The following is a 223233-nucleotide window of genomic DNA, read 5'->3' on the forward strand; positions in this document are numbered from 1 at the left end:
GACTTCGAAGCCGAAGTGTACGTGCTGTCGAAGGACGAGGGTGGCCGTCATACCCCGTTCTTCAAGGGCTACCGCCCGCAGTTCTACTTCCGCACGACCGACGTGACCGGCGCCATCGAACTGCCGGAAGGCGTCGAGATGGTCATGCCGGGCGACAACATCAAGATGGTTGTCACCCTGATCCACCCGATCGCCATGGACCAGGGCCTGCGCTTCGCCATTCGCGAAGGCGGCCGTACCGTCGGCGCCGGCGTGGTGGCCAAGGTCATCAAGTAAGACCCTGTGTTGTCGCCTTCGGGCGACAACCGAAGAAAAGCCGACCTCCGGGTCGGCTTTTTTTTTGGAAATTCGGCCTCGAGAGGGATTTGGGGCTTTCCTTTGGCTAAATTTCCAGCTATAGTCGCGGTCTTGCCTGTCATTGGAGTCTTGCTCCAATGACCTTACAGCGAAATGAGGCGCAGGAAGTGCTTCGAGTTCGCTGGCCAGGACGGCCAATACGCAAGAGAGGGCTTGGGCAACGAGGCGTGACGCTTTGTTGACTGGGCCATTTCGCGCGTTTTATACTTTTCCGTCTGGGCGGGCTCGTTTAGGGCCTGCCTAGTCTTTTAGGGTCGATTCCGCGACATGCTGTCGCTCGTCGCGTCGACTTGCAGTACCGCAGCGACAATGGGTTGTGCGGGTAGGTGAGAAGCCTTCCCGGTTCACAGTATTTGTTCTTTCGATAACAGGACACGGTTTATGGCGAACCAAAAGATTCGCATCCGGCTCAAGGCGTTCGATCATCGTCTGATCGACCGTTCGGCCAGCGAAATCGTCGAGACGGCCAAGCGCACCGGCGCTACGGTTCTCGGCCCGATTCCGCTCCCGACCAAGATCGAGCGCTACACCATTCTGGTGTCGCCGCACGTCGACAAAGATGCCCGCGACCAGTACGAGACCCGTACGCACAAGCGCGTGCTCGACATCGTCGACCCCAACGACAAGACCGTGGACGCGCTCATGAAGCTTGATCTCGCCGCTGGCGTTGATGTTCAGATCAAGCTCGGTTGAGCGATAAACAGGATACGAAGATGAGTATCGGACTGGTTGGCCGCAAGTGCGGCATGAGCCGACTCTTCACTGAAGATGGACGCTCGATTCCGGTGACGCTGATTGAAGCCACCCCGAATCGCGTCACCCAGCTGAAGACGGAAGATAACGATGGTTACAGCGCTGTGCAGGTCGCGGCGGGCGTCAAGCGCGCCAGCCTGCTGACGCAGCCGCTGAAGGGTCACTACGCCAAGGCGAAGGTTGAGCCGGGTCGTGGTCTGTGGGAGTTCCGCGTGTCTGCCGACGACCTCGGCAAGTACAGCGTGGGCGCCGAGATCAAGGCTGACGACGTGTTCTCGGTGGGTCAGATTGTTGACGTCGCCGGCGTGTCGAAGGGCAAGGGCTTCCAGGGCACCATCAAGCGTCACAACTTCACCATGGGCGACGCGACCCACGGTAACTCGCTGTCGCATCGTGCGCCGGGTTCTATCGGTCAGCGCCAGACCCCGGGTCGCGTGTTCCCGGGCAAGAAGATGGCAGGTCACATGGGTGCAGTGAACCGCACGCAGCAGGGCCTGGAAGTGGTCAAGGTCGACGCCGAGCGTCATCTGATCGCGGTGAAGGGCGCGGTGCCGGGTGCTACCGGCGGCGACGTCGTCATCCGTCCGACGACCAAGGGCTGAGGAGAGACGCCATGGAAATCAATGTCATTGGCGCCAAGCCGCTCAACGTGTCGGACGAAGTGTTCGGCGGTGAGTTCAAGCAGGCTCTGATCCACCAGGTGGTTGTGGCCTACCAGGCCGGCGGTCGCGCCGGTACCAAGGCCCAGCTGTCGCGTGGTGAGCTGTCGGGTACCACCAAGAAGTTCAAGAAGCAGAAGGGCGGCGGCGCTCGTCACGGCGACTACCGCGCTCCGATCTTCGTGGGCGGTGGTGTCACGTTCGCAGCCAAGCCGCGCAACTACGAGCAGAAGGTCAACCGCAAGGCTTACCGCGTCGCTATTCGTTCGATCCTTTCCGAGCTGATCCGCCAGGATCGCCTGAAGGTCGTCGAGAGCTTCGGCATCGAAACGCCGAAGACCAAGGCGATGGTCGCCAAGCTGGCCGAGCTGCAGGTTTCCGGCCGCGTGCTGCTGGTCTCGGAAGACGCCAACGAGGCGACCTTCCTGGCCGCGCGCAACATCCCGTACATCCACGTTGTGGACGTGCTGGCGCTGAACCCGGTCAGCCTGGTCGGTTCGGACCACATCGTCATGACCGTCGATGCGGTGAAGAAGATCGAGGAGTGGCTGGCATGAGCAACGAACGCATCCTGAATACGCTGCGCGCGCCGCACATCTCGGAGAAGGCTGCACGCGTCGCCGAGAAGAACCAGTACGTTTTCGTGGTCGCCCCCGAGGCAACCAAGGCCGATGTCCGCGCTGCGGTGGAACAGATGTTCGACGTCAAGGTCGAGCAGGTGAACCTCGTCAACGCCAAGGGCAAGGTCAAGTCCTTCCGTTTCCGCGCTGGCAGCCGCCAGGGCAAGCGCAAGGCCTACGTTCGCCTCGCTGATGGTCAGACCATCGACGTGTCGACCAAGGCCTGAGCCAGGAGTTGAATTGAGATGGCACTGATCACTCATAAGCCGACCTCCCCCGGACGCCGCGACGCAGTCAGCGTTCGTACCGAAGGTCTGCACAAGGGCGCGCCGTACGCAGCCCTGACCGAAGCCAAGAACAAGAACGGCGGTCGCAACCATTACGGTCGCATCACCGTTCGTCACCAGGGCGGCGGTCACAAGCAGCGTTACCGCATCATCGACTTCAAGCGCGACAAGGAAGGCATTGCCGCCCGCGTCGAGCGCATCGAGTACGATCCCAACCGCACCGCGCACATCGCGCTGCTGTGCTACGCCGATGGCGAGCGCCGCTACATCATCGCGCCGAAGGGCGTGCAGGTGGGCGACCGTCTGGTGTCGGGCAGCGACGCGCCGATCAAGGCCGGCAACAGCCTGCCGCTGCGCGCGATCCCGGTGGGTTCGACCATCCACTGCATCGAGATGAAGCCGGGCAAGGGTGCGCAGATCGCACGCTCCGCCGGCGCCTCGGTCCAGCTGGTGGCTCGCGAGTCGGGCTACGCCACGCTTCGCCTCCGTTCGGGCGAAATGCGTCGCGTGCCGGTCGACTGCCGCGCCACCATCGGTGAAGTCGGCAACAGCGAACACAGCCTGAAGAAGCTCGGCAAGGCCGGCGCCAAGCGCTGGCTCGGCATCCGTCCGACCGTTCGCGGTGTCGTGATGAACCCGGTCGACCATCCGCACGGCGGTGGTGAAGGCCGTACCTCCGGTGGCCGTCATCCGGTCAGCCCGTGGGGCACGCCGACCAAGGGCTACAAGACCCGCAACAACAAGCGCACGCAGCAGTTCATCGTGCGTCGTCGCAAGTAATAGGAAACGACTATGCCGCGCTCTCTAAAGAAAGGTCCGTTCGTTGACCTGCACCTCGTAAAGAAGGTGGAAGCCGCCGTTTCCGCCAACAACAAGCGCCCGATCAAGACCTGGTCGCGTCGCTCGATGATCCTGCCGGAAATGGTCGGCCTGACCATCGCCATCCACAACGGCCGTCAGCATGTCCCCGTGCTGGTCAACGAGAACATGGTCGGGCACAAGCTCGGCGAGTTCGCGGTGACCCGTACCTTCAAGGGCCATGGCGGCGACAAGAAGGGCAAGTGATGAGCACTGAAGCCAAAGCGATCCTGCGCAGCGCCCGCATTTCGGCGCAGAAGGCACGCCTGGTGGCTGACCTGGTCCGCGGCATGCCCGTGGGCCGAGCCAGCGACGTGCTCCAGTTCACCAACAAGAAGGCCGCAGCCATTGTTCGCAAGGTGCTGCTGTCGGCCGTCGCCAACGCCGAGAACAACCTCGGCGCCGATGTCGACGAGCTGAAGGTCGCACGCATCTTCGTGGACGAGGGTCCGGCGATGAAGCGCATGTACGCCCGCGCCAAGGGCCGCGGTTCCCGCATCCTGAAGCGCACGAGCCACATCACTGTGGTCGTTGGCAACTAAGAGGACATAGACGATGGGTCATAAAGTTCATCCCACCGGTATCCGCCTCGGCATTGCCAAGGACTGGAACTCGAAGTGGTACGCCAACAAGGGCGAATACGCCCAGTACCTCGCTGCCGACCTGAAGGTCCGCGAGATGCTGCGCAAGAAGCTGGCCCAGGCCGGCATTTCGAAGATCCTCATCGAGCGTCCGGCCAAGACCGCGCGCGTGACGATCCACACCGCCCGTCCGGGCGTGGTGATCGGCAAGAAGGGTGAGGACATCGAGAAGCTGCGCAAGGAAGTCAGCGACATGATGGGCGTTCCGGCGCACATCAACGTCAGCGAAGTGCGCAAGCCCGAGCTGGACGCGCAGCTGGTTGCCGAGTCGATCGCGCAGCAGCTGGAGCGTCGCATCATGTTCCGCCGCGCGATGAAGCGCTCGGTCGGCAATGCGATGCGCCTGGGCGCACTGGGCATCAAGATCAATGTCTCTGGCCGTCTGAACGGCGCTGAGATTGCTCGTTCCGAATGGGCCCGTGAAGGTCGCGTACCGCTGCATACCCTGCGTGCGGACATCGACTATGGCTTCGCCGAGGCGAAGACCACCTACGGCATCATCGGCATCAAGGTGTGGATCTACAAGGGCGAGATCTTCGATCTGTCCCAGGTCAACCAGGAGCCGAAGGAAGAGCAGTCCCAGCCGCGCCGTGAGGGTGGTGAGGGTCGTCGTGAATCGCGTCGCGAGGGCGGTGAAGGCCGTCGCGAGCGGACGGCGAAGTAAGGAGAGTTGCCATGCTGCAACCCAAGCGAACCAAATTCCGTAAGCAGTTCAAGGGCCGTAACGATGGTCTGGCTTTCTGCTCGAACCTCGTCAGCTTTGGCGAGTTCGGCCTGAAGGCGACCACGCACGGTGCACTGACCGCCCGCCAGATCGAGGCCGGCCGTCGTTGCATCACCCGCTTCGTGAAGCGCGGCGGCAAGCTGTGGATCCGCGTGTACCCGGACAAGCCCATCACCAAGAAGCCCATCGAAGTTCGAATGGGCGCCGGTAAGGGTGGCGTCGAATACTGGGTCGCTCCGATCCAGCCGGGCCGCATGCTGTATGAAATCGAGGGTATCGACGAAGCCTCCGCACGCGAGGCGTTCCGCCTGGCCGCGGCCAAGCTCTCGGTCCAGACCCAATTCGTGACCAGGGCGGTGATGTGATATGGCCATCAAAGATCTGACCAACAAGACGGCCGAAGAGCTGAATAAGCACCTGCTGGACCTGCGCAAGGAGCAGTTCAACCTGCGCATGCAGAAGGGCACCGGCCAGCTCAACCAGCCGCACCAGCTGCGCCGAGTTCGGCGCGACATCGCCCGCACGAAGTTCGTGCTCGGCGGCAAGAAGTAAGGGACGGCCGATATGAGCGACAACCAGAAGCAGACGCGCACCCTCGAGGGCCGCGTCATCAGCAACAAGATGGACAAGACCGTGACGGTCCTGATCGAGCGCCAGGAACAGCATCCGCTGATCGGCAAGATCATCCGTCGTTCGACCAAGCTGCACGCGCAGAACGATCTGGGCGCCAACGAAGGCGACCTGGTCCGCATCGCGGAATGCCGTCCTCTGTCCAAGACCAAGCATCACCGCGTGGTCGAAATCATCACGCGCGCTAACGTCTAAGGGAGGGTGCAGACATGATCCAGATGCAAAGCACGCTTTCCGCGGCTGACAATAGCGGCGCCCGCGAACTGATGTGCATCAAGGTGCTCGGCGGCTCCAAGCGTCGTTACGCCGCGATCGGTGACGTGATCAAGGTCACCGTGAAGGATGCCATCCCCCGCGGCAAGGTGAAGAAGGGTGAGGTGTACAACGCCGTGGTGGTTCGTACCGCCAAGGGTGTGCGCCGTCCCGATGGCTCGCTGATCCGTTTCGACGGCAACGCAGCGGTCCTCCTCAACAACAAGCTCGAGCCGATCGGCACCCGTATCTTCGGGCCGGTCACCCGCGAGCTGCGCAGCGAGAAGTTCATGAAGATCGTCTCCCTCGCGCCCGAAGTGCTCTGAGCGGAGTCCAGACCATGAACCGTATCCGCAAGGGTGATCAGGTCCTCGTGATCACCGGCAAGAACAAGGGTCAGCGCGGCGACGTGCTGCGCGTTGATGGCGACCGCGTGTTCGTCTCCAACGTGAACCTGGTCAAGCGTCACACCAAGCCGAACCCCCAGGCCAACCAGGCTGGCGGCATCGTCGAGCGTGAAGCTTCGATCCACATCTCCAACGTCCAGCTGTTCAACTCTGCCACGGGCAAGGGTGAGCGCGTTGGCGCCAAGACGCTCTCTGATGGGCGTAAGGTGCGCGTGTTCAAGTCCAACGGCGAAGTTGTGGACGCGTAAGGAATAAATCATGACGACGCGTCTCGAAACGTTTTACAAAGACCAGGTCATCAAGAAGCTCACCGAGCGTTTTGGTTACCAGAACGTGATGCAGGTTCCCCGCATCACCAAGATCACGCTGAATATGGGCGTGGGCGAAGCCGCCGGCAACAAGAAGGTGCTCGAGAACGCCGTGGCCGACATGGCCAAGATCTCGGGCCAGAAGCCGATCCAGACCAAGGCCCGCGTGTCGGTCGCCTCGTTCAAGATCCGCGACGGCTGGCCGATCGGTTGCAAGGTCACCCTGCGCCGCGCCCAGATGTGGGAATTCCTCGATCGCCTGATCAACATCTCGCTGCCGCGTACGCGCGACTTCCGTGGTGTGTCGGGTCGCGCCTTCGATGGCCGTGGTAACTACAACTTCGGCATCAAGGAACAGATCATCTTCCCGGAAATCGACTTCGACGCCGTCGACGCGATGCGTGGTATGGACATCTCCATCACCACCACCGCCAAGACCGACGAAGAAGCCAAGGCGCTGCTGGAAGCCTTCAGCTTCCCGTTCCGCAACTAAGAGAGTCGCGAGAGACACATGGCCAAGACCTCGATGGTTAACCGCGACCTCAAGCGGACCAAGCTCGTCAAGAAGTACGCCGCCAAGCGCGCCGAACTGAAGGCGATTGTGCTGAGCCCCACCGCCTCCTACGAGGAGAAGATGGACGCCCAGGCCAAGCTGCAGAAGCAGCCGCGTGACGCCAGCCCGGCCCGCCAGCGTACCCGCTGCGCGCTGACCGGTCGTCCGCGCGCCGTGTACCAGAAGTTCGGCCTCGGCCGTAACAAGCTGCGCGAAGCCACCATGCGTGGCGACGTACCTGGCCTGCGCAAGGCCAGCTGGTAAGACCCCAAACAGGGCAGGGCGGGTGCATACCCTCCCTTGCTCGATGCGGCGGCAGGCCCCGCGGCCTGCCGTCGTTGGCGCGAATACGCGCCGAGATTCGCAAAGTCGGAAAAATGCTGCTATAGTCGATGGTCTGCACTTCGCAGACCGGTCACTGTGCCGGCATACAACTCAATATTGATTTCCGGTTTTTCGGATATCGGTGCACTCTGAAGGATGTTTTCATGAGCATGACTGATCCCATCGCCGATCTGTTTACGCGCATCCGCAACGCCCAGCTCACGGGCAAGCAGACCGTAAACATGCCGTCGTCGAAGCTGAAGGTGGCCATCGCCAACCTTCTCAAGAACGAGGGCTATATCCTCGACGCCAAGGCCTCCTCCGTGGAAGGCAAGCCGGTGCTCGAGATCAAGCTCAAGTATTTCGAAGGCCGTCCGGCCATCGAATCCATTGCCCGTGTCAGCCGCTCCGGCCTCCGCGTCTACCGCGGCAAGGACGAGCTGCCGAAGGTCCTGGGTGGCCTGGGTATCTCGATCATCTCGACTTCCGCCGGTTTGCTGACCGACGCGCAGGCCCGTGCCAAGGGTCTGGGCGGCGAAGTCATCGGCCAGGTCGCATAAGGAGTCGACGATGTCCCGCGTTGCCAAAAAGCCGATTACCCTGCCGAAGGGCGTCGAGATCACCTCGAACGCCAATGGCATCACCGTCAAGGGCCCGAAGGGCACCCTGGCGACTCACGCGCTCCCGGGCGCTTCCGTGTCCATCGAGAACGGCGTGGCGAACATCGCCGTGGCCGAGGGCGCCGACGACAAGTTCGGTGGCACCCTGCGTGCGCTGCTGGCCAACATGGTCAAGGGCGTGTCCGACGGTTACGAGCGCAAGCTCGAGCTGGTCGGCGTGGGCTACCGTGCCTCGATGGCCGGCAAGTCGCTGAACATCGCCCTGGGCTTCTCGCACCCGGTCGTGTTCGATGCGCCGGAAGGCATCTCCATCGAAACCCCGTCGCAGACCGAAATCCTGATCAAAGGTTCGGACAAGCAGCGCGTGGGTGAAGTGGCCGCCAAGATCCGCTCGTTCCGTCCGCCGGAGCCGTACAAGGGCAAGGGCGTCCGCTACTCGGGCGAGAAGATCACCCTGAAGGAAGCCAAGAAGGCCTAAGGGTCTATCCGCTTCCTGGAGAGAACACGATGAACAAGAACGAATCCCGCCTGCGTCGCGCCAAGTCGACTCGCGCGCACATCCGCAAGCTCGCCGTGGCCCGCCTGTCGGTGCATCGCACCGGTCAGCACCTGTACGCACAGGTGTTCGCCGCCGATGGCCAGAGCGTGGTGGCTGCCGCGTCGACCGTGCAGAAGTCGGTCGCCGAGGGCCTGAAGGGCACCAAGAACCTGACCGCAGCTGCCGCTGTCGGTAAGGCGGTGGCTGAGCGCGCCCTGGCCGCTGGTATCGAGTCCGTGGCGTTCGATCGCTCGGGCTTCCGCTTCCACGGTCGTATCAAGGCGCTGGCTGATGCAGCCCGCGAAGCCGGCCTGAAGTTCTAAGCCGGTCGGTTTCAGGCGCCGGCTGATCCCGGCGCCTGAAGCCAACAGCAGTACCTACAACTCCAAGCGGCTTAGCCGCAAGCAAAAGTCCCGGTTAGCCGGGCATACGGAAAAAAACATGTCTTCTACCGATCGCGAAAATTCCGACGGCCTGCTCGAGAAGCTGATTGCCGTCAACCGCGTGGCCAAGACCGTCAAGGGTGGCCGCCAGATGAGCTTCACCGCGCTGACCGTGGTCGGCGACGGCGAAGGTCGCGTGGGCTTCGGCTATGGCAAGGCGCGTGAAGTGCCGGTCGCCATCTCCAAGGCCATGGACCGCGCCCGCCGCAACATGGTGAGCATCGATCTGAACAACGGCACCCTGTGGTACGCCATCAAGGCCAACCACGGTGCAGCCCGCGTGTTCATGCAGCCGGCCTCCGAAGGTACCGGCGTCATCGCCGGCGGCGCCATGCGCGCTGTGCTGGAAGTGGTGGGCGTGAAGAACGTGCTGGCCAAGGCCGTCGGCTCGCGCAACCCGATCAACCTGGTCCGCGCGACCATCAAGGGCCTGCAGGCCGTTGCCTCGCCGAAGCAGATCGCTGCCAAGCGCGGCAAGACCATCGAAGAGGTGCTGGGCAATGGCTAAGAACGAAACCGCCGCCACTGTGCGCGTGCGTCTGGTCAAGGGTCTGCGCGGTGTGCAGCACCGCCATCGCCTGAGCGTGCAGGCGCTTGGCTTGAGCAAGCTCAACGACGTCCGTGAACTGAAGGACAGCCCGCAGGTGCGTGGCCTGATCAACACGGTCTATTACCTCGTGCGGGTTGAGGAGTAATTACCATGCGTCTTAACGACATCAAGCCGGCCGCCGGTTCCCGCAAGACCCGCCTTCGCGTGGGTCGCGGTATCGGTTCGGGCCTGGGCAAGACCGCTGGTCGCGGTCACAAGGGTCAGCACGCTCGCGCGGGCGGCACCCACAAGTACGGCTTCGAAGGCGGTCAGATGCCGCTGCAGCGCCGCCTGCCGAAGGTGGGCTTCCGCTCGCTGAAGAAGGCGGAGAGCCAGGAAGTGTTCCTGTACCAGCTGGCCACCCTGAAGGCTGACGTGATCGACCCGATCGTCCTGCACCAGGCCGGTCTGATCGACAGCCGCGCCAAGAAGGTCAAGGTTGTCCTCAAGGGCGAGATCGGCCGCGCGGTGAAGCTGTCGGGCGTGCTGGCCACGGCCGGCGCCAAGGCAGCGATCGAAGCTGCCGGCGGCAGCGTGGAGTAATCTCGTGGCGGCAGCCCAGGGCACATCGCTCGGATCGCTCGGCAAGCTGACGGAACTGCGTCAGCGCATCTTCTTCGTGATTGGTGCGCTGATCGTCTTCCGTCTTGGTTCCTTCATCCCGGTCCCGGGCGTCAACCCGGAAGCCATGACGAACCTGATCGAGCAGGGCGGCGGCTTGATGAACATGTTCAACATGTTCTCGGGTGGCTCGCTGGCACGCTTCTCGGTGTTCGCGCTTGGCGTGGTGCCGTACATCTCGGCGTCGATCGTGATCCAGATGATGGGTTCGGTCATCCCGAGCCTGCAGGCGCTGCGCAAGGAAGGTGAGGCTGGTCGTCGCAAGATGACCACCTACACCCGCTTCGGCACGGTTGGCCTGGCCGCCTTCCAGGCGTTCGGCATCGCGGTGGCCCTGCAGAAGCAGGTGTCCGCGGGCGGCGCCCCGGTGGTGTATACCCCCGGCATGGGCTTCGTCATGGCGTCGATTGTCGGCCTCACCGCCGGCACGATGTTCCTGATGTGGCTGGGTGAGCAGATCACCGAGCGTGGTATCGGCAACGGTATCTCGCTGCTGATCTTCGCCGGCATCGTGGCCGGCTTGCCGGGCGCGGTGGCGCACACCCTGACCATGGCCAGCAATGGCGAGCTCTCCGTGATCAAGATGATCATGGTGGTCGGCCTGATCCTCGCGGTGACGGCGTTCGTGGTCTTCATGGAGCGCGCCCAGCGGCGGATCACCGTGAACTACGCGCGGCGTTCCGGCGGGCAGCGGGCCTACATGAACCAGACCTCGCACCTGCCGCTGAAGATCAACATGTCGGGCGTGATCCCGCCGATCTTCGCCTCGAGCCTGCTGATGTTCCCGGCGACCGCGGCCACGTGGTTCAGCGCTGGCCACCAGTCTCGCTGGCTGACGGAGCTGACCCAGGCGCTGACCCCGGGTGAGCCCCTGTACGACATCGTCTTCGCGGTGCTGGTGATCACCTTCGCCTTCTTCTATACGGCGATCGTGTTCAACTCCCAGGAGACGGCGGACAACCTGAAGCGCTCCGGCGCCTTGATTCCGGGTATCCGTCCCGGCCGTTCGACGGCCGATTACATCGATAACGTGATGACCCGTCTGACCGGTGTCGGCGCCATCTACCTGGTGCTGGTCTGTCTGGTTCCCTCGTTTATGCAAAAGGCGTGGCACGTCCCGTTCTACTTCGGCGGCACCTCTCTGCTGATCGTGGTGGTTGTGGTGATGGATTTCACTGCCCAGGTGCAGGCGCACTTGGTCAGTCACCAGTACGAAAGCCTGCTCAAGAAGGCCAACCTCCGCCGCAACTGATGGCTGCTGGGGTGGTGGGAAGTTGGTCTGGTTTGGAGGGCAGCGGCGCCCCTGGCGCCGCAGGGCTTTCCTGTTGGGTTGTTTACGGTTAGAATTGCGCGTTTACCGCGCACGAAACGCATCGGAGAAAGTACATCATGGCGCGCATCGCGGGTGTCAATTTGCCGGTCCAGAAGCATGTCTGGGTCGGTCTGCAGAGCATTTACGGGATCGGCCGCAGCCGGGCCAAGAAGGTCTGCGCGGACGCAGGCGTGGTTCCCACCACGCAGATCAAGTCCCTGAGTGAAGGCGAAGTCGAGAAGCTTCGTCACGAAATCGGCAAGTACGTCGTCGAAGGTGATCTTCGTCGCGAGGTGGGTATCGCCATCAAGCGTCTGATGGATCTGGGTTGCTACCGTGGTCTGCGTCATCGCCGCGGCCTGCCGGTGCGCGGCCAGCGCACGCGTACCAATGCACGCACCCGCAAGGGTCCGCGTCGCGCCATCAAGAAGTAACGGATTCCGAACATGGCCAAGCCTGTCAAGACCAAGAAGAAGATCAAGCGCGTTGTCACGGATGCCGTGGCCCACGTGCAAGCCTCCTTCAACAACACCATCGTCACGATCACCGACCGCCAGGGCAACGCCCTGTCGTGGGCGACTGCCGGCGGCGCGGGTTTCCGCGGTTCGCGCAAGTCGACCCCGTTCGCTGCCCAGGTGGCTGCCGAAAAGGCCGGCCGCGCGGCTGGCGACTACGGCGTGAAGACCGTGGAAGTGCGCATCAAGGGCCCGGGCCCGGGCCGCGAGTCGGCCGTGCGTTCGCTGAACGCCCTCGGTTACAAGGTCCTCAACATCATCGACGTCACGCCGATTCCGCATAACGGCTGCCGTCCCCCCAAGAAGCGTCGAGTCTAAGGAGCATACCCATGGCCCGTTATCGTGGAGCTACCTGCAAACTCGCCCGTCGTGAGGGTGCAGATCTCAGCCTGAAGAGTCCGGCTCGCGCCATCGACTCCAAGTGCAAGCTGGAAAACAAGCCCGGCCAGCATGGCGCCAACAAGCGCATGCGCATGTCCGACTACGCCAACCAGCTGCGTGAAAAGCAGAAGGTCAAGCGTATCTACGGCGTGCTCGAGCGTCAGTTCGGCAACTACTACACCAAGGCGTCGACCCTCAAGGGCAACACCGGTGAGAACCTGCTGCGCCTGCTCGAGAGCCGTCTGGACAACGTCGTCTACCGCATGGGCTTCGCGGTCACCCGCGCCCAGGCTCGTCAGCTGGTCAGCCACAAGGCTGTGCTGGTCAACGGCAAGAAGGTGAACATCCCCTCGTACCAGGTTCGCGCCGGTGACGTGGTGGCCCTGACCGAGCGCGCCCGCACCCAGCTGCGCGTGCAGGAAGCGGCGACCGTGTTCGACACCATGGACCTGCGTCCGCAGTGGGTGGAAGTCGACAGCAAGAAGTTCGAAGGCACCTTCAAGGCGATGCCGGACCGCGGCGACCTGCCGACCGACATCAACGAGAGCCTGATCGTCGAGCTCTATTCGAAGTAATCAACCGGAGCCCTGCATGGCAGTTTCGTCAACTAGCGTGCTGCGGCCTCGCGGCCTCAGCGTCGAGCAGCTCGGAGCCAACCGTGCCAAGGTGGTGGTGGAGCCGCTCGAGCGTGGCTTTGGCCACACCCTGGGCAACGCGCTGCGTCGCGTGCTGCTCTCCTCGATCCCTGGCTCCGCCATCGTCGAGGTGGAAATTGATGGCGTGCTGCACGAGTACACCACCCTTGAGGGCCTTCAGGAGGACGTGATCGAAGTCCTGCTGAACCTCAAGGACGTGGCGATTCGCCAGCACACGGGTGACGAAGTCACCCTGACCCTGTCCAAGAAGGGCAAGGGCGTGGTCACGGCCGGCGACATCGTTGTCGACCACTCGGTGGAAATCATCAACCCCGAGCACGTGATCTGCCACCTGACCAAGGACATCGCGCTCAACATGCGCCTGAAGGTGCGTCGCGGCGTCGGCTACCAGCCGGCCAGCGCGCGCCAGCACCCGGACGACGAAGCTCGTCCGATCGGTCGCCTGCAGCTCGACGCGTCGTTCGCGCCGGTGCTTCGCGTGGCCTACGAGGTGGACGCTGCCCGTGTGGAACAGCGCACCAACCTCGACAAGCTGGTGCTGGACATCGAGACCAACGGCACCATCGGTGCGGAAGACGCGGTTCGCAAGGCCGCCGAGATCCTGAACGACCAGCTGTCGGTGTTCGGTGACTTCTCGCGTCGCGAGAGCGCGACGGACAAGGCGGAGAAGGGCGGTTTCGACCCGCTGCTGCTGCGTCCGATCGACGACCTGGAGCTGACCGTTCGTTCGGCCAACTGCCTGAAGGCCGAGAGCATCTACTACATCGGCGATCTGGTGCAGAAGACCGAAGTGGAGCTGCTTAAGACCCCGAACCTCGGCAAGAAGTCCCTGACCGAAATCAAGGACGTGCTGGGTGGCCGCGGTCTGGCCCTGGGCATGAAGCTCGAAAACTGGCCGCCGCCGGGCCTGTCGCACGGCATGCAGCTGGGCTGAGTTTGAAGGCGACCGTTCGCGGTCGCCGGCAGTATCGGCAAACTGGCGAGCGACCTTCGGTTCGCTCGCCAGCTGCCAAAAGCGGTCCCCTGGACCGCATGAAGATTCGGGCGACCGCCTTGGTCGCTTGGTATTGGCAGTCTGACGAGTGTGTTTCGCCTCGGATTTTGCAGACGCCTGAAACGGCCCACTTGGCCGTCTTGCTCAACAAGAGCCCGTACCACGAAGGGCTTCATCAGCGGGTAACCGCGGGAAGTCGGACCTAACCGCCGGCTTTTCATAACAACAGACATAGAGAGTATTGCCATGCGCCACCAGAAATCCGGTCGCAAGCTCAACCGCACGAGCAGCCACCGCGAAGCCATGTTCAAGAACATGGCTGCGTCGCTGATCAAGCACGAGCTGATCCGCACCACCCTTCCCAAGGCGAAGGAACTCCGTCGCATTGCCGAGCCGCTCATCACGCTCGCCAAGACCGATGGCGTCGCCAACCGCCGCCTCGCCTTCTCGCGCCTGCGCGACAAGCAGGCCGTGGGCAAGCTGTTCGTCGAGCTGGGTCCCCGTTACCAGACCCGTCCCGGCGGCTACCTGCGCATCCTCAAGTGCGGCTTCCGCCCGGGCGACAATGCCCCGATGGCGTATGTCGAGCTGGTCGATCGCCCGCAGGTTGAGGCTGCCGCCGAGTAATCGGTAGCAAGCAAGCGTTTCGCGAAACCCTGGCAGGGCAACCTGCTGGGGTTTTTGCTTCCTGATGCCAGGAATCCTGCTGTCGGAGCCCGCCGTGTACGCGATCGGCCTGTGGGGGCCATGCACCGAAGATGGCCAAGGTCGGCGGCTTGGCCTCGGCGTCGGGCCATGGTTGCGCGACCTGTGCCTTCTTTCGGCAGGCGGTGGCTTTGGGCAGGGCTGACAGGGGCGGGGCAAGCGGGTAATGTCCCGTTTTCGCAACGCAGCATATTCAGGCCATGAACCCATTTCGCTGGTCGTATCGCGCTCTTTCCCTCGCCGGTTTCGTCCTCTGCGTGGCCCTGTTGGGTTATGCGCTCTATGCCGAACACGTGCTGGGCATGATTCCGTGCCCGCTATGCATCTTCCAGCGCATCGCCTTCATGGTGATGGCGGTGTTCTTCCTGCTAGGCGGGCTGCATGCTCCAACGGGCGGCGCTCGCTGGATCTATACGGGCGGGGCCTTGCTGGGAGCGCTGGGGGGCATCGCCACGGCCGGACGCCACTTGTGGCTGCAGACGTTGCCGGCGGACCAGATTCCCGCCTGTGGCCCCAACCTTGGCTACATGATGGACACGTTCCCGTTCGCCAAGGTGCTTAAACTGGTCTTCACCGGCTCAGGCGAGTGCGCCAAGATCGAGCCGGTGTTCGGCCTGCCCATGCCCGCCTGGACCCTGCTCTGGTATCTGCTGCTGGCCTTCGCGGCCATCGTCGCCGCGACGCGCAAGCGCGCCTGAAACGAGCCGCACACCATGTCACACGCCATGCCCACCCCGATCATGTCGCCACAGCTCTCCTCCGACTGGTCGCCTGCCAGTTGGCAGGCGCGCCAGGCCCTGCAGCAGCCGACTTACGAGGACGCCGCCGAGCTCGCCCGGGCCACGGGCGAGCTGGCGACCCTGCCGCCGCTGGTGACCTCGTGGGAGGTGCTCTCGCTCAAGCAGGCGCTGGCCGACGCGCAGGAGGGCAAGCGTTTCCTGCTGCAGGGAGGCGACTGCGCGGAAAGCTTTGCGGACTGCACCAGCCCGGTGATCTCCAACCGGCTGAAGGTACTGCTGCAGATGAGCCTGGTGCTGGTGCACGGGCTGCAGAAGCCGGTGCTGCGCGTGGGCCGCTTCGCCGGCCAGTACGCCAAGCCGCGCTCGGCCGACACCGAGACGCGCGACGGGGTGACGCTGCCGTGCTTCCGAGGCGACCTGGTCAACAGCCCCGAGTTCACCCCGGAGTCGCGCCGCGCGGATCCGCACCGCCTGATCCGGGCGCATGCGCGTTCGGCGCTGACCATGAACTTCGTGCGCGCGCTGATCGACGGCGGCTTCGCTGACCTGCATCATCCCGAATACTGGGACCTGGCCTGGGTTGAGCACTCCCCCCTGGCGGCGGAGTATCGCCGCATGGTCGCCGCCATCGGCGACTCATTGCGCTTCATGGAGACGTTGGCGGGCCCGATCGCCGGGTTCTCGCGGGTGGACTTCTTCACCTCGCATGAAGCCCTGCTGCTGCACTACGAGGAGGCGCTGACTCGCCAGGTGCCGCGTCACCAGGGCTGGTTCAACCTGTCCACGCACTTCCCGTGGATCGGCATGCGCACGGCTGCTCTGGACGGCGCACACGTGGAGTACTTCCGAGGTATCCGCAACCCGATCGCGGTCAAGGTGGGACCCTCGGTCACGCCGGACCAGTTGCTGCCGCTGATCGACGCGCTCAACCCCGAGGACGAGCCGGGTCGCCTGACCCTGATCCACCGCATGGGTAACGGGCCGATCGGCCGGGCGTTGCCGCCGCTGCTGGATGCGGTGCGGCGCGAGGGGCGTCGCGTGCTGTGGGTGGCCGATCCCATGCATGGCAACACCGAGACCACCTCCAACGGCTACAAGACTCGCCGCTTCGACAATATCCGCGGCGAGCTCGACCAGGCCTTCGACATCCACGCCGCCGCCGGCACCCGCCTGGGCGGCGTGCATCTGGAGCTGACCGGCGAGGACGTCACCGAGTGCATGGGAGGCGCCCGCGACCTGAGCGAGGCGGATCTCGACCGCGCTTACAAGTCCATGGTCGACCCGCGGCTCAACTACGAGCAATCGCTGGAACTGGCGATGCAGATCGTTCGCAAGTCGACCGGGTCGATCCCTGCCTGAGCGTCCGGTGCTTCGCCGTCAGGGATACGGACGGTGGACGGCCGCGCTTGTGAGCGAATGTGGTGGAAGATGAGCGCCTGATGAACAGCGGGTGCATTTTCCTGCCAGAATGGCGCCTGCGTACACAGCTCGGGCTGTCGCCTCGATCGAGGGGCGCGGCGCCGGGCTTGTCGAACAGGGGCTTCGCATCACCGCATGGTTAGGACGACGAACGAAATGAAGCGCGCGGGCATGCCTGCGCGGGTCATCAGCATGGGACGCTACCTGGCGGCCGGCATGGCTTACGCCAGTTGCTATGCCCTGCTGCGCTACCTATCCAGTTCGCATTGGAATCTCACCTCCGGTTTGCGCGTGCTGTGCCTTTTGCTGGTTCCGGCGCGTTACTGGCCGGCATTGTTCGTGGCCGAGTCATTGCCACTGGCGTATGCGGGCTGGGACAACCATGAGCGCTTTGGCTGGCTCTGGGCGAGCGCCCTTGCCGTGCCGCCCCTGATGCTCAATGCGCCGGTATTCGCATGGTGCCGCCGTCGCGTGGCGTTGTTCCGCGGCAGCGAAGTTCATGTAACCGGCATGCTGACCTACATCCTCGTGGGCGCCGTCCTTACGGCGCTGATCAATACGGGGACGCTTGCCCTGATGCGGATGCCGCCCGGGGAGACTCCTCCGGTCATCACCCTGCACATCGCGCTGGACTATTTCCTTGGCGGCTACCTGGGGGCGCTAACCCTGGTCCCGGCCTTCCTGGCCTTCCTGGCCTTGCGCGGCTGGGCGGCGAGGGGACGCGTCGCATGGCTGGAGGCGCTTCGGGGCGACTTCGTCAGGGACTGCGTCGTCGGTGTGCTGCCGCCACTGGTGTTGATGATGTGGATGATCTCGCGGGTGGACCACCTGGAGGTGATGCAGGTGATCCGCATGGCGATGTTCCTGCCGGCGGCCTGGCTGACCCTGCGACACGGTTGGCAGGGAGCGGCTGTGGGCGGGCTGCTGGCCAGTGTGGCCACGCAGCTCACCGAGACCGTGGTGCGCGATCCAGCCGTCATCCAGGCGCAGGCGTTGATTGCCTTTGCGGTGTCCAGCCTGCTGATGGTCGGAGCCAAGCTTGCCGGCGTTTCGAGGATGGCGCCGAACGATGGCGATCTGATGCGTGGCCTGCAGCTGGCGCAGCGGGGTCTCTACCAGGAGGAACTGCGTCTTCGTCAGGTGGCCGAGTCATTGGAGCGACTGGGCCAATCCATGCGCGAAGGTCAGCAGCGCATGTTCGAGCGCTTGCGGCCGTTGCTGCCGGCGAACATCGAGCAGAGCTATGTGCGACATATCGACCATACCCAGCGCGAGGTGCACCGTCTGGCCGACACGCTGCATCCGCGCGCCTGGCGCGAGCGTGGCCTGGCGGCCACGTTCGAAGATGGCCCGCTGGCCAGGGCCGCAGCCATGGCGGGGGCGTCCTATCGCTGGGAGCTGGGCGGCTCTGGCCTCGAGTCGTTGTCGCCGGACGTACACCTGATGCTGTACCGCCAGGCGTGCGAGATCCTCGTGTACCTGATGGCGCGCGAACCAGTGCGGGACGTCCGTGTGCAGATTCGCGGCGGCCTCACCCACGGTCATCGATGGGCGGTGCTGCGCATCAGCGGCGCCCGTGCGACGCCAGCGCAGCGTGGCAAAGCGGCGCCGGAGTGGAGTCAGTTGGTGTCGCTGCTGGGCGCCAGCGGGCAGGGACTGACGACCATCCGCGACCGCGCCCAGATCTATGGCGGCATGGTTCACGAGCGCGAAGATGGGCAGCGGTTGGCTGTCAGTGTGCTGCTGCACGACGCGTGGCAGGCTGAGCCTGCCGCCGCATCGGCGTCATCCACCTCGCCACTATCGATCCAGTTGCGTGAGCCTGGGCCGGCGACGCGGAAAGTTCGGCAGATCTAGCGGCCCGCCGGCACCGGGCTGCCGCCGACGGTGTCGAGGAAGCCTGGCGCCCGCCATGCCCGGGCATGCTGCTCGAAGCCGTAGGCGATGGCGATCAGGGTCGGCTCGCTCCACTTCGCTCCGAACAACACGATGCCCACCGGCAGCCCGTGGGCAAAACCGGCCGGAAGGGTGAGCGACGGGTAGCCGGCCATGGCGGCCGGCTGGGAGGGGCCGCCGACCGTCGGGTCGCCACTGACCACGTGGTCTCCCAGGATGGGGTCGGTGACGAAGGTGGGGCCCCAGGACGGCGCCAGCAGGGCGTCCAGCTGCTGCGACTGCAATGCCGCATCGATGCCTTCCGGGCCCGACAGGCGTTTGGCCTTGTCGAGCGCCTGGGTGTAGGCCACTTCGCTCAGTGGGCCCTTGGCCTGCGCCTGCTCGAACAACTCCTGACCGAACCACGGCATTTCGCGCTCCGCCTCGCGACGGTTGTAACCGATCAGTTCGGCCAGACTCTTCACCTGCAAGCCGGGTCGCGTGGCCAGATACGCGTTGAGGTCGTGCTTGAACTCATACAGGAGGACGGTGAGCTCCACGTCGCCCAGTTCCTTCAGGTGCGGTAGTTCCACCGGGTCGATGACGATGGCGCCCTGTGCCTTCATCAGTGCAATTGACTGATCGAGGATGCGGTCGGCATTCGGTTCGGCGCCGGCCAGCTCGCGCACCACGCCGATGCGCTTGCCGCGCAGGCCCTCGGGATCGAGGAAGCGGGTGTAGTCCGTGGCGTGACGGTCAGCCTCGGCCGTGGCGTCATCGCGAGGATCGCTTCCTGCGATGACGCTGAGCACGGCTGCGGCGTCGGCGACATTGCGCGCCATCGGGCCGGCGGTGTCCTGGCTGTGGCTGATCGGCACGATGCCGCTGCGGCTGACCAGCCCAAGCGTGGGCTTGATGCCTACGATGCCGTTGGCGGCTGCGGGGCAGATGATGGAGCCGTCGGTTTCGGTGCCGATTGCCGCGGTGACCAGTCCTGCGGCCACCGCCGCGCCGGAGCCGGCGCTGGAGCCACAGGGGTTGCGGTCCAGCGCGTACGGGCTGTGCGTCTGGCCACCGCGGCCGCTCCATCCGCTGCTGGCGTGGTTGGAGCGGAAATTGGCCCACTCGCTGAGGTTGGTCTTGCCGAGGATCACGGCGCCCTGCGCGCGCAGACGTTCGACCAGCCCTGCGTCATGCGCCGCCGGCGCGTCCACCAGCGCCAGCGAACCGGCCGTGGTGTGCATGCGGTCGCCCGTGTCGATGTTGTCCTTCAGCAACAGCGGAATGCCGTAAAGGGCGCTGGATGGCTTCTCGTGCGTGCGCTTCTGGTCAAGCTTGCGCGCCAGCTCCAGCGCATCGGGATTGGTTTCGATCACCGCGTGCAGCGATGGACCGCTCTGGTCGATGCGCCGAATGCGCTCCAGAAACTGCTGCGCGAGCGCGTGACTGGTGAGGCTGCCTGACTGCATCTGCTGCTGCAGCGTGGCGATGGAGGCGAAGGCCGGGTCCGTCGATTCGCCCGCGAACAGCAGGGGACTAAGCAGCAGCGAAGCGACCACGGCGAGCGAAAGCGGACGACGAGACACGGAACCTCCTGGCGGACATAGGTGTGCGTCATGATGTCGCAAAAGATGCCGTGGGTTGATGCTTGCGGTGGTCCGGGCGGGGGCAATGCCTATAATCAACGGATGGCCTGCCACGCCGTACTGGCGGCGTCTCTCGCGCACCACGGGAACTTCATGAAAGGGCTTATCGCGAAGCAGTGGCAGGGCAGGTGCGCCATGGGCCGGAGGCTGTCGAGTCTGATCCTGGCCCTGGCATTCATGATGGCGTCGCATGCCGAGGAGGCTGCGCACCCGGACATTCCCGACACGCTTCAGCAGCGCATTGCCTCCTGCACCTCCTGCCATGGCGTGCATGGCGAGGGCACGCCCGAGACCGGATTCTTCCCACGTCTTGCAGGCAAACCGGCCGGCTATCTGGCGCGGCAGCTGCAGTACTTCCAGAGCGGCCTGCGAAAATACGGCCCGATGGAATACACCGTGCGAGAGCTCAGCCCCGACTACATGCGCGAGATCGCCGAATATTTCGCTGCGCAGGAAGTGCCTTATGCCCGTTCGCCGATGCCACGGCTGCCGGCCGAAGCGCTCAGTCGGGGCGAGCAACTGGTGATCCACGGCGATCCGGCGAGGCAGGTCCCGGCCTGCGCCGCTTGCCACGGCAGCCAGCTCACCGGCGTGCAGCCTAATATTCCGGGGCTGGTTGGTTTGCCGTACGACTACATCAGTTCGCAGCTGGGTTCGTGGCGCACGCAGACGCGGGCGATGGCGGCGCCCGATTGCATGGCGCAGATCGCCAACCGCCTCAGCGCCGAGGACATCAGCGCGGTATCGGCGTGGCTGGCTGGGCGCGAGCTGCCGGCGGACATGCATGCACAGGCGCCCGGCTCGGTCACGCCGCCGTTGCATTGCGGTGTGCTGGAAGGGCAGGAGGGCGGGGCATGAAGCGCGTCATAGGCATCATCATCGTGCTGTTGCTGGCCATCGGTGGCTGGTGGCTGTGGCGTGAAGCCGCTCGGGCGCCGACCCCGTCGCCATCCGGCGCAGTCGATGCCACTGAGCTCAAGGACCCGGCGCTGATCGCCCGTGGCGAGTACCTGTCCCAGGTGGGTGACTGCGCCTCCTGCCATACCGCGCAGGGCGGGGCGCGCTTTGCCGGTGGTCGGGTGCTGTCCACGCCGTTCGGCAACATCGCCGCGCCCAACATCACGCCCGATCGCGAGACTGGCCTCGGCGAGTGGAGCTTCGAGGATTTCTGGCAGGCCCTGCACGTCGGCAAGGGACGCCACGGCGAGCTGCTCTACCCGGTGTTCTCCTACACCTCGTTCACCAAGGTATCGCGTGAGGATGCGCGGGCGATCTTCGCCTACCTGCAATCCTTGCCGCCGGTGCATCAGCCGGCCAAGCCGCTGGGGCTGGATTTCCCCTATAGCGTGCGCAACAGCCTCAGCGCGTGGCGCGCGCTCTACTTCCGCGAGGGTGAATTTCAGCCCGATCCCGGCAAGTCGGATGCCTGGAACCGCGGCGCCTACCTGGTGCAGGGCCTGGGTCATTGCAACGAATGCCATGCGCCTCGCGACGCGCTTGGCGGCAGCCAGGCCAGCCCGACGCTGGTGGGCGGCCAGATGCCGGCGCAGAACTGGTACGCGCCCGACCTCAGCACCCAGGCCAACGGCGGCTTGGCCGGCTGGTCGGCGCAGGACATCGTCGACCTGCTGAGGACCGGGCAATCGGCGCGCGGCACCGCGTTCGGGCCGATGGCCGAGGTGGTGGCGCAGAGCACCCAGCACATGCACGAGGACGACCTGCAGGCGATCGCCACCTACCTGCAGTCACTGCCGCCGCGCGCCGCCAGGACGGCTGAGCAGTCACCGATCGACACGCGCCAGATGATGGCCCAGGGCGCCAAGATCTACGAACAGCGCTGCGCCGACTGCCACGGCGCCGATGGCAACGGGGTACCCGGTATCTACCCGCCCTTGAACGGCAATTCCTCGGTCAACGAACCCAGCGGAACCAACGCGGTGCGCGTGGTGTTGCTCGGCGGTTTCCCGCCAGTGACGAAGGGCAATCCGCGACCTTACTCGATGCCGCCATTCGCGCAGCAGCTCAGCGATGCCGACGTTGCGGCGGTGGTCACCTACATCCGCCGCTCGTGGTCGAACCAGGCATCGCCGATCCTCGAACGCGACGTCAGCAAGTACCGGCATACGTCGGTCGACTGACCGGCGGTAGGCAACCGATGCCTTCCAGGGTGGTGCGCAGGGCCTCGTCCAGCGGCGTGTAAAGCTCGCCTCCGAGGAAAGCGCGCAGCTTGGTGTCGTCGAGCCGGATCGGCGTACGCCACAGGTAGCGCATCTTGCAAAGCTCGCGCATGGTCTCGTTGAACGGCGCGGCCAGCTCGGCGAACCACCAGGGAAAACGGCCTGCCTTGATGTGCGGATTGCCGGTGGCGTGGCGGATGCCGTCGAGCATGCCGTGGCCGTCGAGCCAGTAGCCGCCGAAGTGGAAGCTGGCGAAGTCCTCCAGTTCGGCTTCGCGATCCAGCAGCCGGGCCAGCACCTCGCCGACGTCCGGCAGATAAGCCCAGCTGTGGCCGATGGCGTAGTCGCCGGGATAAAGCACGCGCCGCACCGGGGCGCCCGCACGCACCAGTCCTTGAGCCAGCCAGCTGTTGCCGGTGCGCGGACCAAAGAATTCGCCGCAACGCAGGATGAGCGCCCGCACGCCCTGATCGGCCGCCTCGCGCATCCGGCGCTCCATCTCGGTGCGGATTTCGCCCTTGCGGGTCGGCGGATGCTGCGGCGAGCGCTCGGTCAGGCGGGGAAACGCATCCGGGCCGTAGTTGTAAATGGTGCCGGGCAGCACGACGCGTGCGCCGTGGGCGCGGGCGGCGGCCAGGGTGTGATCCAGCATGGGCAGAACCAGCCGGCCCCAGCCGCGATAGCCGGGCGGATTCACGGCGTGGACGATCACGCTGGCGCCAGCCGCGGCGGCCAGTACGTCGGCGGCGTTCATGGCGTCGCCGGCGATCCATTCGACCTGCCGGTCGGCGGGGTCGGCAGGCGGTTTGCGCGCCAGGGCGCGTACCCGCCAGCCATGGCGCCGCAGGGCCGCGCAGGCTTCGCTGCCGATACCGCCGTTGGCGCCGATGACCAGGGCCATTCGCTGGGTGTTCATGGTGGGCTCTCCGTTTGGGGATGGGAGCAGCTTGAACGCCGACAGCCTCAAAGAAAATTCGCTAATAGCTAAGATCTGCTATAAAAATATGCATGGCAAAGGCTGATCCCGGATGGGAGCTCTATCGATCCTTTCTCGCCGTCATGCGTGAGGGCAGCCTGTCCGCCGCTGCGCGGTCGGTGGGCATGACCCAGCCCAGTCTCGGGCGTCACATGCGCGAGCTGGAATCGGCGCTGGGCGTGGCGCTGTTCGCCCGTTCGCCGCAGGGGCTCACGCCAACGGCTTTGGCTCACGAACTGGCGCCGCACGCCCAGGCCATGGCCTCCGCCTCGGCGGCGCTGCAGCGCGCCGCCTCCGCCGGCAAGGACGATATCCGCGGCGCAGTGCGCATCAGCGCCAGCGAAGTGATCGGGGCCGAGGTGTTGCCGCCGATCCTCGCCGCCTTTCGCCAGCGCCATCCCGGCATCGTGCTGGAACTGGTGCTCTCCAATCAGGCCAGCGACATGCTGCGGCACGACGCCGACATCGCCATCCGCATGGTCCAGCCCACCCAGGAGGCCCTGGTCGCGCGGCACGTCGGGCGCATCGAGCTGGGGCTGTTCGCGCATCGCCGCTACCTGGAGGCGCATGGCCAGCCAGCCACGCTGGGTGAGCTCGCCGGGCACGCGCTGATCGGTTTCGACACCGAGGCGCCCTATGTGCGTCGCCTGCGTCCGGAAGGTCTGCCGTATACGCGCGAACACTTCGCCCTGCGCACCGACAGCGACCTGGCCGCGCTGGCGGCGATCCGCGCTGGCCTGGGCATCGGCATCATCCAGGTCGGTCTGGCCAGGCATGATCCGGCGCTGGTGCGGCTGCTGGCCGCCGAACTGTCGTTGCCGCTCGAGACCTGGGTGGTGATGCATGAGGATCTGCGCCAGAGCCAGCGCGTCCGCCGTCTGTTTGACCACCTGGCCGAGGCGCTGGCCGACTACGCCCGTTCCTGAGCGGTTGGGCGCACCAGCGCGGCCAGTTCTCGCCACGGCCCGAGGTCCCAGTGGCCACGGGCCTGGCCGGAAGGCGAGGGCAGCACGAACAGCCGCGTGGCGCCGAAGCACTCCGATTGCAGCCCATAGCCCGCGGCGCGGCCGAGGGCGGCGCGAGCGGCCATTTTGCTGGTGAAGGCAAGCACGCCGGGCGCATGATGCGTGATGCGCGCCTGCAGCGCCGCCACGTCGAAGGCATCGCGTGGCAGTTCATCATCGTTGCCGGCGTGGTGCTTGGCCAGGTCGGTGAGGCCGATGCCCAGCGACAGCAGCAGCGGAAATTCGGCAGGCGCGAAGAGGCGTGGGGTCAGCTGGACGGCATGCAGGGCGTGCCAGAACCGATTGCCCGGGTGCGCGTAATAGGCCTGCTCGGATGCCGAGCGCCGGCCCGCCGCGGTCCCGCAGAACACCAGCGACAGGCCCGGACGAAGCAGGTCGGGAAGGATCGTCTGAAGCATGGGGCGCAGCTTAGCGTCGCGGTTGTTTCGGCGGGGCAATCGAGCACTGGTCGGTACATGAAATCGACGGGTGTGCAGGCATTTTGGGCACCAGTTGGCGCGCCGTGTCGACGGACTTCACTACGCATCGACAGTGTGCGCGTCCTGCCGCTATAAAGATCGCCGATTAAGGGAGTGCCCGGTGAGCGAAGAGATCCTGATCAACGTGACCCCACGCGAGACTCGCGTCGGCGTGGTGGAGAACGGCATGTTGCAGGAGGTGCACGTGGAGCGGGCCTCCCGGCGCGGTTACGTCGGCAATGTGTACAAGGGGCGCGTGCAGCGGGTGATGCCGGGCATGCAGGCGGTGTTCGTCGACATCGGGCTGGAGCGCGCGGCGTTTCTGCACGCCTCGGACATCCTTCGCCCGCAGGCGCCCGGCGCGGCCGAGGGCGCCGAGGCGTCGGCCGGAGGCAACGGCCACGTGCCGTCGATCAGCGAGCTGGTGCACGAAGGCCAGGAGATCGTGGTGCAGGTGGTCAAGGACCCGATCGGCACCAAGGGCGCCCGGCTGTCCACCCACCTGTCGATTCCTTCGCGCTACCTGGTGCTGCTGCCGCACGCCAAGACGCTGGGCATCTCCGCCCGCATCGAGGAGGAGGAGGAGCGCCAGCGCCTGAAGGACGTGCTCACGTCGCTGATCGGCGAGAACCCGCTCGGCTACATCGTGCGTACCAATGCCGAGGGCCAGACCGCCGAGTCGCTCGCCTTCGACGTCACCTACCTGGGCAAGGTGTGGCGCGTGGTGCAGGAGAACATCGCCAAGGCCAAGGTCGGCGACCGCGTATATGAGGAACTGTCGCTGCCGTTGCGCAGCCTGCGCGACATGCTCAACGACGACATCGAGAAGGTCCGCGTGGATTCGCGTGAGACGTTCGAGAAGGTCGTGAAGTTCGTGCACAAATTCATGCCCCACCTCGACGACCGCGTGGAGCACTACAGCGGCGAGCGCCCGATCTTCGACCTGTATGGCGTGGAGGACGAGATCCAGCGCGCGCTGAAGAAGGAAGTGCCGCTGAAATCCGGTGGGTACCTGATCGTGGACCAGACCGAGGCGATGACCACCATCGACGTGAATACCGGCGGCTACGTCGGCACGCGCAACCTCGAGGAAACCGTCTACCGCACGAACCTGGAGGCGGCGCAGGCGGCGGCGCGCCAGCTGCGCCTGCGCAACCTCGGCGGCATCATCATCATCGACTTCATCGACATGACCGACGAGGAGCACCGCCGCCAGGTGCTGCGCATGCTCGAGAAGGGACTGGCGCGCGACCACGCCAAGACCACCGTCTATCCCATGTCGGCTCTCGGCCTGGTGGAGATGACGCGCAAACGCACCACAGAGAGCCTGGAACGGCAGCTGTGCGAACCCTGTCCGGCCTGCGGTGGGCGGGGAACGCTGAAGACGGCCGAAACGGTGACCTACGAGATCTTCCGCGAGATCACCCGCGCGGTGCGCCAATTCAACACCGAGAAACTGCTGGTGATGGCCAGCCCCAAGGTGGTCGGACGCATCCTGGAGGAGGAGTCCGTCGCGGTGGCTGAATTGGAAGAGTTCATCTCCAAAAGCATACGCTTTCAGGCCGAAGAACATTATTCGCAGGAACAGTTCGATGTGGTTTTGCTTTAAGCGCCCGGCGGTAAGCGCCGCTGGCCTGGCCGCGCTGTGAGCGGACCGTGAACGCGCTCTGGCAAAAGCGCATGCGTCTGGGTGTCCGGGCACTGGCCTGGGTCGCCGGCGTGGCCCTCATCTCGCTGGCCGTGCTGATGGCCGTGGCCCAGCTGTTGCTGCCCACACTGGCCAGCCACCCGGAATGGGTGTCGGCGCGGCTGGGCGAGGTGCTGCAACGCCCGGTGAAGTTCGACTCGCTGGAAGGCCATTCCCAGCCCGCCGGTCCGTTGTTCGTGATGCGTGGCCTGACCATCGGCAGCGAAGACGGCCAGGTTCCGCTGCGTATTCCCGAGGCCGAGCTGAAGCTGGACTTCGGCGGCTGGCTGCTGCCGACGCGCCACCTGTTGAACCTGCATGCACGCGGCCTGCAAATGGACATGAGCCGTGACAGCGATGGCGCCTGGCACATCAACGGCATTGGATTGGCCGGTGGCCAGGAGCGGCAGAGGCCCGCGTTCGGGCAGTTGTCGGTGGGCCTGTGGCTGACCAATACCCGGCTGGAAATTACTGACCATAAGCTGGAGCGCCATTACACCCTGCTCGCCGACCAGTTGCGCCTGAGTCGGCAGGGGCGGCGCATCCGCGTCGGCGCGCTGCTGCGCCGCGAAGGGGCGCCCGGACAACTGCGCGGCGCCGGCAGTTTCAGTGACGACGGCGCCGAGGGCCGGTTGTGGATCGGTGGAACCGACCTGGACCTGCATGTCATGTCCATGGGCATCGATATGGGCGGCTATACGGCTGAGAGCGGTAGTGGCTCGTTTGAAAGCTGGCTCGATTGGCGCGACGCCAAAGTGGTGCGCAGCCTGACCCGTTTCCACCTCAAGCATCTGGCGGTGGGCAACCCCGACGGCGTGGTGGCCACCGCGCCATCGCTGGATGGCCTGGCTGAGCTGGCCATCGGCAAGGACGGTTACACCCTGCGCTGGGCCGCCGACAACGGCGGCGCCGCGGTGATCAGCGCGCAGGCCATGGGGACTGATCAGGCCCACGTGGATGCGGCCGTGAGCAACCTGCAACTGGGGCCGCTGGTGCCCTGGCTGGCGCTCAAGCCGAACCTTTCGCCTGGGCTGGCGCGGTGGGTGGGCTCGGGCAACCCGCGTGGACAGATCACGCGGGCGCAACTGCACTGGAACAAGGCCGATGGGTTGCAGGCGCTGGATGTCGCCTTCAAGGGCGTGGCGATCGATCCGGTGGGCAAGTTGCCGGGCGTCGACGGCATTCAGGGCGAGCTGCGCGGCGATGCGGAGGCGCTGGATGTCTCGTTGCCGGCGCAGTCCACGGTGGTGCGGTTTCCGCACACCTTCCGCGAGCCGTTCGTGATGCCGCGACTGCAAGGCGACCTTGCGTTCTGGCGCGACGACGAGGCCTGGCATATCGGCACCGAGGCGCTGAGCTTCGAAGGAACTGGCTTCGGCGGCGAGGCGCGTGGCGAGGTGGCCCTGCCGCTGGCTGGCGGGCCTCCGTTCATGGACCTGTACGCCAGCCTGAGCCATGCGGACGTGGTGGCCGCCAAGCTGTTCTGGCCCATCGACTCGATGGCGCCGGCGGCCGTGCAATGGCTCGACCAGGCGCTGGTGGGTGGCTCCATCGATCATGCTGACGTGCTGGTGCGCGGTGACCTGAAGGATTGGCCGTTCCACCACAACGAAGGGCGTTTCGAGGCGCATGCGGATATCAGCGGGCTGACGCTCGAGTACGGCAAGGACTGGCCGCGCGCGGAAAACGTCTCGGCCGTGGCGAGCTTCGTCAACAGCGGCATGATCGTGGAAGCCAGCGGTGGCGAATCGCTGGGCAACAAGGTCGATCGCGCGGTGGCGTTGATCCCCGAGTTCGGCAACACCGTGCTCGACCTCAACGTGAGTGGCAATGGCAGCGGCGCGAGCATGCTGGAGTTCGTGCGGCGCAGCCCGATCGGCATCCATCAGGCCGATGTGCTGTCCAAGCTCAAGCTGGGCGGCGGTGGCGCTTTCGATTTCCACCTGTCGCTGCCGGTGGCCAAGGCCGAGGACTTCCTGCTTGACGGACACGCCCAGCTCAAGGGCGTCGATTTCAACGCACCGGAATGGAACCTCAAGCTGGACAAGCTGACCGGACCGGCGACCTTCGACAAGGCCGGCTTCCACGCCGGTCCGCTCGACACCAGTTTCCGCGGGCAGCCGGCCAAGCTGGATCTCGCCATCGCTGGCGCTACCGGCCAGCCAGACACGCTGTTGTCGGCCAAGCTCAACGGACGCTTCAGCATGGGCGAGCTGGTTCAGGGCTACAAGGAGCTGGACTGGCTCAGCCAGATGGCGGACGGTCGCGCTGATTTCAGCATCGGCTTCAACATCGCGCATCCCACCGCATCGGCGGCGGTCAGCCAGCAGCTCAGCGTCGACTCGACGCTGGCAGGCATGTCGCTCAATTTCCCGACGCCGATGAAGAAGCCCACCGAGGGTACCCTGCCGTTGCACCTGGACATGAACCTGCCGATGGCCGGCAGCGAGGTGCAACTGGCGGTGGGGCAGGTGGTGCGCGCGCGGATGCGCCTGCCCCAGAACGACAGCCAGTCGTTGGCGGCCACCTTCGCATTTGGCGCCAAGATGCCCGACACCATGCCCAATCACGGCATCCGCATCCGTGGGCGCGCGGCCAAGCTGGACGTCACCGGTTGGGTGCAGTACGCCGCCTCCGGCGCCAGCAACGGTGGCCCGGGGCTGGAAAGCATCGATGTGAACGCCGACCAGGCGATGGTGTTTGGCCATCCATTCGCCGACATGCACCTGCTGGCCAGCTCGGCCGCCGATGGCCTGACCGTCGACGTGGACAGCGCGGCGCTGGCCGGGCGATTCGGGGTGCCGCTGGCCGACATCAACAAGCGCGGCGTCACCGCGCGACTGCAGCGCCTGTACTGGCCCAGGGATGTCGTGCCGCCCCCGCATAAGGCCGGAGAAACTGCGGCTGCCGCTTCGCCCCAGGCGGCGCCGGCTGCGGCCAGCACGAGCCCCACACCGCCTGCGCCGAACCCGGCCGCCACCGGTATTACGCCGTCGGCGCTGCCACCGTTCCACCTGTGGGTCAACGACCTGCGCTTTGGTGATTCCAAGCTGGGAGAGGCGCGCCTGGAGACCTGGCCAACCGAGCGTGGCATGCACATTGACCAGCTGCGCACGCTCTCGCGCGGGGTGCAGATCACTGGCGCCGGCGACTGGGAAGGCACCGCCGGCAACAGCCGTTCGCACATGCGCATCGATTTCTCCGCGGAGAATCTTGGCGAGATGCTCGGCGCCTTCGGTTACGAGGGCCTGCTGGCCGGCGGCAAGGTGCGCGCGCAGCTGGACGCCAGCTGGCCGGGGGCGCCTTCCGCCATGGAGCTGGGCAACATGGACGGCAAGCTGAGCATCAACATCACCGATGGCCGCATGCCGGAGGTGGGGCCGGGCGTGGCCCGCCTGTTCGGCCTGGTCTCGGTGCTGGAGCTGCCGCGTCGCCTGACCTTCGATTTCGGCGACGTGTTCGGCAAGGGGCTGACCTTCGACGCCATCACCGGCGACTTCAAGCTGGGCGACGGCAACGCCGTCACCGACAACCTGCAGATCCGCAGTCCGGCGGCGGAAATCACCATCAAGGGTCGCACCGGCGTGCACGCCAGGGACTACGACCTGCAAGTGCTGGCCATACCGCACGCCGGCAATACCCTGCCGGTGGTGGGAGCGGTGGTCGGTGGACCGATCGGCATCGCCGCGGGCTTCGTGGCGCAGGGGTTGCTGGGCAAGGGCATCAACCACGCGGCCAGCGCCCACTACCGGATCACCGGCAGCTGGGACAAGCCGGTGATCACCGTGGTCGAGAAGAAGGACGTTGCCATTCCGGCCGCCGTACCGCCTTTGACCGGTGAGGCGCTTACACCGGCGCCGACGCCCGCTCAGGCCCCCGCTCAGGCCCCCGCCCAAGCCCCTGCCAAGGCTCCATCTCCGGCCCCGGCCAGCACGGTCCATTGATGCCGGGCCCACCCGTCGCGCGCCTTTAAACCGTCGGCGGCGGACCCCAACTTGTTACAGTCCCCCTTTTGACCGATGGCAACGACTTCATGGATTCCCTGATCGCGCAGGCCGAACGCCGCCTGCTGGCGCCGGGCGGCCTTGCCGCCACCGACCTGGACCGGGTCTTCAACCAGTTGATGGGCCCGTCCATCGACGCCGCCGACCTGTATTTCCAGCACTCGCGCAGCGAGTCCTGGGTGCTGGAGGAGGGCATCGTCAAGGACGGCAGCCACTCCATCGAGCAGGGCGTGGGCGTGCGCGCCATCAGCGGCGAGAAGACCGGTTTCGCCTACTCCGACGAGATCGTGCTGCCGCAGCTGCTGGAGGCCTCCAGGGCCGCCCGCGCCATCGCCCAGGGCGGCAACGGCGTCGGCAAGCCGCTGGCGCTGAACGGCGCCCGCCAGCTGTACCCCGCGATCGACCCCGTGGAAAGCCTGCCCAATCCCGACAAGATCGCCCTGCTGCGCGAGGTGGATGCCTATGCGCGCTCGCGCGACCCGCGCATCAAGCAGGTGATCGTGAGCTTGGCGGCCACCATGGACACGGTGCTGGTGGCCGCGTCCGACGGCACGCTGGCCGCAGACGTGCGCCCGCTGGTGCGCCTGAACGTGCAGGTGATCGCCGAGCACAACGGCCGCCGCGAGCAGGGCAGCGCCGGTGGCGGCGGTCGCTATGGCTACCGCGAACTGATCGAGAACGGCCGCGCGCTGGCCTTTGCCGATGAAGCGGTCCGTGGCGCGCTGGTGAACCTGGACGCCGTGGACGCGCCGGCTGGCAGCATGCCGGTGGTGCTGGGTCCGGGCTGGCCTGGCGTGCTGCTGCACGAGGCGATCGGCCATGGCCTGGAAGGCGACTTCAACCGCAAGGGCAGTTCCGCCTTCGCCGGCCGCATTGGCCAGCGCGTGGCGGCGCCCGGCGTCACCGTGGTGGACGACGGTACCCTGGTCGGTCGCCGCGGTTCACTGAGCGTAGACGACGAGGGCACGCCCACCGAGTGCACCACGCTGATCGAGGACGGCATCCTCAAGGGCTACATACAGGACAAGCTCAACGCGCGCTTGATGGGCATGGCCCCCACCGGCAATGGTCGCCGCGAATCGTTCGCGCAGCTGCCGATGCCGCGCATGACCAACACCTACATGCTGGCTGGCCAGCACGATCCGCAGGAGATCATCCGCTCGGTGAAGCGTGGCCTGTACGCGGTGAACTTTGGCGGTGGCCAGGTGGACATTACCAGCGGCAAGTTCGTGTTCTCCGCCAGCGAGGCCTACCTGATCGAGGACGGCAAGATCACCCGCCCGGTAAAAGGCGCCACCCTGATCGGCGCCGGCCCCGAAGTGCTCACCCGCGTCTCCATGATCGGCAACGACCTCTCGCTCGACGAAGGCGTCGGCGTGTGCGGCAAGGATGGCCAGAGCGTGCCGGTGGGCGTCGGTCAGCCGACGTTGAAGGTGGATGCGATGACGGTGGGTGGTACCGCGTCCTAATCGCCGAAGGCGGGCATTGGCGTGGCTTCGGGCGCCGTCTGCATCCCATGCAGGCGGCGCAGGTCTTCGGTGGTCTCGCCCTTGCCGTTCGGGCGCCAGCCCGGCGGCGCAAACAGGTAGCCGAACCATTCGCGCGGACTGCGCGCGCCGCGCAGGTCACGCGCCAGTTCCGCCCAGGGGGCGAACTCCAGTCGCAGCACGTTGTAGCCAGTCGCCGGATGCACCAGGCCATAGCGGCAGGGCACGTCGTCCCGTTCGGCGACATAGGTGCCGAACAGCCGGTCGAACACGATCAGCACGCCGCCATAGTTGGCATCCAGGTATTCCAGATTCGCGCCGTGATGCACCCGGTGCGAAGAGGGCGTGTTGAGCACGTACTCCAGCCAGCCCAGGCGGGGAATCCAGGTGGCGTGCAGCCAGAACTGGTAAAGCAGGTTGAGCGCGAGCGTGGTGAGCACCAGCCTGGGTGTGAAACCCAGCCAGGCCAGCGGCGTGAAGAACAACTGGCTGCCGGTGATGCGGCCCATCCAGCCCAGCCGATAGGCTGCGGACAGATTCAGCTGATTGGGTGAGTGGTGAACCCGGTGGGTCAGCCAGAACCAGCGCACGCGATGCGCCGCGCGGTGGTACCAGTAGTAGCAGAACTCCATCCCGACGAATAAGAGCAACACGCTCCAGGCGCCGCCAAGCGTGATGGTGGCGAGGCGGTGGCTCCAGGCCAGTGCGAACACCGGGGCAGCCAGCGACAGCGGCAGCAACACCAGAGCCTGGCGTCCAAGCTGGTCGAGGATCGATAACCCCATCGCCTTCCAGTCGTACCGGCCGGGCTGTCGGCGGTTCAGCACCACCGCCTCCGCCAGTGAGGCGGTCAGGGCAAAGGGCAGGGCGATCAGGAGCAGGTCGTGGGGCATGCGAAGTCAGTGCGCTCACCGGTATGGCGGCCAGTCTAAGCGCAACACCCACGTCCGTGCCGCGTTGCATCGGGCATGTAACGCCGGTGAGCCGGTTTCGCCTATGTGACAGTCGCCGCCAACGGGCATATGGATAGAACGAAAGCTCATTTTGCTTTCGCGCCGCACCGGTGGACATTTCACGGTGCGGATGGATGTCCGACGTGAAGCCGTCCGGACGTCTGGATGTCCGATCTCAATGTGCCTGCAAAGAGGGCGATGCCATGAGTGAAATCACGCGCGTGCTGCCGGCTGGCGCATCGCCGGTCGAAGATGCTGCCGTGCGCGTGCCGCGCACTGGCGTGTTCTCCAACGAAGACTGGTGGTCAGTCTGGATCGGCCTGCTGGTGATCGTGGTGGCCTGGGCGTTGTTCGCCAGCGGCAGCAGCCTGAAGTGGCTGGCGGTGGCGCCGGCCAAATGGACGACGCTGAGCGAAGTGGGACATGGCATCGTCGCCCATTTGCCGAACTATCTCGCGCTGTTCGCGACGTTCGCGTTGCTGTTCGGCACCGGCCTGGCGGTGCTCGGCCACTCCCTCTCGCGCTTTCTGCGGGGGTTCCTCATCCTGTTTGTCGCATCGCTGGTGATCTTCACCGCGTCGGCGTGGACGCAGGCGTCCCATTACAACCTTGAAGCGCCGTTGCTGGCGCTGGCATCCGGATTGCTGGTGTCGAACCTGGTGAAGCTGCCGGAGTGGTTCCAGTCGGCGCTGCGCGTGGAGTTCTACATCAAGGTGGGCATCGTACTGCTGGGCGCGACCCTGCCGCTGACTTTGCTGGTGTGGGCCGGCCCTGTGGCGGTGGGACAGGCGACCATCGTCTCGCTGGCGACGTTCTTCACCATCTTCTTCGCCGGCAAGGCGCTTGGCCTGGACAAGCGCTTCGCCGCGGTGCTGGGCGTGGGCGGCGCCGTGTGCGGCGTGTCGGCGTCGATTGCCGCTGGCGGCGCGGTGCGCGCCAAGCGTGAACATGCCTCGATGGCGATCACCCTGGTGGTGGTGTGGGCGATCGTGATGATCTTCGTGCTGCCGTTTGCCTCGCGTGCGCTGGGCTTGTCCACTGCCGTGGCCGGCGCGTGGATCGGCACGTCCGAATTCGCCGATGCGGCGGGCATCGCTGCGGCGCAGGCCTATGGCGATGCCGCCCGCCATGCCGGCGGCGCCATTGCCGGCGCGCCTGACGCGGCGGTGCAGGCCTTCACCCTGATGAAGGTGGTGGGCCGCGACATCTGGATCGGCATCTGGGCTTTCACCCTGGCCTGGGTGGCCGCCACCCGCTGGAGCCGTGACGACGGCGTGCAGGCGAAGGCGGATGTGCGCGAGATCTGGGCGCGCTTTCCGAAGTTCGTCATCGGCTTCGTGCTGGCCTCCGCACTGGTGACCTGGATCGCCAGCCACTACTCGCTGGCGGACTACCGCAAGATCGTCACGCCGGACCTGGTGGCGCCGATCAGCACGTTGCGCACCTGGGCCTTCACCTTCTGCTTCCTCAGCATCGGCCTCACCACGCGACTGCGCTCGCTGACCGCGATCGGCTGGAGGCCGTTCCTGGCCTTCACGATTGGCGTGGCGGTGAACGTGGTGGTCGGCTACCTGCTGTCGGTGCATGTGTTCGCCGATTACTGGAACGGACTCGGCGGATGAGCGCGGCGGTGGCCGCCGATCTGCCCCGCGCGGCGCCGGCATGCTGCCTGCATTGCCGGCATCGCGAGGAGGCGCGGCAACGTCTGGAGCCACAGCTCCCGGGGATGGCGTCGTTCGGTTCGGCTTATGGCGCTACCGTCGCGGAGAGCCGCTTGTGTGGGCTGCACGACTGCTGGGTGTCGCCGCGAGACACATGCAGCCAGTTTGAGCGGAAGGGCTGAGTTCCAACGTGCCGTCATCCCAGCGTAGGCTGGGATCCAGCGTCTTTTATTTGCTCTGGCGCCAAGAGCAAGGCACTGGATGACTCGCTACGATCGCCCCCTTGGGGGCCGCCCTTCGGGCGTTCTGCGCGCTTTGCGCTTGTCCGGCCTCCGCCGGGATGACGATGAGGAGCTCAGGGCTCCTCGTGTTCCGATTCGTCTTCGCCTTCAGCGGCTTCCTCGGCATCCACATCGCCACCATCGGCCAGCTGCTTCAGCAACTGGTAGATCTCGCGGTACGCCCGCGGCGGCTTGTTGGCGTCTTTCTCCGCCTTAGCCTGGCGCACCAGCGAGCGCAGGTGCTGGCGATCGAGATTCGGATACTGCTCGATCAGCTCACCGATAACGCCATCGGTATCGGTCAGCAGGCGCTCGCGCGTCACCTCGAGGCGATGCATGGCGGCGGTCTCCTGACGCTGGCGCTCGCGGTTCTCGCCCAGCGCGGCGCGCACGCCGTCGAACACTTCGGCCTCGTGGCGGCGCATCACCTTCGCCAGGAACGCCATCTGGCGCTTGCGCGCGATATGCGCGGTGATGCGGCGGGTGTTGGCAATCTCGCGCTGCACGTCTTCGGGCAGATCGAGCTTGGCCAGCTTCGAGGCCGGCAGTTCGACCAACTGGTTGGCCAGGGCCAGAACGGCCAGCGCGTCGCGGCGCTGCTGCGTGCGGGTGGGGCCGTAATCGTGGTCGGGATCGTGGGTGTAGGTACGCTTCACTCGGGGTCTTCCAGCAGGGCGGCCAGGCGGTCAGTGGGTGGCGCTGTGGCTGTCGAACAGGTTCGGTTCGGCCTGTTCCAGGGCGAATCGGGGAATCGGCTCACCTTCCAGTTCCACCGTTTCGCAGAACATCGTGGCGGGACGCACCCACAGGCCGAAGTCGCCATAGAGCGCCTGGTAGACCACCACTTCTTCCATCGTCTCGCTGTGCCGGGCCGTGCCCAGTACGCGGTAGCGCTGGCCCTTGTAGTGACGGTAGATGCCGGCTGTCGGTGACATGGCTTTCTCCGGGGACGCTCTTTGCAAATCGGCCACGCAACCCCATCTCGGGAAAGCTGCGCGGGTAGGACCGCGTATTCTACCCGTTACCCGCTTGCCTGCAGGAATCCCTCGCGTGACCGAACTTGCCCCCACCCAGGACCGCAGCCTGGACGAACTGGATCGACTGGCCCAGCTGGCTGAGGAAGTGATCCGCCGCGCCCGCGCCGCGGGCGCCAGCCAGGCCGAGGTGGCGGCCAGCATCGATACCGGCCTGAACGTCAACGTGCGCCTGGGTGAGGTGGAGACGGTCGAGCACACCCGCGACCGCGGATTCGGGCTCACCGTGTATTTCGGCCAGCGCAAGGGCTCGGCCAGCACGGCCGACCTCAACCCCGAGTCGATCCAGGCGACCCTGGAGCAGGCCTGCGCCATTGCCCGCTTCACCGAGGAAGACCCGGCGGCCGGCCTGGCCGACGCCTCGCGCATGGCCACCGAGTTCCCTGACCTGGACCTGTGGCACCCGTGGCGCATCGACACCAGCGAAGCGATCGCCCTCGGCAGGGACATCGAGGACGCCGGTCGGGCCCATGCGGGCATCAGCAATTCCGATGGCGCCAGCGTGCAGATGGGCGAGGCCCTGGCGGTCTACGCCAATTCGCACGGCTTCGTCGGCCGCGAGCGCGGCACCCGCCACTCGCTGTCGCTGTCGCTGATCGCCGGCGACGACGAGGGCATGCAGCGCGATTACTGGTACGACAGCGTGCGCGCGGCGGGCGACTTCATGAGCGCCCAGACGCTGGGCGACAAGGCGGCCCAGCGCACGCTGGCGCGCATGGGCGCCCAGCGTCTGTCCACGCGCCAGTGCCCGGTGCTGTTCGCGCCGGAGGTGGCGCGCGGGCTGGTCGGACATCTGGTCGGCGCGGTCAGTGGCGGTGCCCTGTATCGCCGGGCCAGCTTCCTGCTCGACCATGCCGGCCAGCAGGTCATGCCGTCGTGGATGAACATCGTGGAGCGCCCGTTCCTGATGCGCGGTCAGGGTTCGGGCGCCTTCGACGCCGAGGGCGTGGCCACGCGCGACAGCGCGCTCATCGAGAACGGCGTGCTGGCCCGCTACGTACTCGGCAGTTATTCGGCCCGCAAGCTGGGGCTGGCCTCCACCGGCAACGCCGGCGGCATCCACAATCTGCTGGTGGAGCCAGGCCAAGACGACTTCGCCGGCATGCTGCGCCGCATGGGCACTGGCCTGCTGGTGACCGAGGTGATGGGGCAGGGCGTGTCCACCGTCACCGGCGATTACTCGCGCGGCGCCGCCGGCTTCTGGGTGGAGAACGGGCAGATCGCCTATCCGGTAGAAGAGATCACCATCGCGGCGAACCTGCGCGACATGTACGCCAACATCGTCGCCGTGGGCGCCGACGTGGATCCGCGCTCGCACATCCTCACCGGCTCGATCCTGCTCGAGCAGATGACCATCGCCGGCGAGTAGCCCTTCTGGCGGGGGTATTTCCCGCGTGTCCTTGTTACGATCTCCTTGCCGGTTCGCGCCGCTGACGCCGGGCCGGCAGGACAACGAGGTTCACGACCAGGAGATGCGCGCATGAGCGTTCCACCCGAGTCCGTCGTACCGCCGCCGAACGACCCCGCCGCGTCGTCCGACCTACCCTCCGCCCAGCAGCGCCAGTGGGCCATGTTTGCCCACCTGTCGGCGTTGCTTGGCCTGGTCATCACCGGCCATTGGCTTGGCTGGGGATGTTTCCTGGGGCCGCTGGTCATCTGGTTGGTCAAGAAGGATGCGATGCCCTTCGTCGATGATCAGGGCAAGGAAGCACTCAACTTCAACATCACCGTGGCCATCGTCTTCTTCGCGCTGTTCTTGCTCACCTTGCTCACGCTTGGCTTGGGTGTGCTGGTGGCATGGCCTGTCGGCGTGGTGGTGGGTGTAGCCTGGCTGGTGTTCACCATCGTGGCCGCCATCCGCGCCAATGAGGGCGTGCGCTACCGCTACCCGTTCACGCTGCGGCTGATCCGGTGAGGCGAAGAGCGAAGAGCGAGGAGTGAGTGTGGAGAAGTGAGTAGTGAGAGAAAGCCGTTGCCACTCGGCTCTCTCTCACTACTCGCTTCTCCCGACTATCTCCTCGCTCTTCAGTGCAGCCCGACGTAGGTGCGCTTGTAGCTCACCGGCTGCTGGAGAGTGGGCACCTTCCACGAGCCTGTGACCACCAGTTGCTGGCCATCCGGCGAGAGGGCCCAGTTCTGGTCGAGCTGCGTGCCGTCGGCGTACTGGATCGAAACTTGCAGGTGGCCCGCGTCGACATGGCCACGCACCATCGCGGCGCCGTTGAGCGACTGGTGGGGTTGGCCGTCCAGCTTGCCGGTCAGCTGGTCGCCGTTGCCGAGGCGGACCTGGAAGGTCTTGGCGTCCTGCTGCACCAGCAGCACCGAGTCGACGCTGAGGGTGGGTGGCATCGGGTAGGTGGCCGTGGCCAATGGGTCCTTGTCGTTGGCTCCGGCGGGCTTGCTGTCGGAGCTGTCGCCGCCGTGCCGGCCACCGTGGCCACCGCCGCCCATGCCGCCGCCATGGCCCATGCCGCCACCGCCTCCCATGCCGCCACCGCCGCCCATGCCGCCACCACCGCCCATGCCGCCACCACCCATGCCGCCATGACGGCCGCCGCCAGGATGGTCGCCGTTTGCCGGGGGGGCGCCCGATGCGGGCGTCTGCCCTGCGGGAGCCGCGCTCGCCTGCATTTCCCGTCGCGCCTCGCCACGCATGGCCGTGGTCAGCGTGTCGGTGGTGTCGCTATTGCGGTCGTCCAGACGCCAGGCGCCGGTGAAATCGGCAGCTTGCGGCGCGGCGGCGTGCGAGGCCATGCCGGGCAACAGGAAACCGAGGGCGCCCAGCAGGGCCAGGCGGAGCAGGGGAAGGCGGCGTTGAAGCATGGCGCAAGGACGGTGGCTGACGTATCTGCCTTGTAACGTCCCGTCAGCCAGGATGTTGACCTCTGGGCGTCGTTTCCGGTCGCGCGCTGGGCGCGCTCCGGCCGACTGGCCGGAGCCGGGTGTGCGGTTCAGCGCAAGCGTGCAGCCGCGTAGAGCGCGAGCTCCTCGAGCAGGATGCCCTGTGCGCCGAGCGGCTGGATGGCCGCCAGCGCGTCATCGGTGAGGCGCTGGAGGTGTTCGCGCGATGCCTCCATGCCGATGATGGAGGGAAAGGTGGGCTTGTCCGCGGCTGCGTCCTTGCCGGCGGTCTTGCCGATCACATGCGACTCGCCTTCGACGTCGAGGATGTCGTCGCGCACCTGAAAAGCCAAGCCCACGGCATGCGCATAGCGGTCGAGCGAGGCCAGCGCCTCATCGGGCGCCCCGGCGGCCAGGGCCCCCAGGCGCACGGAGGCGCGGATCAGTGCGCCGGTCTTGCAGGCATGCATGTGCTCCAGCTCGACCAGGCTGAGCTTGCGGCCCACGGCGGCAAGGTCCAGCGCCTGACCGCCCGCCATGCCCTCGGCGCCGCAGGCGCGGCCGAGCACGCGCAGCATCTCCACGCATCGTGCCGGCGCCACGCCCAGCTCGACGTCGTGGGCGAGCAGTTCGAACGCCAGCGCCTGCAGCGCGTCGCCGGCCAGGATCGCCATCGCTTCGCCGAACACGATGTGGCAGGTGGGGCGGCCGCGACGCATGTCGTCGTCGTCCATCGCGGGAAGGTCGTCATGCACCAGCGAGTAGGCGTGGATCAGCTCCACCGCAACAGCGGGAGCATCCAGCCGGGATCCGCTTTCGCCAAACGCGTGGCCGGCGGCGTAGACCAGCAGCGGCCGCAGCCGCTTGCCGCCGCCAAGCACGGCGTAGCGCATCGCGCGATGCAGCTCGATCGGCGGGGCGTCTTCAGGGGGCAGCGAACGGACGAGCGCCTCGTCGGCGCGGGCGATCAGCGACTTGAGGTCGGCGCCGAGTTCAGAGCTCGGGTTCAAACGGTTCGGCAGTATCTGGGGCATCTGGGTCGAGCAGCAATCGCACACGCAATTCGGCATTTTCCAATGCTTGCTGGCAGTGGCGATAGAGGCCGATGCCCCGCTCGAAAGAAGCGAGGGACTCGTCCAGGCTCAATTCGCCACCTTCCATGCGCGCCACGAGCTGCTCGAGTTCGTCCAGCGAGTGTTCGAAATCGGCGGCGGGAGCGGGGGTCGCGGGGGCGGAAGCGGGCTTGGCCATGGCCGCAGAAGCTAGCGCAGGGGCGGTTAGGAATCAATCCAATGCGGCCAAAAGGTCGCACTCAGGCTGCGACGCGTGGCGGCTTTTTGGAGGCGATCACCTTTCTTGCACTACGTCCTGATGGACCGCGCGCCCCGGTCGCGCAGGGAGGCTAATAGGCAGGTTGCCAGTGCGGGCGGTTGGTCCCGAACAGCTGGGCGCCTCGCGTGCTGAGCCAGCGGTCGCCGACGCCAACCAGTTCCTCATCCGCGTACAGCAATGGGCAGGCAAGCCGACGCCACGGCGGCATGCCGCTTTGCTGGAACAGGTCGCGCAGTTCCCGGGTATGCGCGTCGCCGGCGGGGCGCAGTTGTTCGCCTCCCTGGCGAAGCCGCACAACCAGCGCCTCGGTCAGCTGGCCTGCTGGTTCCAGCAGCAGGCTGCCCCCATCGGGCAGGGCCAGCGGCTCACCCTGCCAGCAGGCCTGCCATTGCGGATCGATCGCGCGCCGGGGCGGCAAGGCCCAGAGGCGGGCCTTCCATACATGGAGCTCGGCGCCGTTCCAGCGGATGCACGGCAATTGGCCATCGCGGGCTCGGCATTGGCGCTCGATCTGCTCGCGCTGGACGGTGGTGGGGGCGGGCAGGCCACGCGCATGCAGCCAGTGATCCAGCAGGGGCTGGCGCAAAGCGTGCGGAAGCGCCAGCCAGCCGGCGGCGTCGAGGCTGCCGGTCGCCGGATCCAGCAACTCGGCCATGGCGTGACGCCACTGTTGCTCCAGCGCTTCGGCCCCGGCGCGGCTGAGTCGCGCGCTGTGGACGATCGACTCCACCGCTTGCGGCCAATGCTGGTTCAGGCGGGGCAGTACCTCGTGGCGGAGGAAGTTGCGCGACAGGCGGCTGTCGGCGTTGGAGGGGTCATCGATGCATGGCAGTTCGCGCTCCTGCACGTACGCGCGCAAGGTCGCCCTCGGAACGTCGAGCAGAGGTCGCCACAGTGTGCCTTCGCCCAATGGCCGCGACGCCCGCATGCCACCCAGGCCTTCCGGCCCGGCGCCGCGCAGCAGCTTGAGAAGGACGGTCTCGGCCTGGTCGTCGCGATGGTGCCCCAATAGCAGCCGCTCGCCCGGTTGCAACGACAGCGCGAACGCGCGATAGCGCGCCTCGCGCGCGGCGGCCTCCAGGCCATAGCCGCGCGCGTGGTCGACCTCCACGCGCAGCACCAGGCAGGGCACGCCCCATTCCTGGGCCATCTGACGGCAGTGCTCGGCCCAGGCATGGCTTGCCGCATGCAGGCCATGGTCCACGTGCAACGCGCGCAGTCCGCGCGCACGCGCCAGCGGCAGCTCGGACAGCGCGTGCAGCAGGGCCGTGGAGTCAGGGCCGCCACTGTAGGCGACGCAGAGGGCGCCTTCGGGCTGCATGCGCAGGGCCTGCGCCAGGATGGCGATGAAGCTATTCACGAGCGGTGGATTTCTTGGTCTTGTTGCGTGCGTAGATGACCTTGGGTCGACCCTCGCCGGGGCTGCGGCGGTCCATCTCGAACAGCGTGGTGGCCGTGATCAGTTCGCTCAACTTGTGATAGCCGTAACTGCGCGCGTCAAAGTCGGGGCGCTGCTTGGTGATGATCGAACCGACGCCGCCGAGCGCGGCCCAGCCGTCGTCGTCGGAGGCGGCCTCGACCGCGTTGCGCAGCAGGTTCACCAGGCTGGAATCCTGCTTGAGCTGCGCAGCCGTGCGCGGCTTGAGCGGCTGCTCCTCGTCCGGCTTGGCGGCGAGGATGTCGGTGTAGATGAACTTGTCGCAGGCGGCGACGAACGGGTCGGGCGTCTTGCGTTCGCCGAAGCCATAGACGATCAGGCCGGACTCGCGGATGCGCGCGGCGAGGCGGGTGAAGTCGCTGTCGCTGGAAACGATGCAGAAACCGTCGAGGCGTCCCGAATACAGCAGGTCCATCGCGTCGATGATCATCGCCGAGTCGGTGGCGTTCTTGCCGCTGGTGTAGCCGAATTGCTGGATGGGTTGGATCGACTGGGTGAGCAGTTGCTCCTTCCAGCTCTTCAGGTGATTGGACGTCCAATCACCATAGGCACGCTTGACGTGCGCCGTGCCGTACTTGGCGACCTCGGCGAGCAAGGCTGCGGCGATGGCGGGCTGCGCGTTGTCGGCGTCGATCAGCACGGCGAGCTTGACGGCGGGTTCGTTGGCCATGGCGCGTTTTCCGGGCGGCGTTGCCACGGATGGTAACTCGCTGCCGTGACCGGACGGTGAGGCACGCCGGTCGCGCTAGGAATCCTTGAAGTTCAGCTCCAGCGTGACGCCTGCAGGATCGAGCAGGAACAGTTGCACCTGTTCCGGCGAGCCGCCAACGCGATAGGGCACGCGAGCCTGATCCAGCCTTGCGCGCATGCCGGTCAGGTCGTTGCAGGCCATGGCGTAGTGGGCGATCCAGCCGGTTGGCATGGCTGCCCCGTCGCCTTCGTCGGCGATCGTCAGGTGGACGAGGGGATGAGCGCCGGCATAGAGCCAATGGCCACGCGAGCGAACGGCAGGCCGCGGACCTTCACTGAGGCCGATCACATCGATGTAGAAACGCCGCAGCCGTTCGATCAGCGTGGCAGGCGCGCGCAGGTTGATGTGATCCAGCCCGCGCACGCCCATGGCGGCTTACTCGACGAACGCGCCGTAGCCGCGCAGGCGCTTGTAGCGCTGTTCCATCAGGTCCTTGATCGGCATCGCTTCCAGCTCGTCGAGCTGGTTGAGCAGCACCGCCTTCAGGCGCACGGCCATGGAATGCGGATTGCGATGCGCGCCGCCCAGCGGCTCGCGCACCACCTTGTCGATCAGGCCCAGCTCCAGCAGGCGTGGGGCCGTGAGGCCAAGCGCCTCGGCGGCATCCTTGGCCTTCTCCGCACTCTTCCAGAGGATCGACGCGCAGCCTTCAGGCGAAATCACCGAGTAGGTGGAGTACTGCAACATCACGGTGCGGTCACCCACGCCAATGGCCAGGGCACCGCCGGAGCCGCCTTCACCGATCACGGTGCAGACGATGGGCGTCTTGAGGTCGGCCATTTCCAGCAGGTTGCGGGCGATGGCCTCGGACTGGCCGCGCTCCTCGGCGCCGACGCCGGGATAGGCGCCAGGGGTGTCGATCAGCGTGAGCAGCGGCAGGCCGAAACGCTCGGCCATCTTCATCAGGCGCAGCGCCTTGCGGTAACCCTCGGGGCGCGGCATGCCGAAATTGCGGCGCACCTTGCCCTTGGTATCGCGTGCCTTCTGGTGGCCGATGATCATCACCGAGCGGCCGTTGATGCGACCAATGCCACCCACGATGGCGGCGTCGTCCGCATAGGCGCGGTCGCCGGCCAGTTCATGGAACTCGTCGCAGATCACGCTGATGTAGTCGAGCGTGTAGGGGCGACCCGGATGGCGCGACAGCTGGGTGACCTGCCACGGCGTGAGGTTGCGGAAGATCTCGTTGGTCTTGAGCTTCAGCTTCTCACGCAGGCGGGCGACTTCTTCGTCGATGTTGAACGCCTGCCCGTGGCTGGCGTGACGAAGCTCTTCAATCTTCGCGTCCAGCTCGGCGATCGGTTGTTCGAAATCGAGGAAGTTGGGATTCATTCGGTGCAGTTCGGGACACGGAAGCGGTCCAGTATACCGGTCTGGGAAAATTCGCGGGAACGGGGGCGTATGGGGAAGCAAGGAGAACAGGGAAGAGGAGCGAGAAGTGAGAGCCAGCCCGCTTTCTCTCACTTCTCACTTCTCTTAACTCACTTCTAATAATTCAGTCGCCCCTGGGCGGACGATCATCCGTTTTGACAATGCGCAGCTTGGCCGCTTCCACGCCCGGTATGGTCCGGATGGCGCGAAGCAGCTCCGGAATGGCGTCGACGCGCCAGTCCTCACCCAGCTCCAGGTCAGCCTGGGCGGTCTGGTTGTGATAGCCGTGCAGGACCACGCTGGCGCGTCCGCCGCGGTAGCCGGCAAGGGTGCGGCGCAGGTCGTCGATGAAGCTGGGGCCGACGCCGTTCAGTTTTAAACGCAGGAGGCGGGCATAGCGACGGCAGGCGTCACCCAGGCTGAGCGCACTGCGGGCGCGCACGGCGAAACCGCCACCGGAAAAATCATCGATGCGCAGGCCGCCTTCGACCACCAGCAATTCATCGCGAACCAGCAGCGGGGCGACCTGCTGGTACAACTCGCCGAAGAAGCTCACCTCGATGATGCCGGTGCCGTCTTCCAGCCGTACGAAGGCATCGCTGTCACCGCGCTTGCGCACGCCGGTGACCATGCCGGCTACCGTCCACGGGGTATCCGGGCCACGGCGGAAGCGGTTGTCATCGCCATCGTTCTTGCGGGGTTTCGGTGGCTGGTAGCGATCGGCGATCTCGCCCAGCGGGCAGGTCGAGAGCTGGGCCAGCTCTTCCTTCCACGGATCGGTGGGATGGCCAGAAAGGTAATGGCCGAGCGTGTCGCGCTCGCCCTGCAGCAACTGCTCCAGCGGCCAGGCGGCCACCACCGGCAGGTCCACTTCGACGGTCGGCGCGGTGGCGCCCCCGCTCTCAAAGGACATGGACGCGCCGAACATGTCGTTCTGGCCGGATTGCTTGTTGCGCAGATGCTGTTCCGCCGCCTTCATGGCGTTCGGCAACTGCGCCATCAGGCTCGCGCGATTCGGCGCCAGCGCGTCGAGCGCGCCGGACAGGATCAGCGCTTCGAGCACACGGCGATTGAGCTTGGTCGAATCGACGCGGCGGCAGAAGTCTGCGAGGTCCGTATACGCGCCACCGCGACGGCGCTCGTCGGCAATGGCCTCGCACGCGCCCTGGCCCACGCCCTTGATGGCGCCGATGCCGTAGCGGATCACCTTCGGTTCCACCGCGACGAACATGAACTCCGAGGCGTTCACGTCAGGTGGCAGCACCTTCAGGCCGATCGCCTTCGACTCGTCGATGAAGGTCACCGCCTTGTCGGTGTTGTCCATGTCCGACGAAATCGTCGCGGCCATGAACTCGGCGGGGTAGTGCGCCTTCAGCCAGGCGGTGTGGTACGAGACGAGCGCGTAGGCGGCAGCGTGCGACTTGTTGAAGCCGTAGCCCGCGAACTTTTCCATCAGGTCGAAGATCTCGTCGGCCTTCTCGCCGGTGAGTCCGTCCTTGGCGGCGCCTTCGCGGAACTTGGCGCGCTCCTTCGCCATTTCCTCGAGCTTCTTCTTGCCCATCGCGCGGCGCAGCAGGTCGGCGCCGCCGAGCGAATAGCCGCCCACGATCTGCGCCATCTGCATCACCTGCTCCTGATAGACCATGATGCCGTAGGTCTCTTTCAGGATCGGCTCGACGCGCGGGTCGGGATACACCACTTCCTCGCGGCCGTGCTTACGGGCGACGAAGCTGGGGATCAGGTCCATCGGGCCGGGGCGATACAACGCCACCAGCGCGATGATGTCCTCGAAGCGGTCGGGCTTGGCATCCTTGAGCATGCGCTGCATGCCCGAGGATTCGAGCTGGAATACGGCGACGGTCTGCGCCTTCTTCAGCACGTCGTAGGCGGCCGGATCGTCGGTGGGAATCGCCGCGATATCCAGCGCATCCTCGCCATTCACCGCGCGACGTGCGTTGATGGCCTTCACCGCCCAGTCGATGATGGTGAGCGTGCGCAGGCCCAGGAAGTCGAACTTCACCAGGCCGACGGCTTCCACGTCGTCCTTGTCGTACTGCGTGACGACGCCCGCGCCGCCCGGTTCGCAGTACAGCGGCGCGAATTCGGTGAGCGGCTTGGGACCGATCACCACGCCACCGGCGTGCTTGCCGACGCCGCGCGTGATGCTTTCCAGGCTGAGCGCCAGATCGATCAGCGTGCGCGCTTCCTCGTCCTGCTCGTACAGGTCGCAGAAGTCCTTGACGATACGATCGGGCTCTTTCTTGGCCTTCTCGGAACGGCCCAGCGCGCATTGCAGCGTGAGGTCGAGCGGACGCGCGGGAATCAGCTTGGCGATGCGGTCGACGGCGTTGTAACCCATGCCGAGCACGCGGCCCGAATCGCGCAGCACGGCTTTGGCCGCCATCGAGCCGTAGGTGATGATCTGGCTGACGTGGTCGCGGCCGTATTTGCGCGCGACGTAGTCGATCACCTCGTCGCGGCGATCCATGCAGAAGTCGATGTCGAAGTCGGGCATCGACACGCGTTCGGGATTCAAGAATCGCTCGAACAGCAGGTCGAACTGGATCGGGTCCAGGTCGGTGATCTTCAGCACCCACGCCACCAGCGAGCCGGCACCCGAACCACGGCCCGGGCCCACCGGAATGCCGTTCTGCTTACCCCAGTTGATGAAGTCCGCCACGATCAGGAAGTAGCCGGGGAAGCCCATCTTGATGATGACGTCCAGCTCGCGTTCCAGGCGTGTTTCGTATTCCTCCTGCGTGCGGCCTGGCGCGACGCCGGCAAACGCCAGGCGCTCCTTCAGGCCTTCGCGGGAAAGCTCGCGGATGTAGCTGGCCAGGTCATGGCCTTCGGGCACCGGGAAGTCGGGCAGGTAGTACGTGCCGAAGCTCAGTTCAAGCGTGCAGCGCTTGGCCAGCTCGATGGTGTTTTCCAGCGCTTCGGGAATGTCGGCGAACAGCGCCTCCATTTCCTCGGGCGTCTTCAGGTACTGCTGGTCGCTGTAATCGCGCGGGCGCTTGGGGTCGGCCAGCACGCGACCCTGGTTGATGCACACGCGAGCTTCGTGTGACTCGAAGCCTTCCTGCTTGAGGAAGCGCACGTCGTTGCTGGCGATCACCGGCAGGTCGAGTTCGGCGGCCAGTCCGAGCGCAGCGGCGTTCCAGTTCTCCTCGCCTTCGCGACCAGTGCGGGTGAGCTCCAGGTACAGGCGGTCGGCCATCTGGCTGGCGAATGGACGCAGGCGCGCGGCGGCGGCATCGACGCCCTGGTTCACCGCGATGCGGCCGGCCTCGCTTTCGCGGCCGAGCAAGGCGATCAGGCCATGCGTCGCCTGCGGCGTGAGCCAGGCCATGTCGACCATGGCGCGGCCGCTGTGCTGGCCGTCGCGCCAGGCGCGCGACACCAGGCGCGACAGGTTGAGGTAGCCCTCGTGGTTCTGGCAGAACACGGTGAGACGCCACGGGCGCGGATCATCCGGCGCGCTCACCCACAGGTCCGCGCCGCCGATCGGCTTGATGCCGGCCGCGCTGCAGGCCTTGTAGAACTTCACCAGCGCGAACATGTTGCTGTCGTCGGTCAGCGCTACGGCCGGGATGCCGGCGCGCACGCAGGCGTCGACCAGTCCCTTGATACGGATGGTCGAGTCGACCAGCGAGTACTCGCTGTGCAGGTGGAGGTGAGCGAAGCGGACGGACATGGCGCGCGCGCAGGATGGAACGCCAGCCTACCGGCGAGGGGCGGGGTGGGCAAGAATTGACATGCGTCCGGCAAGCCGCCCCGATGGCTACGCGCCGCTTGGGGCAGTCGCTGTACTCGGGGCAGGCGCCGGCGCGTTCAGCAGATCCTGCAGCTCGGCCAGGATGCCGTCCAGTTCGTCCTCGCCATAGCCCACGTGGATGTGGGCGATGCGTCCGTCACGGCCGATCATCACCATGTAGGGCAAGCCTTTGATGCCGTACGGCTTGGAAATGCTGTTGTCGGACGGCTCGTAGGTGAGAATCACGTCCAGGTCCTTCCAGCGGTAGCGAGTCTTCCTGAAGAGGTCCATGTCGTCGTCGTGGTCGACGCCAACGACCTGCAACTGATCCGACCCGACCTTCTTCTGGATGGCCGCCAGTATCGGCATCTCCTTGAGGCAGTAGCGGCACCATGACGCCCAGAAGCTGACGATCACCACCTTCCCGTGGAAGCCGGATACGCGCACGTCGGCGCCATGGCGATCATGGCCGAGGAAGTCGGGCGGGATGTCTCCGGTATCGGGATGCGCCTGGCACAGCGTGGCGAGCGCCAGAGCCGCCACGGCCAGCGCGATGCGAATGGTTTGTTTCATGGTGTTCCCCCTGGCGGCAGCCTAGCGCAACTTGGGCGCCAGGATGTCCCCGGGTTGGTCCGTACCAATGGCGGTTGCGGGTGGCGAAGACGGCTGGCATGGTTCAGCGCTTTACCCTGCAAAGCGGGCAGCTCCTGGCGGCTGCCGAAGGCGCTCCCCATGTCCCTGATCCGTTCGTTGTTCTCCATCAAGCCCATCGAGGCGTCACTCTCGGCCAATGACAACCTGCGCCGCACCCTGGGATTGAAGGACCTGATCGTGCTGGGCGTGGGCGCGGTGATCGGCGCGGGCATCTTCGTCATCACCGGGCAGGCGGCGGCCGAGCATGCCGGGCCGGCGCTGACCCTCTCCTTCGTGCTGGCGGGCCTGGCCGCCGCGCTGGCGGCCCTGAGCTACGCGGAGTTCGCCGCGATGCTGCCGGTGTCGGGCAGCGCCTATGTGTACGCCTATGCCACCTTCGGCGAACTGCTCGCCTGGTTCATCGGCTGGAACGTGGTGGCCGAATATCTGCTGGCGGTGTCCTCGGTGGCGGTGGGTTGGTCCGGCTATGGGGTAGGGCTGCTGCACAGCCTGGGTATGGACGTGCCGACCGTGCTGGCCAATGCGCCGCTGGCGTTCCGCGACGGCCATTTCGTGGCGACAGGGGCGTGGATCAACCTGCCGGCGTTGCTGGTGGTGGCCGCGATCACCGCCTTGCTCTACGCGGGCACGCGCCAATCGACCCTGTTCGCCAGCGTGGTGGTGGCGTTGAAAGTGCTGGTGGTGATCCTGTTCGTGGTGTTCGGCGTGCAGTACATCGACACCTCGCTGTGGCATCCCTACGTGCCGGCCAACCTGGGCGACGACCACTACGGCTGGTCCGGGGTGTTCCGCGCCGCCACCAGCGTGTTCTACGCCTACATCGGCTTCGACGCGGTGGCGACTGCCGCGCAGGAAACCCGCAATCCGCAGCAGAACGTGCCGGCGGGCATCCTGATCTCGCTGGCGATCTGCACGGTGCTGTACATCGTGGTGGCGGCGGTGCTCACCGGCCTGGTGCCTTATGCGCAGCTGGCCACGGCCGAACCGGTGGCCACGGCGCTGGCTGCGCATCCGTCGCTCGCCTGGCTGAAGCTGCTGACCCAGGTGGGCGCGGTGGCCGGCCTCACGTCGGTGATCCTGGTGATGCACATGGGCCTGGCGCGCATCCTCTACACCATGGCCGGCGACGGGCTGCTGCCGCAGGTGTTCGGCGCGGTGCACGAGCGTTTCAGGACACCGCACCGCACGACCCTGCTGGTGGGCGCCGTCGGCGGCCTGCTGGCGGCGGTGTTTCCGCTGAGCCTGCTCGGCGACCTGTTGTCGATGGGCACCCTGCTGGCCTTCGCCACGGTGTGCGTGGGTGTGCTGGTGCTGCGTCGCACGCGCCCGGAACTGCCGCGTGGCTTCCGCGTGCCGGCGGCGCCGGTGGTGTGTTCGCTCGGCGTGCTGGTGTGCCTGTTCCTGCTGGCGCAGATGAACAAGGGCAACTGGCTGTTGCTGGCCGGCTGGACCGTGATCGGCATGCTGATCTACGTGGGCTACGGCTACCGCAACAGCCGGCTGCGCACGGACGGCTGATCTCTCCCGTCCCTGCGACGACGGATAACCTCGGAGTCCGTCGTCGCGATGCCTGTTGGTTTACCAGATATGGAAGCGCTGCTCCCACGCGGGGCTGTCGATGTAGTGCTCAAGGCCCTGCACCTTGAGTGGATGCAGGTCGTAATCCACGTGCTGGTATTCGGCATCCCGGATGGCTGCAATCTCGTCGTTGGTGAGCTGCGACGAAGGTGTCACGTTTGGATTGGCGTCCAGCGGTGTGGCGTTGTGCGGGCGGTTGGGAAGCGTCATGACACGACTCCTGCGGTCAAATGCGCGCATAGGTGTTGAAGGCCGCATGGCTCGCAGGGCCACGCGGGGTGGATCATGCGTCCTTGCCTGAGCTGGAAGTGCACCGCGCCGCGGATGGGGGCGTATCGGTAGGTCTGGCGTGGGCTCGAGCGGCCCGGCGGCTTCGCTTCCTGTATCCGTTCGGATGCAGCAATGGCGAAAAAGGTTGCCTCGTCGAAAGCAGTATCAAAGTGCTACGGCAACGGGCTGTCCGTCGCCTCCTGACTTTGCCGGGTCCGTGTCGCAGGTCACGGCTTCCCGTGAGTCAAGGCTATTCTAACTCCGTGACATGAGGGTGACGTGGCCCATTGGGCATGCTTCGCGCGGCGGCGATTGGCCCCGCTGTTGCATTGGCGGCACGACTCAGTAGCGTTGATATGGACGTCCATATCAACGCGGCATTCAGAACAGCACGCCCTGGTCGACCAGCAGTTTCACCGGGGCGAAGCTGCGCCGGTGATGGGGGCAGGGGCCCAGCCGCTTGAGCGCCTCCAGGTGCGCCGGCGTGCCGTAGCCCTTGTGCACGGCGAAGCCATAGCCGGGATGCTCGCTGTCGAGCGCGACCATCCAGCGGTCGCGCGTCACCTTGGCCAGGATTGAGGCGGCGCTGATGGCGGGCTCCAGCGCGTCACCGCCGATGATCGCGCGGCCGGCGCAGGGCAGGTCGCGCGGCAGTGCGTTGCCGTCGATCAAGGCTTCGTGCGGCGTCGTGGCCAATCCGGCCAGCGCCCGGCACATGCCGGCCATGGTCGCCTGGTAGATGTTGATGCGATCGATTTCCTCGGCCGTCACCATCACCACGCAGTGCGCCAGCGCCTGCTCGATGATCTGCGGATACAGCGCTTCGCGGCGCGCCTCGCTGAGCTTCTTGGAGTCGTTGAGGCCGACGATCGGGCGGGCGGGATCGAGGATCACCGCAGCAACGGCGACCGGTCCGGCCAGCGGGCCGCGACCGGCTTCATCGACGCCGGCGATGAGCCGCGCTTCGGCGACGGCGGCGGTCTTGGCGCGGGTCGACCTAGCGGGCATGACCAGCCTCCACCAGTTCCGCCACGGCGGCGGCCGCCAGGTCACCGGCATGGCCTTCCAGATCGCCACGCAACGCCATGTGCAGTTGCTCGAAGGCGGCTACGACGGCGCCGCGACGTTCGCTGTCCTGGAACAGCGCCAGCGTCGCCGCGGCGAGCTTGTCGGCGGTGAAGTCGTCCTGCATCAGCTCTGGCACGAGCAGGACATCGGAGCCCATGCCACTGGCGCGCGCGAGGATGTTGGGCAACGAGTAGACATCGGTCTTGAGCATGTTCAGTGCACGGGCGATGCGGTAGCTGATGGGCGACACGCGATAGCCCACCACCATCGGCCGCTTGGCCAGCATGGCTTCCAGGGTGGCGGTGCCCGAGGCGAGCAGCACCACGTCGGCGGCCAGCATGGCCTCATGCGCATGGCCTTCCAGCACGACGGGCGCGTCTTCGCCGGTTGCATCGCCCAGCAGCGCCTTGAGGCTGGCGCTCACGCGTTCATTGGCGGCAGGAATCACGATGCGCAGGCCGGGCAGTTGCATCGCGACCTTGCGGGCGGCGTCGATGAAGCCACGACCCAGCATCGATACCTCGGACGGCCGGCTGCCAGGCAGCACGGCGAGCACGGGCACGTTGTGCGGCAGGCCGAGGAAGTCGCGCGCGCCGGCGCGATCGGACACCATTGCGAAACGGTCGGCCAGCGGATGCCCGACGAAACGCGCGTCGATGCCGTGGCGGGCATAGATCGCCGGTTCCATCGGGAACAGGCAGAGCACGCGGTCTGCGCTGCGGCCAATCTTCTCCGCACGCTTCTCGCGCCAGGCCCACACCGAGGGGCTGACATAGTGCACCGTGCGCAGACCTGCTTCACGCAGGCGCTTTTCGACGCCAAGGTTGAAGTCCGGCGCATCGATGCCGACTACCACCGCGGGCTTGGCCGCAACCAGGCGCGCCACCAGCTCCTTGCGCAGTCGCAGCAGGCGGGGCAGGTGCGAGACCACCTCGGCGAAGCCGAACAGCGACAGTTCCTTGATGTCGTACCAGGACTCGAAGCCCTGCGCCTGCATGCGCGCGCCACCGATGCCGACGAAGCGAGCGTCGGGATAGCGACGGCGAAGCGCGGCGATGAGGTCGGCGCCCAACTGGTCGCCGGAATCTTCGCCGGCGATGAGGGCGATAAGCGGGGAGGGCGTCACGGTGTCAGCAGGGGGCATGGCTCAAGCTCGGCAACAATGGCAATCCCCCATCGTGAATCGCCGACAGGGATGCCCCTGTCGGCGGTGCTGGTCAGCGAGCGAGCGAACGCTCGCTACGGTCCAGGAACTCGAGCATGGCGCGCACGTCCTCGCTGTCCGTCGCCTGCGTCGCCAGCTGTTCGCGCGCGTCAGCGAGGGTGAGCCCGGCCATGTAGAGCGTGCGGTACGCGCGCTTGATCGCCGAGATGCGCGTGGCGTCGAAGCCGCGGCGCTTGAGGCCTTCGCTGTTGATGCCGCGCGGGCGGCCGCGCTGATCGTTTGCCATGGTCACGAACGGCGGCACGTCCGAGCCAAGCAGGCAGCCCATGCCGATGAACGCATGCGCACCGATCTTGCAGAACTGATGGGCGCCGGAGAAGCCCGCCATCACCACCCAGTCGCCGATCTCGACGTGGCCGGCCAACGCCGAGTAGTTGGAAAACACCGTGTGGTTGCCGATCTGGCAGTCGTGCGCGATGTGCACGTAGGCCAGGATCCAGTTGTCGTTGCCGATGCGCGTGGCGCCGCCACCGTCGCCCGTGCCGCGGTTGATGGTGACGTATTCGCGGATCTGGTTGCGGTCGCCGATCACCAGCTCGGTGCGTTCGCCCTGGAACTTCTTGTCCTGCGGGTCGCCGCCCAGCGAGGCGAACTGGCTGACGCGATTGTCGCGCCCAATACGCGTGGGACCTTCGATCACCACATGCGGGCCGATCACCGTGCCTTCGCCGATCTCGACACCGGCGCCGATCACGCTGTAAGCGCCAATGCAGACGTTCGCGGCGATGACGGCGGTGGGATCGATCTGCGCGGTGGGATGGATCATTTGTCGGTCCTCGCGGCGCACATCAGCTCGCAGCTCGCAACTTCCTTGCCGTCGACGATCGTGCGCGCTTCGAACAGACCCATGCTGCGCAGCAGGCGCTTGAGCTCCACTTCGAGGCGCAACTGGTCGCCCGGCACCACGGGGGCGTTGAAGCGCGCGTTGTCGACCTTGGCCAGGTAGAACAGCGGGCTGCCGGTGGTGCCCTTGAGGCGGCTGGAGATCTGCGTCAGCAGGCCTGCAGCCTGGGCCATCGCCTCGATGATCAGCACGCCGGGCATCACCGGGTGGCCGGGGAAGTGGCCCTGGAAGAACGGCTCGTTGATGGTCACGTTCTTGATGGCCACCGCACGCTTGTCCGGCACGAGCTCGATGACGCGGTCGACCAGCAGGAACGGATAACGGTGCGGCAGCAGCTGCTGGATTTGTTCCACGTTCACCGGAAGGTGGAAAGGCACGGTGTGGTCAGTCATTGTTGCTGTCCTTCTCCAGCGCCGAGAGTCGGCGCGCGTATTCGTCGAGATGCTTGAAACGGGCCGCGTTGCGCCGCCACTGGCGGTTTTCCTGCAATGGCACGCCCGAAGAATATTCGCCGGGCTCGCGTATCGAGTGCGTGACCAGGCTCTTGGCGGTAATGGTAACCCGGTCGGCCACTTCCAGATGGCCAAGCACGCCGGCATTGCCGCCGATCATGCAGTAGCGGCCGATCTTGGCGCTGCCGGCCACCGCCGCGCAGCCGGCCAGGGCCGTATGCGCGCCGATATGGACGTTGTGGGCGATCTGGATCTGGTTGTCGAGGCGCACGTCCTCTTCCAGCACGGTGTCGTCCAGGGCGCCGCGATCAATGGTGGTGTTGGCGCCGATCTCGCAATCGTCGCCGATGCGCACGCCACCCAGCTGGGGCAGCTTGATCCATTGGTCGCGGTCAAAGGCCAGGCCGAAACCGTCCGAGCCGATCACCGCGCCCGGATGCGCCAGCACGCGCTTGCCGAGGGTGACACGGATCACCAGGGTCACGCGCGCCACCAGCCGGCTCTGCGCGCCGACCGTGCATTCAGGGCCAATGATGCAATGGGGGCCGAGCACGGCGCCGTCCTCGATCACCGCGCTCTCGTCGATCACGCAGCCCGGGCCGATGCTGGCGGTGGGCGCCACGCGTGCGCCGGCGGCGACCACCGCGCTGGGATGGATGCCGGCCGGAGCGGCGGGCAGCCGCTCGAACAGGGCGGCGATCTTCGCGTAGGCGACGTAAGGGTCGCGGGCGACCAGCGCCGGCACCGGGCTGTCGGCGACCTGTTCCTCGCGCATCACCACCACGCCGGCGCGGGTGTCGCCGAGCTGGGAGGCGTACTTGCTGTTGGAGAGGAAGCTGAGCTGGCTCGGACCCGCGCCGGCCAGCGTGCCCACGCCATCGATGACGCGCGCGCCGTCGCCATGGAAGGCGAGGCCGAAGCGCTCGGCAAGTTCGGATACGGTGGTCTTGAAGACACTCATGGTTCGGGCTCCCTGCGATCCGCGCATTGTAGGGCGTGATCCCCGCCCACGCGCGCCAAAAAAGAAAGCGCGGCATGGCCGCGCTCTCCATTGCCCAGTATTTCAGGCGATTCGGGTCGTCAGAACTGACTGCCGAAGGTGAACTGGATGCGCTCTTCGTAGTGACCGTCGTCCGCCTGCGTGCGGACCGGCAGCGCGAAGTTGATGATCAGCGGGCCGATCGGCGCCTGCCAGTGCAGCGAGAGGCCGGTGGAGACGCGCAGCGTCTTGGCCGTGAAGCTCTGGTAGTTCTCGTAGGCGTTACCGACGTCGACGAACCACGACACACGAGCCGTGTTGATGTCCTTGAGGAACGGCAGCGGCAGGTACAGCTCCGCCGTGCCCAGCACCTTGAAGGCGCCGCCCAGCGGCTGCGCGTAGCCGTACACGCTGCCTGCGCAGGTGCCGTCGGAGGCGGGCTGGATCGGCTTGCCGTTGGCGTCCGTGCCCACGCAGACACGGGGGCCCAGGGTGTTGTCCTGGAAGCCGCGCACGTCGCGCACACCACCCGAATAGAAGTTCTCCCAGAACGGGTAGGTCACCGGGTCGCCGGCCTTGTAGGTCGTGCCACCGTCGTACTGGAAGGTCTGGCCGTAGGCCTTGCCGTAGCCGACCTGGCCGTCCAGGTACAGCACGAAGCCCTTGCCGATCGGGAAGTAGTGGTTCGCCTCGCCCATGATCTTGTAGTACTGCACGGTGGAGCCGGGCAGGGCTACGTCGGTCGACAGGGAGACCAGGCCACCGCGGGTCGGCGCCCAGTAGCCGTTGCGGGTGTCGTGCGTCCAGCCCAGCGTGGCGTCCCAGGTATGGACCGTCTGGTGGCCGAGCGCGTTCTGGTAGTCGATCAGCACCTGCGGCGAGTAGTTCACCGTCTCGGTCTGACCGGTCGGGTTGCCGTTAACGTCGAGAACCTGCTGCTGGTAGGCGAGGTTGATCTTGTTGCTGCTGATGCCCAGGCCCGCGCGGACGTTGTCCGTTTCGGAGATCGGGAAGCTCAGGAAGGAGGAGAACGACTTCAGCGAGCTCTCGTAGTTGACGAACGTGCTGTTGGTGTCGCCGTAGTTGCTCTTGGTGTAACCGGCGGTATAGCCGATGCCCACGCCGCTGTCGGTGAGGTACGGGTTGAAGTAGGTGGCGTTGATCGCGGTGGAGTAGTCGCTGCGCGACGCGCCCACGCTGAAGCTGTCACCCGTGCCCAGGAAGTTGTTCTGCGACACCGACGCGGACAGGATGATGCCCGAGTACTGCGAGTAGCCCACGCCGAACATCAGGCTGCCGGCGGACTGCTCTTCCACCTTCACGGTCAGGTCGACCTGGTCCTCGGTGCCGGGCACCAGGGCCTTGTCGATGTTGACGGTCTTGAAGTAGCCCAGGCGCTGCAGACGGATCTTCGAGCGGTCGATCGCCGGCTGCGAGAACCAGCTGCCCTCGAGCTGGCGCATTTCGCGGCGCAGCACGTCGTCTTCCGTGCGGGTGTTGCCCTGGAAGATCACGCGGCGCACGTACACGCGCTTGCCCGGCTCGACGTAGAGCGTGAGGTCGACGGTGCGCTTGTCCTTGTCCAGCTTCGGCACCGGGGTGACCTTGGCGAACGCATAGCCGATGCTGGCCAGCACGGTCTTGATCGCGTTGGTGCTCGACTCGATCGCCTTGCGGTTGAAGGTGTCGCCCTTGTGCACGTACACCAGCTGGCGCAGCGCATCCTCGGGGAGGATCAGCTCGCCGAGCAGGTGCACGTCGGAAATGGTGTAGATGTCGCCTTCCTTGACGCTGGCGGCGATGTACATCGAACGCTTGTCGGGCGCGATGGTGACCTGGGTGGAGTCGACGCCGAAATCGGCGTAGCCGCGATCCATGTAGTAGGACTGCAGCTTTTCCAGGTCACCGCTGAGCTTCTCGCGCGAGTACTGGTCGTCCTTCGAATACCAGGACATCAGGTTGGACGTGTCCGACTCGAAACCCGAGCGGATCTCCTTGTCGGTAAACGCCTTGTTGCCGACGATGTTGATTTCCTTGATCTTCGCGACCTTGCCTTCGCGGATCTCGATGTCGATGGCGACGCGGTTGCGATCGAGCTGGGTCACGTGCGGTTCGACCGACACGTTGTACTTGCCGCGGTTGTAGTACTGACGAATCAGTTCCTGCTGCACGCGGTCCAGCGAGAGGCGGTCAAAGGCTTCACCTTCGGACAGGCCGATCTCCTTCAGGCCCTTGCGCAGATCCTCTTCCTTGATGTCCTTGTTGCCGCGGATGTTGAGCTTGGCGATGGAGGGGCGCTCCACCACCTTGATGACCATGATGTCGCCCTCGCGATCGATCTGCACGTCGCTGAAGAACTTGGTCTGGTACAGGGCGCGGATCGCGCGCTGGGCGCCATCGTTGGTCAGGCGATCGCCCTTGTTGATCGGCAGGTAGTTGAGCACCGTGCCGGTGGAAATGCGGCTGAGGCCGTCGATACGAATGTCGGAGACGACGAAGGGCTCGAAGGCGAGGACATTGGCTGAGAGGGAGGCAAGCAGGATCAGGGCGGCGATACGCTTCATCGTCGATTCCGTTTTCTTATTCCGACGAGGCGGCGCGGGCCGCCCCGATCAATGCGTGAAGCCAGGACGAGCCCAGCCTTGAAAGGGTGCTTGCATCTTCCCCAGATGCGTCGGGTAAACCGTCGCCACGTCCCTCCGGCGCGCGCGTGACCGCGCTCGCCATAGGTACGCCATGATCCCCGGACACCGTGCGACCTTCGGCAAAGGCGGCGCGCGTCACGAGGGCAAGAAGCGATGGATGTCGTTGTAGAAAGCCAATCCCATCAACGTGAATAGCAGAACTAGGCCGACATACTGTCCGGCCATCATCACGCGTTCGCTGACGGGGCTGCCTTTGACCAACTCAATAAGGTAATACAGCAGCCAACCCCCGTCCAAGACAGGGATGGGCATGAGGTTGAGAATCGCCAGGCTCAGGGAGACCATGGCGAGGAAGCTGAAGAACCAGCCGGCGCCCATGCTGGCCGAGGCATTGGCCACCTGGGCGATGCCGATCACGCCGGACAGGTTCTTGGTCGAAGCCTGTCCGGTCAGCATCTTGGCGATCATGTTGAAGGTGGAGGCGGCGCTGTCCCAGGTCATCTGCAGCGAGGCGCCGATCGCCTTGAACGGGCCGTAGCGCAGTACCGCCGGCTCACGCTCCGTCGGGCGTACACCGATCACCCAATTGGCGGGCTGGCCTTCCAGCGATTCCATCCGCGCGGTGACCGACAGCGGGATCGTCCGGGCGCCGCGCTTGACCTCGATGGTCAGGGTGGGGGACTTGGCCGCTTCGGCCGGGAGGAGTTTCTGGAATTCCTCGAACGTGTCGACCGGCTTGCCGTTCAGGCTGACGACGCGGTCTCCTCCCTGCATGCCGCCCAGGGCGGCAGCCTCGCCGGCCATGACCGTGCCGACCACGGCCGGCATGGGCGCCAGCTTCAGGCCGAGCTTGTCGAGATACTGGCCAATGTCTTCGCCGGCGGGCAGCTGGTTGAGCGGCAAGGTCAGGTCACGCTCCTTGCCATCGGCGCCGCGCACGTGCAGCGGCAGCGGGTCCCGGCCGAGCAGGGCGTTGGCCACCGCGTCCATGGAGTCGCTCCAGGTGGCCACGGTGCGGCCGCCCACGCTCAGGATGCGGTCGCCCTGGCGGATGCCCGCCTCGGCGGCCATGCTCTGCGGCGCGGCGGTGACCAGCGGGGCCACGTCCGGCTTGCCCAGCAGGAACATCAGCCAGAACGCGAACACGGTGAAGATCAGGTTGAAGCCCGGGCCGGCCGCCACGATGGCGATGCGCTGCCACACCGGCTTGCCGGTGAACTCCTGCCCCGCGAGGGCCGGGTCGACGTCGCCCTCGCGGGCGTCGAGCATCTTCACGTAGCCGCCCAGCGGGATCATGGCGACCTGGTATTCGGTGCCGTCCTTGCCGATGCGCTTCCAGATCGCCCTGCCGAAGCCAACCGAAAAGCGCAGCACTTTCACGCCGCACTTTCGAGCCACCCAGTAGTGGCCAAATTCGTGAAAGGTCACCAGCACGCCGAGCGTGACCAGTAACCAGAACACCGAGCCGAAAAGAGAATTCATCTGCAAGAGCTTATCAGGCTTGTCAGCACGCGTTGCGAAGGATGCGGCGGGCGGCGTCGCGGGCCATCCGATCGCGTTCATTCAGGGTCTGGACATCGACCACAGCTTGCGGCGGCAGTTCCGTAAGAACGCTCTCGACGAGGTTTGCGATGCCCAGGAACGGCAGGCTGCCCGCCAGGAAGGCCTCCACGGCGACTTCGTTGGCGGCGTTGAGGATCGCCGTGGCGTCGCCGCCCGCGCGCAGGGCCTGGAAGGCCAGGGCGAGACAGCGGAAGGTGTCGAGGTCCGGCTGCTGGAAGGCCAGCGGCGGGGTGGCCGCCAGGTCCAGCGGCAGCACACCGGCCTCGATACGCTCAGGCCAGGCCAGGGCGTAGGCGATGGCGGTGCGCATGTCCGGGTTGCCCAACTGGGCCAGCACGGAGCCGTCGACGTATTCGACCAGCGAGTGCACCAGGCTCTGCGGATGGACCAGCACGTCGATGCGGTCGGGCGGGGCGCCGAACAGGTGGTGCGCCTCGATGACCTCCAGGCCCTTGTTCATCAGGGTGGCTGAATCCACCGAGATCTTGCGCCCCATCACCCAATTCGGATGCTTGCAGGCCTGTTCCGGGGTGACGCCGGCCAGCTCGGCGCGGGTACGGCCGCGGAACGGGCCGCCGGAGGCGGTCAGGATCAGCCGTCGCACGCCGCTGCGAGCCAGCTCCGGGCGACCGCCCGGCAGGCACTGGAAGATGGCGTTGTGCTCCGAATCGACCGGGATCAGCTCACCGCCGCCGGCCGCCAGCGCCTCCAGCAGCAGGGCGCCGGCCATCACGATGGATTCCTTGTTGGCCAGCAGCAGGCGCTTGCCGGTGCGGGCCGCGGCCAGGGTGGAATCGAGGCCGGCCGCGCCGACGATGGCGGCGACCACGGTGTCGCACAGCGTGCCCGTGACGGCGGCGGTGATGGCCTCATGGCCGCTGGCCACCTCGCAGCGCACGCCCGCGGCGGCCAGCCGGCGGGCCAGCTCAGCCTCGAGCGCCGGATCGGCGATCACCGCCAGATCGGGTCGGAAACGCACGCACAGATCGGCCAGCGCGGCCGCGTTGCTGTGCGCGGTGAGCACGCTGGCGCGGAAGCGATCGGGGTGGCGCGCGATCACGTCCAGCGTGCTGCCACCGATCGAGCCGGTGGCTCCGAGCACGGCAACCTGGCGAAGAACGTGGCTGTTCATAGGCCCAGCAGCAATTTTCCAGCAGCGAACACCGGCAGGGCGGCAAACACGCTGTCGAGGCGATCGAGCAAGCCGCCGTGACCGGGAAACAGGTTACCCGAGTCCTTTACGGCGGCATGGCGCTTCATCAGGCTCTCGAGCAGGTCGCCGACGATCGAGGCGGCAACGGTCAGCGCGGACAGCAGCAGCAGCCCTGCCATTTTGGCGCCGCCCACGCCCAGCAGCACACCGCCGACGCCGGCCACGAGCGCGCCGGCCGCGAACGCGCCGTAGACGCCCGCCCAGGTCTTGCCCGGGCTGATGGTGGGGGCGAGCTTGCGACGGCCGAAGGCGCTGCCGGCGAAATAGGCGCCGATGTCGGCGGCCCACACGATGAACAGGGCGATCAGGGTCCACCAGTGGCCGCGGTCCCCGGCGCCATGGATGGACACCACTGCAACCCAGGCCGGCACGATCACCAGCAGGCCCGCGCCCAGCTTGATCAGGCTGTTTTCGCGCGTGGGCGCGGCGGCGAAGGCGAAGTGGCGCAGCCACTGGCCGACCACGATCCACCAGGCCACGCCGATCCCGATCAGCATCGGCCACCAGGGCGTGTCACGCGACACCCAGCACACCACCAACAGCGCAGCAGTGAAGGCCAGCAGCGCCCCGCGCGGCGGATACGCCTTGAGGCCGGACAGGCGGGTCCATTCCCACATGGCGGCCAGGAAGGCGAAGGCGACGATCGGCGCGAACAGCCAGGTCGGCGCGAGCAGGATCAACCCGATCACCAACGGAGCGAGGAGCAGAGCGGTGAGGGTGCGCTGAAGCAGCATGCGGGTCCTTGGTTTGCCCGGGTGGGCGACGGTCAGGCCTTTCGGGCCACCTGCTCACCGGTCTTGCCGAAACGGCGTTCGCGGCGGGCGTAATCCTCAATGGCGCTCTTGAGGCTGTCCTGATTGAAGTCGGGCCACAGCGTATCGGTAAAGTGCAGCTCCGCGTAGGCCAGCTGCCACAGAAGGAAATTGCTGACCCGACATTCGCCGCCGGTGCGGATGAACAGGTCGAGCGGAGGCAGGTCGGCCAGGCACATCCAGTGGCCTAGCAGCTGCTCGTCGATTTCCTCGGCACGTATCTCGCCGCGGGCCACGGCCTCGGCAGCCTTGCGCGCCGCCTGCACGATATCCCAGCGACCACCGTAGCTCACCGCGATGTTCAGGTGCAGCGCATCATTGCCTGCGGTGCGCGACATCGCTGCGGTCATGCGCTGGCGCAGGCCATTTTCGAACGTGCCGAGGTCGCCCACGAAACGGATGCGCACGCCATTGCCGTGCAGCTCGTCCACTTCCTTGTCGAGCGCCCGGACAAACAGCTCCATCAGCGCGCCAACTTCGTCCTGCGGGCGCTGCCAGTTCTCGCTGGAGAACGCGAACAGGGTGAGTACCTTGACGCCCTCGCGCAGGCAACCCTCGACCACGGTGCGCACGGCCTTGCGTCCGGCGTTGTGGCCGAACGTGCGCGGCCGGTGGCGGAGTTTTGCCCAGCGGCCGTTGCCATCCATCACGATGGCAATGTGGCGCGGTATCCGCGCGGAGTCGGCGCTGGTCATGTGCCTCAGGCTCTCGAAGCGATGGCGCTCAGAGCGCCATCAGCTCCTCTTCCTTATTCTTCACGACGGCGTCCACGTCCTTGACGAAGCGGTCGGTAAGCTTCTGGATCTCGTCTTCGGCCTTGCGCTCGTCGTCTTCGGTGATCAGCTTTTCCTTGAGCAGATCCTTGACCTGCTGCATGGCGTCGCGACGCACGTTGCGGACGGCGATCTTGGCTTCCTCGCCTTCATGCGCCACGTGCTTGGCCAGCTCGCGGCGACGCTCTTCGGTGAGCGGCGGCATGTTGAGGCGGATGGTGGTGCCGGCGGTGTTCGGCGTGATGCCGATGTCCGAGGCCATGATGGCCTTTTCGATTGGAGCCACCAGGGTCTTCTCGAATGGCGTGATGATGATCGAGCGCGAGTCGCCCAGCGCAACCGTCGCCACCTGGTTCAGCGGCATGTCCGAGCCGTAGTACGGCACCTTGATGCCGTCGACGAGAGCGGTGCTGGCGCGGCCGGTGCGCAGGCGCGTCAGACTGTGCTTGAGCGAGTCGATGCTCTTGCCCATGCGGGTCTGGGCATCGTTCTTGATGTCATTAAGCATGGGAAACACCCCTCAATCCGTGCAAGCGGACGAGTATAGCAGGGGGCTACGGGGCGTTGGTGCGCGGGGCCTGCCATGTTGTGGCGCCGCAAGAATGGCCTGTCGCGCGAATCCTCTCTCCCGCGGGTGGCGACTTCGCATCGTCCGGGGGAGAGAGGGAGCAACCTGGATCAGTTGTCGGACACCAGGGTGCCGATTTCTTCGCCGCGCATGATGCGCATGAGGTTGCCGGCGACGGTCATGTCATAGATGCGCAGCGGCATGCCGTGGTCGCGGCACAGTGCGATCGCGGCGGTGTCCATCACGGCCAGCTTGCGCTCGATCACCTGATCGTAGGTGAGATGATCGTAACGGACGGCATCGGCATGGCGGTGCGGGTCGGCGGTATACACGCCATCGACCTTGGTGGCCTTCAGCAGCAGGTCCGCGCCCACTTCCACGGCGCGCAGCGCCGCAGCCGAGTCGGTGGTGAAGAACGGGTTGCCGGTGCCGGCCGCGAACAGCGCGATGCGGCCCTTTTCGATATGGCGAACCGCGCGGCGGCGGATGAAGTCCTCGGCGACGTCGTGAATCGGGATCGCGCTCATCACGCGGGCGAAGCCGCCGCGGCGCTCGATGGCGTCCTGCATGGCCAGGGCGTTCATCACGGTGGCCAGCATGCCCATGTGGTCGCCGGTCACGCGGTCCATGCCGGCCGCGGCCAGGCCGGCGCCGCGGAAGATGTTGCCGCCGCCGATGACCACGCCGATCTCGATGCCGGCCTTTTGAACTTCGATGATTTCGTCGGCCAGGCGGCCGATCACGTTCGGATCGATGCCGTAGTCGGCCTCGCCCATCAGGGCTTCGCCGGAGAGTTTGAGCAGGATGCGACGGTATGTAAGCGGTGCGCTCATGGGGTCTCCGGATTGTGTGGGCAAAACGCGCGCATTGTAACGACAGCGACTCGAACCGGTAAGGGTTTCGTGCCGCGGGGGAGGGAGAAAGTCCAGGCCTGCCGCGGGCTTGTGCCGGCGTTGGGGGTGCAGGCCACCGTCCGCGCCGGGATGGGCGGAGGGAGGAAGGGGCTTTCATAAAAAGAAAAAGCCGCGGTTGTCCGCGGCTTTTCCCGATACAGCTGAGGTAGGGTCTTAGCCCTGCATCGCCTTGGCGACTTCGGCCAGGTAGTCTTCCTGCACCTTCTCGATGCCTTCGCCCACGGCCAGGCGAACCACGGCCACAACGTCAGCGCCTTCCTTCTTCAGGACGTCGCCCACGGTGGTGTTGGTGTCGAGCACGTACGGCTGACCGACAAGGGTCACTTCCGACACGATCTTGTTGATCTTGCCGGAGATGATCTTCTCGAGGATCTCGGCCGGCTTGGCCTTGTCCTTCTCGGTCATCTGGCTCAGCGCGATTTCCTTTTCCTTCGCGACGAACTCGGCCGGGACATCTTCCGGCTTGATGTGCGGCGGGTTCATGGCGGCCACGTGCATGGCGATGCCCTTGGCCAGCTCTTCCGAGCCGCCCTTGAGCGCCACGATCACGCCGATCTTGCCACCGTGCGAGTAGGTGGCCAGCGGGCCATCATTCGCGATGCGGGCAACGCGGCGCACTTCGATCTTCTCGCCGATGGTGGCGGTCTGGGCCTTGGCGGCGGACTCGACGTTGTCGGCGCCCGGGAAAGCGGCGGCCTTGGCGGCGTCGATGTCGGCGGCGCCGGAAGCCAGCACGGCCTCGGCCACTTCGTTGGTGAACTGGATGAAGTTCGGCGCCTTGGCGACGAAGTCGGTCTCGCTGTTCACTTCGACCAGCACGGCCTTGCCGTTGGCCTGGGCGGTCGCGATGCGGCCTTCGGCGGCCACGCGGTCAGCCTTCTTGTCTGCCTTGGCCAGGCCGGTCTTGCGCAGGTGTTCCACAGCGGCTTCGATGTCGCCGTTGTTTTCGACCAGCGCCTTCTTGCAATCCATCATGCCGGCGCCGGAGCGCTCGCGCAGTTCGCTAACCAGTTTTGCAGTAATGGCGGTCATCTGGGTTCCTCAAAAGCTTTGATGCGCCCCGACCCTTGCGGGCCGGGGCAGGGAAGGCTTACTCGCCGTCCGACGACTCGTCGTTGCGACCGCCGCGGCCACCACGGCCACCGTCACGACGCGGCGCGCCGGAGCCCTTCTTGGCCGGGCCGCGGTTGTTGCGGTCGTCACGGCGCGGGGCAGCCTTGCGCTCTTCCTTGGCAACCGGGTTGCCTTCTTCGTCGAGCTCGACGAACTCGTTGGCGTCGCCCTGGGCGGCGGCCGGCGCAGCGGCCTTGCCTTCGAGGATCGAGTCAGCGGCGGCGCGGGCGTACAGCTGGATGGCGCGGATGGCGTCGTCGTTGCCCGGGATGGCGTAGTCGACCAGTTCCGGGTTGTAGTTGGTGTCGACCACGGCGATGACCGGGATGCCGAGCTTCTTGGCTTCCTGCACGGCGATGTCTTCATGACCGATGTCGATGATGAAGAGGGCGTCCGGCAGGCGATTCATGTCCTTGATGCCGCCCAGCGAGTTCTCGAGCTTCTCGCGCTCGCGGCGACGGGCCAGCACTTCGTGCTTGACCAGGCGGTCGAACGAACCGTCGGTCTCGGCGGCTTCCAGCTCCTTGAGGCGGGCCACGGACTGCTTGACGGTGCGGAAGTTGGTCAGCATGCCGCCGAGCCAGCGAGCGGTAACGAACGGCATGCCGGCGCGTGCGGCCTCTTCGGCCAACGGCTCACGGGCCGAACGCTTGGTGCCGACGAACAGCACGGTGCCACGCTTCTGGGCCACGGCCGACAGGAAGTTCATCGCGTCGGTGAAGAGCGGCAGGGTCTTCTCGAGGTTGATGATGTGGATCTTGCCGCGGGCGCCAAAGATGTACGGGGCCATCTTCGGGTTCCAGTAACGGGTCTGGTGACCGAAATGCACGCCAGCTTCGAGCATCTGGCGCATGGTGACTTGAGCCATGGGTAAAACTCCGATTGTTGGGCCGCCCATATGGATGGGTTGGACCCGGGGGTTGGGACCTCCACGCATCCCCGGCTTCGACCCCGGCAGCCCATATGATGTGGAGGGCTGGCCAAGGCACCCCGAAGGCGGTGCCGATGCGTGTGTGGCGTTTAAGTGTCCAATCAAGGACTTGTAGGGGTTGTACCGCAACGCGGTTACAATCTCCCTCGCTTTGCGATGACCGCATGTGCCGATGAAAACGGACACATGGGGTCAGCAAAACTTGGAAATTGTAGCCGGTACGCCGGCGGCGCGGCAAGTTGCTGGATTTCTGGGCAATTGCCGCCATATGAGCAACGTTATGGCAGTCACCCTGAAAACCCCCCAAGACATCCAGTCCATGCGCGAGGCCGGCAAGCTGGCCGCCGAAGTGCTGGCCATGCTCAAAGAGCACGTCAAGCCCGGTGTCACCACCGAGGAACTGGACCGGCTCGCCTACGAGCACATCACCAAGGTGCAGAAGGCCATTCCCGCCAACGTGGGCTACAACGGCTTTCCCAAGACCCTGTGCACCTCGGTCAACCATGTGATCTGCCATGGCATCCCCAGCCCGGCCAAGGTCCTGAAGGACGGCGACATCATCAATTTGGACGTCACCGTCATCAAGGACGGCTGGCACGGCGACACCAGCCGCATGTACTTCGTCGGCGCCCCGTCGGTGCTGGCCAAGCGCCTGGTGGACACCACCTTCGAGGCGATGATGCACGGCATCCAGGCAGTGCGCCCCGGCGCGACGCTGGGTGACATCGGCGCGGCGATCCAGAAGCACGCGGAAGCGGCCGGCTTCTCGGTGGTGCGCGAGTACTGCGGCCACGGCATCGGCAAGGTCTACCACGACGAGCCGCAGGTGCTGCATTACGGTCGTTCAGGCACGGGGCTGGAGCTGAAGAAGGGCATGACCTTCACGGTCGAGCCGATGATCAACGCCGGCAAGCCACAGACCAAGCAGCTGCCGGACGGCTGGACGGTAGTGACCAAGGATCACTCTCTGTCGGCGCAGTGGGAGCACACCATTGCGGTGACGGATGATGGGTTCGAGATTTTGACGCCTTGGCCGGATGCGGCGTGAGGTTGAGGGAGGGGTCGCTTCGGCGGCCCTTCTTTTTGGGGGCGCTTTGACGTTTCGGGTGAAGTGGTTCCCTTGTGGCGGTGCACTCTGCGCTTGATCGGGTTTTGCCTCGGTCCCACCTCTCCGTCATCCCAGCGAAAGCTGGGATCCAAGGACTTTGGCTCTTGGCTTTGTATTTGGCGCTTCCGCCAGCGTGCCGCCTGCGCGGCGGGCGTTTCGATCGTCTGCCGACGCTCGAGTCACTTTTCTTTTGCTGGCCCAAAAGAAAAGTAACCCAAAGAAAACGGCCTGAGAGGCTCGTAGCGACATGTGAGATCCAAGAATGGCCGACTGCGGCTAGCCGGATCGGTGACGTGGTACCTCAGGGATAGTAGCTACACAGCAACGCGCCGAAGCGGAGAGGACTTAGAGCGGTCACGTCGCGATGAGGTGAGGATTTCAAGCGGAACCCGCTCTGCTCCCTCTCCCCTCCGGGGAGAGGGTTGGGGTGAGGGGTCGAACTTGCGGTGACCCACAAGTATCGCCGGCACATTTCATCAACACATGACTGCTTCTGGGCCTCATGCATGGCAGACTTGCTGCACTGCCACACGCGCCTGCTGACCATGCCCGTCGCCCCGATCGTGCTGCCTCCCTTGCCCCGTCTGCCGATGGCGGTGCCGCGATCGGGTGTGTCGACCGATGCGCGCCGGGCGTTGCGCCAGCTGTTGGGCGACGTTGATCGTGCGCTGACCACCGCGTTCCGCGATGGCGCCGATGCGACGGCGCTGGCGCATCGGCGCAGCGAGTCGGTGCAGCGCATCGTGGTGCATGTGTGGACGGCCTGCCTGGGCGACGTGAGCGACGCGGCGCTGTTTGCGGTCGGGGGCTTTGGGCGCGGGCTGCTGTTTCCCCATTCGGACGTGGACTTGCTCGCGCTGGTTGGTCCGTCCGAGCCGGCGCGGCTGCGTGCACTGGAGCAATGCTTCGCCACGCTGTGGGACATTGGCTTGAAGGTCGGGCATGCGGTGCGCGATCTCGTCCAATGCCGCGCGCTGGCCGAACAGGATGCCAGCGTGTTCACCAGCCTGCTTGATGCGCGCCGCCTGGTCGGTGATCCATCCATGGAAAAAGGCCTGCGCTCGATCACCAGCGACCCCACGCTGTGGCCGCCGGCTGCCTACCTCGCTGTGCGCCTGGCCGAGCGTGATGCACGCCACGCGCGCTACAACGACACCGCCTACAACCTTGAACCCAATCTCAAGGATGGTCCGGGCGGCCTGCGCACGCTCGATGCGCTGCGCTGGCTGGGGAAGCGCCTGGCGCATGCCGACGATTTCGACGACATGGTGGCCGAAGGGCTGCTCGATCCGGCGGAAAAGGCCACGCTGGAGCAGGCCGAGGCAACGCTTCGCCGCTATCGATTCGCCTTGCACCTGGAGGCGGGGCGGGCGGAGGAGCGCCTGCTGTTTGACTATCAGCGCGCGTTGGCCGAGCGGTTGGGGTTCCGGGACGAGCACGAAAAGAACCTGGGCGTCGAACAGTTCATGCAGGGCTATTACCGGGCCGCCAGCCAGGTGGAGCGGCTGGGCGTGCAGATCGCCGAGCGTTTCGAGGAGATGCTGGAGCCACCCACGGCGCCGCAGCCGGTGGGCGAGGATTTCGTGCGCCATGGCAAGCGTCTGGCCGTCCGCGATCCGGACCTGTTCATGCGCCGACCCGCCGCGCTGGTGGAGGCTTTCATCGCGCGACTGGGCGAGCCGGGCATCACGGGTTTCAGTGCGGAAACCATGCGTCGCATGCACCAGGCGTCGGCGGTGTTCGATCAGGCGCTGGCCGATGACCCGGAAGTGCTGGCCGCATTCCTGCGCCTGCTGAAGCTTGGCGCGCCGGCGGTGGATGCGCTTTGGCGCATGAATCGCCATGGCCTGCTCGCCGCGATCCTGCCGGCCTTCGGCAAGGTGTTCGGGCGTATGCAGTACGACCTGTTCCACGTCTACACGGTGGACGAACACACGATGCGCGTGCTGCGCAACGTGGCGCGCTTTGCCGATCCTGCTGCCGCATCGACGTTTCCCATCGCCTGCGAAATCTGGCCCACGTTGCCCAAGCCGGAGTTGCTGCTGCTCGCGGCATTGTTCCACGACATCGCCAAAGGGCGCGGCGGCGATCACTCCGTGCTCGGCGAAGAGGAAGCGATTGCGTTTGGTCGGCGCCTGGGCATGCCAGAGGAAGACACCCAACTGGTGGCGTGGCTGGTGCGCTGGCATTTGCTGATGAGCACCACGGCCCAGCGGCAGGACATTACCGATCCGGACGTGGTCCAGCGTTTTGCGGAAGCCGTGGATAACACCGAACGTTTGGATCTGCTCTACCTGCTGACCATTGCCGACATCATCGGCACCAGCCCCAAACTGTGGAATGGCTGGAAAGACCGGTTGCTTGCCGACCTCCACACGTCCACGCGCTATGCCTTGCGCAGCGAGGAAGAGCTGCCTCCGGACGCGGGCGTGCGAGTGCAGCATTGCAAGGAGCAGGCGCTGGCCGTGCTGGAAGCGCAGGGTTACATGGCGGACGCGTGTGCACGTGTCTGGCGCGCGTTTCCCGAGCAGAGTTTCCTGCGCCACCATCCGGAGCAGATTGCCTGGCAGACAGCCGCCATCCTGGACGCCAAGGGCGCGACGCCGCTTGTCGCCGTGCATCCGCACTCCGTGCGTGGCGCCACAGAGTTGTTCGTCTACACGCCCGATCGCGACGGCCTGTTTGCCGCCGTGGCGATCATGCTCGATCGCCTGCATCTCTCGGTGATGGAGGCGCGCATTCTCAGCTCGTCCACGGGCATGGCGCTGGACACCTTCCTCTTGCTGGAATCGGACTCGCAGCAGCCCGCGTCCACCGAGCGCGCGGAGGAACTGAAGCAGCGCCTGCACCGCGCACTGTCACAGCCCGGCCACGTGCATCAGCCGTCGCGCCGCAGCATGTCGCGCCACCTCAAACACTTCCAGGCAACGCCCAAGATCGCCTTCAGCACGACGGGCGGCCGCACGCGCCTGGCGCTGGTGTGCAGCGACCGGCCCGGCCTGCTGGCGGCCGTTGCGCAGGTGATGTTCGAATCTGGCGTGCGCGTCCACGACGCGCGCATCGCCACCTTCGGCGAGCGCGTGGAAGACTTCTTCCTGATCACCGACCGTCACGACGCGCCGCTCGGGCATGTGCAACAGGATCGCCTGCTGCGTGCATTGCTCGACCAGCTGAGCACCGCCAAACGCGCCTGAGCGTGATCGCGACAACTTGGCACGGCCGTCCGCAGCGGGTCTAATGCCGGCCCCGCGTCGGCGTGGATCGCCGCGTGCCTGCGGGCTTGCATTGTTTCAAAGGAATCACAGACAGAATGAATAACTACAAATTTTCGCTCGCCCTGCTGGCGGGCGCGGTCTTCTGCGCGCCGGCGTCTGCCACCTCGGTCGTGGCGGCTGGCGGTGACGGATCGGTCGGCATCGATTTCGGCGTGCCGCTGTCCAGCGGGCTGCGCGCCGACCTGGGTTACCTCAAGACCGATGACCGCCGCGGCGACGCGGACATCTATACCGCGGCGCTGATGGTCGTGCCGGCCTCGCGCGACATCCACTGGGAAATCGGCGCGCGTTACCAGTACCAGGATGCGATCTACGCCTCAGGTGGCGGCGTGGGCCTGGGCGGTTCGGTGGACGTGCCCACGGGGATCCGCTGGTTGTCGCTGGGCGGCTATGGGTTCTATACGCCCGATGCGCTTACCCATGGCGACATGAGCCATGGCTACGACTACGGCGCGCAGCTGCGCGTGCGGCTGGGCGCCAGTGTCTCGGTGTTCGGCGGCTATCGCCACATGCGCACTGAGTTTGACGGCGCTGGCAGCCACGACCTCTACAAGGGGCCGATGTTCGGCATCAACGTGGGGTTGTAAGCCCCGGCGTGGAAGGCGAGCCGTCCGAACGTTCGCGCCGGCCCGACTCGCGGGGGCGCGCGAATCTTGTCAGAATCAGCTGTCCTTGCTCGCGGCCGGCTGGCCGCAGCCCCCTTTATGGTCCCTATCCCAGTGAATGCCATGCAGAACATCGAAACCCTGATCGAAGACGCGTTCGCGCGCCGCAACGACCTCACCCAGAGTGAGATCGAGACCCATCTGCGTCCCGCCATCGAGCAGGTGATCGGGCTGCTGGAGAGCGGCGAGCGCCGGGTCGCCGAGCCGGACGGCGCTGGCGGCTGGGTGGTGAACCAGTGGATCAAGAAGGCGGTGTTGCTGTACTTCCGCATCAACGGCAACCGTGTCGTCGATGGCGGCTCGGCGCTGGCCTTCGACAAGGTGCCGCTTCGCTTCGCGCACGGCAACGATGCGGAGCTGCAGGGCCTGGGCGCGCGCGTGGTGCCGGGCGCGCTGGTGCGCCGTGGCGCCCACGTGGCCAAGGATGCGGTGCTGATGCCCAGCTACGTGAACATCGGCGCCTACGTCGGCGCGGGCACGATGGTCGACACCTGGGCCACGGTCGGCTCGTGTGCGCAGATCGGCGCCAACGTGCACCTCTCCGGTGGCGTGGGCATTGGCGGCGTGCTGGAGCCGCTGCAGGCCAATCCCACCATCATCGAGGACAACTGCTTCATCGGCGCGCGCTCCGAGGTGGTGGAAGGCGTGGTGGTGGAGAAGGGCAGCGTGATCGGCATGGGCGTCTTCCTCGGCCAGTCCACGCGCATCTACAACCGCGCTACCGGCGAGGTCAGCTATGGCCGCGTGCCCGCGGGCAGCGTGGTGGTGGCCGGCAGCCTGCCGTCGAAGGACGGCACGCACAGCCTATATGCCGCCATCATCGTCAAGCAGGTGGACGAGAAGACGCGCAGCAAGACTGGCATCAATGAATTGCTGCGGAGCGCTGAATGAGCGTCACCCTGTACGGGCTGGGTACCTGCGATACCTGCCGCAAGGCGCGCAACTGGCTCGGTCGGTTCGATGTGCCGCATGCATTCGTCGACTACCGCGCCAACCCGGTGCCGGCAACGACGCTGAAGGAGTGGGCGCAGAAGCTCGGTGGCTGGGAGAAGCTCGTCAACAAGTCTTCCACCACCTGGCGCAACCTGCTGCCTCAGCGCAAGAACCCGGGCAGCGACCCGGAATGGACGCTGCTGCTGAAGGAGTACCCCGCGCTGGTGCGTCGCCCCGTGGTGCTCAAGGAGGACGGCTCGGTCAGCGTGGGCTTCACCGACAACGGCTTCAAGAAATTGTTCGGAAAGTGACATGAGCAGGCCACGCTCGGCACGCCACTACCGGACCAATCTGCGCATAGAGCGCGATAACGCCGTGCTCTACGACAATCTGGCGGAACTCGCCGGTGACCGACGCCTGAGCCATGCCTACCGGCGCATTGCCGATGGCGAGCGGGCGAATGCGCAGTTTTGGGAAGAGCGGCTCCGGCACGCCGGCGCCGAAGTCCCGCCGGCGCGCACTGGCGTGCGCGTACGCGTGCTGACCTGGTTTGCGCGCCAATTCGGCACCGAGTTCGTGATGCCCACCGTGGTGCGGCTGGAACATGCCGACCATCTGCCGACGCCTGTCGATCGCACCGGCCACCGCGATCATTTCCTGGAGCCGCACGCGCCGACCACGCGCAGTGGCCGACACCGCACGCAGAGTGGCAACACGCTGCGCGCGGCCGTGCTCGGCGCGAACGACGGGCTGGTTTCCAACGCCAGCCTGGTGATGGGAATGGCCGGCGCCGTCACGGGCGACCACGCCATTCTGCTTGCCGGTTTCGCCGGGCTGGTCGCCGGCGCCTGCTCGATGGCGCTGGGTGAGTGGCTGTCCGTGAACAGTTCACGCGAGTTTTACCAGGCGCAGATCGCGGCTCGCGCTGAGCGTTTGGCCGTGGCGCCGGAGGACGGCGCGAGCAGCCTCGCCGGCATCTACCGCGACAAGGGCATGCAGCCCGATGCCGCCAGGGCGCTGGCCGATCAGATCGCCGAGCGCCCGCGCACGGCGCTGGACACGCTGGTGCGCGAAGATCTCGGCATCGATCCGGAAGAACTGGGCGGCTCGGCCTGGGGCGCCGCCATTTCGTCGTTCTGTCTGTTTGCATTGGGCGCGCTGTTCCCGGTGGCGCCCTTCCTGTTCCTGAAGGGGGCGGACGCCATCTTCGCCAGCATCGGCTCGACCATGCTCGGGCTCGTGCTGATCGGCATGGGCACCGCGCTGTTCACCGGGCGCAGCATGGCCTTCTCCATTGCGCGCCAGCTGGCCATCACGGTGGCCGCCGCCGCCATTACCTATGGCGTTGGCCACGTGCTCGGAACCACCTTGCTGGGCTGAGACCCTGTCGTTGTTCTCCGATATCACTGCGTGAGGAACCTGATGTCCGCCGTCCTTGATCTCACCCGCGAGCTGATCCGCCGGCGTTCGGTCACGCCGGACGACCAGGGTTGCCAGGCCCTGCTGGCGCAAAGGCTGGAGGCAGTGGGCTTCCAGGTGGAGCACCTGCGCTTTGGCGACGTGGACAATTTGTGGGCCACCCACGGGCAGGGTGAGCCTACCCTGGTGTTCCTCGGGCACACGGACGTGGTGCCGACCGGGCCGGTGGAGAGCTGGCGCAGCGATCCGTTCGAGCCGGTCGTGCGCGATGGCCATCTATACGGCCGCGGCGCAGCGGATATGAAGGGCTCCGTCGCCGCGATGGCGGTGGCGCTGGAGGCGTTCGTCACCGCGCATCCGCAGCACGGCGGCCGCGTGGGCCTGCTGCTGACCAGCGACGAGGAAGGGCCGACCAACCTCGACGGCGTGCGTCGCGTGGCCGAACACTTCCGGCAGGTCGGCGAGCGCATCGAGTGGTGTGTGGTAGGTGAGCCATCATCGAAAGAACGGTTGGGCGACCTCATTCGGGTGGGGCGGCGCGGATCGTTGTCCGGCACGCTCATCGTGCGCGGCGTGCAAGGACACGTGGCCTACCCGGAGAAGGCCAGGAACCCGATCCATGCCTTCGCGCCGGCGCTGACCGAACTGGCCGCCGAACGCTGGGACGAGGGGAACCAGGATTTCCCTCCCACCTCGTTCCAGGTGTCCAACCTCAACGCCGGGACGGGCGCCAACAATGTCATCCCGGGCACGCTGACCGCCCTGATCAACTTCCGCTACAGCACCGCCAGCCGGGCGGAAGACCTTCGCGCGCGCACCGAGGCCATCCTCGACAGGCATGGCCTGGACTGGCAGATCGAGTGGTCGCTGTCCGGCGAGCCGTTCCTTACGCCGCCAGGCGGCGCGGTGCGAGAGGCGGTGACTGCCGTGTGTCGCGAGCTGTGCGGCGTCGAGCCGGATCAGAGCACCGGTGGCGGCACGTCCGATGGCCGCTTCATCGCGCCTCTCGGCGTCGAGGTGGTGGAACTGGGGCCGGTCAACGCCACGATCCACAAGGTGGATGAGTGCGTGGCGGTGGCCGACCTCGAAAGGCTCCCCTCGCTCTATCTCGCCGTGTGCAAAAAACTGTTGGGTTGATTCGCGCCGGCGCCTAGCGTGCTGGCAGGGCCGAAGGGTAACGGTCTCGCGCCAGCCACGGTTCGCCGCGATACGACTCGGCCACCAGCCATGCGCCGCTGGCGATGGCGGCGGAGATCACCAGCGCTGTCCAGGCGGTGCGGTCGGTTGGATTGGTGATGATCGCGGGCGCCCACACCAGTACGGTGATCACGCCAAGCATGGCGGACTCCAGCGTCGCGGCCAGTCGCGGCAGGATGCCGAGCAGCACGCCCAGGCAGGCAGCGAGACTGGCGGCGCCGGTGAAATATGCCCAGCCCATCCGCCAGGGCAACCAGGCCGGCACCAGCGCCGCGGTCTGTTCGGCGTAGAAGAAGTGGGCGAGCCCGATCGTCGGCAGCGACAGCGCGAACAGGATCCGGGCGCAACGCACGCCTCCCGTTCCGACCAGGAAGGTGGGGCGCCTGGCGTGAGTGGCCAGCAGTATCCAACTGCCTGCCAGGATCACGGCGATCTCGCCGGCGCCCAGCCAGGTCGCTTCCATGCCCGGCGCCACCAGCACGGCGGGAAGCTTGAGCACGACCACCCAAAGCGCCATGAACACGAACAGCACCGCGGAAGCGGTGGCCGCTGTGGACGGCAGCAGCAAACCCAGGCCGGTGGCCAGTTCGATCGTGGCGCAGGCGTAGGCGATGGCTCGCTGGCCGGGCAGGTGTTCGAACGGGATGTGTTGCCAGACCATGGCGACATCGCCGTGGATGAAGCCCAGGCAACCCAGGGCGATCATGCTCAGCGCCAGCGCGAGCTGCGCCGGGCTGCTGCTGCGGGAGCGATCCATTCCTTGTCTCCAGGTCGGTGTGGGTGCACGCAAACGCCGGTACTGCGGGTGATCGTCTGGCTGGGTTCCTGGCGCCGCACCTTGCAGTGAAATCCTTGCCGGGGCAAGTGCGGTTTGCCGGTGGCCGCCGGGCATGGCACGCTCGGCACACCCGGCTTCTGGACGTCCAGAAGTCCCCCACGGGAGTTTCCATGCCTCGCCAGTTCCTCGCCTTCGCGCTTGCCGCATCGCTTTCCACTGCCTCCATCGCCGCCGTGCCTGCCGCCGAGCAAGCCGGTCTCGCCCAGATACGCGAAGCCGATCTACATGCGGACATTGGCTTCCTGGCCTCCGATGCGCTGCAAGGCAGGCTCTCGCTGCAGCCAGGCGACGATGCCGCCGTGCAGTGGATCGCCTCGGAGTTCGCCAAGGCAGGCCTGAAGCCCGCGGCGACCGATGCGCAGGGGAAGCCGAGCTACCTGCAGGCGGTGCCGCTGGTGGAGTACCGGCCGGATACACAAGCCACGCGCCTGACGCTCAAGCGCGGCGGCAAGGAGGTGGTGTGGAAGGATCCGGATGTTTCCGGCTCGTTCCCCACCGATCAGGACGTGTCCGCCCCGGTGGTGTTTGCTGGCTACGGCATCACCGCGCCGGAGCTGGGTTATGACGACTACGCCGGTCTCGATGTGAAGGGCAAGGTGGTGGTGGTGTTCGACCACGAGCCGCAGGAAACCGACCCGCATTCGATCTTCAACGGCACTGGCAACACGCGCTATGCCACCGGCTACGTCAAGGTGCTCAATGCGCAGGAACACGGCGCCGTCGCCGTGCTGATGGCGCCGGAGCCCTCGCACAACCACCCCTCGGCGCAGGAGGTCCGCGCCCGCATCGGCCATCACGCGGAGCATGCGGCCAATCCGATCCCGTCACAGGCGCTGGCCGACAGCGCGCTGCATATCCCCAGCATGATTCTCTCGGCCGACGTGGCCAACCAACTGCTGGCCACCAGTGGTTCGACGCCTGCGGCATTGCAGGCTGCCATCGACAAGGATCTCAAGTCGCGCTCGCAGGCTCTGCCGGATACCGCCATCAGCCTGCACCTGCACAACAGCTCGCGCCGTGAGGCCACCACCTGGAACGTGGTGGGCCTGGTCGAGGGCAGCGATCCGAAACTGGCGCCCGAGACCATCCTGATCAGCGCCCACCATGACCACGATGGCGAGGCGGGCGGCAAGATCTGGCATGGCGCCGACGACAATGCCTCGGGCACGGTCGGCGTGGTCACGCTGGCGCACGCCTTCGCCGCCAACCCGACAAAGCCCAGGCGCTCGATCCTGTTCGCCGTGTTCGCCGCCGAGGAGCGTGGCCTGCTGGGCGCCTACTACCTCGCCGCGCACCCGCTGCGCCCGCTCGACACCACGCGCGCGATGATCAACTTCGACATGATCGGGCGCGATGAGCAACCGAGCCCGCAGACCGAGGGCCTGATCCAGGTGCCCGCCGATACCAGCAACCGACTCAACCTGATCGGCGCCGCCTACAGCCCGGATTACCAGCACACCGTGGCGAAGGAAAACCAGCAGGTGGGCCTGGTGCTCGACGATCGCTTCGACCACGAGTACGCGCTCAACGTGTTCTTCCGTTCCGACCAGTTCCCGTTCGTGCTGCACAACGTGCCGGCGTTCTGGTGGTTCACCGGTTTCCATCTGGATTACCACCATCCGAGCGATACCGCCGAGAAGATCGACTATCCCAAGATGGCGAAGATTCTGAAGCTGGCCTACCTCAGCGCATGGCAGTTCGCCGACGAAGCGACGCCGCCGCGTTTCATATCGCATCCGGGGAGTGGCGGAGCCCGCTGAGCATCGCTGCCGCCACGGCGGCAGGCTGGCGCATAGACAAGCAACCGACGGCCCGCTCGCCGGGTCGTCCTTCATTGAGCCAAAGGAGGGTGATATGCAGGGCGTATCGGTCCACGGGTTTCGTGTCGTGCTGTTCTCGTTGGCGTTGTCGATAGGTGGGCTGGCCCAGGCGGCGCAGCCCGCGGTCCATGCATCAGGCAGCAAGGTGACGCTGGATTTCGTGGCGTCGCCGTATGCGGACTTCCTGTTCTACCTGCTGCACCGTGACATCACGGCCTTCCCACAGCTCAAATCGGCGGCGCCGCTGCAGGACGTGGCGCCGCTGACGTCGGGGGCCTTGTTGCCGGGCTATGTGTTTGCCTCCAATGCGAAGAGCTACAACGACCTGTACCGGGTCGCTTATAGCTACGAGAACAGCGCCGCACTGGTGCGTGCACTCAAGCAAGGGCAATCGCACTACGCCGCTTTCGAGACATTCTGGCGCAATCAAATATCGCCCAAGGAACAGGCGACGATCGACGCATGGAGAGCGCAGCAAGCGCAGGGCGACGTCATGGAGCGGCTGGAAAAGCTGGCGCGTATGCCGTTTCCCTATGGCTCGTTGCGCGTAGCCGTGATCGGGCTCGGTCCACTGGGTCATTCCATCCAGAATCCGCCGACGTTGTTCGCCACACTGGACGGCGCCAGCCTGCCTTCCGTGGTCGGCTACGAAGGTACCCGCATGATGCTTGACGCCAAGGGCGGCAACTGGCGGCAAGGCGCCAACGCCGCACGCGCCATCCGTCTGGTCACGGCGCACGGCGGTTCCGACTACGACTTGGAAGAGGCGGTCTGCCTGCTTATGCAGACCAAACTCACGCAGGCCTATGGCGCCCGCCCGTCGCGTGACGACAGCGCCCTGGCGAACACGCCGCGATTGGAACTGTTGCGTGCGATGGAGCGCGATTGGGCGCAGTACGAAGGCGCCTCATCGTTGAACGTCGCCGACTTCGCCGTCGGCGAGGCGATCAAGACCTTCGGTGGCGAACCCGTGGCCGAGCTCAATGGCGTGCGGCCAAAGTAAGGGCGACGCTGAGGTGATCTCACCGATGTAACGGCGCGTTCGCAACTCGTGTGCGAACGCGCAGCTGGTTTTCCGCTCAGGCCGACGTGGGCAACAGCGTCAGCGTGTGCTGCTCCGGGCCAGGCAGCAGCGGTGTCGGGCGGCCGTTGACCCAGTCTTCCTGGCCGGCGCCGTGATACGGCGACAGCGGGTTGTCACTCTGGCCGCCGGGCATGTGCAGGATGCTTTGCGCCTCGTGGCCGGGCATCGCGTCCAGTCGTTCGGAGGCGCCGAAGCCCGGCGACACCACTCGCGGCATGTTGTGGTCACCGGCGACGGGCTCGTCGGGCATGTCCAGCCAGCGACTGACGAACGGCGGCAAGGCGCGCGACAGCGGGCTGCGGATGTTGGTGCGGTTGTACTCGCCCCAGCTGCGCGCGGCGAGGCCGCCGGGCTGCTTGCCGAGTTCGTCGACCACCTGATGCGCGGCGGCATTGAGCAAGGCATTCCAGTTGTCGTACTTCGGATCGAGCAGGTGCGTCGGGCGATCACGCAGCAGCGCCCACACGGCCGCCTCGGCATCGATCATGCCCGGCCAGCTGAAGTCGCCGTGCTTGGCCACCGCGCGCGCCACGAACGGCGCCAGCACGGCCTCTTTCACCTTGTCGCGGAATTCGCGCACCAGGCGGTAGTCCACGCTCTCCGGCGCGGCGCGACCGCTCCATTGGGCGGTGAGCTGGCGCAACTGCTCCAGGCCTGGATCGCTGGTGCCGGCCAGGGTGTCCTGCAACAGGCGCTGCCAGCGGGTCAGCAGCACCGCGCGATTGTCGAGCTGGATGTCGAGCAGGTTGCCGGTGGAGAAACTGCTGCGTCCGCGCAGGTCGTCGCGGATCTGCTGCGCACGTGCGCCCAGGTCGTAGCCACCATTGCCAAGCTGCTCCAGCGCGACGCCATCCACGTTGCGGTTATTGGCCGTCCATAGCCGGCCGTCGGCGGGATCTTCAATACGCGGTCGCTGCGCGGGTTCGGCCCAGCCGACCCAGCCGGTATCCGGCGTCGACCAGTCGGCCGGCAGCTGCGGATCGAAACCCTTGCGCAACGGGAAGCTGTTGCCGGTGATGGTCCAGCCGATGTGCCCGGCGCTGTCCGCGGCGAGCAGGTTTTGCGGCGGCATGCCCATGGTCGAGGCCATGTCGAGCGCCGCATGCGCGCTGTCGGCGTGTTCAAGCTGCATCACGCCGAGGTTGTAGCCGTGCGCGCGATTGCCGATCCAGGCCAGCGCCAGCGGCGTGCCGTCGACATCCTTGGCCATGATCGGGCCCCAGCGCGTGTCTTCCACGCGCAGGGTCTGACTGGGTGCGTCCTTGATGCGGATCACCTCGTCATGCGTCTCGATGCTGGCCCAGCCTTCGGGCACCTTGTAGCGGGTGGCGTCGTTCGGATCGCGCTGCACGCGCACCCAGTCGAGCCAGTCGCCATAACTGTTGGTGAAGCCCCAGGCCACTTGGCCGTTGGAGCCGACCACCAGCGCTGGCGTGCCGGGCAGGGAGACGCCGTTGGCATCGCGCTGGCCGCCAGGCGCCCCGGCATCGGGATAACGCAGCCGCACGCGGAACCAGATGTTGGGCACGCGCAGGCTCAGGTGCATGTCGTTGGCGAGAATGGCCGCGCCGGTTTCGGTGAGGCTGCCCGCCACGGCGAAGTTGTTGCTGCCGGGACGCGCGGCGTCGAGCGCCGGCATCAGCGCCGCGGTGAGCGCGCTGTTGTCGGTCTGGGTCGTAGGCTGCTGCTGGCGCAGGTCAAACACGTCCGCCGCCGGAATCACCGGCGGTCGTGACAGGTCACCCTGCAGCGGCGCTTCCCAGTCCGGGTCGGGCGACAGCAGGAAGTCCGCCACCGACGGTGGCACGGCCGAGCGCAGTTCGGCGATGTGCAGCTCACGCTCGTTGCGTCCGTCACCATTGAGGTCCAGGTACATCGCCGCGATCACCAGGAAGCAGTCCTCCGGACGCCAGGCCTGTGGCTTGGCGTTGAGCAGCAGATATTCCCAGGGCTTCACGTGCAGGTCGGCGAGGCCGGCGTTGACGCCCGCGGTGTACAGGTCCAGCGTTCGCTTCTGTTCTGGCGACAGCGCCGCATACGCGGCCTCGACCACGGCGCGCAGGCGGTGGCGACGATGGTTGAGGTCGGTGTCCAGCGCCTTCGCGCCGACCAGTTCGGACAGTTCGCCGGCGGGCAGTCGGCGCATCAGGTCCATGGCGAAGTAACGCTCCTGGCCGTGGACGTAACCCAACGCATAGCTCAGGTCATCGCGACTCTTGCCTTGCAGCGTGACGGTGCCGAGCGAATCGCGGCTGATCGCCACCGCGTCCTTGAGCCCGGCGAGGTGGACCTCGCCGTCCAGCCGTGCACGGCTGCCAGCGAGCAGATACCAACCGGCGGCGAACACGCCGACGATGAGGATGAGAAGGGTTCCCAGCAAATAGCGAAGCCAACGGAAGCGTCGTGGTGGATTCATGGCGCGTGGAGCTCGGTCCGTGTTGGGTGGTGGTGAAACGGAAAAGGCTGGCGGCGCATGCCGCTAGCCTCAGGGTGTTGGCTGGGCGAACACCGCGAAAATGCCGGCGTAGGGCTTGACCATGAACGTGGGCGCGCCGGCATAGCCTTCACCGTCCACGTAGAACTGCGAAATCGTGCCGTCCAGGTATAGCGCGTCGCGACAGCCCAGTTCGTCCTTGAACAGGCGCGCAAACGTGTGGAAGTTCACCGGGGCCTCGCTCACCGCGAACACCACCTGGTGCGGCGACTTCGCGCACACGCCGCTGCGCCACTTGAGGCTGTTGGAATCGTCGATGAACTGGTCGTTGAGCTTGCCGTCGATCACCAGCATCGGGCCGGACTGGCTGGCCCACCGCGTGGGCTTGCCCAGCTTCTTGAAGTCCGCGCTGGTGTACACGGCGGCATGGCCATCGGGATAGACGGCGAACACGCCATTGGGCAATAGCGAGAAATTGCCCGAGGCCGGGTTGCCATGGGCCAGGTTGAGCGGCACGACCGTCTTGCCGTTTTCCACGTGCAAGCCCAGCGGCGCGAACTGGCGGTCGTAGATGCCCGCATTGGCCGCGAACAGCAGGCGCCGACCGTGCGACATGCCCCACTGGCGCAGCGCGTTGATGTTGCCGAAGGGCTCGCCGCTCTCCGGATCCTTCCAGTGCAGGCTGAGCGTCTCGCGCTTGAGGTCGATGCTGACCACGCGGAAATTCTGGTTCTCGAACACACGCTCGCTGCTGTCCACCGGCAGCGTCTGGCGCGAACAGCCGGCCGCGCCGCCCAGCAACAGCAACGTTGCTAGCAGTAGCCAGGGCAGGCGGCCGGGCAGCGGACGTCGGATCGAGGACGCGGGCATACCCCAGATGGTCGCCGGGTCGGTGCGATCGGCGCAAGCCCGACGACGGCATGGCTTAAACTTGTCCTTTTCCCCCAGGCGCCGCCAACCCATGCCCTATACGCCTATCGTCGCCACGCTCGGCTATGTGCTGTCGCCCGATGGCGGGCAGGTGTTGATGATCCACCGCAACTCGCGCCCGGACGACCAGCACCTGGGCAAGTACAACGGCCTGGGCGGCAAGATGGAGCCGGGCGAAGACATCGCCACCTGCATGCGCCGCGAGATTCATGAAGAGGCGGGCATCACCTGCGAGTCGATGTCGCTGCGCGGCACGCTCAACTGGCCCGGCTTCGGCAAGCAGGGCGAGGACTGGCTGGGCTTCATCTTCGTGATCGATCGCTACAGCGGCACGCCGTTGACCGCCAATCACGAGGGCACGCTCGAATGGGTGCCGCTGGATCGCCTGATGGAGCTGCCGATGTGGGAGGGCGACCGCCACTTCCTGCCGCTGGTGTTCGACGGCGACCCGCGCCCGTTCCACGGCGTGATGCCGTACCGGGACGGTCGCATGCAGTCGTGGGCGTACTCGCGGCTGTGACCATAGTGAAGTCGATACACATCGTCGCGGCGGTGATCCGCGACGAACGGGGACGCGTGCTGATGGTGCGCAAGCGCGGCGCCACGGTCTGGCAGCAGCCGGGCGGCAAGCGCGACGCGGACGATGCCGACGACCTGCACACGCTGGCGCGTGAGTTGCACGAGGAACTGGGCTGCGCCATGCAGCGGGAGGGGGCGCGTTGGCTGGGTCGGTTCAGCGCGCCGGCCGCGAACGAGCCCGGACATGTGGTCGAGGCTGAGGTGTACGAAGTCGCCGCCGAAGGTCCGTTTGAACCGCGCGCCGAGATTGAGGCGGTGTGCTGGGTCGACCCGGCGGCCCCGGGCGAGCTGCTGATTGCGCGGTTGAGTCGCGAGGAAATCCTGCCGAGATTGGCCTGAGCGCCGGTCGCGCACCGGGTGCGCGACTGGATCCTTACGGAGCTCGCCGAATCGCCACCACCGCATTCAACCCGCCGAAGGCGAATGAATTGCTGATGGCCACATCGACCTTCATGTCGCGCGCCTCGTTGGGCGCATAGTCCAGGTCGCAGGCCGGGTCGGGCTCCAGGTAGTTGAGCGTGGGCGGCACGATGCCGTCCTGGATCGCGCCGATCGCGGCGACCAGTTCCAGCGCGCCAGCGGCGCCCAGGGCATGGCCGTGCATGGGCTTGGTCGAGGTCACCACCAGTTCGTGCGCGTGGGCGCCGAACACGCGATGGATCGCCTTGGTTTCCGTGCTGTCGTTGGCCGCCGTGCCGGTGCCGTGTGCGTTGATGTAGTCGACCTGGTCCGGCGAGATGCCGCCATCGCGCAGCGCAGCGTTCATCGCGGCGGCGGCTCCGATGTCCGACGGCGCGGCGATATCGCCCGCGTCCGAACTCATGCCGGTGCCGACCAGCTCGCACAGGATCTGGGCGCCGCGCTTTTGCGCCGACTCCAGCGTTTCCAGCACGTACATGCCGGCGCCTTCGCCCAGCACCAAGCCGCGACGGCCCTTGCTGAAGGGGCGGCAGGTGTCGGGCGCCAGCACGCGCATGGCTTCCCACGCGCGCAGCGTGCCGAGCGTGATGCAGGCCTCGGTGCCGCCGACCACGGCGGCGTCGACCATGCCCGAACGGATCATCATCGCGGCCTGCGCGAAGGCGTGGTTGGACGAAGAGCAGGCGCTGGCCACCACGAAGGCGGGGCCGGTGATGCCGTGGACCATGCTGACCTGGCTGGCCGGCGCATTCATCATCATGCGCACGATGCCCAACGGGTGGAAGCGACCCTGGTGTTCGCCGTAGAGGCGCTCGTAGAGGTCATCGCGGGTGGTCTCGCCACCTACGCCGCTGCCGATCACCACGGCCGTGCGCTCGGCGGCCTCGCCCTCGAAACGGATGCCGGATTGGCGGATCGCCTCGTTGGCCGCAATCAGCGCGTACTCGCTGAACGGGTCCAGCAGGGCGCGGCGCGCCTCGTCGAAGAAATTGGCGGGATCGTAGTTGCTCACTTCGGCGGCGATGCCGCCGTTGCGCAACTGGCCCGGCTGGATGTGGTGGATGGGACCGATGCCCGAACGGCCCTCGGACATCGCCTTCCACACGGAAGGCGCGTCGTGGCCCAGCGCGCAGATGGCGCCCATGCCGGTGATGACGAGACGGCGCATGGCGTTATTCGTTGGCAGGTTTCTGCGCCAGCTGGCGCTCGATCGCTTCAACGAGCTGACTGACCGTGCCGTGCTCCATGTCGGTGTCCTCGTTGGGCAGGTTGATGTTGAAGTGCTCCTCGATGTCGAAGATCACCTCGATGGCATCCAGGGAGGCGATACCCAGGTCCTTCAGGGTGGAATCGGGCTTGATCGTGTCCAGCTCGATCTTGGCCTGCTTGGCAATGATGTCGAAGGTTTCCTGCTGAACGTTGCTCATGTCTGCTTTCCTGGATTCCTTGGCGCCGAGGTCACTGGGCATCGCGTCGATGCCCTTTGCCAAGCCTGACGAACCATCAGGGCAATGTCCAGATTGCCGACGCAACATCGGAGGGCAGGTCGATCCTCCTCGGGCTGCCTTTCACCAACCTTATGGGGTCGCGCGCGCCGCAAGACCGTGCACGGCTGCGCCCAAGGAGTCGTATCCTATGGCCTTGGGTCCAGTGGAATTACCTAGTGCGGTACCTCAACCAGCTCGAGCCGGACGCGTTGATCGCCCGGTTTGTCGAGCATCCCCCGATCGGATTCAACGTGATGGAGGCCGCCGGCACGCCGGCCTTCGTGGCGCCGTTCGACCTGCTGACCACCGCCGACGCCGAGGCGCGGGACAAGGTGGTGCGAGCGCCGGGATACCGCTGGTGGGGGCGCCTGCTGCGCTGGCGTACTGCGTTCGTGGGCACCACCGTGTCCGAGTACGCGCTGTTCCCGCCGGAGGCGGAACCGGCGGCGCTGGCCAGCGCGCTGCGCCGCCAACTGGGGCGCCGCCAGCGGCTGCTGATCGTCAAGGACATCCCGCAGGCCTCGCCGCTGTTCGACGAGGATACTGCCGACTGGTGCCACCGCTTCGCCAGCGCGTGCGAGTCCCAGGGTTTCCTGCTGCTGGAGGGGCAGGCGCTGGCTTATGTGTCGATCGATTTCGCCAGCGAGGAGGAGTACCTCGCGCGCCTGTCCTCCGGTCGCCGCAAGGACATCCGTCGCAAACTGCGCAAGCGTGAGGAAGTCGAGGTGGAGACCGTGCGCTGCGGCGATGCGCTGTTCGCCGATGACGCCGTGGTCGATGCGTATTACGCGCTCTACGAGAACGTGTATGCGCAGAGCGAAATCCACTTCGACAAGCTCAGTCGCGATTTCTTCGCCGCCGTGCTGCGCGATGCAGCGACCGGCGGCGTGGCGTTCGTCTACCGCCATCAGGGCGCCATGATCGGGTGGAACCTGTGCTTCGTGGTCGGCGACAAACTGATCGACAAATACGTCGGCTTTGCCTATCCGCAGGCGCGTGAGCAGAACCTGTACTTCACCAGCTGGTTCCACAACCTGGCCTACGCTCGCGAACAGGGCCTGAAGCATTACGTGGCCGGGTGGACCGATCCTGAAATCAAGTCGTATCTGGGTGCACAATTCACCCTGACCCGGCATGCGATCTATCTGCGCAACCCGCTGTTGCGCACCGTGGCGCGGCGCCTGGGCCGGTTCTTCGAAAGCGACAGCCAATGGGCAGCGCATGACAAGGCGTGAACCACTCATCCTCGATTTCGATGGCGCGGTCGGCGAGATTCCGGGCGCCACCACCGTTGCGCTCGCGGAGTGGCAGGAGGACATCCGCTTCGGTTGCACCCTGCGCACTTTTAACAAGCTGCGTGATTACCTCGATACGCGACTGCCGGCGAACTACGGCACCGTGCTGATGGGGTCCGGCGATTATCACCACCTCACCTGGCCGCTGGTCGAACGCCAGCGCGCGCGCGGACCGTTCCAACTGGTGGTGTTCGACAACCACCCTGACAACATGCGCTTCCCCTGGGGCATCCATTGCGGTTCGTGGGTGCGCCGCGTGGCCATGTTGCCGTACGTCAGCCACGTGCATGTGGTGGGCATCACCTCCGGCGACATCGGCGCGAAGCACGCGTGGGAGAACTACCTGCGACCGCTGCAGGCAGGCAAGCTCAGCTACTGGTGCATGGACGTGAACGTGGACTGGGCGGCCAAGCTGGGCCTGTCTGACGCGTTCCGCCGCTTCGAGGATCCGGAGGCGCTGACCTGCGCCTTCGTGCGCCAGCTGCGCCAGGCGCCGCAGCCGACCTACCTGTCGATCGACAAGGACGCCTTCAGCGTCGACACCGCGCGCACCAACTGGGACCAGGGGCGGCTGGAGGAATCCCACGCCATGGCCATCATCGAGGCGTTGCGCGGCCGCATCGTGGCCAGTGACATCAACGGCGAAGTGTCCGCCTATCAGTACCGCTCGTGGTGGAAGCGCCTGCTCAGCGGCATGGATGGCCAGGAGCCGGTGCCGCAGAGCGAGCTGGACGCCTGGCAGGCGCAGCAGCGCGAATTCAATACGCGCCTTCTGGCGGCGATCGCGGAAAGCAGCGTGTAAGCGGCAGGCGAAACCATCGCGCGGCGGCGACGAGGGGGCGTCGCTCCGAGCCCGAGTGCCGGCTCCATCCGGCGACTGCGAGAGGCGATACACCGCCATGTCCCAGCTTCTTCCCTCCAGCCGACGCGCCTTGCTGTATCTGGTCACCGCCTTCGCCATTACCTGGGTGGCGTGGTGGAGCCTGGTGGCTCTGTCGCAGGCAGGGCTCACACGCTATGGCCAATGGCCATTCATGAGCTTGTACGTCATCGGTGGACTGGGGCCGACGATCGCAGCCTATGTGGCGGTCTGCCTGACACGGTCCAGCGATGTGCTGCGCGAGTTCAACCGGCGCGTGCTGAACTGGCGGGTAGGGCCGCCGTGGTACCTGTTCGCGCTGGGCTTGCCGATCATCCTGGGTTTCGTCGCGCTCGGCGTGGCGGTGGCCTTGCGCCCTTCCGTCATGGAAGCGATCGCGATCAGGCCGTGGTATGTGTTTCCGCTGCTGTTGGCCATGACCATCATCGGTGGCGGACTTGAAGAGTTCGGGTGGCGCGGCATCCTGCAGGAGGAATGGGGCCCGGTGATCGGGCCGGCGCGTGCGGCGCTGCTGATCGGGCCGATCTGGGCGGTGTGGCATCTGCCTCTGTTCTGGATGCCCGGCGTCAGCCAGTACCACGGGCAGTTTGCACCCTTCCTGTTGGGTGTGATGGGCAACGCCCTGCTGTTCGGCTGGCTCTACAGTGGAACGCGCAGCATCCTGCTCTGCGTGCTCATGCATGCGGCGACCAATGCGGTGACCATGCTGGGCGTGGCGGTGCCTACGGGCGTGGGCCTTTCATTGATCGGCCCCGGGGTAAGCCTTGCGGTGGGCGCGCTGCTGTTCCTCGCGCGTGGGCGGCACTCACACGCCGATGTTGACCATCGCTCCACGTTGTAGAAGCGCGGCCCATGTGCGAGCACCTTTCGGCGAAGGCCGCACGACTCCCTAGCCCGCGATGGCGCGTTCAAGCACCCCGGCAATCCGCTCGAAGGTTGCCTCATCCAGCCACGGGCTGTTGGTGATGGTGAGCGAGCGCGCGGCGAAGCTGCGGGCGTTGGGCAGTGACGCATCACCCACGATGTCGCGCAGGTAGCCGTAGTCGGGCAGGGCGTGGATGAACAGGCGGCTCACGCCCAGTCCCGCCGTCCACAGCGTGCGCAGCGCCTCGTCGCGCGCGGACTCGCTGGGCAGGGTAAGCAGCAGGAACGGCCACACGCCCTGCTGGCCGGGCGCATCGTCGAACACGGTGAGGCCGGGCAGCTGGCGCAGCCTGGCCACGCGCCGCAATGCCTGCTTGCGGGTGGCGGCGAGAAAGTCGGGCAGGCGTGCGAGTGCGCGCGCGCCCACCGCCTGCCGCCAGTTGCTGACTGTGTGCAGCGGAATGTCCGGGCCGAAGTCGTCGCCCACCGCGGCCACCGGATCGTTGCTCGCCAGCGCCTTGCGCAAGGGTCGTCCATACGCCCAGGGCAGCAGGGAAGGGCGGTAGACCAGGGCGTAGCCGATCAGCTCCAGCGCGCGCTGCCAGTCCATCCGCGCATCGTCTTGGATCAGTTCGCGCCGGCTGGCCTGGAAGGCGTCCCGCAGCACCGGGTCGCGGGTCAGCAGCAGGCCGCCTTCGAACAGGGTCAGGCCCTTGCCGACGGCGAGGCTGAAGAAGCCCGCATCGCCGGTAAGGCCGACGCTGCGTCCGCCTTGCATCGCGCCGAGCGCCTGGGCGGCGTCTTCCAGCACATAGGCGCCCACACGATGCGCCACGTCCAGCGCGGCGTTCACATCGGCCACGCGGCCGGCGAGGTGGGTGGGGACGATCGCCAGGGTGCGCGCGCCGGCGAGGGCGGCGAGCTCGGCCGTGTCCATGTCGAAATGGTCAGGGGCCAGGTCGCACAGGCGCGGCTTGAGTCCGGCGCGATGGATCGCCAGCGCGACCAGCGGGCAGGTCCACGCCGGCACGATCACCTCGTCGCGCTGCGGGCGCATCCGGTGCATGGCGCTCAACGCCACCACCATGGCCGCGGTGCCGGAACATTCCAGCTGCAGCTGTTCGACGTCGAGCCATGCAGCCACGCGCTCTGCGAACGGCGCGCGGCCGGGCCACAGGTCAGTCAGGCGGAGCGGCAGACCGGCAGTGGGCGGCAGCTCGCGGGTCACGTCAATCTCCCGCAGCGACGCCCAGCGCACCCTTCGCTTCGGTCGGTGCGTCGTTTTCGGGATGCGCCTGGCTCTCGGCAAACGCGAGGCAGACGATGCCGGCCACGATGGTGGCGGCGCCAATCACGCGAGGCCAGGTCAGCGGCTCCTGGAACAGCCACATGGAGAACAGCATCACGCTGACCACTTCCAGGTGGGTCACGGCGAAGGCGGGGCCGATCGGCGCGTGCTTCAGCAAGGTCATCCAGGTGAAGAAGTTGCCGATGTAGCCGATGACCGCGACGTAAATCCAAGGATGGCCGAACACGCGCACGATCCAGGCCCAGTTGGCCTCGGGCGGAAACGCGTGGTTGCCGGCGTACTTGAAGCTGAGCTGCACCAGGGTGTCGAACAGCACCAGGACGGTGAAGCCAATGGCGTAGAAGCGTGCGCGATTCACGGGGTCAGCCTCCACCGGCCAGGCCGACGATGCCCACGCCGGCGGTCACCAGCAGCATGCCGGTCACGCGCAGAGGGGTCAGCTTTTCTTTGAACAGGATGCGGCCGGCGATCATGATCACCACGATGTTGATCGAGCCCAGCAGCACGCCTTCGGACAGGTCCACCAGCGAGAGGAAGGCGATCCACACCAGGAATTCGGCTAGATAGGAGCTCACGCCGATCCAGATCCACGGACGCGCCAGCATGTACTTCCAGCGCGCGAGACCGTCACCCGCGCGCGGATCGCCGGCCGCCGCCTTGAAGGCGAGCTGGCCGACGGTATCCAGGGTGACGTTGAGCAGCCACAGCGTGACGACCAGCGGACTCATCGGGAGCCCTTAAGCCGCAGCGCGCGCGGCAGGTTCGTAGGAGGCGGCGATCTGGCGGAAGAACTCGGCCGAGCGGTCGGTCAGCAGGCGACGCTCACGATCCACCGTGATCATGTGATAGCTGTCTTCCAGCCACAGCGTTTCCACCGGACCGGACACGGAGCGCTGCACCAGGTAGGCGTTCTCGAGGCTGGCGACGTCGTCCTCGGTGGCGTGCGCGATCAGGCACGGCGCGGTGACCTTGGGCAATTCGCGCTTCACCACAGCCGCCATGTTGTACATCTCCGCCAGCGACGGCCATGGGTTGCCGGGCAGGCCCGCCGCGGCGCTGTCACCGCTGAGCATGGCCGAGCTGATTTGCGCGCGCAGGCGCTCGTCGCGGATGCCGTACGGTTCGCCCTCGTGCACCATGCGGTGCTTGCCGATCCCGAACTTGTGCAGCAGCGGCAGCAGGAAGGAGAACTTGCCGAACCACGGAATCGCCCAGCCGTCATAGCGGAAGGTGGCGCCGTAGACGCCCACGCCCTTCACCCACTCCGGGCGCTCGGCGGCCAGCTTCAGCGCCAGCACCGCGCCCATCGACAGGCCGGCCACGAACAGGTGGTCCACCTCATGGCGGAATTGCTCGGCCGCAGCTTCCACACTGGCGTACCAGTCGCGCCAACCGGTCTTGAGCAGGTCCTCGACCGAGCCGCAATGGCCGGCCAGCTGCATGCCGTAGACGGTGTATCCGGCGCGGTTGAGACCCTTGCCCAACAGGCGCATCTCGGTCGGCGTGCCGGTCAGGCCGTGAATAAGCAGCACACCGCTGCGGCCGCCCTCGAAGCGGAACTCGACGTTCTGGATCACAGGGAGGCTCCGTTACGGCGGGACAGAAACGCAAAGCCGCACGGCTGGCGCATGGAAATATGACAGTAAACCATGTGGCCAGTCTGGCGGCCGCGCCTTTCCAAGAACTTTCGACCCCTGGAACCCGTGGATCAGACACTTCCGCATGCAGACGCCGAAGACCGGGCCGGCAGTCTCGCTGGAACGTTGAGGCCCCTCTCCGTCATCCCGGCGAAAGCCGGGATCCAGTGCCTTTTGCGCGTCGCAGATTAGAAGGACGTCGGACTCCCGCGCTTGCCCCCTTCACGGGGTTCGCGGGAATGGCGTACCTGTGTAAGCGCCTCGCAGGGCAGCCAGCTCAGTGCCCGTAGTGACTCGACGTGCCGCCCACCGAGATGCTCATGCCGCCGGAGGGATGCTCGCAGCTGCCGAAGGCTTGGCTGAGGGAAACGACGCCGCCGGTGTAGCTGCCGCTGACGTGGCTGCCCGACGCCACGCCCATGCCGACGGCGCCATGCACCTGCGGCTGGTTGTAGGTGGCGTCGTCGCACGTTACGCCGGGCGCCTGGGCCTGCGCATGGGAGCCACGGCCGGGCGCGCCGCTGGTGTCGCCGTAGTAGGTGCCCGGCGGATCCTTGGCGTACGTGTTGGCGCCCGTGTTGGCCTGCGCGGTAGTGGAAGCATTGGCCGCGCCGCTGGTGGCGGCAGGTGCATTCTCAGCCGGCTTGCTGTCGGTGGCGACGGCGCTGGTGGATGCAGGATCCGCGCTGCTGGCGCTGGCGGCCGGCACGTTCGCCGGCAGCTTGAGGTTCAACGGCTGATTGCTCTGCGCCCATGCGGCCGCCGACAGCAGGCAAGTGGCGAGGACGGCGGTGGTGCGGATGGTCTTCATCGGGAAAACTCCGGGGACATGCGGCCTATAACGCGCCACCGTCGCCGGTGTGCACACGTCCTGCTTGGATGTTGCAAGCTGCCGCGAGTTCCCATTCATCACCCGGAACCTCACACGGTGGAGCGCACCCTGTGCGCGTATCGCCAATGCCCCAACGGATCACGCGGAGCGGTGGTGTCGTCGCGCACAGGATACGCCCCGCCATGGGGCGCAGCAGGTTCAGCCGGTGGTCTCGATGCGCTCGACGCGACGCAGGCCCTGCGGCAGCAGGCCGCCGCGGGTGGCGCGGTTGCCGCCGTACTCGACCAGGCTCGACCACTTCAGCGTGAGCTTGCGCTGGCCGGCGTAGAGCGTCACTTCGCCCTTGCCCTCGGTAACCACGGCGACGCCGACGACCTTGATGCCCGCCGTGAGCTTGGCCTTGGGCACGTCGATCAGCTTGTTGCCCTTGCCCTTGTCCAGTTCCGGCAGCTCGGCCACCGAGAACATCAGCAGGTGGCCTTCAGTGGTGACCACCACGATGCGGTCGCGCGCCGGATCGGCGCTGACCTGCGGCGCGAGCACCTTGGCGCCGTCGCCCAGCGTGATGATCTGCTTGCCGGCCTTGTTCCGGCCGGTGAGCGCCTCGAAGCGGGTCACGAAGCCGTAGCCATGGTCGGTGGCGAGGATCAGGCGGGTGTCGTTGTCGCCGGCGGCCAACGCATCGAAGCTCGCGCCAGAGGGCGGGCTGAAGCGACCGGTGAGCGGCTCGCCGTTGCCGCGTGCCGAGGGCAGCGTGTGTGCCGGCGTGGAGTAGCTGCGGCCGGTGGAGTCGATCACCGCGATCTGCTGCGTGGTGCGCGCCTTCACTGCGGCGAGCAGGCTGTCGCCCTCGCGGTAGTTGAGGCCGTCGGCGTCGACGTCGTGGCCCTTGGCGGCGCGGATCCAGCCCTTGGCGCTCAGCACCACGGTGACCGGCTCGCTGGCGACCAGCGCGCTTTCGTCCAGTGCCTGCGCGGCTTCGCGCTGCACCAGCGGCGAGCGGCGGTCGTCGCCGAACTTGGCGGCGTCGGCGCGCAGCTCTTCCTTGATCAGGCCCTTGAGCTTGGCCGGCGACTTCAACAGCACGTTGATGCGCGCGCGTTCCTCTTCCAACTGGTCGCGCTCGGCATTGATCTTCATTTCCTCGAGGCGGGCCAGCTGGCGCAGCTTGGTCTCGAGGATGTAATCGGTCTGTTCCTCGCTCAGGCGGAAGCGCGCCATCAGCACCTGCTTGGGCTCGTCCTCGGTGCGGACGATGCGGATCACCTCGTCCAGGTTGAGGTAGGCGATGCGCAAGCCTTCCAACAGGTGCAGGCGGCGCTCGACCTTGGCCAGGCGATGCTCCAGGCGGCGCGTCACCGTGGTGGTGCGGAACTGCAGCCACTCGCCGAGGATGCGCTTGAGATCCTTCACCTGCGGACGGCCGTCCAGGCCGATCATGTTGAGGTTGATGCGGAAGCTCTTCTCCATGTCCGTGGTGGCGAACAGGTGCTGCATCACCTCGGCCGCATCAATGCGGTTGGAGCGCGGCACCACCACCAGGCGGATCGGATTCTCGTGATCGGACTCGTCGCGCAGGTCCTCCACCATCGGCAGCTTCTTCGCGCGCATCTGCGCGGCGATCTGCTCGAGGATCTTGGACGGGCTCACCTGGTGCGGCAGCGCGGTGATGACGATGTTGCCGTCATCCATGTGGTAGACGGCGCGGGCGCGCACCGTGCCGGTGCCGCCCTGGTACATCGCCAGCAGCTCGTTGCGCGGCGTGATGATCTCGGCTTCGGTCGGGTAGTCCGGGCCCTGGATGTGCTCGCACAGGTCGGCGACGGTGGCGTCGGGATCATCCAGCAGGCGGATGCACGCGCTCACCACTTCGCGCAGGTTGTGCGGCGGGATGTCGGTGGCCATGCCCACGGCGATGCCCATCGAACCGTTGAGCAGCACATGCGGCACGCGCGCCGGCAGCCAGCTCGGTTCTTCCAGCGTGCCGTCGAAGTTCGGCACCCAGTCCACCGTGCCCTGGCCGAGTTCGCCCAGCAGGGCCTCGGCGATCGGGCTCAGGCGCGACTCGGTGTAGCGCATCGCGGCGAAGCTCTTGGGGTCGTCCGGCGAACCGAAGTTGCCCTGGCCATCGACCAGCGGGTAGCGATACGAGAACGGCTGGGCCATCAGCACCATCGCCTCGTAGCACGAGGTATCGCCGTGCGGATGGAACTTGCCGATCACGTCGCCGATGGTGCGCGCGGATTTCTTGGGCTTGGCCGTGGCGGCCAGGCCCAACTCGCTCATGGCGTACACGATGCGCCGCTGCACCGGCTTCAGGCCATCACCCACGAAGGGCAGGGCGCGGTCCAGCACCACGTACATCGAGTAGTCGAGATACGCCCGCTCGGCGTACTCCTTGAGCGGGATCTGTTCGAAATTGGCTTGCAGATTCATGCGGTTACGTCGTTCGCCTGCGCGCGGGCGGCGCGCTTAACCGGGGGATGGTGCCAGAACTGGCTTCCGCGGGGGAGAGGATGGTCTGGCGGCCGCGCCGGTCATCGGCGCGCGCCGAAGAACATCAGGTGCACCAGCCGGCCATTCTCCAGCGTATCCCCGAAGCCGTTGCCGGCGGTGTGCCACAGCCATGGGCGCAGCAGCACCAGCCGGTTGAAGCGCATGGGAACGCTCATGGTGAGCTCCCACTTGCTGTCGTCATTGGTGTCCTTCTCGATGATGTCCCGGTGCATCGCATCGATGGAGTCGTAGCCCATGGCGGCCAGCTCCTGATGGTTCAGCGGCCTTCGATCGGTCTGCGTGGGGCGGTGGCGGTAGAAATCCGTGCCTCCCTGGCAGTCCTCGGGCCGGCTGAGATAGAGCACGCCTGACCAGTGCGAGGGATCGGTGTGCACCTTCGCCTTGCCCTTGTCGGCCGCCAGCGTGATGCGGCACTTGCCGTGCGACTGTGGCGGATCCATCAGCGCCAGGGGTTCCGCGACGATGTGCGAGACGTATTCGGCCAGGCCGTCCAGCGGAAGCCGCTCCAACGAGTTGCGGCCGGGGAAGGAGCCTTGCAGCTCGGGATAAGTGAGCTGCAGCGCGGCGGCGCGGAAGGCGATGGGATCTTCGAGGAAGTCGTCAACAACGATGATGGATGTGGGCATGCGCGTATTGGGGGCGACCTGGGATCGCCGTTCGAGGAAAAAGGGGGCGCTTACAGGCGGGTGACAGTGATGCCCAGCTTGTGCAGCTGTTCCTGCACGCTGTCGGGGCCTGCGAGATGGCCGGCGCCAACGGCGATGAAGCTCACGCCTGGCTGTTTGAGCCGCTCGGCGATGGTCTTGGCCCAGGCTTCGTTGCGCTCGACGATCAGGCGCTGGTACAGCATCGGGCTTTCCCGGCGCAGATCCTCGTCCTCGACCTTGGCGATGGCGCCGGTGTCGCCGCGGCGCCAGGCGTCGACCAGTTCGCGCATCTTGGCGGGGCCGTCGGCGACATCCCTGAAGGACTGGCGAAGGAAGTCCAGCTGCATCGACTCGGGCAGGTCGGCCAGCATGCGGATCTGCATCTCGGAGGTTTCCAGCCCGTCGACCGGCTTGCCGGCTTCCTGCATGCGGGCCTTGAGCCGCTTGTCCACGCCCTGGCTGGGGTCCATGCCCGCCTGAACCAGCGGCGCCACGGTAAGCGTGAGGGCGGCCAGCCAGGGACGCATCGGCTGGAGCGAAGCTGCGCCGCCGGGCACCTTGGCATCCTCGGCGGCCTTCTCAAGGCGCTGCATGTCGCGATCGTCCAGTTTGGTCGATAGCGGGTGGCCGATGTCCAGGCCATGCTGCATGACCAGCGCCTGCATCGACTGGCTGTCGTCGTCGACAATTTCGATGCTCAGCCGCTGGCTGTCGGTGAGCGCCTTGTCCAACGCGGGCGAGGTCCAGTTGGCGTCAGATGGAAGCAGATGCACCGTGCCGAACAGGTAGATCGTGGCCTCGCCCTGCCTGACGACCCAAAGTCCCGGCTGCGCAAATGCAGTGGCGACCAGCAGCAGGTTGAGGACGAGGGCGACGGCAAGGCGGGCGAACAATCTCACTACGACTCCTGGTGGCGCGACTCAGTGCGAGGCGGCCCGTTGATTCTCGACATCGCGCAGGAAGCGCGTCAGTCCATTGAAGAGGTTTGCTGGCCATCGTACATCGCCCTGTGGTTGCCGTTGCGGCGCGACACGCATGGCCTCTTCGGCGGCCATGGCCACCATGGCCTGTGCGCCACCTGATAAGTGGCCGAACGGGCGGAAGTCAACGCGGAACCCGGTAGCCGCCGGCCACGCCATGCGGGCTCAGCGTGAGCTGCCACAGCTGGTTGCGCCGGCTGCGAAACACCGCTGCCGAGGCCGCCAGGTAGTAGTGCCACATGCGGCGGAAGCGATCGTCGTAGCGCTGGCTGAGCTGTGGCCAGCCCGTGTCGAAGTTGGTGCGCCAGGCGTCCAGCGTAAGGCTGTAGTCGGCGCCGAAGTTGTGCCAGTCCTCCACCACGAACAGGTCCTGCAACGCGGTGGCCGTCTGCGCCGCGGTCGGGATCATGGAATTGGGAAAGATGTACTTCTCGATCCAGGGGTCGGGCCGGTTGATGGAGCCGTTGCTTCCGATGCAGTGCAGGACGAACAGGCCATTATCGGGCAGGCAGCGGCGCGCCACCTCGAAATAGGTGCGGTAGTTGAGTACGCCGACGTGCTCGAACATGCCGATGGAAAAGATGGCGTCGAACGGTTCGTCGACCTCACGGTAGTCCTGCAGGCGGATCTCCACCGGCAGCCCGGCGCACAAGGAGCTGGCGTAGTCCGCCTGCTCCTGCGAGACGGTGATGCCCACGCCCTGCACGCCATAGGCCTCGGCGGCGTACTTGAGCGCCTCACCCCAGCCGCAGCCGATGTCCAGCACGCGCTGTCCGGGCTTGAGCCGCAGCTTGCGGCAGATCAGATCGAGCTTGGCCACCTGCGCATCATCCAGGTTGCCGGCCTGCGCCCAGTAGCCGCAGGAATACACCAGCCGCTTGCCCAGCATCGCCTTGAACAGGTCATTGCCCAGGTCGTAGTGGGTCCGGCCGACTTCGAACGCGTGCTCGCCGCGCTGGAGATTGAAGAAGCGCGCCTTCATGTGCGTCATCAGCGTATCGAGCGACTTCAGTTCCGTGTCCAGGCGCGCTCCCAGCAACCGGGTGAACATGCCGGGCAGGTCCTCGGCGTCCCACCAGCCTTCCATGTAGCTCTCGCCGAATCCCAGCGTGCCGTGGGCGAACACGCGGGAGAACATGCGCTCGTCGTGGACACGAAGGTCGGTGGGCGCGGGGCCGTCGAGATGGATCCCGGCAAGTTCAAGCAGGCCGGCGGCGCGCGCTTTCAGTGAGTTCTGGCTCATGCATTCCTCGCGAGGCGTGGCGATGAGTTTGGTGGCATGCGCGGAAACGGGCATGCCGCCGCAAGCTGCCATCAGAGTCTCTCACGCCGGCTGGGCTGTTGCGTGATCGTCGTCGCGGGGCGACAGGACGATCCAGCCTCAATCCCTGGCCGGAGTCTTTCCCAGCACCCCGAAGCTTGCGGGCGCGAGTGCATACACTGCGTCGACACCGCTGGCGCGCACCGTCTCGAGCAACGCCCGCGCCTGCGCCTCGCTGAGCAGGAACTCCAGCTTGATGGCCAGGTCATCGGCCAGTTCGAAGAATTGCTCCTCCCGCAGCACGCCGTGGCGCCCGAAGCCGCTGATGGCGCGGAAGGCGGAGCCGCCACCGACACCTTGCTGCCTGGCATGCTCGAGCAGCCACTCGTAGACCAGCACGCCGTCGTGTCGTGCGCGCGTGTGGCAATAGAAGCTGAGCAGTACGCCTTGGCGCTGGGTTTCCATGGAGCCTCCTAGCTACGCAGCACAGCGCGGGTGAGGGCGATGCCGCACACGGTCATGGTGATGGAGCCGATCAGGTGCAGGGCCACGTGTCCGCCAAACCAAAGATACTGCTGGCGCAACAGCAGGGTCGTGGACTCGGCGGAGAAAGTGGAGAAGGTAGTGAGACCACCCAGGAAGCCCGTGGCCGCGAACAAGCGCAGTTCCGGCGGCAGGGTTTGGAAGTGGTCGAACACGCCCAGCACGACGCCCATCAGCAGGCCGCCCAGCAGGTTGGCGGCCAGCGTGCCCAGCGGCACGGTCGGGAATACAGGGTTGAATAGCACGCCCAGGGTCCAGCGCAACCAGCAACCCAGTGCGCCACCCACGCCAACGGCCACGAATCCGGCAAAGCCCACGTCACGTCTCCTCAGAACCTGTTCATGACCGCCCCTTCGTCCGCAGCAGGGGAATCACCGTGTCAAAGGACTACCGGAAGCAGGCATGCCTGCGCCCCGGAAAATCCGGCGGTGCAGGCATCATCAACCCGAAGGTGGTTTGCCTTCGCTTGTGTCGTCCTGGTACCCAGGCGGCGGCGCGAAAGCGGGAGGCATGCCATCTCCCCTGGGCAGCATGCTAGCCGATGCGTCGCGGGCCGTCATCGCGCGTCCCCGAAAGCGGTGGTGGCGGGGCTGATGCAGGTCAACACGGGTGGCTGCCGTTGTGTACGAGGGTGTTTCGGATTCCATGGACAAGGAGGGAAACCCGATGCACCCGGTTTGGCATGCCATTCTCCTGGAGCCGGTTGGTTGGCTGGCCATCGGCGGCAGCGTCGTCATGGTGGGCATCATCCTGGCGGTCGGCTGCTACGTGCGATGCAAGGTGCGCGAGGAAGAGCGCAGCCGGTAGCCCGCGAAACCGGCCTGACGTGGCCAGTGCACCACGTCGGGCGCCCAATCGTCATGGCCCGGATGGCGACGCCGCCGGGCTATACTCGGCGCCTCTCGCTTTTCGTCGCCGTCGCCATGACTTCTACCCAGCGCCCCGTCAGGCGCAGCCTGCCATGGCTGCTGGCGGGGCTGTCGATGATCGGTCCGTTCACGATCGATGCGGTGTTCCCCGCGTTTCCGCTCATCGGTCAGCACTTCGGCGTGGGCAGCGCGCAGTTGCAACAGGTGATCAGCGTCTACCTGATCACCTATGCCGCCATGAGCCTGTTCCACGGCGCCATCTCCGACGCGATCGGGCGCAAGCCGGTCATCGTCGCCGGCATGCTGGTGTACGCCGTGGCGTCCGCGGGCGCGGCGCTCTCCACCTCGTTCGGGATGCTGCTGGCCTGTCGTTCGCTGCAGGGCATGTGCGCCGGCGCTGGCCTGGTGGTCGGGCGCGCCATCGTGCGCGATAGCCTGGCGGGCGCGGCCGCGCAGCAACTGATGTCGCGGGTGATGATGATCTTCAGCGTAGCCCCGGTGATCGCGCCCATCGTGGGCGCGCAGCTGCTGTTCCTGGGTGGCTGGCATGGCATCTTCTGGGTACTGACCGGCTTCACGCTGCTGCTGGCGGTGGCGCTGATGGTCTATCTGGACGAAACCCATCCGCCCGCGGCGCGCACCTCGTTCCATCCCGGCACGCTGGTGCGCGGCTACCTCAGCTTCGGGCAGGATCCCCAGTTCTGGCCGCTGCTGATCTCCTGCACCGTCAATTTCGCCGGCCTGTTCCTGTACATCGCCTCGGCGCCGCACATCATCCGCGACCTGCTGCACCTGTCGGCGCAAGGGTTCCCGTGGCTGTTCCTGCCCGTGGTGGCTGGCCTGATGATCGGCGCCTGGCTGTCGGGGCGCCTGGCCAACCGGCGCAGCGTGGCCTACACGGTGAACCTGGGCTACAGCGCGATGCTGCTGGCCTGTGGATTGCACGTGCTGATGGGGCTGGTGACGGTCGAGCCGGTGCTGCCATGGTCAATGCTGCCGCTGGTGCTGCACGGCGTGGGCATCCAGCTGGCGTTCCCGACGCTGACCCTGCTGCTGCTCGATCGCTTCCCGCATCGACGCGGTGGCGTGTCGTCGGTGCAGGCGTTCTTCAGCCTGATGCTGTGCGCGGTGGTGGCTGGCGTGATCTCGCCCTGGTTGTCCGGTCGCATGTTGTACCTGGCGCTCGGCGCCTCCGTGCTGTCGCTGGTGGGCTGGCTGTCCTGGCGCTGGTACCGCCGCCTGACGCGCCGCCCGCTGGCGCAACAGCACCTGGCTCCGACGGCGGAGACCGAGCTGCAAACCGAAATCACCGAGCCGCGCTGAGCGCCCCGCCGGCCCCCGCATCGGTGTCAGGCGACGAAGATGGGCGTGCCTTCCGGCGTGAGCAATCCGCGCTCGATCAGCCAGTGCAATGCATTGCCGGCATCCTGTTCGAACCACGCGCGCGTCGAGCCGAGGCGGTACGAGTATCCCCAGGCATCCATGTCGGCCATCAGCCGATCGCGTCCCACGCCCGGCAGCTGGTCGGCCAGCACGATCTGCAGGTAGCAGGTCGCGTCCTCCTCGTCGATCGAGTCGGTGGCGTCGGTGTGCACGGAAGCGCGGCGCTCCGCGGGCAGCACGATCAGGTGGCCGGCTTCGTGCAGCAGCGAATGCACCGGCGTGTCGTCACGGGCGTAGACGTCGGTGCCGATGATGCCGGCCTCGTCATCGCCCCAGAAGCTGCCGGGTATGGCTTGTCCCGCTTCGACGCGGTGCAGCCGCAGGCCGTAGCGCGCCAGTAGAGCCGAGGCTGCGGTGAAACCGGTCGCGTCGAGGCGCAGCACACTGGCTTCGGCGGGGGAGGTGGGCGATTCAGGTGACATGACGACGTGGGCCGCCCAAGGCGGCAGTGGTGCGGGTACGGCAAGGCGCGGGATGCTCCCGCGCCTTGCGGTCAGGCGGTCTTGGCGGGGACGCCTTCGGGCAGCGCGACCGAAAGCTCGAGGATTTCGTGTCCGCTGTCGCGCTCGACATTGATGTTGATGGCTTCGAGATCGACGTTGACGTACTTCTTGATCACTTCGAGCAGCTCGTTGCGCAGCAACGGCAGGTAGTCGGGGGCGCCCCGCGTGGAGCGCTCCTGAGCCACGATGATGCGAAGGCGCTCCTTGGCGACGGCAGCAGTGGGTTCCGGCTTGCGCTTCAGGAAATCAAGAATGCCCATCGCGATCAGCCTCCGAATACGCGCTGGAAGAAGCCCTTCTTGGGCGCGTCGAGGAAGCGCATGACGCGTTCCTCGCCGAGGATGCGGGCCACGGTATCGCTATAGGCCTGGCCGGCAAACGAGTTGTCATCGAGGATGACCGGCACGCCGGCGTTGGAGGCGGCCAGCACGTTTTCCGATTCCGGGATCACGCCGACCACGTTGATGCCGAGGATATCCTCGACGTCCTTCACGCTCAGCATCTCGCCCACCGCCACGCGGGCGGGGTTGTAGCGGGTCAGCAGCAGGTGCTGCTTGATCGCGCCGTCACCGCGCTCGGCGCGGCGGGTCTTGCTGGCGAGCAGGCCGAGGATGCGATCGGAGTCGCGCACCGAGGACACTTCCGGGTTCACCACCACCACCGCGTGGTCGGCGAAGTACATCGCCAGGTGGGCGCCCTTCTCGATGCCGGCCGGCGAATCGCAGATGACGTAGTCGAAGCCCTCGTTGCCGAGGTCCTCGAGCACCTTCTCCACGCCTTCCTGGGTGAGGGCGTCCTTGTCGCGCGTCTGGCTGGCGGCCAGCACGTAGAGGTTCTCGTAGCGCTTGTCCTTGATGAGGGCCTGCTTGAGCGTCGCTTCGCCGTGCACGACATTGACGAAGTCGTACACCACGCGACGCTCGCAGCCCATGATCAGATCGAGGTTGCGCAGGCCGACGTCGAAATCGATCACCGCGACTTTCTTGCCGGCCATGGCAAGGCCCGTGGCAAGCGAGGCACTGGTCGTGGTCTTGCCCACGCCACCCTTGCCTGAAGTGACAACGATAATCTCAGCAGTCAAGGCTCATCTCCGCATGATTCTTTGTAGTAGTAATGGCGATCGTCACAGCTTGGCGATCAGCAGTTTTTCCCCTTCGAGCCAGCATCGCACAGACTGGCCCTCGAGGTCTTTCGGAATTTGTTCAAACACGCGGTAGTGGCCGGCGATGGCCACCAGTTCCGCGCGGAAGTCGGAAATATAGATGCGCGCCTTCTCATCGCCCTGTGCGCCAGCCATCGCACGACCGCGAAGGCTGCCGTAGATATGGATGCTGCCATCGGCGATGACTTCGGCGCCGTTGGCGACCACGCCGTTGATGACCAGGTCGCGGTCGCGAGCGTAGACCTGCTGGCCGGAGCGCACGGCGCCGTCGATCGACTGGGCGCCAAGCGGGGCGGCGGCCGGCGGCGCCGGTTCGCTGCGCACCGCTTCGGCGCGTCGCACCGGTTCGGCCGGCGGGGCGGGCGGAGCGATGCTGCCGCCGTCGGCCGGCTCATAGGCGGCGCGAAACTTGGCGATGAGCGGAAGGCCCATGCGAAGGGCCAGCGCTTCCATCTCGCTGGTGCCATAGGCCAGCCCCACCGGCAGCATGCCGGCGCTGCGCACAGCTTCGAGCAAGGCGTCGACCGTGCCGTCGTCAGGCAGCTCGAGCAGGTGGCTCAGGTCCAGCACCACGGCGGCGCGGGAGAACAGCTGCGGCGCAGTGCGTACGCGGCGTTCGAGTTCATCGCAAAGGGCGGCGGCGTCAACGCGGCGAATGCGCACGTTGGCGATGCCGACCTGGCCGAAGCGCAGGTCGCAGGCGTCTTGGGTATCCATTCGTGCATTCACGGGCGCCGCTCTCCGGCGAGGCGGCGCTGGGGGGAGTCAGGGTGGAAAGGGCGTTCGCGCTCGGTCAGCCACGGTTCGTCGGGCAGGCCGCCGTGGTCCAGGTAGGTCTCGCGCACGTAGGCGTAGCTGGGTAGATCTTTGGCCAGCAGGCTGACCTGGGGTCCGGTGTCGCCCATGCGCTGCTGGCCCACTTCCTGGAAGCCATAGGTGCCGTGGAACAGCACCACGACGTCGTCGCGCGGCTCCAGGAACACTTCGCAGGTGAGCAGCGGCACGCGCACCTCGGCGAAGCTGGTCACGTCGCAATAGAAGATGCGACCCAGGCCGTGGCGGCGGTAGGCATTGGCGATGACGATGCGGTCGATGTACGCGAACTGCGGGTAATGCTCGGAAAACCAGCGGTAGTTCGGGCTGTCGTACTGGCTGCCTTCGCGCAGGGCGATCAGGAATCCCGCCAGATGACCGTCGATCTCGGCCACCCGGAAATAGTCCGCGTGATCGTAGAAGTAGCGCAGCTGCGCCGCGTCGAGGGCGAGGATGGTGCGGCCGGCGGCGTTGTTGAGCGCCAGTACGGCATCCAGGTCGTGCTCTCGCACGTCGCGGATGGCAAGTGCCATTCGGTGCTCCGCTTTTTCGTAGTTCGAGGACAAGGCCGTTTTATCGGCCCCGCTTAGCGGGCGGCATTATGGCACGCGACCGGCGGGCGCACATATCACGGCGCACCATGTAAAACCTTCGTAAAGCGCCAGCCACCATGGCTTCTGGCAGGGGGCGGGGAATGACTTCTCACGCATTGCACCACGCCAGCGGCCGGCCGATGATGGGCGTATGGCATGGTCCAACATCAACCACATCCGGCTGCTTCGGTACACCGGGCTGTTCACCTACCTCTGCGTGGCCTTGCCGCTCCTGTCGGGGCCAGGCGGCCTTGCGCAGGTCAATGCGTGGTGGAGCAACCCCAATATTTCCGGCTGGATCCTTTCCTACCTGATCTTCGGCGTCACCTACCTGCTGCTGACCCGGCGCTCGGGCATGACGCGGCAGACCGGCTACCCCTCGGTCGTCCAACTTCTGGGCCTGGTGGTGCTGACGGGGTCGGCGGTGGCGATGGGCTGGTTCAGCCAGAGCGGCCTGTCGGCCATGCTGATGCTGGTGATCGCGGTGGTGCTGCCGTGGCAGCTGCCGGTCGGGGCAGGGCTGATGTGGATGCTGCTGCAGAACCTGATGCTGATCCCGATCATCGCCAGCTACATGGGCTGGACGATCGTGACTGCATTCCTGCAGGTGTGCATGTACCTGGGCATCTCCGCGCTGGTGTTCTTCACCTCGATGATCGCCAGCCTGCAGGCCGAGGAGCGCGAGGTGCAGCGCCGGCTGAACTCCGAACTGCGCGCGACCCGAGCCCTGCTGGCCGAGTCGACCCGCATCGCCGAGCGCATGCGCATCGCGCGCGACCTGCACGATCTGGTCGGCCATCACTTGACGGCGCTCAGCCTCAACCTGGAAGTGGCCAGCCACCTGGTCAATCCGCAGGCGGCCGAGCACGTGCATAAGGCGCAAGTCACCGCCAAGCACCTGCTTTCGGACGTGCGCGAGGTGGTGAGCGAGCTGCGCCAGGATGATGCGATCGACCTCACCCAGGCGCTGCGCAGCCTGATCGAAGGCGTGCCTGGCCTGCGCGTGCACGTGGAAACGCCGCCGCGCTTCAGCGTGGAGGATCCGCGTCGGGCCCAGGTGCTGTTGCGATGTGCGCAGGAAATCATCACCAACACGGCGCGGCATGCCGCGGCGCGCAACCTGTGGCTGCGCTTTGACTATGTCAACGCGAATCTGCTGGAACTGTCCGCGCGCGACGACGGCCGGGGCGCGGCAAACTTCAAGCCGGGCAACGGTTTGTCGGGCATGCGCGAGCGCCTGAACGAATTCGAGGGTAGCGTTACGGTGGACCCGGCGCTGGCCCAGGGCTTCGCGCTCACCGTACGCTTGCCGCTGGGCGAGGTGCCCGAGTTGGCGCATACCCCGTCACGGTTTGAACCGCCCGCTCTGGGCATGGTTTAGGACGGCGGGGGTTCATGTCCCGTCGTTTGGTCGTGCCAAAATATGTGCTGCTTGGATAGCAGCATCGTCAGAGTCCATTTCATGCCTACACATGGTCTGCGCCGGGAGTTGTTTGCCCGCGAGACCAGGAAGAACGAGGGAGTGTATGTCGATACACGACCGAGTGATGACGCCGGATCGGGGGCAAACAAACCCGGCCCGGAGGGTTGCTCGCCTGAGCGCGCCAGGAAGCGGCGCGCGGCTTGACCTGACAGCCAGTCAGGCGCTGCGCCACGCTCCCGTCCCCGGCGCGCTCAGGTGAGCAACGCGGACTATGTGTAGACATGGAATGGACTCTATCTCCCGCTGGCCGCGGGCATCGCACGCAGGCCACCAATGTTTCGAGGATCCGCGATGATTTCCGTCTGTCTTGTTGATGACCAGAACCTGGTTCGCCAGGGTGTCCGTTCACTGCTGGATCTGGCGGAGGACATCCGCGTGGTGGCCGAATGCGCCGATGGCGCCCAGGCCGTGCAGGACATTCCTCGGGTGAAGCCCGACGTGGTGCTGCTGGACCTGCGCATGCCCAACATGAGCGGGCTGGAAGTGCTGCAGGCGCTGTCCGCCCGCAATGAATTGCCGCCCACCATCATCCTCACCACCTTCGACGACGACCAACTGGTGCTGCAGGGCCTGAAGGCCGGCGCCCGCGGCTACCTGCTCAAGGACGTCTCGCTGGAGCAACTGGTCGAGGCCGTGCGCACGGTGGCGGCCGGCGGCTCGCTGGTGGCCCCGATGGTCACCCAGCGCCTGCTGGCCGGGGTGGGGCGCATGCAGAACCAGTTCACCAGCCTGGAGCAGCCCGACCCCCTGACCGAGCGCGAGACCGAGATCCTGCGCCTGCTGTCCGGCGGCTACAGCAACAAGGAGATCGCCAACTCCCTGAAAGTGGCGGAGGGAACGGTGAAAAACCACGTGTCCAACATCCTCTCCAAGCTGGGCGTTCGCGACCGCACCCGCGCGGTCCTCAAGGCCCTGGAACTGGGCATCGTCTGAGCCCCGGGCCGGGGTCCGGCCGGACCCCCGCCGTACCCCGGGGAATGGCCGTCGGGCAGTCTTTACGGCCCGATGGCGTTCAGGCGCGCGAGCAAGTAGTATCGGTAACTTCGGCGCCGGCCGACCCCCTGTCATGCAGCGATTTCTTCGGGAATCTCCCGTGGCGGGCCGGTCTCCGGCGACAGCCTTGTGCCGTATACAGAGAGACGTGCGGAGAACCCTGTAATGATGCGTGTTCTTGAATTTATTGTTGCCCTGATCATCGTCGCCGTGGTGGCGGTGGTGGTGGGGTTTGTGTTGCCTGGCAGCGGTCACGTGGACCGTTCGCTGGTCGTCGGCAAGGACATGCGTCAGGTCTATGACGTGCTGAACAACTTCCGCCGCTTCCCGGAATATTCGGTGCAGCGCGAGTATGACCGTAACGTCAAGTATGACTTCTCCGGCAAGCCCTACGGTCCGGGCGCCGAGCTGACCTGGACCAGCGAAGACGAGAAGGTCGGTACTGGCAAGCTGACGATCGCTTCGGCTGATCCGAGCTTCGACAAGATCGACTCGACCGCCAAGAAGGCGTCCATCGTGTGGAACCTGGACAACGACTGGCGCGGCAACGACAAGCACTTCACGCTCGATCTCGAGCGCCAGGGCAGCCGTGGCCAGCTGACCAAGGTCACCTGGTCGTATGACGTCGACTACGGCATGAACCTGATCAACCGCTACTCCAGCCTGTACATTCACGGCGACCCGGATGCCTTCATCCAGTTCACCCTGAACAACCTGCAGAACGTGCTGGCGTCGGTTCAGAACGTCGACTACAGCAAGCTGATCCCGTACATCGAGCAGACTCAGCCGACCCCGGTGCTGCTGGTGTCCACCTCGATCGAGCGCAAGGGCGGCCTCGAGGCCCTCAATGACGCCACCGACAAGGCTGTCGGCCAGATCCAGGCTGCCGCCAAGAAGCTGGGCGTGACCACCACCGGTCCGCGCGTCATCTTCACCACCAACTACGGCGACCAGAACTACACGTTCGACGTGGCCATGCCGATCAGCGCGACCAGCCTGAACGTCGGCGGCCAGACCGTCGAGCTGGCCCCGGCCAAGGCTCCGGAACTGGCGACCGCCGCCGGCGCCAGCACCAGCGCCGAGGCTCCTGCCGCCGCTGCCGACAACACCCCGGGTGGCCATGACCGCTTCGGCCGTCTGATCGTCGACAACGACGTGCGCGCCTTCCTGGCCTTCGGTGGCCCGGCCCTCAAGGCCGTGTGGAGTGGCACCGCCGCCGGCGTGCCGCAGACCCGCGACTTGCTGAAGGCCTATGCGCAGACCCACGGCTACAAGTTCGACGAAGTGGTGAACCGCTTCTACGACATCGAAGCCAAGCCGGAAGTGAAGCAGGGCGACGAAGTGAAGCAGTACGCCGAGTTCGACGTGTACCTGCCGCTGAGCTGGGCTCCGGACCAGACCCCGGAACAGGAAGCCGGCATCAAGCCGCCGTCGCTGGAAGACACCAGCGACCAGGCTCCGGCCTCGTCGAGCACCTCCGCTGCCCCGGCTGCCGCCTCGACCAGCGCGAAGTAAGCTCCGCCGCAACGCATCGAAAAGGCCCTTCATCTGAAGGGCCTTTTCTTTTGCGCGATGGCTCGCCGCGTACGGAAGTCCACGCCATCGTTCCGAGCTGACTTGCTGAAGGCAGGTGGCAGGCGTGTCACACGGGGCGCGTGAGCATGCCGCCGCAAGCCTGGATGAACTTTTCGGTTACATTGCGAGTCGACCAACGACTGGAAGAACGGGCTTTGCCCGTGGTCGGCGCCTGCCTCCTGCCTCAATCGGACATGATCGAAACCGAACAGCTCACACGACGCTATGGTGCCCTGACCGCGGTGGATTCGCTGAGCATCCGGGCGGAGCCCGGGCAGGTGCTCGGCCTGCTCGGCCCCAATGGCGCCGGCAAGACCACCGTGATGCGCATGATCGCGGGCTTCCTCGAGCCCAGCTCAGGCACGGCGCGTGTGTGTGGATACGACGTGCGGAGAGAGCCGCTGAAGGCCAAGCGCGTGCTCGGCTATCTGCCCGAGGGCGCGCCGAGCTACGGCGAGCTGACCGTGCGTGAGTTCCTCACCTTCATCATCCGCATGCGCGGCCTCAATCGTGAGGACGGCTATCGCCGCTTCGAGCGCGTGGTGGGCGGCCTGCAGCTGGAGGGCGTGCTGGACCAGTGCATCGACACGCTGTCCAAGGGCTTGCGCCGCCGCGTTGGCCTGGCCCAGGCGATCGTGCACAACCCGCAGGTGCTGGTGCTGGACGAACCGACCGACGGCCTGGATCCGAACCAGAAGCACACCGTGCGCCAGTTGATCGACGTGATGGCGCGCGACCGCACCATCCTCATCTCCACCCACCTGCTGGAAGAGGTGCATGCGTTGTGCAACCGCGTGGTGATCATCGCCAACGGCCGCCTGCTGGCCGACGCCACGCCGGCTGAACTCGAGGCGCGTTCTCGCTACCACGGGGCGGTGTCCTTCAGCGCACCGGGCAGCGGCGTCTCGCAAGAGATGCTGGGGCGGCTGCCGCAGGTGGCGTCGATCGAGGTGGATCCGCTGGACGGACGCATCACCGTGTTCCCGCGGCCGGGCGAGCGCATCCTTGAACCGGTGGAGACGCTGTTGCGCCAGCAGGGGTTGGAAGTGTCGGAAATTCAGCTGGAACGCGGACGCCTCGACGAAGTGTTCCGGCACATCACCACCGGCGGGGAGGGCCACGCATGAATCCGGTCGCCGCCGTCGCGCGCCGTGAGCTGCGCAGCTATTTCGTCACCCCGGTGGCCTACGTCTTCCTGGTCATCTTCCTGGTGCTGGCCGGCATCCTTACGTTCTACGCCGGCGACTTCTACGATCGCCAGCAGGCCGACTTGCAGCCGTTCTTCTCGATGCATCCGTGGCTGTACCTGGTGCTGGTGCCTGCCGTATCCATGCGGCTGTGGGCCGAAGAGGCGAAGGGCGGCACGCTGGAGTTGTTGCTGAGCCTGCCGCTCACGCTGGCGCAGGCCATGCTCGGCAAGTTCCTTGCGGCGTGGCTGTTCATCGGCATGGCGCTGCTGTTGACCTTCCCGATCTGGATCACCGTCAATTACCTGGGCTCGCCCGACAACGGCGTGATCCTTGCCGGCTACATCGGCAGCTGGCTGATGGCGGGCGGGTTCCTGGCCATCGGCGCCTGCCTGTCGGCGGTGACACAGAGTCAGGTGGTGGCCTTCGTGCTGACCGTGGTGGTGTGCTACCTGCTGATCCTGGCGGGGCAGCCGCAAGTGCTGGATTTCTTCCAGGGCACGCTGCCGCGAAAGCTGGTCAATGGCGTGGCTCACCTGAGCATGCTGCGACACTTCCAGGCCATTTCCCGCGGCGTACTGGATCTGCGTGACCTGCTGTTCTTCGTGCTCAGCATGGCCGCCTGGCTGACCGCTGGCGTGCTGGTGCTCGACCTGAAGCGGACGGCCTGAACCATGCGACGCATCCACTTCAGTCGCCGCACCCTGCTGCTGTCCGCACTCGCCCTGCTGGCCGTGGCCTTCGTGACCATCACGCTGGGCTCGAGCCGCTGGTTGCGCATGACGCGCATCGACCTCACCGCCGACCGGCTCTACACGCTCACACCCGGCACACGGCATATCGTCGACAACCTGCGCGCGCCACTGCGACTGACCCTGTACTTCTCCGACCATGCCGCGCGCGACCTACCGCAGCTGCGCAGCTACCAGCAGCGTGTGAGCGAGATGCTGCAGGAGATGGTGGCCGCCTCGCATGGTCGCCTGCGCCTGCAGATCGTCGACCCGGTGCCGTATTCGGACGACGAGGCCAGCGCCGAGGGCTACGGACTGACTCCGGTCAACGGCGGCACCAACGGCGAGCGCGTGTTCTTCGGACTGGTGGGCAGCACTCTGCCACCCAGCGCCGACAGCGAAAGCGAAGATCACGTGCCGGTGAAGACGCAGGCGATTCCGTTGTTCGATCCCAGTCGCGAGACTTTTCTCGAATACGACATCGCCAAACTGCTGTTTGAGCTGGACCAGCCATCCAAACCGCATATCGGGCTGATCAGCAGCCTGCCGGTGCAGGGCAACCCGGTGATCGGCGAGCAGCCGTGGACGGTGATGCGCCAGCTCAGCCAGCAGTTCGAGGTGAAGACGCTCGATCCGGCCAAGCTCAAGCACGTCGACAGCGACATCAAGGCGCTGTTCCTGGTCCATCCCAAGCACCTTCCGATCGAGGCGCAATACGCCGTCGACCAGTACGTGCTGCGTGGCGGCCATCTGGTGGTGTTTGTCGATCCGGTGGCGGAGATGGACAACACGCCGTTTGTGGACAGCACCGGCAACACGGACGACCACAATTCGGACCTGCCGAAACTGTTCGCCGCCTGGGGCGTGCAGTACGACTCGCAGAAAGTGGTGCTGGACCGCTCGCGCGCGCTGCGCATCGAGCTGGCCGACAACAGCTCGATGAGCCATCCGGCGATGCTGGGGCTGGGCTCGCAGGAGCTCAATCGCGATGACGTGATCACCGCCAGCCTGCAGCGCGTCAACGTGTCGAGCACCGGCTTCTTCGACCTCACGCCGGGCGCGACCTCGCGACTGCAGCCGCTGATGCAGACCTCGACCGACGCCGAAGTGGTGACCGCGCAGCGCGTGCGCGAGTCGATCAACAATCCGGCCAGCCTGCTGGACAACTACAAGCCGGACAATACGCATTACGTGCTTGCCGCACGCCTGCGCGGCCAGTTCGACAGCGCCTTTCCCGAGCGCGCCGCGGAGTCTGGGCATCTCGCGCACTCCGGCGACAACGCGGAAGTGATCTTGCTGGCCGATACCGACCTGCTCAGCGACCGCCTGTGGGTGTCCTACACGCAAAGCCTGCTCGGACAGCCGCAGTTGAGTGCGCTGGCCAACAATGGCGACCTGGTCACCAATATCGCCGACAACCTCAGCGGCTCCTCCGCCCTGTTGTCGATTCGTGGAAGGGTCAGTTCGCAGCGTCCGTTCACGCGCGTGCAGGCCTTGCGCGCGGCGGCCGACCAGAAGTACCTGGCCAAGATGCAGGAGCTGCAGCGCGAGCTGGCGGTGACGCGTACCCGCCTGAGCGAACTGCAGCCGGCCAAGACTTCGCGTGGCGATGCGGTCAGCGCCGAGCAGCGTGCGGAGATCGAGCAGTTCCTGCAACGCCAGCTGGCGATCAACAAGGAACTGCGCGACGTGCAGCACCAGTTCAACGCGGAAATCGACGCACTCGGCTGGCGGCTGAAGTTCATCAACATCGTGCTGGTGCCGGCGCTGGTGACCCTGGTGGGCCTGGTATACGGCTGGCGCCGCTCGCGGCGCAGCCGGCGCAGGGCGTGAACGTGGAAGCCGCGGAGGCCTGGGGTCGGGAAGCCGCGTGGCGAGCGGCTATGATGGGAAGTCGCCGCTGAGCCGGCCCGGATTCGATCGATGATGGCGAGCGTGATCAAGTGGATCGTGCCCTGGGAATTCTCCTGGGTGTTCCTGCTGACCTTCGTGGCCTGCGCCGTGCTGTACGTGCGCGGCTGCCAGCGCCTGCCGGTGAGCGTGGGGCGTCGGCTGGCGTTCTGGATCGGCATGGTGATGATCTACGTGTCGCTGCACACGTACCTGGATTATTTCTTCGAGCATGAATTCTTCATGCATCGCATCCAGCAGGTGCTGCTGCATCACCTGGCGCCGCTGCTGATCATTTCCTCTTATCCGGGCACGGTGCTGCGCAAGGGTTTGCCGCTGTCCTGGCGATTGCGCCTGTTGCGCCCGGTGCTGCGCTCGTGGCCGTGGCGTCTTTTCAGCGCCGTGATGCTCAATCCGGCGGTGGCGACCATTCTGTTCGTGGCCTTCATCCTGATTTGGCTCGTGCCGTCGATGCAGACGCTGGCGATGCTGGACTGGCGCATCTACCGTTTCATGAACTGGTCGATGCTGGTGAGTGGATTCAGCTACTGGTGGCTGGTGCTCGATCATCGTCCGCGCCCGCCGGGGCGCATGACGCCAGGTATCCGCGTGCTGTCGCCGGGCATCACCATGACGCCGCAGATCCTCGCCGGCGCCATCGTCACCTTCTCCAAGAGCGACCTCTATCCGATCTTCGAGATCTGCGGCCGCGCGTTCACTTTCAACGTGCTCACCGCGCAGCTGGTCGGTGGCGTGATCATGTGGGTGCCGGCGGCGATCATCGAATCCATCGGCGGCCTGCTGGCGTTGCGCCAGTGGTTGCGCCTGTCGCGCAACGGCCGCATCCGGCGCAAGCCGTGGCCGGTGCGTCGGGCGGTGTCGGCGAAGCCCATCTCCGCGGCGCAGGACTGAGCGCCGCGTCAGCGGTTGGTTACGGGCTGTCGCCGGTAGCGTTCGCGGGGCGGGCGACGAAGTCCACGTCCAGCGTGCTGCCGTCGCTGAACTGCAGTGCGAATTTCAGCTTGTCGCCGGTCTTCACGGGCGCCGCGGCCTTCATCAGCATCAGGTGATAGCCGCCGGGCGCCAGCTCGGCCTTTCCATGCGCAGGGACCACGAGGCTGTCGACCATGACCATGCGCCCCATGCCGCCCTCGGTGCTGCTCTGGTGCAACATCACGCTGCCGTAGGCGGGGCTGCTCGCGCCCTGCAGCGTGGCCGGCTGCGCGCTGGAGTTCTCCAGCGTGACGTAGCCTCCGGCCGGCAGGTCTCCAGGCAGCACGCGAATCCACGCGTGCGTGGCGCGAACATGCTCGGCCTCGGTGGCATGCGCTCTGACGGCAGGCAACAGGCCTGCCGCCAACAGGGGCAGGGCATACAGAGTGCGCAGGCTCATGAGGGGCTTCCCGGGCTCAGCAGCTGGTGCAGGTCGTGGACGAGGTCGTCCTGCGGATTGGCGGGCGTGGACAGCAGGCGGGCCTTGCCGTCGCGGTCGAAGACGTAGATGGCCGAGCTGTGGCTCACCTCATACTGGCCGTCGGCCTGGTCCGGCTCGCGGGTGTAGGCCGAGCGGTAGCGCTTGCTCAGTGCCTCGAGGTCGCGCGGTGCACCGGAGAGGCCCACGGCGCGCGGATCGAACGCGCTGACGTAGGCATGCATCACGTCCGGCGTGTCGCGGGCCGGGTCCACGCTTACGAACAGGATGCGCACGTCGTCGGCGAGCGGACCGAGCTGCTTCAGTGCGACGTGAAGCTGGGCCAGCGTGAGAGGGCAGACGTCGGGGCAATGGGTGTAGCCGAAATAAAGCAACACCACCTTGCCGCGGTAATCCTGCCCGGTGACCGGCTTGCCGTGATCGTCGACCAGCTTGAAGTCCAGGTCGGGCATGTGCCCGCTGACATCGGTGAGCCGCCACTGCATGTTGTCGTGGTGGCAGCCCGACAGCGCCAGCATGCCGAGAGCGAAGGCGAACAGCAGCGCCAGGCGACCGCCGCGACGGAGTGTCATGCGAGAATCGGTGGGAATCATCCCGGCAGCATACGACACTGCTGCTGCGGCCGGCACTCGGTGGACGGAGAGCCTGTTCAATGTCTCCGCGTAGCCCGCGTTGGATACAGCAAGCCCGCTGGGCGTGGCCCGCGGGCTTGCTGTACCCAACCCTACGGGCCGGGTCTGTTTGCCCGCAGGCCGGCGTCATCACTCAGTCGTGTACCGACGTACACTCCTTCGTTCTTCCTTGGCCTGCGCTCAAACAGCTCCCGGCGCGGGCCACGCGGAAACATAAAACAGGCTCTGAGGACCTTCGTGATGCGACAACCTGTTCCCGTCATGGGTCTGATGGTCGGCCTGGCCGGCGCGACCGCGGTCATGCTTGGCGCCTTTGGCGCGCACGCACTGCGTGGCGTGCTCGACGCGCGAGGCAGCGAACTGTGGCATACCGCAGTGAGCTATCACTTCTGGCACGCGCTGGCCTTGGGATTGGTCGCCGTGATGGCCCAGGGGCGAGCCCGGCGCGTCGCCGGCGCCGCGTTTGCGCTGGGCATCGTCGTGTTCTGCGGCAGCCTGTATGCGCTCGCACTCGGCGCGCCGCGCTGGTTCGGCGCGATCACGCCGTTCGGCGGCGTGGCTTTCATCGTGGGCTGGATCGCGCTGGGTGTCGCGCTGGCGAAGCGCAGCGCACGCTGATCGGCGCTCAGGCGCGATCCACCCTGGCCGCATAGCATCCCGGGCGCGCCATGTGGATGTGCAGATAGGCGATCGCGTTGTCCTCGAACAGCCGCTCGATCAGCGGCTCCAGCGCCGTGCCCTGCGCGACGTCGGCATCGCGCAGCATGCCGCGATGGTCGAACCCGCGCACTGAGAGCAGGCGTCGGCGCAACTGGTCCGGTACCGCGTCGATCTCGTCGTACTGGCGCTCGCCCTCGCGGATGTAGATCGCTTGGCTGGCGCGGAACGGCGAATCGGCCGGCTGGTGTTCGTAGTTGAGCAGGATCAGCGACTGGCCAGGCTCGGCGTCGGTAAGGCTGATGCGGCACGGATAGCCGTGCTCGCGGTCAGCCACCACGCGCGTGGCGCGACGCGCAGCCAGCGCCTCGTCGGAGAGAGTGAACAGTTCGGCGAACGGTTCGGCGGGCAGGCCGCGAAGGCGGAATGACATGGCGACGGGCTCCATCGGGAGGGAGCCCAGTCTCCCGCCGCCATGCGCGGTCGGCTATCCGGATCCTGCGATGCGCCTCAGTCGATGCGGAATACGTCGATGCTCTCGCATTCCGGGCAGCGATAGCTTTGCAGTTCGGCCTTCTCGCGCTGCGCGTGCTCGTGCGCCTCCGGCGGCAGCGTGTGGTGCGGCTCCATTTCCACGTCCTGGCCAGTCTTGGCGCAGGCGTCACACAGGACGGGGCCATCGGGAAGCGGTCGGTAGTCGTTGGCCATGGTGATTCTCCGTGGAGGCGATGGGGCATCGCGTGGCGCCTTGAGCAGAACGTAGCGCCGCCCCCGTGCAGGGCGCGTGGAAACCTGGCGCATCCCGGAGCCGAGGCTTCAGTCGTCGTCGACCACCGGCTCGGCGTTCTCGTGTTTCAGACGTCCATTCTTGCGCAGGGCCTCGCGCAGCACGAACTCGATCTGCGCGTTGACGCTGCGCAGATCGTCGTCGGCCCAGCGCTGCACGGCTTCGAGCACGGCAGCGCTGATGCGCAGGGGGTAGGCCTTTTTCTCAACCGCCATACAGCGTGCCGGCGTTGACCACCGGCTGGGTGGAGCGGTCGCCGCACAACACCACCAGCAGGTTGCTCACCATCGCCGCCTTGCGTTCCTCGTCCAGCTCCACCACGCCTTGCTGGCGCAGCCGCTCCAGCGCCATGGCGACCATGCCCACGGCGCCGTCGACGATGCGCTCGCGCGCCGCCACGATGGCGTTGGCCTGCTGGCGCTGCAGCATGGCCTGGGCGATCTCCTGCGCGTAGGCGAGATGGCTGATGCGCGCCTCGACCACCTGCACGCCGGCTTTCTCCAGGCGCGCCTGGATTTCGTCCCGCAGGTGGTTGTTGATCACCTCGCCGTGGCTGCGCAGGGCCGGCTTGCCGTCATCGTGGGCGTCGTAGGGATAGTTCTGCGCCATCTGGCGCAGCGCGGATTCGCTCTGGATCTGGGCGAAATTCTCGTAGTCCTCCACGCAGAACACCGCTTCGGCGGTATCCACCACCTGCCAGACGACGATGGCGGCGATCTCGATCGGGTTGCCGTCGCTGTCGTTGACCTTCAGCTTGCTGCTCTCGAAATTGCGCACGCGCAGCGATACCCGGCGACGGCTGTAGAACGGATTGGTCCAGCGCAGCCCTTCCGCACGCACGGTGCCGGCGTACTTGCCGAATAACTGCATCACCTGGCCCTCGTTCGGGGCGACCTGGAAGAAACCCCTGAGCATGAACAGGGCGAGGCCAAACAGCAGCAGCCCGACCACGCCCAGTCCACCTTCCTGCTGCTGGAGCATGTTGACCCAGAGCATCACGCTGACCAGACCCATCACCAGGCAAACCAGCACCGTGGGGATGCCGGCGACCGAAAACCCTTGACGTTCGTTCATGGCGATTCCTCCCTAGATGCAGAGAGTTGATATCAAAAAGATATCTAATCGCAAGTGTCGAACGTCACGGCCGGCCGCCCGGTGACGCGGGGGGTTCCGCCGCCACGGAGGGGGGCGTGTTGCCGGCGAGCTGCCAGGCGGGACTGATCTCCTCGATGCGCATCTGGCCGAACAGGCTGGCCGCATTGAAGAAGTGCCAGGGGTCGCCATCGCCGGTGTCCAGCGCGATGTGGCTGCTGTCGAAGCGCCGCAGCGCCGCGTCGAAGCTCTGCCAGCGCCCGTTGATCCAGGACTGCACCCAGGCATGCGGCACGAACACACGCGAGCTGCCCGCGAAGCGGTCGGCATAGACCATGCCGGTGACCACCCGGGTGGGGATGTTTTCGGCCCGGGCCAGGGCGGCCAGCAGCACCGCGTATTCGGTGCAGTCACCCTCGCGGGTGCGCACGACCTCCAGCGCCGAAGCGTAACCGACGTCCAGGCCGTGCTGGGTGATGTAGTCGCTGACGAAACTGCGCAGGCGGCGCATTTTCTGCAGGTCATCGCTGGCCCCGCCCACGGCGCGCGTAGCCAGCTGGCGGATCGCCGGCGCATCCGATTGCACCCAGGCGTTGGGCAGGGTGTCCTGCTCGTCCGGAGGCGATTCGCCGCCGGGCTGGGCGTTGCCGACATCCACCACCCAGTCGCTGGCGCCCAGCCGGGTCACATGCTGCTCGTCGGTGTTGATCACCGGCTGGGGAGCGCCGGGCTGCATGTGGATCCGGTAGCGCAGGAAGTCGTTGCGCATCTCAGGCGGCAGCAGGCGTGGCGAATCGACCATCGCTACGCGGAACATGTCCACGTTCTGCACCGGGGCCATCGCGCAGGCCTTGTTGCAGGCAAGCATTTCCAGTTCGTGGCCCAGCATCTGCAGCGTGCCCTTGCGCGCCATGCCCTGCTCATCCAGCCAGAGATCCATGGTTTGCGCGCCGCGCGGGGTCTGCAGCACCTGGCGCTGGTGGTTGAGCATGCGCGGTCCGTCAGGCAGCACCACGCGTTCGTTGCCGATCACCTCCATATCCACCCGCGCCACCGCCTGGCTGGCCGGATCGAACATGCTCATCTCGTAATGCTCGCCCGGATGCCCGGCCGCCTTCACCAGGGCCAGCCGCTGGCCTTCGCTGAGCACCGCGCCGGGCGGCCAGCTCAGGGTGATCATGCGGGTCTCGCCGCCGACGCTGGTGCTGACCGCAAAATTGCCGTCGGACTGGCGCTTGCCCTCGACGGTGCTGTCCGAACTGGAGAGTGAGCTGCGTGAATAGAACGCCAGCGGTTCGCCGGCGGCGCTCTCGGTACTGTGGGTGGTCACGCCCATCGGCACGCCTGTGCCATTGCGATTGAGCTCGATGACCAGGGTCTGTGTGGTCGTGACCACGTCGCCGGTGCGCTGGTGCTCGATCTCGAGGTGGCCGATCTTGCGGCCGCCCAGCAGCACGGTCATCCAGGTCGTGTCTGCGTTCGCGCCTTCGGCATGCGCCATCAGTCCGGGGACAGGGCACATCGACAGCACCAGCAAAAGCGCGGCAGTCCGATTGCGCATGGTCGTTCCGTGGGGACGGTGACGCTTACAGTCAATGCCGGTTGCCGACGTTCGTCAATGGTACTTCCGGCAGGTGGGTCGCCGTCTGCGCCGGCGCTGGCGGGGCCGCTTACAATGCGAACTTTCGATCCCCGGAGTTCCCGATGAAGCCCTTTGGCACGCCTTATTCCGACCACGCCCTGCGCGTGCTCCTGCTGGGTTCCGGCGAACTGGGCAAGGAGGTGGCCATCGAGCTGCAGCGTTACGCGGTGGAGGTGATCGCCGTCGATCGCTACGCGCATGCGCCGGCGATGCAGGTAGCTCATCGCAGCCACGTGATCGACATGCTCGACGGCGCCGCCTTGCGCGCGGTGATCGAGCAGGAAAAGCCCGATCTGGTGGTGCCGGAGATCGAGGCGATCCACACGCCCACCCTGATCGAGCTGGAAAAGGAAGGCCTGCGCGTAATCCCGACCGCGCGCGCCGCCTGGCTGACCATGGACCGCGAGGGAATTCGCCGCCTTGCCGCCGAGGAGCTTGGCCTTCCCACCTCGCCTTACCGCTTCTGCGAGACCGAGGACGAGTACCGCGAGGCGGCCGCCACGATTGGCCTACCGTTCGTGATCAAGCCGGTGATGAGTTCCTCCGGCAAGGGCCAGAGCGTGGTCCGGCAGGCCAGTGAGCTGCAGCATGCATGGGATTACGCCCAGTCTGGCGGTCGCGCAGGCAAGGGGCGGGTGATCGTCGAAGGCTTCGTCGATTTCGACTACGAGATCACCCTGCTCACCGTGCGCCACACGGATGGCGTGAGTTTCTGCGCGCCAATTGGCCACCGTCAGGAGGACGGCGACTATCGCGAGTCGTGGCAGCCGCAGCCGATGAGTGAGGCTGCGCTGGTGGAAGCGCAGCGGCAGGCCGCTGCGATCACCGAAGCGCTGGGCGGCTGGGGCGTGTTCGGCGTGGAGTTCTTCGTCAAGGGCGACGGCGTGATTTTCTCCGAGGTTAGCCCGCGTCCGCACGATACGGGTCTGGTCACCTTGATCTCGCAGGATCTGTCCGAGTTTGCGCTGCATGCGCGCGCGATCCTCGGTCTGCCGATTCCGGTGATCCGTCAGCTCGGGCCATCGGCCTCGTGCGCGGTGCTGGTGGAAGGCGAGGGCAATGCGCCTCGCTACATCAACGTCGCCGAGGCGCTGGAGGAACCGGACACGCAGCTGCGCATCTTCGGCAAGCCGACGGTGAAAGGCCGCCGCCGCATGGCGGTGACCCTGGCGCGTGACGAAAGCATCGAGTCGGCGAAGATCAAGGCGATTCGCGCGGCGAAGGTGCTGCGCGTGGAACTGTAAGGGCGATGGCGCCACCCCGCTGGGATGGCGCCGGACGGAGGGATGACGCCACCATCCCAGGCCTCTCCCCGACGGGGAGGGGACGCATGGACATGACAACCGGAGACGACGATGGAACCGACGGGATTCGCGCATTGGCTGGTGGTCGTGGTGGAGACCTTCGCCGCCTTGTTCCTGCTGCTGCTGGCCTTGCTGGTGGTGGTGGTGATGGTGGTGTGGTTCGTGGACCGCAACCAGACCACCAATTCCGTGTTGCGCAACTATCCGGTGGTCGGGCACTTCCGTTACTGGTTCCTGCATCTGGGTGAGTTCTTCCGGCAGTACCTGTATTCCAGCGATCGCGAGGAACTGCCGTTCAACCGCGCGCAGCGCACCTGGGTATACCGCGCCGCCAAGAACGTGGACAACACCAACGCCTTTGGCTCCACCCGCAACCTGCGCGGCGAAGGTGTGCCTTTCTTCGTCAACGCGCCGTTTCCAGCGCTGGGTGAGAAGCACGTGGAGGCTCGCCCGGTGACGCTGGGGCCTTATGCGCGTGAGCCGTACCAGCACGCGGCGTTCTTCAACATCTCGGCGATGAGCTTCGGCGCGCTGTCCGCGCCGGCCGTGCGCGCGTTGTCCCATGGCGCGGCCAAGGCGGGCATCTGGATGGATACCGGCGAAGGCGGCTTGGCGCCGTATCACCTGGAAGGCGGCTGCGACATCATCTTCGAGATCGGCACGGCCAAGTATGGCGTGCGCACCCCTGACGGCAAGCTCGACGACGACAAGCTGCTGGCGATCTGCGCGCACAAGCAGGTGAAGATGGTGAGCATCAAGCTTGGCCAGGGCGCCAAGCCCGGCATGGGCGGCCTGCTGCCAGCGGCCAAGGTGACACCGGAGATCGCTGCCATCCGCGGCATCCCCGTGGGGCAGGATTCGCAAAGCCCCAATCGCCACCTCGACATCGGCAACGTGCACGAGCTGATGGACGCGATCCAACACATCCGCGACCTCACCGGCAAGCCGGTGGGCTTCAAGGCAGTCATGGGCGGCGTGGACTGGATTGCCGAACTGTGCGACGAAGTACGCAAGCGCGGCATCGAGAGCGCGCCGGATTTCATCATTGTCGATGGCTCGGAAGGCGGCACCGGCGCGGCGCCGCAGACACTGATGGAAGGCGTGGGCCTGCCGCTTCACGAATCGCTGCCGGCGCTGGTGGACATGCTGATCGTCAAGGGCCTGCGCGAGCGCATCAAGGTGATCTGCTCGGGTAAATGCATCACCGCCTATGACGTGGCGTGGGCGTTGTCGATGGGCGCGGACTTCGTCAACTCCGCGCGTGGTTTCATGCTGGCGCTGGGTTGTATCCAGTCGCTGCAATGCAACCGCAACACCTGTCCCACCGGCATCACCACGCAGAACCCGAAGCTGCAGCGAGGCCTGGTGGTCACCGACAAGAGCGAGCGCGTCGCCAACTACGCGACCAACCTGATGCACGAAGTCGGCATCATCGCGCACAGCTGCGGCGTGGAAGAACCTCGCCAGCTCAATCGCACGCATTGCCGCGTGGTCGGTGACGACGGCTTGTCGGTGCCGTTGGTCAAGCTGCATCCGTACCCGGTCGCGCCGCACGCTTCCGCACACGGGTGAGCCAGCGCGGGGCGAGGCGCGACGCATCGTCCCAGTTGCGCGGATTGCGCCGTTTTATTGATTCTGGTCACCCGCCCATCACGTGATCGGCGGCATCTTCCCGAGGTCTTCCGTCGCGCGGAGCCCAGCATGAGAGGCTCCGTCGCACACGGCCAGTCTTGACCTCACAGGAGTCGACCGATGGCGCCCAAGACGATGAAGGCGGCGGTCTCCCACCGCTTTGGCGAGCCCTTGCGCATTGAGGAAGTCCCGGCGCCCACGCCGGCGCGGGGCGAGGTGCTGGTGAAGATCGTCTGCAGTGGCGTCTGCCACACCGACGTGCATGCGGTGGATGGCGACTGGCCGGTGAAGCCGTCGCCACCGTTCATTCCCGGCCACGAAGGCGTGGGCGTAGTGGCTGCGTTGGGGGAGGGTGTGGAACATCTCAAGCTTGGCGATCCGGTCGGCATCGCCTGGCTGCATGACGCCTGCGGTCATTGCGAGCACTGCATGACCGGTTGGGAGACCTTGTGCGAGTTGCAGCACAACAGTGGCTACGGTGTGAATGGCAGCTTTGCCGAGTACGCCATCGGTAACGCCGCGTTCGTCGCGCGTCTGCCCAAGGATGTGGATTTCGCCTTGATGGCGCCTATCCTCTGCGCCGGCGTCACGACGTACAAAGGCTTGAAGGAGACCGACGCACGCGCGGGCGAATGGGTAGCCATCTCCGGCATCGGCGGGCTCGGCCATCTGGCCATCCAGTACGCCACCGCGATGGGGATGCAGGTCGTCGCGGTCGACGTGGCGGAGGAAAAGCTCGCGCTGGCGCGCAAGCTGGGTGCTTCCATCACGGTCGATGCGCGCAGGCCCCACGCCGTGCAGGAAGTGCTCGACGCCACCCACGGCGGCGCGCACGGCGTGCTGGTCACGGCGGTGTCGCCGGCGGCGTTCTCGCAGGCGCTGAACTTCACGCGGCGCCGCGGCACCATGAGCCTGGTCGGCCTGCCGCCCGGTGACTTAGCCACGCCGATCTTCGATGTAGTGCTCAAGCGTCTCACCATCCGCGGGTCGATCGTGGGCACCCGCAAGGACCTCGCCGAGGCGGTGGATTTCGCCGCGCGCGGCAAGGTGGTCTCCACCATCGAGCGGCGTCCGCTGGAGGCGGTGAACGACGTGCTGCAGGGACTGCGCGAAGGCCACATCCAGGGCCGTGTGGTGCTGGATATCGGCAAGCCCTGAGCACGGCAAGCTTGTGTAGGAGCGACCTGCGCGCGACCTCGCCGTATGGGTGTTCCGTACCGGTCAGCGGTCACGCGCCGAGGGAGCTGCCGCTGGAAAGGGCTCAGCCCTCCGGCATCTCCACCCAGCCCTCGCTGGTGCGGATCTGCAACGGACGGAAGCGGCGCTTGTAGTCCATCTTCGGATGGCCGGCGATCCAGAAGCCAAGGTAGACCCACGGCAGCCCGCGTCGCTGGGCCAGGGCCACCTGCTGCAGGATGGCGAAAGTGCCCAGGCCACGCGCCGTCTCGTCCGGGTCGTAGAAGGTGTAGACGGCCGACAGGCCCTGCAGGCACACGTCGGTGACCGCCACGCCCAGCAGGCGTGACCCCTGGCGGAACTCGAGGAACAGGGTGGGGCTCCACGGCGCCGTCAGGAAACGCCGAAAGTCGCTGGCGTCCGCTTCGTCCATGCCGCCGCCCGGGTGCCTCTGGCGCAGGTAGCGCTCATACAGCGCATGGCGCTCGGCGTTGTAGCCGGCCATCGACTCCACCACCTGAACATCGGCGTTCTGCTTCAGGCAACGGCGCTGGCTGCGGTCCGCCTTGAAGTGGGCCACGTCGATGCGGCAGGGCGTGCAGGCCCGGCAGTTGCTGCAATACGGGTAGTACAGGTGACCACCGGCGCGGCGGAAGCCGCGCTCCAGGGCCGGGCCGTACAGCTGGTCCAACTGCGGAGCCGCCGGGTCGATCACCAGGTTCTGTGCCGTGCGCTCGGCAAAGTAGCCGCAGGTGTGCGGCAGGGTTTGGAAGAGGCGGACACGATCGGAGCGCATTGCCCGATTCTATGTCCGGTTCGGGTCGGCGTGTGAGTAGGAAAATGCCGACTAATGCGGTCGGATGGGGCGGTAAGTCGCCTGAGATGGCCCGACCGGGTCAGATCACGCCCAGGTAACGCAGCATCAGCACCACGAAGGCGCCTGCCACCGCCAGCATCACGATGCGGCGTGCTCGGGTGGCGACGCTCTGGCGGCGCGACTCGGCGGTCGGGTTGCGGGCCAGCGCCAGTTCCTCGCCATGGCGGATCACCGGCTCGATGCCCAGCTCCTTCAGCAGGGCGCGGGCCTGGGTGTAGTCGTCGGCCCTGGTCACCCACACCTGGGCCCAGTTATCGCGGTTCTCGTTGCGCTGCGAGTAACTGAAGCGCTGGTAGCTGGGCCGCCGGTAGTTGGACCGGTTCTCGATGCTGCACTCAATGCCGTGCTCGGCCAGCAGCGCGGCGACGCGATCGATATTTTCCTGGCGGGGCGAGGTGTACAGCTGACGCATGAAGTGAGCCTGTGGTCGTTGCCCGGAGGGCTGCCGTCGGGGGGCGACGAGCATCGCGGGGCGAGATGGTCGCGCCCCGGGGCGATCTGATTTTACTACGCCGGCCGGCGGGTTCAGCCTCGCAGGCGGATCAGGCCTTCCTGAGCGGTGGAAGCGACCAGGCGGCCGTCGCGGGTGAAGATCTGTCCCCGCGCCAGTCCACGGGCGCTCTGGGCGGTGGGGCTGTCGAAGGAGTACAGCAGCCATTCGTCGACCCGGAACGGACGGTGGAACCACAGCGCATGGTCCAGGCTCGCCATCTGCACGTTGTGCGTGTAGTAGGAGATGCCGTGCGGCAGCGTGGCGGTGCCGATCAGGTTGAAGTCCGAGGCGTAGGCCAGCAGCGAGCGGTGCAGGTCGGCCGAGTCGCCCACCGGCGCGGTCAAGCGGAACCAGATGTGCTGATACGGCGGCCGCTTGACCGGGTGCAGCTTGTCCTGCGGCCACACGTGGCGGAACTCGAACGGGGCATCCACGCCCAGCCAGCGCTGCAGCTTTTCCGGCAGCTTGGCCAGTTGCTCGGGCGGCAGCGCCTGCATCGGCGAAATGTCCTCGGGCATCGGCACTTCCGGCATCGAGGACTGGTGCTCGAAACCGGTCTCCGGCACCTGGAACGAGATCGAGCCGTTCAGGATCGGCTGGCCGTGCTGGATCGCCACCACCCGACGGGCGGAAAAGGTGCCGCCGTCACGTGCGCGCTCGACGCTGTAGACGATGGGCGCGTTGATGTCGCCGGCCCGCAGGAAGTAGGCGTGCAGCGAGTGCGCCTCACGCGCCGGATCCACCGTCCGCTGGGCAGCCGACAGCGCCTGGCCCAGCACCTGCCCGCCGAAGACGAAGTGCGTGCCGATGTCACGGCTCTGGCCGCGGAACAGGTTGTCCTCCAGACGCTCGACTTCGAGCAGGTCGACCAGTTCTCGGACGTGGGTTTCCGTCATGGGAGGGCTCGGCAGATGAATGGCGGGCGATTATAGCCGGGCTGGCTTCAGCGACCGGCGCCAGTCCGGGTCAGGCCGCTTCCGTCCAGCACCTCGTCCCACGGGAACAGCGGGCCCGGGTCGAGCTTGCGCGGGACCTCCACGGCCGGGTTGTCGCTGGCGGGAAGCCGCGCGGTATCCAGGTCCTCGTGGCCGGCGATCAGATGCAGGTTCGGGTAGTCCTGGCGCAGCTGGGCCAGCAGGGCGCGCAGGGCGGCGATCTGGGCTGCCGTATACGGCTCGGTCATGGTCTGGCGGTGGGAGTTCCACCAGTCGGGATAGCGCCCGAGGTTCACCAGCTCGATGCCGATGGAGTTGGGATTCTGGCCCCGCACATGGTTGGCCACCCGGTTGCCCGGCACGTAGCGGTAGATCGTCCCGTCGCGGTCGATGTAGAAGTGGCCGCTGGCGCCCGTGCCGCGGTCCTCGTAGAGCACCCGCTCGCCGTATTCCCGGGCCATCGCCAGGTCGGGCAGCTCGGTGCAGTGGATCACCACCATCTCCACGGCGCTGGCGGGGCGCTCCGGCAGCTTGGCGACGTAGGGCAGGGGCTGGTCGATGACGGTGATGGGCATGCGGGCAGTCTCGCACGCCTGAACGATGCCGCGGAACGCCGCCTGTTACGATGCGCGGCCTGATGGATGCAGTATTGGAGACCGCGATGGGCGGCCAGATCATTCTTTCGCACGGCTCGGACTCCGGTCCGGACGCCACCAAGGTCAGCGTGCTGGCCGCCTTTGCCGAATCGCTCGGGTGGAAGACGCAGCGGCCGGACTATCGCAGCGATGACCTGCCCGGTTATGCCGGGGCGGTTGATCCGCGCGTGGCGCGCCTGCTTGCCGCCATCGACGGGCTGGATGCGCCGCCGGTGCTGGTCGGCTCCAGCATGGGCGCCTTCGTCTCCGGCCTGGCTTCGCTCCAGCGTCCGGTGGCTGGCTTGTTCCTGCTGGCCACGCCGAGCGGGATCCCCGGCTACCGCCAGGAGTTCGACCTGAGTCCCAGCGTGCCCACGTTGCTCTACCACGGCTGGCAGGACGACGTTTGCCCGCCCGAAGGCATCCTCGCCTTCGCCAGCCGCCGTCGCCTGCCGCTGATGATGGTCGACGACGACCACCGCCTGGGCGACAGCGTGGAACGCATCGTGGAGCAGTTCGGGTTGTTCCTGGCCCAACTGGCGCCCGCGGCATGAGCGCCTTCTTCGCCAGTTGCCCGAAGGGGCTGGAGTACCTGCTGCGCGACGAACTGGTCGCGATGGGCGCGGCGGACGTGCGCGAGGCGCTGGCCGGCGTCCATTTCGCCGGCTCGCTGGAAACCGCCTACCGCGCCTGCCTATGGTCGCGCCTGGCCAGCCGCGTGCTCATGCCGTTGGCCGAGTTCGATGCGGCCACTGATGACGCCCTGTACGCCGGCGTGCAGGCGATCGACTGGTCGCAGCACCTGGCCTCGCACGCCACCCTGGCGGTGGACGCGAACTCGGCCCAGAGCAAGCTCACCCACAGCCAGTTCATCGCCCAGCGCGTGAAAGATGCGGTGGTCGACCAGTTCCGCCAGCGCGATGGTTCGCGCCCCGGCGTCGACACCGAGGAGCCGGACGTGCGCATCAACCTGCGCCTGCGCCGCGACCGCGCCACGTTGTCGCTGGACCTGGCTGGCGCGCCGCTGCACCGCCGTGGCTGGCGCGAGCTGCAGGGCGAGGCGCCGCTGAAGGAGAACCTGGCTGCTGCGATGCTGTTGCGCGCGCGCTGGCCGGAGATCTACGCCGAAGGCGGGGCGTTGCTCGATCCGATGTGCGGCTCGGGCACGCTGCTGATCGAAGGCGCCTGGATGGCTGCCGACGTGGCTCCGGGCCTGCACCGCGAGTACTACGGTTTCCTCGGCTGGTCCCAGCACGACATCGCGTTGTGGCGAGGCCTGCTGGAAGAGGCGCGCCAGCGTGCCGAGGCCGGCCAGCGCGCGCTGCGCAGCTGCTTCTTCGGCAGCGACGCCGACCCACGCATGGTGCAGACCGCCAAGCGCAATGCGCAGGAGGCGGGCGTGGCTGGCTTCCTCACCCTCGACAAGCACGACGCCACGCATGTGGCCCCGCCGCCGGGTTACAGCCGTGGCCTGGTGATCACCAATCCGCCGTACGGTGAGCGCCTGGGTGATCGCGTGGAAATGCCCCGGCTGTATCGCGCGCTGGGCGAGACCCTGCGCGAGCGCTTCGCCGGCTGGCGCGCCGCCGTATTGGCCGGCGATGCTGAGCTTGGCCACGCCATCCCGCTGCGTGCGGAGAAGAAGTACGCGCTGTACAACGGCGCCCTGGAAACGCAGTTGCTGGTGTTCGAACTGCACGCGCGCAGCGAGGCGCCGCGCGAGGCCAAGCCGCTGTCCGAGGGCGCGCAGATGCTGCGCAACCGGCTGGAGAAGAACCTCCGTCATCTGCGCAAGCGGCTGGAGCGTGAGGGCATCCACTGCTGGCGCGCCTACGACCAGGACCTGCCTGAGTACGCCGCGGCGATCGACGTCTATGCCGACGACGGCGGCGAGCCGAGCCTGCACATCCAGGAATATCGCGCGCCGGCTGAGATCCCGGCCGAGACCGCCCGCCACCGCCTGCGCGAGATCGTCCGGGTGGCCGGCGAGGTGTTCGGTGTGCCGCGCGAGCGCATCGCGCTGAAGACCCGTGAGCGCGGCAAGGGTGGCTCCAAGTACGGCCAGTTTGACCAGCGCGGCGACTTCATCGAGGTGGCCGAGGGCGGGCTGAAGTTCCTGGTCAATCTCACCGATTATCTGGACACCGGCCTGTTCATCGACCACCGGCTGGTGCGCGGCAAGCTGCGCGAGCTGGCCTCCGGCCGGCGCTTCCTGAACTTGTTCGCCTATACCGCCACGGCGAGCGTCTACGCTGCCGCCGGCGGCGCCCGCGACACCACCAGCGTGGACCTGTCAGCCACCTACCTTGACTGGGCTTCGCGCAACCTCGCGCTGAACCGGTTCACCGGCGCCAGCCACCGGTTGATGCAGGCCGATGCGATGGCCTTCCTGCAGCGCGACCGCGAACGGTATGGACTGATTTACGTCGATCCGCCGACCTTCTCCAACTCCAAGCGGGCGGAGGATTTCGACGTCCAGCGCGACCACGTTCAGCTGCTGCTGGCTTGCGCCGAGCGGCTGGCCGGCGACGGCGTGATCGTGTTTTCGAACAATTTCCGGCGCTTCAAGCTGGATCATGACGCGCTGGCTGAACGGTTCAGCATCGAGGACTGGAGCGCCCCCAGCATCCCCTTCGATTTCACCCGCCGTTCGGACATCCACGGCTGCTGGCTGCTGCGGCTGCATCCGCAGGAATCGCCCTGGGGCGGCAGTGTGAACCACGTCCGCAATCAGGGTAGACGATAGTCGTTCACGCGCGTTTTACTCAGTGAAAATTCAGCGCGAAAGTCAGAGCATTAACCACGGCAAAGAGCGGTAGAAGGCAGCCTCGAATCCTTCTGCCGGAATCAAGCCTCCCTTGGGAGACACACTCATGAACAAGACTAAGCTTTCCACCGTCAAGCGCATTGCTCTGGCGACCGCCATGTTGGTCGGCTGTGCCGCCGTTGCTCCTGCCTTCGCCGGCCATGTGAGCTTGAACGTGGGTATCGGTCTACCGGTGGCAGGCGTCGGTTATTACGCGGCTCCGGCCCCGGTGGTTTACGCCCCGGCTCCGGTGGTCTACGCGCCGGCCCCGGTGGTGTACGCGCCCGCTCCGGCGTATTACGGTCCGGCGGTCTACGGGCCAGCGGTGGGCGCGACGGTCGTCGTGGGCGGTCATGGCGGCTATTACCACCATGGCGGCGGCTACTACTACCGCGGCGGCTACCGCCACTACGGCCACTGATCGCGCCATCGGCGATTGACCCGCAAAGGCCCGGCTCCCAGCCGGGCCTTTGTCATTCCAGGCGCGCTTACGGCGAGCGGCCGCGCTGCGACGCCCGGTTGCTCAGCTGGTCGAACTGGTCACGGTCGATGATTTCCACCGATTGCACGGCGCAAGGTGGCTGATCGCGCGAGGACACGGTCTCTCCCGCCTCGCCGCACAGGGCGCCCCAGCCGATGCTCTGGTTCGCGCGGTTGGAATTGAAGCGCAAGCTCTGGCCGATGCCCAACTGGGGACAGTCGGCCCGCAGCCTGACCAGGTAGCGCGTGGGGCCGGTGCGTGCAATGACGGTTTGGTTGTCCACCACCGACCACTCGTTGATGCGGTCGGGCCGCAGACACCGGCTCACCGGGCGTAGCGGCGTGAACGCCGGCGCACTCTGGTCGGCGGCCATGACGTTGAGGACGGTCAGGAGCAGGAGGCTTGCGAGCGCGAGCAAAGCTTGGGCTTTCATGAGGTCACCTCACGCAAGGTAGGGACACGTCCGGCGAAACGCCGTGGCGTTTCGCTCGCATACAGCGCTGTAAAGCATCCGCCATCGGCGCATCACGATATGTGAACGTTCCGTGGGGCAAGGTGCGCGAATGTTTTGGCGAGACACCACCTGCAAGCCAGGAACAGTGCCGGTCCACACCGGGAGGCGCCGGTGACGCTCGCCTCGTCGGCAGGACAAGCCGAGGCGTTGCTGCTGCGATTCAGGAATATCCGGACCCGCAGCATGGATTTGTGCGCGCCGCTCAGCGCCGAGGACATGATGGTGCAGTCGATGCCGGACGCCAGTCCGGCCAAATGGCACCTGGCGCACACCACCTGGTTCTTCGAACGGTTCGTGCTGGCGCGTGACGGCGGCTACCGCCCGGCGCACCCGGAGTGGCACTACCTGTTCAACTCCTACTATCAGTCGGTCGGGCCGATGCATGCGCGTCCGCAGCGCGGCCTGCTGTCACGCCCCGGCGTGGAGCAGATCCGGAGCTATCGCGAGCGCGTCGATGATGCCGTCAGCGAGTTTCTGCTGCGCGGCGTCGACGAGGCGACGCTCGCGGTGATCGAGCTGGGCTTGCAGCACGAGCAGCAGCACCAGGAACTTTTGCTCACGGATATCAAGCACGCGTTCGGCGTGAACCCGCTGCTTCCGGCCTATACGACCCATGCCGCGACGCATGACGCGTCCAGCGCGGCGCCGCTGGAATTCATTGGGGGAGCCGAGGGCATCGTAGCAATCGGCCACGCCGGCGACGGCTTCGCCTTCGACAACGAATCGCCGAGGCACCGCGTGCTGCTCGGCCCGCATGCGCTGGCGAACCGGCTCGTCACCAATGCCGAGTACGCCGCCTTCGTTCACGACGGCGGCTACCAGGAACCCGCGCTGTGGTTGTCCGACGGCTGGGACACGGTGCGCCGCGAGCAGTGGGAGCGCCCGTTGTACTGGCAGCCGGATCTGGCCAGCGAGTTCACCCTGAGCGGCGTGCAGCCGATCGACCCGCACGCGCCGGTCAGCCACGTCAGCTACTACGAGGCGGATGCCTTCGCGCGCTGGGCGGGCGCGCGACTGCCCACCGAGGCGGAATGGGAAAGCGCGGCGGCGGCGCTGCCTGCGCAGGGCAACCTGCTTGATGCGCGGCAGTGGCATCCGCGCGCGGCCACATCCGGCGCCGGTCATCTGCAGATGTATGGCGACGTGTGGGAGTGGACCGCCTCGCCCTACGTGAGCTACCCCGGCTTCCGGCCGCTGGCCGGCGCGCTGGGCGAATACAACGGCAAGTTCATGTGCGGGCAGTGGGTGTTGCGCGGCGGTTCGTGCGCCACGCCGCGGGAACACATCCGCGCCAGTTACCGGAATTTCTTTCCTCCCCATGCGCGTTGGCAGTTCATGGGGATCCGCTTGGGACAGGACCGATGAGTGAGCAAGCCTTCGACCTTCGCGACGACGACCGCCGCCCGCCTGCCGACGAGCTGACCGGCATCGTGCAGCGAGGGTTGCGCCTCAGGCCGAAGCGGCTCCCGTCCTGGTTGTTCTATGACGAACGCGGCTCGCAATTGTTCGAGGCGATCTGCGAGCAGCCCGAGTACTACCTCACGCGCTGCGAAATCTCATTGATGGACGTACACGCCGGCGAGATGGCCGACGTGCTTGGCGAGGACGTGCGGCTGGTCGAATACGGCAGCGGCAATGCGGTGAAGACGCGCATGCTGCTCGAACACCTGCATGCTCCGGTGGCCTACGTGCCCGTGGAAATCTCCGCCGAGCCGCTGCGGCGTTGCGTGCATGCGCTGGGCGAGCGATTTCCGTCGCTGCCGGTGCAACCGTTGCCAGGGGACTTCACCCGCGCACTGCGCCTTCCCATTCCTCCGCGCGCGCCGCGGCGCACGGTGCTTTATTTCCCGGGCTCGACCATCGGCAACTTCGAGTCACGCGAGGCGGCCGAGTTGTTGCGCAAGATGCGCAACGAGATGGGCGACAACGGCGGCATCCTGATCGGCGCGGACCTGAAGAAGGACCATGCGGTGATCGAGGCCGCCTACAACGATCGGGCCGGCGTGACTGCCGAGTTCACCCTCAACATGCTGGTGCGGCTCAATCGCGAGATCGGCAGCGATTTCGAGCTGTCGCGGTTCCGCCACCACGCGCACTACAACGCCATGGCCGGGCGCATCGAGACGTTCCTGGTCAGCACGCGTGCGCAGAAGGTGCGCGTGGGCCGACAGCAGGTGAACTTCGCCGACGACGAGGCGATGCAGGTGGAGTACAGCTGCAAGTATTCGCAGGACGACTTCGCCGCGCTGGCCAGCAAGGCGGGACTGGATGTCGCGCATGCCTGGACCGACCCGAGCGGCATGTTTGCCGTCTACTACCTGGTGCGCGCTGGTGCCGCGCTGCATTGACGCGCGTTCCCGTACGCGAATGTCCCTGGAGGGTCCCTTCAGGGACTGAAAACCAGCACCAGGAACACCGCGAACATCGACAGGTGCACCGCGCCTTCGAGCATGGTGGTGCGCCATCCCGAAAAGGTCAGCGAGCTCAGCACCAGGGTAGAGGCGAGCAGCACGATGCTGGCCGGAGGCAGGCCGAGCACGACCGGCTTGCCGGTGAGCAGGCCGATCGCCAGCACCGCCGGCACGGTCAGTCCCACCGTGGAAGCTGCGCCGCCGAGGCAGAGGTTGATGGCGCGGGTGAGCTCGTCGCGACGGATGGCGATCAGCGCAGAGATGCCCTCGGGCGTGAACACCAGCATGGCGATGATGATGCCGCCGAGTGATTGCGGCGCCCCGGTGGCGGCGATGCCGTAGTCGAGCACCTTGGCCAGGCTCTTGGACAGGATCACGATGGGCAGGATGTTGATCAGCAACAACAGCACGTGGAACGCCATCTCGCCCTTGCGCGGCGGGCGCGCCGGCGGCGGCGGTTCGGCCGGCTCGTTCGCGTCCGTATCCGCACGCGGCGCCACGAAGTAGCCCTTGTAGCGTCCGGTCTGCAGCCACAGGAACAGGCCGTACAGCGCGATGGTGAGGATGGAGAAGCTCACTGCCTGTAGCGAGGTGAGCGAGCCGTCAGGGGTGGATGCGGTGAAATTCGGCAGCACCAGCGCGATGGTGGCCAGCGGGATGATCACGGCGAGAAAGGCCGAGGCGCCGTGCAGGTTGAATGCCTGCTCGTGATGGCGGATGCCGCCGATCAACAGGCCAAGTCCCACCACGCCGTTGAGCACGATCATCAGCACCGCGAACATTGTGTCGCGCGCCAGCGTGGAGGTGTCGCCGGCGCCCAGCATCACGGCGGAGATCAACACCACCTCGATGATGACGATCGACAGCGTGAGCACCAGCGTGCCCACCGGCTCGCCCAGCAGGCTGGCCAGCTCCTCGGCCTCGTGCACCACGCCGAACGAGCCCCACACGATCACGAAGAAGAGCCACGCGAACAACGCCAGGCCGACGTCATGGCGGCTCAGATGCGCCATCCAGTCCGATCCGAAGATCATGAAGATCAGCACGGTGATCCAGGCGATGGCCGGCCTGATGAGCATCTTCGGGTGGAATAGGGGCAGCCCCGGTGTCGGCTCGGTCGCGACGGTGGTCATGCGTGAATCTCCATGGAAAACGTCTGATGGCTGTCATGCCGGCCGCAGGCCGGCTGCGGGCAGATGCCGGCAACCCTTGGCGATGACGCGTGATGTCCTTGGGCGCAGCGTGGCACAGGATGGCCGCCTAGGAAACGTCGAGGAGCTCTCCACCCCAGTCGGCGGGATGCACATCCGCCATCGATTGCGAAAACACCCAGCGATGGCCGCCGATATCCAGCGCGTCGTACTGTCGCTCGCCATAAGGATAGTCGGTGGGCACACGGCCGATGCGTGCGCCGGCGGCGCACGCCATCGCATGATGGGCGTCGACATCAGCGACATGCACCATCACGGCGTGGTCTGCATGGTTGGTCGGCGTGTCGTCGCGGCGTTCGGTGGCGACGATCGACGCGCCTTCGAACAGCAACTGGATGCGGTGGTCTCCGATACGCAGTCGCTCGCGAAAACCGAAGGCCTTGCACAACCAGACCGCCGCCACCGCCACGTCGTCATAGGCCAGTTCGGGAATGATCACACCTGGCGGCTTCGAGCGATTGGTGATCATGCATGGCTCCAGTGCCTGAGTTGGGCTCGGAACATGCGAATCGACTTGGCTCCGCGTGACGTCATCATTCGGTGATCTCCAGGCCGCGCACCAGTCGCTTGGCCAACCGCGGCTGGCGTAGTTGCTCCAGCCACCATGACAGCGCGCGGCCCTCGTGGTCACCACGCCAGGCGACATAGAGGATGTTCGGCTCACGCGGGTCAGCCATGGTCTTCTCGACCAGTTCGCCGCGCTTGAGCAGGCCCGCCACCCGCTGGCGCGGCAACCAGCCCACGCCCAGTCCCTGGCGCTGCGCGAGGATCTTGGCCCGCATGCTCGGCACCGCCAGCGTGGCCTGTCCGCCGACCAGGCCATAGGCGCGGCCGGCGGAACTGCGCGAAGAATCCGCCACCACCACGCTGCGATGGCGCGCCACCGCGTCACGCTCCAGCGGTCCGGCAAGCTTGGCCAGTGGGTGGCGTGGCGAGACGGCGAACACCCAATCCATCACGCCCAGTTCGAACCAGCGCAGTTTCGGGATGGCCGGTGGTTCGTTGGTGGCGCCGACGATCAGGTCGGCGCGCCCTTCGCGCAGGGCCTCCCAGGTGCCGCCCAGCACTTCGGTGGTCATGCGCAGCGCCACGCCCGATTGCAGGGCATCAAAGCTGTGGATGACCGGCGCGAAGATTTCGAACTCGAGGATTTCATCGGTGACGATCCACAGCCGGTCCTCCCAACCGCTGGCGATCTGCTTCACACGTCGGCTGAGGCGTGAGACGTCCTGCATCAGCCTTGCCGCCTCCTGCGCAAGCAACTGGCCTGCTGGCGTCAGTTGCAGGCGGTAGCGACGCCGGTCGAACAGCAGCGCATCGAAGCGGGCCTCGAGTTGGCGGGCGGCGTGCGAGATGGTGGAGGGGGCTTTGCCCAGGCGCACTGCAGCGCGCGACAGGCTGCCGCTTTCGCGGATGGCTTCGAGCAGGGCCAGTTCGTCTTCGGACAACATGTGCGGTTCCGTCGAACGAGTTGGGGGGATGGTACGGCAATGGGGTGGTTGGCAGCAGGGTGGCCCCGCGCTTGGTGAGTGACGCTGTCGATACCTCTCCTGGTTTGTCATCCCTGCGAAGGTTGGGATCCAGTGGCTTTGCTCTTGGCTTTTGATTTGGTGTGTTCGCTAGCTTGCTCGCCTGCGGCGGGCTTCCGCTGCCCTGCCGGGCAGCGGGTCACTTTTCTCTGCTTGGCCAGAGAAAAGTAACCAAAAGAGAGGCCACCCCGATGGCGCGCCTTCCGGGCTTCGCCCTCCAGGTTCGCGGACGGGCTACGGGGTTTGTCGACAGGGCATCCTGCCCTGACGCCAAACTGGCCGGCATCCCTGCCGGCCACCCTTCGGGCTATTCCTCCACCCGCCCGCCGCGCCATAGGGGAGGGGAAGTCAAAAGCCGAAGCGAAGAGCCAAGAGCCAAGAGCCAAGAGCCAAGAGCCAAGAGCATCAACATCCCTGTAGGAGCGCACTCTGTGCGCGAACAGGGACGGCAGATCGCCTCTGCCATCGCGCAAAGGATGCTTTCATACAAAGAGTGCAAGGGTTTGGCGAAGCGATGTGCCGCGCAGCGGCACGAGCCTTCACCCGATCCCCTGTGAGGCGGTGAGGGGTGGACGATCAGGCCCGTAGGGGGATCGACAGGGATGTCGATCCCTTTTCGTCCGGGCAGGAGCCCGGTCGAAAAGCCCGGCCGCCCCTCACGGACTGGGCGGGCTGCAAGCCCGGCCAGCGCCGAGTGGGGTGCCGTTTCTCTTGGTTACTTCTCTTTGGGCAAGCAAAGAGAAGTGACCCGGGCCGCGGTAGCGGTCCGGAAGCCCGCCGCAGGCGAGCACGCTTGCGGCACGCTCAGATCAAAGGCGAAAGTCACTGGATGACTCGCTACGCTCGCCCCTTCGGGGCCGCCCTGCGGGCGTTCTGCGCGCTTCGCGCTTGTCCAGTCTTCGCTGGGATGACGTGATAGGAGGGGACTTCGCGGGAGCTTAGTTCACGCCCAGGAAGACGTGCATTGCGCTGATGAGAAGCGAGCCCCGCGACAAGTGCTCGCGCCTCAAAGCGGCGCATCACTGCGGCCTCCGCCCCCCCAACTGCACCAACACCTCCTGCGCGGACCGGATGCGCTCAGTCGCCCCCGGCAACTCCAGGTTCACCTTCAACTTGTCCTGCCCATCCAGCTTGTACACGCGTGGCTGGCTCTGGATCAGGCGAATGATCGCCATCGGGTCGACTTCCGGTTTGTCGCGGAAGGTGATGCGCCCGCCATTGGCGCCGAAGTCCAGCTTGCGGATCCCCAGCGGCGTGGCCATCAGTTTCAGCTGGGCCACCGCGAACAGCTGCTTGGCGGCATCGGGCAGGAGGCCGAAGCGGTCGATCATCTCCACTTGCAGGTCGCGCAGGTGTTCGTCGCTGCGCGCGCTTGCGATGCGTTTGTACAAGGTCAGGCGCGTGTGCACGTCCGGCAGGTAGTCGTCGGGGATCAGCGCCGGCAGGTGCAGTTCCACCTCTGTTTCGTGCTCGCTGCTCAGGTCGAAATCGGGCAGCTTGCCGGACTTCAGGGCGCGCACCGCGCGTTCCAACAATTCCGTGTAGAGCCCGAAGCCGATTTCCTGGATCTGGCCGGACTGCTCGTCTCCCAGCAGTTCGCCCGCGCCGCGGATTTCGAGGTCGTGTGTGGCCAGGGTGAAGCCGGCGCCCAGCTCCTCCAGCGAGGCCAACGCTTCGAGTCGCTTCTCCGCGTCGGCGGTCATCGCCTTGCGGTCGGGCACGACCAGGTAGGCATAGGCGCGATGGTGCGAGCGGCCCACGCGGCCGCGGAGCTGGTGCAACTGCGCGAGGCCGAAGCGGTCGGCGCGGTTGATGATGATGGTGTTCGCCGTTGGAATGTCGATGCCGGTTTCGATGATGGTGGTGCACACCAGCACGTTGAATCGCTGGCGGTGGAAATCCGCCATCACGCGTTCCAGCTCGCGCTCGGGCATCTGCCCGTGGGCGATGCCAATGCGGGCCTCGGGGATCAGCTCCTCCAGGTCGCGCGCAGCGCGCTCGATGGTGTCGACCTCGTTGTGCAGGAAGTACACCTGCCCGCCGCGCTGCAGCTCGCGCTGGAAGGCCTCGCGGACCAGCGCAGGCTCCCAGGTGGAGATGAAGGTACGCACCGCCATGCGGTGCGCCGGCGGCGTGGCGATCAGCGACAAGTCGCGCAGGCCGCTCATCGCCATGTTGAGCGTGCGCGGGATCGGCGTGGCCGTCATGGTGAGCAGGTCGACCTCGGCGCGCAGCTTCTTCAGCTGTTCCTTCTGGCGCACGCCGAAGCGCTGTTCTTCATCCACTACGACGAGGCCAAGATTCTTGAACCGGATCTCCGGTGCGAGCAGCTTGTGTGTGCCGACAATCACGTCGATGTGGCCATCCGCAAGGCGCTTGAGCGCCTCGTTGATTTCCTTGGTCGACTTGAAACGCGAGAGCACGTCCACGCGCACCGGCCAGTCGGCGAAGCGGTCGGCGAAATTGCGGTAGTGCTGCTGGGCGAGCAGGGTGGTTGGCACCAGCACCGCCACCTGCTTGCCGGCGGTGGCGGCGGCGAAGGCGGCGCGCAGCGCCACCTCGGTCTTGCCGAAGCCCACGTCGCCGCAGATCACGCGGTCCATCGCGCGCGGTGCGGCGAGGTCGGTGAGCACGGCGTCGATGGCGTGCAACTGGTCGAGGGTCTCCTCGAACGGGAAGCTCGCGCCGAATTCCTCCACCAGCTGGCGGTCGATCGACATCGACTCGCCGCCGCGCGCCTCGCGCTGCGCGTAGATGGCCAGGAGTTCGGCGGCCACGTCGCGCACCTTCTCCGCGGCCTTGCGGCGGGCGCGTTCCCACGCGTCGCCGCCCAGCGAATGCAGCGGAGCCAGCTCCGGCGCAGTGCCGGTGTAGCGGCTGACCAGGCCCAGTTGCGCCACCGGTACGTAGAGCTTGTCGCCCTTCGCGTATTCGATGGTGAGGAACTCGCCCTCCATGCCGCCCAGCTCCATCGACACCAGGCCCTGGTAGCGGCCGACGCCGTGGTCGACGTGGACGATGGGGGCGCCGATGGTCAGCTCGGTGAGGTCGCGGATGATGCTTTCGGGGTCGCGCGCGGCGCCGCGGCGACGCTTGCGCTCCGTGCGCACGCGCTCGCCGAACAGCTCGCGTTCGGTGAGCACGGTGAGGACGGGCTCGGAGAGGGCAAAGCCCTGCTCCAGCGAGGCGATGGTGATCGCAAGTTGCGGCTTGCCGCCGTCGATGAACGACTGCCACCCGTCGATTGTATCCGGCTTGAGGCCGGCGCTGGCCAACTGTTCGATCAGCGCCTCGCGTCGACCGGCCGAGTCGGCGGCGATCAGCACGCGGCCCGGGTAGCTCGACAGGAAGTGGCGCAGCGAGGTGCCCGGTTCCTCGCCCTTGCGGTTGAGCGGAAGCTCCGGCGCGGGCTGCGTGCCGCTGTTCTGTGCGTGCTCGTGACCGCTTTCGACCAGTTCGATGCGCAGGCGCTTGTTGAGCTGCTCGCGCAACTGCTCAGGCGGCAGGTAGAGCTCGGCCGGTGGCAGCACCGGTCGTTCGATGTCGTGGGCGCGCTGGTCGTAGCGCTCGCCCGTCTGCGTCCAGAACTGCTCGGCCGATTCCAGCGCGCCTTCGGCGAGCATGAACACCGCGTTGTCGGCCAGGTAATCGAACAGCGTGGCGGTCTGTTCGAAGAACATCGGCAGGTAGTACTCGATGCCGCCTGGCGTGACGCCTTCCTTCATGTCCTGGTAGAGCGGGCAGCGACGCACGTCGATGGGGAAGCGCTCGCGCAGGTGCGTGCGGAAGTCCTTGGCGGCGTTCTCGGTCAGCGGGAACTCGCGCGCGGGCAGCAGCTCGATGCCTTCGACCTGCTGATTCGAGCGCTGGGACTCCGGATCGAAGCTGCGGATCGACTCGATCTCGTCATCGAACAGCTCGATGCGGTAGGGCTCGCTGGCGCCCATCGGGAAGATGTCGATCAGCGCGCCGCGCACGGCGAAGTCGCCCGGCTCGGCGACCTGCGGCACGTTGCGGTAGCCGGCGGCCTCCAGGCGGCGCTGTTCGGTAGCCAAGTCCAGCTTCTGCCCCTTCTTTACCATCAGCCCACTGCCTGTGATGTGGCTGTGCGGGGCGATGCGCTGCATCAGGGTGGCGATCGGCACCACCAGTACGCCACGCTGGGTGGTCGGCAACTGGAAGAGCGTGGCGATGCGCTGGGAGACGATGTCCGGGTGCGGACTGAAGACGTCGTAGGGCAGGGTTTCCCAGTCCGGGAAATGCAGCACCGGCAAACTGCCGGCGTACACCCTCAGCTCGTCCTCGAGCGCGTGGGATCGCTGGGTGTCGCGCGTGACCGCCACCAGCAGACCCTGGTGGGAGCGAGCGGCTTCGGCCACCAGCAGTGCGCGTGAGGAGCCGTGCGGCGACGTCCAGAAACGGCGCTGCTTCGGACTGGTGGGCAGGGTCGGATGCGGAATCGTATGGGCCATGCAGACGCGAGGTTCGAGGGCGCGGCGACACGCTGCGCCAGGAAAGCGGGCAAGTGTAACGCGACCGCCCCGGCGAACCGGGGCGGTGTTTCACATCGGCATGTGGGGACGAAACTTCAGAGCTGCAATGCGATCTGGGTCGTGCCCGGTTCGTCCGGGCTGGGGCGACGCTTGAAGCCCAGCTCCTTGCACAGCTGCAGCATCGGGCGGTTCTCCAGCAGCACGTAGCCCCAGATCTCGCTCAGGCCGCGGCGGCGGCAGTCGTCGACCAGTCGCTGCATCAGCAGGGCGCCCAGGCCCTGGCGGGTCCAGTTGGGCTCCACCAGCACCGAGAACTCGGCGCTGTTGGTGTTGTGGTCCACGAAGATGCGTCCCACGCAACGCAGTTCGGCGGGCTTGACCGTCTCGTCCATCAGCACGAAGGCGGTCTCGACGGCCGGATCGATCCGGCACAGGCGCTGCGCCATCGGCTCGGGCAGTTCGCTCATCGAATGCAGGAACCGGCGCCGGATGTCCTCCGGCGACAGGCGGGCGAACTGGCGCTTGAGGGCGGCCACATCGCCGGGCTCGATCCCGCGCAGTCGCAGCTCGCGGCCGTCATGGGCATGAACCAGCTCCCCCAGCGGGCGGGGCAGCTCGAGCAGTCGCGGACGGGCGAACCGCTCGGTGCTACGCGGGGGAAGCAATGTACGGCGGTTGTTCGATGCGTAGTCGATGGCGGCGTTCATGCCCATACTTTAGCGTATTGTGTGCGCCGCAACATGAACAAAACCTCTTTTCAAGCGATAAGTTGGGCGGCGCTATGTCGCACTGCGTTGCATGTTTCGGCGTCTGGCGCGGCGCTTGGGCAGAATGCGCCGAATCGGGCGTCGTCGCGTCGACAGGGAGTGAAGGCATGGCAGGCAAGGGCATGACCACCCGTCAGCTGGAGGCCTTGTGCGGCCGCTGGCCCGGGGTGAGCCAGGACGTCAAATGGGGCGCCGACCTGGTGTTCAGCGTGGGCGGCAAGATGTTTGCGGTGATGCCGGTGGACGGCGGCCGCGTCGCGTTCAAGGTGGCCGACGAGCGGTTTCTGGAGCTGACCGACCAGCCCGGTATGATCCCGTCCCCCTACCTCGCGCGGGCGCACTGGATCTCTGTGGTGGAGCCCCAACGGTTCGCCACGACGGAACTGGCTGCCCTGGTGGAGGCCTCCTACGGACTCGTGCGAGCGAAGCTCACCAAAAAGATGCAGGGGGCGCTGGGCCCGTGGCCCCTGCCTGTGGAGCGCAATAAGTGAAGCAGACCATCGGAAGCATTGCCCTGCTGGTCGCCGACTATGACGAAGCCATCGCCTGGTATACCCGGGTGCTGGGTTTCACCCTGGTCGAAGACACCGACATGGGCGGTGGCAAGCGCTGGGTGGTGGTGTCGCCGCCGGGCGCCAGCGAGACGCGCCTGCTGCTGGCCAAGGCCTCCGCGCCGGCGCAGGCGGCGCGGGTGGGCGACCAGACCGGCGGCAGGGTGTTTCTGCTGTTGCACACCGACGATTTCTGGCGCGACTACCGGCGCATGAAAGAGCAGGGCGCGATGTTCTGCGAGGAGCCCCGCGAGGAGGCCTACGGCACGGTGGTGGTGTTCCGGGATCTGTACGGCAACAAGTGGGACCTGCTGCAACGCAAGGTCCCCTGAGAGTTCTACCGGCATCCCTGGACGGGATGCCCGGGATCAGTGGACCACGCCGACGCCGATGCCGAAGCTCACGTTGGAATGGCCGCTCTCCATCTCGGCGGCGGTCCAGACGTGGGATTGCGACACGCTCACGGTCGGGAAGACGTAATTGGCCTGGCCGACATTGCCGTTGCGGCTGCCGACGATGCGACCGGACAGCGTGATCAGGGTGCCGGCCGGCATGTCGAACGACTCGACATAGCCCGGCGTCACCGCAATGAAGCGTCCCCAGCCGCCGTGCCCATCCACCTTGGGGCGCTGCGAACTGTCGAGCGGATAGGCGAGGATTTCGACCTCGCTGTGGTCGGGGAAGTTGTGCACTTCCACCACACGGCCACCCCAGATGACGTCAGCATTGGCGTAATGCTGCGGATCCTGCGCGACCATATTGGGCGCGGCGGCCACGGTCATGGCGGAGGGCTTGTAGATCGGCGCGGGTGCGCAGGCGGCCAGAAGCAGTAGTGCGGCCGGCACGAGGCCGAGCAGGGGGCGGGCGGCAAGGCGGTGCAACATGGCGGGTTCCTGCATTCCGGTCGTGGTTGCCACGAGCTTAGCCGTCCCGTGGGCTGCGCGGTAGGAGCTCGCGCAGCGCCGGGCCATGCATTCAGCTGGCGGCTTCTTGCACCAGCCAGTCCAGTCGCCACTCGGCCGGACGTTCCTGCGACAGCAGCGGCGCCATCGCGCGCAGGGGCTCGCGCAGTACCTCGTCGAGCTTCCACGGCGCGTTGAGGATCACCATGCCCGAGCCGTTGAGGCGCAGCGGCGAATCGTCCGCATGCACCAGCAGTTCGGCGCGCAACACGCGGCGCACGCCGCAATGCTGCAGCCAGCGATGGAACGGCTGGACCTGGCTGCGCAGCTTGATCGGGTACCAGACCGCGAACACGCCGGTGGGCCAGCGCTGCAGTGCGGCCTTGAGCGCCTTCTCGATCACGCGGTACTCGGCTTCCTGCGCCTCGTACGGCGGATCGATCAGCACCAGTCCGCGCTTTTCCTTCGGCGGCAGCAGCGCCTTGAGGGCCTCGTAGCCGTCGCGTTCGTGCACGTGCACGCGATGGTCGCGATGGAACAGCTCGCGCAGACGCACGGCTTCCTCCGGATGCAGCTCGCACAGGTGCGCGCTGTCGGTCTCGCGCATGGTTTGCGCGACCTGCAACGGCGAGCCGGGATAGAGCTTCAGGCCATGCTCATTGCCCGGCAGCTTGAGGATGCTGTCGAGCCAGCGGCGCAGCAGCGGCGGAAGTGGCTTGGCTGCGCCGTTGGTCGGATGCAGGTCGGGAAACAGCAATCGGGCGATGCCGTCGCGGTACTCGCCGGTCTTGCCCGCCTCCACGCTGTCCAGCGCGTAACAGCCGCTGCCGGCATGCGTGTCGACGAAGGCGAAGGGCGTGGCCTTGGCCTGCAGCGCCTCGATCAGCGCGAACAGCACCGAGTGCTTGAGGACATCGGCGAAGTTGCCGGCATGGTAGGCGTGGCGATAGTTCATGGAGGGTCGGGGGCCGGACGGTGGGTCATTATAGGAGAGGGTGCAGCCGGACGGATTTGCACTCCCCCGCAGGGGCTCACGCCGTACGCGACGGCGAGCCCACCGCAAAAGCCGAATCGGTGGGTCGCGAATAGGCAGCTCCTGCGGGAATCTCGCGGCTTTGGAGCCGGCTCCAGAGTTGAGCGGGCCATGGTGCGCTGGCTATGCTCGCGGCCATGAGCCACCGCCTGTTCCGCCGCCTGCGTCGTTGCCGCGTCCTGTTTGCGCTGGCGCTGTGCTCGTGGCTGGCGATGGCCAGCGTCGCCTGGGCGCGACCCGAGCTGGACTGCGCGTCCGCCATGGGGGCGATGGGCATGGCGATGCAGCATGGCGCGATACCGGACCAGGGTCACGCGCCGCATACCACCATGGAGCCGGACAGCTGCTGCGTGCATGGCGCGGTCAGCGTGCCGCCCGCATCGGCGCCACGTCCGCCGTACATGCATGCCGCATCGCAGGCGTGGCCGGCCACTGACGAAGCCGCGCCCCAGCCATTCGTCGAACCGCCGCTGCGACCGCCGGTCGCGTGAGATTCCGTTGACTGAAAAGGGCCGGATAGCCGGTTGATTCAACGTGCCCGCGCAGCGGGCGCGAGTGACGGAGCAAGTGCATGGACAAGCAGGAACCGCGCGGCATTCAGCTGCCGCGTCGGCGTTTCGTACAAGGGTTGGCGCTGGGTGGCGTGGCGGCCGGGTTGGGACTGTGGCGCGGCAACGCGCAAGCCCAGCCGTGGACTCCGCGCACTGAGCTGCGCGGCGATCATTTCGAGCTGGAGATTGGCGAACTGCCGGTGGATTTCACCGGGCGCCGCCGCGTCGCGACCGTGGTCAACGGGCAACTGCCGGCGCCGCTGTTGCGCTGGCGGCAAGGCGATACGGTGACGCTGCGTGTGCGCAACCGTCTGGCGGTGACCAGTTCGATCCACTGGCACGGCATCGTGCTGCCGGCGGACATGGATGGCGTGCCGGGCCTGAGCTTCGATGGCATCCCACCTGGGGGCGAGTACGTCTACCGTTTCACCGTGAACCAGGCGGGCACCTACTGGTACCACAGCCATTCGCGCTTCCAGGAACAGACCGGCCTGTACGGCCCGATCGTGGTCGAGCCTCGCGATGGCGAGCCGCACGTTGCGCAGCGCGACTACGTGGTGATGCTCAACGACTGGACCGACCACGATCCGGAAACCATCTACGCCAACCTGAGGAAGCAGTCGGGCTACTACAACCACGGCAAGCTCACCGCGGGCGATTTCCTGCGTGACGCCGGTCGCGACGGTCTCGCGACGGCGCTGGCGGATCGGCGGATGTGGAACCGGATGCGCATGGATCCCACGGACCTGGCCGATGTGTCCGGCGCCGCCTATACCTATCTGGTCAACGGCCGCACGCCGGCCGGCAACTGGACGGGGCTGTTCGACCCGGGCGAGAAGCTGCGGCTGCGCTTCATCAACGGTTCGTCGATGACCTTCTTCGACGTGCGCATTCCGGGTCTCAAGATGACCGTGGTGGCGGCCGACGGCCAGCCGATCGAGCCGGTCACGGTGGACGAATTCCGCATCGCCGCGGCCGAAACCTATGACGTGATCGTGCAACCGTCGGCTGACCGCGCGTGGACCATCCTCGCCCAGAGCATGGACCGCTCCGGGTACGCACGCGCCACTCTGGCGCCGCGCGCAGGCATGACGGCCGACGTGCCGCCGCTCGACTCGCGGCCGTTGCTCGCCATGAGCGACATGATGGGCGCGATGGACCATGGCGCCACGGCGCATGACATGGGCGGCATGGCGATGCCGGGCATGATGGACATGCCGATGCCGTCTGCGCCTGCCGCGTCGTTGGCGACCGGACCGGAAGTGGACATGCGCGTGGCGACGCCGCGCAGCAACCTCGACGACCCGGGTGTGGGTTTGCGCGGCAACGGCCGACGGGTGTTGACCTATGCCGACCTGCACGCGGTGGATGCGCCGATCTCGCCACGGGTGGACCGCGAACTCACCCTGCGGCTCACCGGCAATATGCAGCGCTACTTGTGGTCGTTTGACGGCCAGCGCTTTTCCGATGCCGGGCCATTGCGGCTGAAGCATGGCGAGCATGTGCGCATCGTGCTGGTCAACGACACCATGATGACCCACCCGATCCACCTGCACGGCATGTGGAGCGAGCTGGAGTCGGCAGATGGGCGCTTCCAGGCGCGCAAGCACACGGTGGTGGTGCAGCCGGCGCAGCAGGTGAGTTATCGGGTGAGCGCCGACGCCATCGGGCGCTGGGCCTATCACTGCCACCTGCTGTTCCACATGGAAGCGGGCATGTTCCGCGAAGTGGTGGTGGCATGAGCGGCGTGCCTGGCGTGCGGATCGCCTTCGCCTTGGGCGTCATCCTGCCTGCTTCAACCATGGCTCAAGTCATCGACATGCAGGACATGCCCGGCAAGCCGATGTCGCACCGTGTGGATTCGACGCCGTCCGCGGCGTCCACCAGCGTGGACCATGATCACCACGACAGTCCTGTGCCGCAGTTGCAGTCAGTACCGCCGAATGACCACGTCGCTCCGGCGCCTCCGCAATACCTCATGCAGGACATGGCGCCGGCGCAGATGGCCTCGACCATGCAAATGGACGACACCGCTCCGCTTGGGATGTTGATGCTCGACCGACTGGAGCGTAGCCGCAGCACTGTGGGCGACCTCGCCACGAACTGGGAGGCACAGGCCTGGTGGGGCAACGCCATGGATCGCCTATGGCTCAAGACCGAAGGCGAGCGTGGCCGTGACGGCAGCGACGGGCGCCTCGACGTGCTTTGGAGCCATGCCTGGACCAGTTTCTGGGATTGGCAACTCGGCGCGCGCCAGGACTTCGGGCAGGGTCCGCAACGCCAATGGGCCGCGGTGGGCGTGCAAGGCCTGGCGCCGTACTGGTTTGAAACCCAGGCCACGTTCTACGTCGGCGGGCAGGGGCGCACCGCGTTGCGGCTGGAGTCGAGCTACGAGCTCCTGTTCACCCAGCGGCTGATCCTGCAGCCGCGTCTGGAGATGAACTTCTACGGCAAGGACGATCCACACCGCGGCGTCACTTCGGGCCTGTCCGACCTGGAGGCAGGCTTGCGACTGCGCTACGAAATCAGCCGCAAGTTCGCGCCTTACCTCGGCGTGGAATGGACGCGGCGCTTCGGCGAGCAGGATGCGGCCGAAGCGCGACCGCTGCCTGCGCGCGAGACGACGTGGGTCGCCGGCGTGCGGCTCTGGTTCTGACGCAGCGGGCGACGCCGGCCATGGCCGGCCGGCGTCGCCGTGGACGGCCGGGGCCGTACGGGGTTTTGCTCAATACGCGACAGTGATGCGCTGGCTTCGGGCGTCGCGCTTCTCGAGGCGGTCGAGCAGGGCGACGGCGTAGTCGGGCACGCTGATGCGGCTCTGACCATGGGCGTCGACCAGCAGCTGATCGCCACCCACGCGGTACTTGCCCGTGCGGGCGCCATCCTCGATGAGCGCGGCCGGACTGATATACGTCCATTCGACATCCGCCTTTCTGGCGCGGAACACGTCCAGCGCCTTGGACTGCGAAGTCGCTTCCGGCTTCCAGGCTTCCGGGAAGTGCGGGTCGTCGATCACGCGCACGCCGGGCGCCGTTTCCAGCGAGCCCGCGCCACCCACCCAGAACAGACGCTTCACGCCGGCGCGCGGCAGGTTGTCCAGCAACGTGGCGGCGTTGGCCGGCACGGCGTCCGGATTGCCGTCGCGACGCGCCGAGATGCTCGCCACGGCGGCATCGGCGCCTCGCACGGCGTCCAGCCAGCTCTCCGGCTTGGCGACGTCGCCGCTCACCACGCTGAGGCGCGCATGCTGCGTGGTCAGGCGCGCCGGATCGCGCACGACGGCGATGACCTCGTAGCCGCGCTCCAGCGCTTCGTCGAGGATGGCGTGGCCGATATGGCCGGTGGCGCCGAACAGGGCAATCTTCATGGGTGGGACACTCCAGTGGGGATGGGGCGGCAGACCATCTCGTTATGGCCGCGAATGGATCGGCTGGGAAGCTGACATCGAGCATGATCCGCTCCCTGGCGTTGCGGATAAACGCATCAACGTGGAAATCACTGTAAAGTTTTGATTGACAGTGAAGCAGAGGTCGCGGGCATGGCAGGCGAGGTCAATCTCAACCGTTTGGCGATCTTCGTGGCGCTGGTGCAGGCGGGCTCGTTCACCGCCGCGGCTGAAGCGCTGGGCATGACCAAGGCGATGGTGAGCCAGCACATCGCGCGGCTGGAGCGCGAGCTTGGCGTAACACTTCTGTTGCGCAGTACCCGACGCATGACCCTGACCGAGGCCGGCACGGCGTTCCATGCCGCATGCGTGCGCATCCTTGGCGAGGCCGAGGCGGCGATCGAGCAGGTCGGGCGCAATCAGGACATGCCCAGCGGCACCTTGCGCCTCACCGCGACCGGCGACTACGGCACGGCGGTGGTGGCGCCGGCGCTGGCGGACTTCATGCGCGCGCATCCGCTGCTGCAGGTCGATCTTGCCCTGAGCGACCACGTGAGCGACCTGATCGCAGAACGCTTCGACCTGGCCATCCGCATGGGTCGGCTGCGTGACTCCAACCTGCGCTCGGCGCGGCTGAGCAGCTTTCGCCAGTTGCTGGTGGCGGCGCCGGCCTATCTCGCGCGACGTGGCGAGCCGCGCACGCCGGCGGAACTGCCCGGCCACGACTGGGTGGCGCTGGCCCTGCTGTCATCGCCGCTGCGCTGGACCTTCGGCGCGCCCGATGGTTCGCGCCGCACCGTCCGCGCGCGCCAGGTCGCCCAGGCCAACAACGTGGCCGCCGCGCACGCGCTGGTGCTGCATGGCGCCGGTATCAGCGTGTTGCCGGATTACCTGGTGACCGACGATGTGCGCGAAGGGCGCCTGGTGGTGTTGCTGGCGCAGTACGCCCTGCCCGAGTGCGGCATCTACGCGGTTTATCCCGGCAAGCAGCCGCCGGCGAAGGTGCGGGCCTTCATCGATCACCTGCGTGCGCGCCTCGCGGCGGCAGCCTGATGCCTCAACCCTGAAGCATGAAGAACAGATAGGCCACGAAGACGATCAAGTGCACTGCGCCTTGCAGCACGTTGGTGTGGCCGCTGGAGAAGGTGACAAGGCAGAGCATGAGGGTGAGCACGAAAAGCACGAGGTCGGTGTGCTGCAGGCCAAGCACGATGGGGTGGCCTGTGAGATGGCTGATCATCAGGATGGCCGGAATGGTCAGGCCGATGGTGGAAAGCACCGAGCCAAGGAAGATATTGACCGAGCGTTGCATGTGGTTGGCGTGGGCGGCGCGCACGGCGCCGATGGCTTCGGGCGTGGCCACCAGCACCGCCATGCACAGGCCGGCGAGCGCCGCCGGCTTGCCCATCGTCTCGAGCACGTAGTCCACGGGGTGCGCAAGCTGCTCGGCCAGATACACGACTGGCGCCATGTAGGCGAGCAGCAGCGCGGCGTGCAGCAATGTACGGCCAGGGCCGGGATCGGACACGAAGGGCTCTTCGTCCTCGAGGTCGGCGGCGAAATAGGCGCGATGGCGGCGCGTCTGCAATCCGAGAAAGGCCACATACAAGCCCACGGAGATGATGGCGAGAAAACTCTCCTGGGCTGAGGACAATGTCGGGCCCGCCGTGGTGGTGGTGAAGTTGGGCGCCACCAGCGCAAGCGTGCCTAGCGGAATGACCACGCCGAGATAGGCGTTGGCGCCTTGCAGGTTGTAGTGCTGCTCGCGGTGGCGCCAGCCGCCGATCAGCAGGGAGAGGCCGACCATGCCGTTGAGTACGATCATGGTCACCGCGAACAACGTGTCGCGGGCCAGCGTTGGATTGTTCGCGCCGTGCAGCATGATGGCGGTGATGCTGATGACTTCGATCGCGGTGATCGAGAGGGTGAGCACCAAGGTGCCGTAAGGCTCGCCCAGCAGCTCTCCCAGTTGTTCGGCGTGACGCACCACCGACAGGGCCGAACCGAGAATGACCAGGAACAGCCAGAGAAAGATCGCCGCCAGCCAGGGCAGTCGATCCAGCCCGGACAGCAGACGCGGTCCATGCAGGAAAAACGCCACCGAAGTGATCACGCTGATGGCAAGGAATCCTTCGGCGCGGATCCATGCCGGGACACGGCGGGACTTCATCGCAGGCACCCCACGCGGAGCGGCGTCCGCTGGCCTGACGTACTCTAGCCGCCCAGTGGCCGTGGCGTAGGCATCCGTTCGGCGTAGGCCGCGGGGAGCTGGGGCGCGCTTACTCCACCACGCTGTGGCTTTCGGCGGTGCCAAGCAGCTCCGGCTGGCTCGGCTTGGCTCGGCGCCGCGTGAGCAGGGGATGCATGAAGACCGCGCAGAGGATCACCGCCACGCCGGCGTAAAACCAGCTGTCCAGTTCACGCTGCTCGCCCAGCAGCACGATGGCCAGCACGATGGCGTAGACCGGTTCGAGGTTGGTCACCATCTGCGTGCCGAAGGCGCTCATGTGCCGCAGCGCGACCAGCGCCAGCGCAAAGGGCAGCAGCGTGCAGCCGAACGACAGCAACAGCAGCAGGGTTGCGTCGTGCAGGCTGGGCAGCACGAAGGCCGCGCCCGCATGCGGCAGCAAGGGCGCGAGCAGGGTGAGGAACAGCGTGCCGGTGCCCAGTTCGATGCAGGTGACGGTGAGCGGATCGGCGTGTTCGACCAGGCGCTTGTTGAACGAGCTGAACAGGGCGACCAGCAACGCCGAGAGCGTGCCCACCGCGATGCCGGCGCGCATCTCCACCGGCACGCCGCCGACCACCATCGCCACGCCCGGCACCACCGCCACGCCGATCAGCAGCTCGCGCGGGTCGAATTTGCGTTTGGCGATCCACGGCTCGACCAGCGAGAGGAACACCGGCCCCAGCGCGATGCAGGTGGCGCCCACCGAGGCATTGGCCAATTTGATCGCGGCATAGAAGGTCAGCCAGTGCAGCGACACCAGCACACCGATGCCCGCGTACGCCAGACGCAGCCGCATCGGCATGGCCTTCAACCCGCGCCATACCTTGGGCATCAGCAGCAGCGCGGTGGTCACCAGCAGCATGCGCCACCAGACCAGCGGCAGGGCGGGCAGGGTGATCAGCTTGCCGAGGATGGCGGTGAAGCCCCAGAGCAGGACGCAGAAATGGATCTGCCAGCGGGCCTTGGTGACGGATTGCATGGACGGGCATCAACAGCGACAAGAGCGCTGCATTCTAGCGGCGAGTCTGGGTCGTCGGGGGACCTTGGCGGCGCGGATGTGCGGTTCAGTGCGCAGTAGCAGGCCGGCCCTTGGGAACTTGCGGCGGCGGCTTCGCCTTTGAGGGGCTACGCATCTGCTCGAGCACGGCGACGCAGGTGTTGTCCGGCTGCTCCTTGCTGGTGGCGACCAGCGGGAGCAGGGCGGCGACTGGGGCGGCCAGCACGCCCAGCGCCAGCGCGCCACCGCCGCGAAGGATCAGCGGTCCCGGCTGCACACCCACGTCGGGATTTTTCAGTGTGCCCTTCACGTACAGCGGCGAGCGCAGCGAGATGATGCGCACGCCCTTGGAGTTGGGATGGATATCAAGGTTCAGCTTCTCGCTGGCGAAGTCGATCGAGCCGTTGACGTTGATGACGGCGTCCTCGGTGTCGAGCACGAACAGGCGGGACTGGAACAGGCCGTTGCTCGCGGCAAAGTCGGCGGCGGCGCAGTTGATCTTCACCGTCTTGTCGCCAAACAGCTTGCCGATGACGATGTTCGCCACGTTGAGGCCCGCCGTTTCCAGCAGCGTCTTGCTGATCGCGCCATCGTTCATCAGCAGCTTCACTTCGCCGGTGGACGTGCCCATCAGGGCGCTTACCGAGTTGCCACGCGCATCCAGCGCGGCGTCGCCGTTGATTTCACCGAAACTGGTGCGCATCGGCTCGAACGTCGGGAACAGCTGGGTGAGCTTGAGGTGCCGGGCCCGAAGCTGGATGGCGCCCTGCATGGGCGCCTTGCCGCCGTCCAGCCGCAGGTTGCTGCTCACGTTGCCTCCTGCCAGGTCGAAGGCGAGCGGATCCATCCGCAACACGCCGCCATCCATGACCAGATGGGTGGACAGTGCGTTGATTGGCAAGGCCGCGCTGCGCTCGATGCGCCCCGCGCTGAAGCTGACATCGGCGTCCATGGCGCGCCAGCGGTCCGTGCGAAACGGTTCCACCGGCAGCACCTTGTCTGCCGGCTGCTCGACGGCGTCACCGCGTTGCTGCTTCTCTGCGTTGGTGTCCGCGCCGATCAGGGGCGCCAGGTCCGCGAAACGCAGCAGGTGCGAGCTGAGCTTGCCGCTGAGCTTGGGGCGCGCGCCGCTGGTGTCGAAGACGAGGTCGCCCGCCAGGTCGCTGCCGCCGACGCGGCCCCTGAAGTCCTGGTAGCTGAAGTGGCTGCCCTGGCGCCCGAGGTTCGCCTGCAAATGGCCTTCGGTGGCGTAGGGCGGCGTGTCGGGCAGGGTGACGCCGAGCAGTGGATAGAGCTTGGCCATGCTGCTGCCGGAGAACCACAGGCGGATGTCCAGTGCGGCGAGGTGCAGCGGATCGGTCAGGGTGCCTACCAGGGCGATGTGGCTGTCTCCCACGAAGATTTTGGCTTGGACTGGAAACGGCTGGTCCGTCTCCTGCAATGCAAGCACCGCGCCGATCTTGCCGCTGCCCTTGGTGGGCAGGCCCTTGTAGTGGCCTTCGGCCTGCCATGCGAACTGATAGGCCGCGCTGGTGCCGCGCGGCTGGGCTTGTTCGTTCGTGCTGGCCCGCGCCAGGGCCTTGGTGGATTCGGCGCCCACCGTGCGGCCAGCCTGCTGGCGCGCCTCCGAGGACTGCTGCGCGACGATCTCGTCGTAAGGCACGGCGCGCTCCAGCGGCTCCACCGCGATCTGCAGCTTCACCTTGCCGGTCGCGTCGTCCACGGCGATCTCCCCACGATCAAAGCCGATGGCGCGCAGGTCGATCGTCCACGCCGATGGTTGCGTGCTGGTGGGAAAGGTGAAGTCCCAGGTGGCGCGTCCTTGCGCATCGCGCTCAAGGTCGATGCGTGGATGCACCAGGTGCAGCGTGGGAATTTCCACACGATGGGCCAGCAGCGCCAGTGGCGCGAGACGGAAGCGCACGGCATCGAGCTGGGCGAACTGCGGCTGCCTGGCCCAATCGGGGTTGCTGATCGCGATATCGCGCGCTTCGAGCATGGGCCACGGCACGAGGCTGGCCAGCCCGGTCTGGTTGGGCTCGCGCGCCCAGGTCACATCGATGTCGCCCTGAATCGTGAACGGACGTCCAATGGCCTCGCTGACGCGCGCATCGATGGTGGGCTTGAGCCGGTTCCAGTCGAAGGTGTCGATCAGAACCACCGCTGCTGCGAGCAGCAGCGCCACGACGATGAGCGGCGCATACAGGTACCACTTCAAACCGGCTCGGGGCCAGGCCATCTGCCTCTCCGTCCCGGCAGGTGGAAGCCGGCCGGTGAACCCTGTGATAGCGGTACGCGCGGCAAATTTTCGTGGTGACGCCGTTTTCCGCTCAGCAGGAATTCATGCCAATCATTCTTCGTCGGCGTCCACCGTGCCCTCTGCCTTCCAGTAGCCGGTGGCGCGCACCCACTCCTTGGGCACGCCCACTTCCTCGGTCAGGTACTTGCGCATGCGGCGCGCACGTCCCGATTCGGCGGCGATCCACCAGAACGCATCACCGCGCGGCAGCGTCAGTCGCTCAAGCGCCTGCTCCAGCAGCTGGCTGCTCGCCGCATCCGCGCCATCGCGCTCGAACCAGCTCAGCTCGATCTCCGCGCGTGAGCTGAGCGGCTGGCGATCGGCGCTGCCGGGTATTTCCACCAGGGCGGTCGCGCGTACGCCGTAGGGCAATTCGTCCAGCCAACGGCCGATCGCGGGCAACGCGGTTTCATCGCCGATCATGATGTAGTGGTCGAAATCGTCGGCGACCATGAAGGACCCACGTGGCCCACCGGCGCCGATGCGTTGGCCTGGCGCCGCCTGCGCCGCCCACAGCGCTGCGGGGCCGTCGCCATGCAGCACGAAGTCCACGGTCAGTTCGTTGAATTCGTCGTCGAAATGGCGGGGCGTGTAGTCGCGCATCGGCGACGGCTCCTCGCCATCAGGAAACTCCAGGCGTCCCGGACCTGGTGTCGGCAGCACCAGCTTGCCCTGCGCATTCGGGAAGAACAGCTTCACATGGTCATCCGGCGAGGCGCTCAGGAAGCCGCGCAGCGACTCGCCGCCAAACACCACGCGCTGCATGTAGGGCGACACGCGCTCCACGCGCAGCACCTCGATCTCGCGCAGGACGACGGTGTGGCGCTGTATCTGATGGGCATGGCGGGTCATGGGGAGTCTCGCGATAAGGGGATGGGGAGGAGGCGCTCAGTCTTCGGGAGGATGGGCAATGGCGTGGGCGGTGTGTTCCAGCAGCGCGGCGACGCGACGCGCTTCGGCGGCATTCCATCCCTTGCCGCGCGACATCAGCGCGTGCTTGAGCTCGTGCATGGCCTGCCGCACGGCGGGTGGCATGGCCATCTTGGCCGCGGTGCGCGCGGCGTGACGGGTGCGCAACGTCATCGCCTCGACCGCATCCTGGTTGTCGGCGAGGAACGCATGGCCGGCGTCGGTCAGCGCATAACGCTTGCGGTTGCCATGGGCCTGCTCGACGCCGATCTGGCCCAGCTCTTCGAGCAGGGTCAGGGTGGGGTAGATCGCGCCGGGGCTGGGCGTGTAGTGGCCATGGAACATCTCGCCGATCAGGCGGATCAACTCGTAACCGTGCCGCGGTTGCTGTTCGATCAGGGCCAGCAGCAACAGCTTGAGGTCGCCGTGACCGAGCAGGCGGGAGCCGCCGCGGGGCTCTGGGGTCTCGCGTTCGGTATGCCTGGCGGAGTGGTGGAGGGGGCGCATGACGGACTTCGTTTCGATATATCGATTTGAAAACGATATATCGAAACTAGAGCCGGGGCAAGTGCAAGGCCTGAAACGAGAACGCCGGCGCGAGGCCGGCGTTCAAAGGGGCAGTGACGACTCGGTGCTCAGGGCCGGGCCTTGGCCTCGCGCACGGGAATGGTGACGCTGCACAGGTCGATCTTGCCGGCCGGATTGCGATAGAAGTCGTCGCGGCGATTGCGCTTGGCGTCGATCAGGGCGGCAAAGGTGGCGCTGTCGGTGCGCAGCACCTCGATGTCGGGGCGCTGCGAAGGCGGCAGCTCCGAGGCCAACTGCACCGAGCGGATCGGCAGGCGTTGCTCGGGTTTCTCGTAGAAGCCCAGTGGGCCGGCGCCGCGAGGCAGGCCGGACAGGTACTCCATGCCCTTCAGCACGCGACCGACCACGGCAAGATTGCGATCCAGCCCGCGAGGGGCCTGCCCGATCACCACGTACAGCGCACTGCCATTGCCGGTATCAGGCTCGTTGTCTCGCCCGACGCCGACCATGCCGTAGCAGTGGGTGAGCCATTCCTGCCTGGCAGCCGGATTGCGCCCCACCGGGAAACCTTCGGAAAAGCCTACCTGCGGCGCGTAGACGTCGCCGTCGGGCAGTGGCGTGAATGGCAGGTTCGGGTCGAGCGCGCGCGTGTACTCCGGCGGCAGCTTGGCTTTCGCGCTTCCGAGCGGGCGCAGCTTGCTCTTGTCGCCGTTGTCGTCGTCCTCGGGGTCGCCCCACTGCGTGACAAAGTTGTCCTGCACGCGCACAACGGCCAGGCCATCGAAATAGTGCTCGCGCACCAGGGTGCGGATGTTGGCGGCGTGAAGCGGGGTGAAGTCCGGCGCCAGTTCGATCAGCACCTGGCCCTGCGGCAGTTGCATCACCAGCAGGTTCTGCGGATCGGGCGCGCGCCATTCCTGTGCGCTCGACTTGCCGAGCAGCTCCTTCGCCGTGGGCGTGTGGGCCGGCGTGTCGGCCTGCAAGGCCGGGGCGGCGACCAGGGCAAGGGCCAGCAGGGTGCGGGCGAGGCGCGGCAGGTGATCCATGGGCATCCATTCGAGTCAAGGGAAGCGGCAACTTAGCAGAGCGGCGCGAACCAGCACGGCACGGTGCAGCATCTGAGACCGCGCTTCTCTACAATGCCGCCCCCTTTGCGCACACGCCCGACCCATGGACATCGTCGTCAACGAAGAACTCAAGGCCTACATCGACCCGCTCACCGCCGACGAATACGAAGCGCTGGAGCGCAGCCTGCTCGCCGAGGGCTGCCGCGACGCGCTCGTGCTGTGGGGCGACGTGCTGGTCGACGGCCACAACCGTTTCGGCATCTGCCAGAAGCACGGACTGCCATTCCAGACGGTGCAGAACACGCGCTTCGCCTCCATGGAGGACGTGCACCTGTGGATGATCGAGCAGCATCTCGGACGGCGCAGCGTGTCGGACTTCCAGCGCGGCGTGCTGGCGCTGCGCAAGCGAGAGATTCTTGCAGCGCGCCGTGCGCCATCCAGGCCGACGCCGGAACCCGTGACCGAGACCGAAGCGGCGGGATCGGCCGCCACCGAGGTTGAGCCGTCATCCGAGCCAGCCGCGCCGGCGCCGGCGAACGAGGCAAAGCCGGCGCCGCTGCCCAGCCGTCAGGCGATCGCGCGCGAGGCGCGCATCAGCAACAGCCAGGTCGTCGCCATCGAGAAGATCCACAAGCAGGCCGCGCCGGAAGTGGTGGCGGCGGTGAAAGCTGGCACGCTGTCGATCAATGCCGCCGCCGCGGTGGCCAGCCTGCCGGAAGAAGAACAACGCGCCGCAGCCCAGGGCGGCAGCGATGAATTGAAGCAGGCCGCCAAGCGCGTGCGCGAATCGCGGCGTCGACCGCCGAAGGAAGCGGAAGGTGACGAATCAACGGCGCAGGAAGACCTGCCCACGCTGCGCCGTCGCGTGGCCGAACTGACCGCGCAGGTCGAGGAACTGACCAAGGACAACGACGCGCTGCGCCAGCAACTGGCCCGCTTCCAGAATCCGATCGACGACTGACCTCGACGGGTCAGTCCAGCGTGCCGGCGCCGAGCTTGTCGTCGACCAGGTGGCTGACCGCGGCGTGCAGCGCCACGGTCAGTCCGCGAACGACGTCCTCTTTCGCCATGCTCGGCGCCTGCGCCTGGCGCACCGCCTGCTCGGGCAGGTAGGGGATGTGGATGAAGCCGGCGCGCACACCGGCGTGCTGCGCGGCCAGGTGCAGCATCAGGTAGGCGACGTGGTTGCACACATAGGTGCCGGCGGTGTTGGAGATTTCCGCGGGTAGGCCGGCGCCGAGCAGGGCGGCGAGCATGGCCTTGATCGGCAGCGTGCTGAAGTAGGCCGCGGGTCCGCCCGCGAGCACCGGTTCGTCAATCGGTTGGGCGCCGGCGTTGTCGGGCAGGCGTGCGTCCTGCACGTTGATCGCCACGCGCTCGATCGACAGCCGGCTGCGTCCGCCCGCCTGGCCGACGCCGAGCAGGATGTCGGGCTCGATCTCCGCCACCGCCAGCGCCAGCTCGCGCTGCGAATCGGCAAACGCCGTGGGCAACAGGCGCGCCACCACGCGGTGGTTGCCGATCGCCTTGCCATCCAGCGCGCGCACGGCTTCCCACGAAGGGTTGATGTCCTCATCACCGAACGGGGTGAAGCCAGTCAGCAGGATGCGGTGATGCTTGCTCATACGGGTCAATCCTGGCGGCCTTCAGCGAAATACCAGCAGCCACATGCAGAGAAAGGTGGTGATGAAGATGCCCACGGCGCTCCACCATTGTGCGCGTATCACGCCGTAGGGGTTGCGCAGCTCCAGCAGCGCGGCGGGCACCAGGTTGTAATCGGCCGCCATCGGCGTGAGCAGTGTGCCGCAATAACCGCAGAGCATGCCCATCGAGCCAAGGATGGCCGGGTTGGCGCCGTACTGGTGCACCAGCAGCGGCAGGCCGATGCCGGCCATCATCACCGGGAACGCCGCGAACGCGTTGCCCATGATCACAGTGAACAGCACCATGCCTAGCGCGAACACCAGCAGGCAGGCGAACGCATTGCCGCTTGGCAAGACGGCCGTGGCCAGGGCGGCAATCTCGGCGCCCACGCCGCTCTGAGTGAACACCTGGCCGAGCGCCGCCAGCAGCAGCGGCAGCAGCGCGGCCCAGCCGATGGCGTCGAGCAGGCGGCTGCCCTGCGCCAGGCCCTGGTGCACCGGTGTGCGCGTCACCCACGCCGCGGCCAGCAACGCGAGCACGCAGGCCAGCGTGAGCCCCGTGAGCGTCATCTGGGCGGGCGCGAACAGCGCATGGCCAGCGACCGACAGGTACGTGCCGAACAGCGCCACCAGCAGGGTCACCAGCGGAATCATCAGCGCGGGCATGAACAGCTTGTGGCCTAGCCGCGCCGCCGACTGCTGGCGGCGTGCGGTATCGGCGCCATCGCCGTGCGGGTGGCGGCGCAGACGTGGCGCCAGCAGGGCCAGCCCGATCACCGCGGCGCCGGCAAGTTGGGCTGGAAGCGCGTTGCCTGCGGCCTGCTGCGCCAGTACGGCATCGCCGCCGCCAAACAGCAGGCCGAGCAGGGCCCAGAAGGCGGCGCGCCAGAACTGCCGCTCGCGCAGGTTGCGCAGCGCGGTGTAGAACAGGAACAGGGCCATCAGCCAGTAGGCGTATTCGACGCGCAGCATGCTCAGTCCGCCTTTGCGCTGCCCAACAGGGCGGCGCGGCGCTGCAGGCGGCGCTGGTACAACCAGATGCGCACCGACTGGATGATGAAGGCGGCGATCGCGGTGGGCAGCGCCCATAGCGCAATCGACAGCGGCGTGAGATCGATGCCGTGCTGGGCGTAGAAGCCCTGGATCAGCAGCACCGCGCCGAGCGCGATGAATACATCCTCGCCAAAGAAGCGACCGATGTTGTCGGTGGCGGCGGCAATCGCGCGCACCTCGTCGCGGTCGCGGTCGTCGAAAGAGGGAAGGATCTTCTCCGCGGCGGCTTCGCTCATGGGGGCGAGCAGCGGGCGAACCGTCTGCGCCGCGCCGGCCACGCCGGTGAGGCCAAACATCGCCAGCAGCTCACGCACCAGCAGGTAGCCGATCAGCAGGCGCGCCAGCGTCAGGCCTCGCAATCGCGCCATCCATTGCTGCGCGTGCTCGCGCAAGCCGGCGTGCTCAAGCAGGCCGATCGCCGGCAGGGTCAGCACGAACAGCAGCAGCAGGCGCGCCGACACGAAACTCTTGCCGAGCAGCGCGAGCAGTGCAGGCACCGGCAAACCCGCCAGCAGCCCGCTGACCAGGGCGGCGCACACCACCACCGGCACTGCGTTGAAGCGCAGGGCGAAGCCGACCACGATCACCGCGACGCCCAGCAGGGGCCAGTAGTTCATGCGTCGGCGCCCGGCGCGGCCACCACGATGTCGGCGGCCAGCAGGGCGGCGCGCAGGTTGCGGGCGAAGGCCACCGCGTGCGGGCCATCGCCGTGCACGCACAAGGTGTCGGCCTGCAGTTCGACGATGCTGCCATCCACGGCGCGCACCTTGCCTTCGCGCGCCATCGCCATGGCCTGCGCAATGGCCAGGTCGTTTTCGGTAATCAGGGCGCCCGGTTCGCGACGAGGCTGCAGCGAACCATCCTCCCGGTAGCCGCGATCGGCGAATGCCTCCGAAGCCACCTGCAGGCCGGCTTCGCGTCCCGCGTCGAGCAGGGCCGAGCCGGCCAGTCCGAACAGCCACAAGGAGGGATCGAAGTCGCGCACCGCACGGGCAATCGCCGCGGCCAGCGTGTGGTCACGGGCGGCCATGTTGTACAGGGCGCCGTGCGGCTTGACGTGCCGCAGGCGGGCGCCGGCGGCGCGGGCAAAGGCGTGCAGCGCGCCGACCTGATACAGCGTCAGCGCATACGCTTCGGCGGCAGTCACCGCCATCTCGCGGCGACCGAATCCCTGCAGGTCCGGCAGCGAGACGTGCGCGCCGATGGCCACGCCGTGCGCGACCGCCAGCGCCACCGTGCGCTGCATGATGTCCGGGTCGCCGGCATGGAAGCCGCAGGCGATGTTCGCCGAGCTGACCACCGCGAGCAGCGCGTCGTCGTCGCCCATGCGCCATGGGCCGAAGGATTCGCCCAGGTCACAGTTGATGTCGATGGTCTTGGCGGCGGTCATGCATCTTCCAATCGTTGGGCGATGTCGCGGAGCAGGCGTTGCAGGCGTTGTTGCCGGCGCAGCAGGCGCTCGCTGGCCTGTTCCAGGGTGGTCGGCTGGAAGCATACGGCATCGCTGGGCTTGCGCTGGGCGAGGCGGGCCAGATCCACCGCGGCCAGCTGGCCGATGCGCGGATAGCCGCCGGTGACTGGCGCTTCAGCCTGCAGCACGATCGGCTGGCCTGACGGCGGCAGCTGCATCGTGCCGGGCAGGGCGGCCTCGGAGATCAGTTCCAGCGGTTGCTGCAGTTGCAGCCGCTGGCCTTCCAGGCGGCTGGCCGTGCGGTTGCTGTCCTTGCTGACGGTGAACCATGCCTTGAACAGCGCTCGTCGGGACTCGTCGTCCATTTGATCGAAATGGTGTCCGCGCATCAGCGCCAGCGGCGCGTGCGCAAAATCGAACCATGGCTGCGGATCCAGTCCCCACGGCAAGTGGACAGGCGCATGCGTCGCGCGCAGTGCGCGCCATTTCGCGTGCTCGCCGACGGACAGCCGGTCGCCGGCCTGCAGCGCCCGGCCGTGCAAGGGGCCCAGGCGCGCATGCAGGTCGGTGCTGCGGCTGCCCAGCACCGGTTCGACGGCGAAGCCGCCGCGTACGGCGAGATAGCCGCGACAGCCCTGCCGCATGCCGCCGAGCTGCAGTTCGCTGCGGGCGGGCAGGGCGCAGCAGGTCCAGCCCGGAACGGACTGTCCACCCACGCGCGCCTCGACCGGCGCGCCGGTCAGCGCGATCACGGTGGCGTGTTCAAAGCGAAGCACCGGACCGACCAGGGTGAATTCGAGCGCCGCTTCATCGCCGGCATTGCCGACCAGGGCATTGGCCAGGCGCCATGCCGGCCCATCGATGGCGCCGGCGCGTCCCACGCCCAGCGCCGCATGACCGGGTCGCCCGCTGTCCTGCAAGCTGGTCAACAAGCCGGGTTTCAGCACGCGCACGCTCATCGGACGGCGCCCGGTGTGTCGATCAGTCGCTGGAAGGCAGCCTCGTCGATGGCGTGGAAGCGCACGCGGTCGCCCGGGCGCAGCAGCGAGGGCGATGGCGCCTGCACATCGAACAGGCGCAGCGGCGTGCGCCCGATAAGCTGCCAGCCGCCCGGCAGCGCCTCGGGATAGATGCCGGTCTGGACACCGCCGATGGCCACGCTGCCTGCCGGCACGCTCAGCCGTGGATCGGCGCGTCGCGGCATCGCCAGCGCGGGATCCAGGCCCAGCAGATAGGGAAAGCCGGGTGCAAAGCCCAGCATCGCCACGCTATAGGTCGCCGCCGTGTGGCGGGTAATCACTTCCTCGATCGACAGGCCGCTGTGAGCGGACACCGCGGCGAGGTCCGGTCCCGCGGGGCCGCCATACAGCACCGGGATGTCCACGCTGCGCGGCTGCTCGTCGACAGAGGCGGCGCCTTCCAGCAAGGCGAGGGCGGCCTCACGGACACGTCGCAGCGGAGGCTCGTCGTCGTCCCGGCTCCACTCCGCCGGATCGAAACGCAGCAACAGGCTCGCGTAGGCCGGCGTGCATTCCACCGTGGGCAGGTGTGCGCGAAGGCGTACGGCGGCGGCATGAACCTGCGCGTTCAGCGCCGCATCGATCGTGGCGCCGAAGCGCAACAGCAAGGCGTCCTCGGCCAGCGGCTCGACATCGATACCCGACGTCATCCCTGGCCACCGGGTAGTCCCGGGCGCCCGTTCGGACCTAGGCCTGATGGATGGTCATGACGCATGGCGGAGCCCGGGCAGGTGGTTGAATCGACACGCCCATGTTAGGGGCTGTGGATTGCCAGTGGGGGCCCTCGGTGGCGTGGGGGTGTGTGTTAAAAATCGTACGTGACAGGTTCTTGTAAACGTCACGGTGCGGGAGGCATAGTCGGACGGCGGAGGCGCGGAGTCGGGAGCAAGCATGCGGGTACGTCTGGAAGATGTGGCACGCGCGACGGGCGTCTCGCCCAAGACGGTGTCACGCGTCCTCAACGAGGAAGCCTCCGTCAAGGAGTCCACGCGCCAGCGCGTGCTCGCCGCGATGGAATCGATGAACTACCGGCCCAGCCCCGCAGCCCGCGGCCTGGCTGGCAGCCGCTCGTTCCTGGTGGCCTTGCTCTACAACAACAACGACAACCCCGCCTCGACCTATCTGGCGGAGGTGCAGGACGGCGTGCTCGATGCGTGCGATGCGCACCGTTACAGCATGATGGCCTGCCCGCTGCGCACGCGCGGGCAGGACTTCATCCGCCGCGTCGACGCGCTGGTGTCTGATCACCAGATCGATGGCGTCATCGTCACGCCGCCGCTCACGGATTACGCGCCGTTGCTTCAGCGCCTGCAGGAACACGGCGTGCCGCACGCCAGCATTTCGCCGGTGCAGCACAAGGGCGCGATCGGCGTGTGCATGGATGAGCAGCACGCGGCCAAGGCGCTGGTGGATCATCTGGTCGAGCTCGGCCACCGGCGCATCGCGCACATCGTCGGCATCGCCAACCACGGCGCGAGCCGCTGGCGTCTGGCCGGCTACAAGGAAGCGCTGGCGGCGGCGGGCATCGAATTCGATCCGTCTTACGTGGCGCAGGGCGAATTCACCTTCGGCTCGGGCGTGATCGCCGCGCGGCAGCTGTTCGAGCTGCCGCAGCCGCCCACGGCGATCTTCGCCTCCAATGACGACATGGCGGCGGGTGTGATGTGGGCTGCCAACGAGCGTGGCCTCAAGCTGCCGCGCGACCTGTCGGTCTGCGGCTTCGACGACACGCCGCTGGCCACGCAACTGTGGCCGTCGTTGACCACGGTGCGGCAGCCCAGCCGCGAGATGGGCAAGCTTGCGGCGCTGCAGCTGATGGAGCGTCTGCGTGGTCGCGGTCCCGGCTTGCTGGTGCAGGTTCCCTACGCGCTGCAATTGCGCGAGTCGACCGCTGCGGCTCCCTGAGCCCAAGCACGCTGCGCGGTCGGGCCTGATCCGGGTGCGTACGCTTTCCGACCCCAAGGCGATTTAAAAACATTTGTAACCAATAAGTTGCATGTGTTTTTAATTGATGCAGTGCAAGATGACAGCGCTGTCATATCTGCCATGATCCGTCGACCGGCTCCGAGGGGGGAGCCTCCAATCAGGTTGATGGAGAGATACGTGCTGGCGTCTTTGCGTCGTTTGCGTTGTGCCCCGACCGTCCTTGCTGCTGCACTTGCCTGCCTGTCGGGCGCGAAGGCGTGGGGCTCCAGTGCGACCACCGTGCATCCTGCCGAGTGGCCGCGCGCGACCTGGCCGTTCGCCGCCGACGCTGCGCTGGAACAGCGCGTGTCCGCGCTGATGGCGAAGATGACAGTGGAGGAGAAGATCGGCCAGCTGATCCAGGCCGACATCCTCAGCGTCACGCCTGACGATGTACGCAAGTATCGACTCGGCTCGATCCTCGCCGGCGGCAATTCCAAGCCCGACGCACGTCCGCTTGCCGACCCCGCGCAGTGGAAAGCGTCGGCCGATGCGTTCTATCGCGCTGCGATGGACACCAGTGGCGGCCACGTGGCGATTCCGCTGCTGTACGGCGTCGACGCGGTGCATGGGCACAACGGCGCGGTGGGCGCGACGCTGTTCCCGCAGAACTCGGCGCTGGGCGCCACGCGTGATCCCGAACTGATCCATGACATCGGCCAGGCCACCGCGGAAGAGGTGCGCGCGACCGGACTCAACTGGACGTTCGCGCCTTCCGTGACCGTGCCGCAGGACGTGCGCTGGGGTCGCTCTTACGAAGGTTATTCGCAGGATCCGCAGATCGTGGCCCAGTTTTCCCGCGCCATGGTCGAGGGTCTGCAGGGCAAGGTGGGCACGCCGCAGTTCCTCGATGCATCGCACGCCGTCGCCACCGCAAAGCACTTCCTCGCCGACGGCGGCACGCACAACGGCAAGGACCAGGGCGATGCGCAGATCAGCGAGGCGACCCTGATCAAGGTGCACGCGGCGGGCTACCCGCCTGCCATCGATGCCGGCGTGCAGACCGTGATGGCGTCGTTCTCCAGTTGGAACGGCCAGAAGATGCACGGCAACAAGGCGTTGCTGACCGACGTCCTGAAGGGCCGCATGGACTTCCAGGGCTTCGTGGTCGGCGACTGGAACGCGCACGGACAGGTGCCCGGCTGCAGCAACGAGGATTGCGCGGTCGCCTTCAACGCCGGCATGGACATGCTGATGGCGCCCGACAGCTGGCGTGGCCTGTATGAGCACACGCTGGCGGAAGTGAAATCCGGCGCCATTCCGATGGCGCGGGTGGATGACGCCGTGGCGCGCATCCTGCGCGTGAAGTTCCGCGCCGGTCTGTTCGAAGCGGGCCTGCCGTCGGCGCAGCCGCTGGCGGCGAAGTCCGCTGAGGTGGTCGGCAGTCCGGCGCATCGCGCACTCGCTCGGCGCGCGGTGCGTGAGTCGCTGGTGCTGCTGAAGAACAACGATGGCGTCCTGCCGATCGATCCGCGTCGCCACCTGTTGCTGGCCGGTGATGCGGTCGACAGCGTCTCCCGCCAGAGCGGTGGCTGGACGCTCAACTGGCAGGGCACAGGCCTGAAGAACGAAGATTTCCCGGGCGCGCAGACGATAGCCGCGGGTTTCACCGAGCAGGTGAAGGCCGCCGGTGGCTCCGTGGAGATCGCCGCGGATGGCCGCTACACGCACAAGCCGGATGTCGCGGTGGTGGTGTTCGGCGAGGATCCGTATGCCGAGTTCCAGGGCGATATTCCCAATCTGTTGTACCGCCCGGGCGACGACCACGATCTGGAGTTGATCCGCCACTTGCACGGCGAGGGCATTCCAGTGGTGGCGGTGTTCCTCAGCGGGCGTCCGCTGTGGGTCAACCGCGAGATCAATGCGGCCGACGCCTTCGTGGCTGCCTGGCTGCCCGGCAGTGAGGGCGGTGGCGTCGCCGACGTGCTGTTGCGCGGACGGGACGGGAGCATTGCACACGACTTCCGCGGCAAGCTCGCCTTCGCCTGGCCCAGCACCGCCGTCGTGGGGCAGGGCGCGCCACAGTTTCCGCTGGGCTTTGGCCGAAGCTATGCCGACCACGCGAACCTGAAGCCGTTGCCTGAGGTGTCGGGTATCACCGGTGAGCAGATTCCGGTAGGCAACTATCTGGATCGCGGCAAGGCCGTGCATGGTTATGCCCTCACCCTGTTCGGTCGCGATGGTGTCGCGGCGCCTGGCGACGTGTCGCGCGCCAACTCGGGCGATGGCAGCCTGCGCATGGGCGCCATCGACTTCAAGGCCCAGGAGGATGCGCGGCGCTTCAGCTGGGACGGCGATGGCGCGCATCTGGCGATTCGCGCGAGCACACCGATGGATCTGGACCGCCAGACCAATGGCGACGTGATGCTGGTGACCACGGTGCGCGTGGATGCGCTGGCCTCGCACGCGGCATGGATCGGCATGGGATGTGGGCAAGGTTGTCTGGGTCGCGTCGCGCTGGGTGAGGAACTCGCCGGCCTGACCACCGGCCAGTGGGTACGGCTTGGCGTGCCGTTGAAGTGTTTCCGCGCGGCCGGCGCCGACATGCACCACATCGATCAACCCTTTGTACTTGGCGCCAGCAAGGGCGATCAGCTGGCGCTGTACCGCGTCGCGCTGGGCACGGACGTGGACCGTGTCGTGGACTGCGCCAAGTAGCACACGGACGCGGCTGGAACCGCTCGTGCAAGGTTGCGATGCAGGTTGTTGGACGCCAAGACGTCTATTTGCATCGCATCATGAAATGGCAGGACGGGGGCGAGTAGGGCCCCCAAGGCAGGTTGCAGCAAGGGCTTGAGGCGTGAAATAGGCTTGTTGCCACGCGTCAAGCTTATGTGAAAGAACCCGTCTATGATCGCAAGTGACAGCGCTGTCATCGTGCGTAAATGACAGCGCTGTCATCTGAGGACTAAGACAATCGCGTCACCGTCGGGGGGCGGTGGCACTTGACCATCGAATGACTTAGAGGGGATGACAATGAAGTTGCGCTATTCGGCGTTGTACGTCGCCATGAGCCTCGTGCTCGCTCCGGGCGCGGTGCTCGCCGCAGACCAGGATGTGACATCGCAGAACTCGTCGGCCCAGAACTCATCGGCCCAGAACTCGTCGGCCCAGAACCAGGCTCCCACCGAGCGTAAGGTCAAACAGCTGGATTCGATCCAGGTGACCGCCACCAAGCGCGAGACGCCGCTGCAGAGGACGCCGGTGGCCGTCACCGCGATCACGCCCGACACGCTCGAGAAAGAGCGCGTGATGACGGTGCAGGATCTGACCAAGCTGGTGCCGGGCCTGCAGGGCACCAGCCAGGGCGACCATGGCGTGGTGACGCTGACCTTGCGTGGTATCGGCAACGACAGCGCCAAGACCGAATACGCCGACCCCGAAGTGGCCACCTTCGTTGACGGCGTGTACGCGCCGCGCGCCGAAACCGCCGCCGGCCTGCTGTTCGACATGGACGCCGTGGAAGTGCTGCGTGGCCCGCAGGGCACGCTGTGGGGCCGCAACTCCACCGCCGGCGCGATCAGCTTCCAGACGGCCAAGCCGGATCTCACCGCGGGCTTCTTCGGCAACGCGCAGATCGAAGCGGGCAACTACAACACCATGGGCGCGCGCGCCGCGGTGAACCTGCCGATCAGCAGCACCTTCGCCATGCGCGTGGCGGTCGTGCACCAGCAGCATGACGGCTACGTCGACTACCAGAACCCGGCCAGCGAGCTGCCCTCCGTGGCGCAGCAGCAGACGGCCTACCTGGCGTCCGGCGGCACGCTCGCCAACTTCAAGCCGATCGATCCGGGCCAGTTCGTGCAGAACGCCCAGAAGTACAACTCGCAGGACCAGTCCGCCGCCCGCGTCAGCGCGCTGTGGCAGCCGAGCGATGCGTTCCGCTGGAATCTCTCTTACGAGCAATTCCTCGATCGCGGCACGCCGGACATGAACCTGATGCAGACGCCGCGTCCTGGGCAGAACTTCTGGTCGGCGCTGATCGATACCGCACCGTACCTGCATCGCAATGAAGGCACGCTGCGCAGTCGCATGGACTGGAACATCAACGACGGACTGGAGCTCAGCTACGTCGCCGGCTACAACCACTTTACCGGCCAGAGCCAGTTCGACCAGGACGGCGGCGTGGGCGTGCCGACCAGCTTCACCACCGGCGCCACCTACCAGAACGACCGCACCAACTCGTCGAACTACATGAGCTACACCAACGAGCTGGACCTGAAGTCCGTGGGGCAGCAGACGGTCGACTGGATCGTTGGCGCGTACTTCGCGTACGAAGACAACAACATCCGCTTCGACATCCCGATCATGAACGGCACGCAGTACGGCACCGTCTCGTGGCAGGGCTCGTTCATCCAGCCGAAGGAGACGGTCGATTCCTCCGCGGTGTTCGGACAGGCCACCTGGCACATGTCCGACAGCTGGCGCCTGACCGGCGGCCTGCGCTGGTCCGATGACGAGAAGAAGAACGAAGGCGGCATCAACTGGGGTTGGGCGTATGACCCGACCGTGCCGCAGTTCCCGATCGCCATCAGCACCGTTCCCAGCCCGGCCACCGGCTTCAGTGTGTCCACCCACAACGACGCCAAGTACAGCGATGACGAGCTGACCTGGCTGGCCCGCGTGGATACCGACATCAGCGAGCACGGCCTGCTGTACGGCAGCATCTCCACCGGCTACAAGTCGGGCGGCACGCAGGACGCGGGCACGCTGTACAAGCCCGAGACGCTGACCAACTACGAAATCGGCACGAAGTTCTCCTTCCTCGACGGCCACATGACGTGGAACACGGCGGCCTATTACGAGGACTTCAAGAACTTCCAGCTTGCCGCGCCGATCACCTACCCGAACGGCAACCGCGGCCTGGGCTTCTCCAACGTGCAGGGCAGCACCACGGTGGCCGGCCTGGAATCGGAACTGGCGTATTCGAAGCAGGACGACCGCGCCACCCTGGTGACGTCGATCATCCCGAAGAAGACGCTGGGCTCGCTGCAGTACGCGGGCAGCAACGACTACCAGGGCCTGCCGGCGTGTCCGCCGCAGTCGGGCATCGCCAGCTGCATGAACATCACTGGCAACACGCTGGCGCACGCACCGACCTTCTCGCTCACCGCGATCTACGAGCATGACTTCCACATGGGCAATGGCGGCCGGCTGACGCCCCGCTTCAGCGGCGAATACCAGACCGCCCAGTGGCTGAGCGTGTTCAACCTGGGTCCCGGCGACCAGCAGAAGGCGTACTTCATGGGCGATCTGTCGCTGCGCTACACCGAGCCGCAGGATCGCTGGTGGGTCAACGCGTACGTGCAGAACTTCACCGACCAGAGGATCCGCACGAGCGCCATGCGTTTCGTGATGCCGGACGGCAGCTACCAGTACCTGTCGCAGTACCTGCCGCCGCTGACCTTTGGCATCCAGTTGGGAGTGTGGTTCTAAGGACTGCCCGGCGACGCCCCGTGTGTCGTACGTCGCCGACCGTTTGCCGTTCTAGCCGGCCTCCGCTTGCTGCCGAGGCCGGCGCCCTCTCCCCGATGAATGGCGCGTTGGCCGGATCCCATGTGGGGTGTGGAACCGGTCCCTTTTTGAATTGATGCCTGGCGCGACACGGAAAGCGCCGCTGTTGCGCCGGTGGACATGACGTTTGCTGCGGGCCGTTGGCCGCAAGGGAACACGAGATGGCGCAACTGAAGAAAGTGCTGGTGGTGGGTGGTGGCACAGCCGGTTGGCTGGCGGCGTGCTATCTGGCGAAGGCGGTGAATGCGGTCGATCCGAACAGCGTGCAGGTGCACCTGGTGGAATCGGCCAACATCGGCCTGCTTGGCGTGGGCGAGGCGACTTTCCCGTCGATCCGCGGCACGCTCGCGGCCATCGGCCTGGACGAGCGCCGCTTTCTGGTGGGCGCCACCGCGACCTACAAGCAGGGCATTCATTACCGGCATTGGGTGCGCCCGCCGGGCACGCCGGGCGCCGATCATTTCTTCCATCCTTTCAGCATGCCGAGCCAGCGGCCGGGTGGCCCCGAGTTGCTGCCGTACTGGCTGCTGGGCGCCGCGCCGGAAGGCGCGACGTTCGCCGACGCGGTGAGCATGCAGGCCAGGCTGGTGAAGCACGGCAAGGGGCCCAAGCGCACCAAGGACGCCGACTATCAGGGCCCGTTGAACCACGCCTTCCATTTCGACGCCGCCTATTTCGCCAAGGTGCTGGCCGAGCACGGCGAGCAGGTGCTGGGCGTCAAGCGCCATCTGGCGACGGTCGAGCGCACCGAGCTGGACGAGCAGGGCGCGATCGCGCGCGTGGTCACCAAGGAACTTGGTGAACTGACCGCCGACCTCTACGTCGATTGCACCGGGCTACGCGGCAGCCTCATCGGCGGCGTGATGAAGTCGCCGTTCCGCAGCCGGCGCGACGTGCTGTTCGCCGATCGCGCGGTGGCGATCCAGGTGCCGTACAAGCGGCCGGATACGCCGATTCCGCCCTATACGATTTCGACCGCGCAGGAGGCGGGCTGGGTCTGGGACATCGGCCTGCAGACCCGACGGGGCGCCGGCTACGTGTATTCCTCGCGCCACACCGACGCGGAGCGGGCCGAGCATGTATTCCGCCAGTACCTTGGCGCCGCCGCCGACGGCATCCAGGCCACGCACATCAAGTTCGAGACCGGTTATCGCCCGGAGCACTGGCGCAAGAACTGCGTCGCCGTGGGACTGGCCGGTGGCTTCGTCGAGCCGCTGGAGTCCACCGGCATCGCCCTGGTCGAGCTGGGCACCTACCTGCTGACCCATCTGCTGCCGGGCGACACGCACGACATGGAACGCGCGGCGCGCCATTACAACGAGATGATGATCGCGCGCTACGACCGCATCATCGATTTCATCAAGATGCATTACTGCCTGAGCCAGCGCCGCGACTCCCAGTTCTGGATCGACAACACCGATCCGATCAGCATCCCGCAGACGCTGCAGGACAAGCTCGCGCTGTGGAAGCTGCGTCCGCCGCATCGCCTGGATTTTGTCAGCGACCTGGAGATGTTCATGGTCTCCAGCTGGCAGTACGTGCTTTACGGCATGGAGTTCCGCACGGACCTCGAGCCCACGCGCCACCTGTACACGCGCACCGAAGAGGCGAAGCAGGAGTTCGCCAACATCCAGCAAGCCGCCAGCTACGCGCTCAATGACCTGCCCGACCACCGGGCGCTGGTGGAACAGATGTGCCGCGAGCACCAGGAGCGCGTTTCCGCCGCAGAGGCTCTGGAAGTGGTGGGCTGATCCGCTGGCTGCGGCGGTGGCGAGCGAACTGCCCGCCATCGTCGCGGTTGGCCATCAACGAACCGCGCAGTCGCCGCTGGCGAAGGCCACCGCGTCATGCGCGTGCAGGCTTTCGTGGTGCGCCACGCGAATGCGATAACTGGCGACACCTTGCATCGCGTCGAGCACCCGCCGCAGGCGGCGCGCGGCATCTTCGCAGAACATGAGGTTGCGACCGTTGGCCAGCGCAAAGGCCTGCTCGTCCTCGCGCTTGACGGCCGCCTGCACCGGCGTGCCCAGCGCCTGCTCGGCGCTGTCGATCAGGTTCAGCAGATGGAGCGCCGCCCCCTCGGCGAGCCGCACGCGAAGATGGGCTGTGCTGCGCTGGGCGTGCGGAGTGGCGAGGATGCCTTGTTCGTCGCCGAGCCAGGTCATGATGGTTGCCCGGTCCAATGGCCGGTCCGCCGGGAAATCCCTTGCAAACTGCTGCTGGATCAGTTGGCGCGACAGCGCCGCCGAAGCCGGGCAGGTCGAGGAGTAAACGACTTCGGCGCCAAGTTCGAGCGTGAATTCCGCGGGGCCCAGCGTGGCCTCGATCTCGACCGGATAGCAGCGCCAACCGTGGTGGCCGCTGCGCAGCGCGGCGCGACGGACCGGAAACTCGAAGCGGATGCGAAGGCGAGCCCGGTCGGCAAGGCCAGCGTGTGATTGCACAAACGCCTGCAGCAGGCCCAGCAGCGTCGGCGGATCGATGTTCTTTCCGCCGAGATGTTCGTCCAGCAGCAGATACAGACGCGACATGTGGATGCCGCGATGGCGGGCACGGGCGAGATTGACGAAGGCATCGACCTTGGCGATGACGCGTTGCCTTTCGCCGTCGCCGGCATCAAGGCTCACCGGAAGGGCGATGCCTTCCATGCCCACCCAGTCGAGGTCGTCATGTGGATGCACCACGGGCCCGATCGCCACATCGGGCAGCGGATGGACCGGCTGCTCACGGCCTTTCATGAAATGCCCCGCGAGTGCGCGCAGGCAAGCGCGGCCTGATCCGTCGGGTGCGGCAGGTCCACGCGCATCAGTGCGCAGCCAGCTGTTGGGCGCGCAGCGCCGTCACGGCCGAGGCGGCGTTGACCTCCTCGACGCCATGGGTTGATCCACTGCTGCGTTGCAGGAGTTCGTTGACCTTGGCGCCGTCCAGACGTGGCGCGATGGCCAGCAGCAGGGCGGCGATGCCGCTGACATGTGCGGCTGCCATCGACGATCCCGAGGTGAAGTCGTAACCGCCGCCCGGCTGCGTAGTGAGGATGTCCTTGCCCGGGGCGCTGAGCATGCCCGGCGTCGCCGCCGGGCCGCCGCTGGCGCCCACCACGATGACGCCCGGCAAGGCGCTGGGGAAGCCGATGCCGTTGCCCTTCGGCGGCAGCGCCGCCACCACGATGCGACCCTGCTGCAGCAACTGGGCAAGCAGGCGGTTGAGCAGCGGATCGGCGGGACCGCCGAGGCTGAGGTTGATGATGCGCGCGTCGGTGTCCATCACCGCAGCCAGCGCCTTGGCCAGCGTGAAGGAGTTGCAGTGCGCGCCGTCGCCAGGCGCTCGGGCGTACCAGCACGCCTTGTAGATGCTCAGCTCGGCGTGGGGCGCCATGCCGACGATGCCCTGATGGTTGTCGCCCTCGGCGGTGATGATGCCGGCGACTTCCGTGCCATGGCTGTCGCGGTTGAAGGCCGCCACGTCGTCGTCGACAAGGTTGCGTGCTTCGCGGATGTTGTCCCTGAGGTCGGGATGCATCATGTCCACGCCGGTGTCGATGATGGCGACGTGGACGCCGGCGCCCTGGCTGAAGTGGTGCGCCAGGGCCGCATCGGTTTCGACGAAGCCACGCTGCAGCTCAGCGTAAGGATCGTTGTAGTGATGGGCATCCCGGGCGGCGTCGCTGTAGACCTTATAGTCCTGCAGCGGTTGCGCGAGCTGCACGCGTTCGTCTCGGGACAGCGTTGCCAGCATTGCATCGCGACTCATGCCGGGGGGCGGCTCCAGCACGATGCAGTAGAGGTCCAGGGTCTTGATCGGCCAGCCGGTGACCTCGTGGATGCCATAGCGCGACTTCAGCGCGTCGAGCGTCGAGATCGCGCGCTGGCTGGCGCCGTAGTGGCCGGCCGATGCATAGCCGACGAGGTTGGAGCCCGCGTGCATGGCCGGTGGATCCATCGGGTTGGCTACCGCCAGCACGATGTCGCGTGAGGTGTCCATCGCCGCTACGTCGACCGTCGGCCCCTGCGTTGCCGAAACGCTCGGCGCCGTGGGACGAGCCGGGGCGCACGCGCCAAGCGTGGCCATCACCATCATCAGGCTGAGGATGGTCAGGATGCGCTTCATGGGGCCGCGGCGACGGGCTCGGCCAGGCGTATGCCTTGGGTGGTGCGCAGCTTCTGCAGCGTGTCGCGCGGCGAAAGTGACGTATCGACGGATACGACGGTGTAGGCGCCCACGTCATTGGGGCCGCCCACGACCTGCAGGTGCATGGTATGCAGCAGGGAGTTCCAGTCGGACAGACGCATGCTCTCGTCCGGCACCACGTGGATCGCCCCCACGGGCGCTGCCGGGTTCGCCTGGCTCAGCGTGTGATAGACGGGAACCGCGTTTTGCGACCACAGTTTGACGCCGAGCACGCCGATGCCGAGCGCCTGCACCAGCACGGCGGCCACCAGCGTGCGGGTGATCCAGCCCGTCGCACGTGCGCGCTGCGAGGTTTCCTGCGCATCCGGCGCATCGATGCGCGCCAACAGGCGTCGCAGTCCGGCGTCCGGATTGAGCGGAATGTCTGGCGGCAGGGTCAGCGCCATGCGCAGCCGGCTCTGCTGTTCGAATTCGCTGCGGCACGACTCGCATTGCGTGAGGTGACTCGTCAGCCATTCGTCCTCGGCTGGCGAGACGCGATTCTGCAGCGCCCAAGGCATGACCTCCCACGAGCGGGCGCAATCCTTGCCGAGATCCGATGGAGGCTTCATGGCATGCTCTCCTTCTGCCTGACTGGTTCGCCGGCCAGCGCTGGCAGTGTGTTGCGTAGCTTGACCCTCGCATGGAACAGGCGCGCCTTCACCGTGCCGACAGGGCACTGCATGATGATCGCGACATCGTCCAGGGTATGTCCCAGGCCGTAGACCAGCTCGATGACCAGCCGCTGGTCCGCGGTAAGGCGGTTGAGTCCCTTGGCCAGCCAGTCGCGCAGCTCGCGATCCTCGTCGGGGTCGTGGGCATGGAATCGATCGAGCACCAGCACGTCGTCTTCGACCGGCTCATCGCCATGCTGGCGCAGCGCCTTCAGCCCGCACCGGTACGCAATGCCGATGATCCAGGTGGACACGCGCGAATCACCGTGGAAGCTGCCTGCCTTCTGCCAGGCGATCCAGAAACAGTCGTTGACGACCTCCTCGATGACGTCGGAGCGTCGGGTCAGGCGCGCCAGAAAGCGGGAAAGCCTGCCGTAGTAGCTGCGGTACAGCACGGCAAGCGCGGTCCGATCGCCTACGGCCATGCGCTGCAGCAGCATGCGGTCGGTCGCATCCGAATCGATGTCGGCGTCGTTCATGACCGTCTCGAGAGGCTGGGGCTTGCTGGGTTAATGCCCTGAAGAGGGAAAAAGGTTGTACCTATCTGGCCTAGAACGCCCACGAAATCGTACCGAGCCAGGGCGCGGTCTCCAGGCTGCCGGGGGGCTGGGGCAGTCCATCGGTCACGATGCGGTCCAGTTCGACGCGCCAGGGACCCTGGCTCCACGCCAGGCCGGCGTGCCCGTAGCGGTAAGGCTTGGTGCTGGGTTGCGCGTAGTAGTACGCATAGCCGCTGCCGTCGTAGCCCTTGCCGATTTCGTAGGAAGTTGCGTTGGTGGCGCCGTAGGTCATCGGGGAGGGTTGGGCGACGCCGACACCGGCCGAGAGCGACAGCCGCCACGGCAAGGGCCAGTGAAAGCCCAGGTCGATGGCGCCGCGCAGGCGATGGTCCTGGCCGTCGACCGGGTAGATGGCGGACAGGCCGAGCGTGAGCACGTCCCGGTACGACCAGCCCAGCCCGGCTTCCGCGCGCGAGAACGCCTGGCGCTGCTCGGCGCTGGGGTAGTGGTAATAGATGAGGTTGGCCTGCATCTGCCAGTCCGGCGACAACGACCAGTAGCGCGACGCCTGCGCAAGCGCCTCGACCAGTTGGCCGGGCGAGCGCGCCTCGACGCCGGCGGACGCGCCCAGCGTCCAACCCGGCGCGAAGGTCCAGGACGCAGCACCCTGCAGGATGGGCGTGTTCGGCGTGATCGCCTGGCCACGATCCACCAACTGCGAACTGAGCGCGAGCGTACCGGTCACCGCGGACTGGGCGTGACTCACGCCGGGCCAGCAAGCGCCGATGGCGAACGGGACGCAAGCCAGGCTGGCGCGAAGGCACGCCCGTTTTTGCTTGACTGCCTTTGGCCGCGGTGTGACCACACCACCACGATCGACGCGCGCACTGTCGTGCGTGCATGGATCGGCTGCCTTGGACATGTCAGTCACCATCGCCCTCGACGTAAAGGCATGCGTGGCCAGGGTCGCAGGTCGCCCTTCAACCTGCTCACGGCTTGTTGCGCGGCATCGACGCATAGCCAAGGCTCCGCTTTGCCGGCGAGAGCGCCGGAACATGGTCGGGAATTCTATACAGCAAATCTGGTTTGCTGGATGCGCCCGGTGCGGCATGTCCAGAAGGCTAACTTGCCCGTGCGGGTGCTCGCGGTCGTTGAGGCGCCTGTCATCCACGCGGGCGCAGGGATTGGCCAGCCAGGCCGACGATGCCGAACATGCTTGATGAACGTGTAAAGGACCGGCGCACCGGCCGCCGGCAGCCCCGAACCGAGTGCAGCGCCAATTTTTTCAATCCCCCGTTAAACCAATGTCTGCGCAAACGGCACGCACGGAGTGTCATGCGCATGCAAGTCGTCAGTTCCATTCCGGCGGGCCAACGGGCTATGGGCCTTGCCAGATATTTGCAGGAAATCCGTAAGCGCGAATGGCAGGCGCCTTTCCCATAGCTCCAAACGGTTGTAGAGCTCCAGGCGCAAGAGTTCTGGATGAGCTCTTGTCTTTCTGTCAGGCGCAGGGATGCGCGCGACGATCGATGGCCGGCCGTTCCTCCGGGGATGTCCGGACGATGACGCGGGAGAGCCATGCGTACGTTTCGGGAGTCGCTCGCGGTTCTATGGATACACGTATTCGTGGCTGTCGCACTCATGGCCATGAACCCCGCGGTGCTGGCCCAACAGGAGCCACCGAAGAACGGAGATGGCGCAAAGCTTACGCAGAGCGACATTGAGCGCATGCTTCCACCGACCGACATGGGCGCCGGAGTTCATGCGGCAAACGATGCGTCTCTCTCGCCTGCGTCGATGAATACGGGGCCGGCCACTCCCTTCGATGCGGCGCGCATCCCCGTCAATCCGGCGGCGCCCAACGCCCAGGCGATAGGCGCCAAGACCTGCAGCGCATGTCATTCGCTGGAGGATATCCACGCTTCGCATGCCATCCACGTGCAGTCGTTCCAGGTGGGCGCAGCGAACACAGGGCCGCAGGCGGCGTGTGAGGCATGTCATGGCCCAGGCTCCGATCATGCAAAGAACCCGGCCGCCAGGGGCTCCATCATTGCCTTTACCCACGGTAGCGCAAGCACGCCGGAGACACAGGCGACCGTGTGCCTCGGCTGCCACGCCGGTGGCGCCAGGCAACACTGGCTGGGATCCGTACACGAGTCGCGCGGGCTGTCATGTACCGACTGCCATAACCCGATGGTGCGCAATTCCCCGGAAGGCGCTCTGGCCAAGTCATCGATCAACCAGGTTTGCGCCACCTGCCACCAGGACATCCTGGTCAAGTTCAATCGACGCTCGCACATGCCGCTTCCTGAAGGGCAGATGGCATGCACCGATTGCCACAATCCCCATGGTTCCATCACCAAGCCGCTGCTCAAGACCGACACGGTCAACGACACCTGCTACTCGTGTCATGCAGAGAAGCGCGGGCCCTTCATCTTTGAGCACGCGCCGGTGCGTGAGAACTGCCTGAATTGCCACGATCCCCATGGATCGAACCAGCAAACGCTGTTGGTGTTGCCGATGCCGATGCTGTGCCAGCAATGCCACACCATGAACGGTCACCCCAACGACTTGCAAACCCGGCAGAGCATGCGCAACGGACTGACACCCGACGAACGACTGATGGGTCGAGCCTGCGTGACCTGTCACTCGAACATACACGGCTCCAACAACCCCAGTGGAGCCATGTTCCACCAATAGCGAGCGGCTGAGCGAGGAGGCAGCGGTGCCGAAACAACATCCTCTAGCCACGGGACTTGTATGGTGCGCGACCGCCACAGCGTTCGCGCTGCCCGGCGTGACATCGGCACAGTTCGACACGAGTGGTACGCAGCGCGTAGGCAACACGCAGTTCGGCAATAGCCTGGATCCCACGGGATGGGAGCCGTTCCTGATGCCGGACCCCATGGGTATGTCCTACCTTCATCCCGACCAGCTGCGAACGCCCACGGGCTCGCTGTATCCCTATCCGTCGCTGGCTCCGGCGGAAGCGCCCATGGGGCAGGGTGACTGGACCTACCACTGGCTTCTGCAGTTTGGTTACCTGCACACCAGCGGTGATCGCAACGCGGAATTTTTCCAGCAATATTCGGCCTGGAAAAATGCCGGCGCCCTGGGCATGCTCGCGTTCAGTGCGCTCAATCGCAAGACCGGCCAGTACGTCGAGTTCCGTGGCAGTCGTATCAATGACGACAACCAGTACTACAGGCTGCGGATGGGCACCTATGGGAGCTATCGCGTCGAAGCGTTCTTCCGGGACATTCCCCATGTGCTCAGTACCGACGCCTATCCACTGTGGAATGGCGTGGGGACCACCAACCTGACCTTGCCTCCGGGCGTTTCGCCGGGCGTAAGCAGTCAGGCGCAGGTGGCCGCGGTGGCGGCGGATCGCCCCCGCCAAACGCTGCAGGTGACGCGGGAAAGCGGAGGGATGAGCTGGGAGGGCATGCTGGGCAGGGACTGGATTGGCTATGCCGGCGTGACCAACGAGAACCGCCACGGCGAGCGCGACTGGGGCGGGTCGATGTTCTTCAGCTACTACTACACGACACCTGGACCTGGGGGCCCCGGGACACCGGGCATACAGGGAACAGGCGGCGGGCAGAATGAAACCGTGCGTCCTGTCGATTTCACCACGACGGACATCAATATCGGCCTGCGCAACAAGGCAGGAGCCGCCGGTTGGCTCTTCAATTTCACCATGAGCGCATCCTTCTTCCGCGATCACAAGGACTCCCTCAGTTTCGTTGCGCCATTCGCGCCGCTTGCGGGGTCGCCGTCCGTCATCACCGGCGGCACGTTTTCCCTCGAGCCGGACAACAACTACTACAACGTGCGACTGGAAGGATCCCATCCGCTGTCGTTCTGGCATGGCGAGTTTTCCGCCACGGCTTCCTACGGAAGCATGCGCCAGAACGACGCCCTGCAGGCTCCGCTCGATCCGGCGTTCTGTCCCACGGGGCAATTCATTGGAACCACCGGCATAGCCTGCGCCAACTGGAATACCACCTCGGCGTTGTCGCAGCAGAATGGCGACGCCCGCATCGACACCGGGCTGGTGAACCTGCGTGCGAGCTTCCGTCCGACGGCGAACTTGAGCACGTACATCAATTTTCGGTGGTATGGCGAGAACAACATGACTCGCTACACGATGTACAACCCGTTGACCGGGCAGTACGGCTTTCTTCACGAAAACGGCTCGCAGGCGCTCATTGTCGGCAACCTGCAGGCCGGGCTGTTCCAGGCCGGCAACCCGCTGTACCAGTCGTACTTCACTCAGTTCGCCAATATTCCCTTCAGCTACAACGACCGCCAGGGCGAGCTTGGCGGCGCCTATCAGGTCAACAGTCACAATTCCCTGGGGCTCACTTACACGATTGATCGCCAAACACCCCAGCAGCGCGAACGCACCTACATCAATGACCAGCACCTGAAGCTGACCTGGGATTCGCATTCGCTCGGCGAGAGCACGCTCCGTTTCAGCTACGAATACCAGAAGCGAACCGGAAGCCCGTACAACTACTTCCCGTACTTGCCCTGGTATTCGCCGTCGCTCCCGGGGTACGTGCAGGATGAGCTTGGCATTGCCGCCTACACGGTAAGCCAGATGTACAAATACGACATGAGCAACCTCAAGGCGAGCAAGCTCAAGGCAATCATCACGACGCCGCTGGGAAATACCGCGACGCTGACCACGACGTTCTATGGCAACCGCAACCACTACGGTGCTGACATTGGTCGTCAGTCGGCCAGCACCACCGGCGCTGACGTGTCTTTCGACTGGACGCCTTCGGCCAGCACTACCTTCAATGGCTATCTGAGCATGGAGTCTTCGCGCATCAAGCAGGGCAACGTCGCTGATAACGAGTCGTTGATCTATCAATCGCCGGAGCAGGCCAATCCGCAGTTCGGTGGACCGATGTACCCCTATGCCAATTTCTGGACGGCCACCGATACCGAAACAGACGCCAACGTGGGCGCGGCCATGACTCACGTCTTCACGCCAAGGGTCAAGCTCGACGTCAGTTACAACTACACCTATTCGCGCGGCGTGAACGGTTATGACTACGCGAGTCTTGGAGCCATCACTCCGGCTTACCTGTCCATTCTGACGGCGGCGTCCATCGGCAATAGTTTTCCCGCGAATATATACAGACTGCAGACGCTCACGGCCAACCTCAACCTGGCGCTGACGCCGCGGGTTGGGCTGCGGCTGTACGGACAATATGGTCTTGGACGTTTCGCCGATTGGCACTACACGGGATTCGACGGACCTGGCGACCTCGTGATCGGCAACCGCGTATACACCGACTTGGGTCCGCAGACGCGTTGGCATGCGGCCGTGTTGGGCGCCTTCGTCACGCTGAAACTATGAGGAGACGCGTGATGCCTACGCTGAGGGTCCTCGGCTTGATCGCGTTGGCGACGACCTGCATCGCCTGGACGGAGGCCCCGCATGCCGCGGAAGATGGGCCCGCAGCGGCGACCAGCACGACGACCAAGCCGGCGCCCTTCTTCGACGAGCGCCGGCAGACCCCGATTGAAGGCGACGCGCACAGTGGCGAAGGAAAGGCGACGGTGTGCGCCGCTTGCCATGGCCCCAAGGGCGTCGCTGTCGCGCCAAACTTTCCGAATCTAGCCGGCCAGTCAGCGACATATCTGTACCTGCAGTTGAAGCAGTTCAAGGACGGCCAGCGCGTCGACCCGATCATGAGCGGGCAGGCGGCCAATCTCGGTGACACCGACATGCGGGACCTGGCTAGTTACTTCGCGTCGCTGCCACCCAAGCCATCAGGATCGAACGAATCGCAGTCGACCGGAGCCCATCTGTACCTGCAGGGAGATCCGGCGCGCGGCATCCCGCCGTGCCTGGCATGCCACGGCAGTGACGCCACGGGAGTCCGTTTCGAGGCGAGCGGCAAGCCTCAGCCACCATGGGTGAGCTTCCCTCGCTTGCGCGGCCAATCGGCCATCTATGTGACCAAGGCGCTGGGAGACTTTCGATCAGGCGTACGAAGCGACAGTTCGAACGCCAGAATCATGCAAGCCATTGGTGGAAGTCTAAGCGACGACGATATTCAGCACTTGAGTACGTATTTGTCCTCGCACTGATCGAGGCACGAAATCGCCAACTCCCAGGCAGTTTGGTTCTGGGTGAATGCAAAGCATGGGCTTCAGGCACGAGCATCGCGACTGCGTGCTGCCCCAATATTGCAGCCGTCAGCTTCAGCTCGTGGGTAACGGCGTGTTGCACGAGGTCCTGAGCGGTCCGGTCGCTGGGTTGGAACGCGAGGCGCGAAGATTTGCCGCCGTTGCGACATTCGGTGGGCAGCGCTTTCGGGAATTTCCCTGCAAGGTGTGTGCGGGCTGCACATGGAAAGGTTGCGTGGATGGCCAGCGCGGCAATGTGGTGCGTCGCTGCCGAAGAACGAGGTTTGACGAACGAGGTGATGCAACCTTTTTCCCGCGGGGCCGGCACTCAGGCAGAGACACTGCCTTGAAGCGTTCACCGCCAGGCCAAGGACATGGAAATCGAGCGCATCCCGTTGCAGAAACACGGCGACAACCGCGGCATGCTCATTGCCCTGGAGCGGGAGCGCAACGTGCCGTTCGATATCCAGCGTGTGTACTACCTGTTCGCCACCAAGTGCGACGTGCATCGGGGCATGCACGCCCACCGCAACCTCAATCAGTTGGCCGTGTCGGTGCGTGGGTCGGTCACCTTCCTTGTCGACGATGGTGGCGGGCCGTGCGAGGTCGTGCTCGATGATCCCTCGCAGGGCCTGCTGCTGCGTCGCATGGTGTGGCGCGAGATGTATGACTTCAGCGACGACTGCGTGCTGATGGTGCTCGCCGACAAGCTCTACGACCCGGCTGATTACATTACCGACTACGCCCAGTTCCTGCGCGAAGTCGACGCGTCCAGATACGTGGGAGACATGGCTGCATGCCAAGGCCACTAGTGCTCATCGGGGCGGGCGAGCTTGCGCTGATCGCCTGCGAATACTTCGAACACGACAGCGGGCTGGACGTGGCGGCCTTCAGCGTCGAGCGGGACTATCTCAGCGATACCGTGCTTGCCGGTCGTCCGGTGGTGCCGTTCGAAGAACTGGAGATGCGCTACCCGCCCGACGACTTTGACGCCTTCGTGGCGGTGCCGGCCAGCCAGTTGAACCGTTTGCGTACGCGCCTTTACCAGGAGGCCAGGCGCAAGGGTTACCGCTTCGCCACCTATGTCAGTTCGCGCGCCTTCGTCTGGCGCAACGTGGAGATCGGCGAGAACAGCTTCATCTTCGAAAACAACGTGGTGCAGCCGTTCGTGCGGATTGGCGCCAACTGCATCCTCTGGAGCGGCAACCACGTGGGCCATCGCACCGTGCTCAGGGACAACGTTTTCGTCGCCTCCCATGCGGTGATTTCCGGCTACTGCGATATCGGCGACAGCAGCTTCATCGGCGTGAATACGACCTTCAATGACCACGTGAAAGTGGCGCCGGACAACGTGATCGGCGCCGGGGCCCTGGTCACGCGAGATACCGAGGCGGGCCGGGTCTACGTCGGTTCGCCCGCGCATGCCGTGCCGGATCGCTCCAGCTTCGACGTGAGACTGTGAGACGCGCATGCCCAACTGGTCCAAGAAGGGGCTGGTGTTCGAGACCGCCCGGCAGGGGGTAGGTGGGTGGATGGCGCATTCGGCGCTGACGCCGACGCCGTATCGCCTCGATGAGGAACGCATCCGCGTCTACGCCGGCTTTCGCGATCGCGAAGGCGTCAGCCGTATTGGCTACGTGGATGTCCGCGCGGATGACCCCACCGCGGTGCTGGGCGTCAGCGCCGAGCCGGTGCTCGAGCTGGGGCGGGGTGGCTGCTTTGACGACAACGGCATGATCCTGGGCGACGTCATCGAGGTCGCCGGTGACGTCTATCTGTTCTATGTCGGCTTCCAGCATGTCGCCAGGGCCAAGTTCCTGGCCTTCACCGGCCTGGCGGTGTCGCGCGACCGCGGCGCGTCGTTCCAGCGTGTGCAGGACACGCCGATTCTCGACCGCGCGCCCGGGCGAAGCACCATCGGCGCGGTGCATTCGGTGCAGCGCGAGGGCGATCACTGGCGCCTGTGGTACGCGGTGGGGGACGACTGGGAGTTCATCGACGGGCGGCCCTTTCCCCGCTACCACATCCGCCATGTGAAAACGGACAACCTCGCGGTGATGCCACGCGCCGATCAGGTGTGCCTGCGGCCGCAGGGCAGCGAGTACCGGATCGGCCGGCCGCGCGTGTACCGGCGCGACGACGGCTACGTGATGTACTTCACCCGCGGCAATCTCAATGGCGAGTACTTCCCCGGCGTCGCCACCAGTGGCGACGGCATTCACTGGATTCGGCATGACGAGAGCCTGGGCATGGCGTTGTCGTCCTGCGGCTGGGACTCGCGCACTATCTGTTATCCCGCCCTGATTGGTCAGGGCGGGCGGCTGTTGATGTTCTACAACGGCAACGACATGGGCGTGGACGGCTTCGGCGTGGCCGAAGCCATGCTGCCGCATGGCGAAGGTGGCCTTCGTGCTTGCGGTTAGACCCTATGCCGTCGCTGATGCGTCGGACTGGGATGCGGTGGTCTCGCAGTCGAGGACCGGCGGCCTGCTGCACCAGCGCGGCTATATGGACTATCACGGCGAGCGCTTCATCGACGGCTCGCTGATGATCGAGCAGCATGGCGCTCCCGTGGCGGTGTTTCCCGCCAACGTGCAGGGCAGGACTGTGGTCAGCCATGCCGGCCTGACCTACGCCGGGCTGATCAGCACGCGCGCGCTGCGCGCCGAGTCCACGCTGGCCGCGCTCGGGCTGATCGGCGACCACTATCGGGAGCAAGGTATCGAGCGGCTGCTCTACAAGGCCGTGCCGCATGTGTTCCATGCCTACCCGTCCGAAGAGGACCTGTACGCCCTGCATCGGCTCGGCGCACGCCTTGTGCGCCGGGACATGTCCTCGGTGATCGCCTTGCAGGAAGAGTTTCGGTTCACCGATGAACGCAGGCGCGCCGTGCGCAAGGCCAGGGAAGCAGGGCTGCGGATGGAGTCGGGCGGTGACCTCGCCGGGTTTCATGCGCTGCTGTCGGAAGTGCTGCGGCGGCATGCGGCCGCGCCGACCCACAGCCTCGACGAACTGCGCCTGCTGCATGGCCGCTTCCCGCGCCAGATCATGCTGTTCGAGGTGCGTCGCGACGGCGAACTGCTGGCCGGCGCGATCGTGTACGACTTTGGGCGCGCGGTGCATACCCAGTACCTGGCGGCGTCGGAGGCGGGTCGCCAGGTCAACGCGCTCAGCCTGCTGCTGGCCGAGTTGATCGGGCTGTACGGCGGACGGCAGTACTTTTCCTTCGGCATCTCAACGGAGCGGGAAGGGCAGGCCATCAACGGCGGGCTGGTCTCGCAGAAAGAGTATTTCGGCGCGCGTGGCGTGGTGCACGACTTCTACGAGTGGGCGCTGTGATGGACGTGCCCTTCCTCGATGCACGGGCGGTCAACGCGCGCTATGCCGACGAGCTCAAGGCGGCGGCCGCACGTGTGATCGACTCGGGCTGGTACATCCTGGGCGACGAGCTGGCCGCCTTCGAGCAGGAGTTCGCCGCGTATTGCGGGGTGCGCCACGCGGTCGGCGTGGGCAATGGCCTGGATGCGCTGTCGCTGGTGTTGCGTGGTTACAAGGAGCTGGGCGCGCTGACAGAAGGCGACGAAGTCCTCGTACCCGGCAATACCTTCATCGCCAGCTTCCTCGCCATCACCGAGAACCGCCTGGCGCCCGTCCCGGTCGAGCCGGATCCGGCCACCTTCAACATCGATGCGTCGCGAGTGGAGCAGTGCATCGGCCCGCGCACGCGGGCGATCATGGCCGTGCACCTGTACGGCCACCTGGCGAACATGTCCGCCCTGGCGGCGCTGGCCCGCAAGCATGGACTGTTGCTGATCGAGGACGCCGCACAGGCGCACGGCGCCAGCTGTGCAGGCATACGGGCCGGGGCGTTTGGCGACGCCGCCGGCTTCAGCTTCTTTCCCGCCAAGAACCTCGGCGCGCTGGGCGACGGCGGTGCGGTGGTGACCAACGACGCGGCGCTGGCGGCGCGGGTGCGCGCTCTGCGCAACTACGGCTCCGAGTTGAAGTACGTGCATCCGTTCCGCGGCGTCAATTCGCGGCTCGATGAAATCCAGGCCGCCATGCTGCGCGTGAAGCTGCGTCACCTCGACGAGGACATCGCACGACGTCGTTCGGTCGCGCGGCGCTACCGCGAGTCGATCCGCCATCCGGACATCGTGTTGCCCGCGGTGGGCATCGAGGAGCAGCACGCCTGGCATCTTTTCGTGGTGCGCAGCCGCCGTCGCGACGAGTTGCAGCATCATCTGCAGGCGCTCGGCATCCACAGCCAGGTGCACTACCCGGTGCCGCCCCATCGGCAGCTCGCCTATGCGGCGCTGGGCGAGCTGCCCCTGCCGGTGACCGAACAGCTTCATCGCGAAGTGCTGAGCCTGCCGATCAGTCCTACTCTGGATGACGAAGCCGTTGTTCGCGTGATCGAGGGCTGCCAGGCTTTTGGCGACGCCCCATGAATATCGTGCGCGCCAGCTTCTACACCGCGACGGCCACGGCGACGCGACTGCTGGCCGGGCTGGTGGTGATCAAGCTGGTCGCTCGCCTGGCGGGGCCGGAGGGGGTCGGCAAGCTGGGCCAGTTCATGAGCCTGATGTCGCTGCTGGCGGTGCTGGCTGGCGGAGGCATCAGCTCCGGCGTGGTCAAGTACATCGCCGAATACCGGGACGACACGCCGCGACTGTCGCGCCTGCTCGGCGCCGCGCTGTGGTACGCCTTGGGGGCTTCGCTGTTGATGGGGGCGCTGACTCTGGTGTTCAGCACGGCCATCGCGCAATGGCTGCTGGCAGATGCCCGATACGCCAACCTGATCCGCGTGCTGGCGGTGGCCCAGCTTGGCATGGCGCTGGCGAACTATGTCTTGTCGGTCATCAATGGCTTCATGGACGTCAGGCGCCTCGCCCTGGTGCAGATCGCCGGCTCGCTGCTGAACATCGCCCTGGTGGCGTGGCTGTCACATTGGCTCGCGCTTCAGGGCGCCTTGCTGGCGCTGGTGCTGGGCCAGGCGCTGTGGCTGGCGATTGGCCTGCCGGCGTGGTGGCGCAGTCCGTATTTCCGTACAGGCATGCTGCGAATCCGTTTCGACCGGGAAATGGTGACGCGGCTGGCGGCGTTTTCGGTGATGACGCTGACCGCTGCGCTGCTTCCGCCCCTGGTCAACATCGCCGTGCGCGACCATCTCGCCAGCAGCTTCGGATGGGAGCAGGTCGGCTACTGGCAGGCGGTGAGCAAGGTGTCCGACGCCTATCTGCTGTTCATCACCAGCGCCATCAACATCTATTACCTGCCCAAGCTTGCCTCGATCGGCGATCGCGCCGCGCTCGAGCTGGAATTGCGCCAGGCCTTCCGCTTCCTCATGCCGCTGGTGGTGGCGATGGCGCTTGCCGTTTATCTGGCGAGGGACTGGGTGACGCTGTTGCTGTTCGACACGGCGTTCGCGCCCTCCAACGCGCTCTACGGTCCGCAACTGATCGGCGACGTGATCAAGATCGCGTCGTTCATTCTTTCCTATCTGATGCTGGCCAAGGCGATGACGCGGTTGTTCGTCATTTCCGAGTGCGTGTTCGCGGGCAGTTACCTCGTGCTGGTCTACGTGCTGAGCGCGCGGTTCGGGCTGGTCGGCGCCATGTATGCCTTTTCCGCCAACTATCTTCTCTACCTGGTGTTCAACGTGTGGGTCGTGCGCCGCTACGTCGGAGGATGGGGACAATGGTCGGCCCAGTATCCATGAAGCGCGGCGCGGCCCCTCTCGTCTCCGTGCTGATCCCCGCGTACAACCATGCGCGCTTCATCGACCAGTGTCTGGACAGCGTGCTGGAGGACCCGTACCCGGCCAAGGAGTTGTTGATCATCGACGATGGCTCCACCGACGGCACGGCCGAACGCATCGCCGCCTGGGCGGACAGTCACCGGCATCTCATCGCGGTGGAATACGTGCACCGGGGCAATCGCGGCATCGCGGCGACCATGAACGAACTCGCCGCGCGGGCGCGCGGTGAATTCCTGCGGCTCGGCGCCAGCGACGACTACCTGTTGCCCGGCGGGCTGGCCGCGCAGGTGGGCTATTTGCTGGTGCATCCGCGCAAGTGGGCAGTGATCGGCGATTCGGTGGTGGTGGACCAGGATGGCCACAAGCTGCACGAAAGTGGCATGCGCGACCTGCACCATGCCGACAAGCGACTGTATGGATCGGACGAAGGCATACGCTGCGCGGTGATCAGCCGATGGGCGGTCGGCGGCCCGGTCGCGCTGATCCGCAAGCGGGCGCTGGAGACGGTGGCGGGCTGGAGCGAAAGCCTGCGCATTGATGACTGGGACTTCTTCCTGCGCCTGGCTGCGCATGACGCCATCGGCTTCATCGACGTGCGCGTGTGCGCCTATCGCCTGCATGGCGCCAACCTGAGCCGCACCCGCGACACGCGCGCGCGGATACTCAATCTGATCGAGGCGCAAGGCGTGGCCGCGCGGCGGGAGGCGCTGTTCGAAGAGCCACACCGCACCATGCTCAGGGCGCAATCTCACTTCATCGGGGCGAAGATCTCCTTTCTCCAGCGACGGATGGGACCGCTGTTGCTGCACATGGCGGTGTACCTGTCGTTGGTGGCTACCTCGCGGATGAAACGGCGCACCAACCTGCATCTGGCGGAGGACGCATGAGACGACTCCTGCGCCTGCCGTCGGCCTATCTGAGCCTGCCCATGCTGGTCACGTGCGTGCTCACCTTGCTCGCCTACGACCTGCCAGCCGGTTACCTCGAGGGGATCTGGCTGCTGCTGGGCACGGCGCTCGCCATCATGATGTTCGACCTGGTCGCGGGATTACGACTGCCGGCCTTCGATGCCTTCCGCGTGCGCGACTACGTGGGTACGCGCGAAGCCTTCGTGGCGTTGGCATTCGCCGGCATCATCATCCTGTTCTGCATCCTCGACCTGACGCTGTTCCCGATACCGTTGATCGACGCGCCCGCGTCCTATGCGCAGATGGAAGGCGGGCGTGCGCATGTGCGGCACATCTCGGACATGTGCTGGGTATTGCCGCCGATCGGCCTGCTCTGTACGCGCAACAAGGCGTTGCGTGTCCTGCTGGTGGCGATCGGCCTGGTGTTCCCGGTGCTGGTGATCGACCGCAATCGCATCTTCGCGGCGCTGTTCGCCACCGCCCTGGTCATCGTGTTCCGTCGCGACGCCACTCGTCCCTTGCCGTGGAAGATCGTCGGCGTGCTGGCGATTGGCGGCGCCGTTGTGTTCTCGGTACTCGGCATCCTCCGTTCGGGCACGCTCGAGACGGTCGCCTTGCCTTTCAGCGACGCCTATCGCGCCATGCCGGTCGGCGTGCAGTGGCTGCTGCTTTATGCGAGCGCTGGTCCTTACAACTTCGCCTCGATGCTGGCCAAGCACTACGCCAACCCGAGCTTCCTCATCAACCAGCTGGTTCCCATGGCTGGATCGATCGCCACGGCGGGCACGGACATCCCGCTGGATGCGCCCAATATCAACGTCGGCTCCGAGTTCATGCCGTTTCTGCTGGCGTTCGGTCCCTACGGCGCGATCCTTTCCGTGCTTGTTTTGTACGCCATGCAGCGCTGGAGCGTGCGGCGGCTGTATCCACGGGTGTCGCTGTTCTCGCTGCTGATCTTTCTGCGCATGTCCTACGTGTGCCTGATGTCGCCCTTTGCGCCACAGGCCTTCACCTGGACCAACGCCGGCTTCATTGCGATCTGCCTCGTGTTGCAGGCCGTCGCAGCCCTGTTGCCCAGCCGCCTCGCATCCACGGGTGACCCGCTCGCGGCGGCGCGCCCACCGACTTCGTGAATCCTCCAGAGGGTCACCGACCATGCAAAAAGACGAGATCTATCTGTTCGACCTGTGGCGGGTGCTCGTGCGGGAGTGGAAGTGGTTCCTGGCCCTACTGCTTCTGGTGCTCGCGGCAACCTATGCGTTCGCGCATCTGGCCCGCCGGCAGTGGGAGGCGACGGCATGGGTCCAGATCGGGCAGGTGGCGCAGGCGCCGCCCGGACAGGACCCCAAGGTGGAGTCGCTGCAGCGCGTGCTCGAACGGTTGCAGACCGTGGCGTTCCAGAACGAGGCGATGGAGAGCATCGGCATCGCGCCGGATTCGCCCGAGGCGCGCCTGTACCGGCACAGCATGAAACTGGAGCCAATGCCCTACGCCGGCCCCATGGTTCGCATCAACGTGCGCGCGTGGTCGCCGCAACAGGCCCGCCAGTTTGCGCAGGCGACGGTGGCGCGCCTCCAGGCGATTCACGGGAGTCTGGAGGCATCGCCGCTGGCGCTGGCGCACGCACGACTGGACGAAGTGCAGGGCGAACTGAAGGGCGCACTCGCCGAGCGGGAACGGTTGTCCGAGGCCGCGCACAAGGACGACGCGGGTGGCGGCATGTCGCCGTTGGCGGTGGCGATGCTGGCCAGCAAGAGCGAGGACATCCGCAATCTGCAGATGGCGCGCAGCGATCTGCTGACCCGCCTCAGCGCAACCTACACCTACGAGACCTCGATGCCGTGGCCCGTCTATGTGTCCGATCACCCGGTTTTCCCGAATCCCATGTTGACCTGGGGCCTCGGTTTGCTGGTGGGTGTTGGCCTCGGTGGTTTTGCCGCCGTCGCGAGGAACGCGGCGCGTCGCCGTGCTGCAGAGATGCGCGAATGGCGCCTCACCGTTCAACCAAAGACGCCCGCATGAGCACCTACCGCCAATACAGCCGTGACGACATGGCGGAGCGTGCATGGACATGAGCGGGAGACACGGATGGGGAATGAGCGGGCAACGGGCGGTGGTGCCGATGGAAAGCCACCGCCCGTGGATGGCGTCGCTGGACGAAGGGCAATTGCTCGATACGCAACGCGCGTTCGACAGCGTGGCCGCCGATTACGATGGCCCACGCGGCAACAATGAACTAATCCAGCGCATGCGCGTGGCGTTGTGGGAGGCCGTGTTCGACCGGGTCCCGGTGGGAGCGAACCTGCTCGACCTGGGCTGCGGCACCGGCATCGACGCCATCGAGTTTGCGCGCTGCGGCTACCAGGTGGCGGCCACCGACTGGTCGCCGCAGATGGTCGGTCGCACACGCTCGCGGGCCGCCATCGCCGGGCTGGAATCGCACGTGACGGTCGAGCATCTTGGCATCCATCAGTTGGGCCGGCTGAAGGAACAATTCGCCGGGATCTATTCCAACTTCGGGCCGCTCAACTGCGTGCCGGATCTACCGACGGTGGCTGCCGAATGCGCGCGACTGCTGCGGCCTGGGGGTCACCTGGTGTTCTCGGTGATGGGTCGCGTATGCCCGTGGGAACTGCTCCATTACCTGTCGCGCGGACGTTTTCGGCGGGCGATCGTGCGCGGTCGGCGCGGCGCCACGGCGGTGGGCATGAATCGTCACACCATCTGGACCTACTACTACCTGCCGCGTGAGTTCTACCGCGCCTTTGCCGACCACTTCGTGCTGGAAAGCCATCGCGCGCTCTGCCTGTTCCTTCCGCCGCCCTATCTGGTGGATTACTACCGCCGACATCCTCGCTGGCGCCAATGGCTGGGCTGGCTCGACGATCACCTGGGCGCGCTGCCGCTGATGCGCGACATGGGCGATCATTTCCTGATCGTGATGCGCCGTCGGTGAACCGATGGCCGCGTCGCAGACCCTTGCCCATGCCTGCCTGAATCGCGCGGCGACCGTGACGTCGCAAGGTGTTTCGCGCGCGCAGCTGCGGGTGCATGGCGGGCGCATGGCTACTTCGACCCCGGCGCGGGCCATCCGGGTCGACCTGCGCGATCACCTGGTCTTTCCCGGTCTGGTCAACGCGCACGAACACCTGCACCAGAATGCGGTGCCTCCCTTGGGCAGCGACGCCCCGTTCGCCAACAGCTATGAATGGATCGAGGCCTTCCAGGCGCACTTCGCGCGAGCGGACGTGGCGGCGGCGCTCGTGGTACCCAAGGCGCTTCGGCTCAGGCACGGCGCACTGAAGAATCTGCTGGCTGGCGTCACGTGCGTGGCCCACCACGATCCCTGGCATCCCGAGCTCGATGCGGCCGACTTTCCGGTGGCGCTGCTGCGCGGCGCCGGCTGGTGCTATGCGCTTGGTTGGCCCGCCTTCGGTCCAGACGTGCGGGAGAGTTTTGCCGCGACGCCGCCCGGGCGTCCGTGGATGATCCATCTCGCGGAAGGAACCGATGAAACGGCCAGGCAAGAACTGGCGCTGCTCGACAGTATGGGCTGCCTGGCGCCGCACAGCGTGCTGGTCCACGGCGTGGGGCTAGGTGAGCAGGACATCGATCGCATCCTCACGGTCGGCGCCGCGGTGGTGTGGTGCCCCAGCAGCAATCTGGCCTTGTTGGGCGCGACCCTGCATCCACGGCGGCTCCATGACGCTGGCAGGCTGGCGCTGGGCGCCGATTCGCGCCTGAGTGGCGCGCGCGACCTGCTCGGCGAATTTCGGACGGCGCTCGCGCTGGGCGAGCTCGACGCCATGGAATTGCTTGCGCTGGCGACGACGCGTTCGGCCGACATCCTGCGACTTCCATCGCACGGCCGATTGGCGCCCGGATCACCAGCGGACATGGTGATCGTCGAAGACCGCGGCGGTGAGCTTGCGCGTAGCCTGGTCGGTTTGTCGCGCAGCGAGATACGCGCCGTGGTGCGCGCCGGATTGCCTCGCATCGCCGATCCCGACTTTGCCGGGTGGTTCAATGCCGCTGGCGTGGACACCGTGCCGGTATTGCTGGATGGCCGCCCGAAATTGCTGGATCGCGCGCTGGCCGAGCCGGCGCTGCTGGCCATGGAGCCGGGCCTGGAGCCTTGTGCAGTACTTCGTGTTGGCGAAGAGCCAGGCGTACGCGAGGCAAATTACTCATGATCGACACGCCCATCCTTGAGACCGACGAGGCCTACGCGCTCTGGGCGCCGCATTACCCGGCGCGGGCGCACAACCCGGTGATGATGGCGGAGGAGCGTGCGATGCTTTCGCTGTTGCCGCCGTCACTCGCCGGATACAGCGTGCTCGATGCCGGTTGTGGCAGCGGTCGTTACATGTTGCACGCGTTGCAACGCGGCGTGACGCGGTTGGCCGGAGTCGACAAGTCGCCCGCCATGCTCGCGCGCGCCAGCGCGGAATTGGCCGCCTGGCGTGACAGCGTGCCCATGGAACTGGCACGAGGCAGCGTGACATCGATGCCGATGCCGCGCGCCTGGGCTGACCTCACCATCTGTGGACTCGTGTTGGGCCACCTTTCGCGGCTGGAGCCAGCGTTGGCGGAACTGCGACGGGTCACCCGGCCCGGTGGCGTGCTGTTGTGCAGCGACGTCCATCCGATCGGCCATGCACTCGGCTGGCTGCGCGACTTCAAATCCGACGGCCGCCGCTACGCCGTGCGCCATACGCCGCACCTGTACAGCCACTGGCACGCAGCGTGCGCGGTGCTCGGGCTGGAGATCGAGCGTGTCCTCGAGCCGATGCTCGACCCGGCCGAGATACCCGCAGGCGCGCACTTCGACCGGATGGCGCTGGAGGCGCCGGTCGCCCTGGTGTTCCAGCTACGCCGCGTGCCCTGAACCTGCTGCAGGCTACCCATGCCCCACACCCTGCTGATCAACCCGACCATCACGTCCCGCTCCAGCGCGCGATTCCCGCTGTCGCTGTTGCATCTGTCGGCGGCGCTGGATCGAAGCGGAAGCAGCCGCATCATCGACGGCAATGTCGACCGCGACTTCATCAGCGACACCCTGCAAGCGATGGCGCATGAACGCTTCGACGCCGTGGGCGTCAGCGTGATGGGCGGGCCGCAGGTGGCGCCTGCGATCGCCGTGTCGCGGGCGATCCGCGAACATCACCCCGATGTAACGATCATCTGGGGCGGTTACTTCCCGACGCTGTATCCGGACGTGGCGTTGTCGGCGCCGTATGTCGACTATGCGGTGCGTGCGCAGGGCGACCATACCCTGCGTGAACTGGTCGGCGCACTGGAGCAGGGGAGTGGCGCCTCGCTTGAGCACATTGCCGGTCTGTCGTGGAAGAAGGACGGTCACATCGTGCACAACCCCAGTCGCGGTTTCACGCATGCCGACCCGGGTGTCGTGCTTCCCTACGACAAGCTGGGTGACCCTCGGCGTTACCTGGCGCGCACGTTCCTCGGCCGGCGCACGGCGGCGCATCAGGCGGCCATCGGTTGCCGCTACCATTGCACCTTCTGCGGCGTGGCGGCGATGTTCGGTGGCGCCACCTTGTTGCCGACAGCCGCCAGGCTGGAGCGCGAGCTTGGCTACCTCAAGCATCAGCTCGGGGCCGATTCGATCCAGTTCTTCGACCACAATTTCTTCGACCGCGAAGAGGACATGCTCCCGCTGCTGGAGGTGATGGCCAGGCTGGAGCTGCCGTGGTGGTGTTATGCCCGCTCCGACGCATTGCTGAAACTGTCCGCGCACAGCTGGAAGCTGGTGCGTCGGAGCCGGCTGCGCATGGCCTATATCGGCGCGGAATCACCCAGCGGACAGATGCTCAAGGAGATCCGCAAGGGCACGCGTCCCGACCAGACGCTGGCGGTGGCGGAACTGTGCCGCCGGCATGGCGTGATTCCGGAGCTGTCGTTCATGGTCGCGCCTCCCGAGCACACCGAGGAGGAGACCGAGCACACCTTCGAATTCATCCGTGAGCTGAAACGCATCAATCCGCATAGCGAGATCATCATCTACATCTACACGCCGTTGCCCGAAAGCAGCCGAAACGAAAAGGATCGCGGCAGGCGGCCGAGCGCGCCCTTGTGTGATGTGCACGGAGAGCCGGTGGTGTTTCCGGCCACGCCGGAGGAGTGGACCCAGCCGCGATGGGTCGACTATGCCTGCCATGCCGACGCGCCATGGCTCACCGACGAGCTGCGCCGGCGCATCCATGACTTTGCGACGGTACTGCGATGCCGTTATCCGACCGTGCAGGATCTGCGTTCGCCGCCATGGGCCAAGCGTGCGTTGAGTGCGGCGGCCTCGTGGCGTTATCACTTTCGCAGGTACGACCGTCCGTGGGAGCTGGACCTGGCGAACCGGTTGGTGCGTCTGCGCCTGCCCCAGGTGTCCGGCCTCTAGCGTGGAGGTCTGCCTTGCACGTCGCCCAGGTCAATTTCCTGCCCGCGCCGCCTGACCGCGCGCCGGTCGAAACCCTCCAGCGGTGGCCCTCGCTGGTGGATATCGCCGAGGCGGCGGCAAGCGCCGGCGTGCGGGTTTCGGTGATCCAGTTGGCGGCGGAGGAGGGGCAGGTGGAGCGCAACGGCATCGCGTATTACTTCGTGGATCCCCGCAAGGCGAAGCTCCCCGCCGGGCGCGTGCTGGCGGACCGGCTCGGGGCGATCCGTGCTGAGGTCATGCACGTGCACGGCCTTGGATTCGCCGAGCAGGCGCATGCCGTCTCACAGCACCTGCCGCGCACGCCGGTGTTGTTCCAGGACCACGCGGACCGGCTGCCCCGCTGGTGGCAGCGGCCGCGCTGGCGTCGGTGGCTTGCGGTGGCGTCGGGCGCCGCCTTCACCGCGCCGGAGCTTGCCGAGCCGTTCACTCGTGCCGGGATGTTCGCGCCGACGACGCGCCTCTTTGCGATCCCCGAGTCCAGCAGCCGCTTCACCTGTGGCAGCCGTGCGCGCGCCTGGGGCGAGAGCGGCTTGTATGGCGATCCCTGCATCGTGGCGGTGGGGCATCTGAGCACCGGCAAGGATCCGCTCACCGTACTTCGTGGCATTGCGCAGGCGGCCGATCAACTGCCTGGACTTCAGCTGTGGTGGGCGTTCGGCAGCGCGCCGCTGTTGCACGAGGTGCAACGGTGCATCGACGGCGACGCCCGGCTTGCCGCACGCTTGCATCTGCTGGGCCACGTGGCGCACCCGCGCGTGGAGGCGCTCATGCGTGCGGCGGATATCTTCGTCTCGGGCAGCCTGCATGAAAGCTGCGGCTACGCGCTGCTCGAAGCGCTGGCGTGTGGTGTCACGCCGTTGGTGACGGATATTCCAGCGCACCGGGCGCTCGCCGGCGACGTCGGCGCACTGTGGCCCAGCGGTGATGCGAGGGCCTTGGCCGGCGCCCTGTTGCGCTTGGCGACCAGCAGGCCGTCGCGCGAGCGCGTACGTGCCCACTTCGACGCGCACTTGTCCTTGAGCTCGCTGGGTCGCCGCTGGGCCTATGTCTATGGCGAGGTGTTGGACGGCCAGCGGGTGACGCCATGAAACTCGCGCTGGTCGTGCCAGGTGGGGTGGATCGATCCGGGGAATACCGGGTCATTCCGGTGCTGCTGGCCCTGATCGAGCGTCTGGCCAGGGAGCACGAGGTGCACGTGTTCGCCCTGCATCAGGAGGCGTCACCCGGCGAGTGGCGACTGGCGGGCGCGCACATCCACAATCTGGGCGAGCGCTGGCCGCGGGTTAGCGCCATCGCAGCGATCCGCCGGGAGCATCGTCGCGGATCGTTCGACCTCATCCATGCCATCTTCTCCGGATCGTGCAGCTTCGTCGCGGTGGCGGCGGCGTCACTGCTGCGCCTGCCAAGCCTGGTGCACATCGCCGGCGGTGAGCTGGTGGCGCTGCGCGACATCGACTATGGCGGGCGACGTACCTGGAAGGCGCGGATGCGCGAGGCGCTGGTGTTGCACGGCGCCGATATCATCACCGCGGCCAGTGGGCCGATGATCGACATGCTGCGGTCACTCGGCCTGCATGCGCATCGCGTGCCGCTGGGCGTCGATCTTCGGGCGTGGCCACCGTTGGCGCCGCGGCGACGGGATGGCGGCACTCCGCGGATCATCCATGTCGCCAGCCTCAACCGGGTCAAGGATCAACCGACCCTGCTACGTGCGCTCGCCGAGTTGGCGCGCACGGGGCAGCGATTCCAGGTGGACATTGTCGGCGTCGACACGCTGGATGGCGAAATCGCGCGGATGGTGCGTGATCTTGGGCTGGAAGCCTCCGTCCATCTGCTCGGCTTCAAGACGCAACGCGAGCTGCGCCCCCTGATGGAAGCCGCGGATCTGTTGGTGATGTCTTCACGGCACGAGGCCGGTCCACTGGTCACCCTGGAGGCGGCCGTGGCGGGCGTGCCAACCGTGGGCACGGCGGTGGGGCATATCGCGGAATGGGCGCCCGTGGCGGCGCTGGCCGTACCCGTGGGTGACTCGATGGCGCTGGCGGTCGCCATCGCGCACGTGCTTGCCGATGAAGACCTGCGTCTGCGGCTGGCGCTGTCCGCGCAGCGGCGGGCGATCCAGGAGGATGCGGACCATACCGCGCGCTCGTTCGAGACGCTGTACCTGCAGTTGGTGGCGACGGATCTGTCGCGATGAGGTGCGCCGCGCTCAGTCGGCGAGGCGGTGTTGCTCCAGCGCGGCGCGCACCACATACAACGTGTCCATGCGAGGCACGCGATGCGCCAGCCAGGTCAGCATGCGTCGACCGCGCGACAGCGAGGCCCAGCGCTGCCCCTGCAGCCACAGCTGCGTGCGCACCATGTCGTCGCGCTCCTTGAGCGTCGTGGCCGTTGGCCGGATGCGGCCGCTGATGTAGCGCTGGACTTCGCCCAGGCTGCGCGACCATTCGATGCCTGCGAACGCGTGCAGCCACAGGTCCGAACAGGACACCTGGGTCAGCGTGTGGTGATGCGATACGGCGCGCAGCAGGGGTGGGCAGTCCGCAGCCACCCGGTCGAGCAGCGCCTCGGGAATCGAGTGCGGGTAGTACCGCGCCACCAGGCTGAGGGGCGGCAGAGCCCACCACGGTCCGCCGCCGGCCCGGGCATCCCACAGCGCATCCCAGTCACTCGGCAGCATGCGCATCGCCAGCAGGGCGATGTCGTTCAACTGGATCAGGCGCAAGGTGCGGCTGCAGACGTTGCCAGCCGCATGCAGCAGCAGGTGGCTCATCAGCGCCCCGGTGCTGGGATAGGGATTGAGTCCGGGCCGCGGTGGGCGTGGCATCAGCTGGGCGGTGATGTCGACGGTGGCGACTGGCAGGCGCTCCTGGATGTGCGTGTGCAATTCGATGTTGATCGGTGTGTCGCGGTGTTCTCCAAGCACGGCCGGCGGCTTGCCACGAACCGGCTTGAATACCTGGTGCTTCCACTGGCTGAAGGACTCCACGTAGCCCAGATCCTCAAGCATGCCCGCGACGCGTGACGCATCGCGCTCGTGCACCAGCAGGTCGATGTCCGCCATGGGGCGGTCGCCGGGCAGATACAGCCCGGGTGCGTGCAGCGCCGAACCCTTCAGAGGCACCATCGCCACGCCCTGGTTGCGCGCAGCGTCATCCAGCCAATCCAGCAGGGCCTCGATCCGCCGATGGCGGACCGCCACGTGGGTTCTTTGCTCGGTGAGGAAGAGCGACCAGCGTGAATTGCGCCAGGTGGCGAAGGTGCTCAGCAACGGCGAGATGCCGTGCGCAGCGGCGACCGCCATGGCCAGCTGCCATTCGAGCTCGGTCCAGTCGGGAGTCGATTCACGCGGGCTGGCCAGTTCGTGCGCCAACGCCTCGGTGGTGCGTCGCAGGCCCTCTCTGACGGTGTGTAGCGGCGGCAGCATGACGGTCAGCTCACGGCGCGGGCCTTGTCCTGTGACGACGGGGGCGTACTGGCGGCCTGCACGGTGCGGTGCTCCTGCTCGCAGGCAATCAGCGCGTCCCACTGCGCGTCGAGCGCGGCCTGCGCGCGCGCCGCCGCCCGGCGGGCGCCGACCTGTCGCAGGCTCACCTGTTCATGCAGCAGGTCGCGCACGCGGCGGTAGAACTCCGAGTCGTAGGCGCCCCGGAACATCATCGCGAGGTCGCCGCTGTCCTGCCAATGCGTCTTGGCGCCGAGCTGGGCCCTGACCTGTTCATAGAACTTGGTGCCGGGCAGCGGGTAGGACACGCTGACGCCGATGTCGTCGGGCGCAGCCTGTGTGATCAGTTCGCGTGTGGCCAGCAGATCCGGCAGCTGTTCGCCGAGGTAGCCCAGCTGGATGAAGAAGCCCACGCGGATGCCAACGTGGCCCAGCCGCTCGCGGGCGGTAATCAGGTCCGGCACCTTGGTGCCCTTGTTCATACGATCCAGCACGCGCTGGCTGCCGCTCTCGGCGCCCAGCCAGGCTTCCGCGCAGCCGGCGCGCTTGAGCGCGGTCGCCATGCGCTCGCTGATCAGGTCAGCGCGGGTCTGGATGGTGAAGGGCACCGAGCCGCCCGTGGCGCTCAAGTGGGCGGCGAATTCCTCCACCCAGTCCACGTGGAAGCCGAAGATGTCGTCCGCCATCCAGATGTGGTCCGGGTGGAAGCTGGCCTTGAGGCATCGCATTTCCTCGGCCACGTCCTGCGCGCGACGCCGGTTGTAGTGGTTGCCCCATATCGGCTTGGCGCACCAGTTGCAGCGGAAGGGGCAGCCGCGCGACGCGGCCATGTTGAGGCTGAAGTAGCCGTGGCGCTCCTGCCACATCGCGCGGTAAAGCGGGACATCGACCAGATCCCAGGCCGGGTGGCCCACGATGCGAGGATCAGGCGGCATCACGCCCACGCGCGTGAGCCGGGTCTGCCCATTGTCGAGCGAGGCCACGCCGGCGATGCCCGAGGTCCACGCCGGTGGATCGATGCCCGGATCATGTTCGAGTCGTTGCATCAGCTCGGCCAGCGCCGCGATGCCTTCGCCGATCAACACGGCATGCGCGCCAGCCGCGAGGAATGCTTCGGGCTGGTCGGAGGCATCGGAGCCGGCGACGATCACCCTGGCGCCCGTGGCGCGAGCCTCGCCGATCATCCGGCAGGCCGCCTCGCGCATGCAGGCGAGGCACATCTTGGTAAGGAAGTTGAAGTTGTCCTCGTACAGGACGACGACGTCTGGCTTCAGCGCGCGCACTGCCGAGTCGTATGCCTCCACGCCGTCGGCCAGCATGGCGTCGAACAGCGATACCCGATGCCCCATCTGCCGCAGCAGCGCGGCCACCTGGATGGTGGCCAGCGGCGGATAAGGCTTGCCGCGCTCCCACTGCTTCCGGTCGAACTTCAGGTAGTAAGAGTGGCCGACCTGAATCGTTAGCATCGCTGTGAAGCCTCAGTCGGAACAAACGGCATGTGCATGCGGACGCCGCGATCGGCCTTGGGCCATCCGCGCTCAGAGTTCAGTTGGACGTGAGTGCCCCGCCTCCGTCGCACGGTTGCATGGGCGGGAGAAAATATTTGGATGTCCGTTTGCCGGTCGATGTGCTATCACTTCGGCATGCACTTCGATGGACGAGGTGGCTCGTGAATCCCGCCGTGCATGCGCGCGAATCATGTGTGGATGCGCTCCGCGAAAAGCGTCGCGGACGGCATGCCGTGCACAAGCAGTTGCTGGGTGGCGAGTTTCACTTCGAGAGCGACAGTGTCGCCATGTTGCAACTGGTGGAGGCGGCCTACGGCGGGTTGCCGTCGCATCGGTTGCCGGTGGCGCCGTCGACGTTCCTGATCGAGTTGCGCCTTCTTCCGGGCCGTGTTCCAGCGCCGATCGGTGAACCACCTGCGGTGCAAATGCATTCCGGCGTCGGTTGCCTGGGCGGCGTGATGGATGCAAGCAACTACGTGGTGTTGTTCCCGGAGCAGCGGAAGGCGTTGGTGGTGGCCTCGGAGGACATGCTTGAGCGTCCCTATTACGTCCGCTACGAGCTCATCGAGTTCGCCGTGTTCACCCTGGCGACGCGAGGCCTCGGGCTGGTTCCGCTGCACGGCGCCTGCGTGGGACGAGGCGGGCGAGGCGTGCTGCTGCTTGGCGCGAGCGGCTCGGGCAAGTCCACGCTTGCGCTGCAAGCCTTGTTGCGCGGCCTGGATTTCCTTTCCGAAGATGCCGTATTCGTCGAGCCGCAGGGCATGCTCGCCACCGGCGTGGCCAATTTCCTTCATGTGACGGATGACGCGCTGCCGTGGGTCGCGGACGCCGCGGCCCGACAGTGGCTGGCGCAGGCGCCGCTGATTCGTCGGCGCAGCGGCGTGTGCAAACACGAGGCCGACTTGCGGCTCGGCTTTGGCGCGTTGGCCGCGGAGCCGATGGCGCTTGCCGGGGCGATCTTCGTATCGCGCGAGCGGGCGCCCGGCGCCGCGGCCCAACTGAAGGCGCTGACGCCGGCTGACGCCGCGCGGCAGCTCATGGATGATCAGCCCTATGCCGTCGGCCAACCCGGCTGGCAAGGCTTTCTGGATCAGCTGCTGCCACTGGGCGTGCATGCGCTTCGTCGCGGGCGGACACCGGAGGCTTCCGTCGATGCCTTGCTGACGCTGCTGGCGTAACCCAAAACCAGAGCCAATGCTTTTGCACGGATGCAACCTCCGCGCAGCACGGGGGCACTCACGCCCATGCGACGGCCGAGGGGAGACAGCGTTCTGCACCCGCCTGCCAAACACCGCACCGATGATCCGTGGCGCGCCGTGGCGCGCACGCTGACCCGGGCCGATCTCGCCGAGATGGGTTGCTACGTGGCGCTGTCGCTTGCCACAGCGCTCGCCGGCGGCCTTGTCGCGGTATCCCTTGTCCCATTGATCCAGCCGGGACAGCCCTTGCCGCTGGCCGATCGCCTGCTCAACGCAGGTGGCCGCGTGGAACTGCAGGCTGGCGTATTCATGCTCGTCACGGCGGTGTTCGCCTTATTGCGCTGGCTGGGCGCGCGTCTCGGCGCACGCCTGGTTGGCCGATATGGCGTGCGCTTGCGCCAGCAGGTGCATGCGAGGCTACTTTCGGCGCCCCTGGCCTCGCTGGCGGACGCCAGTTCGGCCGAAATCGCCAATGTGCTGACCCACAACGTCGAAATTGCCGTGCAGGGTTTAAGCGCGCTGCTGCAACTGTTGGTGGCCGGCCTGACCTGCGCGGTGAGCCTGGCGCTGGCGTTGTGGGTGTCGCCGCCGATGCTGCTGGCCGTGCCTGTGCTGGTGGGCATGGGCCTGCTCACCGCCCGCCTGTTCGCGCACGAGCAGGCCGACGTGAGTCGAAGATACGTGACGGACATGACCAACCTGTTCTGGCACAGCGAGGACTTCCCGCGGCGCCTGCGCCATGTGCGTTCCTTCGCTCGCGAGGATGAGGAACAGGCGAGCTATGGCGACGTCACGGCTCGCCTGGGCGAAGGTTATCGACGCCAGCTCGAACTGGTCGCGTCCGGCCGCCTGGCGCAGGAACTGCTGGCGACCGTCGGCATTGCGGTCATGTTCCTGATCGGACATCGACTGCGGGAGGTCGACCAGGCGTCGCTGATTGCCGTGTGCCTGTTGCTTGGCCGCTTGCTCCCCTATCTGGTGGCGACACGCCAGGGCTTGCAGCAACTGCGTTCGGCAGGACCGGCGCTGGCGTTGTGGCAGCGATACATGCAGCTCGCGGCGGGCGGAGCGGATGCACCCGTCAACGCGCCGACCATGTTCGCCGACGCATTGTTCATCGAGCACCTGCGTGTGACCCCTCCCATGAAGGGGCTGACCATTGACGGGCTGGTGCTCGTTCCGGGAGGGCTGACCCTGGTGTCGGGCCTCTCGGGCATCGGCAAGAGCAGCCTCATCGACGTGCTCGCCGGCATGATGCCGCCGCAGGCCTTCTCGGCGCGTCTTGGCGAGCGCGCCATCTCCTATGAGACCTACCGGCGACTGGTGCGCAACGGCGCCTATGTGAGTCAGAGCGTGCGTCCGTGGCAGCGCACGGTGCGCGAGTGCCTGCTGTGGGCCGCGCCGGCCGCGAGTGAGCAGTCCATGCGTGACGCGCTGGCGGATGTCGACCTGGACCGGCGACTCGCAGGATCTCCACACGGACTCGACACTGCGCTGTCCAGCGCGTCCAGCCGTTTGTCCGGAGGCGAACTGCAGCGCCTGATGTTGGCGCAGGTGATCCTGCGGCAGCCTAGTCTTGCCTTGCTCGACGAGGCCACCAGCGCGCTCGATGCGGCCGCGGAGCTGCGAGTACTGGCCGCCCTGAGGCAGCGTCTGCCACGGACCATCCTGGTGGTGGTGTCGCACCGCAGCGGTGTGGCTGCAGTGGCCGATCAGGAGTTGGTGATCGATGACGACGGCGCGGCCAGCATCATCCAGGCGACGTCCGCGCACGAAATCACTGGGGCCCCGCGAAGGCAGCCAGCCTCAGACGGTACGCGTCGTCCTGCGTAGGGATCGTGTGAGCGCTTCAAGTCGCGCGTAATGCGAGCCTCGCCAGTAGATGCGCTGGCAGCCCCGGCATTGCACGAAGCGACGGAAGCGGGCGTAGACCCGTGCCGGAACCCGGCCGGCGACCTCAGTGCGCGGCGCCGGATGCAACGCGCCGTTACACGCGGTGCAGCGGCTGAAGGGATGCAGGTCCTTCTGCAAGGAAAAGGCGCGGATCACCTCTTCGATCTGGCGCAACGGATCGGTGGCGCGTACCCAGTGGCCGCGCGTGACGGCGCTGCGCTTGAGCAAACCCACGTCACGGGTCAGCAGGATGCGACGCTCGTGCGCGGAAATGGCGGCCAGTTGCGCGTCGTCGCATTCACGCTCATACGACGCGTCGAAGCCGAGCAGGCGCAGCCAGCGGGCGAGCGTGCCGAGGTGGACGTCCAGCACGAAGCGCGTGTGGCGCAGCGGGCGGGGTCGCAGCCGATAGAGCGGCCGCAGGTCGAAGCGCTCGAACATCGGGTAGACCGCGACCCGCTCGCCGCCGTGCAGACGGTAGGCGAAGCGTACCGAGCGGCCATCCACCAGGATCAGGTCGACTTCCGTGTGCGGCACGCCCAGCGCCTCGATGGTGTCCTTGACGGCCGGTGTGCCGTCGAAGCTGTGGCGGAACGTGCGCTTGCGCCGCATCGTGGGCAGGAAGTCGTTGAGCTCCTCGTAGAAGCGGAACTCGGCGGCATGCCTTGCACGTTCGGCGGCATGGGCGGGAGCCATCGGCGACACGGCGTGATCCTCCGCGTAAGCCTTACTCCCGCCCGTTCTACACCAAGACGTGTTTGCGGGGCAGGGCGCGTCGACGCCGTGGCGCGCTAAAGCGACGGCGTGCCGCCTTCCGTGGTGATGCGACGCGCCGCTATTTCACGGCTTGGTCGGTGTGCGGCGGTCTTGCCCGGCGCTTCGCCGGGCGCCTCAGGCGCCGGGCGACGGCGGCGCCGCGCGATGGCGTGCCAGCTGAGCGCCGTCGCGCCTCCTGCGGAGCCGGCGCCGCTCAAAAGGACGAGCAGGGTTCCGATGCATGCGGGACACATGGCAGGTTCTCCATGTCAGGAACTGGAGCAGCAACTGGGCTTGCGACCCACGGCCGGCCAGTCGCCGACGCCGCCGGGCAACATGTCGAAGAAATGCCAGAGGGCGCAGAAATCGTCGCCGGGACTGAAGCCGGTGTCGGAAACACGGGTGATGCTGTCTCCCTCGCGGCGGAACACCGAGACACCCGGCAGCCAGCCGCCCTTGGACGAGGCGTAACCCATGTCGGCGGCAAAGCTCGAATCCGCGTGGCTCACCATCGGGAATTTCCACCCGCGGCTTTCGGCGAATTTCCTCTGCACCGTGGGGCGGTCCGGGCTGGAAACCACGAAGCCGGCGCGACTGACCACGTGCTGGTGGATGCCGTTGTAGCCGTCGGCCCAGAGCGTGCAGTAAGAGCAGGCCACGCCCATGTTGTGGATGACGATCAGGTCCTCGTGCTCGCCGAACAGTTTGGACAAGCGCACCGGCCCGTCGAAACTGGCGAGTTCATAGTCCTGCACCTGCTGCGGCTCGACCGCCGCCAGCGTTTCCCTCATCCTTTCCCGAATATTGGCGATCTGCTGGCGATAGTCGGCGAGCTTGCCGTGGACGTCCGTGTATTTCATGGCTGCGTACTCCGGTGGAGGGTGGAATCAGCTTTCGTAGGCGATGCGGTGCTTCACCCAGGCCATGGGGAAGGGCAGGTCCTGTTCGTCGCGCCCCTTGGGCGCCAGGTCGAGGTAGTGATAGGCCGTGTTGAGCATGTCCACGCCGCGACCGTAGGTGGAATAGGTGTGGAAGATCTGGTCACCCACCCGGATGAAGGCGCTGATGCCCGGCAGGTCGCTGCGGGTCGCTTGCTGGGTGCCGTAGTTGTAGGGGGCGCCGCCCTGCGCGAGCGCCTCGGGTGAAAACGAGACGTTGTAGTCGTAGTTGAAGTCGCCGTCGGCGGAAGAGACCCACTTGAAGGTCCAGCCGAACTCGCGCGCCTGTTCCTTCAGCTTGGCGAGTGGCGCGCGGGAGATCGCCACCATCGAGACGTCGCGCTGGTTGAGGTGCGGGATGATGCCGTTGAAGTTGTCAGCCCAGAACGAGCAATGCTTGCAGCCGATGTCCCAGTCGGGTGCGTACATGAAGTGATAGACGATGAGCTGGTTGTGCTTGCCGAACAGGTCGGCCAGGGTTTCCTTGCCATGCTCGCTGTCGAACACATAGGACTTTTCGACGCGTTCCCACGGCAGCTCCCGGCGTTGCCGGCTGAGCTCGTCGCGCAGGTGGGTGAATTCCTTTTCCTTGGCGAGGAAACGGGTCCTGGCTTCCAGCCATTGCTCGTGGTTCACGATGTGATGATGGGTCATGACACCCTCCGTCGGATGTTTTGACACGGACTGGGTAGGCGGCGCCCGGTCCCGGGCGTTGCTACTTCTTGCGCGGCGTTCGAGGCGCGGCGCTTTTGCGCGGCTGTCTGGACACCGAAGCCTGCGCCTTGCGTTCATCGATGTCGGCCAGCGTGGCGGCCAGCAGGTCAAACTGCTGCTGCCAATACTTGCTATAGCGATTCATCCACACCGCCGCTTCCAGCATGGGGCCGGCGTCCAGGCTGCAGCGGCTGATGCGGCCGGTGCGCTCCTGCTGCACCAGCCCCGTGCGCACCAGTACCTGGATGTGGCGCGACACGGCCTGCAACGAGATGTCGAACGATGCGGCAAGTTCGGATACGAGCAGGGCCTGCCCATCGAGCCGCTCCAGGATCTCGCGCCGCACGGGATCGGACAGCGCGAAGAACACCTGGTCCAGGCGCGCCTGCGCCAGATCCGGGTCCTGTCCCGTGTGATCCACCACTCGCAGCGTCGGCTGGATAGTCATCATGGGGCTTTAATATCAACATCAAAGTTGATTGTCAAGCGATATGTTGAATATTGACCCGAGTGAGATCGGCGAAGCGCCGGGCGCCTTGCGTCCCGCGTGTCAGGGACGACCGGTATCCCGGGGATTTACGACAGCCAGGCCGTCACCAACGCAAGCACCGCATCGGTACTTTCGCGATGGGGCACGTGGCCTACACCCGCGAAAATTTCAACGGTCGAATGTCCCTCGACGCGCGCGGCGATCCGCTGCGGCTGAAGGGTCGAACCGAACTCATCCTGGTCGCCATGGATGGCGAGCACGGGGCACGTCACGCGCCGTAGCTCGTCATCGAGATTCCAGCCGGCAAAGTCGGGCGCGAGCCAGGTGCCGACCCATGCGTGCAGCACCCAGGAGGCCTTGTCGCCGTGATATCTGGCCAGACGCTCGATCTGGCCCGGCTGCCAGAACGAAACCTGCGCCTCGCGTATGCCCTGGAGCGTGCGCTCCTCGACGAATGCTTGCGCCGATTCGGTGATCAACGCGGTGCAATCCGTGGGATAGGCGGCAGCGCAGCCCACCGCCATGCCGCCGCCGACGCTATGGCCGAAGGCGACAAAAGCGTCGATCCCCAGCTGGCTGCGCAATTGACTGACGCCGTCCCGCGCTTCATCGCGAATGAAGTCTCGCTCCAGCTTGCCCGGGTGCGCATCGGACCGGCCAAAGCCCAGGCGGTCATAGGCGATGACATCGCGACCGGTCGCCTGAGCAAGCTGGGAAGGGAAATCTCGCCACAGCGCCACGCATCCCAGCGAGTCGTGGAACAACACGATGGGTGGATGCGTGTTGGCCTGCTCCGCAGGGGAAAGCCAGCGCTTGGCGTAGAGCCGGCCGTGATCGGTGTTTACCCAGTACTCCTGGGTTGGAATGGATTGCATGGTGATTCGTCACGCCATGGGGAGCAGGGCAGTCGCCCTTCCCGGAGCGCAAAGCGTAAGCGGAAGCGGCTCGTTCCGCACCTGCGTGGCCACCGCGCGTCGTTGGCGTGAGAAGTGTGCTGACGCCGCGCCCAGGCAGACGGTATGGCGCCAAAGTGCGTCGACGAGGGCGAGCCGCTGCCTCAGTCTTCCTTCACCACATAAGTGTAGAAGCGGATCCTGTCGTTCTCGGCCATCTGGTAGACGCCCTGGACTTCATACGAGAACCCCGGGAAACGGTTGCAGCTCTCCTCGAAGGCGAGGAAGTAGTCGATCATCGGCTGGGCGCGCTCGTCATAGCGCTCACCGGGCACCACGATGCCGATGCCGGGGGGATAGATCAGCGCCAGCGTCGCCGCGACCCGTCCCGTCACCTCGGTCATCGGCACGAAGTCGACGCGACCGCTGACCAGCGCCTCGTTCGCGTCGCGCGCGGACATCGCCTGCTCCGGGAAAGACTCGTAGCGGAAGCACAGTCGCTGAAGCTCCTTGACGTTCATCGACGCGTAGAAATCGTGCATCTCCTGCGCGAGCCGGCGCACCGTATAGCCCCTGTAGCGCTCCCGGTACCGGCCGCTGACGCCGGGCAATACACGATCGAGTGGACTGTCCGCCTCGTAGTGGTCCTTGAAGCGCTCAAGCGCCGCCAGCAGCATCGCCATCTTTCCCTCGCCGACTGCTGGCGTCATGAGGAACAGGATGCTGTTGAGATCATTCTTCTCGGGAACGACGTTGTTCTCGCGCAAGTAATTGGCGAGGATGGTGGCGGGAATGCCCGTGCTGGCATAGGCCCCCGTCGCAACATCGATGCCCGGCGTGGTCAGCATCAGCTTGGTCGGATCGACCATGGCCACCTCGGGGCCGAGATGGCTGTAGCCGTGCCACTTTTCGTTGGGGTTGAGCTGCCAGTACTGCTGTTCGCTGGCCAGCACGTCAGTGGGCACGTCTTCCCATTTCGTCAGCTCGCCCTGATAGGTGACGGTGTCTGGCACGAATGGGTTGATGAAACCGGAAAAGCGCTTGCGGATGGCCTTCCTGGCATCGATGCCGAGCCGCACCATGTCATCCCACAGCACGCGTCCCGCCTTGTCTGCGTGCATCTGCGCGTTGACGTCGAGGCTGGAGAACAGCGGATAGAACGGCGAAGTCGACGCCTGCAACATGAACATCTCGTTGAAGCGCTTGTGGTTGAGGCGGAACGGCTGCTGGCGCATATGCGCGTCGCGCACGTGGATCTGCGAGGCCTGCGAGAAACCGGCCAGCTGCTTGTGCGTCGACTGCGTGGCGATGATGCCCGGGTCCCTGTCGGACAGGGACAGACTCATGCCAAAGTGGTCCTTCATCAGTGGATGGAAGGCGCCAAAGCCCGCCCAGGCCTCGTCGAAATGGATGTATTCGCAAAGGTGGCCGATCTTCTCCAGCACCTTCTTCGCGTTGTACACCGTGCCGTCGTAGGTGCACTGCTCGATGATGGCCACCCGGATCGGGCGCTCGCGCTTCCACGCGTCGGTTCCCTTGAGCCGGGGATGGTGTTTGATCTTTTCGCGGATGGAAGCCTCGTCAAAGGCCGCCCAGTCGATGGGCCCCACCATGCCGAAGCCATTGCGGTCAGTCTGCAGGTAGATCGGGATGGCACCGCCAAACACCAGCGCGCCATGGTGGTTGGACTTGTGGTTGTTGCGGTCGAACAGCACGATGTCCCGGCTGGTCAGCAGGGCGGTGTTGACCACCTTGTTGGAGGCCGAAGTGCCATTGAGCACGAAGTAGGTTCGGTCGGCGCCAAACACTCTTGCGGCTGCCTGCTGGGCGGCGAGGGCGGGACCTTCGTGGATCAGCAGGTCGCCGAGTGACACCATCGCGTTGCAGATGTCGTCGCGAAAGACGTTCTCGCCCATGTGCTCGTAGAACAGGCGGCCCACCGGGTGGCGCATGAACATCTGCCCACCCTGGTGTCCCGGGCAGGCCCAGGTGCGGTTGGCGTCGAAGTCGTACTGCATGAGGGTGCCAAAGAACGGCGTCAGCAGGCTCGACACGTATTGCTCCATCGAAGCGAGCAGGCGCTTTTCGTAAAAATCGCGGCTCTCCAGGTCGGCGATGACGATGCCGTCCAGCGACTTCAGGTACGGCTCGGAGAAGGTCTCATCGTGGCGGTCGCTGATCATGAAGATGGGCATGCGCAGGCCGCGCTCGTCGCGGGCTTCCACCGCCGCAGGCGCCAGTTCCCGCGATACCACGATAGCGCCAAGGTCGGCGCCGGAGCGGATGGCTTCGGCTATGCCGGAGGGTTCCACCACGACGGTCTGCAGATGCAGGTCCTGCTCAAGAATATGGCTGACCTCGTAGCTTTGCTCGCCCGCCACGAGGACGCGGAAGTAGTGAGTGAATGGAATGCTCATGTCGGATACTTCCATGCAGGGCCAATTAGCGTTGGACAATGCGCTCGGGGAACGGATGCCTCGCAACGCCCCCACCCGGCGTCGCCATGCGAAAGGCGTCGGTCATCGTGCGCGGCGAGACGTGAATCGGCTGAGAAGGTCGCGCGCTGATGGTGGGTCCATGACGCACGCATACGGTGCGGCATTCTTACAGTCGCGTAGCCCGCCGATGGATCGTCGTGGGCCTCCGGCTCGCAACGGAACGGCTCAAAAAAGCACGCCAATCTCGGCTATGGCCCGCGCCTGGCTGTCGCGCGATCCATGGCTGCCAAATGCGGCGCCAGGCTCGGCATGATGGGACTGCACGTAAGAAAGTTCGCAACGGGCAAAGAACAGGTTCTTCTGGTAAGTCGGCGTGAGGGACAGCGACCACGCGCTGCTCCACGTCCCGTAAAGCAGATTGGTCGGCGTGCAGTTGATATCTTCCCCGCACCCGCCTCCAGTGGATCTCAGGTATTCGGCCCGGGCGCCGAGCGACCAACGGCTGGAGAAGCTGTACTTGATGAGGGTTGCGGCCCCGTAGGTATTGGCGGACCGATCGATGCCAATCTCGGGCGCGCGATTGACTCGCGTGTGCTGCAGGTAGGGTGTGATGGACAGCGTGTCATGGCTGTAGGTGTAGATCAGGTCGATGATCCGGCTGTTGTTTTGCGTCAACGGGGTGGCGGTCGAGGCCTTGCCATTGGCGGACAGGTGGCTGCCGCCGGCGACGGTGAAGCTGTCGGAAGGGTCCGCGGTATAGGACACCGATCCCGAAATCCAGTTGTACTTGCCCGAGTAGTACCCATCATTGAATGAGACCGAGGCGATCCACGCGCCCTCGGTATAGTTCAGCTGGATGCCACGGCTGATGTCCGGCTCCTGATTCCACAACAGGCCACGTTCGACGTTGATGTTCTGGAACGTGAAATTCGACTCGACTCCGATCAGCGTGGGTAGTGCCCCGGCCACAACGGAAAACTCAGGGTTGATCACCGCTTTCAGGTACGCCACCGGAAGCGGGCCAAAGTACTGGCCGACCGCCTCGTTCGCACGAAGATAGGGCGCGCCCAAGGTGGGTAGCGAGTACGCGCCGAGCTGAAGGTAGAACTGCCACGGTCCTTCGATGGTCTGCACCTCCACCTGCGCATTGCTGATATCGGCGATGGCGTGGGCGTCGTCGGCGTGCGGCGCGCTCACCGGGTTGTCCTGCAGCATGCCGATGCCGGATACCTGGCCGCCGACATAGATCCTGCCGATGGCGCCACCGTCAAAGGAGTAGGGATGGCTGTTGGCTTGCAGTGGTCCAGTGAAGCTGGGTTGGGCGAGTTCATCGGCCAGCACGACATCGGGCAGCAGCGAGGCGAGGCTTGCCAGCGCAATGATCTTGCCCAGGCGCGTAAACACGGTGGTCCCTGCCCGCACACAGCCCGTGCGCGAATGGGAGCACCTCCCAATCCGGGCAATTGCTCCGGCAGATGGGAAAGGGCAGAGCGCATGAATCGGCCTGAATCCACGCATGGTGCTTGCAGCTGACGGCGGGGGCGACTCGATGGCCCGGCTGGCGAGTACTCATCGGCGTGGCTGATATAGACCGGCAGGTATGAAGGACGCGTGCACGTAGACGGAAGCGCTTGCCGGGCAAACTGGCGTGCAGGTCAGCTCGCCGCGCCTTGGTTGCTCACGAAACCATTCCTCGCGCCCTGCGAAACCCCCGATTGCGGATACTCTTTGGCCAGGGGAGGGGCTCGCCAAGGCGAGCCAGGGAATGCTGGGGCACTCACTCATGATCAATCCAAATCGCGTTTTGGACGCGCTGCCGGCGTTGGTGTGGACCGCGGGGCCCGATGGCCGCGTCAACTTCGTCAATCGATGGTGCAGCGAATTCACGGGGCTGAGCACGGAAAGCGGGAGCCGCCGTCCCTGGCGGGTGGTCATCCATCCGCATGACCGTCGCGCGTCGTTTGAGCAGTGGCGATCGGTTCGGGCGTCTGGTCAAGCTGGCGCGATCGAGGCGCGTGTACGGCGCCAAGATGGGCAATATCGAATGTTCCTCATTCAGGCCAGCCCGGTGCGGGATGACGCTGGCCAGATTGTCCAGTGGTGCGGCCTGGGCCAGGAGATTGAGGACGCCAATCACGGTGACATCGACGGCCGGCTGATGGGGCCGGAATTTCAGTCGATTGTCGACAACATCGCGGTGCCGGCGGCGGTGATCGCGCCCAACGGCGAGCTCGAGCATCTCAACCAGTTGTCGCTTGAATTCTTTGGCAGGTCCCTGCAGGAGCTGAAAGGTTGGAGAGCTTCCGACATTGTTCACCCTGACGATCTTGCCGAGACTGTGATCTATCAGGCGAACGCTCACCGGGAGGGGCGTGAGTACAACATCGAGAACCGTCATCGACGCGCTGATGGTGTCTATCGTTGGCACAACGTCCGCGGTTTTCCCCTGCGGGATTCGCAAGGACAGATCCTGCGCTGGATCCATCTGCGGATGGACATCGACGAGCGCAAGCGAGCCGAATTGGAGCTTGCCAGAAGCGAGCAAAAGTTGCAGTCGATCGTCAGCACGATACCGACGTTGGCATGGTCGACACGGCTGGACGGCTCGGCCGATTTCATCAATCAGCACTACCTGGATTATCTCGGTCTGTCCCATGAGCAGGCGCGTGGCTGGGCGTGGCAGACGGTGGTTCACCCCGATGACCTGGAAGACCTGACGATGCGCTGGTTGACGGTTCTGGAATCAGGGCAACCGGGCGAAGCCGAAGCACGGCTGCGTCGCCACGATGGAACGTATCGATGGTTCCTGTGCCGTGCCCACCCAATGCGCGACGAGACTGGGCGAGTCGTCAAGTGGTACGGAACGAATACCGACATCGACGACCTGAAGCGAACAGAGAGGGAATTGCGGCGTCAGAAGGCCTTGATGGGCCAGGCGCAAAGACTGAGCCAGACTGGCAGCCTTTGGTGGAAGCCGTCGACGGGCGAAGTCTCCTTGTCGGATCAGGGCTATCGCATCCTTGAATATCCCAGGACATTCGAGCCAAGTCTGGCCATGTTCCAGGAGCGCTGCCACCCCGACGATATTGATATCGTGTGGGATGTCGCCCTGCGTATGGTTCGTGAAGGGGGTAACCTCGAACTCGAATTTCGACTTCTGATGCCCAGTGGCGTCGTCAAGCATATCCACGTTGTTGCAGAGAAAATCGAGATCACTGCCGGGGAACCGAAGTTCATTGCGGCGCTGACCGACGTCAGTGAACGCAAGCGTTCGGCCCAGGCGCTCGAACGTAGCGAAGCGTTCCTGGCCGAAGGCCAACATCTGGCAAGGATGGGCAACTTTTCGTGGAGTCCCCGGACGGGAGATCTCGCGTGGTCAAGGCCGCTCTATCGCATCTTCGAGGTCAGTACGGACACGGTGCTGACCCTCGACCTTATCAAGAGCCGATTGCACCCCGACGACGCTCCTCTGCACGACGAGATCGTGCGACGTATGCGGCGCGGTGTGGCCCATCTGGAATATAAGCATCGGATCCTGGCGCCAGACGAATCGGTCAAGCATGTGCATATGGTTGCCCATCGGTCCAGATGTGAGTCCGGGGACCTTCGGTACATCGGGGCCATTCGTGATGTCACCCAGGAGCATCTGGCGGAGGAGGCATTGAGCAGGGCTCGCGCCCAGCTCACCCGTGTTGCGCGAGTCTCGAGCCTTGGCGCCCTGACAGCGTCCATCGCACACGAGGTGAACCAGCCGCTGGCTGGCATTGTCACCAACGCCAGCGCTTGCCTGCGCATGCTCGCCATCGAGCCACCTGATCTCGAAGGCGCCCGCGAAACGGCCCGTCGCACCATCCGGGATGGCAACCGGGCGGCCGAAGTCATCGTGCGATTGCGCGCGCTATTCAGCAATCGAGCGTCGACCATCGAGTTGATCGATTTGAGCGAGGTCGCTCGCGAAGTGATCGCGCTTTTGCGAGGCGAGCTGAGTGGCGCTCGCGTCATTCTCCGCGTTGAATTTGCGGACAACCTACCCTTGGTCAGCGGCGATCGTGTACAGCTCCAGCAAGTGATCCTGAATTTGCTGCGCAACGCGGCAGAGGCCATGAACGAAGTCGAGAATCGCCCACGTTTACTGACGATTCGGACGGCGTGCGGCGAAGACGACCATGTGTGCCTACTGGTGCGGGATACGGGTATCGGACTGCCTGCCGAAGAATCTGAGAGGATCTTTGACCCGTTCTATACGACCAAACGCGATGGGATGGGCATGGGCTTGTCAGTGAGTCGTTCAATCATTGAAAGCCACAATGGACGCTTGTGGGCGGAGCGGAACGACCTGGGCCGCGGGGCCTTGGTTGCGTTCTCCGTTCCTGCGTCCCGGCAGAGCCCGCCGGCCGATCCGAATTGCACGGATTCGCCCTGAGTTTGATGCGAGAGGCGACGTCATGAAGTTGCGCTGGCTATATGTCGGCTAAGCATCCGGATGCCCAGTCGTTGCCGTTGCGCGACCATGGCAGGAAGAGCCGTTACCGGGACACCGGTTTGCTGCCCTGGCGCTGCTGAACCTATGGACGAAGTTTCGCCTCGATCCTGACCAGGTCCGGCACGGAACGGGCGTGCATCTTTTCCATGACGCGACGGCGATGCGCCTTGACCGTGATCTCGCTGATGCCAAGCTCGCCCGCGATCTGCTTGTTCAGGCGACCGGCGATCACCCAATGCAGCACGTCTCGCTCGCGCCGGGTGAGGGTGGCGTGGCGCGCCCGGATGGTACGCACCTCTGCCGCGCGAGCGAGGGCGGCACGACTGCGTTCGATGGCGTCATGTACCGCATTCAGGAGAGCCTCGTCATGAAAGGGCTTGAGCAGGAATTCCACTGCGCCGGCCTTCATGGCTTTGACGGTCATGGGCACGTCGCCGTGGCCAGTGATGAAGATGATGGGCAGGTCGCCGCGTTCTGGGGCAATGCGTTGCTGAAGGTCCAGGCCGTTGATATCGGGGAGCGACACGTCCAGCACGAGGCAACCCGGCCCGGTCGGGCGGGGGGACGCGAGGAACGCCTCCGCGGAGGCGAAAAGCGTGGTCTGCAGGCCGGCGCAACGAAACAGCATCTCCAGCGACTCGCGCACCGAGATATCGTCGTCGACAACAAAGACCACCGGCGCGGCCGGCGCATCGTTTGAGCCCATCGGTATCAAGGCTTCGCTTGATGCGTGCATGCTTAACCCTCTACCTCTAGTGACACCGACACACTGTTGGCGCGGTCGTCAGCGCCGCATGTGACGTCGGCGATATCCAAAATGACAGACGCGCCCCGGCGATGGAAATGTTCTCACGGAATGTCCATATTCGCGCACGGCATTTGAAAGAGACTCGCATATCGGATCACCCCCACCTCGTCCACTGACTGCCAGACCTATGCGCCGATGGCCTCTTCGACATGGCTGAGGCGGTTGACGGCGTGCTCGGCCGTGTAGCGAACCGATCGAGCGACAAAACTGGCAGCCTTGGGCGCCAGATCGTTGGCAATGATGAGCATGGTTATCTGGGCAACCGCTTCCAGGTCTGTCCTGGCAAGGGACGCGGTTTTCAAGGCGTCAGGCGCGATGGTCTCGCCTTGGGCGGAGAGAAACTCCCCCAGACGAGTAGCCGCGTCTTCCGCGGCAACCGATAGGGCCGAGGCATAAGGTTTCGGGAAGCTCCGCTGGTTCATGGCTTCCAGAGCGAACTCCGCGCAGGCGCGGGCCACCGTCAACGCATACGACACCGGGTGCGGACGATCAGCCTGCATAGCGCCCCCCAAAAGCCCCTTGGCGACCTTTTGGCAGAGCCTGCCGCGCATCGCAAGTTATACAAAAGGTGGGGTACGCACCCGCCACAGGCGAAAGGTAAGGTCACGCGTCAGTCGCATTTGTCGCCGGGCAACGCCCCCAGGGGCCAGGGAGCTTCCTCGCTTCTCCTGGGCGCCGGCGCCGAATGCCAAGTGGGTCTTCGGCGTTTGTCTCGTCGCCATGCACGGCAAGGCCACTCAATTCGCATTCGCAAAAAGTGGGTGACGCCAGTGCCTGGTTGCGGAGAAGGAGCTTCACGGTTTCCAGACAGGACGTAGACGCGAGAAACCAACCGAGGGAGCTAGCCAGGTTTGAGGTCGGAGGAGAGCGATGTCGGTGAGCTTGATGAAGGTGCAGAGCGGGACCAGGAAGCCATCAGTGGTTATTTCTGATCGGCACCTGCTCGTGGCTCAAGGACTGGCGCTGGCGCTCAGTGGCGCGTATGACGTCCAAGGCATCGTGAGAAGTGGTCGCGAACTGGAGGAGCTCCTCCGGAATAACCCGCCGGACATCATCATCACGGAAGTGGCCTTGCTCCATAAAAGCGGCCTCGACGTGATGGAGGCCGCTCAAAAGGCCGCTTTGCCCATCGCGTTTGTCATTTTCACCTCGCTGGCGGACCCGGTCACACTACGTCGTGCCATCCATGCCGGCGCGTCGGGCATCATCAGCAAAGTCGAGGGATTGGACGCCCTTCGCTCTGCGATTGATCTCGCGCTGCAGGGCAAGCTCTACCTGTCGAGCTCCATCATGGACCTGTTGGTCAGTGAGCAACGACTTCCACGGATCCGCATTACGGATCGCCAGCAGGTGATCCTCGATCTGATGGCTGAAGGCCTGGGAGCCCAGGAAATTGCAGACAGGCTTGGCCTGTCGAAAAGAACGGTGGAGAGTCACAAGTCCCAGCTGCTGAACATGACGAACACCCATTCTCCTCAGGAACTTATCGTTCATGCCAGGCGCCTTGGACTTCTACGGCCGATAGAGCTACGCCAACCTCCCGAGGAATGACGTCAACGCTGTGCGCGATGTGGCGAAATGCACGGCCGAGCGTTGGTGACCTGGAGATCCAACAATCTGTGATGGCCTGCTGTGCCTGTCAGCAATAGACGCGTCCCCGACACGGATCAGCTCGTGGAGGCGCGAGTAGTGTGCTGCGAATACCACGCGTGCCAACTTCCGTCGCTGTAGTAGAAAACATCGACCGATGTTTCCTTTTCCCCGTGATGGGTCACCACCGCGGAGCTGCCCTTGATGCTGATGGTGGATGTCGGGGGAAGGGGCTGGACGGGTGCGCCAGGATGTTGTTCTGCAAATCGCTTCGCCGCAGCGATGATGTCAGCCTTTGGCCGCGGCGAGCCGTTCGTACCGACCGAGACGTATGCAGGATCGAGCAGGCCGTCCAGGAATCGGGCGTCGCCCGTGATAAAGGCTCGACTCCATGCATTCTCGGCCGCCCGGACACCAGCCTCACCGGGGTCCTGTTCGGTGGCGTTCACGGCTGACGACAACGCCATGCAAGCCACTGCCAGGCCAACCGCAACGTGGTTCCTGTTCATCACAGCCTCCCGTCTTCTTGACCAAGGACGACGACCAGGAGCGACGCTTCGGGTCGACCGGACGAACTGACTCTAAGCGCACATCGAAGTGCGCTGCATGGGTCGGAGGTCACGACTGCAATTGGTCACGGTGCGGGCCGGGCGCTTCCCGAGCCTCTTCTAGGGCTGTGCGGCCCGCAAGCGCCGAAGCTCATCCTTCAGCCAGTCCGCCGATGGTTGCTCGACGCCATCGCAATTGACCAGGTACGGCTTGCCACTCATGCTGCTTTCGGTGGCCGCCAGTGCGATGAAATCCTCCGCCGAACTCACCTTGTGTTCCTGCAGAAGATACTTGAGCTTGTACTGAAGATGGCTCTTGGCGTCGGCGGCGCCGTAAGCCTTTCCATTGCGGATGAAGGCGCAATGGCTGCCTCCCACATAGGCCAGCAGCGCGGCAACCTCTTGCTGCCCCGTGGCGTCGAGTTCCGCGCGCGCCGTGGTCAGCGCGCCGCCAAGGTCGAGCAGAACCGCTACGGCGACGAGGCGCTGGAAAGCCTTCATGGGTACTCCGGAGCTTGCCTTTCGGCGGTTGAGCCGGCCAGGTGTTACGCCTGTATGGACCGCGGCAGGTAGACCGAGTTCGATGGCCGGCCTGTCATCGCCGTGTCGGCGTCAAGGATACCCGGTGCGGGCGCACAACTGAGGTGGCTCGCGACAGTCAGGCAGGATAGGGCGGCGTTATGCTAGATCGGTGGGCCTATGGGAGCACGTGCGGGTCGAGAGGAACCCACCTGGCTGGCCGTCACGGGGTGACACATGCGAAATGATCGATGGATCGTCGTATTTGCCTTCACCGTACTTTGTCTTTTCCTTCAGGCATGCGCCCCGCTCCCGCCGAGCGTGGACAAGGAGGAGACGCATCACCTGCCGCCGGCAGCCGACACGGCATCGGCCCGCTACACGCGCGCGGAGGTGGACCAGCACCAGCATCAGTCCGGTTTTCGCCTGCTTACCCTCAGCACCAACGCGCTGCTCAGCCGAGTGGCGCTGGCCGACCACGCCAAGCATTCCATCGATCTGCAGTACTACATCTTTGCCAACGACATGACCGGTCATCTCATGATGCAGCATCTGCTCGCCGCGGCCGATCGTGGCGTGCGCGTTCGCATCCTGATCGACGACAACAACTTTACCGACACCGATCATCTCTTCGAGGGATTGAATTCCCATCCCAACATCAAGGTCAGGCTCTTCAATCCTCTGCAGACACGCGATCCATCCATGCTTTCGCGCGCTGCCCAGTTCATGCTCGACTGGCGACGCCTCAATCGTCGCATGCACAACAAGTCGTTCATCGTGGATAACAGCGTGGCCATCATCGGGGGGCGCAATATCGGCGACCCCTATTTTGACGCGGGAAGTGACACGCACTTTCGGGATCTTGATGTGGTAGCCATTGGACCCGTGGTGCAGCAGGCCTCCGATGCCTTCGATGCGTACTGGAACTGTGATGCGGCTTACCCGCTCAAGAGTCTTACCAGTGCGAATGAGGCGGCGCAAAGCCTGGACAGGACACGGCAGATACTGAAGGACAAGGTTCGCGCCTTCGCACAGTCCGACTACGCCCAGGCTGTGATGGACGAACTGCCTGACGGCCCCACCGCCGACCGGCGAGGCGCCTGGTTCTGGGGCGTTGCTGAACTGGTGGCTGACCAGCCAGAGAAGATCGAAACGTCCCACGACGTGCCCGCATTGCGCATTGGCCCCAAGCTCAAGGCCATGGTCGACGGCGCGCAGCACGAGATACTCGCCACGACTCCGTATTTCATTCCTGGCGATGAGGGGACCAAGCACCTCACGGCCATCGTGCAAAGAGGGGTGTCGGTAAAGATCCTCACCAACTCACTGGCGTCGACGGATGAGACGGCGGCGCACGCCGGGTATGTGCACTACCGCAAGGATCTTATCGAAGGCGGCGTTCAGCTGTTTGAGCTCAGGCCATCTGCCGGGCAGAGTCAGGCTTCGACGGCGCTGGGCAAATCGTCGGGCATCAGCCTGCATGCCAAGACCATCGTTGTGGACAATCGCCTGGTATTCATCGGCTCGCTCAACATGGACCAGCGCTCGAAGTTGCTGAACACGGAGATGGGCGTCATCGTCGACTCGCCGGGCCTGGCGAAGGCCATTGCCGATTTCTTCTACACGGCGACTGCACCTACCAACGCTTACCAGGTGACGATGGATCCTGGATCGCATCATCTGGTCTGGCGAGCCAGTGACAACGGCAAGGATGTCATTCACCAAAGCGAGCCTGATGCGAGCACCAAGCGGCGGGCGGAGGTGTCGTTCTTGCGGTTGCTGCCGATTGACGGGTTGCTTTGAGCAACCATGAGCCGATGGTATTTCCCGAGGAACAGGCGGAAGCGGGAGAACCAGGATCAGCCGGGGCACTCGTCGGGCGCGGCTTGATCAACAGACTGACCTGGCATCCAATGAGAGACGGCATCGGGTGTTTACGCAAAAGGGTGAGCCAGCCGTACACGGTACGGCGCCAGGGCGCTTGCAGCCTCGAGGGTGGAAGTTCGCGCCGTCCTGGGCTCGCTCGCACTTACTCTGAGTGGCGCCGGAACGCAGGGCTCCATGGCTCAAGAAAAAACAACCGGTTAGGGCTGCCTGTTTTGTCTCGCCATCCCAATTTTGACAAGCAAACTGTGTGCTGGAAGCATGCTCGGCATCGGTCCGATGCCTGAGCAACAGCGGACATGATGGACAGTACGTTTGGACTGCAGGAGACGACCCTGATTCGGAACTCGAACCCGCCCCTCGATTGGATGTGGAAGCCTCGGAGCTTCGCGATCAAGGTGACATGCAACATGATTGATGGACCTTGCGCGCGCCATGGATGAGCGCAGGTCGGATTCCAACCGGGCTCCCGCGGTCTTTGTCGCTTTGCTCATCCTGCTTACGGCGGCCGTCCTGTACGCGCCTCGTTTCGCGCACCCCAAGGTGGCGGCGAAAGTTACCGCTTCGGCGCAGGCGGTGACGCCTGCCGTGCAGGTCTGGCTGAGTACGGCGGATCGCCGGCTCAAGCTGGAGCCTCAGGCCGGCGCCGAGATGAGTGTCGGTAAATCGTTGCCCGCCGATGTGGTCATCGACCTGAGCAAGACATACCAAAGCATGGTGGGTTTCGGCGCGGCGATGACCGACTCATCGGCCTGGCTGCTGCAGAACAAACTGACCGACGCGCAACGCCACGCCTTGTTGCACGAACTGTATGGGCCGCCGCCGAGCCTCAACTTCAGTATGATGCGGCTGACCATCGGCGCCTCGGATTTTTCGTTGAAGCCGTACACCCTGGACGATGTTCCGTTCGGCCAGACTGATCCTCAATTGCAGCATTTCAACGTCACGCCCAACCTGCATGACGTGATACCGGTTGTGCGCGAGGTCCTTTCCATCAACCCTGATCTGCGCATCATTGCGTCGCCGTGGAGCGCCCCTGCGTGGATGAAGACCAGTCAGAACCTCATTGGCGGGGAACTGCTTGGGCAATACGAGAGCACGTATGCGGACTATCTCGTCAAATACCTCGACGCTTATCGTGGTTACGGCATCCCCATCTTCGCCTTGACCTTGCAGAATGAGCCGAGCTTCACGCCGGTTACCTATCCGGGCATGGAAATGGACGCGAACACCCGGGCTCGCGTGGTCGCGCAGTACCTCGGCCCGAAGTTGGCAGCCCGCAGCCCGAGAACGCAGATTCTGGAATGGGATCACAACTGGAACCACCCCACGCAGCCGTTGAGTGTGTTGGCCGATCCGGATGCGGTGCGCTACATCGACGGTGTTGCCTGGCATTGCTACGAAGGCAGCCAATATGCGCAGGGCCGAGTGCATCGCGCTTATCCCCAAAAGGACGCCTACATCACCGAGTGTTCCGGCGGCGATTGGGCGTCGAGCGCCAACGGCGAACTGCTGTGGTTTTCGCGAGACCTGCTGATCACGGGCATCCGGCAGTGGGCTCGCGGCGTCGTGTACTGGAACCTGGCGCTTGACGAGAAGCACGGTCCCCATTTCGGCGGCTGTGCCGCCTGCAAGGGCGTGATCACGATCGACTCGCAGACGGGTGCGGTGAGTCGCAACGACGAATACTACGCACTGGCGCATTTCAGTCGATTCGTCCAGCCGGGCGCCGTGAGGGTAGGGTCCTCTGAAACCGAGAAGGGCCTCGCCAACGTCGCGTTCCAGAATGCTTCCGATGGATCGATCGTGCTGGTCATGGTGAACAGCAATACGGAAGCGCGCCCCGTGTCCGTAGCGGAGGGGCAAACCCGTTTCGAATACACGATGCCGCCGCAGAGCGTGGCGACCTTCGTATGGAGCCCGGACCAGGCCGGCGCATGGATGAAGCGCGCCTTGCGGTGGCTGAACAGGGCGACGCCTGGGGCGCGTTGATCCGTTGAGCGCGGCGTCATTTGCGGACCTGCGCGCTGGACGTATCCGGCGGCAAGGAGTGTCAAAATGGTCGTCAAAACAATCGGTTATCGCCCACCTTTTTGGATTTCCCGGCCCGGCCTTTGACAAGCAAAGTGTGTGCTGGAAGCATACGCACCCATCTCTTCGCTCCCCCGAAGCAGACCTCATTCCGTCAAGCAGTCAGGGATTCAGCATGACCGAACCTGCGCGGCACTTTCGCGAGATCATCGAAAACTTGCTACCGCTAGCGGTAGCCATGGTCGCGATTGGTCTCAAAATGTGGCTCTATTGGTGACCGCAGCAATGCCGGCAAGGCTTGCTTGCGACCCAAATCGAACCATATCGCTCAGCCCACCGTATCTCTCCTTGGTGTCAATGGCCGAGCTGGCCTAATGCTGCGCGCATGGGCGCCACTGGCACCCGAATCATTCCGCCAAGCGGCGTGTCCAATTCCGTGATGACGAAGATCGCTCCGGCGGAGGACAGCGCGCACAGGAAAAAGAAGAACAACACGGTGCCGTTGTTTGGCGCGAACAGGCCAAACGTGCCAAAGATCACGCACAGCCAGGCCGCCAGTACGACCAGCAGCGCCATGGGAATGCTGCCGTGCTTTTGGAGTAGCGCCGACCAGCGAACCGCGAAGACTTCTTCAAAGATCTCTTGCGCGCGAGGCAGCAGCTGCCGTTGGTCCTCGTTGGCCGGATGCAGAGCGTCCAACTCATGTTGAAAATCGTTGATATGGCCCAGGACCGCTGGACTGTCGATGGCGTGGCGATTCGTTGCGTCATCGGAGCCGATCAGGTCAACCCAAGTGCCATACTTGTGCTTGAGCGATGCCCTCAAGCTTGACGTCTCGGGCCCGTAGGAAGCCAAGGTGCGGTCGAGCTTCAAGACGTTGACGGCGTTGTGTTGGAAGTCCTGGCAGACCGTGTCGAAAGTTGTCTTGGCCGACGAGATGAGAAGGCCGAGCACCAGGGCGGCGAGCGTCGCAATCAGGCCGGCAGCGAGTTTGATTGCCGTGGCCGAGTCTTCGTCCACATGGTGTCCCGGCAAGCGCGTGCGCGCATACATGCCAAGCAAAGCGCAACCAAAGACGCTGATAAAAACCAGAGCGGAGAACAGGAGATGATTCATCGTCGTGCCCGGGCCGCTGCACTGGCCCGTCATTTCATTCATTGGTACGCAAGGACGCTCAGTCGTGGCCGCGCCGCAGGTGTCGGTTTACTATCGCGCGGCGCGAAGTCGTGCATGACGGACCTCGGTCTCGCGGTCGGCCATCGTTGGTAGCAGGGAAGGGCGCACCGATACGGCGAGCGCGTTTAATGTTCTTCTGAAGCCCGCACTGGGCGGGACGGTTCTGACTCTTCGAAAAAGGCGATCGACGTCGACACGAGTAACGCGAAAGCAATCGGCAGCAATGGAATTAGTACCACAGGACTCTCCTCTCGAGTGCGCTATCTGTTGAAAGCGGCGCACCTTCGCCGATGACGCGTGAAGATCATGGCAACAGCGTCTCTTGTGGAGCGAGAAGCGCAACGTTCAGCGTTTTCCGCGCCACCGAGACCGGCATATTGCCGCAGGCAGAGTGCCGCCAAGCCACCAGTCGGAAGTACTCCAACGGCAGGAGTGTCCGCTGCCAACCCCAGTCCGACGCAAATTTAACGGGTCGGCGGGCTTCGCTCAGGAACCGCCGGGGAGCCCCTGGCCGGTCATTCGTCGCTGCATGTGATCGAGATAGTCATCAAGTTCCTGCAAGCTGGCGAAGACCTCGTTGACCGGAACGGCTTTCACGATGTCGAACACCTTTCGCACCTGCGGCTGGAGATTGAGGAGCAGGGTATGGCCGCCGCGTGCACGCGTGCTCCTGCGGATCTTGGCGATGCTTCGCAGGCCGGCGCTACTGATGTAGTCCAGCCCGGACAGGTCCAGTACCACTGTGCCGCCCTCGGCAATGCGAGGTAGCACGTCGAGCATGGCGAGATCGAAGTCATTGAATGTCTGGGCGTCGAGCCGTCCATGCAGACGCAGGGTTATCCGGTTGGGCGACTCACCTTCAGTGTTCAGGTTGAACGTCATGGTCAGGCTCCGTGCTCACGGGGTGGAGGAAGCGCAGTTGCAGGTGATTGCCCTGATCGTCATGGCTGTAGCTGAGTTCGCTCGCCATGGCGCGTACCAGATGGATGCCGAGACCGCCGACATCTTCCGCATCAGCGAGGTCACCGGTGAGGGTTGGCATGGGTATCTGCAGTGGATCGAAGGGTTGCCCGTCATGGTGCAGCTCGATCAGCACGGCATCCTCCCCCAGGTGCATGTGCAGGTCGATTGTGCGGTCCGTGCTTCCGGCGTGACCGTGCTGCACCATGTTGACCATGAGTTCTTCCAGCACCAGACGGACGTCCTCCCGCACGGCGGGCGTGACGCCGTGGGCGCATAGCGCTGCGTCACAGCGCTCCAGCGCATCGAAGACTTCGTCCATCGAGGCTTTGATGCTCATGTCCAGCATGGGGGCATTCCTGTTGGCCAGGGCATGATGCCAGTTCAGTGCGAGGACGGTGATGTCGTCGGCCTGTCCGGCGCCGTCGGTGAAGCGGTCCACTTCGGCCAGCAACCCGGCCGCAAGGTCGGCGGCGGAGCGTGACGGGGATCGCTGAAGGCAGTCCAACATGCGCTCGGCGCCAAACATTCGCTCGGCCCTGTCGGTCGCTTCGGTAATGCCATCCGTGTAGAGCAGCAGGGTCTGGCCGGGTTGCAACCGCAGGGTTCGGGTCGGGTAGTGCGCCTCATCGTCCAGCCCGAGCGCGGCTCCGGTTTCGAACTCGATGAACCGGGCGGCATCCGTGTCGCAAAGCACGGGAGGTTCGTGTCCGGCGCTGGCCATGACCAGCTCACCGGTGAACGTGTCGAGCATGCCGCACAAGAGACTCACGAACATGCAGCTGTCGTTGTTGCGACACAGCTCAAGGTTGAGCATCGACAACAGGTTCTGTGGCGACTGCGCCTTCGGCGCCAACGCCTTTGCGAGCGTGATAGTGCGTGCCATGAACAATGCTGCAGGAATGCCTTTGTCTGAGACGTCGCCGACCATCACGCAAAAGCGTCGCTGGTTGAGCATGAAGTAGCTGTAGAGGTCGCCGCCAACGGCGCGTGCGGGTCGAAGCAATGCGTGCAGCTCGAAGTTTTCGCAGTGTGCATCCAGGTAGTGCTGTCCCGGCAAAAGCGCCGTCTGGATCTGGTGGGCAATGTCCAGTTCACTGGCGAGACGTTGTTGCTCCTTCGCGTTGCGGGTCAACGTCTCGATGTGCAGCGCCAGTTCCGTGCGCATGCGATCGAAGGCATGCGTGAGTCGGCCAACTTCATCGGGATAACGAACCGCTGGCAATTCGAAATTGAGCGCACCGCGCGCAACGTACTCGGCACGCGAAGCGAGGGTGCCAAGCGGGGCGAGGGTGCGCCGCGCCACCGCGAGCGTGACCGCCGCCAATGCCAGGAGGGCGAGCAATCCAAGCAACAGTACGCGTACGAACGCCTGCCGCACACCGGCGTAGATCATCGCCTCCGGCATGGCCAGGCCGAAGCTCCATCGCGTCCCTTCGATGGGGGCGAGGTAGATCCACACAGCCTTGCCGCCAGCTTGCGGGTTCTGTGCAACGGCCAGCCGCACCCGAACAGCCTCGTGACGGGCCAGTGCCTGCAAAAGGTCGGGCTGGCCGCGCTGGCCCACCATGGACGGGTTGTCGTGTGCGAGATAAGCGCCGCCGTCGTCCAGCACAAATGCATAAGCGCCCGCGGGCTTGATAAGTGCCTTCAGGACACGGCCTAGCCAGTCCAGGGATACGTCGGCATTGATCAGGCCTATCGTGTGGCCATCCCTTTGGATGGGGGCCGAGTAGTTGACCAGTTCGCGCTTGCGCGATTGCGAATAGAAGTGCCGCTGCCAGCATCCCTGCGTGCAACGCAGTCCCGTGAGAAACCAGTTTTTGTCCCAGTAGGGGTTGTCGTCCTTGCGCAAGTCGCGCCAACCCAGCGAGCCGTCGTCCTGGCGATTGATAAAGGGGGAGGTGGGCGCGTTGTCCTTGGCAGGGACGAAAGCGGCTGCCAGTCCGGATAGATCAGCATTCCTTTCCAGCGCGTCACGCAGGATGGCCTCGATCCCTTCCGGACGAGAGCCGACCACCGAGGCCAGGGTTTGAGCGGTGTCGGCTACGCGTGCCAGCCGCTGCTCGATCCGGTTGCCTGCTTCATTGGCGAGCGCCGTCGCTTCACCATGGGCCTGTTCCAGGATCTGCTCGCCGACCCGGTAAAACAGCACACTGCCGGCGATGGCCAACACCGCCACGGAGCCGACCAGAACCCATAGAGACAGCCGCGAAGCGATGCTGCGCAAAACCATGGCGAGCCCCCTGTCGACTCGGCCATTGAGCCATGCGTAGTCCAGCTTCGGCAAGTCAGCCGAACGGCTGTTTGTGGACTGTGCCGCACTTGGCGTCACGTCCATTTTTTGTCGTTACCGAGCGCGCAGGCAGGATCGGTCCAAAGAGCAAATTCGTGTTCCATGCCGTTACGCCGCCTTCACAAGAATGCAAGCTGGCAGCCAGCGCCGACGGCATGCCAGGTTGCCATGCAGGGAGGGCGGCGCTGCGATCAACCGCTCCGGCCTGCGCCGCGACCAGCCAGTGCCGTTGCGCCAAACCGCTCTGCTTGTTTGAGGAGGTCTTGTGCCGAACGTGCGCGTGTTGCCTCCGACAGTCGAGCCCGGTGACTCTCTACTGTTCGGCGCGAGAGACCGAGCGCATCGGCAATCTGTTGGCTACTCATGCGTGCACCCAATAGATCGAGAATCTGCTGTTGCCTCTGCGTGAGGCCGCGACGTCCCGCCCTCTCGATTTCAAGCGACTCGTCTGCCCATCGTGGGGAAATGTATGTCCTACCCTTGAGCACGCGATCCACTGCCGTACGAAGTCCCGCCAGCCCATCGCTCTTTGGGACGTATGCCTTGGCGCCGGCCGCCATGGCGTGGCGCATGCTCGCTCGATCAGTCATCGACGAGAAGAACACAAAAGGCACGGTGGAACCGGCTTTTTGCACCCGGCGCAAGACTTCGATGCCGTCTGCTCCCCCCAGGTTGATGTCAGTGGCTACCACGTCGGGCTTCATTCGAAGTACGAGACTGAAGAGTTCGCGGCCATTCCTCACACAACCGACGATCTGAAAATGCTTTGCCAGCGCGACTGAAATTCCTTCGGCCTCCATGAGGCGTTGATCAGCAATCAGAAGTCGAGGTGGCTGCAACATCTCCTGCTGCGACGAATCCATGGATCCCCCAGTCATAAGTTGCTGTTCAATTTGGTGTTGTAAGCAGGCGCTTCTAGCCGGGCATGCCTATAGATAGATCACCTCTTCCACGTGGCTGAGGCAGTCGACGGCATGGTTGGCCGTGTGGCGAACGATCTTGGCCAGGTAAGCGCCATCACGTGGGGTGGACGTGTACGTCAACACCAAGCCTGAGAACTGGGCAATCGCCGCCAGGTCGGAGTGGGCTTGAAACGACCTGTGCGCCAGATCCGGGGACAATGTGTCGGCGTATGTGGTGAGGAAAACCTTGAGGCGTGCCGCGGCATCGTTCGCGGCGGCTAATACTGAAGTGGCCAAAGGCCTCGGGAAGCTTCCTTCGGTCTCCGCCTCAAGGGCTAATTCTGCGCAGGCCCGCGCCACGGCCAGCGCGTTCGTAACCGGATGCGTTCGCTCGGTCTGCATTGCTCCCCCGTTTCCCGCAAAAAGATTTGCGTAACGCGACAAGCGTCACAAGCTATACAAAAGGATGGGTAGGAGTACGCGGCGCGCGCCCGCGTAACTTCGCCCTTCCGGCAGGGACGGCACATCCGGCGACATCCGCATTCCGTCCAGGCCGCTTGCCTGATTTCAGGCGGGATAGTCGAGTGGGATCGTGTGGTTTGATGGGTCCCAGAGCAACTGCGAAATTACTGAGTACAGGCTCAGCAAAATTACTGAACCGAGCGCTCGGGACGCATGTCCATTTCCGACCCATGACGGACTATGACTGCTCCGACCTCCTGAACCTTCTGCGCTCCCTCGGCAGCACTCCCTGGGGGGGCGCCAGATGCCGGGCCGTGACGGTCGGCCTCAACGCCCGCGAGGGTCATTTCCAGTGGCCAAGGACAGTCAGCTTGTTGGCTATTCGGACTCTGGTCCGGCGACCGATTGCCTCTCTGGGGCCACAGTCCGCAGATCGCCTCTGTTGCGCCAGCGACCGCAGGCAGGCTCTCGTAGGTTTTCGGGTCGACCCGCCACTGGTCGTCGACCAACGAGGCAAGTGACCCTGCTGATGTTCCCGGCGGGACGACGCAACCGGGGCGTTGCTGAAGGTCAAGGATGGCGTTCATTCCGTCGTAGACGCCGTTGATGTAGTAGGCCCGTACGGGGTCGCTCATCTCCTGAACGTCCTTGACCGTCATTCCGTGGGTGTTTTCCGCGACAGCCATGGGCGCGATGGATTCACATGCGATGGCGGCTCCAAGGCAAACAGTTCGAATACGCATCACATTCTCCCGGTTGCTTGGAACCGGGATCGTAGCCAACTCAGTTGCAGCCTTCGCCGAAGAAGTCCCCGCCGCCAGCGGTTGAGCCGGCGCAAAGCCTTCGGGACCCCATTGCTGTTCCACCAGGCGATACCTGTAATGCCTGCTTCCGACCCGACGCGGACGCAACCGATGCGGTAAGGACTTAGGGCTGTGGGCGACCTCGCCGTCGTTCGCCTTCTGCGAAACCATGCGTCGCGGCAAAGTCGGCGTTCCGGTGTTTCGGTTTGTGCTTTCACCTGGCCCTAACATTCGTACGGGCGCGGCTCCGGGCCCTGCGGGTATTGCTTTCCATCAGCTATTTCATTGCGTAGCATTTCATCGCGGATATGGAGTGTCGAACATGGCTGCCCGCCATTTTCCTCCTTTCACTTCGGATGAGGCGCTGGCGCGCCTCAAAGACGGCAACGAACGCTTCATCAGCGGCCGTGCGCGCTTTCCGACGATGCAAAAGGAAATCCTCGCGGAACTCGCCAAGGAGCAGCATCCCCACACCACTATCCTGGGGTGCAGCGACAGCCGCGTGCCACCCGAACTTGTCTTCGACGCCTCATTCGGAGAGCTCTTCGTCATTCGAGTGGCGGGCAATGTACTCGGGGCCGCCATTCTGGGGACGCTGCAATATGCGGGGCAGCATCTTCATACGCCGCTTTTCGTCGTCATGGGCCACGAGGGATGCGGCGCCGTGGACGCCGCGCTTGCCTCGAAGTTCCATAGTGCCAAGGAATCGAGCCGGATCGAGGTGCTGCTCGAAGACATCGTGCCGGCTCTGCGCAATCTCGATGGATCGAAGTCGCACGAAGCGCTTCTGCACGAGGCGGTCGAGGCCAACGTGCGTTACACAATGCGGTCCCTTCTCGACACGCCGGAAGTTCAAGCAAGGCTGGTGGAAGGCCAAATGAAGCTAGTGGGGGCGGTCTACGAGATCGAGTCGGGTCGAGTGCGCTTCCTGGAGTGATGCAGGATGCGCGGCGCCAAGCTAAACCCGCACCGGGTGCTGCTGCTTAGGGCTCAAAGCAGTAGGGATTCGAGGATTGACGTTGGTGGCGCTACTTCAAGCGAGGGCGAAGGCTGGATCGGCTAGTATGAAAAGACTTCCAGTCGGAGATGCAGGAATGAATCTGCTCGGTCGTTGCTTTCTGAGCGTTGTCTGTTTGGCCTTTGTCGGTGCAGCCTTCGCGGGCGACGAGGGTGGTGCGAGCGTCATCAAGCAAATGCATGCGAAGTATCAGAACGATTGGTTTGCCACGACGCAGTTCGCGCAAAAAACCACACACTACGACGCCGACGGCAAGGCCCACGTATCACAGTGGTACGAGCGGATTCAGGTACCGGGAAAGTTGCGCATCGACATCGGGCCGGCCGAGGACGGCAATGCCATGATCCTCGCCGATGGCCAGATGCACACGTTCAAGCAGGGAAAGCAGGTCGCCAGCGATCGGCTGGTGAGCCTGGCCATGCTGCTCGGCTTCGATGTCTATCGTCAGTCGCCTGACGTCACGCTCGCCCTGCTCAAGCAGGAGGGCATCGACACCGCCAAGGTGCACGAGGAGTCGTGGCAAGGTCGGCCGGTCTACGTTGTGGGTGCCGATCGCGGCGACCTGAACGCACATCAATTCTGGATCGACCGGGAACGGCTGCTGCTGGCGCGCATCATTCAGCCAGTCAAGGACAAGCCGGGGGAGAGCGCGGACATCCGCTTCCTGGATTACCGTGCACAGCCGCATGGCCTGATCGCCGCGCGTATTGACGTCTACCAGAAGAACCTGCTGGTGATGGCGGAAGAATATTCGGATATCGAGACCGACGTACCCTTGGATGCGGCATGGTTCGATCCCACCAAATTGAGCACGCCGGCTTCGGGAAAGTAGCGTGCGCGCTCAAGT

Annotated in this window: 217 protein-coding genes and 1 riboswitch; of the genes, 110 read left to right on the plus strand and 107 right to left on the minus strand. The window is 65.9% G+C overall.

Going from position 1 to position 223233, the window contains the following annotated elements; all coding sequences use genetic code 11:
* From DVT68_RS12085 to DVT68_RS12235, 31 genes are all read left to right on the plus strand, one after another.
* A partial coding sequence (locus DVT68_RS12085) for an EF-Tu C-terminal domain-related protein (RefSeq protein WP_484488900.1) occupies positions 1–276 on the plus strand: 276 nt, incomplete at its 5' end.
* Positions 277–738: 462 nt separating this feature from the next.
* Positions 739–1050 (plus strand): 30S ribosomal protein S10, encoded by a 312-nt coding sequence (gene rpsJ / locus DVT68_RS12090; protein WP_014402136.1) that lies wholly within the window; start codon positions 739–741, stop codon positions 1048–1050.
* Positions 1051–1070: 20 nt separating this feature from the next.
* Positions 1071–1712, plus strand: coding sequence for a 50S ribosomal protein L3 (gene rplC / locus DVT68_RS12095; protein WP_038620449.1), 642 nt, complete (start codon positions 1071–1073; stop codon positions 1710–1712).
* An 11-nt stretch (positions 1713–1723) separates the two neighbouring features.
* Positions 1724–2326, plus strand: a complete 603-nt coding sequence (gene rplD / locus DVT68_RS12100) for a 50S ribosomal protein L4 (RefSeq protein WP_114825370.1) — start codon at positions 1724–1726, stop codon at positions 2324–2326.
* Positions 2323–2616 carry a 50S ribosomal protein L23 gene (gene rplW, locus DVT68_RS12105; RefSeq protein WP_114825371.1) on the plus strand — a complete coding sequence of 98 codons (294 nt, stop codon included), beginning with the start codon at positions 2323–2325 and terminating at the stop codon, positions 2614–2616. Before rplD ends, rplW begins: the two co-directional genes overlap by 4 nt.
* An 18-nt stretch (positions 2617–2634) precedes the next feature.
* Entirely contained in the window at positions 2635–3456 is an 822-nt protein-coding gene (gene rplB, locus DVT68_RS12110; protein WP_074547430.1) for a 50S ribosomal protein L2, read from the plus strand.
* Positions 3457–3468: 12 nt separating this feature from the next.
* Entirely contained in the window at positions 3469–3741 is a 273-nt protein-coding gene (gene rpsS, locus DVT68_RS12115; protein ID WP_017461870.1) for a 30S ribosomal protein S19, read from the plus strand.
* Positions 3741–4076 (plus strand): 50S ribosomal protein L22, encoded by a 336-nt coding sequence (rplV, locus tag DVT68_RS12120; protein WP_114825372.1) that lies wholly within the window; start codon positions 3741–3743, stop codon positions 4074–4076. Before rpsS ends, rplV begins: the two co-directional genes overlap by 1 nt.
* Before the next feature lie 13 nt (positions 4077–4089).
* Positions 4090–4839: a 30S ribosomal protein S3 gene (gene rpsC / locus DVT68_RS12125; RefSeq protein ID WP_038620438.1), complete on the plus strand. Its 750-nt coding sequence runs from the start codon at positions 4090–4092 to the stop codon at positions 4837–4839.
* An 11-nt stretch (positions 4840–4850) separates the two neighbouring features.
* Entirely contained in the window at positions 4851–5264 is a 414-nt protein-coding gene (rplP, locus tag DVT68_RS12130) for a 50S ribosomal protein L16 (protein ID WP_114825373.1), read from the plus strand.
* Between the two features lies 1 nt (position 5265).
* The gene (gene rpmC, locus DVT68_RS12135) at positions 5266–5451 is read left to right on the plus strand and encodes a 50S ribosomal protein L29 (protein WP_019464891.1); all 186 of its coding nucleotides are present in this window, start codon (positions 5266–5268) and stop codon (positions 5449–5451) included.
* A 12-nt stretch (positions 5452–5463) separates the two neighbouring features.
* Positions 5464–5724, plus strand: a complete 261-nt coding sequence (rpsQ, locus tag DVT68_RS12140) for a 30S ribosomal protein S17 (protein WP_114239849.1) — start codon at positions 5464–5466, stop codon at positions 5722–5724.
* 14 nt (positions 5725–5738) lie between these two features.
* Positions 5739–6107 (plus strand): 50S ribosomal protein L14, encoded by a 369-nt coding sequence (gene rplN / locus DVT68_RS12145; RefSeq protein ID WP_038620422.1) that lies wholly within the window; start codon positions 5739–5741, stop codon positions 6105–6107.
* 14 nt (positions 6108–6121) lie between these two features.
* A complete protein-coding gene (gene rplX / locus DVT68_RS12150; protein WP_019464889.1) occupies positions 6122–6436 on the plus strand; it encodes a 50S ribosomal protein L24 in 315 nt (104 codons plus the stop codon).
* A 10-nt stretch (positions 6437–6446) separates the two neighbouring features.
* Complete coding sequence (rplE, locus tag DVT68_RS12155) at positions 6447–6989, plus strand: 50S ribosomal protein L5 (RefSeq protein WP_038620419.1); 543 nt, start codon at positions 6447–6449, stop codon at positions 6987–6989.
* An 18-nt stretch (positions 6990–7007) separates the two neighbouring features.
* Positions 7008–7313 carry a 30S ribosomal protein S14 gene (gene rpsN / locus DVT68_RS12160; protein WP_038620418.1) on the plus strand — a complete coding sequence of 102 codons (306 nt, stop codon included), beginning with the start codon at positions 7008–7010 and terminating at the stop codon, positions 7311–7313.
* Positions 7314–7537: 224 nt separating this feature from the next.
* Positions 7538–7933: a 30S ribosomal protein S8 gene (gene rpsH / locus DVT68_RS12165; RefSeq protein ID WP_114825374.1), complete on the plus strand. Its 396-nt coding sequence runs from the start codon at positions 7538–7540 to the stop codon at positions 7931–7933.
* A 10-nt stretch (positions 7934–7943) separates the two neighbouring features.
* The gene (gene rplF / locus DVT68_RS12170; RefSeq protein ID WP_114825375.1) at positions 7944–8471 is read left to right on the plus strand and encodes a 50S ribosomal protein L6; all 528 of its coding nucleotides are present in this window, start codon (positions 7944–7946) and stop codon (positions 8469–8471) included.
* 29 nt (positions 8472–8500) lie between these two features.
* The gene (rplR, locus tag DVT68_RS12175) at positions 8501–8854 is read left to right on the plus strand and encodes a 50S ribosomal protein L18 (RefSeq protein WP_114825376.1); all 354 of its coding nucleotides are present in this window, start codon (positions 8501–8503) and stop codon (positions 8852–8854) included.
* Between the two features lie 118 nt (positions 8855–8972).
* Complete coding sequence (gene rpsE / locus DVT68_RS12180) at positions 8973–9482, plus strand: 30S ribosomal protein S5 (protein WP_019464883.1); 510 nt, start codon at positions 8973–8975, stop codon at positions 9480–9482.
* Positions 9475–9669: a 50S ribosomal protein L30 gene (gene rpmD, locus DVT68_RS12185; protein WP_114825377.1), complete on the plus strand. Its 195-nt coding sequence runs from the start codon at positions 9475–9477 to the stop codon at positions 9667–9669. The genes rpsE and rpmD overlap by 8 nt, the downstream gene beginning before the upstream one ends.
* Positions 9669–10106: a 50S ribosomal protein L15 gene (gene rplO, locus DVT68_RS12190; protein WP_199536073.1), complete on the plus strand. Its 438-nt coding sequence runs from the start codon at positions 9669–9671 to the stop codon at positions 10104–10106. The genes rpmD and rplO overlap by 1 nt, the downstream gene beginning before the upstream one ends.
* 4 nt (positions 10107–10110) lie before the next feature.
* Positions 10111–11436: a preprotein translocase subunit SecY gene (secY, locus tag DVT68_RS12195; protein WP_114825379.1), complete on the plus strand. Its 1326-nt coding sequence runs from the start codon at positions 10111–10113 to the stop codon at positions 11434–11436.
* 137 nt (positions 11437–11573) lie between these two features.
* Complete coding sequence (rpsM, locus tag DVT68_RS12200) at positions 11574–11930, plus strand: 30S ribosomal protein S13 (RefSeq protein ID WP_019464879.1); 357 nt, start codon at positions 11574–11576, stop codon at positions 11928–11930.
* A 12-nt stretch (positions 11931–11942) separates the two neighbouring features.
* A complete protein-coding gene (rpsK, locus tag DVT68_RS12205) occupies positions 11943–12329 on the plus strand; it encodes a 30S ribosomal protein S11 (RefSeq protein WP_007513384.1) in 387 nt (128 codons plus the stop codon).
* A gap of 11 nt (positions 12330–12340) precedes the next feature.
* Positions 12341–12967 (plus strand): 30S ribosomal protein S4, encoded by a 627-nt coding sequence (gene rpsD, locus DVT68_RS12210; RefSeq protein WP_114825380.1) that lies wholly within the window; start codon positions 12341–12343, stop codon positions 12965–12967.
* A 16-nt stretch (positions 12968–12983) separates the two neighbouring features.
* A complete protein-coding gene (locus tag DVT68_RS12215; RefSeq protein ID WP_114825381.1) occupies positions 12984–13982 on the plus strand; it encodes a DNA-directed RNA polymerase subunit alpha in 999 nt (332 codons plus the stop codon).
* Positions 13983–14288: 306 nt separating this feature from the next.
* Positions 14289–14669 carry a 50S ribosomal protein L17 gene (rplQ, locus tag DVT68_RS12220; protein ID WP_114825382.1) on the plus strand — a complete coding sequence of 127 codons (381 nt, stop codon included), beginning with the start codon at positions 14289–14291 and terminating at the stop codon, positions 14667–14669.
* A 278-nt stretch (positions 14670–14947) separates the two neighbouring features.
* Positions 14948–15445 (plus strand): disulfide bond formation protein B, encoded by a 498-nt coding sequence (locus DVT68_RS12225; RefSeq protein WP_114825383.1) that lies wholly within the window; start codon positions 14948–14950, stop codon positions 15443–15445.
* 15 nt (positions 15446–15460) lie between these two features.
* Complete coding sequence (locus DVT68_RS12230) at positions 15461–16846, plus strand: class II 3-deoxy-7-phosphoheptulonate synthase (protein WP_425477497.1); 1386 nt, start codon at positions 15461–15463, stop codon at positions 16844–16846.
* Between the two features lie 231 nt (positions 16847–17077).
* Positions 17078–18763 carry an MASE1 domain-containing protein gene (locus tag DVT68_RS12235; RefSeq protein ID WP_147281722.1) on the plus strand — a complete coding sequence of 562 codons (1686 nt, stop codon included), beginning with the start codon at positions 17078–17080 and terminating at the stop codon, positions 18761–18763.
* Here the strand turns inward: DVT68_RS12235 and DVT68_RS12240 are convergent.
* Positions 18760–20367: an amidase gene (locus DVT68_RS12240; RefSeq protein WP_233523452.1), complete on the minus strand. Its 1608-nt coding sequence runs from the start codon at positions 20365–20367 to the stop codon at positions 18760–18762. The two genes, DVT68_RS12235 and DVT68_RS12240, sit on opposite strands and share 4 nt — an antisense overlap.
* 237 nt (positions 20368–20604) lie before the next feature.
* Here DVT68_RS12240 and DVT68_RS12245 point away from each other — a divergent pair, with 237 nt between their 5' ends.
* Together DVT68_RS12245 and DVT68_RS12250 are read left to right on the plus strand one after the other, a co-directional pair.
* Entirely contained in the window at positions 20605–21285 is a 681-nt protein-coding gene (locus tag DVT68_RS12245; RefSeq protein WP_425477509.1) for a c-type cytochrome, read from the plus strand.
* A complete protein-coding gene (locus DVT68_RS12250; protein ID WP_114825386.1) occupies positions 21282–22565 on the plus strand; it encodes a c-type cytochrome in 1284 nt (427 codons plus the stop codon). Before DVT68_RS12245 ends, DVT68_RS12250 begins: the two co-directional genes overlap by 4 nt.
* On the opposite strand, the gene DVT68_RS12255 is transcribed toward DVT68_RS12250, so the two are convergent.
* Positions 22534–23520 carry an NAD-dependent epimerase/dehydratase family protein gene (locus tag DVT68_RS12255; RefSeq protein ID WP_114825387.1) on the minus strand — a complete coding sequence of 329 codons (987 nt, stop codon included), beginning with the start codon at positions 23518–23520 and terminating at the stop codon, positions 22534–22536. The genes DVT68_RS12250 and DVT68_RS12255 overlap by 32 nt on opposite strands.
* A gap of 92 nt (positions 23521–23612) precedes the next feature.
* On the opposite strand from DVT68_RS12255, the gene DVT68_RS12260 reads away from it, so the two are divergent.
* The gene (locus DVT68_RS12260; protein ID WP_114825388.1) at positions 23613–24506 is read left to right on the plus strand and encodes a LysR family transcriptional regulator; all 894 of its coding nucleotides are present in this window, start codon (positions 23613–23615) and stop codon (positions 24504–24506) included.
* On the opposite strand, the gene DVT68_RS12265 is transcribed toward DVT68_RS12260, so the two are convergent.
* Positions 24491–25003: a mismatch-specific DNA-glycosylase gene (locus DVT68_RS12265; RefSeq protein WP_114825389.1), complete on the minus strand. Its 513-nt coding sequence runs from the start codon at positions 25001–25003 to the stop codon at positions 24491–24493. The genes DVT68_RS12260 and DVT68_RS12265 overlap by 16 nt on opposite strands.
* 181 nt (positions 25004–25184) lie before the next feature.
* Here DVT68_RS12265 and rng point away from each other — a divergent pair, with 181 nt between their 5' ends.
* The 3 genes from rng to tldD all read left to right on the plus strand — a co-directional run bounded on the left by rng (position 25185) and on the right by tldD (position 32223).
* Positions 25185–26672 (plus strand): ribonuclease G, encoded by a 1488-nt coding sequence (gene rng, locus DVT68_RS12270; protein ID WP_114825390.1) that lies wholly within the window; start codon positions 25185–25187, stop codon positions 26670–26672.
* A gap of 71 nt (positions 26673–26743) precedes the next feature.
* On the plus strand, positions 26744–30694 hold the full coding sequence (locus DVT68_RS12275; protein ID WP_114825391.1) for a YhdP family protein: 3951 nt from the start codon (positions 26744–26746) through the stop codon (positions 30692–30694).
* Between the two features lie 89 nt (positions 30695–30783).
* Positions 30784–32223, plus strand: coding sequence for a metalloprotease TldD (tldD, locus tag DVT68_RS12280; RefSeq protein WP_114825828.1), 1440 nt, complete (start codon positions 30784–30786; stop codon positions 32221–32223).
* On the opposite strand, the gene DVT68_RS12285 is transcribed toward tldD, so the two are convergent.
* Complete coding sequence (locus DVT68_RS12285) at positions 32220–33134, minus strand: sterol desaturase family protein (RefSeq protein WP_114825392.1); 915 nt, start codon at positions 33132–33134, stop codon at positions 32220–32222. The genes tldD and DVT68_RS12285 overlap by 4 nt on opposite strands.
* A gap of 263 nt (positions 33135–33397) precedes the next feature.
* Between DVT68_RS12285 and DVT68_RS12290 the strand changes: the two genes are divergently transcribed.
* On the plus strand, positions 33398–34816 hold the full coding sequence (locus DVT68_RS12290) for a YeiH family protein (protein WP_114825393.1): 1419 nt from the start codon (positions 33398–33400) through the stop codon (positions 34814–34816).
* 394 nt (positions 34817–35210) lie between these two features.
* On the opposite strand, the gene yjgA is transcribed toward DVT68_RS12290, so the two are convergent.
* Both yjgA and DVT68_RS12305 read right to left on the minus strand, forming a co-directional pair.
* Positions 35211–35792 (minus strand): ribosome biogenesis factor YjgA, encoded by a 582-nt coding sequence (yjgA, locus tag DVT68_RS12300; protein WP_114825395.1) that lies wholly within the window; start codon positions 35790–35792, stop codon positions 35211–35213.
* Positions 35793–35822: 30 nt separating this feature from the next.
* Positions 35823–36071 (minus strand): DUF1653 domain-containing protein, encoded by a 249-nt coding sequence (locus tag DVT68_RS12305; RefSeq protein WP_114825396.1) that lies wholly within the window; start codon positions 36069–36071, stop codon positions 35823–35825.
* 115 nt (positions 36072–36186) lie between these two features.
* Between DVT68_RS12305 and pmbA the strand changes: the two genes are divergently transcribed.
* Both pmbA and DVT68_RS12315 read left to right on the plus strand, forming a co-directional pair.
* Positions 36187–37539, plus strand: a complete 1353-nt coding sequence (pmbA, locus tag DVT68_RS12310; RefSeq protein WP_114825397.1) for a metalloprotease PmbA — start codon at positions 36187–36189, stop codon at positions 37537–37539.
* Positions 37540–37650: 111 nt separating this feature from the next.
* Positions 37651–38085 carry a DUF4870 domain-containing protein gene (locus tag DVT68_RS12315; protein ID WP_114825398.1) on the plus strand — a complete coding sequence of 145 codons (435 nt, stop codon included), beginning with the start codon at positions 37651–37653 and terminating at the stop codon, positions 38083–38085.
* 110 nt (positions 38086–38195) lie between these two features.
* Here DVT68_RS12315 and DVT68_RS20550 read toward each other — a convergent pair whose 3' ends face one another.
* The 9 genes from DVT68_RS20550 to DVT68_RS12370 all read right to left on the minus strand — a co-directional run bounded on the left by DVT68_RS20550 (position 38196) and on the right by DVT68_RS12370 (position 48233).
* Entirely contained in the window at positions 38196–38993 is a 798-nt protein-coding gene (locus tag DVT68_RS20550; RefSeq protein ID WP_199536053.1) for a hypothetical protein, read from the minus strand.
* Between the two features lie 128 nt (positions 38994–39121).
* The gene (gene ispA, locus DVT68_RS12335; RefSeq protein ID WP_114825402.1) at positions 39122–40021 is read right to left on the minus strand and encodes a (2E,6E)-farnesyl diphosphate synthase; all 900 of its coding nucleotides are present in this window, start codon (positions 40019–40021) and stop codon (positions 39122–39124) included.
* Positions 40005–40262 (minus strand): exodeoxyribonuclease VII small subunit, encoded by a 258-nt coding sequence (locus DVT68_RS12340; protein ID WP_114825403.1) that lies wholly within the window; start codon positions 40260–40262, stop codon positions 40005–40007. The genes ispA and DVT68_RS12340 overlap by 17 nt, the downstream gene beginning before the upstream one ends.
* A 151-nt stretch (positions 40263–40413) precedes the next feature.
* Positions 40414–41703 (minus strand): tRNA lysidine(34) synthetase TilS, encoded by a 1290-nt coding sequence (tilS, locus tag DVT68_RS12345; protein WP_325050422.1) that lies wholly within the window; start codon positions 41701–41703, stop codon positions 40414–40416.
* Positions 41696–42451 carry an NYN domain-containing protein gene (locus DVT68_RS12350; RefSeq protein WP_114825404.1) on the minus strand — a complete coding sequence of 252 codons (756 nt, stop codon included), beginning with the start codon at positions 42449–42451 and terminating at the stop codon, positions 41696–41698. Before DVT68_RS12350 ends, tilS begins: the two co-directional genes overlap by 8 nt.
* Positions 42452–42526: 75 nt before the next feature.
* Positions 42527–42901 (minus strand): VOC family protein, encoded by a 375-nt coding sequence (locus DVT68_RS12355; RefSeq protein ID WP_114825405.1) that lies wholly within the window; start codon positions 42899–42901, stop codon positions 42527–42529.
* Between the two features lie 6 nt (positions 42902–42907).
* A complete protein-coding gene (locus tag DVT68_RS12360; RefSeq protein WP_114825406.1) occupies positions 42908–43864 on the minus strand; it encodes an acetyl-CoA carboxylase carboxyltransferase subunit alpha in 957 nt (318 codons plus the stop codon).
* 163 nt (positions 43865–44027) lie between these two features.
* Positions 44028–47600 (minus strand): DNA polymerase III subunit alpha, encoded by a 3573-nt coding sequence (gene dnaE / locus DVT68_RS12365; RefSeq protein WP_114825407.1) that lies wholly within the window; start codon positions 47598–47600, stop codon positions 44028–44030.
* Between the two features lie 87 nt (positions 47601–47687).
* Positions 47688–48233: a TlpA family protein disulfide reductase gene (locus DVT68_RS12370; protein ID WP_114825408.1), complete on the minus strand. Its 546-nt coding sequence runs from the start codon at positions 48231–48233 to the stop codon at positions 47688–47690.
* Between the two features lie 159 nt (positions 48234–48392).
* On the opposite strand from DVT68_RS12370, the gene DVT68_RS12375 reads away from it, so the two are divergent.
* Positions 48393–49832 (plus strand): amino acid permease, encoded by a 1440-nt coding sequence (locus tag DVT68_RS12375; protein ID WP_114825409.1) that lies wholly within the window; start codon positions 48393–48395, stop codon positions 49830–49832.
* 60 nt (positions 49833–49892) lie between these two features.
* Here DVT68_RS12375 and DVT68_RS12380 read toward each other — a convergent pair whose 3' ends face one another.
* The 15 genes from DVT68_RS12380 to rpsB form a co-directional block, all read right to left on the minus strand.
* Positions 49893–50102, minus strand: a complete 210-nt coding sequence (locus DVT68_RS12380; protein WP_114825410.1) for a hypothetical protein — start codon at positions 50100–50102, stop codon at positions 49893–49895.
* 441 nt (positions 50103–50543) lie between these two features.
* A complete protein-coding gene (gene rnhB, locus DVT68_RS12385) occupies positions 50544–51170 on the minus strand; it encodes a ribonuclease HII (RefSeq protein ID WP_114825411.1) in 627 nt (208 codons plus the stop codon).
* Complete coding sequence (gene lpxB, locus DVT68_RS12390; protein WP_114825412.1) at positions 51160–52374, minus strand: lipid-A-disaccharide synthase; 1215 nt, start codon at positions 52372–52374, stop codon at positions 51160–51162. The genes rnhB and lpxB overlap by 11 nt, the downstream gene beginning before the upstream one ends.
* Before the next feature lie 73 nt (positions 52375–52447).
* Entirely contained in the window at positions 52448–53221 is a 774-nt protein-coding gene (gene lpxA, locus DVT68_RS12395; protein ID WP_114825413.1) for an acyl-ACP--UDP-N-acetylglucosamine O-acyltransferase, read from the minus strand.
* On the minus strand, positions 53218–53691 hold the full coding sequence (gene fabZ / locus DVT68_RS12400; protein WP_114825414.1) for a 3-hydroxyacyl-ACP dehydratase FabZ: 474 nt from the start codon (positions 53689–53691) through the stop codon (positions 53218–53220). The genes lpxA and fabZ overlap by 4 nt, the downstream gene beginning before the upstream one ends.
* Complete coding sequence (lpxD, locus tag DVT68_RS12405; protein ID WP_114825415.1) at positions 53684–54712, minus strand: UDP-3-O-(3-hydroxymyristoyl)glucosamine N-acyltransferase; 1029 nt, start codon at positions 54710–54712, stop codon at positions 53684–53686. Before lpxD ends, fabZ begins: the two co-directional genes overlap by 8 nt.
* Positions 54713–54831: 119 nt before the next feature.
* The gene (bamA, locus tag DVT68_RS12410) at positions 54832–57294 is read right to left on the minus strand and encodes an outer membrane protein assembly factor BamA (protein WP_114825416.1); all 2463 of its coding nucleotides are present in this window, start codon (positions 57292–57294) and stop codon (positions 54832–54834) included.
* Between the two features lie 216 nt (positions 57295–57510).
* Positions 57511–58857 (minus strand): RIP metalloprotease RseP, encoded by a 1347-nt coding sequence (gene rseP / locus DVT68_RS12415; protein ID WP_114825830.1) that lies wholly within the window; start codon positions 58855–58857, stop codon positions 57511–57513.
* A 22-nt stretch (positions 58858–58879) separates the two neighbouring features.
* Complete coding sequence (locus DVT68_RS12420) at positions 58880–60070, minus strand: 1-deoxy-D-xylulose-5-phosphate reductoisomerase (RefSeq protein WP_114825417.1); 1191 nt, start codon at positions 60068–60070, stop codon at positions 58880–58882.
* On the minus strand, positions 60067–60885 hold the full coding sequence (locus tag DVT68_RS12425; RefSeq protein WP_114825418.1) for a phosphatidate cytidylyltransferase: 819 nt from the start codon (positions 60883–60885) through the stop codon (positions 60067–60069). The genes DVT68_RS12420 and DVT68_RS12425 overlap by 4 nt, the downstream gene beginning before the upstream one ends.
* Before the next feature lie 32 nt (positions 60886–60917).
* Complete coding sequence (gene uppS / locus DVT68_RS12430) at positions 60918–61658, minus strand: polyprenyl diphosphate synthase (protein ID WP_114825419.1); 741 nt, start codon at positions 61656–61658, stop codon at positions 60918–60920.
* Between the two features lie 28 nt (positions 61659–61686).
* Positions 61687–62244 (minus strand): ribosome recycling factor, encoded by a 558-nt coding sequence (frr, locus tag DVT68_RS12435; protein ID WP_114825420.1) that lies wholly within the window; start codon positions 62242–62244, stop codon positions 61687–61689.
* A gap of 170 nt (positions 62245–62414) precedes the next feature.
* A complete protein-coding gene (gene pyrH / locus DVT68_RS12440) occupies positions 62415–63137 on the minus strand; it encodes a UMP kinase (protein ID WP_114825421.1) in 723 nt (240 codons plus the stop codon).
* 234 nt (positions 63138–63371) lie between these two features.
* Entirely contained in the window at positions 63372–64250 is an 879-nt protein-coding gene (tsf, locus tag DVT68_RS12445; protein ID WP_114825422.1) for a translation elongation factor Ts, read from the minus strand.
* 58 nt (positions 64251–64308) lie between these two features.
* Entirely contained in the window at positions 64309–65199 is an 891-nt protein-coding gene (rpsB, locus tag DVT68_RS12450; RefSeq protein ID WP_114825423.1) for a 30S ribosomal protein S2, read from the minus strand.
* Between the two features lie 343 nt (positions 65200–65542).
* Here rpsB and map point away from each other — a divergent pair, with 343 nt between their 5' ends.
* The 7 genes from map to dapE all read left to right on the plus strand — a co-directional run bounded on the left by map (position 65543) and on the right by dapE (position 73799).
* Entirely contained in the window at positions 65543–66310 is a 768-nt protein-coding gene (gene map / locus DVT68_RS12455) for a type I methionyl aminopeptidase (protein ID WP_114825424.1), read from the plus strand.
* Between the two features lie 605 nt (positions 66311–66915).
* Positions 66916–69564, plus strand: coding sequence for a [protein-PII] uridylyltransferase (glnD, locus tag DVT68_RS12460; RefSeq protein WP_114825831.1), 2649 nt, complete (start codon positions 66916–66918; stop codon positions 69562–69564).
* A gap of 116 nt (positions 69565–69680) precedes the next feature.
* Positions 69681–70232, plus strand: coding sequence for a YfaZ family outer membrane protein (locus tag DVT68_RS12465; protein WP_114825425.1), 552 nt, complete (start codon positions 69681–69683; stop codon positions 70230–70232).
* Positions 70233–70373: 141 nt separating this feature from the next.
* Positions 70374–71201: a 2,3,4,5-tetrahydropyridine-2,6-dicarboxylate N-succinyltransferase gene (gene dapD, locus DVT68_RS12470; protein ID WP_114825426.1), complete on the plus strand. Its 828-nt coding sequence runs from the start codon at positions 70374–70376 to the stop codon at positions 71199–71201.
* Positions 71198–71554 carry a Spx/MgsR family RNA polymerase-binding regulatory protein gene (locus DVT68_RS12475; RefSeq protein WP_114825427.1) on the plus strand — a complete coding sequence of 119 codons (357 nt, stop codon included), beginning with the start codon at positions 71198–71200 and terminating at the stop codon, positions 71552–71554. Before dapD ends, DVT68_RS12475 begins: the two co-directional genes overlap by 4 nt.
* A 1-nt stretch (position 71555) precedes the next feature.
* A complete protein-coding gene (locus DVT68_RS12480) occupies positions 71556–72623 on the plus strand; it encodes a VIT1/CCC1 transporter family protein (RefSeq protein WP_114825428.1) in 1068 nt (355 codons plus the stop codon).
* Between the two features lie 42 nt (positions 72624–72665).
* On the plus strand, positions 72666–73799 hold the full coding sequence (dapE, locus tag DVT68_RS12485; protein ID WP_114825429.1) for a succinyl-diaminopimelate desuccinylase: 1134 nt from the start codon (positions 72666–72668) through the stop codon (positions 73797–73799).
* A 13-nt stretch (positions 73800–73812) separates the two neighbouring features.
* Here dapE and DVT68_RS12490 read toward each other — a convergent pair whose 3' ends face one another.
* Positions 73813–74616 (minus strand): DoxX family protein, encoded by an 804-nt coding sequence (locus DVT68_RS12490; RefSeq protein ID WP_114825430.1) that lies wholly within the window; start codon positions 74614–74616, stop codon positions 73813–73815.
* 191 nt (positions 74617–74807) lie between these two features.
* Here DVT68_RS12490 and DVT68_RS12495 point away from each other — a divergent pair, with 191 nt between their 5' ends.
* Both DVT68_RS12495 and DVT68_RS12500 read left to right on the plus strand, forming a co-directional pair.
* The gene (locus tag DVT68_RS12495) at positions 74808–76457 is read left to right on the plus strand and encodes a M28 family peptidase (protein WP_114825431.1); all 1650 of its coding nucleotides are present in this window, start codon (positions 74808–74810) and stop codon (positions 76455–76457) included.
* Positions 76458–76551: 94 nt separating this feature from the next.
* A complete protein-coding gene (locus DVT68_RS12500) occupies positions 76552–77520 on the plus strand; it encodes a hypothetical protein (RefSeq protein WP_114825432.1) in 969 nt (322 codons plus the stop codon).
* A 76-nt stretch (positions 77521–77596) separates the two neighbouring features.
* On the opposite strand, the gene DVT68_RS12505 is transcribed toward DVT68_RS12500, so the two are convergent.
* A complete protein-coding gene (locus tag DVT68_RS12505; RefSeq protein ID WP_114825433.1) occupies positions 77597–80017 on the minus strand; it encodes a penicillin acylase family protein in 2421 nt (806 codons plus the stop codon).
* 69 nt (positions 80018–80086) lie between these two features.
* The gene (locus DVT68_RS12510) at positions 80087–80905 is read right to left on the minus strand and encodes a phosphodiester glycosidase family protein (protein ID WP_114825434.1); all 819 of its coding nucleotides are present in this window, start codon (positions 80903–80905) and stop codon (positions 80087–80089) included.
* A 91-nt stretch (positions 80906–80996) separates the two neighbouring features.
* On the opposite strand from DVT68_RS12510, the gene DVT68_RS12515 reads away from it, so the two are divergent.
* The gene (locus tag DVT68_RS12515; protein WP_114825435.1) at positions 80997–81485 is read left to right on the plus strand and encodes an NUDIX hydrolase; all 489 of its coding nucleotides are present in this window, start codon (positions 80997–80999) and stop codon (positions 81483–81485) included.
* Positions 81486–81490: 5 nt separating this feature from the next.
* Positions 81491–81883: an NUDIX hydrolase gene (locus DVT68_RS12520; RefSeq protein WP_325050424.1), complete on the plus strand. Its 393-nt coding sequence runs from the start codon at positions 81491–81493 to the stop codon at positions 81881–81883.
* Positions 81884–81917: 34 nt separating this feature from the next.
* Here DVT68_RS12520 and DVT68_RS12525 read toward each other — a convergent pair whose 3' ends face one another.
* Entirely contained in the window at positions 81918–83132 is a 1215-nt protein-coding gene (locus DVT68_RS12525; RefSeq protein WP_199536055.1) for a beta-ketoacyl-[acyl-carrier-protein] synthase family protein, read from the minus strand.
* Between the two features lie 4 nt (positions 83133–83136).
* Positions 83137–83391 carry an acyl carrier protein gene (locus DVT68_RS12530; protein WP_114825436.1) on the minus strand — a complete coding sequence of 85 codons (255 nt, stop codon included), beginning with the start codon at positions 83389–83391 and terminating at the stop codon, positions 83137–83139.
* 236 nt (positions 83392–83627) lie between these two features.
* On the opposite strand from DVT68_RS12530, the gene DVT68_RS12535 reads away from it, so the two are divergent.
* The 3 genes from DVT68_RS12535 to DVT68_RS12545 all read left to right on the plus strand — a co-directional run bounded on the left by DVT68_RS12535 (position 83628) and on the right by DVT68_RS12545 (position 86467).
* Positions 83628–84686, plus strand: coding sequence for a GNAT family N-acetyltransferase (locus DVT68_RS12535; protein WP_114825437.1), 1059 nt, complete (start codon positions 83628–83630; stop codon positions 84684–84686).
* Positions 84673–85548 (plus strand): arginase family protein, encoded by an 876-nt coding sequence (locus DVT68_RS12540; RefSeq protein WP_114825438.1) that lies wholly within the window; start codon positions 84673–84675, stop codon positions 85546–85548. The genes DVT68_RS12535 and DVT68_RS12540 overlap by 14 nt, the downstream gene beginning before the upstream one ends.
* A 97-nt stretch (positions 85549–85645) precedes the next feature.
* Complete coding sequence (locus DVT68_RS12545; RefSeq protein WP_158543498.1) at positions 85646–86467, plus strand: CPBP family intramembrane glutamic endopeptidase; 822 nt, start codon at positions 85646–85648, stop codon at positions 86465–86467.
* 48 nt (positions 86468–86515) lie between these two features.
* On the opposite strand, the gene DVT68_RS12550 is transcribed toward DVT68_RS12545, so the two are convergent.
* The 11 genes from DVT68_RS12550 to crcB all read right to left on the minus strand — a co-directional run bounded on the left by DVT68_RS12550 (position 86516) and on the right by crcB (position 96533).
* The gene (locus DVT68_RS12550; RefSeq protein WP_114825440.1) at positions 86516–87718 is read right to left on the minus strand and encodes a DegT/DnrJ/EryC1/StrS family aminotransferase; all 1203 of its coding nucleotides are present in this window, start codon (positions 87716–87718) and stop codon (positions 86516–86518) included.
* A 1-nt stretch (position 87719) separates the two neighbouring features.
* Complete coding sequence (locus DVT68_RS12555) at positions 87720–88157, minus strand: DMT family transporter (RefSeq protein ID WP_114825441.1); 438 nt, start codon at positions 88155–88157, stop codon at positions 87720–87722.
* 4 nt (positions 88158–88161) lie between these two features.
* A complete protein-coding gene (locus DVT68_RS12560) occupies positions 88162–88527 on the minus strand; it encodes an EamA family transporter (RefSeq protein ID WP_114825442.1) in 366 nt (121 codons plus the stop codon).
* A 9-nt stretch (positions 88528–88536) separates the two neighbouring features.
* Positions 88537–89376: an alpha/beta hydrolase gene (locus DVT68_RS12565; RefSeq protein WP_114825443.1), complete on the minus strand. Its 840-nt coding sequence runs from the start codon at positions 89374–89376 to the stop codon at positions 88537–88539.
* A gap of 337 nt (positions 89377–89713) precedes the next feature.
* Complete coding sequence (locus DVT68_RS12570) at positions 89714–90247, minus strand: hypothetical protein (protein ID WP_114825444.1); 534 nt, start codon at positions 90245–90247, stop codon at positions 89714–89716.
* Positions 90248–90466: 219 nt separating this feature from the next.
* Positions 90467–92704, minus strand: a complete 2238-nt coding sequence (gene parC, locus DVT68_RS12575) for a DNA topoisomerase IV subunit A (protein ID WP_114825445.1) — start codon at positions 92702–92704, stop codon at positions 90467–90469.
* Positions 92705–92805: 101 nt separating this feature from the next.
* Positions 92806–93411, minus strand: a complete 606-nt coding sequence (locus DVT68_RS12580) for a DUF6445 family protein (RefSeq protein WP_114825446.1) — start codon at positions 93409–93411, stop codon at positions 92806–92808.
* Between the two features lie 50 nt (positions 93412–93461).
* Positions 93462–94331, minus strand: a complete 870-nt coding sequence (locus DVT68_RS12585) for a TraB/GumN family protein (RefSeq protein ID WP_114825447.1) — start codon at positions 94329–94331, stop codon at positions 93462–93464.
* Positions 94332–94536: 205 nt separating this feature from the next.
* Entirely contained in the window at positions 94537–95655 is a 1119-nt protein-coding gene (cfa, locus tag DVT68_RS12590) for a cyclopropane fatty acyl phospholipid synthase (RefSeq protein ID WP_114825834.1), read from the minus strand.
* Positions 95656–95793: 138 nt separating this feature from the next.
* Positions 95794–96138, minus strand: a complete 345-nt coding sequence (locus DVT68_RS12595; RefSeq protein WP_114825448.1) for a DUF190 domain-containing protein — start codon at positions 96136–96138, stop codon at positions 95794–95796.
* Positions 96139–96146: 8 nt separating this feature from the next.
* Entirely contained in the window at positions 96147–96533 is a 387-nt protein-coding gene (gene crcB, locus DVT68_RS12600; RefSeq protein ID WP_114825449.1) for a fluoride efflux transporter CrcB, read from the minus strand.
* Positions 96534–96640: 107 nt separating this feature from the next.
* A riboswitch (Fluoride riboswitch) is annotated at positions 96641–96746 on the minus strand.
* Positions 96747–96882: 136 nt separating this feature from the next.
* Between crcB and DVT68_RS20445 the strand changes: the two genes are divergently transcribed.
* Positions 96883–97023: a hypothetical protein gene (locus DVT68_RS20445; protein WP_158543499.1), complete on the plus strand. Its 141-nt coding sequence runs from the start codon at positions 96883–96885 to the stop codon at positions 97021–97023.
* Positions 97024–97139: 116 nt separating this feature from the next.
* The gene (locus DVT68_RS12605; protein ID WP_114825835.1) at positions 97140–98408 is read left to right on the plus strand and encodes a multidrug effflux MFS transporter; all 1269 of its coding nucleotides are present in this window, start codon (positions 97140–97142) and stop codon (positions 98406–98408) included.
* A gap of 26 nt (positions 98409–98434) precedes the next feature.
* Here the strand turns inward: DVT68_RS12605 and DVT68_RS12610 are convergent, their stop codons facing one another.
* The 5 genes from DVT68_RS12610 to DVT68_RS12630 all read right to left on the minus strand — a co-directional run bounded on the left by DVT68_RS12610 (position 98435) and on the right by DVT68_RS12630 (position 101539).
* Positions 98435–98950, minus strand: coding sequence for a hypothetical protein (locus DVT68_RS12610; RefSeq protein WP_114825450.1), 516 nt, complete (start codon positions 98948–98950; stop codon positions 98435–98437).
* A gap of 71 nt (positions 98951–99021) precedes the next feature.
* Positions 99022–99291: a cell division topological specificity factor MinE gene (minE, locus tag DVT68_RS12615; protein WP_114825451.1), complete on the minus strand. Its 270-nt coding sequence runs from the start codon at positions 99289–99291 to the stop codon at positions 99022–99024.
* Between the two features lie 5 nt (positions 99292–99296).
* Entirely contained in the window at positions 99297–100112 is an 816-nt protein-coding gene (gene minD, locus DVT68_RS12620) for a septum site-determining protein MinD (RefSeq protein WP_114825452.1), read from the minus strand.
* A 42-nt stretch (positions 100113–100154) separates the two neighbouring features.
* A complete protein-coding gene (minC, locus tag DVT68_RS12625; protein WP_425477498.1) occupies positions 100155–100910 on the minus strand; it encodes a septum site-determining protein MinC in 756 nt (251 codons plus the stop codon).
* Positions 100911–100918: 8 nt separating this feature from the next.
* On the minus strand, positions 100919–101539 hold the full coding sequence (locus tag DVT68_RS12630) for a GNAT family N-acetyltransferase (RefSeq protein ID WP_114825454.1): 621 nt from the start codon (positions 101537–101539) through the stop codon (positions 100919–100921).
* A 211-nt stretch (positions 101540–101750) separates the two neighbouring features.
* On the opposite strand from DVT68_RS12630, the gene DVT68_RS12635 reads away from it, so the two are divergent.
* The 7 genes from DVT68_RS12635 (at position 101751) to DVT68_RS12665 (ending at position 110370) form a co-directional block, all read left to right on the plus strand.
* Positions 101751–102980, plus strand: a complete 1230-nt coding sequence (locus DVT68_RS12635) for a sensor histidine kinase (RefSeq protein WP_114825455.1) — start codon at positions 101751–101753, stop codon at positions 102978–102980.
* A gap of 393 nt (positions 102981–103373) precedes the next feature.
* Positions 103374–104015, plus strand: coding sequence for a response regulator (locus tag DVT68_RS12640; protein ID WP_019464490.1), 642 nt, complete (start codon positions 103374–103376; stop codon positions 104013–104015).
* Between the two features lie 225 nt (positions 104016–104240).
* Positions 104241–105590: an SRPBCC family protein gene (locus DVT68_RS12645; protein ID WP_114825456.1), complete on the plus strand. Its 1350-nt coding sequence runs from the start codon at positions 104241–104243 to the stop codon at positions 105588–105590.
* A 254-nt stretch (positions 105591–105844) separates the two neighbouring features.
* A complete protein-coding gene (locus DVT68_RS12650; RefSeq protein WP_114825836.1) occupies positions 105845–106777 on the plus strand; it encodes an ABC transporter ATP-binding protein in 933 nt (310 codons plus the stop codon).
* Positions 106774–107508: an ABC transporter permease subunit gene (locus DVT68_RS12655; protein WP_114825457.1), complete on the plus strand. Its 735-nt coding sequence runs from the start codon at positions 106774–106776 to the stop codon at positions 107506–107508. Before DVT68_RS12650 ends, DVT68_RS12655 begins: the two co-directional genes overlap by 4 nt.
* 3 nt (positions 107509–107511) lie before the next feature.
* Positions 107512–109401 carry a GldG family protein gene (locus DVT68_RS12660; RefSeq protein ID WP_114825458.1) on the plus strand — a complete coding sequence of 630 codons (1890 nt, stop codon included), beginning with the start codon at positions 107512–107514 and terminating at the stop codon, positions 109399–109401.
* A gap of 90 nt (positions 109402–109491) precedes the next feature.
* Positions 109492–110370 (plus strand): cytochrome c oxidase assembly protein, encoded by an 879-nt coding sequence (locus DVT68_RS12665; RefSeq protein WP_114825459.1) that lies wholly within the window; start codon positions 109492–109494, stop codon positions 110368–110370.
* A gap of 19 nt (positions 110371–110389) precedes the next feature.
* Here the strand turns inward: DVT68_RS12665 and DVT68_RS12670 are convergent, their stop codons facing one another.
* A complete protein-coding gene (locus DVT68_RS12670; RefSeq protein ID WP_114825460.1) occupies positions 110390–110851 on the minus strand; it encodes a copper chaperone PCu(A)C in 462 nt (153 codons plus the stop codon).
* On the minus strand, positions 110848–111462 hold the full coding sequence (locus tag DVT68_RS12675) for an SCO family protein (RefSeq protein ID WP_114825461.1): 615 nt from the start codon (positions 111460–111462) through the stop codon (positions 110848–110850). The genes DVT68_RS12670 and DVT68_RS12675 overlap by 4 nt, the downstream gene beginning before the upstream one ends.
* A 300-nt stretch (positions 111463–111762) precedes the next feature.
* Here DVT68_RS12675 and DVT68_RS12680 point away from each other — a divergent pair, with 300 nt between their 5' ends.
* Positions 111763–112140: a DUF423 domain-containing protein gene (locus DVT68_RS12680; RefSeq protein ID WP_114825462.1), complete on the plus strand. Its 378-nt coding sequence runs from the start codon at positions 111763–111765 to the stop codon at positions 112138–112140.
* 7 nt (positions 112141–112147) lie between these two features.
* Here DVT68_RS12680 and DVT68_RS12685 read toward each other — a convergent pair whose 3' ends face one another.
* From DVT68_RS12685 to DVT68_RS12705, 5 genes are all read right to left on the minus strand, one after another.
* Positions 112148–112612, minus strand: a complete 465-nt coding sequence (locus DVT68_RS12685) for a DUF1203 domain-containing protein (RefSeq protein ID WP_114825837.1) — start codon at positions 112610–112612, stop codon at positions 112148–112150.
* A 77-nt stretch (positions 112613–112689) separates the two neighbouring features.
* Positions 112690–112887: a hypothetical protein gene (locus DVT68_RS12690; protein WP_114825463.1), complete on the minus strand. Its 198-nt coding sequence runs from the start codon at positions 112885–112887 to the stop codon at positions 112690–112692.
* A gap of 108 nt (positions 112888–112995) precedes the next feature.
* Positions 112996–113181: a type II toxin-antitoxin system antitoxin gene (locus DVT68_RS12695; protein WP_114825464.1), complete on the minus strand. Its 186-nt coding sequence runs from the start codon at positions 113179–113181 to the stop codon at positions 112996–112998.
* A complete protein-coding gene (locus DVT68_RS12700; protein WP_114825465.1) occupies positions 113171–114040 on the minus strand; it encodes an SPFH domain-containing protein in 870 nt (289 codons plus the stop codon). Before DVT68_RS12700 ends, DVT68_RS12695 begins: the two co-directional genes overlap by 11 nt.
* Positions 114041–114104: 64 nt before the next feature.
* Entirely contained in the window at positions 114105–115619 is a 1515-nt protein-coding gene (locus DVT68_RS12705) for a transglutaminase-like domain-containing protein (RefSeq protein WP_114825466.1), read from the minus strand.
* Positions 115620–115762: 143 nt separating this feature from the next.
* Here DVT68_RS12705 and purT point away from each other — a divergent pair, with 143 nt between their 5' ends.
* The 3 genes from purT (at position 115763) to adhP (ending at position 119794) form a co-directional block, all read left to right on the plus strand.
* Positions 115763–116944 carry a formate-dependent phosphoribosylglycinamide formyltransferase gene (gene purT / locus DVT68_RS12710; RefSeq protein WP_114825467.1) on the plus strand — a complete coding sequence of 394 codons (1182 nt, stop codon included), beginning with the start codon at positions 115763–115765 and terminating at the stop codon, positions 116942–116944.
* Positions 116945–117055: 111 nt separating this feature from the next.
* On the plus strand, positions 117056–118576 hold the full coding sequence (locus DVT68_RS12715; protein WP_114825468.1) for an FMN-binding glutamate synthase family protein: 1521 nt from the start codon (positions 117056–117058) through the stop codon (positions 118574–118576).
* A gap of 180 nt (positions 118577–118756) precedes the next feature.
* Entirely contained in the window at positions 118757–119794 is a 1038-nt protein-coding gene (gene adhP / locus DVT68_RS12720) for an alcohol dehydrogenase AdhP (RefSeq protein ID WP_114825469.1), read from the plus strand.
* 103 nt (positions 119795–119897) lie between these two features.
* Here adhP and DVT68_RS12725 read toward each other — a convergent pair whose 3' ends face one another.
* The 4 genes from DVT68_RS12725 to DVT68_RS12740 form a co-directional block, all read right to left on the minus strand.
* Positions 119898–120608 (minus strand): arginyltransferase, encoded by a 711-nt coding sequence (locus DVT68_RS12725; RefSeq protein ID WP_114825470.1) that lies wholly within the window; start codon positions 120606–120608, stop codon positions 119898–119900.
* 100 nt (positions 120609–120708) lie between these two features.
* On the minus strand, positions 120709–121101 hold the full coding sequence (locus DVT68_RS12730) for a putative signal transducing protein (protein ID WP_114825471.1): 393 nt from the start codon (positions 121099–121101) through the stop codon (positions 120709–120711).
* Positions 121102–121214: 113 nt separating this feature from the next.
* A complete protein-coding gene (gene tesB, locus DVT68_RS12735) occupies positions 121215–122078 on the minus strand; it encodes an acyl-CoA thioesterase II (protein WP_114825472.1) in 864 nt (287 codons plus the stop codon).
* Between the two features lie 47 nt (positions 122079–122125).
* On the minus strand, positions 122126–122692 hold the full coding sequence (locus DVT68_RS12740) for an N-acetylmuramoyl-L-alanine amidase (RefSeq protein ID WP_114825473.1): 567 nt from the start codon (positions 122690–122692) through the stop codon (positions 122126–122128).
* 86 nt (positions 122693–122778) lie between these two features.
* On the opposite strand from DVT68_RS12740, the gene DVT68_RS12745 reads away from it, so the two are divergent.
* The 3 genes from DVT68_RS12745 (at position 122779) to DVT68_RS12755 (ending at position 125979) form a co-directional block, all read left to right on the plus strand.
* Positions 122779–123306, plus strand: a complete 528-nt coding sequence (locus DVT68_RS12745; protein ID WP_114825474.1) for an alpha/beta hydrolase — start codon at positions 122779–122781, stop codon at positions 123304–123306.
* On the plus strand, positions 123303–125498 hold the full coding sequence (rlmKL, locus tag DVT68_RS12750) for a bifunctional 23S rRNA (guanine(2069)-N(7))-methyltransferase RlmK/23S rRNA (guanine(2445)-N(2))-methyltransferase RlmL (RefSeq protein WP_114825475.1): 2196 nt from the start codon (positions 123303–123305) through the stop codon (positions 125496–125498). The genes DVT68_RS12745 and rlmKL overlap by 4 nt, the downstream gene beginning before the upstream one ends.
* 127 nt (positions 125499–125625) lie before the next feature.
* A complete protein-coding gene (locus DVT68_RS12755; RefSeq protein WP_114825476.1) occupies positions 125626–125979 on the plus strand; it encodes a hypothetical protein in 354 nt (117 codons plus the stop codon).
* Positions 125980–126046: 67 nt separating this feature from the next.
* On the opposite strand, the gene DVT68_RS12760 is transcribed toward DVT68_RS12755, so the two are convergent.
* A complete protein-coding gene (locus DVT68_RS12760; RefSeq protein WP_114825477.1) occupies positions 126047–126472 on the minus strand; it encodes a DUF6491 family protein in 426 nt (141 codons plus the stop codon).
* Between the two features lie 264 nt (positions 126473–126736).
* Between DVT68_RS12760 and egtB the strand changes: the two genes are divergently transcribed.
* Together egtB and egtD are read left to right on the plus strand one after the other, a co-directional pair.
* Positions 126737–127918, plus strand: coding sequence for an ergothioneine biosynthesis protein EgtB (egtB, locus tag DVT68_RS12765; RefSeq protein ID WP_233523453.1), 1182 nt, complete (start codon positions 126737–126739; stop codon positions 127916–127918).
* The gene (gene egtD, locus DVT68_RS12770; RefSeq protein ID WP_114825478.1) at positions 127915–128901 is read left to right on the plus strand and encodes an L-histidine N(alpha)-methyltransferase; all 987 of its coding nucleotides are present in this window, start codon (positions 127915–127917) and stop codon (positions 128899–128901) included. Before egtB ends, egtD begins: the two co-directional genes overlap by 4 nt.
* 38 nt (positions 128902–128939) lie before the next feature.
* Here egtD and DVT68_RS12775 read toward each other — a convergent pair whose 3' ends face one another.
* The 5 genes from DVT68_RS12775 to DVT68_RS12795 form a co-directional block, all read right to left on the minus strand.
* Complete coding sequence (locus DVT68_RS12775) at positions 128940–130097, minus strand: calcium:cation antiporter (RefSeq protein WP_199536056.1); 1158 nt, start codon at positions 130095–130097, stop codon at positions 128940–128942.
* Between the two features lie 127 nt (positions 130098–130224).
* The gene (locus DVT68_RS12780; RefSeq protein WP_114825479.1) at positions 130225–130644 is read right to left on the minus strand and encodes a VOC family protein; all 420 of its coding nucleotides are present in this window, start codon (positions 130642–130644) and stop codon (positions 130225–130227) included.
* Between the two features lie 64 nt (positions 130645–130708).
* Positions 130709–131626, minus strand: coding sequence for a LysR family transcriptional regulator (locus tag DVT68_RS12785; RefSeq protein WP_114825480.1), 918 nt, complete (start codon positions 131624–131626; stop codon positions 130709–130711).
* Between the two features lie 1097 nt (positions 131627–132723).
* Entirely contained in the window at positions 132724–136176 is a 3453-nt protein-coding gene (gene mfd / locus DVT68_RS12790; protein ID WP_114825481.1) for a transcription-repair coupling factor, read from the minus strand.
* Between the two features lie 116 nt (positions 136177–136292).
* Entirely contained in the window at positions 136293–136904 is a 612-nt protein-coding gene (locus DVT68_RS12795; protein ID WP_114825840.1) for a GNAT family N-acetyltransferase, read from the minus strand.
* Between the two features lie 167 nt (positions 136905–137071).
* On the opposite strand from DVT68_RS12795, the gene DVT68_RS12800 reads away from it, so the two are divergent.
* Together DVT68_RS12800 and DVT68_RS12805 are read left to right on the plus strand one after the other, a co-directional pair.
* Positions 137072–137455: an MmcQ/YjbR family DNA-binding protein gene (locus DVT68_RS12800; protein ID WP_114825482.1), complete on the plus strand. Its 384-nt coding sequence runs from the start codon at positions 137072–137074 to the stop codon at positions 137453–137455.
* The gene (locus DVT68_RS12805) at positions 137452–137847 is read left to right on the plus strand and encodes a VOC family protein (RefSeq protein WP_114825483.1); all 396 of its coding nucleotides are present in this window, start codon (positions 137452–137454) and stop codon (positions 137845–137847) included. The genes DVT68_RS12800 and DVT68_RS12805 overlap by 4 nt, the downstream gene beginning before the upstream one ends.
* A 36-nt stretch (positions 137848–137883) precedes the next feature.
* Here DVT68_RS12805 and DVT68_RS12810 read toward each other — a convergent pair whose 3' ends face one another.
* Both DVT68_RS12810 and DVT68_RS12815 read right to left on the minus strand, forming a co-directional pair.
* Positions 137884–138399 (minus strand): Slp family lipoprotein, encoded by a 516-nt coding sequence (locus tag DVT68_RS12810; protein ID WP_114825841.1) that lies wholly within the window; start codon positions 138397–138399, stop codon positions 137884–137886.
* 91 nt (positions 138400–138490) lie between these two features.
* Positions 138491–139372, minus strand: coding sequence for a 23S rRNA (adenine(2030)-N(6))-methyltransferase RlmJ (locus DVT68_RS12815; protein ID WP_114825484.1), 882 nt, complete (start codon positions 139370–139372; stop codon positions 138491–138493).
* 215 nt (positions 139373–139587) lie between these two features.
* On the opposite strand from DVT68_RS12815, the gene DVT68_RS12820 reads away from it, so the two are divergent.
* The 3 genes from DVT68_RS12820 (at position 139588) to DVT68_RS12830 (ending at position 142657) form a co-directional block, all read left to right on the plus strand.
* Positions 139588–139941 (plus strand): hypothetical protein, encoded by a 354-nt coding sequence (locus DVT68_RS12820; protein ID WP_147281724.1) that lies wholly within the window; start codon positions 139588–139590, stop codon positions 139939–139941.
* A gap of 80 nt (positions 139942–140021) precedes the next feature.
* On the plus strand, positions 140022–141743 hold the full coding sequence (locus DVT68_RS12825; RefSeq protein WP_114825486.1) for a copper resistance system multicopper oxidase: 1722 nt from the start codon (positions 140022–140024) through the stop codon (positions 141741–141743).
* The gene (locus DVT68_RS12830) at positions 141740–142657 is read left to right on the plus strand and encodes a copper resistance protein B (protein WP_233523454.1); all 918 of its coding nucleotides are present in this window, start codon (positions 141740–141742) and stop codon (positions 142655–142657) included. The genes DVT68_RS12825 and DVT68_RS12830 overlap by 4 nt, the downstream gene beginning before the upstream one ends.
* A gap of 69 nt (positions 142658–142726) precedes the next feature.
* Here the strand turns inward: DVT68_RS12830 and DVT68_RS12835 are convergent, their stop codons facing one another.
* Positions 142727–143368 (minus strand): NAD(P)-dependent oxidoreductase, encoded by a 642-nt coding sequence (locus DVT68_RS12835; protein WP_114825487.1) that lies wholly within the window; start codon positions 143366–143368, stop codon positions 142727–142729.
* A 171-nt stretch (positions 143369–143539) separates the two neighbouring features.
* On the opposite strand from DVT68_RS12835, the gene DVT68_RS12840 reads away from it, so the two are divergent.
* Positions 143540–144439, plus strand: a complete 900-nt coding sequence (locus DVT68_RS12840; protein WP_114825488.1) for a LysR family transcriptional regulator — start codon at positions 143540–143542, stop codon at positions 144437–144439.
* 4 nt (positions 144440–144443) lie between these two features.
* On the opposite strand, the gene DVT68_RS12845 is transcribed toward DVT68_RS12840, so the two are convergent.
* The 6 genes from DVT68_RS12845 to DVT68_RS12870 form a co-directional block, all read right to left on the minus strand.
* Positions 144444–145556 carry a calcium:cation antiporter gene (locus DVT68_RS12845; protein WP_114825489.1) on the minus strand — a complete coding sequence of 371 codons (1113 nt, stop codon included), beginning with the start codon at positions 145554–145556 and terminating at the stop codon, positions 144444–144446.
* 109 nt (positions 145557–145665) lie between these two features.
* The gene (locus DVT68_RS12850; RefSeq protein ID WP_114825490.1) at positions 145666–146595 is read right to left on the minus strand and encodes a DMT family transporter; all 930 of its coding nucleotides are present in this window, start codon (positions 146593–146595) and stop codon (positions 145666–145668) included.
* An 85-nt stretch (positions 146596–146680) separates the two neighbouring features.
* Positions 146681–148852, minus strand: coding sequence for an AsmA family protein (locus tag DVT68_RS12855; protein ID WP_114825491.1), 2172 nt, complete (start codon positions 148850–148852; stop codon positions 146681–146683).
* 111 nt (positions 148853–148963) lie between these two features.
* Entirely contained in the window at positions 148964–149764 is an 801-nt protein-coding gene (locus DVT68_RS12860; RefSeq protein ID WP_114825492.1) for a siderophore-interacting protein, read from the minus strand.
* Positions 149765–149800: 36 nt separating this feature from the next.
* Positions 149801–150328, minus strand: coding sequence for a PadR family transcriptional regulator (locus DVT68_RS12865; protein ID WP_114825493.1), 528 nt, complete (start codon positions 150326–150328; stop codon positions 149801–149803).
* Between the two features lie 128 nt (positions 150329–150456).
* The gene (locus DVT68_RS12870) at positions 150457–151401 is read right to left on the minus strand and encodes a peptidylprolyl isomerase (protein WP_425477501.1); all 945 of its coding nucleotides are present in this window, start codon (positions 151399–151401) and stop codon (positions 150457–150459) included.
* Between the two features lie 118 nt (positions 151402–151519).
* Here DVT68_RS12870 and DVT68_RS12875 point away from each other — a divergent pair, with 118 nt between their 5' ends.
* Positions 151520–152377: a plasmid replication/partition related protein gene (locus DVT68_RS12875; RefSeq protein WP_114825495.1), complete on the plus strand. Its 858-nt coding sequence runs from the start codon at positions 151520–151522 to the stop codon at positions 152375–152377.
* Positions 152378–152387: 10 nt separating this feature from the next.
* Here DVT68_RS12875 and pcp read toward each other — a convergent pair whose 3' ends face one another.
* The 6 genes from pcp to pxpB are packed head-to-tail and all read right to left on the minus strand — an operon-like array spanning position 152388 to position 157192.
* Positions 152388–153041 (minus strand): pyroglutamyl-peptidase I, encoded by a 654-nt coding sequence (pcp, locus tag DVT68_RS12880; RefSeq protein ID WP_114825496.1) that lies wholly within the window; start codon positions 153039–153041, stop codon positions 152388–152390.
* Between the two features lie 21 nt (positions 153042–153062).
* On the minus strand, positions 153063–154031 hold the full coding sequence (locus tag DVT68_RS12885) for a 5-oxoproline transporter, DUF979 family subunit (RefSeq protein WP_114825497.1): 969 nt from the start codon (positions 154029–154031) through the stop codon (positions 153063–153065).
* A 2-nt stretch (positions 154032–154033) separates the two neighbouring features.
* Entirely contained in the window at positions 154034–154729 is a 696-nt protein-coding gene (locus DVT68_RS12890; RefSeq protein WP_114825498.1) for a DUF969 domain-containing protein, read from the minus strand.
* Positions 154726–155502, minus strand: a complete 777-nt coding sequence (locus tag DVT68_RS12895; RefSeq protein WP_114825499.1) for a LamB/YcsF family protein — start codon at positions 155500–155502, stop codon at positions 154726–154728. The genes DVT68_RS12890 and DVT68_RS12895 overlap by 4 nt, the downstream gene beginning before the upstream one ends.
* The gene (locus tag DVT68_RS12900) at positions 155499–156482 is read right to left on the minus strand and encodes a 5-oxoprolinase subunit C family protein (protein WP_114825500.1); all 984 of its coding nucleotides are present in this window, start codon (positions 156480–156482) and stop codon (positions 155499–155501) included. Before DVT68_RS12900 ends, DVT68_RS12895 begins: the two co-directional genes overlap by 4 nt.
* A complete protein-coding gene (gene pxpB, locus DVT68_RS12905; RefSeq protein ID WP_114825501.1) occupies positions 156479–157192 on the minus strand; it encodes a 5-oxoprolinase subunit PxpB in 714 nt (237 codons plus the stop codon). The genes DVT68_RS12900 and pxpB overlap by 4 nt, the downstream gene beginning before the upstream one ends.
* Positions 157193–157433: 241 nt before the next feature.
* On the opposite strand from pxpB, the gene DVT68_RS12910 reads away from it, so the two are divergent.
* From DVT68_RS12910 to DVT68_RS12925, 4 genes are all read left to right on the plus strand, one after another.
* A complete protein-coding gene (locus DVT68_RS12910) occupies positions 157434–158447 on the plus strand; it encodes a LacI family DNA-binding transcriptional regulator (protein ID WP_114825502.1) in 1014 nt (337 codons plus the stop codon).
* A gap of 141 nt (positions 158448–158588) precedes the next feature.
* Positions 158589–161165, plus strand: coding sequence for a glycoside hydrolase family 3 protein (locus tag DVT68_RS12915; RefSeq protein ID WP_425477503.1), 2577 nt, complete (start codon positions 158589–158591; stop codon positions 161163–161165).
* 318 nt (positions 161166–161483) lie between these two features.
* Entirely contained in the window at positions 161484–163943 is a 2460-nt protein-coding gene (locus DVT68_RS12920) for a TonB-dependent receptor (RefSeq protein WP_114825504.1), read from the plus strand.
* 239 nt (positions 163944–164182) lie between these two features.
* A complete protein-coding gene (locus DVT68_RS12925) occupies positions 164183–165772 on the plus strand; it encodes a tryptophan halogenase family protein (RefSeq protein WP_114825505.1) in 1590 nt (529 codons plus the stop codon).
* 54 nt (positions 165773–165826) lie between these two features.
* Here DVT68_RS12925 and folE2 read toward each other — a convergent pair whose 3' ends face one another.
* The 5 genes from folE2 to DVT68_RS12950 all read right to left on the minus strand — a co-directional run bounded on the left by folE2 (position 165827) and on the right by DVT68_RS12950 (position 170128).
* Positions 165827–166759 (minus strand): GTP cyclohydrolase FolE2, encoded by a 933-nt coding sequence (gene folE2 / locus DVT68_RS12930; RefSeq protein WP_114825506.1) that lies wholly within the window; start codon positions 166757–166759, stop codon positions 165827–165829.
* A 67-nt stretch (positions 166760–166826) separates the two neighbouring features.
* Positions 166827–168128: a S8 family serine peptidase gene (locus DVT68_RS12935; protein WP_114825507.1), complete on the minus strand. Its 1302-nt coding sequence runs from the start codon at positions 168126–168128 to the stop codon at positions 166827–166829.
* Positions 168125–168760: an anti-sigma factor family protein gene (locus tag DVT68_RS12940; RefSeq protein WP_114825508.1), complete on the minus strand. Its 636-nt coding sequence runs from the start codon at positions 168758–168760 to the stop codon at positions 168125–168127. The genes DVT68_RS12935 and DVT68_RS12940 overlap by 4 nt, the downstream gene beginning before the upstream one ends.
* Positions 168757–169341, minus strand: a complete 585-nt coding sequence (locus DVT68_RS12945; RefSeq protein ID WP_114825509.1) for an RNA polymerase sigma factor — start codon at positions 169339–169341, stop codon at positions 168757–168759. Before DVT68_RS12945 ends, DVT68_RS12940 begins: the two co-directional genes overlap by 4 nt.
* Before the next feature lie 70 nt (positions 169342–169411).
* On the minus strand, positions 169412–170128 hold the full coding sequence (locus DVT68_RS12950) for a TorF family putative porin (RefSeq protein ID WP_147281725.1): 717 nt from the start codon (positions 170126–170128) through the stop codon (positions 169412–169414).
* Positions 170129–170988: 860 nt separating this feature from the next.
* Between DVT68_RS12950 and DVT68_RS12955 the strand changes: the two genes are divergently transcribed.
* The 18 genes from DVT68_RS12955 to DVT68_RS13040 all read left to right on the plus strand — a co-directional run bounded on the left by DVT68_RS12955 (position 170989) and on the right by DVT68_RS13040 (position 190829).
* Complete coding sequence (locus DVT68_RS12955) at positions 170989–172062, plus strand: DmsE family decaheme c-type cytochrome (protein WP_233523455.1); 1074 nt, start codon at positions 170989–170991, stop codon at positions 172060–172062.
* A gap of 211 nt (positions 172063–172273) precedes the next feature.
* Positions 172274–174736 carry an MtrB/PioB family outer membrane beta-barrel protein gene (locus DVT68_RS12960; protein WP_158543500.1) on the plus strand — a complete coding sequence of 821 codons (2463 nt, stop codon included), beginning with the start codon at positions 172274–172276 and terminating at the stop codon, positions 174734–174736.
* 35 nt (positions 174737–174771) lie between these two features.
* Positions 174772–175473 carry a c-type cytochrome gene (locus tag DVT68_RS12965; RefSeq protein WP_233523456.1) on the plus strand — a complete coding sequence of 234 codons (702 nt, stop codon included), beginning with the start codon at positions 174772–174774 and terminating at the stop codon, positions 175471–175473.
* 413 nt (positions 175474–175886) lie between these two features.
* Positions 175887–176324, plus strand: coding sequence for a sugar 3,4-ketoisomerase (locus tag DVT68_RS12970; RefSeq protein WP_114825514.1), 438 nt, complete (start codon positions 175887–175889; stop codon positions 176322–176324).
* Positions 176309–176974 (plus strand): acetyltransferase, encoded by a 666-nt coding sequence (locus DVT68_RS12975; protein ID WP_114825515.1) that lies wholly within the window; start codon positions 176309–176311, stop codon positions 176972–176974. The genes DVT68_RS12970 and DVT68_RS12975 overlap by 16 nt, the downstream gene beginning before the upstream one ends.
* Before the next feature lie 7 nt (positions 176975–176981).
* Positions 176982–177935: a glycoside hydrolase family protein gene (locus DVT68_RS12980; protein ID WP_114825516.1), complete on the plus strand. Its 954-nt coding sequence runs from the start codon at positions 176982–176984 to the stop codon at positions 177933–177935.
* The gene (locus DVT68_RS12985; RefSeq protein ID WP_114825843.1) at positions 177922–178851 is read left to right on the plus strand and encodes a GNAT family N-acetyltransferase; all 930 of its coding nucleotides are present in this window, start codon (positions 177922–177924) and stop codon (positions 178849–178851) included. Before DVT68_RS12980 ends, DVT68_RS12985 begins: the two co-directional genes overlap by 14 nt.
* A complete protein-coding gene (locus DVT68_RS12990; protein ID WP_114825517.1) occupies positions 178851–179963 on the plus strand; it encodes a DegT/DnrJ/EryC1/StrS family aminotransferase in 1113 nt (370 codons plus the stop codon). The genes DVT68_RS12985 and DVT68_RS12990 overlap by 1 nt, the downstream gene beginning before the upstream one ends.
* The gene (locus DVT68_RS12995; protein ID WP_114825518.1) at positions 179960–181234 is read left to right on the plus strand and encodes an O-antigen translocase; all 1275 of its coding nucleotides are present in this window, start codon (positions 179960–179962) and stop codon (positions 181232–181234) included. The genes DVT68_RS12990 and DVT68_RS12995 overlap by 4 nt, the downstream gene beginning before the upstream one ends.
* Positions 181213–182160: a glycosyltransferase gene (locus DVT68_RS13000; RefSeq protein WP_114825519.1), complete on the plus strand. Its 948-nt coding sequence runs from the start codon at positions 181213–181215 to the stop codon at positions 182158–182160. The genes DVT68_RS12995 and DVT68_RS13000 overlap by 22 nt, the downstream gene beginning before the upstream one ends.
* Complete coding sequence (locus DVT68_RS13005; RefSeq protein ID WP_114825520.1) at positions 182157–183314, plus strand: oligosaccharide repeat unit polymerase; 1158 nt, start codon at positions 182157–182159, stop codon at positions 183312–183314. Before DVT68_RS13000 ends, DVT68_RS13005 begins: the two co-directional genes overlap by 4 nt.
* Before the next feature lie 22 nt (positions 183315–183336).
* Positions 183337–184203, plus strand: a complete 867-nt coding sequence (locus DVT68_RS13010) for a Wzz/FepE/Etk N-terminal domain-containing protein (protein WP_114825521.1) — start codon at positions 183337–183339, stop codon at positions 184201–184203.
* A gap of 100 nt (positions 184204–184303) precedes the next feature.
* Positions 184304–185137 carry a class I SAM-dependent methyltransferase gene (locus DVT68_RS13015; RefSeq protein WP_199536074.1) on the plus strand — a complete coding sequence of 278 codons (834 nt, stop codon included), beginning with the start codon at positions 184304–184306 and terminating at the stop codon, positions 185135–185137.
* A 4-nt stretch (positions 185138–185141) separates the two neighbouring features.
* The gene (locus tag DVT68_RS13020; RefSeq protein WP_114825522.1) at positions 185142–186374 is read left to right on the plus strand and encodes an amidohydrolase family protein; all 1233 of its coding nucleotides are present in this window, start codon (positions 185142–185144) and stop codon (positions 186372–186374) included.
* Complete coding sequence (locus DVT68_RS13025) at positions 186371–187069, plus strand: class I SAM-dependent methyltransferase (RefSeq protein ID WP_114825523.1); 699 nt, start codon at positions 186371–186373, stop codon at positions 187067–187069. Before DVT68_RS13020 ends, DVT68_RS13025 begins: the two co-directional genes overlap by 4 nt.
* Before the next feature lie 18 nt (positions 187070–187087).
* The gene (locus DVT68_RS13030; protein WP_114825524.1) at positions 187088–188593 is read left to right on the plus strand and encodes a B12-binding domain-containing radical SAM protein; all 1506 of its coding nucleotides are present in this window, start codon (positions 187088–187090) and stop codon (positions 188591–188593) included.
* A 14-nt stretch (positions 188594–188607) separates the two neighbouring features.
* Positions 188608–189720 carry a glycosyltransferase family 4 protein gene (locus DVT68_RS13035; RefSeq protein ID WP_114825525.1) on the plus strand — a complete coding sequence of 371 codons (1113 nt, stop codon included), beginning with the start codon at positions 188608–188610 and terminating at the stop codon, positions 189718–189720.
* Positions 189717–190829, plus strand: a complete 1113-nt coding sequence (locus tag DVT68_RS13040; protein WP_114825526.1) for a glycosyltransferase family 4 protein — start codon at positions 189717–189719, stop codon at positions 190827–190829. The genes DVT68_RS13035 and DVT68_RS13040 overlap by 4 nt, the downstream gene beginning before the upstream one ends.
* A 12-nt stretch (positions 190830–190841) precedes the next feature.
* Here DVT68_RS13040 and DVT68_RS13045 read toward each other — a convergent pair whose 3' ends face one another.
* Positions 190842–192059, minus strand: a complete 1218-nt coding sequence (locus DVT68_RS13045; protein ID WP_114825527.1) for a nucleotidyltransferase family protein — start codon at positions 192057–192059, stop codon at positions 190842–190844.
* Between the two features lie 5 nt (positions 192060–192064).
* Entirely contained in the window at positions 192065–193543 is a 1479-nt protein-coding gene (locus DVT68_RS13050; protein ID WP_114825528.1) for a B12-binding domain-containing radical SAM protein, read from the minus strand.
* 203 nt (positions 193544–193746) lie between these two features.
* Between DVT68_RS13050 and DVT68_RS13055 the strand changes: the two genes are divergently transcribed.
* Together DVT68_RS13055 and DVT68_RS13060 are read left to right on the plus strand one after the other, a co-directional pair.
* Positions 193747–194763: a phosphoenolpyruvate carboxykinase (ATP) gene (locus DVT68_RS13055; RefSeq protein WP_114825529.1), complete on the plus strand. Its 1017-nt coding sequence runs from the start codon at positions 193747–193749 to the stop codon at positions 194761–194763.
* Between the two features lie 138 nt (positions 194764–194901).
* Positions 194902–196617, plus strand: a complete 1716-nt coding sequence (locus DVT68_RS13060; RefSeq protein WP_233523457.1) for an ATP-binding cassette domain-containing protein — start codon at positions 194902–194904, stop codon at positions 196615–196617.
* Here the strand turns inward: DVT68_RS13060 and DVT68_RS13065 are convergent.
* The 7 genes from DVT68_RS13065 to DVT68_RS13100 form a co-directional block, all read right to left on the minus strand.
* Positions 196591–197373: a Mut7-C RNAse domain-containing protein gene (locus DVT68_RS13065; RefSeq protein WP_114825531.1), complete on the minus strand. Its 783-nt coding sequence runs from the start codon at positions 197371–197373 to the stop codon at positions 196591–196593. The two genes, DVT68_RS13060 and DVT68_RS13065, sit on opposite strands and share 27 nt — an antisense overlap.
* Before the next feature lie 329 nt (positions 197374–197702).
* A complete protein-coding gene (locus tag DVT68_RS13075; protein WP_114825533.1) occupies positions 197703–198293 on the minus strand; it encodes a DUF899 family protein in 591 nt (196 codons plus the stop codon).
* A 27-nt stretch (positions 198294–198320) separates the two neighbouring features.
* Complete coding sequence (locus tag DVT68_RS13080) at positions 198321–199025, minus strand: DUF899 domain-containing protein (protein WP_114825534.1); 705 nt, start codon at positions 199023–199025, stop codon at positions 198321–198323.
* A gap of 61 nt (positions 199026–199086) precedes the next feature.
* Positions 199087–199536 (minus strand): ArsR/SmtB family transcription factor, encoded by a 450-nt coding sequence (locus DVT68_RS13085; RefSeq protein WP_233523458.1) that lies wholly within the window; start codon positions 199534–199536, stop codon positions 199087–199089.
* Positions 199537–199661: 125 nt separating this feature from the next.
* The gene (locus tag DVT68_RS13090; protein ID WP_114825535.1) at positions 199662–200450 is read right to left on the minus strand and encodes an alpha/beta fold hydrolase; all 789 of its coding nucleotides are present in this window, start codon (positions 200448–200450) and stop codon (positions 199662–199664) included.
* Positions 200451–200632: 182 nt separating this feature from the next.
* Positions 200633–202885, minus strand: a complete 2253-nt coding sequence (speC, locus tag DVT68_RS13095; RefSeq protein WP_199536058.1) for an ornithine decarboxylase — start codon at positions 202883–202885, stop codon at positions 200633–200635.
* Between the two features lie 246 nt (positions 202886–203131).
* Positions 203132–204424 carry an outer membrane beta-barrel protein gene (locus DVT68_RS13100; RefSeq protein ID WP_114825537.1) on the minus strand — a complete coding sequence of 431 codons (1293 nt, stop codon included), beginning with the start codon at positions 204422–204424 and terminating at the stop codon, positions 203132–203134.
* Positions 204425–204689: 265 nt separating this feature from the next.
* Here DVT68_RS13100 and DVT68_RS13105 point away from each other — a divergent pair, with 265 nt between their 5' ends.
* Positions 204690–207329: a PAS domain-containing sensor histidine kinase gene (locus DVT68_RS13105; protein WP_158543501.1), complete on the plus strand. Its 2640-nt coding sequence runs from the start codon at positions 204690–204692 to the stop codon at positions 207327–207329.
* Between the two features lie 142 nt (positions 207330–207471).
* Here DVT68_RS13105 and DVT68_RS13110 read toward each other — a convergent pair whose 3' ends face one another.
* The gene (locus DVT68_RS13110) at positions 207472–208125 is read right to left on the minus strand and encodes a response regulator transcription factor (RefSeq protein ID WP_114825539.1); all 654 of its coding nucleotides are present in this window, start codon (positions 208123–208125) and stop codon (positions 207472–207474) included.
* 197 nt (positions 208126–208322) lie between these two features.
* The gene (locus DVT68_RS13115; protein WP_147281726.1) at positions 208323–208697 is read right to left on the minus strand and encodes a hypothetical protein; all 375 of its coding nucleotides are present in this window, start codon (positions 208695–208697) and stop codon (positions 208323–208325) included.
* Positions 208698–209082: 385 nt separating this feature from the next.
* On the opposite strand from DVT68_RS13115, the gene DVT68_RS13120 reads away from it, so the two are divergent.
* The gene (locus DVT68_RS13120) at positions 209083–209748 is read left to right on the plus strand and encodes a response regulator transcription factor (RefSeq protein WP_233523480.1); all 666 of its coding nucleotides are present in this window, start codon (positions 209083–209085) and stop codon (positions 209746–209748) included.
* Positions 209749–209864: 116 nt separating this feature from the next.
* Here DVT68_RS13120 and DVT68_RS13125 read toward each other — a convergent pair whose 3' ends face one another.
* Both DVT68_RS13125 and DVT68_RS13130 read right to left on the minus strand, forming a co-directional pair.
* The gene (locus DVT68_RS13125; RefSeq protein ID WP_114825542.1) at positions 209865–210296 is read right to left on the minus strand and encodes a nuclear transport factor 2 family protein; all 432 of its coding nucleotides are present in this window, start codon (positions 210294–210296) and stop codon (positions 209865–209867) included.
* 159 nt (positions 210297–210455) lie between these two features.
* Entirely contained in the window at positions 210456–210836 is a 381-nt protein-coding gene (locus tag DVT68_RS13130) for a DUF5329 family protein (RefSeq protein WP_158543503.1), read from the minus strand.
* A gap of 411 nt (positions 210837–211247) precedes the next feature.
* On the opposite strand from DVT68_RS13130, the gene DVT68_RS13135 reads away from it, so the two are divergent.
* Complete coding sequence (locus DVT68_RS13135) at positions 211248–212657, plus strand: phospholipase D family protein (RefSeq protein WP_233523459.1); 1410 nt, start codon at positions 211248–211250, stop codon at positions 212655–212657.
* 498 nt (positions 212658–213155) lie between these two features.
* Positions 213156–214730 carry a glycoside hydrolase family 30 protein gene (locus DVT68_RS13140; RefSeq protein WP_233523460.1) on the plus strand — a complete coding sequence of 525 codons (1575 nt, stop codon included), beginning with the start codon at positions 213156–213158 and terminating at the stop codon, positions 214728–214730.
* Positions 214731–215123: 393 nt separating this feature from the next.
* Here DVT68_RS13140 and DVT68_RS13145 read toward each other — a convergent pair whose 3' ends face one another.
* From DVT68_RS13145 to DVT68_RS13170, 6 genes are all read right to left on the minus strand, one after another.
* Positions 215124–215885: a bestrophin-like domain gene (locus DVT68_RS13145; RefSeq protein WP_114825848.1), complete on the minus strand. Its 762-nt coding sequence runs from the start codon at positions 215883–215885 to the stop codon at positions 215124–215126.
* A 546-nt stretch (positions 215886–216431) separates the two neighbouring features.
* Entirely contained in the window at positions 216432–216827 is a 396-nt protein-coding gene (locus tag DVT68_RS13150) for an STAS domain-containing protein (RefSeq protein ID WP_114825544.1), read from the minus strand.
* Positions 216805–219246 (minus strand): SpoIIE family protein phosphatase, encoded by a 2442-nt coding sequence (locus tag DVT68_RS13155; RefSeq protein ID WP_233523461.1) that lies wholly within the window; start codon positions 219244–219246, stop codon positions 216805–216807. The genes DVT68_RS13150 and DVT68_RS13155 overlap by 23 nt, the downstream gene beginning before the upstream one ends.
* A gap of 146 nt (positions 219247–219392) precedes the next feature.
* Entirely contained in the window at positions 219393–220064 is a 672-nt protein-coding gene (locus DVT68_RS13160; protein ID WP_158543504.1) for a response regulator, read from the minus strand.
* A 66-nt stretch (positions 220065–220130) separates the two neighbouring features.
* A complete protein-coding gene (locus tag DVT68_RS13165; RefSeq protein WP_114825547.1) occupies positions 220131–220505 on the minus strand; it encodes a hypothetical protein in 375 nt (124 codons plus the stop codon).
* 248 nt (positions 220506–220753) lie between these two features.
* Positions 220754–221431 (minus strand): hypothetical protein, encoded by a 678-nt coding sequence (locus DVT68_RS13170; RefSeq protein ID WP_147281727.1) that lies wholly within the window; start codon positions 221429–221431, stop codon positions 220754–220756.
* Positions 221432–221690: 259 nt separating this feature from the next.
* Between DVT68_RS13170 and DVT68_RS13175 the strand changes: the two genes are divergently transcribed.
* Together DVT68_RS13175 and DVT68_RS13180 are read left to right on the plus strand one after the other, a co-directional pair.
* Positions 221691–222305 (plus strand): carbonic anhydrase, encoded by a 615-nt coding sequence (locus DVT68_RS13175; RefSeq protein WP_158543505.1) that lies wholly within the window; start codon positions 221691–221693, stop codon positions 222303–222305.
* Between the two features lie 157 nt (positions 222306–222462).
* Positions 222463–223218: a LolA family protein gene (locus tag DVT68_RS13180; protein ID WP_114825550.1), complete on the plus strand. Its 756-nt coding sequence runs from the start codon at positions 222463–222465 to the stop codon at positions 223216–223218.
* Positions 223219–223233: the final 15 nt, after the last annotated feature.

The organism is Dyella solisilvae (assembly GCF_003351225.1).
GTDB lineage: Bacteria > Pseudomonadota > Gammaproteobacteria > Xanthomonadales > Rhodanobacteraceae > Dyella > Dyella solisilvae.

What these genes read in the sequence shown, in the direction of transcription:
- rpsJ (WP_014402136.1), top strand. Translation starts at nt 739, where the DNA reads ATGGCGAACCAAAAGATTCGCATCCGGCTCAAGGCGTTCGATCATCGT.
- rplC (WP_038620449.1), top strand. Translation starts at nt 1,071, where the DNA reads ATGAGTATCGGACTGGTTGGCCGCAAGTGCGGCATGAGCCGACTCTTC.
- rplD (WP_114825370.1), top strand. Translation starts at nt 1,724, where the DNA reads ATGGAAATCAATGTCATTGGCGCCAAGCCGCTCAACGTGTCGGACGAA.
- rplW (WP_114825371.1), top strand. Translation starts at nt 2,323, where the DNA reads ATGAGCAACGAACGCATCCTGAATACGCTGCGCGCGCCGCACATCTCG.
- rplB (WP_074547430.1), top strand. Translation starts at nt 2,635, where the DNA reads ATGGCACTGATCACTCATAAGCCGACCTCCCCCGGACGCCGCGACGCA.
- rpsS (WP_017461870.1), top strand. Translation starts at nt 3,469, where the DNA reads ATGCCGCGCTCTCTAAAGAAAGGTCCGTTCGTTGACCTGCACCTCGTA.
- rplV (WP_114825372.1), top strand. Translation starts at nt 3,741, where the DNA reads ATGAGCACTGAAGCCAAAGCGATCCTGCGCAGCGCCCGCATTTCGGCG.
- rpsC (WP_038620438.1), top strand. Translation starts at nt 4,090, where the DNA reads ATGGGTCATAAAGTTCATCCCACCGGTATCCGCCTCGGCATTGCCAAG.
- rplP (WP_114825373.1), top strand. Translation starts at nt 4,851, where the DNA reads ATGCTGCAACCCAAGCGAACCAAATTCCGTAAGCAGTTCAAGGGCCGT.
- rpmC (WP_019464891.1), top strand. Translation starts at nt 5,266, where the DNA reads ATGGCCATCAAAGATCTGACCAACAAGACGGCCGAAGAGCTGAATAAG.
- rpsQ (WP_114239849.1), top strand. Translation starts at nt 5,464, where the DNA reads ATGAGCGACAACCAGAAGCAGACGCGCACCCTCGAGGGCCGCGTCATC.
- rplN (WP_038620422.1), top strand. Translation starts at nt 5,739, where the DNA reads ATGATCCAGATGCAAAGCACGCTTTCCGCGGCTGACAATAGCGGCGCC.
- rplX (WP_019464889.1), top strand. Translation starts at nt 6,122, where the DNA reads ATGAACCGTATCCGCAAGGGTGATCAGGTCCTCGTGATCACCGGCAAG.
- rplE (WP_038620419.1), top strand. Translation starts at nt 6,447, where the DNA reads ATGACGACGCGTCTCGAAACGTTTTACAAAGACCAGGTCATCAAGAAG.
- rpsN (WP_038620418.1), top strand. Translation starts at nt 7,008, where the DNA reads ATGGCCAAGACCTCGATGGTTAACCGCGACCTCAAGCGGACCAAGCTC.
- rpsH (WP_114825374.1), top strand. Translation starts at nt 7,538, where the DNA reads ATGAGCATGACTGATCCCATCGCCGATCTGTTTACGCGCATCCGCAAC.
- rplF (WP_114825375.1), top strand. Translation starts at nt 7,944, where the DNA reads ATGTCCCGCGTTGCCAAAAAGCCGATTACCCTGCCGAAGGGCGTCGAG.
- rplR (WP_114825376.1), top strand. Translation starts at nt 8,501, where the DNA reads ATGAACAAGAACGAATCCCGCCTGCGTCGCGCCAAGTCGACTCGCGCG.
- rpsE (WP_019464883.1), top strand. Translation starts at nt 8,973, where the DNA reads ATGTCTTCTACCGATCGCGAAAATTCCGACGGCCTGCTCGAGAAGCTG.
- rpmD (WP_114825377.1), top strand. Translation starts at nt 9,475, where the DNA reads ATGGCTAAGAACGAAACCGCCGCCACTGTGCGCGTGCGTCTGGTCAAG.
- rpsM (WP_019464879.1), top strand. Translation starts at nt 11,574, where the DNA reads ATGGCGCGCATCGCGGGTGTCAATTTGCCGGTCCAGAAGCATGTCTGG.
- rpsK (WP_007513384.1), top strand. Translation starts at nt 11,943, where the DNA reads ATGGCCAAGCCTGTCAAGACCAAGAAGAAGATCAAGCGCGTTGTCACG.
- rpsD (WP_114825380.1), top strand. Translation starts at nt 12,341, where the DNA reads ATGGCCCGTTATCGTGGAGCTACCTGCAAACTCGCCCGTCGTGAGGGT.
- DVT68_RS12215 (WP_114825381.1), top strand. Translation starts at nt 12,984, where the DNA reads ATGGCAGTTTCGTCAACTAGCGTGCTGCGGCCTCGCGGCCTCAGCGTC.
- rplQ (WP_114825382.1), top strand. Translation starts at nt 14,289, where the DNA reads ATGCGCCACCAGAAATCCGGTCGCAAGCTCAACCGCACGAGCAGCCAC.
- DVT68_RS12225 (WP_114825383.1), top strand. Translation starts at nt 14,948, where the DNA reads ATGAACCCATTTCGCTGGTCGTATCGCGCTCTTTCCCTCGCCGGTTTC.
- DVT68_RS12230 (WP_425477497.1), top strand. Translation starts at nt 15,461, where the DNA reads ATGTCACACGCCATGCCCACCCCGATCATGTCGCCACAGCTCTCCTCC.
- DVT68_RS12235 (WP_147281722.1), top strand. Translation starts at nt 17,078, where the DNA reads ATGCCTGCGCGGGTCATCAGCATGGGACGCTACCTGGCGGCCGGCATG.
- DVT68_RS12245 (WP_425477509.1), top strand. Translation starts at nt 20,605, where the DNA reads ATGATGGCGTCGCATGCCGAGGAGGCTGCGCACCCGGACATTCCCGAC.
- DVT68_RS12250 (WP_114825386.1), top strand. Translation starts at nt 21,282, where the DNA reads ATGAAGCGCGTCATAGGCATCATCATCGTGCTGTTGCTGGCCATCGGT.
- DVT68_RS12255 (WP_114825387.1), bottom strand. Translation starts at nt 23,520, where the DNA reads ATGAACACCCAGCGAATGGCCCTGGTCATCGGCGCCAACGGCGGTATC.
- DVT68_RS12260 (WP_114825388.1), top strand. Translation starts at nt 23,613, where the DNA reads ATGGCAAAGGCTGATCCCGGATGGGAGCTCTATCGATCCTTTCTCGCC.
- DVT68_RS12265 (WP_114825389.1), bottom strand. Translation starts at nt 25,003, where the DNA reads ATGCTTCAGACGATCCTTCCCGACCTGCTTCGTCCGGGCCTGTCGCTG.
- DVT68_RS12275 (WP_114825391.1), top strand. Translation starts at nt 26,744, where the DNA reads ATGCGTCTGGGTGTCCGGGCACTGGCCTGGGTCGCCGGCGTGGCCCTC.
- tldD (WP_114825828.1), top strand. Translation starts at nt 30,784, where the DNA reads ATGGATTCCCTGATCGCGCAGGCCGAACGCCGCCTGCTGGCGCCGGGC.
- DVT68_RS12285 (WP_114825392.1), bottom strand. Translation starts at nt 33,134, where the DNA reads ATGCCCCACGACCTGCTCCTGATCGCCCTGCCCTTTGCCCTGACCGCC.
- DVT68_RS12290 (WP_114825393.1), top strand. Translation starts at nt 33,398, where the DNA reads ATGAGTGAAATCACGCGCGTGCTGCCGGCTGGCGCATCGCCGGTCGAA.
- DVT68_RS12305 (WP_114825396.1), bottom strand. Translation starts at nt 36,071, where the DNA reads ATGTCACCGACAGCCGGCATCTACCGTCACTACAAGGGCCAGCGCTAC.
- DVT68_RS12315 (WP_114825398.1), top strand. Translation starts at nt 37,651, where the DNA reads ATGAGCGTTCCACCCGAGTCCGTCGTACCGCCGCCGAACGACCCCGCC.
- DVT68_RS20550 (WP_199536053.1), bottom strand. Translation starts at nt 38,993, where the DNA reads ATGCTTCAACGCCGCCTTCCCCTGCTCCGCCTGGCCCTGCTGGGCGCC.
- DVT68_RS12340 (WP_114825403.1), bottom strand. Translation starts at nt 40,262, where the DNA reads ATGGCCAAGCCCGCTTCCGCCCCCGCGACCCCCGCTCCCGCCGCCGAT.
- DVT68_RS12350 (WP_114825404.1), bottom strand. Translation starts at nt 42,451, where the DNA reads ATGGCCAACGAACCCGCCGTCAAGCTCGCCGTGCTGATCGACGCCGAC.
- DVT68_RS12355 (WP_114825405.1), bottom strand. Translation starts at nt 42,901, where the DNA reads ATGGGCGTGCGCGGGCTGGATCACATCAACCTGCGCGCGCCTGCCACG.
- DVT68_RS12360 (WP_114825406.1), bottom strand. Translation starts at nt 43,864, where the DNA reads ATGAATCCCAACTTCCTCGATTTCGAACAACCGATCGCCGAGCTGGAC.
- dnaE (WP_114825407.1), bottom strand. Translation starts at nt 47,600, where the DNA reads ATGTCCGTCCGCTTCGCTCACCTCCACCTGCACAGCGAGTACTCGCTG.
- DVT68_RS12370 (WP_114825408.1), bottom strand. Translation starts at nt 48,233, where the DNA reads ATGAAACAAACCATTCGCATCGCGCTGGCCGTGGCGGCTCTGGCGCTC.
- DVT68_RS12375 (WP_114825409.1), top strand. Translation starts at nt 48,393, where the DNA reads ATGTCCCTGATCCGTTCGTTGTTCTCCATCAAGCCCATCGAGGCGTCA.
- DVT68_RS12380 (WP_114825410.1), bottom strand. Translation starts at nt 50,102, where the DNA reads ATGACGCTTCCCAACCGCCCGCACAACGCCACACCGCTGGACGCCAAT.
- rnhB (WP_114825411.1), bottom strand. Translation starts at nt 51,170, where the DNA reads ATGCCCGCTAGGTCGACCCGCGCCAAGACCGCCGCCGTCGCCGAAGCG.
- lpxB (WP_114825412.1), bottom strand. Translation starts at nt 52,374, where the DNA reads ATGCCCCCTGCTGACACCGTGACGCCCTCCCCGCTTATCGCCCTCATC.
- lpxA (WP_114825413.1), bottom strand. Translation starts at nt 53,221, where the DNA reads ATGATCCATCCCACCGCGCAGATCGATCCCACCGCCGTCATCGCCGCG.
- fabZ (WP_114825414.1), bottom strand. Translation starts at nt 53,691, where the DNA reads ATGACTGACCACACCGTGCCTTTCCACCTTCCGGTGAACGTGGAACAA.
- lpxD (WP_114825415.1), bottom strand. Translation starts at nt 54,712, where the DNA reads ATGAGTGTCTTCAAGACCACCGTATCCGAACTTGCCGAGCGCTTCGGC.
- bamA (WP_114825416.1), bottom strand. Translation starts at nt 57,294, where the DNA reads ATGAAGCGTATCGCCGCCCTGATCCTGCTTGCCTCCCTCTCAGCCAAT.
- rseP (WP_114825830.1), bottom strand. Translation starts at nt 58,857, where the DNA reads ATGAATTCTCTTTTCGGCTCGGTGTTCTGGTTACTGGTCACGCTCGGC.
- DVT68_RS12420 (WP_114825417.1), bottom strand. Translation starts at nt 60,070, where the DNA reads ATGAACAGCCACGTTCTTCGCCAGGTTGCCGTGCTCGGAGCCACCGGC.
- DVT68_RS12425 (WP_114825418.1), bottom strand. Translation starts at nt 60,885, where the DNA reads ATGCTGCTTCAGCGCACCCTCACCGCTCTGCTCCTCGCTCCGTTGGTG.
- uppS (WP_114825419.1), bottom strand. Translation starts at nt 61,658, where the DNA reads ATGACCAGCGCCGACTCCGCGCGGATACCGCGCCACATTGCCATCGTG.
- frr (WP_114825420.1), bottom strand. Translation starts at nt 62,244, where the DNA reads ATGCTTAATGACATCAAGAACGATGCCCAGACCCGCATGGGCAAGAGC.
- pyrH (WP_114825421.1), bottom strand. Translation starts at nt 63,137, where the DNA reads ATGAGCGCACCGCTTACATACCGTCGCATCCTGCTCAAACTCTCCGGC.
- tsf (WP_114825422.1), bottom strand. Translation starts at nt 64,250, where the DNA reads ATGACCGCCATTACTGCAAAACTGGTTAGCGAACTGCGCGAGCGCTCC.
- rpsB (WP_114825423.1), bottom strand. Translation starts at nt 65,199, where the DNA reads ATGGCTCAAGTCACCATGCGCCAGATGCTCGAAGCTGGCGTGCATTTC.
- map (WP_114825424.1), top strand. Translation starts at nt 65,543, where the DNA reads ATGGCAGTCACCCTGAAAACCCCCCAAGACATCCAGTCCATGCGCGAG.
- glnD (WP_114825831.1), top strand. Translation starts at nt 66,916, where the DNA reads ATGCCCGTCGCCCCGATCGTGCTGCCTCCCTTGCCCCGTCTGCCGATG.
- DVT68_RS12465 (WP_114825425.1), top strand. Translation starts at nt 69,681, where the DNA reads ATGAATAACTACAAATTTTCGCTCGCCCTGCTGGCGGGCGCGGTCTTC.
- dapD (WP_114825426.1), top strand. Translation starts at nt 70,374, where the DNA reads ATGCAGAACATCGAAACCCTGATCGAAGACGCGTTCGCGCGCCGCAAC.
- DVT68_RS12475 (WP_114825427.1), top strand. Translation starts at nt 71,198, where the DNA reads ATGAGCGTCACCCTGTACGGGCTGGGTACCTGCGATACCTGCCGCAAG.
- DVT68_RS12480 (WP_114825428.1), top strand. Translation starts at nt 71,556, where the DNA reads ATGAGCAGGCCACGCTCGGCACGCCACTACCGGACCAATCTGCGCATA.
- dapE (WP_114825429.1), top strand. Translation starts at nt 72,666, where the DNA reads ATGTCCGCCGTCCTTGATCTCACCCGCGAGCTGATCCGCCGGCGTTCG.
- DVT68_RS12490 (WP_114825430.1), bottom strand. Translation starts at nt 74,616, where the DNA reads ATGGATCGCTCCCGCAGCAGCAGCCCGGCGCAGCTCGCGCTGGCGCTG.
- DVT68_RS12495 (WP_114825431.1), top strand. Translation starts at nt 74,808, where the DNA reads ATGCCTCGCCAGTTCCTCGCCTTCGCGCTTGCCGCATCGCTTTCCACT.
- DVT68_RS12500 (WP_114825432.1), top strand. Translation starts at nt 76,552, where the DNA reads ATGCAGGGCGTATCGGTCCACGGGTTTCGTGTCGTGCTGTTCTCGTTG.
- DVT68_RS12505 (WP_114825433.1), bottom strand. Translation starts at nt 80,017, where the DNA reads ATGAATCCACCACGACGCTTCCGTTGGCTTCGCTATTTGCTGGGAACC.
- DVT68_RS12510 (WP_114825434.1), bottom strand. Translation starts at nt 80,905, where the DNA reads ATGCCCGCGTCCTCGATCCGACGTCCGCTGCCCGGCCGCCTGCCCTGG.
- DVT68_RS12515 (WP_114825435.1), top strand. Translation starts at nt 80,997, where the DNA reads ATGCCCTATACGCCTATCGTCGCCACGCTCGGCTATGTGCTGTCGCCC.
- DVT68_RS12525 (WP_199536055.1), bottom strand. Translation starts at nt 83,132, where the DNA reads ATGCGCCGTCTCGTCATCACCGGCATGGGCGCCATCTGCGCGCTGGGC.
- DVT68_RS12530 (WP_114825436.1), bottom strand. Translation starts at nt 83,391, where the DNA reads ATGAGCAACGTTCAGCAGGAAACCTTCGACATCATTGCCAAGCAGGCC.
- DVT68_RS12540 (WP_114825438.1), top strand. Translation starts at nt 84,673, where the DNA reads ATGACAAGGCGTGAACCACTCATCCTCGATTTCGATGGCGCGGTCGGC.
- DVT68_RS12545 (WP_158543498.1), top strand. Translation starts at nt 85,646, where the DNA reads ATGTCCCAGCTTCTTCCCTCCAGCCGACGCGCCTTGCTGTATCTGGTC.
- DVT68_RS12560 (WP_114825442.1), bottom strand. Translation starts at nt 88,527, where the DNA reads ATGAGTCCGCTGGTCGTCACGCTGTGGCTGCTCAACGTCACCCTGGAT.
- DVT68_RS12570 (WP_114825444.1), bottom strand. Translation starts at nt 90,247, where the DNA reads ATGAAGACCATCCGCACCACCGCCGTCCTCGCCACTTGCCTGCTGTCG.
- parC (WP_114825445.1), bottom strand. Translation starts at nt 92,704, where the DNA reads ATGAATCTGCAAGCCAATTTCGAACAGATCCCGCTCAAGGAGTACGCC.
- DVT68_RS12580 (WP_114825446.1), bottom strand. Translation starts at nt 93,411, where the DNA reads ATGCCCACATCCATCATCGTTGTTGACGACTTCCTCGAAGATCCCATC.
- cfa (WP_114825834.1), bottom strand. Translation starts at nt 95,655, where the DNA reads ATGAGCCAGAACTCACTGAAAGCGCGCGCCGCCGGCCTGCTTGAACTT.
- DVT68_RS12595 (WP_114825448.1), bottom strand. Translation starts at nt 96,138, where the DNA reads ATGGAAACCCAGCGCCAAGGCGTACTGCTCAGCTTCTATTGCCACACG.
- DVT68_RS20445 (WP_158543499.1), top strand. Translation starts at nt 96,883, where the DNA reads ATGCACCCGGTTTGGCATGCCATTCTCCTGGAGCCGGTTGGTTGGCTG.
- DVT68_RS12605 (WP_114825835.1), top strand. Translation starts at nt 97,140, where the DNA reads ATGACTTCTACCCAGCGCCCCGTCAGGCGCAGCCTGCCATGGCTGCTG.
- DVT68_RS12610 (WP_114825450.1), bottom strand. Translation starts at nt 98,950, where the DNA reads ATGTCACCTGAATCGCCCACCTCCCCCGCCGAAGCCAGTGTGCTGCGC.
- minE (WP_114825451.1), bottom strand. Translation starts at nt 99,291, where the DNA reads ATGGGCATTCTTGATTTCCTGAAGCGCAAGCCGGAACCCACTGCTGCC.
- minC (WP_425477498.1), bottom strand. Translation starts at nt 100,910, where the DNA reads ATGGATACCCAAGACGCCTGCGACCTGCGCTTCGGCCAGGTCGGCATC.
- DVT68_RS12630 (WP_114825454.1), bottom strand. Translation starts at nt 101,539, where the DNA reads ATGGCACTTGCCATCCGCGACGTGCGAGAGCACGACCTGGATGCCGTA.
- DVT68_RS12635 (WP_114825455.1), top strand. Translation starts at nt 101,751, where the DNA reads ATGGCATGGTCCAACATCAACCACATCCGGCTGCTTCGGTACACCGGG.
- DVT68_RS12640 (WP_019464490.1), top strand. Translation starts at nt 103,374, where the DNA reads ATGATTTCCGTCTGTCTTGTTGATGACCAGAACCTGGTTCGCCAGGGT.
- DVT68_RS12645 (WP_114825456.1), top strand. Translation starts at nt 104,241, where the DNA reads ATGATGCGTGTTCTTGAATTTATTGTTGCCCTGATCATCGTCGCCGTG.
- DVT68_RS12650 (WP_114825836.1), top strand. Translation starts at nt 105,845, where the DNA reads ATGATCGAAACCGAACAGCTCACACGACGCTATGGTGCCCTGACCGCG.
- DVT68_RS12655 (WP_114825457.1), top strand. Translation starts at nt 106,774, where the DNA reads ATGAATCCGGTCGCCGCCGTCGCGCGCCGTGAGCTGCGCAGCTATTTC.
- DVT68_RS12660 (WP_114825458.1), top strand. Translation starts at nt 107,512, where the DNA reads ATGCGACGCATCCACTTCAGTCGCCGCACCCTGCTGCTGTCCGCACTC.
- DVT68_RS12665 (WP_114825459.1), top strand. Translation starts at nt 109,492, where the DNA reads ATGATGGCGAGCGTGATCAAGTGGATCGTGCCCTGGGAATTCTCCTGG.
- DVT68_RS12670 (WP_114825460.1), bottom strand. Translation starts at nt 110,851, where the DNA reads ATGAGCCTGCGCACTCTGTATGCCCTGCCCCTGTTGGCGGCAGGCCTG.
- DVT68_RS12675 (WP_114825461.1), bottom strand. Translation starts at nt 111,462, where the DNA reads ATGACACTCCGTCGCGGCGGTCGCCTGGCGCTGCTGTTCGCCTTCGCT.
- DVT68_RS12680 (WP_114825462.1), top strand. Translation starts at nt 111,763, where the DNA reads ATGCGACAACCTGTTCCCGTCATGGGTCTGATGGTCGGCCTGGCCGGC.
- DVT68_RS12685 (WP_114825837.1), bottom strand. Translation starts at nt 112,612, where the DNA reads ATGTCATTCCGCCTTCGCGGCCTGCCCGCCGAACCGTTCGCCGAACTG.
- DVT68_RS12690 (WP_114825463.1), bottom strand. Translation starts at nt 112,887, where the DNA reads ATGGCCAACGACTACCGACCGCTTCCCGATGGCCCCGTCCTGTGTGAC.
- DVT68_RS12695 (WP_114825464.1), bottom strand. Translation starts at nt 113,181, where the DNA reads ATGGCGGTTGAGAAAAAGGCCTACCCCCTGCGCATCAGCGCTGCCGTG.
- DVT68_RS12700 (WP_114825465.1), bottom strand. Translation starts at nt 114,040, where the DNA reads ATGAACGAACGTCAAGGGTTTTCGGTCGCCGGCATCCCCACGGTGCTG.
- DVT68_RS12705 (WP_114825466.1), bottom strand. Translation starts at nt 115,619, where the DNA reads ATGCGCAATCGGACTGCCGCGCTTTTGCTGGTGCTGTCGATGTGCCCT.
- purT (WP_114825467.1), top strand. Translation starts at nt 115,763, where the DNA reads ATGAAGCCCTTTGGCACGCCTTATTCCGACCACGCCCTGCGCGTGCTC.
- DVT68_RS12715 (WP_114825468.1), top strand. Translation starts at nt 117,056, where the DNA reads ATGGAACCGACGGGATTCGCGCATTGGCTGGTGGTCGTGGTGGAGACC.
- adhP (WP_114825469.1), top strand. Translation starts at nt 118,757, where the DNA reads ATGGCGCCCAAGACGATGAAGGCGGCGGTCTCCCACCGCTTTGGCGAG.
- DVT68_RS12725 (WP_114825470.1), bottom strand. Translation starts at nt 120,608, where the DNA reads ATGCGCTCCGATCGTGTCCGCCTCTTCCAAACCCTGCCGCACACCTGC.
- DVT68_RS12730 (WP_114825471.1), bottom strand. Translation starts at nt 121,101, where the DNA reads ATGCGTCAGCTGTACACCTCGCCCCGCCAGGAAAATATCGATCGCGTC.
- tesB (WP_114825472.1), bottom strand. Translation starts at nt 122,078, where the DNA reads ATGACGGAAACCCACGTCCGAGAACTGGTCGACCTGCTCGAAGTCGAG.
- DVT68_RS12740 (WP_114825473.1), bottom strand. Translation starts at nt 122,692, where the DNA reads ATGCCCATCACCGTCATCGACCAGCCCCTGCCCTACGTCGCCAAGCTG.
- DVT68_RS12745 (WP_114825474.1), top strand. Translation starts at nt 122,779, where the DNA reads ATGGGCGGCCAGATCATTCTTTCGCACGGCTCGGACTCCGGTCCGGAC.
- rlmKL (WP_114825475.1), top strand. Translation starts at nt 123,303, where the DNA reads ATGAGCGCCTTCTTCGCCAGTTGCCCGAAGGGGCTGGAGTACCTGCTG.
- DVT68_RS12755 (WP_114825476.1), top strand. Translation starts at nt 125,626, where the DNA reads ATGAACAAGACTAAGCTTTCCACCGTCAAGCGCATTGCTCTGGCGACC.
- DVT68_RS12760 (WP_114825477.1), bottom strand. Translation starts at nt 126,472, where the DNA reads ATGAAAGCCCAAGCTTTGCTCGCGCTCGCAAGCCTCCTGCTCCTGACC.
- egtB (WP_233523453.1), top strand. Translation starts at nt 126,737, where the DNA reads ATGGATTTGTGCGCGCCGCTCAGCGCCGAGGACATGATGGTGCAGTCG.
- egtD (WP_114825478.1), top strand. Translation starts at nt 127,915, where the DNA reads ATGAGTGAGCAAGCCTTCGACCTTCGCGACGACGACCGCCGCCCGCCT.
- DVT68_RS12775 (WP_199536056.1), bottom strand. Translation starts at nt 130,097, where the DNA reads ATGACCACCGTCGCGACCGAGCCGACACCGGGGCTGCCCCTATTCCAC.
- DVT68_RS12780 (WP_114825479.1), bottom strand. Translation starts at nt 130,644, where the DNA reads ATGATCACCAATCGCTCGAAGCCGCCAGGTGTGATCATTCCCGAACTG.
- DVT68_RS12785 (WP_114825480.1), bottom strand. Translation starts at nt 131,626, where the DNA reads ATGTTGTCCGAAGACGAACTGGCCCTGCTCGAAGCCATCCGCGAAAGC.
- mfd (WP_114825481.1), bottom strand. Translation starts at nt 136,176, where the DNA reads ATGGCCCATACGATTCCGCATCCGACCCTGCCCACCAGTCCGAAGCAG.
- DVT68_RS12795 (WP_114825840.1), bottom strand. Translation starts at nt 136,904, where the DNA reads ATGAACGCCGCCATCGACTACGCATCGAACAACCGCCGTACATTGCTT.
- DVT68_RS12800 (WP_114825482.1), top strand. Translation starts at nt 137,072, where the DNA reads ATGGCAGGCAAGGGCATGACCACCCGTCAGCTGGAGGCCTTGTGCGGC.
- DVT68_RS12810 (WP_114825841.1), bottom strand. Translation starts at nt 138,399, where the DNA reads ATGTTGCACCGCCTTGCCGCCCGCCCCCTGCTCGGCCTCGTGCCGGCC.
- DVT68_RS12815 (WP_114825484.1), bottom strand. Translation starts at nt 139,372, where the DNA reads ATGAACTATCGCCACGCCTACCATGCCGGCAACTTCGCCGATGTCCTC.
- DVT68_RS12820 (WP_147281724.1), top strand. Translation starts at nt 139,588, where the DNA reads ATGAGCCACCGCCTGTTCCGCCGCCTGCGTCGTTGCCGCGTCCTGTTT.
- DVT68_RS12825 (WP_114825486.1), top strand. Translation starts at nt 140,022, where the DNA reads ATGGACAAGCAGGAACCGCGCGGCATTCAGCTGCCGCGTCGGCGTTTC.
- DVT68_RS12830 (WP_233523454.1), top strand. Translation starts at nt 141,740, where the DNA reads ATGAGCGGCGTGCCTGGCGTGCGGATCGCCTTCGCCTTGGGCGTCATC.
- DVT68_RS12835 (WP_114825487.1), bottom strand. Translation starts at nt 143,368, where the DNA reads ATGAAGATTGCCCTGTTCGGCGCCACCGGCCATATCGGCCACGCCATC.
- DVT68_RS12840 (WP_114825488.1), top strand. Translation starts at nt 143,540, where the DNA reads ATGGCAGGCGAGGTCAATCTCAACCGTTTGGCGATCTTCGTGGCGCTG.
- DVT68_RS12845 (WP_114825489.1), bottom strand. Translation starts at nt 145,556, where the DNA reads ATGAAGTCCCGCCGTGTCCCGGCATGGATCCGCGCCGAAGGATTCCTT.
- DVT68_RS12850 (WP_114825490.1), bottom strand. Translation starts at nt 146,595, where the DNA reads ATGCAATCCGTCACCAAGGCCCGCTGGCAGATCCATTTCTGCGTCCTG.
- DVT68_RS12855 (WP_114825491.1), bottom strand. Translation starts at nt 148,852, where the DNA reads ATGGCCTGGCCCCGAGCCGGTTTGAAGTGGTACCTGTATGCGCCGCTC.
- DVT68_RS12860 (WP_114825492.1), bottom strand. Translation starts at nt 149,764, where the DNA reads ATGACCCGCCATGCCCATCAGATACAGCGCCACACCGTCGTCCTGCGC.
- DVT68_RS12865 (WP_114825493.1), bottom strand. Translation starts at nt 150,328, where the DNA reads ATGCGCCCCCTCCACCACTCCGCCAGGCATACCGAACGCGAGACCCCA.
- DVT68_RS12870 (WP_425477501.1), bottom strand. Translation starts at nt 151,401, where the DNA reads ATGCCCATGGATCACCTGCCGCGCCTCGCCCGCACCCTGCTGGCCCTT.
- DVT68_RS12875 (WP_114825495.1), top strand. Translation starts at nt 151,520, where the DNA reads ATGGACATCGTCGTCAACGAAGAACTCAAGGCCTACATCGACCCGCTC.
- pcp (WP_114825496.1), bottom strand. Translation starts at nt 153,041, where the DNA reads ATGAGCAAGCATCACCGCATCCTGCTGACTGGCTTCACCCCGTTCGGT.
- DVT68_RS12885 (WP_114825497.1), bottom strand. Translation starts at nt 154,031, where the DNA reads ATGCTGCGCGTCGAATACGCCTACTGGCTGATGGCCCTGTTCCTGTTC.
- DVT68_RS12890 (WP_114825498.1), bottom strand. Translation starts at nt 154,729, where the DNA reads ATGAACTACTGGCCCCTGCTGGGCGTCGCGGTGATCGTGGTCGGCTTC.
- DVT68_RS12895 (WP_114825499.1), bottom strand. Translation starts at nt 155,502, where the DNA reads ATGACCGCCGCCAAGACCATCGACATCAACTGTGACCTGGGCGAATCC.
- DVT68_RS12900 (WP_114825500.1), bottom strand. Translation starts at nt 156,482, where the DNA reads ATGAGCGTGCGCGTGCTGAAACCCGGCTTGTTGACCAGCTTGCAGGAC.
- pxpB (WP_114825501.1), bottom strand. Translation starts at nt 157,192, where the DNA reads ATGACGTCGGGTATCGATGTCGAGCCGCTGGCCGAGGACGCCTTGCTG.
- DVT68_RS12910 (WP_114825502.1), top strand. Translation starts at nt 157,434, where the DNA reads ATGCGGGTACGTCTGGAAGATGTGGCACGCGCGACGGGCGTCTCGCCC.
- DVT68_RS12915 (WP_425477503.1), top strand. Translation starts at nt 158,589, where the DNA reads ATGATCCGTCGACCGGCTCCGAGGGGGGAGCCTCCAATCAGGTTGATG.
- DVT68_RS12920 (WP_114825504.1), top strand. Translation starts at nt 161,484, where the DNA reads ATGAAGTTGCGCTATTCGGCGTTGTACGTCGCCATGAGCCTCGTGCTC.
- DVT68_RS12925 (WP_114825505.1), top strand. Translation starts at nt 164,183, where the DNA reads ATGGCGCAACTGAAGAAAGTGCTGGTGGTGGGTGGTGGCACAGCCGGT.
- folE2 (WP_114825506.1), bottom strand. Translation starts at nt 166,759, where the DNA reads ATGAAAGGCCGTGAGCAGCCGGTCCATCCGCTGCCCGATGTGGCGATC.
- DVT68_RS12935 (WP_114825507.1), bottom strand. Translation starts at nt 168,128, where the DNA reads ATGAAGCGCATCCTGACCATCCTCAGCCTGATGATGGTGATGGCCACG.
- DVT68_RS12940 (WP_114825508.1), bottom strand. Translation starts at nt 168,760, where the DNA reads ATGAAGCCTCCATCGGATCTCGGCAAGGATTGCGCCCGCTCGTGGGAG.
- DVT68_RS12945 (WP_114825509.1), bottom strand. Translation starts at nt 169,341, where the DNA reads ATGAACGACGCCGACATCGATTCGGATGCGACCGACCGCATGCTGCTG.
- DVT68_RS12960 (WP_158543500.1), top strand. Translation starts at nt 172,274, where the DNA reads ATGTCCTACCTTCATCCCGACCAGCTGCGAACGCCCACGGGCTCGCTG.
- DVT68_RS12970 (WP_114825514.1), top strand. Translation starts at nt 175,887, where the DNA reads ATGGAAATCGAGCGCATCCCGTTGCAGAAACACGGCGACAACCGCGGC.
- DVT68_RS12975 (WP_114825515.1), top strand. Translation starts at nt 176,309, where the DNA reads ATGCCAAGGCCACTAGTGCTCATCGGGGCGGGCGAGCTTGCGCTGATC.
- DVT68_RS12980 (WP_114825516.1), top strand. Translation starts at nt 176,982, where the DNA reads ATGCCCAACTGGTCCAAGAAGGGGCTGGTGTTCGAGACCGCCCGGCAG.
- DVT68_RS12990 (WP_114825517.1), top strand. Translation starts at nt 178,851, where the DNA reads ATGGACGTGCCCTTCCTCGATGCACGGGCGGTCAACGCGCGCTATGCC.
- DVT68_RS12995 (WP_114825518.1), top strand. Translation starts at nt 179,960, where the DNA reads ATGAATATCGTGCGCGCCAGCTTCTACACCGCGACGGCCACGGCGACG.
- DVT68_RS13000 (WP_114825519.1), top strand. Translation starts at nt 181,213, where the DNA reads ATGGTCGGCCCAGTATCCATGAAGCGCGGCGCGGCCCCTCTCGTCTCC.
- DVT68_RS13005 (WP_114825520.1), top strand. Translation starts at nt 182,157, where the DNA reads ATGAGACGACTCCTGCGCCTGCCGTCGGCCTATCTGAGCCTGCCCATG.
- DVT68_RS13010 (WP_114825521.1), top strand. Translation starts at nt 183,337, where the DNA reads ATGCAAAAAGACGAGATCTATCTGTTCGACCTGTGGCGGGTGCTCGTG.
- DVT68_RS13015 (WP_199536074.1), top strand. Translation starts at nt 184,304, where the DNA reads ATGGAAAGCCACCGCCCGTGGATGGCGTCGCTGGACGAAGGGCAATTG.
- DVT68_RS13020 (WP_114825522.1), top strand. Translation starts at nt 185,142, where the DNA reads ATGGCCGCGTCGCAGACCCTTGCCCATGCCTGCCTGAATCGCGCGGCG.
- DVT68_RS13025 (WP_114825523.1), top strand. Translation starts at nt 186,371, where the DNA reads ATGATCGACACGCCCATCCTTGAGACCGACGAGGCCTACGCGCTCTGG.
- DVT68_RS13030 (WP_114825524.1), top strand. Translation starts at nt 187,088, where the DNA reads ATGCCCCACACCCTGCTGATCAACCCGACCATCACGTCCCGCTCCAGC.
- DVT68_RS13040 (WP_114825526.1), top strand. Translation starts at nt 189,717, where the DNA reads ATGAAACTCGCGCTGGTCGTGCCAGGTGGGGTGGATCGATCCGGGGAA.
- DVT68_RS13045 (WP_114825527.1), bottom strand. Translation starts at nt 192,059, where the DNA reads ATGCTGCCGCCGCTACACACCGTCAGAGAGGGCCTGCGACGCACCACC.
- DVT68_RS13050 (WP_114825528.1), bottom strand. Translation starts at nt 193,543, where the DNA reads ATGCTAACGATTCAGGTCGGCCACTCTTACTACCTGAAGTTCGACCGG.
- DVT68_RS13065 (WP_114825531.1), bottom strand. Translation starts at nt 197,373, where the DNA reads ATGGCTCCCGCCCATGCCGCCGAACGTGCAAGGCATGCCGCCGAGTTC.
- DVT68_RS13075 (WP_114825533.1), bottom strand. Translation starts at nt 198,293, where the DNA reads ATGAAATACACGGACGTCCACGGCAAGCTCGCCGACTATCGCCAGCAG.
- DVT68_RS13080 (WP_114825534.1), bottom strand. Translation starts at nt 199,025, where the DNA reads ATGACCCATCATCACATCGTGAACCACGAGCAATGGCTGGAAGCCAGG.
- DVT68_RS13085 (WP_233523458.1), bottom strand. Translation starts at nt 199,536, where the DNA reads ATGATGACTATCCAGCCGACGCTGCGAGTGGTGGATCACACGGGACAG.
- DVT68_RS13090 (WP_114825535.1), bottom strand. Translation starts at nt 200,450, where the DNA reads ATGCAATCCATTCCAACCCAGGAGTACTGGGTAAACACCGATCACGGC.
- speC (WP_199536058.1), bottom strand. Translation starts at nt 202,885, where the DNA reads ATGAGCATTCCATTCACTCACTACTTCCGCGTCCTCGTGGCGGGCGAG.
- DVT68_RS13100 (WP_114825537.1), bottom strand. Translation starts at nt 204,424, where the DNA reads ATGCGTGGATTCAGGCCGATTCATGCGCTCTGCCCTTTCCCATCTGCC.
- DVT68_RS13105 (WP_158543501.1), top strand. Translation starts at nt 204,690, where the DNA reads ATGATCAATCCAAATCGCGTTTTGGACGCGCTGCCGGCGTTGGTGTGG.
- DVT68_RS13110 (WP_114825539.1), bottom strand. Translation starts at nt 208,125, where the DNA reads ATGCACGCATCAAGCGAAGCCTTGATACCGATGGGCTCAAACGATGCG.
- DVT68_RS13115 (WP_147281726.1), bottom strand. Translation starts at nt 208,697, where the DNA reads ATGCAGGCTGATCGTCCGCACCCGGTGTCGTATGCGTTGACGGTGGCC.
- DVT68_RS13120 (WP_233523480.1), top strand. Translation starts at nt 209,083, where the DNA reads ATGAAGGTGCAGAGCGGGACCAGGAAGCCATCAGTGGTTATTTCTGAT.
- DVT68_RS13125 (WP_114825542.1), bottom strand. Translation starts at nt 210,296, where the DNA reads ATGAACAGGAACCACGTTGCGGTTGGCCTGGCAGTGGCTTGCATGGCG.
- DVT68_RS13130 (WP_158543503.1), bottom strand. Translation starts at nt 210,836, where the DNA reads ATGAAGGCTTTCCAGCGCCTCGTCGCCGTAGCGGTTCTGCTCGACCTT.
- DVT68_RS13140 (WP_233523460.1), top strand. Translation starts at nt 213,156, where the DNA reads ATGGACCTTGCGCGCGCCATGGATGAGCGCAGGTCGGATTCCAACCGG.
- DVT68_RS13145 (WP_114825848.1), bottom strand. Translation starts at nt 215,885, where the DNA reads ATGAATCATCTCCTGTTCTCCGCTCTGGTTTTTATCAGCGTCTTTGGT.
- DVT68_RS13150 (WP_114825544.1), bottom strand. Translation starts at nt 216,827, where the DNA reads ATGACGTTCAACCTGAACACTGAAGGTGAGTCGCCCAACCGGATAACC.
- DVT68_RS13155 (WP_233523461.1), bottom strand. Translation starts at nt 219,246, where the DNA reads ATGGACGTGACGCCAAGTGCGGCACAGTCCACAAACAGCCGTTCGGCT.
- DVT68_RS13160 (WP_158543504.1), bottom strand. Translation starts at nt 220,064, where the DNA reads ATGGATTCGTCGCAGCAGGAGATGTTGCAGCCACCTCGACTTCTGATT.
- DVT68_RS13165 (WP_114825547.1), bottom strand. Translation starts at nt 220,505, where the DNA reads ATGCAGACCGAGCGAACGCATCCGGTTACGAACGCGCTGGCCGTGGCG.
- DVT68_RS13175 (WP_158543505.1), top strand. Translation starts at nt 221,691, where the DNA reads ATGGCTGCCCGCCATTTTCCTCCTTTCACTTCGGATGAGGCGCTGGCG.
- DVT68_RS13180 (WP_114825550.1), top strand. Translation starts at nt 222,463, where the DNA reads ATGAATCTGCTCGGTCGTTGCTTTCTGAGCGTTGTCTGTTTGGCCTTT.